This is a genomic window from Paraburkholderia sp. BGA-UO-ETr-F12 (assembly GCF_059567945.1).
On the sequence record NZ_JCAQOZ010000066.1, the window covers coordinates 342,955 to 573,640 of the forward strand.

Annotated in this window: 200 protein-coding genes, 4 pseudogenes and 1 riboswitch (2 of these 205 running past the window's edge); of the genes and pseudogenes, 78 read left to right on the top strand and 126 right to left on the bottom strand. The window is 63.2% G+C overall.

Annotated elements, in window-relative coordinates; genetic code table 11:
- On the top strand, positions 1-321 hold the 3' portion of the coding sequence (locus tag AC57B6_RS35135) for a DUF2471 domain-containing protein (protein WP_144194141.1). It extends 84 nt beyond the left edge of the window; the window shows 321 of its 405 coding nt (coding positions 85-405); its start codon lies beyond the left edge, outside the window; it ends in the stop codon at positions 319-321.
- A 46-nt stretch (positions 322-367) separates the two neighbouring features.
- Here the strand turns inward: AC57B6_RS35135 and AC57B6_RS35140 are convergent, their stop codons facing one another.
- Positions 368-1,429 (bottom strand): NAD(P)H-dependent flavin oxidoreductase, encoded by a 1,062-nt coding sequence (locus AC57B6_RS35140; RefSeq protein ID WP_496423051.1) that lies wholly within the window; start codon positions 1,427-1,429, stop codon positions 368-370.
- Between the two features lie 94 nt (positions 1,430-1,523).
- Between AC57B6_RS35140 and AC57B6_RS35145 the strand changes: the two genes are divergently transcribed.
- From AC57B6_RS35145 to AC57B6_RS35155, 3 genes and pseudogenes are all read left to right on the top strand, one after another.
- Positions 1,524-2,393 (top strand): LysR substrate-binding domain-containing protein, encoded by an 870-nt coding sequence (locus tag AC57B6_RS35145; protein ID WP_496423052.1) that lies wholly within the window; start codon positions 1,524-1,526, stop codon positions 2,391-2,393.
- Between the two features lie 181 nt (positions 2,394-2,574).
- A complete protein-coding gene (locus AC57B6_RS35150) occupies positions 2,575-4,167 on the top strand; it encodes an FAD-dependent oxidoreductase (protein WP_496423053.1) in 1,593 nt (530 codons plus the stop codon).
- Positions 4,168-4,293: pseudogene (locus AC57B6_RS35155) on the top strand (divalent metal cation transporter); the annotation flags it as partial. It abuts the gene before it with no gap.
- Positions 4,294-4,429: 136 nt separating this feature from the next.
- Here the strand turns inward: AC57B6_RS35155 and AC57B6_RS35160 are convergent.
- Positions 4,430-4,609, bottom strand: coding sequence for a DUF2934 domain-containing protein (locus AC57B6_RS35160; RefSeq protein ID WP_235429646.1), 180 nt, complete (start codon positions 4,607-4,609; stop codon positions 4,430-4,432).
- 255 nt (positions 4,610-4,864) lie between these two features.
- Between AC57B6_RS35160 and AC57B6_RS35165 the strand changes: the two genes are divergently transcribed.
- Positions 4,865-5,383 (top strand): hypothetical protein, encoded by a 519-nt coding sequence (locus AC57B6_RS35165; RefSeq protein ID WP_178369893.1) that lies wholly within the window; start codon positions 4,865-4,867, stop codon positions 5,381-5,383.
- Positions 5,384-5,404: 21 nt separating this feature from the next.
- On the opposite strand, the gene AC57B6_RS35170 is transcribed toward AC57B6_RS35165, so the two are convergent.
- The 8 genes from AC57B6_RS35170 to ehuA all read right to left on the bottom strand — a co-directional run bounded on the left by AC57B6_RS35170 (position 5,405) and on the right by ehuA (position 13,341).
- Positions 5,405-5,650 carry a DUF6723 family protein gene (locus AC57B6_RS35170; protein ID WP_046569698.1) on the bottom strand — a complete coding sequence of 82 codons (246 nt, stop codon included), beginning with the start codon at positions 5,648-5,650 and terminating at the stop codon, positions 5,405-5,407.
- Between the two features lie 25 nt (positions 5,651-5,675).
- Positions 5,676-7,781 carry a catalase HPII gene (katE, locus tag AC57B6_RS35175; RefSeq protein WP_496423054.1) on the bottom strand — a complete coding sequence of 702 codons (2,106 nt, stop codon included), beginning with the start codon at positions 7,779-7,781 and terminating at the stop codon, positions 5,676-5,678.
- Between the two features lie 164 nt (positions 7,782-7,945).
- On the bottom strand, positions 7,946-9,304 hold the full coding sequence (locus tag AC57B6_RS35180) for an MFS transporter (protein ID WP_028198059.1): 1,359 nt from the start codon (positions 9,302-9,304) through the stop codon (positions 7,946-7,948).
- A 136-nt stretch (positions 9,305-9,440) separates the two neighbouring features.
- Positions 9,441-10,214, bottom strand: coding sequence for an ectoine utilization protein EutA (eutA, locus tag AC57B6_RS35185; RefSeq protein WP_046569702.1), 774 nt, complete (start codon positions 10,212-10,214; stop codon positions 9,441-9,443).
- 3 nt (positions 10,215-10,217) lie between these two features.
- Positions 10,218-10,877 carry an ectoine/hydroxyectoine ABC transporter permease subunit EhuD gene (gene ehuD, locus AC57B6_RS35190; protein WP_028198057.1) on the bottom strand — a complete coding sequence of 220 codons (660 nt, stop codon included), beginning with the start codon at positions 10,875-10,877 and terminating at the stop codon, positions 10,218-10,220.
- 4 nt (positions 10,878-10,881) lie between these two features.
- Positions 10,882-11,541, bottom strand: a complete 660-nt coding sequence (gene ehuC / locus AC57B6_RS35195; RefSeq protein ID WP_028198056.1) for an ectoine/hydroxyectoine ABC transporter permease subunit EhuC — start codon at positions 11,539-11,541, stop codon at positions 10,882-10,884.
- Positions 11,542-11,614: 73 nt separating this feature from the next.
- A complete protein-coding gene (gene ehuB / locus AC57B6_RS35200) occupies positions 11,615-12,457 on the bottom strand; it encodes an ectoine/hydroxyectoine ABC transporter substrate-binding protein EhuB (protein ID WP_144194135.1) in 843 nt (280 codons plus the stop codon).
- 59 nt (positions 12,458-12,516) lie between these two features.
- Entirely contained in the window at positions 12,517-13,341 is an 825-nt protein-coding gene (gene ehuA / locus AC57B6_RS35205) for an ectoine/hydroxyectoine ABC transporter ATP-binding protein EhuA (RefSeq protein WP_046570494.1), read from the bottom strand.
- 483 nt (positions 13,342-13,824) lie between these two features.
- Here ehuA and doeA point away from each other — a divergent pair, with 483 nt between their 5' ends.
- Together doeA and AC57B6_RS35215 are read left to right on the top strand one after the other, a co-directional pair.
- A complete protein-coding gene (doeA, locus tag AC57B6_RS35210; RefSeq protein WP_046569708.1) occupies positions 13,825-15,045 on the top strand; it encodes an ectoine hydrolase DoeA in 1,221 nt (406 codons plus the stop codon).
- A 66-nt stretch (positions 15,046-15,111) separates the two neighbouring features.
- Complete coding sequence (locus tag AC57B6_RS35215; RefSeq protein ID WP_431135941.1) at positions 15,112-16,200, top strand: alcohol dehydrogenase family protein; 1,089 nt, start codon at positions 15,112-15,114, stop codon at positions 16,198-16,200.
- A 185-nt stretch (positions 16,201-16,385) separates the two neighbouring features.
- Here the strand turns inward: AC57B6_RS35215 and AC57B6_RS35220 are convergent, their stop codons facing one another.
- The 8 genes from AC57B6_RS35220 to AC57B6_RS35255 form a co-directional block, all read right to left on the bottom strand.
- Positions 16,386-17,783, bottom strand: a complete 1,398-nt coding sequence (locus AC57B6_RS35220) for an aspartate aminotransferase family protein (RefSeq protein ID WP_028198051.1) — start codon at positions 17,781-17,783, stop codon at positions 16,386-16,388.
- 50 nt (positions 17,784-17,833) lie between these two features.
- Positions 17,834-19,354 carry an NAD-dependent succinate-semialdehyde dehydrogenase gene (locus AC57B6_RS35225; protein WP_028198050.1) on the bottom strand — a complete coding sequence of 507 codons (1,521 nt, stop codon included), beginning with the start codon at positions 19,352-19,354 and terminating at the stop codon, positions 17,834-17,836.
- Positions 19,355-19,497: 143 nt separating this feature from the next.
- The gene (locus AC57B6_RS35230; protein WP_028198049.1) at positions 19,498-19,989 is read right to left on the bottom strand and encodes an Lrp/AsnC family transcriptional regulator; all 492 of its coding nucleotides are present in this window, start codon (positions 19,987-19,989) and stop codon (positions 19,498-19,500) included.
- Positions 19,990-19,996: 7 nt separating this feature from the next.
- Entirely contained in the window at positions 19,997-21,034 is a 1,038-nt protein-coding gene (gene doeB / locus AC57B6_RS35235; RefSeq protein WP_028198048.1) for a N(2)-acetyl-L-2,4-diaminobutanoate deacetylase DoeB, read from the bottom strand.
- A gap of 36 nt (positions 21,035-21,070) precedes the next feature.
- Positions 21,071-22,072: a cyclodeaminase gene (locus AC57B6_RS35240; protein ID WP_028198047.1), complete on the bottom strand. Its 1,002-nt coding sequence runs from the start codon at positions 22,070-22,072 to the stop codon at positions 21,071-21,073.
- Entirely contained in the window at positions 22,069-23,088 is a 1,020-nt protein-coding gene (gene eutB / locus AC57B6_RS35245; protein ID WP_496423055.1) for a hydroxyectoine utilization dehydratase EutB, read from the bottom strand. The genes AC57B6_RS35240 and eutB overlap by 4 nt, the downstream gene beginning before the upstream one ends.
- A 176-nt stretch (positions 23,089-23,264) precedes the next feature.
- The gene (gene ehuR, locus AC57B6_RS35250) at positions 23,265-24,662 is read right to left on the bottom strand and encodes a MocR-like ectoine utilization transcription factor EhuR (protein ID WP_028198045.1); all 1,398 of its coding nucleotides are present in this window, start codon (positions 24,660-24,662) and stop codon (positions 23,265-23,267) included.
- A gap of 229 nt (positions 24,663-24,891) precedes the next feature.
- Complete coding sequence (locus tag AC57B6_RS35255; protein WP_028198044.1) at positions 24,892-25,344, bottom strand: PA2169 family four-helix-bundle protein; 453 nt, start codon at positions 25,342-25,344, stop codon at positions 24,892-24,894.
- A gap of 277 nt (positions 25,345-25,621) precedes the next feature.
- Between AC57B6_RS35255 and AC57B6_RS35260 the strand changes: the two genes are divergently transcribed.
- Positions 25,622-26,704, top strand: a complete 1,083-nt coding sequence (locus AC57B6_RS35260) for a DNA topoisomerase IB (RefSeq protein WP_496423056.1) — start codon at positions 25,622-25,624, stop codon at positions 26,702-26,704.
- A 146-nt stretch (positions 26,705-26,850) separates the two neighbouring features.
- Complete coding sequence (locus AC57B6_RS35265; RefSeq protein WP_028198043.1) at positions 26,851-27,093, top strand: hypothetical protein; 243 nt, start codon at positions 26,851-26,853, stop codon at positions 27,091-27,093.
- A 51-nt stretch (positions 27,094-27,144) separates the two neighbouring features.
- Here AC57B6_RS35265 and AC57B6_RS35270 read toward each other — a convergent pair whose 3' ends face one another.
- The 10 genes from AC57B6_RS35270 to AC57B6_RS35315 form a co-directional block, all read right to left on the bottom strand.
- Entirely contained in the window at positions 27,145-27,825 is a 681-nt protein-coding gene (locus tag AC57B6_RS35270; protein ID WP_496423152.1) for a hypothetical protein, read from the bottom strand.
- Positions 27,825-29,231, bottom strand: a complete 1,407-nt coding sequence (locus AC57B6_RS35275) for a selenium-binding protein SBP56-related protein (protein WP_281664418.1) — start codon at positions 29,229-29,231, stop codon at positions 27,825-27,827. The genes AC57B6_RS35270 and AC57B6_RS35275 overlap by 1 nt, the downstream gene beginning before the upstream one ends.
- Positions 29,232-29,364: 133 nt before the next feature.
- Positions 29,365-30,243, bottom strand: a complete 879-nt coding sequence (locus AC57B6_RS35280) for an ABC transporter permease (RefSeq protein ID WP_030102739.1) — start codon at positions 30,241-30,243, stop codon at positions 29,365-29,367.
- The gene (locus AC57B6_RS35285; protein WP_496423057.1) at positions 30,240-31,073 is read right to left on the bottom strand and encodes an ABC transporter ATP-binding protein; all 834 of its coding nucleotides are present in this window, start codon (positions 31,071-31,073) and stop codon (positions 30,240-30,242) included. Before AC57B6_RS35285 ends, AC57B6_RS35280 begins: the two co-directional genes overlap by 4 nt.
- 70 nt (positions 31,074-31,143) lie before the next feature.
- Positions 31,144-32,196 (bottom strand): ABC transporter substrate-binding protein, encoded by a 1,053-nt coding sequence (locus AC57B6_RS35290; protein WP_474633501.1) that lies wholly within the window; start codon positions 32,194-32,196, stop codon positions 31,144-31,146.
- Between the two features lie 47 nt (positions 32,197-32,243).
- Positions 32,244-33,152 carry a TauD/TfdA dioxygenase family protein gene (locus AC57B6_RS35295; RefSeq protein WP_178369898.1) on the bottom strand — a complete coding sequence of 303 codons (909 nt, stop codon included), beginning with the start codon at positions 33,150-33,152 and terminating at the stop codon, positions 32,244-32,246.
- A gap of 295 nt (positions 33,153-33,447) precedes the next feature.
- The gene (locus AC57B6_RS35300; RefSeq protein WP_028198036.1) at positions 33,448-33,768 is read right to left on the bottom strand and encodes a 4Fe-4S binding protein; all 321 of its coding nucleotides are present in this window, start codon (positions 33,766-33,768) and stop codon (positions 33,448-33,450) included.
- Positions 33,765-35,414 (bottom strand): FAD-binding protein, encoded by a 1,650-nt coding sequence (locus tag AC57B6_RS35305; RefSeq protein ID WP_496423058.1) that lies wholly within the window; start codon positions 35,412-35,414, stop codon positions 33,765-33,767. Before AC57B6_RS35305 ends, AC57B6_RS35300 begins: the two co-directional genes overlap by 4 nt.
- Before the next feature lie 114 nt (positions 35,415-35,528).
- A complete protein-coding gene (locus AC57B6_RS35310; protein WP_496423059.1) occupies positions 35,529-36,548 on the bottom strand; it encodes an aliphatic sulfonate ABC transporter substrate-binding protein in 1,020 nt (339 codons plus the stop codon).
- 261 nt (positions 36,549-36,809) lie between these two features.
- Positions 36,810-37,022, bottom strand: a complete 213-nt coding sequence (locus AC57B6_RS35315; RefSeq protein ID WP_028198035.1) for a hypothetical protein — start codon at positions 37,020-37,022, stop codon at positions 36,810-36,812.
- Between the two features lie 129 nt (positions 37,023-37,151).
- Between AC57B6_RS35315 and AC57B6_RS35320 the strand changes: the two genes are divergently transcribed.
- Positions 37,152-37,523, top strand: a complete 372-nt coding sequence (locus tag AC57B6_RS35320; RefSeq protein WP_046569721.1) for a cupin domain-containing protein — start codon at positions 37,152-37,154, stop codon at positions 37,521-37,523.
- Positions 37,524-37,544: 21 nt separating this feature from the next.
- Here AC57B6_RS35320 and AC57B6_RS35325 read toward each other — a convergent pair whose 3' ends face one another.
- Positions 37,545-38,882, bottom strand: coding sequence for a chloride channel protein (locus tag AC57B6_RS35325; protein ID WP_496423060.1), 1,338 nt, complete (start codon positions 38,880-38,882; stop codon positions 37,545-37,547).
- 215 nt (positions 38,883-39,097) lie between these two features.
- Positions 39,098-39,472 carry an MAPEG family protein gene (locus AC57B6_RS35330; RefSeq protein WP_028198032.1) on the bottom strand — a complete coding sequence of 125 codons (375 nt, stop codon included), beginning with the start codon at positions 39,470-39,472 and terminating at the stop codon, positions 39,098-39,100.
- A 405-nt stretch (positions 39,473-39,877) separates the two neighbouring features.
- Here AC57B6_RS35330 and AC57B6_RS35335 point away from each other — a divergent pair, with 405 nt between their 5' ends.
- The 8 genes from AC57B6_RS35335 (at position 39,878) to AC57B6_RS35370 (ending at position 52,082) form a co-directional block, all read left to right on the top strand.
- Positions 39,878-41,098, top strand: a complete 1,221-nt coding sequence (locus AC57B6_RS35335; protein WP_030102731.1) for an MFS transporter — start codon at positions 39,878-39,880, stop codon at positions 41,096-41,098.
- A gap of 386 nt (positions 41,099-41,484) precedes the next feature.
- The gene (locus AC57B6_RS35340) at positions 41,485-42,378 is read left to right on the top strand and encodes a TetR/AcrR family transcriptional regulator (RefSeq protein WP_028198030.1); all 894 of its coding nucleotides are present in this window, start codon (positions 41,485-41,487) and stop codon (positions 42,376-42,378) included.
- A gap of 282 nt (positions 42,379-42,660) precedes the next feature.
- The gene (locus tag AC57B6_RS35345) at positions 42,661-45,159 is read left to right on the top strand and encodes an acyl-CoA dehydrogenase (protein WP_496423061.1); all 2,499 of its coding nucleotides are present in this window, start codon (positions 42,661-42,663) and stop codon (positions 45,157-45,159) included.
- 124 nt (positions 45,160-45,283) lie between these two features.
- A complete protein-coding gene (locus tag AC57B6_RS35350) occupies positions 45,284-46,714 on the top strand; it encodes a 3-oxoacyl-ACP reductase (protein WP_028198028.1) in 1,431 nt (476 codons plus the stop codon).
- A gap of 2 nt (positions 46,715-46,716) precedes the next feature.
- A complete protein-coding gene (locus tag AC57B6_RS35355) occupies positions 46,717-47,637 on the top strand; it encodes a MaoC/PaaZ C-terminal domain-containing protein (protein ID WP_496423062.1) in 921 nt (306 codons plus the stop codon).
- A 110-nt stretch (positions 47,638-47,747) separates the two neighbouring features.
- Positions 47,748-49,049, top strand: a complete 1,302-nt coding sequence (locus tag AC57B6_RS35360; RefSeq protein ID WP_046569738.1) for an acetyl-CoA C-acetyltransferase — start codon at positions 47,748-47,750, stop codon at positions 49,047-49,049.
- A 145-nt stretch (positions 49,050-49,194) separates the two neighbouring features.
- The gene (locus AC57B6_RS35365) at positions 49,195-51,012 is read left to right on the top strand and encodes an AMP-binding protein (protein WP_144194128.1); all 1,818 of its coding nucleotides are present in this window, start codon (positions 49,195-49,197) and stop codon (positions 51,010-51,012) included.
- A gap of 209 nt (positions 51,013-51,221) precedes the next feature.
- Positions 51,222-52,082 (top strand): DUF1571 domain-containing protein, encoded by an 861-nt coding sequence (locus tag AC57B6_RS35370; RefSeq protein ID WP_496423153.1) that lies wholly within the window; start codon positions 51,222-51,224, stop codon positions 52,080-52,082.
- Here the strand turns inward: AC57B6_RS35370 and AC57B6_RS35375 are convergent.
- From AC57B6_RS35375 to AC57B6_RS35400, 6 genes are all read right to left on the bottom strand, one after another.
- Positions 52,079-52,495, bottom strand: a complete 417-nt coding sequence (locus tag AC57B6_RS35375; protein ID WP_496423063.1) for a hypothetical protein — start codon at positions 52,493-52,495, stop codon at positions 52,079-52,081. The genes AC57B6_RS35370 and AC57B6_RS35375 overlap by 4 nt on opposite strands.
- A gap of 4 nt (positions 52,496-52,499) precedes the next feature.
- The gene (locus tag AC57B6_RS35380; protein WP_496423064.1) at positions 52,500-54,077 is read right to left on the bottom strand and encodes an FAD-binding oxidoreductase; all 1,578 of its coding nucleotides are present in this window, start codon (positions 54,075-54,077) and stop codon (positions 52,500-52,502) included.
- A 69-nt stretch (positions 54,078-54,146) separates the two neighbouring features.
- Positions 54,147-54,641: a hypothetical protein gene (locus AC57B6_RS35385; RefSeq protein WP_496423065.1), complete on the bottom strand. Its 495-nt coding sequence runs from the start codon at positions 54,639-54,641 to the stop codon at positions 54,147-54,149.
- A 269-nt stretch (positions 54,642-54,910) separates the two neighbouring features.
- On the bottom strand, positions 54,911-55,777 hold the full coding sequence (locus AC57B6_RS35390; RefSeq protein ID WP_046569747.1) for an anti-sigma factor family protein: 867 nt from the start codon (positions 55,775-55,777) through the stop codon (positions 54,911-54,913).
- On the bottom strand, positions 55,777-56,319 hold the full coding sequence (locus AC57B6_RS35395; RefSeq protein ID WP_028198018.1) for a sigma-70 family RNA polymerase sigma factor: 543 nt from the start codon (positions 56,317-56,319) through the stop codon (positions 55,777-55,779). The genes AC57B6_RS35390 and AC57B6_RS35395 overlap by 1 nt, the downstream gene beginning before the upstream one ends.
- 15 nt (positions 56,320-56,334) lie before the next feature.
- Positions 56,335-56,481: a hypothetical protein gene (locus AC57B6_RS35400; RefSeq protein WP_167440699.1), complete on the bottom strand. Its 147-nt coding sequence runs from the start codon at positions 56,479-56,481 to the stop codon at positions 56,335-56,337.
- A 428-nt stretch (positions 56,482-56,909) separates the two neighbouring features.
- On the opposite strand from AC57B6_RS35400, the gene hfq reads away from it, so the two are divergent.
- On the top strand, positions 56,910-57,404 hold the full coding sequence (hfq, locus tag AC57B6_RS35405) for an RNA chaperone Hfq (RefSeq protein WP_028198017.1): 495 nt from the start codon (positions 56,910-56,912) through the stop codon (positions 57,402-57,404).
- Positions 57,405-57,425: 21 nt separating this feature from the next.
- On the opposite strand, the gene AC57B6_RS35410 is transcribed toward hfq, so the two are convergent.
- Entirely contained in the window at positions 57,426-57,653 is a 228-nt protein-coding gene (locus AC57B6_RS35410; RefSeq protein ID WP_028198016.1) for a hypothetical protein, read from the bottom strand.
- A gap of 338 nt (positions 57,654-57,991) precedes the next feature.
- Between AC57B6_RS35410 and AC57B6_RS35415 the strand changes: the two genes are divergently transcribed.
- Entirely contained in the window at positions 57,992-58,183 is a 192-nt protein-coding gene (locus AC57B6_RS35415) for a hypothetical protein (RefSeq protein WP_028198015.1), read from the top strand.
- Between the two features lie 594 nt (positions 58,184-58,777).
- Here the strand turns inward: AC57B6_RS35415 and AC57B6_RS35420 are convergent.
- From AC57B6_RS35420 to AC57B6_RS35485, 14 genes are all read right to left on the bottom strand, one after another.
- Positions 58,778-59,494, bottom strand: coding sequence for a DUF2968 domain-containing protein (locus tag AC57B6_RS35420; protein WP_496423066.1), 717 nt, complete (start codon positions 59,492-59,494; stop codon positions 58,778-58,780).
- 47 nt (positions 59,495-59,541) lie between these two features.
- Positions 59,542-60,933: a sigma 54-interacting transcriptional regulator gene (locus tag AC57B6_RS35425; protein WP_028199708.1), complete on the bottom strand. Its 1,392-nt coding sequence runs from the start codon at positions 60,931-60,933 to the stop codon at positions 59,542-59,544.
- 15 nt (positions 60,934-60,948) lie between these two features.
- A complete protein-coding gene (locus AC57B6_RS35430) occupies positions 60,949-62,763 on the bottom strand; it encodes a TadG family pilus assembly protein (RefSeq protein WP_042276753.1) in 1,815 nt (604 codons plus the stop codon).
- A 1-nt stretch (position 62,764) separates the two neighbouring features.
- Positions 62,765-63,148 (bottom strand): DUF3613 domain-containing protein, encoded by a 384-nt coding sequence (locus AC57B6_RS35435; RefSeq protein WP_144195182.1) that lies wholly within the window; start codon positions 63,146-63,148, stop codon positions 62,765-62,767.
- A 48-nt stretch (positions 63,149-63,196) separates the two neighbouring features.
- The gene (locus AC57B6_RS35440) at positions 63,197-64,084 is read right to left on the bottom strand and encodes a tetratricopeptide repeat protein (RefSeq protein WP_046569756.1); all 888 of its coding nucleotides are present in this window, start codon (positions 64,082-64,084) and stop codon (positions 63,197-63,199) included.
- A gap of 10 nt (positions 64,085-64,094) precedes the next feature.
- The gene (locus tag AC57B6_RS35445; protein ID WP_496423154.1) at positions 64,095-65,108 is read right to left on the bottom strand and encodes a type II secretion system F family protein; all 1,014 of its coding nucleotides are present in this window, start codon (positions 65,106-65,108) and stop codon (positions 64,095-64,097) included.
- Positions 65,109-65,110: 2 nt separating this feature from the next.
- Positions 65,111-66,130: a type II secretion system F family protein gene (locus AC57B6_RS35450; RefSeq protein WP_496423067.1), complete on the bottom strand. Its 1,020-nt coding sequence runs from the start codon at positions 66,128-66,130 to the stop codon at positions 65,111-65,113.
- A complete protein-coding gene (locus AC57B6_RS35455; RefSeq protein ID WP_028199713.1) occupies positions 66,123-67,526 on the bottom strand; it encodes a TadA family conjugal transfer-associated ATPase in 1,404 nt (467 codons plus the stop codon). Before AC57B6_RS35455 ends, AC57B6_RS35450 begins: the two co-directional genes overlap by 8 nt.
- 3 nt (positions 67,527-67,529) lie before the next feature.
- Positions 67,530-68,771 (bottom strand): fimbrial protein, encoded by a 1,242-nt coding sequence (locus tag AC57B6_RS35460; RefSeq protein WP_028199714.1) that lies wholly within the window; start codon positions 68,769-68,771, stop codon positions 67,530-67,532.
- 132 nt (positions 68,772-68,903) lie between these two features.
- A complete protein-coding gene (locus AC57B6_RS35465; protein ID WP_042276802.1) occupies positions 68,904-70,190 on the bottom strand; it encodes a type II and III secretion system protein family protein in 1,287 nt (428 codons plus the stop codon).
- A gap of 158 nt (positions 70,191-70,348) precedes the next feature.
- Positions 70,349-71,293 carry a Flp pilus assembly protein CpaB gene (cpaB, locus tag AC57B6_RS35470; RefSeq protein WP_028199716.1) on the bottom strand — a complete coding sequence of 315 codons (945 nt, stop codon included), beginning with the start codon at positions 71,291-71,293 and terminating at the stop codon, positions 70,349-70,351.
- Positions 71,294-71,384: 91 nt separating this feature from the next.
- Positions 71,385-71,882, bottom strand: coding sequence for a TadE/TadG family type IV pilus assembly protein (locus AC57B6_RS35475; RefSeq protein WP_311732981.1), 498 nt, complete (start codon positions 71,880-71,882; stop codon positions 71,385-71,387).
- The gene (locus AC57B6_RS35480; protein ID WP_046569759.1) at positions 71,879-72,379 is read right to left on the bottom strand and encodes an A24 family peptidase; all 501 of its coding nucleotides are present in this window, start codon (positions 72,377-72,379) and stop codon (positions 71,879-71,881) included. Before AC57B6_RS35480 ends, AC57B6_RS35475 begins: the two co-directional genes overlap by 4 nt.
- Positions 72,380-72,519: 140 nt before the next feature.
- Positions 72,520-72,699: a Flp family type IVb pilin gene (locus AC57B6_RS35485; RefSeq protein WP_046569763.1), complete on the bottom strand. Its 180-nt coding sequence runs from the start codon at positions 72,697-72,699 to the stop codon at positions 72,520-72,522.
- 658 nt (positions 72,700-73,357) lie between these two features.
- Between AC57B6_RS35485 and AC57B6_RS35490 the strand changes: the two genes are divergently transcribed.
- From AC57B6_RS35490 to AC57B6_RS35505, 4 genes are all read left to right on the top strand, one after another.
- A complete protein-coding gene (locus AC57B6_RS35490; RefSeq protein WP_496423068.1) occupies positions 73,358-74,920 on the top strand; it encodes a collagen-like triple helix repeat-containing protein in 1,563 nt (520 codons plus the stop codon).
- Positions 74,921-75,104: 184 nt separating this feature from the next.
- A complete protein-coding gene (locus AC57B6_RS35495; protein ID WP_496423069.1) occupies positions 75,105-76,556 on the top strand; it encodes a collagen-like triple helix repeat-containing protein in 1,452 nt (483 codons plus the stop codon).
- A gap of 247 nt (positions 76,557-76,803) precedes the next feature.
- Positions 76,804-78,513, top strand: a complete 1,710-nt coding sequence (locus AC57B6_RS35500) for a ShlB/FhaC/HecB family hemolysin secretion/activation protein (RefSeq protein ID WP_028199722.1) — start codon at positions 76,804-76,806, stop codon at positions 78,511-78,513.
- Positions 78,514-78,787: 274 nt separating this feature from the next.
- On the top strand, positions 78,788-79,270 hold the full coding sequence (locus tag AC57B6_RS35505) for a DUF2147 domain-containing protein (RefSeq protein WP_028199723.1): 483 nt from the start codon (positions 78,788-78,790) through the stop codon (positions 79,268-79,270).
- A gap of 163 nt (positions 79,271-79,433) precedes the next feature.
- On the opposite strand, the gene AC57B6_RS35510 is transcribed toward AC57B6_RS35505, so the two are convergent.
- The 6 genes from AC57B6_RS35510 to typA form a co-directional block, all read right to left on the bottom strand.
- Positions 79,434-79,883 carry a transposase gene (locus AC57B6_RS35510; protein WP_028199724.1) on the bottom strand — a complete coding sequence of 150 codons (450 nt, stop codon included), beginning with the start codon at positions 79,881-79,883 and terminating at the stop codon, positions 79,434-79,436.
- A gap of 162 nt (positions 79,884-80,045) precedes the next feature.
- Positions 80,046-81,143 carry a cell division protein ZapE gene (gene zapE, locus AC57B6_RS35515; protein WP_028199725.1) on the bottom strand — a complete coding sequence of 366 codons (1,098 nt, stop codon included), beginning with the start codon at positions 81,141-81,143 and terminating at the stop codon, positions 80,046-80,048.
- A 90-nt stretch (positions 81,144-81,233) separates the two neighbouring features.
- Positions 81,234-82,664, bottom strand: coding sequence for a dihydrolipoyl dehydrogenase (gene lpdA, locus AC57B6_RS35520; protein WP_030102705.1), 1,431 nt, complete (start codon positions 82,662-82,664; stop codon positions 81,234-81,236).
- Positions 82,665-82,814: 150 nt separating this feature from the next.
- Positions 82,815-84,095 (bottom strand): 2-oxoglutarate dehydrogenase complex dihydrolipoyllysine-residue succinyltransferase, encoded by a 1,281-nt coding sequence (gene odhB, locus AC57B6_RS35525; protein ID WP_030102704.1) that lies wholly within the window; start codon positions 84,093-84,095, stop codon positions 82,815-82,817.
- A gap of 151 nt (positions 84,096-84,246) precedes the next feature.
- Positions 84,247-87,108, bottom strand: a complete 2,862-nt coding sequence (locus AC57B6_RS35530) for a 2-oxoglutarate dehydrogenase E1 component (RefSeq protein WP_028199728.1) — start codon at positions 87,106-87,108, stop codon at positions 84,247-84,249.
- 406 nt (positions 87,109-87,514) lie between these two features.
- The gene (typA, locus tag AC57B6_RS35535; protein WP_028199729.1) at positions 87,515-89,341 is read right to left on the bottom strand and encodes a translational GTPase TypA; all 1,827 of its coding nucleotides are present in this window, start codon (positions 89,339-89,341) and stop codon (positions 87,515-87,517) included.
- Positions 89,342-89,657: 316 nt separating this feature from the next.
- Here typA and AC57B6_RS35540 point away from each other — a divergent pair, with 316 nt between their 5' ends.
- The 4 genes from AC57B6_RS35540 (at position 89,658) to AC57B6_RS35555 (ending at position 94,693) form a co-directional block, all read left to right on the top strand.
- The gene (locus AC57B6_RS35540; protein ID WP_028199730.1) at positions 89,658-90,176 is read left to right on the top strand and encodes a MarR family winged helix-turn-helix transcriptional regulator; all 519 of its coding nucleotides are present in this window, start codon (positions 89,658-89,660) and stop codon (positions 90,174-90,176) included.
- A 49-nt stretch (positions 90,177-90,225) separates the two neighbouring features.
- The gene (locus tag AC57B6_RS35545; RefSeq protein WP_496423070.1) at positions 90,226-91,749 is read left to right on the top strand and encodes an efflux transporter outer membrane subunit; all 1,524 of its coding nucleotides are present in this window, start codon (positions 90,226-90,228) and stop codon (positions 91,747-91,749) included.
- A 76-nt stretch (positions 91,750-91,825) separates the two neighbouring features.
- On the top strand, positions 91,826-93,100 hold the full coding sequence (locus AC57B6_RS35550; protein ID WP_082094252.1) for an EmrA/EmrK family multidrug efflux transporter periplasmic adaptor subunit: 1,275 nt from the start codon (positions 91,826-91,828) through the stop codon (positions 93,098-93,100).
- A gap of 30 nt (positions 93,101-93,130) precedes the next feature.
- Complete coding sequence (locus tag AC57B6_RS35555) at positions 93,131-94,693, top strand: DHA2 family efflux MFS transporter permease subunit (RefSeq protein WP_028199733.1); 1,563 nt, start codon at positions 93,131-93,133, stop codon at positions 94,691-94,693.
- A gap of 131 nt (positions 94,694-94,824) precedes the next feature.
- Here AC57B6_RS35555 and truB read toward each other — a convergent pair whose 3' ends face one another.
- The 5 genes from truB to rimP form a co-directional block, all read right to left on the bottom strand.
- Positions 94,825-95,760, bottom strand: coding sequence for a tRNA pseudouridine(55) synthase TruB (gene truB, locus AC57B6_RS35560; RefSeq protein ID WP_178368644.1), 936 nt, complete (start codon positions 95,758-95,760; stop codon positions 94,825-94,827).
- Between the two features lie 86 nt (positions 95,761-95,846).
- Complete coding sequence (gene rbfA, locus AC57B6_RS35565; protein WP_028199735.1) at positions 95,847-96,212, bottom strand: 30S ribosome-binding factor RbfA; 366 nt, start codon at positions 96,210-96,212, stop codon at positions 95,847-95,849.
- A 217-nt stretch (positions 96,213-96,429) separates the two neighbouring features.
- The gene (gene infB, locus AC57B6_RS35570; protein WP_496423071.1) at positions 96,430-99,408 is read right to left on the bottom strand and encodes a translation initiation factor IF-2; all 2,979 of its coding nucleotides are present in this window, start codon (positions 99,406-99,408) and stop codon (positions 96,430-96,432) included.
- 93 nt (positions 99,409-99,501) lie between these two features.
- On the bottom strand, positions 99,502-100,977 hold the full coding sequence (nusA, locus tag AC57B6_RS35575) for a transcription termination factor NusA (protein ID WP_028199737.1): 1,476 nt from the start codon (positions 100,975-100,977) through the stop codon (positions 99,502-99,504).
- Entirely contained in the window at positions 100,974-101,432 is a 459-nt protein-coding gene (gene rimP, locus AC57B6_RS35580; protein ID WP_028199738.1) for a ribosome maturation factor RimP, read from the bottom strand. The genes nusA and rimP overlap by 4 nt, the downstream gene beginning before the upstream one ends.
- 185 nt (positions 101,433-101,617) lie before the next feature.
- On the opposite strand from rimP, the gene AC57B6_RS35585 reads away from it, so the two are divergent.
- Positions 101,618-101,911 carry a hypothetical protein gene (locus AC57B6_RS35585; RefSeq protein WP_278499608.1) on the top strand — a complete coding sequence of 98 codons (294 nt, stop codon included), beginning with the start codon at positions 101,618-101,620 and terminating at the stop codon, positions 101,909-101,911.
- A gap of 51 nt (positions 101,912-101,962) precedes the next feature.
- Here the strand turns inward: AC57B6_RS35585 and rluB are convergent, their stop codons facing one another.
- From rluB to AC57B6_RS35605, 4 genes are all read right to left on the bottom strand, one after another.
- A complete protein-coding gene (gene rluB, locus AC57B6_RS35590; RefSeq protein WP_178368646.1) occupies positions 101,963-103,837 on the bottom strand; it encodes a 23S rRNA pseudouridine(2605) synthase RluB in 1,875 nt (624 codons plus the stop codon).
- 64 nt (positions 103,838-103,901) lie between these two features.
- Complete coding sequence (gene scpB, locus AC57B6_RS35595; RefSeq protein ID WP_496423072.1) at positions 103,902-105,041, bottom strand: SMC-Scp complex subunit ScpB; 1,140 nt, start codon at positions 105,039-105,041, stop codon at positions 103,902-103,904.
- Between the two features lie 407 nt (positions 105,042-105,448).
- The gene (locus AC57B6_RS35600; RefSeq protein WP_496423073.1) at positions 105,449-106,696 is read right to left on the bottom strand and encodes a pyridoxal phosphate-dependent aminotransferase; all 1,248 of its coding nucleotides are present in this window, start codon (positions 106,694-106,696) and stop codon (positions 105,449-105,451) included.
- Between the two features lie 154 nt (positions 106,697-106,850).
- On the bottom strand, positions 106,851-107,753 hold the full coding sequence (locus AC57B6_RS35605; protein WP_028199743.1) for a LysR family transcriptional regulator: 903 nt from the start codon (positions 107,751-107,753) through the stop codon (positions 106,851-106,853).
- A gap of 408 nt (positions 107,754-108,161) precedes the next feature.
- Between AC57B6_RS35605 and AC57B6_RS35610 the strand changes: the two are divergent.
- Positions 108,162-108,557, top strand: a pseudogene (locus tag AC57B6_RS35610) (transposase); the annotation flags it as partial.
- Between the two features lie 336 nt (positions 108,558-108,893).
- Positions 108,894-109,151 (top strand): hypothetical protein, encoded by a 258-nt coding sequence (locus AC57B6_RS35615; RefSeq protein WP_046565670.1) that lies wholly within the window; start codon positions 108,894-108,896, stop codon positions 109,149-109,151.
- Between the two features lie 367 nt (positions 109,152-109,518).
- Here the strand turns inward: AC57B6_RS35615 and AC57B6_RS35620 are convergent, their stop codons facing one another.
- Positions 109,519-109,842: a hypothetical protein gene (locus AC57B6_RS35620; protein WP_030102694.1), complete on the bottom strand. Its 324-nt coding sequence runs from the start codon at positions 109,840-109,842 to the stop codon at positions 109,519-109,521.
- Positions 109,843-110,099: 257 nt separating this feature from the next.
- Between AC57B6_RS35620 and AC57B6_RS35625 the strand changes: the two genes are divergently transcribed.
- From AC57B6_RS35625 to AC57B6_RS35635, 3 genes are all read left to right on the top strand, one after another.
- Entirely contained in the window at positions 110,100-110,819 is a 720-nt protein-coding gene (locus AC57B6_RS35625) for a YdcF family protein (protein ID WP_030102693.1), read from the top strand.
- A 243-nt stretch (positions 110,820-111,062) separates the two neighbouring features.
- Positions 111,063-111,308 carry a hypothetical protein gene (locus tag AC57B6_RS35630; RefSeq protein ID WP_028199747.1) on the top strand — a complete coding sequence of 82 codons (246 nt, stop codon included), beginning with the start codon at positions 111,063-111,065 and terminating at the stop codon, positions 111,306-111,308.
- 198 nt (positions 111,309-111,506) lie between these two features.
- Complete coding sequence (locus AC57B6_RS35635) at positions 111,507-111,764, top strand: hypothetical protein (protein ID WP_007182306.1); 258 nt, start codon at positions 111,507-111,509, stop codon at positions 111,762-111,764.
- Between the two features lie 95 nt (positions 111,765-111,859).
- Here AC57B6_RS35635 and AC57B6_RS35640 read toward each other — a convergent pair whose 3' ends face one another.
- The gene (locus AC57B6_RS35640) at positions 111,860-112,150 is read right to left on the bottom strand and encodes a putative quinol monooxygenase (protein ID WP_028199748.1); all 291 of its coding nucleotides are present in this window, start codon (positions 112,148-112,150) and stop codon (positions 111,860-111,862) included.
- Between the two features lie 561 nt (positions 112,151-112,711).
- On the opposite strand from AC57B6_RS35640, the gene AC57B6_RS35645 reads away from it, so the two are divergent.
- A complete protein-coding gene (locus AC57B6_RS35645; protein ID WP_028199749.1) occupies positions 112,712-114,007 on the top strand; it encodes an EAL domain-containing protein in 1,296 nt (431 codons plus the stop codon).
- Between the two features lie 74 nt (positions 114,008-114,081).
- On the opposite strand, the gene arfB is transcribed toward AC57B6_RS35645, so the two are convergent.
- Positions 114,082-114,486 carry an alternative ribosome rescue aminoacyl-tRNA hydrolase ArfB gene (gene arfB, locus AC57B6_RS35650; RefSeq protein ID WP_028199750.1) on the bottom strand — a complete coding sequence of 135 codons (405 nt, stop codon included), beginning with the start codon at positions 114,484-114,486 and terminating at the stop codon, positions 114,082-114,084.
- 152 nt (positions 114,487-114,638) lie between these two features.
- Between arfB and AC57B6_RS35655 the strand changes: the two genes are divergently transcribed.
- The gene (locus AC57B6_RS35655) at positions 114,639-115,280 is read left to right on the top strand and encodes a VC0807 family protein (protein ID WP_496423074.1); all 642 of its coding nucleotides are present in this window, start codon (positions 114,639-114,641) and stop codon (positions 115,278-115,280) included.
- A gap of 24 nt (positions 115,281-115,304) precedes the next feature.
- Here AC57B6_RS35655 and AC57B6_RS35660 read toward each other — a convergent pair whose 3' ends face one another.
- From AC57B6_RS35660 to recC, 3 genes are read right to left on the bottom strand one after another with little or no spacing between them, the layout of a single operon-like run.
- Positions 115,305-117,602 (bottom strand): AAA family ATPase, encoded by a 2,298-nt coding sequence (locus tag AC57B6_RS35660; protein ID WP_496423075.1) that lies wholly within the window; start codon positions 117,600-117,602, stop codon positions 115,305-115,307.
- Positions 117,599-121,294: an exodeoxyribonuclease V subunit beta gene (gene recB, locus AC57B6_RS35665; RefSeq protein WP_496423076.1), complete on the bottom strand. Its 3,696-nt coding sequence runs from the start codon at positions 121,292-121,294 to the stop codon at positions 117,599-117,601. Before recB ends, AC57B6_RS35660 begins: the two co-directional genes overlap by 4 nt.
- Positions 121,291-124,668 (bottom strand): exodeoxyribonuclease V subunit gamma, encoded by a 3,378-nt coding sequence (recC, locus tag AC57B6_RS35670; protein WP_030102689.1) that lies wholly within the window; start codon positions 124,666-124,668, stop codon positions 121,291-121,293. The genes recB and recC overlap by 4 nt, the downstream gene beginning before the upstream one ends.
- 224 nt (positions 124,669-124,892) lie before the next feature.
- Between recC and AC57B6_RS35675 the strand changes: the two genes are divergently transcribed.
- Entirely contained in the window at positions 124,893-127,454 is a 2,562-nt protein-coding gene (locus tag AC57B6_RS35675; protein ID WP_496423077.1) for an FUSC family protein, read from the top strand.
- Positions 127,455-127,616: 162 nt separating this feature from the next.
- Here the strand turns inward: AC57B6_RS35675 and AC57B6_RS35680 are convergent, their stop codons facing one another.
- Together AC57B6_RS35680 and AC57B6_RS35685 are read right to left on the bottom strand one after the other, a co-directional pair.
- Positions 127,617-127,835: a hypothetical protein gene (locus AC57B6_RS35680; protein WP_496423078.1), complete on the bottom strand. Its 219-nt coding sequence runs from the start codon at positions 127,833-127,835 to the stop codon at positions 127,617-127,619.
- A gap of 86 nt (positions 127,836-127,921) precedes the next feature.
- Positions 127,922-128,404, bottom strand: coding sequence for an Lrp/AsnC family transcriptional regulator (locus tag AC57B6_RS35685; RefSeq protein WP_028199757.1), 483 nt, complete (start codon positions 128,402-128,404; stop codon positions 127,922-127,924).
- Positions 128,405-128,617: 213 nt separating this feature from the next.
- On the opposite strand from AC57B6_RS35685, the gene AC57B6_RS35690 reads away from it, so the two are divergent.
- On the top strand, positions 128,618-129,187 hold the full coding sequence (locus tag AC57B6_RS35690; RefSeq protein WP_252889297.1) for a cysteine dioxygenase family protein: 570 nt from the start codon (positions 128,618-128,620) through the stop codon (positions 129,185-129,187).
- Positions 129,188-129,205: 18 nt separating this feature from the next.
- Here AC57B6_RS35690 and AC57B6_RS35695 read toward each other — a convergent pair whose 3' ends face one another.
- From AC57B6_RS35695 to AC57B6_RS35710, 4 genes are all read right to left on the bottom strand, one after another.
- Positions 129,206-131,812, bottom strand: coding sequence for a mechanosensitive ion channel family protein (locus tag AC57B6_RS35695; RefSeq protein WP_496423079.1), 2,607 nt, complete (start codon positions 131,810-131,812; stop codon positions 129,206-129,208).
- Positions 131,813-132,012: 200 nt separating this feature from the next.
- Entirely contained in the window at positions 132,013-132,660 is a 648-nt protein-coding gene (locus AC57B6_RS35700) for an NAD(P)-dependent oxidoreductase (protein ID WP_106353912.1), read from the bottom strand.
- Between the two features lie 144 nt (positions 132,661-132,804).
- A complete protein-coding gene (locus AC57B6_RS35705) occupies positions 132,805-133,260 on the bottom strand; it encodes an Rrf2 family transcriptional regulator (protein ID WP_028199761.1) in 456 nt (151 codons plus the stop codon).
- An 87-nt stretch (positions 133,261-133,347) separates the two neighbouring features.
- The gene (locus tag AC57B6_RS35710) at positions 133,348-133,824 is read right to left on the bottom strand and encodes a BCAL1086 family glycoprotein (RefSeq protein ID WP_028199762.1); all 477 of its coding nucleotides are present in this window, start codon (positions 133,822-133,824) and stop codon (positions 133,348-133,350) included.
- A gap of 182 nt (positions 133,825-134,006) precedes the next feature.
- Between AC57B6_RS35710 and AC57B6_RS35715 the strand changes: the two genes are divergently transcribed.
- Both AC57B6_RS35715 and AC57B6_RS35720 read left to right on the top strand, forming a co-directional pair.
- Positions 134,007-134,588 carry a DJ-1/PfpI family protein gene (locus tag AC57B6_RS35715; protein ID WP_046565687.1) on the top strand — a complete coding sequence of 194 codons (582 nt, stop codon included), beginning with the start codon at positions 134,007-134,009 and terminating at the stop codon, positions 134,586-134,588.
- A gap of 311 nt (positions 134,589-134,899) precedes the next feature.
- A complete protein-coding gene (locus tag AC57B6_RS35720) occupies positions 134,900-135,226 on the top strand; it encodes a hypothetical protein (RefSeq protein ID WP_028199764.1) in 327 nt (108 codons plus the stop codon).
- Here AC57B6_RS35720 and AC57B6_RS35725 read toward each other — a convergent pair.
- On the bottom strand, positions 135,213-136,973 hold the full coding sequence (locus AC57B6_RS35725) for a sensor histidine kinase (protein WP_496423080.1): 1,761 nt from the start codon (positions 136,971-136,973) through the stop codon (positions 135,213-135,215). The genes AC57B6_RS35720 and AC57B6_RS35725 overlap by 14 nt on opposite strands.
- Positions 136,974-137,380: 407 nt before the next feature.
- Here AC57B6_RS35725 and AC57B6_RS35730 point away from each other — a divergent pair, with 407 nt between their 5' ends.
- Complete coding sequence (locus AC57B6_RS35730) at positions 137,381-138,583, top strand: ammonium transporter (protein ID WP_496423081.1); 1,203 nt, start codon at positions 137,381-137,383, stop codon at positions 138,581-138,583.
- A 110-nt stretch (positions 138,584-138,693) separates the two neighbouring features.
- A riboswitch (Fluoride riboswitch) is annotated at positions 138,694-138,756 on the top strand.
- Positions 138,757-138,836: 80 nt separating this feature from the next.
- Positions 138,837-139,217: a fluoride efflux transporter CrcB gene (gene crcB / locus AC57B6_RS35735; RefSeq protein ID WP_046565693.1), complete on the top strand. Its 381-nt coding sequence runs from the start codon at positions 138,837-138,839 to the stop codon at positions 139,215-139,217.
- Between the two features lie 210 nt (positions 139,218-139,427).
- Here crcB and AC57B6_RS35740 read toward each other — a convergent pair whose 3' ends face one another.
- Positions 139,428-139,847, bottom strand: coding sequence for a DUF1801 domain-containing protein (locus tag AC57B6_RS35740; protein ID WP_491562999.1), 420 nt, complete (start codon positions 139,845-139,847; stop codon positions 139,428-139,430).
- 182 nt (positions 139,848-140,029) lie between these two features.
- Between AC57B6_RS35740 and AC57B6_RS35745 the strand changes: the two genes are divergently transcribed.
- The gene (locus AC57B6_RS35745; RefSeq protein ID WP_496423082.1) at positions 140,030-141,178 is read left to right on the top strand and encodes an acyltransferase family protein; all 1,149 of its coding nucleotides are present in this window, start codon (positions 140,030-140,032) and stop codon (positions 141,176-141,178) included.
- 37 nt (positions 141,179-141,215) lie between these two features.
- Here AC57B6_RS35745 and AC57B6_RS35750 read toward each other — a convergent pair whose 3' ends face one another.
- The 6 genes from AC57B6_RS35750 to AC57B6_RS35775 form a co-directional block, all read right to left on the bottom strand.
- Positions 141,216-141,767: a c-type cytochrome gene (locus AC57B6_RS35750; protein WP_496423155.1), complete on the bottom strand. Its 552-nt coding sequence runs from the start codon at positions 141,765-141,767 to the stop codon at positions 141,216-141,218.
- A gap of 31 nt (positions 141,768-141,798) precedes the next feature.
- A complete protein-coding gene (gene soxC / locus AC57B6_RS35755) occupies positions 141,799-143,064 on the bottom strand; it encodes a sulfite dehydrogenase (RefSeq protein ID WP_496423083.1) in 1,266 nt (421 codons plus the stop codon).
- A gap of 116 nt (positions 143,065-143,180) precedes the next feature.
- The gene (locus AC57B6_RS35760) at positions 143,181-144,221 is read right to left on the bottom strand and encodes an ABC transporter substrate-binding protein (protein ID WP_106353925.1); all 1,041 of its coding nucleotides are present in this window, start codon (positions 144,219-144,221) and stop codon (positions 143,181-143,183) included.
- A 44-nt stretch (positions 144,222-144,265) separates the two neighbouring features.
- The gene (locus AC57B6_RS35765) at positions 144,266-145,096 is read right to left on the bottom strand and encodes an ABC transporter ATP-binding protein (protein WP_144193565.1); all 831 of its coding nucleotides are present in this window, start codon (positions 145,094-145,096) and stop codon (positions 144,266-144,268) included.
- Positions 145,090-146,148 carry an ABC transporter permease gene (locus tag AC57B6_RS35770; RefSeq protein WP_496423084.1) on the bottom strand — a complete coding sequence of 353 codons (1,059 nt, stop codon included), beginning with the start codon at positions 146,146-146,148 and terminating at the stop codon, positions 145,090-145,092. The genes AC57B6_RS35765 and AC57B6_RS35770 overlap by 7 nt, the downstream gene beginning before the upstream one ends.
- Positions 146,149-146,234: 86 nt before the next feature.
- Entirely contained in the window at positions 146,235-147,683 is a 1,449-nt protein-coding gene (locus AC57B6_RS35775) for a SidA/IucD/PvdA family monooxygenase (protein ID WP_496423085.1), read from the bottom strand.
- 310 nt (positions 147,684-147,993) lie between these two features.
- On the opposite strand from AC57B6_RS35775, the gene AC57B6_RS35780 reads away from it, so the two are divergent.
- From AC57B6_RS35780 to dapA, 5 genes are all read left to right on the top strand, one after another.
- Positions 147,994-149,421, top strand: coding sequence for an FAD-binding oxidoreductase (locus AC57B6_RS35780; RefSeq protein WP_496423086.1), 1,428 nt, complete (start codon positions 147,994-147,996; stop codon positions 149,419-149,421).
- A gap of 98 nt (positions 149,422-149,519) precedes the next feature.
- The gene (locus tag AC57B6_RS35785; protein WP_051743536.1) at positions 149,520-150,617 is read left to right on the top strand and encodes an ABC transporter substrate-binding protein; all 1,098 of its coding nucleotides are present in this window, start codon (positions 149,520-149,522) and stop codon (positions 150,615-150,617) included.
- A gap of 43 nt (positions 150,618-150,660) precedes the next feature.
- The gene (locus AC57B6_RS35790; RefSeq protein ID WP_444515535.1) at positions 150,661-151,758 is read left to right on the top strand and encodes an ABC transporter ATP-binding protein; all 1,098 of its coding nucleotides are present in this window, start codon (positions 150,661-150,663) and stop codon (positions 151,756-151,758) included.
- Positions 151,759-151,905: 147 nt separating this feature from the next.
- On the top strand, positions 151,906-153,597 hold the full coding sequence (locus tag AC57B6_RS35795) for an ABC transporter permease subunit (RefSeq protein WP_244207554.1): 1,692 nt from the start codon (positions 151,906-151,908) through the stop codon (positions 153,595-153,597).
- A gap of 25 nt (positions 153,598-153,622) precedes the next feature.
- On the top strand, positions 153,623-154,528 hold the full coding sequence (gene dapA / locus AC57B6_RS35800) for a 4-hydroxy-tetrahydrodipicolinate synthase (RefSeq protein WP_496423087.1): 906 nt from the start codon (positions 153,623-153,625) through the stop codon (positions 154,526-154,528).
- A 48-nt stretch (positions 154,529-154,576) separates the two neighbouring features.
- Here the strand turns inward: dapA and AC57B6_RS35805 are convergent, their stop codons facing one another.
- Entirely contained in the window at positions 154,577-155,410 is an 834-nt protein-coding gene (locus tag AC57B6_RS35805; RefSeq protein ID WP_028199781.1) for an IclR family transcriptional regulator, read from the bottom strand.
- A 119-nt stretch (positions 155,411-155,529) separates the two neighbouring features.
- Between AC57B6_RS35805 and AC57B6_RS35810 the strand changes: the two genes are divergently transcribed.
- From AC57B6_RS35810 to AC57B6_RS35870, 13 genes are all read left to right on the top strand, one after another.
- Complete coding sequence (locus tag AC57B6_RS35810; protein WP_496423088.1) at positions 155,530-156,669, top strand: alpha-hydroxy acid oxidase; 1,140 nt, start codon at positions 155,530-155,532, stop codon at positions 156,667-156,669.
- Between the two features lie 262 nt (positions 156,670-156,931).
- Positions 156,932-157,999 (top strand): ABC transporter substrate-binding protein, encoded by a 1,068-nt coding sequence (locus AC57B6_RS35815; protein WP_216751065.1) that lies wholly within the window; start codon positions 156,932-156,934, stop codon positions 157,997-157,999.
- Positions 158,000-158,016: 17 nt separating this feature from the next.
- Positions 158,017-158,871 carry an ABC transporter permease gene (locus tag AC57B6_RS35820; RefSeq protein ID WP_496423089.1) on the top strand — a complete coding sequence of 285 codons (855 nt, stop codon included), beginning with the start codon at positions 158,017-158,019 and terminating at the stop codon, positions 158,869-158,871.
- A 42-nt stretch (positions 158,872-158,913) separates the two neighbouring features.
- Positions 158,914-159,795 (top strand): ABC transporter permease, encoded by an 882-nt coding sequence (locus AC57B6_RS35825; RefSeq protein WP_496423090.1) that lies wholly within the window; start codon positions 158,914-158,916, stop codon positions 159,793-159,795.
- Between the two features lie 111 nt (positions 159,796-159,906).
- Positions 159,907-160,773 (top strand): ABC transporter ATP-binding protein, encoded by an 867-nt coding sequence (locus tag AC57B6_RS35830; RefSeq protein WP_144193570.1) that lies wholly within the window; start codon positions 159,907-159,909, stop codon positions 160,771-160,773.
- A 46-nt stretch (positions 160,774-160,819) separates the two neighbouring features.
- Positions 160,820-162,211 (top strand): LLM class flavin-dependent oxidoreductase, encoded by a 1,392-nt coding sequence (locus tag AC57B6_RS35835; protein ID WP_252889005.1) that lies wholly within the window; start codon positions 160,820-160,822, stop codon positions 162,209-162,211.
- Positions 162,208-163,155 carry a TauD/TfdA dioxygenase family protein gene (locus AC57B6_RS35840; RefSeq protein ID WP_178368671.1) on the top strand — a complete coding sequence of 316 codons (948 nt, stop codon included), beginning with the start codon at positions 162,208-162,210 and terminating at the stop codon, positions 163,153-163,155. Before AC57B6_RS35835 ends, AC57B6_RS35840 begins: the two co-directional genes overlap by 4 nt.
- A gap of 59 nt (positions 163,156-163,214) precedes the next feature.
- Positions 163,215-164,456: an SfnB family sulfur acquisition oxidoreductase gene (locus tag AC57B6_RS35845; protein ID WP_496423091.1), complete on the top strand. Its 1,242-nt coding sequence runs from the start codon at positions 163,215-163,217 to the stop codon at positions 164,454-164,456.
- Positions 164,457-164,769: 313 nt separating this feature from the next.
- Positions 164,770-165,984, top strand: coding sequence for an LLM class flavin-dependent oxidoreductase (locus tag AC57B6_RS35850; RefSeq protein WP_198793624.1), 1,215 nt, complete (start codon positions 164,770-164,772; stop codon positions 165,982-165,984).
- 27 nt (positions 165,985-166,011) lie between these two features.
- Positions 166,012-167,070 (top strand): ABC transporter substrate-binding protein, encoded by a 1,059-nt coding sequence (locus AC57B6_RS35855; RefSeq protein WP_496423092.1) that lies wholly within the window; start codon positions 166,012-166,014, stop codon positions 167,068-167,070.
- Positions 167,071-167,126: 56 nt separating this feature from the next.
- Positions 167,127-168,755 (top strand): ABC transporter substrate-binding protein, encoded by a 1,629-nt coding sequence (locus tag AC57B6_RS35860; protein ID WP_183797912.1) that lies wholly within the window; start codon positions 167,127-167,129, stop codon positions 168,753-168,755.
- Positions 168,756-168,793: 38 nt separating this feature from the next.
- A complete protein-coding gene (locus AC57B6_RS35865) occupies positions 168,794-169,843 on the top strand; it encodes an aldo/keto reductase (RefSeq protein WP_491563006.1) in 1,050 nt (349 codons plus the stop codon).
- 95 nt (positions 169,844-169,938) lie between these two features.
- A complete protein-coding gene (locus tag AC57B6_RS35870) occupies positions 169,939-170,793 on the top strand; it encodes a MetQ/NlpA family ABC transporter substrate-binding protein (RefSeq protein WP_183798058.1) in 855 nt (284 codons plus the stop codon).
- 98 nt (positions 170,794-170,891) lie between these two features.
- On the opposite strand, the gene AC57B6_RS35875 is transcribed toward AC57B6_RS35870, so the two are convergent.
- From AC57B6_RS35875 to AC57B6_RS35895, 5 genes are all read right to left on the bottom strand, one after another.
- The gene (locus AC57B6_RS35875) at positions 170,892-172,607 is read right to left on the bottom strand and encodes an ABC transporter ATP-binding protein (protein WP_496423093.1); all 1,716 of its coding nucleotides are present in this window, start codon (positions 172,605-172,607) and stop codon (positions 170,892-170,894) included.
- Between the two features lie 65 nt (positions 172,608-172,672).
- Positions 172,673-173,644, bottom strand: a complete 972-nt coding sequence (locus AC57B6_RS35880) for an ABC transporter permease (RefSeq protein ID WP_496423094.1) — start codon at positions 173,642-173,644, stop codon at positions 172,673-172,675.
- A gap of 45 nt (positions 173,645-173,689) precedes the next feature.
- Positions 173,690-174,670, bottom strand: coding sequence for an ABC transporter permease (locus AC57B6_RS35885; RefSeq protein ID WP_030102655.1), 981 nt, complete (start codon positions 174,668-174,670; stop codon positions 173,690-173,692).
- Positions 174,671-174,683: 13 nt separating this feature from the next.
- A complete protein-coding gene (locus tag AC57B6_RS35890; RefSeq protein ID WP_496423095.1) occupies positions 174,684-176,288 on the bottom strand; it encodes an ABC transporter substrate-binding protein in 1,605 nt (534 codons plus the stop codon).
- Positions 176,289-176,484: 196 nt separating this feature from the next.
- Positions 176,485-178,119 carry an ABC transporter substrate-binding protein gene (locus AC57B6_RS35895; RefSeq protein WP_496423096.1) on the bottom strand — a complete coding sequence of 545 codons (1,635 nt, stop codon included), beginning with the start codon at positions 178,117-178,119 and terminating at the stop codon, positions 176,485-176,487.
- Positions 178,120-178,432: 313 nt separating this feature from the next.
- Between AC57B6_RS35895 and AC57B6_RS35900 the strand changes: the two genes are divergently transcribed.
- Positions 178,433-179,662, top strand: coding sequence for a porin (locus tag AC57B6_RS35900; RefSeq protein WP_028199799.1), 1,230 nt, complete (start codon positions 178,433-178,435; stop codon positions 179,660-179,662).
- Between the two features lie 99 nt (positions 179,663-179,761).
- Here AC57B6_RS35900 and AC57B6_RS35905 read toward each other — a convergent pair whose 3' ends face one another.
- Complete coding sequence (locus tag AC57B6_RS35905; RefSeq protein WP_474631862.1) at positions 179,762-180,106, bottom strand: DUF3088 domain-containing protein; 345 nt, start codon at positions 180,104-180,106, stop codon at positions 179,762-179,764.
- Positions 180,107-180,160: 54 nt separating this feature from the next.
- A complete protein-coding gene (locus AC57B6_RS35910) occupies positions 180,161-181,378 on the bottom strand; it encodes an acyl-CoA dehydrogenase family protein (RefSeq protein WP_496423097.1) in 1,218 nt (405 codons plus the stop codon).
- 291 nt (positions 181,379-181,669) lie between these two features.
- On the opposite strand from AC57B6_RS35910, the gene AC57B6_RS35915 reads away from it, so the two are divergent.
- Positions 181,670-181,960: a co-chaperone GroES gene (locus AC57B6_RS35915; protein WP_028199802.1), complete on the top strand. Its 291-nt coding sequence runs from the start codon at positions 181,670-181,672 to the stop codon at positions 181,958-181,960.
- An 18-nt stretch (positions 181,961-181,978) separates the two neighbouring features.
- Positions 181,979-183,619 (top strand): chaperonin GroEL, encoded by a 1,641-nt coding sequence (groL, locus tag AC57B6_RS35920; RefSeq protein WP_046565759.1) that lies wholly within the window; start codon positions 181,979-181,981, stop codon positions 183,617-183,619.
- 135 nt (positions 183,620-183,754) lie between these two features.
- Here groL and AC57B6_RS35925 read toward each other — a convergent pair whose 3' ends face one another.
- From AC57B6_RS35925 to AC57B6_RS35935, 3 genes are all read right to left on the bottom strand, one after another.
- Positions 183,755-184,594, bottom strand: a complete 840-nt coding sequence (locus tag AC57B6_RS35925; RefSeq protein ID WP_496423098.1) for a CmcJ/NvfI family oxidoreductase — start codon at positions 184,592-184,594, stop codon at positions 183,755-183,757.
- A 15-nt stretch (positions 184,595-184,609) separates the two neighbouring features.
- Positions 184,610-185,365 carry an SDR family NAD(P)-dependent oxidoreductase gene (locus AC57B6_RS35930; RefSeq protein ID WP_496423099.1) on the bottom strand — a complete coding sequence of 252 codons (756 nt, stop codon included), beginning with the start codon at positions 185,363-185,365 and terminating at the stop codon, positions 184,610-184,612.
- Positions 185,366-185,482: 117 nt separating this feature from the next.
- Positions 185,483-186,847: an LLM class flavin-dependent oxidoreductase gene (locus AC57B6_RS35935; RefSeq protein ID WP_496423100.1), complete on the bottom strand. Its 1,365-nt coding sequence runs from the start codon at positions 186,845-186,847 to the stop codon at positions 185,483-185,485.
- Between the two features lie 368 nt (positions 186,848-187,215).
- On the opposite strand from AC57B6_RS35935, the gene AC57B6_RS35940 reads away from it, so the two are divergent.
- Positions 187,216-188,571, top strand: coding sequence for an LLM class flavin-dependent oxidoreductase (locus tag AC57B6_RS35940; protein ID WP_496423101.1), 1,356 nt, complete (start codon positions 187,216-187,218; stop codon positions 188,569-188,571).
- Between the two features lie 39 nt (positions 188,572-188,610).
- Here AC57B6_RS35940 and AC57B6_RS35945 read toward each other — a convergent pair whose 3' ends face one another.
- Entirely contained in the window at positions 188,611-191,088 is a 2,478-nt protein-coding gene (locus tag AC57B6_RS35945) for a hypothetical protein (protein ID WP_496423102.1), read from the bottom strand.
- Positions 191,089-191,130: 42 nt separating this feature from the next.
- Positions 191,131-192,675 (bottom strand): SLC13 family permease, encoded by a 1,545-nt coding sequence (locus AC57B6_RS35950; protein ID WP_496423103.1) that lies wholly within the window; start codon positions 192,673-192,675, stop codon positions 191,131-191,133.
- Positions 192,676-192,865: 190 nt separating this feature from the next.
- On the opposite strand from AC57B6_RS35950, the gene AC57B6_RS35955 reads away from it, so the two are divergent.
- Positions 192,866-193,624, top strand: a complete 759-nt coding sequence (locus tag AC57B6_RS35955; protein WP_046565766.1) for a GntR family transcriptional regulator — start codon at positions 192,866-192,868, stop codon at positions 193,622-193,624.
- A 45-nt stretch (positions 193,625-193,669) separates the two neighbouring features.
- Here the strand turns inward: AC57B6_RS35955 and AC57B6_RS35960 are convergent, their stop codons facing one another.
- A complete protein-coding gene (locus AC57B6_RS35960) occupies positions 193,670-194,992 on the bottom strand; it encodes an LLM class flavin-dependent oxidoreductase (RefSeq protein WP_028200647.1) in 1,323 nt (440 codons plus the stop codon).
- Positions 194,993-195,242: 250 nt separating this feature from the next.
- Here AC57B6_RS35960 and AC57B6_RS35965 point away from each other — a divergent pair, with 250 nt between their 5' ends.
- The 8 genes from AC57B6_RS35965 (at position 195,243) to AC57B6_RS36000 (ending at position 202,521) form a co-directional block, all read left to right on the top strand.
- Positions 195,243-196,022, top strand: coding sequence for a GntR family transcriptional regulator (locus tag AC57B6_RS35965; protein WP_106353968.1), 780 nt, complete (start codon positions 195,243-195,245; stop codon positions 196,020-196,022).
- Between the two features lie 8 nt (positions 196,023-196,030).
- The gene (locus AC57B6_RS35970; RefSeq protein ID WP_496423156.1) at positions 196,031-197,764 is read left to right on the top strand and encodes a fumarate reductase/succinate dehydrogenase flavoprotein subunit; all 1,734 of its coding nucleotides are present in this window, start codon (positions 196,031-196,033) and stop codon (positions 197,762-197,764) included.
- Positions 197,765-197,773: 9 nt separating this feature from the next.
- Positions 197,774-198,019: a 4Fe-4S dicluster domain-containing protein gene (locus tag AC57B6_RS35975; RefSeq protein ID WP_030102639.1), complete on the top strand. Its 246-nt coding sequence runs from the start codon at positions 197,774-197,776 to the stop codon at positions 198,017-198,019.
- 52 nt (positions 198,020-198,071) lie between these two features.
- Positions 198,072-199,502, top strand: a complete 1,431-nt coding sequence (locus AC57B6_RS35980; protein ID WP_178368688.1) for an ABC transporter substrate-binding protein — start codon at positions 198,072-198,074, stop codon at positions 199,500-199,502.
- A 41-nt stretch (positions 199,503-199,543) separates the two neighbouring features.
- Positions 199,544-200,398 carry an ABC transporter permease gene (locus tag AC57B6_RS35985; protein ID WP_496423104.1) on the top strand — a complete coding sequence of 285 codons (855 nt, stop codon included), beginning with the start codon at positions 199,544-199,546 and terminating at the stop codon, positions 200,396-200,398.
- Positions 200,395-201,183: an ABC transporter ATP-binding protein gene (locus AC57B6_RS35990; RefSeq protein ID WP_030102636.1), complete on the top strand. Its 789-nt coding sequence runs from the start codon at positions 200,395-200,397 to the stop codon at positions 201,181-201,183. Before AC57B6_RS35985 ends, AC57B6_RS35990 begins: the two co-directional genes overlap by 4 nt.
- Positions 201,184-201,247: 64 nt before the next feature.
- Positions 201,248-202,246 (top strand): HEAT repeat domain-containing protein, encoded by a 999-nt coding sequence (locus AC57B6_RS35995; protein ID WP_496423105.1) that lies wholly within the window; start codon positions 201,248-201,250, stop codon positions 202,244-202,246.
- Entirely contained in the window at positions 202,243-202,521 is a 279-nt protein-coding gene (locus AC57B6_RS36000; protein WP_030102634.1) for a DUF971 domain-containing protein, read from the top strand. The genes AC57B6_RS35995 and AC57B6_RS36000 overlap by 4 nt, the downstream gene beginning before the upstream one ends.
- A gap of 97 nt (positions 202,522-202,618) precedes the next feature.
- Here the strand turns inward: AC57B6_RS36000 and AC57B6_RS36005 are convergent, their stop codons facing one another.
- The 13 genes and pseudogenes from AC57B6_RS36005 to AC57B6_RS36065 all read right to left on the bottom strand — a co-directional run bounded on the left by AC57B6_RS36005 (position 202,619) and on the right by AC57B6_RS36065 (position 216,395).
- On the bottom strand, positions 202,619-204,691 hold the full coding sequence (locus AC57B6_RS36005; protein ID WP_496423106.1) for a family 2A encapsulin nanocompartment cargo protein cysteine desulfurase: 2,073 nt from the start codon (positions 204,689-204,691) through the stop codon (positions 202,619-202,621).
- Positions 204,666-205,598 carry a family 2A encapsulin nanocompartment shell protein gene (locus AC57B6_RS36010; RefSeq protein WP_025495879.1) on the bottom strand — a complete coding sequence of 311 codons (933 nt, stop codon included), beginning with the start codon at positions 205,596-205,598 and terminating at the stop codon, positions 204,666-204,668. Before AC57B6_RS36010 ends, AC57B6_RS36005 begins: the two co-directional genes overlap by 26 nt.
- A gap of 108 nt (positions 205,599-205,706) precedes the next feature.
- Positions 205,707-205,983 (bottom strand): annotated as a pseudogene (locus AC57B6_RS36015) (helix-turn-helix domain-containing protein).
- Positions 205,980-206,999, bottom strand: a complete 1,020-nt coding sequence (epsC, locus tag AC57B6_RS36020; RefSeq protein ID WP_025495881.1) for a serine O-acetyltransferase EpsC — start codon at positions 206,997-206,999, stop codon at positions 205,980-205,982. Before epsC ends, AC57B6_RS36015 begins: the two are co-directional and overlap by 4 nt.
- A gap of 42 nt (positions 207,000-207,041) precedes the next feature.
- Positions 207,042-207,509 carry a rhodanese-like domain-containing protein gene (locus tag AC57B6_RS36025; RefSeq protein ID WP_025495882.1) on the bottom strand — a complete coding sequence of 156 codons (468 nt, stop codon included), beginning with the start codon at positions 207,507-207,509 and terminating at the stop codon, positions 207,042-207,044.
- A gap of 215 nt (positions 207,510-207,724) precedes the next feature.
- Entirely contained in the window at positions 207,725-207,973 is a 249-nt protein-coding gene (locus tag AC57B6_RS36030; RefSeq protein WP_144193586.1) for a hypothetical protein, read from the bottom strand.
- A gap of 113 nt (positions 207,974-208,086) precedes the next feature.
- On the bottom strand, positions 208,087-209,679 hold the full coding sequence (locus AC57B6_RS36035) for a carboxylesterase/lipase family protein (protein ID WP_496423107.1): 1,593 nt from the start codon (positions 209,677-209,679) through the stop codon (positions 208,087-208,089).
- A 128-nt stretch (positions 209,680-209,807) separates the two neighbouring features.
- Positions 209,808-210,917: a porin gene (locus AC57B6_RS36040; protein WP_106353990.1), complete on the bottom strand. Its 1,110-nt coding sequence runs from the start codon at positions 210,915-210,917 to the stop codon at positions 209,808-209,810.
- Positions 210,918-211,051: 134 nt separating this feature from the next.
- Entirely contained in the window at positions 211,052-212,158 is a 1,107-nt protein-coding gene (locus tag AC57B6_RS36045; RefSeq protein WP_496423108.1) for a hypothetical protein, read from the bottom strand.
- Positions 212,145-213,464 (bottom strand): MFS transporter, encoded by a 1,320-nt coding sequence (locus AC57B6_RS36050; RefSeq protein WP_496423109.1) that lies wholly within the window; start codon positions 213,462-213,464, stop codon positions 212,145-212,147. The genes AC57B6_RS36045 and AC57B6_RS36050 overlap by 14 nt, the downstream gene beginning before the upstream one ends.
- 83 nt (positions 213,465-213,547) lie before the next feature.
- Positions 213,548-214,699: a DUF5624 domain-containing protein gene (locus tag AC57B6_RS36055; RefSeq protein ID WP_496423110.1), complete on the bottom strand. Its 1,152-nt coding sequence runs from the start codon at positions 214,697-214,699 to the stop codon at positions 213,548-213,550.
- An 18-nt stretch (positions 214,700-214,717) separates the two neighbouring features.
- Positions 214,718-215,596 carry an amidohydrolase family protein gene (locus AC57B6_RS36060; RefSeq protein WP_496423111.1) on the bottom strand — a complete coding sequence of 293 codons (879 nt, stop codon included), beginning with the start codon at positions 215,594-215,596 and terminating at the stop codon, positions 214,718-214,720.
- Positions 215,597-215,618: 22 nt separating this feature from the next.
- Entirely contained in the window at positions 215,619-216,395 is a 777-nt protein-coding gene (locus tag AC57B6_RS36065) for an HpcH/HpaI aldolase family protein (protein WP_025495890.1), read from the bottom strand.
- Between the two features lie 97 nt (positions 216,396-216,492).
- Between AC57B6_RS36065 and AC57B6_RS36070 the strand changes: the two genes are divergently transcribed.
- The 3 genes and pseudogenes from AC57B6_RS36070 to fusA all read left to right on the top strand — a co-directional run bounded on the left by AC57B6_RS36070 (position 216,493) and on the right by fusA (position 219,758).
- Entirely contained in the window at positions 216,493-217,434 is a 942-nt protein-coding gene (locus AC57B6_RS36070) for a LysR family transcriptional regulator (RefSeq protein WP_025495891.1), read from the top strand.
- A pseudogene (locus AC57B6_RS36075) lies at positions 217,413-217,620 on the top strand (isochorismatase family protein); the annotation flags it as partial. The gene AC57B6_RS36070 and the pseudogene AC57B6_RS36075, both read left to right, overlap by 22 nt.
- An 86-nt stretch (positions 217,621-217,706) precedes the next feature.
- Positions 217,707-219,758 (top strand): elongation factor G, encoded by a 2,052-nt coding sequence (gene fusA, locus AC57B6_RS36080; protein WP_496423112.1) that lies wholly within the window; start codon positions 217,707-217,709, stop codon positions 219,756-219,758.
- 24 nt (positions 219,759-219,782) lie between these two features.
- On the opposite strand, the gene trpS is transcribed toward fusA, so the two are convergent.
- The 4 genes from trpS to AC57B6_RS36100 all read right to left on the bottom strand — a co-directional run bounded on the left by trpS (position 219,783) and on the right by AC57B6_RS36100 (position 222,283).
- Positions 219,783-220,799, bottom strand: a complete 1,017-nt coding sequence (gene trpS / locus AC57B6_RS36085; protein ID WP_496423113.1) for a tryptophan--tRNA ligase — start codon at positions 220,797-220,799, stop codon at positions 219,783-219,785.
- Positions 220,800-221,062: 263 nt separating this feature from the next.
- Entirely contained in the window at positions 221,063-221,434 is a 372-nt protein-coding gene (locus AC57B6_RS36090; RefSeq protein WP_496423114.1) for a lysozyme inhibitor LprI family protein, read from the bottom strand.
- 96 nt (positions 221,435-221,530) lie between these two features.
- On the bottom strand, positions 221,531-221,869 hold the full coding sequence (locus tag AC57B6_RS36095) for a hypothetical protein (RefSeq protein WP_025495895.1): 339 nt from the start codon (positions 221,867-221,869) through the stop codon (positions 221,531-221,533).
- 141 nt (positions 221,870-222,010) lie between these two features.
- Complete coding sequence (locus AC57B6_RS36100) at positions 222,011-222,283, bottom strand: hypothetical protein (protein ID WP_030102617.1); 273 nt, start codon at positions 222,281-222,283, stop codon at positions 222,011-222,013.
- Positions 222,284-222,437: 154 nt separating this feature from the next.
- On the opposite strand from AC57B6_RS36100, the gene AC57B6_RS36105 reads away from it, so the two are divergent.
- Positions 222,438-222,827, top strand: a complete 390-nt coding sequence (locus AC57B6_RS36105) for a response regulator (RefSeq protein WP_496423115.1) — start codon at positions 222,438-222,440, stop codon at positions 222,825-222,827.
- A 136-nt stretch (positions 222,828-222,963) separates the two neighbouring features.
- Here the strand turns inward: AC57B6_RS36105 and AC57B6_RS36110 are convergent, their stop codons facing one another.
- The 9 genes from AC57B6_RS36110 to AC57B6_RS36150 form a co-directional block, all read right to left on the bottom strand.
- Positions 222,964-223,305 carry a Rieske (2Fe-2S) protein gene (locus tag AC57B6_RS36110; RefSeq protein ID WP_496423116.1) on the bottom strand — a complete coding sequence of 114 codons (342 nt, stop codon included), beginning with the start codon at positions 223,303-223,305 and terminating at the stop codon, positions 222,964-222,966.
- 3 nt (positions 223,306-223,308) lie between these two features.
- Complete coding sequence (locus tag AC57B6_RS36115; RefSeq protein ID WP_025495899.1) at positions 223,309-223,620, bottom strand: YciI family protein; 312 nt, start codon at positions 223,618-223,620, stop codon at positions 223,309-223,311.
- A gap of 5 nt (positions 223,621-223,625) precedes the next feature.
- Complete coding sequence (locus tag AC57B6_RS36120) at positions 223,626-224,498, bottom strand: intradiol ring-cleavage dioxygenase (RefSeq protein WP_496423157.1); 873 nt, start codon at positions 224,496-224,498, stop codon at positions 223,626-223,628.
- Positions 224,499-224,558: 60 nt separating this feature from the next.
- Positions 224,559-225,626 (bottom strand): maleylacetate reductase, encoded by a 1,068-nt coding sequence (locus tag AC57B6_RS36125; RefSeq protein WP_496423117.1) that lies wholly within the window; start codon positions 225,624-225,626, stop codon positions 224,559-224,561.
- Positions 225,627-225,633: 7 nt separating this feature from the next.
- On the bottom strand, positions 225,634-227,100 hold the full coding sequence (locus AC57B6_RS36130) for an aldehyde dehydrogenase family protein (RefSeq protein WP_496423118.1): 1,467 nt from the start codon (positions 227,098-227,100) through the stop codon (positions 225,634-225,636).
- 32 nt (positions 227,101-227,132) lie between these two features.
- Positions 227,133-228,152 carry a hydroxyquinol 1,2-dioxygenase gene (locus AC57B6_RS36135; protein WP_496423119.1) on the bottom strand — a complete coding sequence of 340 codons (1,020 nt, stop codon included), beginning with the start codon at positions 228,150-228,152 and terminating at the stop codon, positions 227,133-227,135.
- Between the two features lie 34 nt (positions 228,153-228,186).
- On the bottom strand, positions 228,187-228,681 hold the full coding sequence (locus AC57B6_RS36140; RefSeq protein WP_046565812.1) for a cupin domain-containing protein: 495 nt from the start codon (positions 228,679-228,681) through the stop codon (positions 228,187-228,189).
- Positions 228,682-228,805: 124 nt separating this feature from the next.
- The gene (locus tag AC57B6_RS36145; RefSeq protein ID WP_030102610.1) at positions 228,806-229,735 is read right to left on the bottom strand and encodes a LysR family transcriptional regulator; all 930 of its coding nucleotides are present in this window, start codon (positions 229,733-229,735) and stop codon (positions 228,806-228,808) included.
- A gap of 126 nt (positions 229,736-229,861) precedes the next feature.
- On the bottom strand, positions 229,862-230,686 hold the 3' portion of the coding sequence (locus AC57B6_RS36150) for an MFS transporter (protein WP_030102609.1). Its footprint extends 417 nt past the window's final position; 825 of the gene's 1,242 nt are visible here — the last part of the coding sequence; its start codon lies beyond the right edge, outside the window — the gene reads right to left on this strand; its stop codon occupies positions 229,862-229,864.

The following is a 230,686-nucleotide window of genomic DNA, read 5'->3' on the forward strand; positions in this document are numbered from 1 at the left end:
GATCTCCAGCAAATCATTGCCACGGTCGCGGGTCGTCACCTCGACAATGGCCGTCGCCGTTACTCAAGCAGCGCGCAATTGCCGACGTGGCGGACACTGCTGACAATCGACGAACAGGTCTTCGAGAATCGGGGGTTCCTGGCAAGGCACAACGAGGCGGTGCGCTCAACGTTTGTCCGGTTTTGCGACAGTCGTTTGTCCGGGATGGATCTCGACGAACCCATCGACTGGCGACGTGACGACGACGACTTGCCAGTCGTGTACCTGCTTGCGCGCGCACTGGTACAGGCCAACGCTACCGATGTGGCCACTCAGGACTAGTGCGCCGATATCAGCCGTTGGTCGTTAACGCCTCACCGCATCGCCATCAGCCTTGCAATTCCTGAACGAGCGTCTGAACCAGTTGCGCGGCAGTCAGCTCGCGCGCCAGCGGCGCGCCCTGCCCCGCCCACTGCGCCGCGAACTCATGGTTGCCCAGTTTCGCTGCAGCCGCGTTCAATTGCTTGGCAGCGTCGTAGGCGACCGGGTACGCGGCGGGCACAGGCCTGCCCAACGATTCACCGAACGCGATGAGGCGATTGACCATGCCGCGTGCGGGCCGGCCGGACAGCACGCTCGTCAACCGGGTGGCCGCCGCCCGCTCGCTCCTGAGATTGGCACGGTAGCTGGCATTGGCGGCCGATTCGGGACACAGAATGAAAGCGGTGCCGAGTTGCGCGGCAGCCGCGCCGAGGTCCAGCGCCGCCCTGATTCCCTGACCGTCCATGATGCCGCCCGCGGCAATCACCGGCAGCTTCGTTCGCTGCACCAGCAAGCGGACCAGCACGGCGGTGCTTAGCTGTTCGTCGACGGCGTCCGGGTCGAACATGCCGCGGTGGCCGCCGGCCTCGATCCCTTGCGCCACGATCGCATCGACGCCAGCCTGCTCGCCAAGTTCTGCTTCACGGAGGTTGGTGGCGCTGGCCAACGTGGTGATGCCCGCGTCGCGCAACGCCTTGATGCGATCCACGGACGGCAAACCAAAGTGGAAGCTGACAACCGATGGACGCTGCTCGATCAGCAGATCGAACACCGCATCGTCATGCAGAAAGGTCGTGTAGATCTCATTGAGCGCGGCCGGAGGCTCAATCCCCGCCTCCGCGAACAGCGGCGCCAGGTAGCGCAACCATGCTGCTTCACGCGCCGCATCGCGCTCTGCGGGCGCATGGCAAAACACATTCACATTGAACGGCTCACGCGTCAGGCTGCGCGTTTCCTCGATCATTTTGCGCGCCTGATCAGCCGTGCTCGCACCGATTCCAAGGGACCCCAGTCCACCCGCATTGGAAACCGCGGCCGCCAGTTGCGGCGTGGAGACGCCCGCCATCGGCGCCTGAATGATGGGGAACGCAACGCCAAGTCGTGCAATGAAAGGGTTTAGCGAGTTCATGGCGACTCCTGTTCTGGAACGGGTTGAACGGTGGCGACGACAAATTCTCTAATTGAGAATAAAATCATTCTATCATTTCATTTTAGAGATAAACATGGATCTGGAGTCGCTCAATATCTTCTGCATCGTGGCAGCGGAACTGAGCATCACACGCGCGGCAGGCCGCCTTGGCCGGGTGCAGTCCAATGTGACCACGCGGATTCAGCAACTGGAAGCGGACGTCGGCGTGGAGCTTTTTGTGCGCAGCGGTAAGCGGCTCAGCCTGTCGACGGCCGGCGAGCGCTTTCTCGACTATGCAAGGCGTTTGCTGGCGTTGGAAGAGGAGGCGCGCAATGTCGTCACGGGCGGTCTCGATGGCGGCGTCCTGCGCATGGGCTGTATGGAAAGTACGGCCGCCAGCCGTCTGCCCGCCGTGCTCGCTGCGTACCATGCCCGCTACCCGGCCACACGGCTTGAAGTGAGTACGGGCCCGTCCCGCCAGCTACTGGAACAGGTCCGCACCGGGAGGCTGGACTGTGCATTCCTGGCCTTGCCGCCCGCAGCGGGCGATGACGCCTCACTGGCGGATATGGGTCTGGTCGCCGAAAAAGCGTGGCTTGAAGAACTGCTGTTGCTGGCCCCCACCAGTGAGGCGTCCGCTGACACCCCTCGGGCAATCCGAACGCGGTCGCTGGCTGCGTTCGCGCAGGGTTGCTCGTACCGCGCCATCGCGGAACAGTTGCTCGGCATTCCTGATTCACCTGGCTGGCAAGTCCAGGAAATGGGCTCCTACCACGCCATGATCGCGTGCGTTGCCGCCGGCGCCTGCGTCACGGTGCTGCCGAAAAGCGTCCTTGAGCTAGCCAAGGTTCCAGCCGGTCTGAAGACGCTGCCTGCCGGGCAGGTCGATACCTGTCTGCTGTGGCGTTCGGGCTATAACGTTCCAGCCTTCCAGAATCTGCAGAATCAAATGAAGAGCGTTTGAACGATGAACACCACAGTGCGCGCCGCCTGTGCCTCTGGTCTATGGCCGGCACGGCGTTTTGCCGGCCATTTAGTCCTGCTGGATGCAAGGCGGATGATTGTGGCGATCCGCGGCGGGAACATCGATTGCTGAACGCCAGTGTGCGGTGGCTCGCAGGCCGCGCATTGACGAGGATCCCATCATGCCAACCCCGCTAAAACGAGTCGCCCGCCTGTCGCAATTGCATGCCGACCGCGCGCAACGGCTGGAACTGGACGGCGAGTCCATTCTGCTGGTGCGCGACGGAGATACCGTGCATGCCTACGGCGCGAACTGCCCGCATGCTGGCGGTCCGCTCGAACAGGGCGCGCTCTGCGAGGGCCGTATTGTTTGTCCGTGGCATAAAGGCAGCTTCGATGTCGCCACCGGCAAAGTGCTCGAACCACCGGCGTTGATGGCGCTGGACCGCTATCCGGTGGCGCTCGATGGAGACGATGTGCTGGTTTCGCCCGACAAACTGCCGGGTGCAGCCACGACCGCGGCCGTTGACTCATCCGCGTCGACTGCGCCCAACGGTTCGACTGCATCGGCTCAAGCCGCAGGCAACGCGCCGGCGTTCGTCATCATCGGCGCGGGCGCCGCGGCCGCGGCCGCCTGCGCGACATTGCGCGAGTGCAGCTTTGCCGGGCACATCACGATGATTGGTCGAGAGGCGCACGCTCCCTATGACCGCACATCGTTGAGCAAATTCGTACCGTCAGGAGAAATGGCCTGCACCGACGTGCCCTCGCTGCTTCCCCCCGATTGGTTCGAGCACGAACGCATCGAGCGGCTTCAAGCCGAGATAGTCGGCCTCGACGTGCCGAAGCGACGTATTCGCCTCGCCGATGGCCGGGAGCTAGCTTACGACACCGCGCTGTTAGCGTCGGGCAGCGTGCCGACAGTTGCACCACTGCCCGGCCGCGAGCTGCGCGGCGTACAGGTATTGCGTACGCTCGACGACGCGCTCGCGCTGGTCGAGGCGGTGAGCGATGCCACCCAGGTCGTCATTGTCGGTAGCAGTTTTATCGGCTTGGAAACGGCCTCCGCGCTACGTCAACGCGGTACACCGGTGAGCGTCGTGTCGCCGGACGCGGTGCCCTTCAAGCGCCAGTTCGGCGAGCGGGTCGGCGCGATGTTCCAGCGGCTTCATGAAGACCACGGTGTGGTCTTCCACCTGAAGCAACAGGTATCGGCATTCGAAGGCGATGAAACGGTGCGCGAAGTCGTCCTCGAGAACGGCACACGCATCGCTGCGGACGCCGTGCTGATCGGCACCGGCGTGTCGCCCGCCACGGGCTTTATTGAAGGACTGCCGTTAGGCAAGGATGGCGGCGTGATTGTCAATGCCGGCATGCAGGCCGCGCCTGGCCTCTATGCGGCGGGCGACGTCGCCGTGTTTCCGCTGCACGAAAATCAGGAGCCGTTGCGCATCGAGCATTGGCGCGTCGCGCAGCAGCATGCCCGGATTGCAGCGCAAAACATGTGCGGCGCGCGTAACCGCTATACCGGCGCGCCGTATTTCTGGACCTATCACTACGGCAAGAACTTCGAGTATCTCGGTCACGCGACACAATGGGATGAACTGGTCGTCGACGGCGAACTCGACGAGCAGGACTTCATGGCGCTGTACGTACTGGACGGCATCGTCGCCGCAGTGCTCGCGTGCGGGCGTGAAGCGGCGACGGCGCGCTTGATCGGGAAAATGCACGTGGGGCTATCGGTCGCCCAGGTGCGGGAGTTAGCACGCGATTAACCCGGCATCGGCACCGGCGCGACCGACGACGACCCGAGCGGCTTCGCTAGCTGTTCGCAGGCAGGTGCAGCGTTCGGCTACGATATTCTGCGGACGGTCCTGCTGACCTATCCGCTAATGGTCGCAAGCGTGATGGGTGAATTCACGAACGGCGGCACGCCGCGGATTGTTGGCTGGCTGGCGGCGCTCGTGATGGCCGCCGCCGCGATCGCCATGTTCGCGTTCGGAGTATGAGCGGCCAGCGCGGGCTTGCCGCCGCCCCTCACAGCGTGCCGGGCGGCTCCGTGGGCACGCCCGACGCGTCTGCCTGAGCGTCTTCATCTTCGATCTCGGCGCGTGCCTGTTCCCAGTACTCCTCAGGTGTGCCCCTGGGTTCGGTCGCCTTCTCCCACAGATGGTAGGCCCGGGTCCTGATGCGTTCTTCCACCGACATGGTTTCCATGCTCATGCTCCTTGTGAGACCAGCAAAAAAGAGCCCGCTCCGGGCTCGCGGAATTTGCCGTTTGCAACGGATTGCACGCCGGCATCCCTGGAGCACAGCAAGCGCTGTTCCTCACCGATGGGCACTGCAGAGACCGGTAGCGATACGCGAAAGACTGACTACAATAGTTGAGTGCGAGCGACAATGAGCAAGCGCTCCGTTCAAGCCTGGCGTGTCAGTAGCGTGACGTTTCAATTCCTTCATTGGAGGCATGCCATGAGCTGCCTGAGCGAAAGAATTGCCGGCGCAATCATCTTCTTGCTGAGCGGGTATGCGTTCGCGGGCGACCTTGCGATCGATTCGCCCGAAGAGATGACCGTGGCGAGCATCGCGCCAATGCCCGTAAGAACCCTTCCCCCCATTCCGGAACCGCAACGCTACGCCTTTGAATATCAGCCGGACCAAGGCCATCCCTTTTACGCACCGGTCGAGAATTTCTATAGCACGCCGATAACTCACGACGTCCGCTTTGGCAGCGCAACGCCCGCACCAATGCCTCGGCCGGCGTCGCCACAGGCGCCGTCCCAGGCGTCGAATTATCTCTCTCTGGGCCCGTCGACGGCGCCGCAACTCTCCCTCGCCGATGTACAGAACACGACCCTGACGCTCGGTGCGCAACCGCAGCGAAGGCTGTCGTTGACGGTCAACGACTGGGCCTTCTCTGCAACAGCGCGTGTCGCGGTTCTTCACTCGCACAGCACGGGCGCGACGCTTTCCGTGCGACACGGGTTTTAAACCGGCGTTTGCGCAGTCTCGCTAAGTCTCGGGCGAAGCCCGGTCTGTCGCGATGATCTGGCGGCCGTACTCCACGGCCGCCTCGCGTGCCTGCGCCGGCGTCGCGTAAGGTCCGATCTGCGGCGCGCCTTCGAACGGGAACAGGATCTTCCGGTCGGACTTTCTGATCACCTTCAGGCCGCCCACGTACCGCCCGTCGCTCGTGCCGTGGTAGGTCGCGAAGATCTCGAAGTCGCCGTCGGACACATCCGCCTTATGCCGCACCATTGCAAATTCCTTAACTATCCTTACGTTATGCCGGTACCGTTTGCGCCAGCGCCGCGCGCGACCACACTCGGTGCTGCTCCGCCGCCGCAACGAATGCCTTGAGCACCTCGGCGCTCTGGCTGTCATCGCCGGTTTCCACGCCATCGGCATGATCCGGCAGTTGAGCCGCCGCCAGCACGTCGCGCCCCGCCCCGAGCGCCGCAATCGCTTTCAGATGCTTGAACGCCTCCAGCACGAAATGCCGCGCGTCGCCGGATTGCGCCAGTGTTTTCGCACCAGCCTCGCCGCCGCAGACGATCACCGCGTCGAACATGATCGACGGCATTCCGGCAATCGTTGCGTCCGGCTGCAAACCGTCGATCGCAGCCAGGCTCGGCGCGATCAGCAACGGCGTCGCGCCCTCGCCGCGCAGCGCCTGCTGAAGCTTCCTGATCGACGCGCCGTCGGCACCGGGTGCGGCCAGCAGCGCGATCTTGCGAGTCTTGATGCCCGGCTTGCCGCGATTGAGGAGGCTCAGCGCCGGCGAAGTTTGCGGGTCCGACACGGGCGGCGCCTTACCCTTTTTCGGCGCTGGCAAACCCAAGCCTTCCGCGACCTTCGCGGCGAGCCCCGCGTCGAAGTTGGCAAGAATCTCGTTCACCACGCGCTCGCGAATCTCCGGCTTCGTCACCTTGCCGAGTTCGAACTGATACGCAGCGCTGATGTGCTCCTGCTCGACCTCGGACATGCTCCGGTAGAACAGCGCGGCTTGCGAGAAGTGATCGGCAAAAGACTCGCTGCGCACGCGGATCTTCACGCCGTCGACACGCTCCTGATAGCTCTCGAAGCCGCCATCGGACGGCGCCGGATCAGTCTCCTTCGGCCAGCCGCCGCTCACCGAGTTCGGCTCATACGATGCCTGTCCGACATTGATCGTCTGGCGATGCATCGCGTCGCGCTGATTGTTATGAAACGGGCACACCGGCCGGTTGATCGGAATTTCGTGGAAGTTCGGGCCGCCGAGCCGGCTGATCTGCGTGTCCGTGTACGAAAAGAGCCGGCCTTGCAGCAACGGATCGTTGCTGAAGTCGATACCCGGCACGATATGGCCGGGGTGAAACGCGACCTGTTCGGTTTCGGCGAAGAAATTATCCGGATTACGGTTGAGCGTCATCTTGCCGATGATTTTTACCGGGACGCGCTCTTCCGGTATCAACTTGGTCGGATCGAGCAGATCGAAACCGAAGCTGTGTTCATCCTCTTCCTCGACGATCTGCACGCCGAGTTCGTATTCAGGGAAATCGCCTCGCTCGATTGCTTCCCACAGATCGCGCCGATGGAAGTCGGGGTCCTTGCCGGCGAGCTTCTGCGCTTCGTCCCACAACAGCGAATAGGAGCCCAGCACGGGGCGCCAGTGAAACTTGACGAAGCGCGCCTTGCCTTGCGCATTCACGAAGCGGAAAGTGTGAACGCCAAAGCCCTCCATGGTGCGCAAGCTGCGTGGAATCGCGCGATCCGACATGGTCCACAGCACCATGTGCGCGGATTCCGGCACCAGTGACACGAAATCCCAGAACGTATCGTGCGCGGAAGCGCCGGTCGGCATCTCGTTGGGCGCTTCCGGTTTGACAGCGTGTACGAAATCCGGAAACTTGATCGCGTCCTGAATAAAGAACACCGGCATGTTGTTGCCGACCAGATCGTAATTACCCTCCTGCGTGTAAAACTTCACCGCGAAACCGCGCACGTCGCGCACGGTATCCGCCGAGCCACGCGGCCCCTGTACGGTGGAAAAGCGCACGTAGACCGGGGTCTGCTCGGCCGGGTTCTGCAGGAATGCGGCTTTCGTGTATTCGGTCATCGGCTCGTACACCTGGAACACGCCATGCGCGGCGGAGCCGCGAGCGTGCACGATGCGCTCGGGAATACGCTCGTGATCGAAATGCGTGATCTTTTCACGCATGATGAAGTCTTCGAGCAGAGACGGACCGCGCGGACCGGCGCGCAAGGTGTTCTGGTTGTCGGCGATCTTCACGCCCTGATTGGTGCGCAGCGCCGCGCCGTCGGGACGGACGCGGAACGGTTCGAGATCTTGCGATTTGCGGTCGTCAGCCGGGGTTGCGGGCTGACGGGTGCCGGTTTTACCTGCCATGGAAACACTCCTTGCGTTAGCAGTTAGCAGCGCCAGGCGATGATTCGCTCCGGCTCGAACGCAGGGTCAGCAAGCGTTGTTCCCGATGAAAGCTGCGCGGCTCCGTTTCCGGCCATGCGTCTGGCGGACCCGCTGGTCCGCCAGGCCGGATTACATCGTTGCCGCTACGACGACACGCGGGCGCCCTGCTTCGTGCCGGGAATCTCCCGGCCGCGCAGCGAACAGCCGGTTGTCTCCGTCACGAAGATCAGGGCGAGTGCGCCAATCGCACACGCGGCCATCATGTAGTACGCCGGCACCAGCGCGTTGCCCGTGCGCGCGACGAGCCATTCGTTCACCATCGGCGCGGTGCCACCGAAGATCGAAGTCGAGATGTTGTAGGCAATCGCCATCCCCGCGTAGCGCACCTGGGTGGGAAACATCGCCGGAAACATGGCCGAGATGCTCGCCAGTTGCGGAACGTATAAGAGACCCAACACGCAGAAACCCGCCAGCGCCCCAGCGAGACCATGGGTCATCAGGAGAAACATTGGAATGGCCGCTACAAAGAGTCCAATCAGAGAGAACCACCAGACGTTCTTGCGGCCGACTCGATCCGAGAACGTGCCGGCAAACGGCAGAAAGACCATCATCGCCAACATGCCAAGGAGCGGCACGAGCAAGGACATGTTATCGCTCATGCCCAGTTGCTTGTGCATGAAGGTCGGCATATAAGCCAGCAGCACATAATTGACGACGTTCAAGGCCACCACCAGCCCGCCCAGCAATAGCAGCGGTTTCCAGTATCCGCTCAGCAGAGCCTTCAGCGGCACACGGGCATGCTGTTCCTTGTGGATCGATTGCTCCAGCTCGAGGAACACAGGCGTGTCCTCCAGCCGGGAACGCAGATAGAAGCCGATCATCCCGAGCGGCGCCGCAATCAGGAACGGCAGGCGCCATCCCCACGCATGCATCGTTGCGTTGCCCAGCACGACCGAGCAACCCAGCATCAGGAAAGCGCCAAGCGAGAAACCGGCAAGCGTGGCGAACTCGAGGAAACTACCGCAAAAGCCACGCCTCTTGTCGGGTGCATACTCGGCCATGAAGGTCGCCGCGCCGCCATACTCCCCACCGGTCGAAAAACCCTGGATCATCCGCAAGACGATCAGAATCGCCGGCGCCCACCAGCCAATCTGCGCGTAAGACGGCACCAGCCCTACCAGCAGCGTCGCCACCGACATCAGGATGATCGTCAGCGCCAGCACATGCTTGCGGCCCAGTCGATCGCCGAGCGGGCCCCAGAACAATCCGCCAAGCGGACGAACCAGAAAAGAAATGGCGAAGGTGGCGAGTGCGAACAGCGTGGCCTGCGCCGTGCTGCCTGGGAACAGCGCGGCCGATATGTAGGTCAGGCCGTACGCATAAATCCCGTAATCGAACCACTCGGTAGCATTGCCCAGCGCCGATGCGGCAATCGCGCGCCGTAACAGGCCTGACGAACCGTGCTGCAGCGCGTCGCCATCCCATGGATGTACGTAACTCATTGTCTTCCTCCTGAATCCCAATCGATTGGCGCGCACCGAGGCACCGCCTTGAAACCACAATACCTGCCGGCCATGGATGCAGCGATGTCCTAGGACGATGATTCCGCTGGGGTTTTCCCGGCCCGGCGGGTTCGACTCAAAGTACGGGCAGCGGCAGCGTCATCAAACGCCCCCTCGCCGGTCTGGCTTCGCTATCGCCGCACAAACGCAGACACATCCAGGCCGTTGCCAGATTGCTGCTCACCACCGCCTTGCCGATCGCCGCCTCGATGCGCGCGATCACAGCCGCCGCGCGCACCGCCGTGCAGGAAATGAAAAGCGCATCGGACTCCGATGACATCGCGACCGAGGCCAGCGCTACGATGTCGTCGTGGGAAATTCGCGCCATCTCACGATCGTCGGTCAGACCAATGCAAGTGAAGCGGTCGATAGCGAATCCCTGCGCGCCAAAGTACTCGGCCATCGGCCGGCTGGTTTCGACGGTATAAGGCGTCAGCACGCTGATGCGGCGCGCGCCCAGTGCTTTTAACGCAATGACTGCGGCAGCCGTCGGCGTGACGACCCGTGCTTCAGGCTTCGCTGCATGAATTGCCTGTTCGATCTCCGGGTCCCCGATCACCACGGACGCCGACGTGCACGAATACATCACCACGTCGAGCGTTTCGTCAGGCAGGATCAGTGCGGCACACGCGGTAAGCGAAGGCTGCATCGCGCGCAGATTGGCCGGCGTCACCGGATTCGCGTACGGCACGCGATTCACATACACGCCAATGCGCGGATTCGCGACGAGCGTCGCGAAGTCCGGCTCGGTTGTGTGATCGGTCGCGAGGATCACGAGGCCGATGCGTTTGTCGAAAGCGCGCTCGTCCAGAGGCGGCACTTCGTTCAGCGGATGGATAGCGGCCGGCATCGGCTAGTGCCCAGGAGCGGGAAAGCGTTTTTCGAGCAATCTCACGCCGATCACCGCGACAAGACTGATGCACAGGAACAGCACACCGACCAGCGTCATTGGCTCGAGGTACCGGTAATCCGTGTTCGCCACGATCTTCGCCTCGTTCATCAATTCGAGCACGGTGATCGCGGATAGCAAAGGGGTTTCCTTGAACATCGAGATCAGATAGTTCGCGAGCGCGGGCAGCATCGGCGGAACCGCCTCGGGCAGGATAATGTGCTGCCACATCTGCGACGGACTCAGGTTGCACGCCTTGGCGGCCTCCCATTGTCCGCGCGGCACGTTTTCGATGCCGCTCCGATAGACTTCAGCCGTATACGTCGCGTAATGCACACCGAGTGCCAGCACACCGGCCGCAAGCGCCGGCATACGGATACCCACGTCGGGCAGCACGTAGAACACAAAATACAGTTGCACCAGCAGCGGTGTGCCGCGAATGAAGCTTGCCACCGCCGTGGTGGTACGCGCCACCATGCGGTTCGGCGAGAGGCGCAGGATCGCGAACACCATGCCGATCACGGCCGCCACCACCGCGCCGAGCAACGTGGCGAGCACGGTGATCTTCAACCCCTGTAGCAGGATCGGCAGAATCTCACGGGCGAAACTCCAGTCCCATTCCATACGCTTATCTCCTCATCCCGTCGAGACCAAAGCTCATCCGGCGTTCGAGCCGGCGCATGCCGAACGTGATCACGCAAGCCATTGCGAAGTACAGCGCGAGAATCGTCGCGAACGGTATCAGGGTATTGCCGGTTTGCGAACGTACGACCTGAGCCTGGAAAGTCATGTCGCCGAGCGAGATCAGCGAAACGACCGCCGTGCCCTTGAGCAACTCGATCGCGTTGTTAGCGAAAGTCGGCAGCATCAGCGGCAGCGCTTGCGGCAGGATCACGTAACGCATGCGCTGATACGTGGACAGATTCAATGCAATGCATGCACTCCTCTGCTCGTGGCCAATTGCGAGAATCGCGCCCCGCACCACTTCAGCACCGTAGGCGCCTACGTTCAAGCCCAGTGCGAGTACGCCGGCCTGTAGCGGCGTGAGCGTGAGTCCGGCCATCGGCAATACGAAATACGCCCAGAAGAGTTGCACGAATACCGACGTACCGCGAAAGAACTCGATATACGAGGTCGCGATTGCTCGCACCGCGAACCACCGCGACAAACGCCCGAGTCCGGCGGCGAATGCCATGACGAGCGCCAGTACGGTGCCCATCACGGTAAGCTCGACCGTCGCCTGCGCGCCCTTCAGAATCAGCAGCAGATAACCGGACCAGTCGCTCATAAACACACCTCGTCGACAATGGAGTGGGCGTTTTACGCGCTACCGGACCGCGCGCAGCGCCGCCACGGAAAGTTCACTGTGTTGCCGCGCACAGTTTTTCGCGGCTCGTCGACATGGCCGCCTTGGCGGAGAACCCGTACGGCTCGACGATCTTCGCGAACTCGCCGGACTCCTTCATCTTCTTCAGTTCGACGTCGAAAGCATCGCGCAGCGCGGTGTCCTGCTTGCGAAACGCCACACCATCGCATTGCACGGGTGTGCCTTGCACCGGCGCGATCGATTCGAGATTGCTGTCTTTCGCTTTCGAAAGCAGATCGCTGATCGACAGGAGCGGCAGCGCGAACGCGTCGATACGGCCATCCTGCAGCATCTTCAGGCCGCTCTGGCCGTCCGGCACGATGATGACGCGCTCGCCCGGAATCTGCGCAGCGGTCGCCAGTTTCTGCTCGGTCGTGCCACCCTCGACACCGATCACCGCCTTAGGATCCTTGGCGATTTCCTCGTAGGTCTTGATGTTTTTGGTGTTGCCCTTCCTGATCGCAAACGCCTCGACCGCGCACAACACCGGTTGCGAATAGGCGACCGCGCCGCAGCGCTGCGGCGTCATGAAAAGACCCGCTGCGATGGCATCATGCCGTCCCACTGCAAGGCCAGGAATCATCGCGCCATATTCGGAGATCGACGCGACGATGTCGTTGACACCCAGCTTCCTGAAAACCGCACGCGCCACATCGGGGGCGGCACCCGTCACCTTGCCGTCGGCGCCGACCGCGGTAAACGGCGGCTCGTTGGCGATCGCGATGCGTGCGAACCCCTGCTCCCTGAGTTGCGCGAGTTTGTCCTGTGCCGCGACTGCGAGGCAGCTCAAGGCTAGCAGCGACAACGTCCCCGTGACCAGAATCCCCTTCAGTTTCATGATTGTTGGCTCCTAAAGCCTGGTGGCGTGCAACGTTAAAGGCGTGTTGCCTGAATAGATCAGATCCGGTGACCGGCGGCGATGATCTTGCGGAGGAACGCCTGTGTGCGCTCGTGCTCCGGATGGCTGAAAATATCCGCCGGCTTGCCTTCTTCCACGATCCTCCCGCGGTCGAAAAACAGCACACGGTCCGCAAAATCGTGAGCGAAACCCATCTCATGGGTGACCAGCAGCATCGTCATATCGGTTTCCCTGGCGAGCCGCTGCATCACGTTCAGCACCTCTTCCACAAGCTCGGGGTCGAGCGCCGACGTCACTTCGTCGAACAACATGATCCTCGGCGCAAGGGCCAGCGCCCGCGCGATCGCCACGCGTTGCTTCTGGCCGCCGGACAGTTGCGCCGGACGACTCTTTGCCTTGTCGGCCATCCCAACCATGTCGAGTAGTTCGAGTGCCCGCTTCTGCGCCGATTCGCGGCTCTCCCCTTTGGTCAGGATCGGCGCGAGCGTGACGTTGTCCAGCACGCTCTTGTGCGGAAACAGATTGAAGTGCTGAAAAACCATGCCGATCTTTTCACGCATCTTCTGCAGATGCCGCTCGTTCGCCGGCACCATCTGGTCGCCGCGCGGCATATGAAACAACTGTTCGCCATCCACTTCGATGTGGCCGCCGTCGATGGATTCGAGCGTCATCAGAATGCGCAGGATGGTGGTCTTGCCGGAACCCGACGGGCCAATCAGCGCGAGCTTCTCGCCCGGCATCACATCGAGCGACAGTTCGTCGAGCACGGTCAGCGCGCCGTAGCGCTTAGTGATGCGATCGATGCTGATCATCGGTCTCGTCGTCCGCGCCTCGCGGCTTGCCACTGCGGCGTCAGCAGGCATCGCCGGGAAATCCGACGGAAGGGTCGCCGGGGCGACGCGTGAGGCGCTCAGCATGTCGGTGACTCGTGCGGTGTTCATATCGATTCGGTTCCCGTTCGTCATACCTGCCCTGATTGGATGGGGTGCGGCGGCGGTGCTGGAAGAACAACGATGCAAACCAGCATACAAAGCCATATTCGGGAACCGATTGCTCTAGAACAATTCTTTTTCCGGCGGGAACCGGCCGCAGGCCGGCGCCGGAAGGCCGCCCCAGGAACGCTGGTGCGCGAGTCAGGGACAACACCTACACGCGCGGCGCGACGCGGCACACCTGACGACGCCGGCGGATTTCGTGTTCGGCGCAGCGCCACGATGAGATTGAACTAGCACATTAAAAGCCGTTTCCTGCCGCATTAGACTGCGGCCAGAAACGCCTGTAGATGCCTCATGACGTGTGCGAGGCATTACGTTCCTCAACGACGTCATGCTCAAAGAGAGGGGAAGATGTCAGAAACAACGCAGCAGGAATCGCGCACCAGGGCGCCCGTTGTGCACCTGCCTTTCGAACGCGCGGAATATGCCACCCGTATCGGCAAAGCACGTAAAGCGATGCAGGCCGCGGGGATCGAACTGCTGATCGTGTCCGATCCGACCAACATGGCGTGGCTTACCGGTTACGACGGCTGGTCCTTCTATGTCCATCAATGCGTGCTGCTGGCGCTGGATGGCGAACCGGTCTGGTTTGGCCGCGGCCAGGACGCCAATGGCGCGAGGCGCACCGTGTTCATGCAGCATGATCAGATCGTCGGTTATCCGGACCATTACGTGCAATCGACTGAGCGGCATCCGATGGATTACCTCGCCCGCGAAGTGATCGAGGCGCGCGGCTGGGGCGCCCTGAAGATCGGCGTGGAAATGGATAACTATTATTTCAGCGCAGCGGCCTATCGTTCGCTGGTCGCTCATTTGCCCAACGCGAGATGGCAGGATGCGACCGGGCTGGTGAACTGGCAGCGCGCGGTGAAATCGCCGCGCGAGATCGAATACATGCGCGTGGCGGCACGCATCGTCGAAAAGATGCATGCGCATATCGTCGAACGGATCGAGCCTGGCATGCGCAAGAACGACCTGGTCGCTGAAATCTACTCGGCAGGCATTACCGGCATCGACGGCTACGGTGGCGACTATCCGGCCATCGTACCGTTACTGCCGACCGGTGCCGATGCCGCTGCTCCGCACCTGACCTGGGACGACACGCCCTTCGCGAGAGATGCCGGCACGTTCTTCGAAATCGCCGGCTGCTTCAGGCGCTATCACTGCCCGCAATCGCGCACCGTGTACCTGGGCACACCGCCCAGGCATTTCATCGAAGGCGAGCGCGCGGTGGTGGAAGGCATTGAAGCCGGCCTCGCGGCCGCCAAACCCGGCAATACCTGCGAAGATATCGCCGCTGCGTTCTTCGCGGTGCTGCACAAGTACGGAATCGAGAAGAACAGCCGCTGCGGCTACCCGATCGGTGCCAGCTATCCGCCGGACTGGGGCGAACGCACGATGAGCCTGCGCCCGGGGGACCAGACGGTCCTCCAGCCCGGCATGACGTTTCACTTCATGCCGGGCCTGTGGCTCGACGACTGGGGACTCGAAATCACCGAAAGCATCCTGATTACCGATTCCGGCGTGGAGACGTTCTGCAATACACCCCGCAAGCTGTTCGTCAAACCGTGAACCCGTCACCCCTGTGCCGCCGCGACCGCGGCGCGTGCGGGGACATCGCAGAGGGGAAACATGCATATGAAGACCATGAAGGCCGTCGTGCTGACCGCTCACGGCGGCCTCGACAAACTCGTCTATCGCGACGACGTGGCGATTCCTGTTTGCAAAGCGGGCGAGGTATTGCTTGAAGTCGCGGCTTGCGGACTGAACAATACCGACGTGTGGGTGCGCGAGGGCGCGTACGGTACGGACGACGATCCACACGCTGTCTCCACCTGGCGGCGCGGCCGCTCGACGCTGTCGTTCCCGCGAATTCAGGGCGCGGATATCGTAGGGCGCGTGGTCGACGTGGGCCGTGGCGTGAGCGATGCACGTATCGGCGAACGCGTAATCGTGGATGCGTCGATCTATAACCGCGCCGACGACAGCCTGGCCGATATCGACTACATCGGCCACGGCCGCGACGGCGGTTACGCCGAGTACACGGCGGTGCCGGCGGCGAACGCACATCGCGTCGATTCCGCCTACTCCGATGCCGAACTCGCGACCTTCTGGTGCGCCTATCACACCGGCGAGCAGATGCTCGAGCGCGCTGCGGTGAAAAGCGGCGAAACGGTGCTCATCACGGGCGCCTCCGGTGGCGTCGGTTCGGGAATCATTCAGCTATGCCGCGCACGCGGAGCGATTCCCTATGCGGTAGTCGGCAAGGGCAAGGAAGATGCGGTGCTCGCACTCGGCGCTGAAGGCGCGATGCTTCGCGACAGCGAGGATTTCGCCGCGGATGTGGAACGGATGACCGGCGGCCGGCCGATCGATGTGGTGGCCGACCTGGTCGGCGGCGCACTGTTCGGCAAGCTCCTGAACGTGCTACGCCCGGAAGGCCGTTACACGACGGCCGGCGCCATTGCCGGACCGGTAGTCCAGCTTGACTTGCGTACGATGTATTTGAAGCAGCTACAGCTGAATGGGTCTTCGCAGGGTACGCGAGCCGCATTCAGGCGCGTGCTCGACTATATCCAGTCCGGCACGATCAGGCCGATTCTGGCCGCCACCTATCCTTTGTCGAAGTTTCATGAAGCGCAAACGCAATTCATGGCCAAGCGGTTCGTGGGCAATATCGTCGTGATTCCGGACCGGCATTACGGGGAACCCGCGCAGCCGGCTTGAATAGTCGGATTGAATGACGGACCGGTCGCGGACGCGCAACGGGCAAGCACCAGCCAGGCAGCGGGGCCAGAGAACGATCGCTGGCCCCGCTGTTTTCTATCCCTGGCCGGATCATTGCATCGAATGGAACGCCGGCCGCGCTGCCACCCAACCCGCAGCGGCACACGAACCGGCGCAGCGCTTCACTACGCGGACGTGGCCGGAGCCAGGACCTGGGATGCGACTTCATCCACCGCCGCGCGCGCCAGCTTCACGATCTCGTCGACGTCGCTGCGCGTGGTGATCAACGGCGGCGCGAAGCCAAGAATGTCGCCGTGCGGCATGGCGCGCGCGATCAAGCCGCGCTGCAACGCCGCAGCGGAGACTCGCGGGCCGACCTTCAGCGCGGCATCGAAAGGCTGGCGGCCATCCTTGTCGGCCATGAATTCGAGCGCGGCCAGCATGCCCGCGCCACGCACCTCGCCGACCAGCGGATGAGCATCGAACGCCGCGTGCAGTTGTTCGAGCAGATACGCACCGGTTTGCGCCGCGTTCTGCGTGAGGTCCTCGCGCTCGAGAATATCGAGGTTCGCGAGCGCGGCTGCCGCACAGATCGGGTGACCGGAATAGGTCCAGCCATGCCCCATCGCACCGAATTCCTGGGAAGCCTTATCGATCACATTCCATACGCCTTCACTGACGATCACGCCCGATAGCGGTGCGTACGCGCTGGTCAAACCCTTCGCCACGGTGATCAGATCGGGCGTGATGCCGTAGTGCTGTGCGCCCATCTTCGAGCCGAGCCGGCCGAAACCGCACACCACCTCGTCGCAGATCAGCAGGATGTCGTGCTTCTTCAGCACTTGCTGGATCGCGGGCCAGTAACCCGTCGGCGGCGGCAGGATACCGCCGGTGCCCATCACCGGTTCGGCGATGAACGCAGCGATCGTATCCGCGCCTTCCTGCGCAATGAGGTGCTCCAGCTCTTCCACACAGTACGCGACAAATTGCGTCTCGTTCATGCCGGCCGGAGCGTGCCGGTACCAGTGCGGACACACCGTATGCTTGACGCGCTCGATCGGCAAATCGAAACTCTGATGGAAGCTGGGCAAACCGGTCAGGCTGCCGGTGACAATGCCTGAACCGTGATACCCGCGCTGGCGCGAGATGATCTTCTTCCTGTTCGGGCGACCCTTCACGTTGTTGTAATACCAGACGAGCTTGACCTGCGTTTCGTTTGCGTCCGAACCAGACATGCCGTAGTACACCTTCTTCATGCCCGGCGGCGCCCAGTCGATAATGCGCGACGACAGTTCGATGATCGTATCCGTCGAATGGCCGACATACGTGTGGTAATAGGCGAGTTTTTTGGCCTGTTCGTAGATCGCTTCGGCAACCTCGGTGCGGCCATAGCCGATGTTCACGCAATACAGGCCCGCGAAAGCGTCGATAAACGACTTGCCCTGATGGTCTTCGATGCGGATGCCTTTGGCGCCCGTCACGATACGGCCGGGCAGCGCCCCGCTCGCGTGGTCGTGAGCGTGCGTCGACGGATGCATGAAGTGCGCGCGGTCGGCGTCGAAAAGCTGATCGAGTTGGGTCATGGGAAGCTCCTTCGTGTGATCGATGAATGCGATGAATGGATTGGGCCGGTTCAGGCCGCTGAGGCGGCCGTTGCAGCAACAATGTGACGGCCAGGAAGGCTCCCGGTTACCGGCAGGCCGAGTTGACCGAGGCAGAAATAACGTGTTTCGACAAACGGCTCAAAACCTTCGGCACCGCCTTCGCGGCCGAGCCCGGATGATTTGATGCCGCCGAATGGAATCGGCGCACCCGTGAATTTCGCGCCATTCACGGACACCATGGCAAAGTCGAGACGGCGGATCAGTTGAAACACCGTGTTGAGGTCTGTTGCGCAGACATAAGCGGCGAGGCCGTATTCGGTGTCGTTCGCGCGCTCGATGGCTTCCTCGAGCGAGTCGAACGGCGCGACTGCGGAGATCGGTGCGAAGTTCTCTTCGTCGTAGATGCGCATGCCGGGTGTGGCGTCCGCGACCACGGTCGGCTCAAAGAACCAGCCGCCGCGTTCGTGGGCCGCGCCACCGGCGGTAATGCGCGCGCCCTTCTCCTTCGCGTCGGCAACGCGCTGCACCGTGGTGTCGAATGCAGCCTGATGCATCAACGGGCCGACATCCACGTCCGCCTCGAATGCGGCGCCAACTTTCAGCGCTTTCACAGCCTCGCTGTATTGCGCGACGAACGCCTCATACAGCGGCCGGGCAACCAGGATGCGATTAGCCGCGCAGCAATCCTGACCCGACGTCTGAAACTTCGCCGCGACCGCCACGCGCACAGCCTGCTCAAGCTCGGCATCTGCGGTCACGATGAAGGGTGCATTGCCGCCGAGTTCCAATGCCGTCTTCCTGATGCCGCTCTGCGCCACGGCCTGCATGACCAGCGTACCGACACGCGTCGAACCGGTGAAGCTCACCGAACGCACGCGGTTATCGCGCACCAGCGTTTCCATCGCCATCTGCGGTTCGCCGAGCACAACATTGAATACGCCCGCGGGAAAACCCGCTTCTTCCGCAAGTTGCGCGAGCGCAAGTGCGGAGAACGGAGTTTCATGCGCGGGCTTCACGACGACCGTGCAACCCGCGGCAAGCGCGGCGGCTGCCTTGCGCGTAATCATCGCGCAGGGAAAATTCCAAGGCGTGATCAGGGCAGCCACCCCAACCGGTTCGATCACCGTACCCAGGTGCGCGCCGTCAATATGCGTGGGGATCGTGCGGCCGTTCAGGCGCCGTGCTTCGTGTGCAAACCATTCGACAAAACTCGCGCCATAAGCGATTTCGCCACGGGCTTCCGCGAGCGGCTTGCCCTGTTCGAGCGACAGAATCGCCGCGAGGTCATGCTGATGGCGCAGAATCAACTCGTGCCAGCGCAACAGCAACGCCGAGCGTTTGGCAACCGGCAGCCAGCGCCATGTCAGGAAGGCACGCTGCGCCGCATCGACTGCTTCCGTGATCTGCGCGGCGTCGAGCATCGGTACGTGGCCAAGCACCCGCTGGTCCGCTGGGTTCTGCACGGCGACGCTCGCGGCGCTCGCGCTGTGCACCCAGCGTCCATCGACGTAGCACAGCGATTTGAATAAGACCGGATGACCCAGCAACATGACGACCTCCTGTGTGCGATGTATGTCTGTCACTGTACGTCCGGCAGCGCTGTGGTTTTTTTGGTTATGGCGCCGCAAAGCTGGTGTTTTTTCTGGAGTTCGCCGCGCGGCGTGGCATTTTTCTGGCGGGATCGCGATACGCTTCAACCGCCGTCATCGATCATATGTTCCGCCCAGTCCGGCAGATCTTCCGCGTGGTTCTTCACCACCTTCGTGACGATGTAGGTAAAGTACTTTTCGATACCCAGTTCGTCAGTCAGCAGCGAATCGATAAAGCGCTGATAGTGGTCGATATCGCGCGACATGACGTGCATCACGTAGTCGACGCCGCCGCCCGTTGCATGGCATTGCACGACTTCCGGTGCGGTCGCGATGCGTTCTTCGAAGCGCCGCATATCGTGCGCCGTATGGCGCGCCAGAGTGACCTCGACCACCACCCGGCTGCCCTTGAAGGCGCGCGCCCAGTCGATATCGGCGCGATAACCGCGAATCACACCGTCCTCTTCCAGGCGCTTGACGCGCTCCCACGCCGGCGAGATCGACAGATTGATCTGCTCGGCGAGACGCGACTTGGTGATGCGGCCATCGCACACGAGAATGCGCAAAATTGCCAGATCGTAGCGGTCGAGTTTCATCGCGCGCTCAGACTGTCACCGGTATGCCGCGCTCGACGACGTCGGCCACCACCGCCACGGTGTCGCCGATCCGCACGAGGCCCGGAAAATGCCGGGCCGCAAGCAGGCCGCCGCGGCGTGCGAGATACTCGACGGGTGCGACGCCGGTACGCGACGCGTCGTATACCCGGGCGATCACTTCGCCGCATGCAACCGTCTCGCCAAGGTTCTTGCAGAACTCCAGCAAACCGTCGTGTTCGCTCGTCGTGAAGCAGGTGCCGTCTGGCATGTCCAGCAGCGTCGTGGTGCGTGGGGCGGCGCGCTCGGCCTCACGCCTGGCTTCGTCCGGCCGCAGGAGGCCGGCCTGTTGCAGAAAACCGCGCACGCCGCGCTCCGCCACCGCCACGCTTTGCACGGTGGCCGTGCCGCCGCCGCCGAGTTCCGTCGACACAAACACCTTGCCTGCTTCTTCGACGGCTGTGTCGTACAGGCCGACACTATCGAGTTCGAGCATCCGCATCGAATACGGTGCGCCGAACGCGCGCATCGCCGCGTCGCACCTCGCTTGCTGATCGGCATCCGGCAGCAGGTGAATCGCGGCGAACGGCACGAAGTCGAGGGTACGGCCGCCGGCGTGAAGATCGAGTACGTAATCGGCGAGCGGCAGCAGATAGCGCTGAAAATAGTCGGCGATCTTCTCGGTAACCGTGCCGTCCGGCTTGCCGGGGAAACTGCGGTTCAGATTGCCACGGTCGATCGGCGACGTGCGCGTACCGGCACGGAATGCGGGTAAATTCATGAACGGCACGATAATCACGCGCCCTTTTACGTCTGCGGCCTTCAGGGCCGTAGCCAGCTTCGATAATGCGATCGGCCCCTCGTATTCGTCGCCGTGATTGCCGCCGGTGAGGAGCGCCGTCGGCCCCGCGCCGTTGCGGATCACGGTGACCGGAATCATCTCCGCGCCCCATGCGGATGTATCGTGCGAATGAGGTAGCCGCAGAAAGCCGTGTTGTTCGCCGTCGGCATTGAAATCGACCGTCGGCTGAATAGGTGATGCCCGCATATGCCTGACTCCCGTAGTCCTTTCCATAGTCCATTCTCAGTCCCGCACGTCGTTGCGGAAAAGCGTTCCCGCGCCCGCTGCGTGCGCCCGCTTCAACGCAAGCGCCGCGATCGCCGTGTCCTGCGCGCCGGTGCCGGTCAGGTCGCAAATGGTCACTTCAGTTTCGCTGACGCGGCCCACGGTCTGCTCGGCTATCACCTGGCCCAGCTCCGCGATCGCGGCGCCGCCGTGCATCAAGCCGGCATTCAGCGCGTGGTGCAGTTCCCCCAGCACACGCGTTTGCTGCGCGCGATCGCACACATAACGCGCCGCAGCCAGCGCGGCCGGCGCGATTTCATTCTTGTGCTCAGCGTCCGAGCCCATCGCCGTGATGTGCAGGCCCGCATGCAAGTCCGCGACTTCGATCAACGGTGTGCGGCTTGGCGTCGTGGTGATCGCGACGTCCGCTTCGGCGAGCGCCGCGTGGACATCACGCGCGACATCGCATTGCACGCCCAGCGAGGCGCTCATCTCCGTTGCGAACTGCTGCGCCTTGTCCGGATCACGCGCCCATACGCGCACATGTTCCACACGGCGCACCAGCATCAACGCTCGCAACTGCAAACGCGCCTGCTCGCCCGCGCCCAGCACCGCCACTCGCGGCGTGCGCGGCCTGGCCAGCCAGCGCGCCGCTACAGCCCCGGCGGCAGCCGTGCGCACCGCCGTCAGATAACCGTTGTCGAGCAGCACCGCTTCAGTCAAACCCGTCTTCGCCGACAACACCAGCATCAGCCCATTCAGACTCGGTAACCCGAGCAACGGATTGTTGAAAAAACCGGGACTTACCTTGATCGCGAAGCTCTCGAAACAGGGCAGATACGCCGTCTTGACGTCGACTTCGCCGTTGTGCGCATGCAGGTCCAGCCGCAGGACGGGTGGCATCGCGACGGCCTCGGTGGCGAGCGAGAGAAAAGCGGCTTCCACCTGGTCGATCGCGGCAAGGTCGAGCGGCACGAGTTCGCGAAGCTCGGCTTCGCCAAGAAGTGTGATCGAGGTCATAGGATGCCGTGGGGGTCGGGTTGCGTCGAAGCGGAATCGACGATGCGGCGATGCTGATCCATATCGATGTTGGCGCCCGTTACGACGAGCACGAGCGGTCCGCGTTTGAGACGCCCGGCGGCCAATACGCCGTCGAGCAATGCGGCAATCCCCACCGCCGCCGCGCCTTCTATCACGAGCCGTTCATGCCGGTAGGCGTGCACGATGCCGCGAGCAATCGATGCCTCGTCGAGCAGCACGGTCTCGTCGATCAGATCGCGCGTGAGCGCATACGTATAGCGGTTTTCGAGCCCGATGCCGCCGCCGAGCGAATCGGCGAGCGTTTCGACTTCTTCCACCAGCACCGGGTGGCCGGCGGCAAGACTCGCATGCATCGCGGCACCACGCGACATCGTCACGCCGCTCAGACCGATCGCGCGATTTGCGCTTCGGGCGGCGAACGCCACGCCCGCAAACAGGCCGCCACCGGATAGGGGCACGACGATGTTCGCCACGTCCGGCAACGCCTCGACGATTTCAAGTCCGATCGTTGCCTGCCCGGCAATCACGTGCGGATCGTCGAACGGCGGCACATAGGCAAAGTCTTCTTCGCGTACCAGTCGCAACGCTTCATGTTCGGCCTCGTCCTGGCTTTTACCGACGATCCGCGCTTTGCCGCCGAGTGCGCGCACGGCCTGGACTTTATTGGCCGGCCCCAGCGCCGACATGCAGACCGTCGCCGCGATACCCAGCGCGCGAGCCGCATGCGCGAGCGCGCGGCCATGATTGCCGGTCGAAGCGGTCACGACTTTCCGGCAACCCTGTTCGGCGAGGCGCGCCAGTGCATTGGTCGCGCCGCGCAGCTTGAAGCTGCCGGTCGGCTGCACGGTTTCGAGTTTGAGAAATACCGGCGTGCCCGCCCTCGCCGACAAGCTCGGCGATTCGACGAGCGGCGTGCAACAGACACGTCCCTGGATCCGGCGACGCGCGCGGTAGACATCGGCCAACGACAGATCGTCTGGCGACAGAACGGACATGAACCAGGCCCTACGAAAGGGTTCAATTCCAATGCCGCCGCGCCTGCGTTGTCACGCTGAGTGTGGCCGCATCGCTTTTCAATGCAGCCCAGTCTAATGTTCTAAAAACCGATTTCTATTGTCCTAGTTCATTTCATGCGCGGCTTTCGAAGCCGGCAGAAGCCCAGCCGGAGACTTCACGTGAAGTCGTGCACCTGCGGGTACTGCTCGAATACATCGCGAATGGTTTCCAGCGCGCTCTTATAAGTCTCTTCACCCACTTCAGCGCCCACACACACGCGCACTGCATTCGGTTTGTCCGCGTCGCGCACCATGAATGGATCGGGCGAAGTCACGGCGATATTGCGGTTGCGCAGTTCTCTCACCACGCGATCCGTTCGCCAATGGTCGGGCACGCGCAACCACGCGGACAGCGCCTGCGGATGGGCGCCGAGTACGTAGCTGCCCAGTGTTTGCCGCAACTGTGCCTGACGCCGCCCCAGACATTCGCGCTGTATTTCCACGAGCCGTTCGGCTGTCCCGTCGACGATCCAGCGGGTGGCCACCTCGGCCATCGGCGGGTTCGCCATCCAGCTGCTCACGCGCAGCACGCTTTCAGCGCGTAGTGCGAGTCGCCGCGGCGTGGCGAGATAGCCGATTCGCAAACCGGCCATTACCGACTTCGTCATACTCGTGCAGTAGAAAGACAGATCGGGAATCAGACTCGAAATCGGCGTGCCGGCCTTGGCGGGCAAGGGACCGTAGACATCGTCCTCGATCACGTAAACGCCATAGCGCTCGGCGATTTTTGCAATCGCGCGGCGCCGTGAGTCAGGCATCAGCGCGACCGTGGGGTTGTTCAAAGTAGGCGTGCAGACCAGCGCCGTGATGCGCTCGCTATCGCACATCTCCTCGAAGTGCTCGGGGTGAATTCCGTACTCGTCGATTTCGAGGCCCTTCAGCGTAAAGCCAAGTACATTGGCCGAGCCGATCACGCCATGATCCGTGATGCTTTCGCACAGCACCGTATCGCCCGGTCCGACCAGCGAAGCCAGAGCGAGAAAAATGCCGTGCGCGGCACCGTTCGTGACCAGTAACGTATCCGCCGAAGCCGGCATGCCCAGCGACGCCAGCCACGCAATCCCGGCTTGCCGATGAGGCTCGAAACCCGCAATCGGCCGGAATGCGCGAATCCATGGCTGATCGTCGAGCGTCGAGAGCGTCGCACATACCTTGCGCCACATGGCGTCGTGCTCCGCCGTATGAAGGATGCGTGCAATCGAAAAGTCGACCACCGAGCGTTCGGCTGTATCGAGCATATAGCGCGACATGGTTTCGGTAACGCGCGCCGCTACGAAACTGCCACGCCCGACCTCACAGCGGATCAACCCCTGCCGCTCCAGTTCCTTATAGGCATTGGTAACCGTCTGCACGCTGATCGCCAGCCCGGCGGCGACATCGCGCTGCGGCGGCAGGCGTGCGCCAGCCGGCAGCGCCGCGTTTTCGATGTCACCCGCGATCGCCTTGACCAGCCGTTTATATTTCGACTCGACGCCGTGCACCGCGCGCACGGCTTCCCGCCACTGCTCGATCACCGCTGCCTCCGTTTTTGCCGGGTCCCTTACTGGTACGCGTATTTCTCCGCGTATTTGTTCGCGCATTACTCCGTATGGCCCCTATATTGAGGCCAAATACGGCACAGACATTATTGTCCTAGTACAGTGACGAACAAAAATAAGGCTTTATATCCGGCATTCGGCAAGCGGTGCAGCACATCTCAACCCTTACGGCGGGGTATCGCATCCGATAACCCCGCCCCGCCGATTAAGGCTTGGCCGCAGCGTACTGATCACGCAGATCGCGCACGCGGTCATGGTTTTGCAGCACGCCCTGATACTGGCGCTCGACGATTGCGCGCACGTCCGCCGGCAATTCCTTCTCGAGCGCATCGTGATAGCGCTTCTTCGCCACGTCCTCGCCCTTTTCGCATTCGGCAAGAATGTCGTAATCGCTGCGATTCGCCACCGCGGATTTCACGTCGACCCAGCCGCGATGCAAAGCGCCGCTCACACTGCCATGCGTTTCAGGTTTGCCGCCCATGGCTTGAACAGCGTCCTGCAGTTCACGCGCGCCGCGCGCGCAGTCCGCGGCACGCGACTGGAACAAGGTTTTCAGTTGCGCGTCATGCGCATCCTCGGCGGCCTTGAGAAAGCCTTTCTCGCCGTCCTTCGACGTTTCGACCAGATCGTTCAGCACGGAAATAACGTTCGAAGCCATTCAAATACCTCCAGAGGTGTTGTCTATCAGAAAATCCGCCGCCGCAGTTTTTCCATGCAGCAGCAGAACTCCTAAGGCCCTTCGCACGCGGCGTGCCTGGCATCCACCGCGTCGCATACGGGACCGTCCGGGCGCGCTCCGACAGTCAGGCATCGGCTTTGCTCATAACGGGAACGCCCGCGCATTGCGCGCCACGCATCTGAAACTTTTACCCACAACGATGCCTGCCACTGCCCATTCGACTCCGCGCCGCGCTGACAACCATGTTGCAAAGCTCATGCGGCAACCCGCTGCCGTCGTGATCGCGCCGGGGCTTCGGCACACGGACGACACCCAGCCCGGTTACACCCGCAAGCGGAAAACCAAAGCGGGAAAGGACGGCTTCGCCTACTTCGACATGGCAGGCAAACGCATCGTCGACGCCGACGAAATTGCCCGTATCAATGCGCTCGCGATACCACCCGCCTATGAAGAAGTGTGGATTTGCGCGGACGCTCGCGGTCATCTGCAGGCGACCGGTCGCGACGCGCGCGGCCGCAAGCAGTACCGCTATCACCCGCTCTGGCGCGAAACACGCGACGCCGACAAATACGAGCGCATGGCCGCGTTCGGCCGCGCGTTGCCGAAGATCCGCGCGCGCGTCGCACGCGATCTGAAATTGCCGGGGATGCCGTGCGACAAGGTCATTGCCGCGATCGTGCAGTTGCTCGACACGACGCTCATCCGCGTCGGCAGTGTCGAATACGCGCGCAATAACCAGTCGTACGGTTTGACGACGCTGCGCAAAAAGCACGTGAAGATCGAAGCGGGTCAATTGCGCCTGAAATTCCGTGGCAAGAGCGGGATCGAGCACGATGTCGCGGTGGACCATCCGCGCGTCAAGCGCATCTTGCGGCGCTGCGCGGAACTGCCGGGCCACGACCTGTTCCAGTATCTCGACGAAAACGGCGAGCGCCGCACCATCGGTTCGTCCGACATCAACGATTACCTGCGCCGCGCGAGCAACGCGGATTTCACGGCGAAGGACTACCGGACCTGGGCAGGCAGCGTCCATGCATTAGCCGCGCTACGGCGGCTGATGTGCGGCAGCGCGGCGCAAACCCGCCGGCATATCGTGGCGACAGTCAAGGAGGTGGCGACGCTATTGCGCAATACGCCAGCGGTATGCCGGCGGTGCTACATCCACCCTGTCGTAATCAGCGCGTTCGAAGCGGACGAACTGCAGGACTTGCTGCCCTGCCGGACACGCCGCGGTCTGAAAGTAGATGAAACGGCATTCGCCGCGCTGCTGGCGCGGGCGGCGAGGCGGGCCGCGAAGCTCACGCGTCAGGCGGGGCGAAAACCCAGGCAAAGCTCGTAGGGCTTATGAACCCGCACAGCATGAATCTGCGCTCGCGCGTCGTGCGCCAAATGCACCACGGGGATATGGATAGTCGAGAATCTTGGTTCTGCCGCCGCGCAGAAAGGGCGACACTGAGCGCGTCCTCTCCGGCGTGGTCTACTGAGATGAGCAAAACCCAGTGGGATTATTCGCAGCACACCGCTGCAACGGCCTCGCACGAGGTCTCGCAGCCGAAGCCTGAACGCTCGCGTCCATCGCATGGCCGGGTTGTCGCCGTTTTGCTGATCGCCGCGCTATGCGCGTGTTTCGAGCGCGAAATCTCCGGCCCGACAGAGGGTGGCATCCTGCCCGTCGTAGCGAAATACTGGCAAGCGGCCAAAGCCTTGACACCTGCGCCAACACGTTAGCGCGACTTCCTCGCCGGAAGAATTATCTGGCGACGTGCAATTCCGCCGCCATCACCCGTCGCCGGTTGGAACAGCGGTGTTGAGCGCCAACGAGAGCGCGCCCACCAGAATCAGGCTCACCGCCCAGACTGCGTCCAGATTGAACCAGCTCCGCGACAAGAACTTCAGTCCAAGATAGCGATAGACCAGCCACGCAAGGAGGCCGCCGACCGCGAGCATCGCCGCAGCATGAACGCCGGAGACGAGCAACGCCACGCCCAGATTGGCGTCGATCAGGGCCCGCGCGGCCTGGTGCCCTCGATCCGTACCGTACGAGCGGCACAGGCCGAGATAGACCGGCACCAGCATCAGTCCCGCGCCGTGCGCGATGGCCACGGCGAAGGACCAGAGCGCGAGCCGCGACGGCGGAATCCGCGCCAGCACTCGCGGATGGCGTCGCCAGATCAGAAGCATCGCGCCAAAGGCAATCACCAGCACGCTCGCGCCAATCTGGATCTCGCGCTGCCAGGCGAGCAGCATCGCCAGCATGGCGAACGGCGCCATCACCACGAACATCGCCAATACATGCCCTGCCGCGAGATACAGGAGTGCGGAGAACAGCGCCCGCGCGCGCCGCTCCATCAACCCGCTGGAAACGGCCAGCGGCCAGCCCATTGCCGGGTTCAGCCCATGATAGAGACCGCTCGCCGCGACCGCCAGCCAAAGGCCGGTTTGCGGCCAGCCGCTGCTAATCAAGTCCCCACCGACGGGTAGCAGAACGAATCGGTCGAGCAGTCGCCGCCTTCCAGCCGGATCTGGTGAGCCCGGTAACCGTCGGGAAAGGCTACCCAGTAGTCCTCGGCCAAGGTCAGGCCGCCACCCGGTTCAGTCCGGGCCATGACCTGGGCCGCGGGTACACCGTCCGGATAGAACTGGTTGTCCCACGTCGAGTAGAGCGAGTTGGTCCAGTAGACACGCTTGCCGTCGCGGCTGATCTCGACCATCTGCGGACCGCCGGCAAAGGTTTGACCGTTCGGGTGCGGCGTACGCCGTACGATCCCGCCGATATGGACCGATCCCGTGAGTTTCGGTTTGCGGGGTTCCGTCACGTCGTACTGACGCAACTCGCCCGTTCCCCAGCACGCGACGTACAGGAATTTGTCGTCGATGGACAGATCGATGTCGGTGACGAGCGGCGGCACCGCGCCGAATCCCTGCAGCAAGGGCGGCAGCAATTCCGCGTCGGCAGACTCGGGCGGAATAGTCGCGGTCTTCTCGATATGGAACTTGCCGTCCTCGCGCCACCAGGTCCAGATCGATCCTTCAAGGTTCGTCGTATCGACTACCACGCCGATGAAACCGTACTCCCGGCTCGGATCGTGCGCGGGCCGCACCTCGAGCGCCATCTGATGGTTGGCGCCGAGATCGATCGTTTGCACGTTGCGCCTTGCCCGCAGATCCCAGAAGTGGATCTGGTGCCCGTACTTGTTCGAGAGAAGATCTTCGGGGACGATGCCGTTCTCGAATTGCGGGGGCAAAGCCCACTCGCTCGACACCATGTAGTCGCGCGGCAGGTTCCACCAGAAATCGTAGTGTTTCTCCTGCGGCCCACGGTCAATCTCCCAGCGGCCGAGAACCTCGAACGTTTCGCAGTCCATGATGAAGATGCCCGGCGGCCCGTCAGTGCCGTCTTTCCCGCCGCCACCGAGCGTACTGACGTAGATGCCTTCAGGTCCGCAATGAACCGTATGAGGACGCGAATAACCTGTCTTGCGGAAAATTTCCTCGGGCTCGATGATCTTGTGGATGCGCGCCTGGGTCGGATGAGGCTTGGTGTCGACGATATAGATACGCGAGGAGCGCATGCCCGGAATGATCAGATAGCGCCGTTCGAGAAAGGCGTGGCCGGTCAGCGGCGACAGCGACGATGAGCAGGCATTCCAGCCGAAGTGGTGAAACTCGTCCCCCTTGTTCGGCACCGGCACCGTGTGAACCACCTGACTATAGGTCGGCGATCCGGGCTTCACATCGATGACGGCGAGCGCGTCGGGCTGTGAAAAATCTGGGCTGAGCAGCAACGTGTAGGCGAAGTCTTCCGCTGGCGCATCCATCGCGAGCTTCGGCGATGCATGGAACGTAGGATCCGGGCGCATTCCCATAACAGCGTCTCCTTGTCTATCTGATTCCGGGCCGGCCACGGCGAGCGCAACCGGTTGTTTCGCCAACTTCAGCGCACCGCGTATTTCGTCATACATAAGCGCATTGCTAAACGCTCATTGTCGCGCCGGACCGTTAATGCTGCACGCCCCAGCGCCGAACCGTTACGCGCTCCAGCGTATCGAACACCAGATGCTCGATCAGCAAACCGATCACGATCACCGCCGCCAACCCGGCGAAAACGCGATCCGTGTACAGCTCGTTGCGATTCTGAAAGATATACCAGCCCAGCCCACCGCTGCCGGAACTCGCACCGAATACGAGTTCGGCGGCGATCAGCGTGCGCCACGCAAAGGCCCAGCCGACCCGCAGGCCGGCCAGAATCGCGGGCAACGCCGCCGGCACCAGAATCAGCAGCACGTGGCGCATGCCCGTGAGGCCGTAGTTGCGCCCCGTCATGCGCAGCGTCGCCGGCACCGATTGAAATCCGGAGTACGTGTTCAAGGCGAGCGGCCACAGCACCGAATGGACCAGCACGAACAACAGGCTGCCGGTACCGAGACCGAACCAGAGCAGCGCGAGCGGCAGGAGCGCGATGGAAGGCAACGGGTTGAACATCGCCGTCAGCATCGACAGAACATCACGGCCCAGACGCGTCGACACGGCGAGCGACGTCAACGCGAAGGCGAGCAATGCGCCGAGCAGATAGCCGCGCAGCAGCACGGACATCGACACCGCCGTTTTCTGCAGCAGTTCGCCGGACCACACACCCTGTACGAACGCAGTGAACGTCGCGCCGAAAGTCGGTAGAAGCAGATCGTTGTCGATGGCGCGCGCGGCGATTTCCCATATGACGATCAGGACCAGCGCAATCAGCGTCTTACGCAACCAGCCTTGCTCGAAGATGCGCTTGCCCAACGGCAGCGGCGCTTCGAGGGCGAGTTCGCCGAGCGGCTCGAGCGGGCGCTCGTACTCCTCGCGAACCGGCGGCAACAGCGTAGCGGGAGAACTCATTGCACGGCCTCCGTCTCTTCGAACAGCAGATGATGAATACGCGCGACGCTGCGCTGAAAATCGCTGCGCCCGAAACTGTCCTGCGAATACTGATGGCTGTTGAGTTCCGCGCGCACACGGCCGGGATGCGGCGACAGCAACAGAATGCGATTGCCGACCACCAGCGCCTCTTCAATCGAATGCGTGACAAACAGCAGTGTGAAGTTCACTTCTTCCCATAGGCGCAGCAGTTCCTCCTGCATCTTGCGGCGCGTAAGCGCGTCGAGCGCGGCGAAAGGCTCGTCCATCAGCAGCACGCGCGGCTGCATGGCCAGCGCGCGGGCAATCGCGACACGCTGCTTCATGCCGCCCGACAAGGTGTGCGGATAGGCTTTCGCAAATGACGTAAGTCCGACCTTCTCCAGATAATGCAGCGCACGCTCATTGGCTTCCGCGCGCGACAGCTTTCTCGCGACACGCAGCGGAAACGCGACGTTCTGCAGAACCGTCTTCCACGGCGGCAACTGGTCGAATTCCTGGAATACGACGATACGATCGGCGCCGGGACCTCGCACGGTCTCGCCGTCGAGCGCGATGCTGCCGGAGGTCGGTTGAATGAAGCCGGCAACCGCTTTGAGCAAAGTCGACTTGCCGCAACCCGACGGTCCCAGCAGCACGAAGCGATCGCCGCCGTAGACATCGAAACTCACGTTATGGGTCGCGCGAACGATCCGGTCGCGCGTGCGGTATTCAAGGTTGACGTTCTCGACCGCAAGCAGCCTTTCGCTGGTCGCCGGTGCGGCCTGGGCAACGGCGTCGTTCGGAAACAGCAAAGTAGGATTGGCCACCATCAGATCACTCCCTGCAGGTCAGCCACAAGGGCCGATGAAGCGCCGGCAAAGCTCGCGAAGAACATCATGCTCAACTGCCCGCCGCGGTTGCCGGGTCGTCGAAGAAATAATCCTTCCATGACCTGGGCTCGTTCCTGATGGCGCCAACGCGATACATGAACTGTGCAAGTCCGAAAGTATTCTGCGGCGCGACCTTGAATTGCACCTGCGGGTCCTTGATCACCTTCAGCAGCAGATCGCGGTCGATCTTCGACTGGTTCGTGCGGATGTAGATATCGGCGGCGGCGTCGGGATTGGCCGAGATAAAGCGTGCGGCATCCGCCAGCGCATCGACGAATGCGCGGTAGGTCTTCGGATTGTTGTCGCGGAATTTCTCTGTCGCGTACAGGACGGTCGCCGAGCTCGGTCCGCCCAGTACATCGTAAGAATTCAGCACGATGTGTGCCTTCGGATTGCCGGCGAGCTCCTGCTCCTGAAACGGCGGATTGCCGAAGTGCCCGGTAATTTCCGTGCCGCCCGCGATGATCGCCGCTGCTGCGTCGGGATGCGGCAGCGCCTGCGTGAATTTGTCGAGGCGGTTGTAATCCTTGTCGCCCCAGCGCTTCGCCGCCGCGTACTGCAGTACGCGCGATTGCACCGACACATTGACAGCCGGCACCGCAATGCGGTCTTTCTCGGTGAAGTCGGCAATCGTCCTGACATTCGGATTGTTGCTGACGAGGTAATACGGCAGATTGCCCAGCGAAGCCACGCCCTTCACGTTCTGCTTGCCGTGCGTGCGGTCCCAGATCGTCAGCAAGGGGCCGACACCCGCGCCGGCGACATCCACCGCGCCGGAGAGCAATGCATCGTTGACGGCGGCGCCGCCCGAGAGTTTCACCCAGTCGACCTTGATATCGAGTCCCTGCTTGCGCCCTTCTTTCTCGACGAACTGCTGGTCGCGCGCGACGTTCAGCAGCAGATAGACGACGCCGAACTGTTCGGCAATGCGAATCTGGCCTTCGGCATGCGCGGGCATGGCCGCGCCGAGGCTGGCCACGCCCATCGATACGCTCAGTAAAGCTGTGGTCAAACGACGGGACAGAGACGGCCTCAGAGAGGTCGGGCGAAACCTGGCAAGCATGGGAACTCCGTTCAGCATGTGTGGGGTCAGGGCGGGCGGCGTTGCCGTCAGAACGGCACGTCGCCTTCGATCGTTGTGCGATACAGCTTGCGGCGCAGATGATCCGGCGTGCCCGCTGCCAGATGCATCAATGAGCGGTTGTCCCAGAACACCATGTCGTGTTCGGCCCACTGATGCCGGTACAGATGCTCGGGCCGCACGCTATGCGCAAAAATTTCTTCGAGCAGTGACTTGCTCTCGTCTTCCGGCAAGCCGATCACACGGGTCGTGAAATGCTCACTGACGAAGAGCGCGCGCCGTCCGGTCTCAGGATGAGTGCGCACGATCGGCTGCACTACCGGCTTCACCTGGGCAATCTGCTGCGCCGACAGATTCGGCCGCCACGGGCTGCGCTTCTGCAATTCCGCGTATTTCGCGAGATACGTATGCTCCGCTGAACGCCCTTGCACCGCGCTGCGCAAATGCTCCGGCAACGTGTCCCATGCGAGGTGCATGTTGGCGAACAGCGTGTCGCCGCCTTCCGAGGGCAACTCCTGCGCGTGCAGCATCGAACCGAGGCTCGGCTTCTCCTTGTACGACAGATCGGAATGCCAGTAATGACCGGCGTCGCCGAGACCGATCGGCTGGCCGTTCTCGACGATGTTCGAGACGATCAGCACCTCCGGGTGGCCCGGCAACTGGAATTGATGCAGCACGTGAATCTGCAACGGACCGAAGCGGCGGCTGAAGGCAATCTGCTGCTCCGGCGTAATGCGCTGATCGCGAAACACCAGCACGTGGTGGTCCAGATGGGCACGGTGGATGCGGGCGAAATCGTCCTGAGCCAGCGGTTTGCTGAGATCGAGACCGAGAACTTCCGCGCCGACGGGGCCGTCGAAAGCGCGAATTTCGATTCGCCGGGCTTGATTGGCAGAACCAGCGGCGCTGGCGGCGGGGGATGCAAAGGCAGTCGTCACGGGAAACTCTTCGTCGAATCTGTTCGGAGGACGCCGGCGAAGGCGAAGTCAAACAAATTTACCGGCACACACGCACGGCGACAACGAAGCAAATCCGATACGGTTATCTGCTGGAGTGATAAACCCGATGTTTTAACGCGCCGCGGGCCGCGCAGGCGCTTTTGCGCATTCAGTTGCGCATTCAGTTGCGCATTCAGTTGCGCAATGCCGGAAGCGTTGCCGGCGCGCGAAGTTCAGAGTCAGCGCAATGCGCTCGCCACTATCGCATCGCAGGGGCGTCTCGCTCTTTAATTCCTCAATGCGTTCGCGTCAACAATTCGTAGCTCGCATCCTGGCTCGCAGTCGACTGCCGCTCGCGGCCCCAGCCGACTGCGCGCCGGTAATTGCCGAGCAGCGGGCCGTCGTCGAAGCCGCCAGGTGGCGCCGGCGCCACCTGGGGCGCGACGAATAACGCGTCTTCGGGACAGTACAGCTCGCACATGAAGCAGGTCTGGCAGTCCCCCTGCCGGGCAATGCGCGGCGGACTCCCCGGCACGATGTCGAACACATTGGTGGGGCATGCCCTCACGCAGATGTTGCATCCCGTGCAGCGCGCAGCGTCGACGATCTCGATCATGCCGTCACTCCTTCGGTGCGGACCGTGGCTGGAGACAAGGCCAGCCTGTCGATCCAGACTTCATCCAGACCGCCGCTCAACAGACGATGCCTCTGCGCCGGATCGAGCGCGGCGTGCTCGTGCCGCCGATGCATCCCGCGTGTTTCGGTTCGTTGCTGCGCGCTGCGATACATCCAGCGCGAAGTGGCGAGCATGGCCGCAGCCTCACGCGCGCGCACGGCAGCCAACGCACTTCGCGCCGGCGCCGCACCGCGCACGCGATGCCACAGCGCGTCGAGCCGCGCGAGCGAGTCGTCGAGCAAGTCGGCCTGGCGGGTCCAGTTGCGCTGCGTGGGAAATACCTCCTGCTGCACGCTGCGAATCACCGCGTCGCTGTCATAAGGCGCCGAGCCGCCGGTGTCGCGCAGGCCAGCGCCACCGGCCCGCAACAGCCGGCCCCGCAGGCCCGCGCGCCCGCGTGAACGGGCATAGCCGGCAGCGCCCGCACCGGCCCAGAAACCGGATGACATCGCCCACGCCGCGTTATGACTGCCACCGCCGGTGAAGCCGCCGCAGATCAGCTCGCGAGTGGCCGCATCGCCGGCCGCATACAAACCTTCGACCGACGTCGCGCAAGTCTGATCCACCAGATGCAGGCCGCCCGTTCCCCGCACGGTTCCTTCGAGGCGCAACGTCACCGGGAAATGCTGCTTGAACGGGTCGATCCCGAGCCGATCGAACGGCAGGAAGAAATTCGGCTGTGCAGTACGCATCCACGCCTGAATCTGTTCGTCGGCGCGATCGAGGCAGGCCAGCACGGGCTGGCTCTGCAGCGTGCGGGCAATCACGCCGCGACCATGCGCAGACCCGGCCCCCGGGATCGCCGACCCGTCCTGGTAGTAGAACGTAGCCCACTTGTAGAACAACGATTTCGTCACCGATGAAAACGCCGGCCCAAGTCCATAAGCATTCGAAAACTCCATGCCCGACAGGGCCGCGCCCACCTCGGCGGCCATCAACTGGCCGTCGCCGGTGAGCACGTTGCAGCCGAGCGCGTTGCTGAGAAACGCACATCCGCCCGTTGCGATGACCACCGCGCCCGCGCGCACGACCCACGTCTCGTCCGCCTGACGGTCTACGCCGGCCGCTCCCGCGACCGCGCCCTGCTCGTCGACGAGCAGTTCGAGCGCGGGGCTGTGATCGAGGATGCGCACCTTCGCTTCCTTGACGCGTTTGCGCATCAGCCGCATGTACTCGGGGCCTTGCAACGAGGTGCGCCGCTGCTCGCCGCTTTCATCGACCGGAAACGGGTAGCCCCACTCGGCCAGTTGCTGCGCATTGGTCCACGTCTGCTCGAGCACGCGATCCATCCACGCCGGTTCGGCAAGCTCGCCGCCCAACGTGAAACGACTCGCTTTTGCACGATCCCGTGCGTCCTCGTCAGGCGGCACATACCAGAGCGCCGTGCCAGCCGGCGCGGTCGCGCCGGAGGTGCCGCAAAAGCCTTTATCGGCCAATACCACGCGCGCGCCGTTGGCGGCCGCGCTGATCCCAGCCCACGCGCCAGCCGGGCCGCCGCCGATCACGAGTACGTCCGCTTCGTACTGGACTGCGCCGTCCGCCGCCGTCACCGGTGGCCGCTGATTTTTTCCCGCGTTGTCCGTCATGACAGATTTCCCCTAAGGTAATGAGCCGATTGCTTAACGACGTTAGCGACGTTAGCGACATAGACAGGCTTTGGCCTGGCGAACCGGCACGGCGCTAGCGCCTGTGCGCCAGCACTAGCCACCGGAGGCGGTGGTTGAAGTGGCCGCCGTTTCGGCGCGCTTCGTGCTGAAGTTCCAGTGCTGCGCCGCAGCCGTATCCACCGGCGCCGGCAGAAGCCCCGCTCGATAGAAGGTGTCGGCGATCTTTTGCTGCTCACCGAAATTCTGCGTATCCACCGCGCGGACCGCATAGCTGCGGCGTGCGTTGGCACGCTCGATCGTCGCCGCGTCCAGGCCCCAGATCGGCGCAAGCAGCTTCGCCGCGTCGTCCGGATGAGCGCGAACCCAAATGCCCGCCGACTTCAACTGCGCGAACACGGTGTTGATCACATCGGGATGGGCCGCGGCAAAACTGCTGGACGCGAGGTAGTACCGCTGATAGGAGGCAAGACCTTCGCCGCTGGCAAGGACACGCACGTCCGGCGCTTTGTCGACCGACGCGACATACGGGTCCCAGGTAACCCACACGTCCACGCTGCCGCGCTCGAAGGCGGCGCGTCCGTCGGCGGGCGTCAGATAGCTGATGCGCACGTCAGCAGGAGCGAGGCCGGCTTTGGCGAGCGCGGCGAGCAGCAGATAGTGGCTGCCGGCCGCCTTGGTCACGGCGATGCGCTGGCCCTTCAGGTCGGCAAGCGTATGCAGCGGCCCATCGCGCTTCACGATAATGGCCTGGGCGCCCGGCGAAGGCGCTTCCTGCGCGATATACACAAAACGCGCGTGAGCGGCCTGAGCGAAAACCGGGACCGTGTCGGCGACATCGGCGCTCAGGTCGACCGCGTCCGCATTGAGTGCTTCGGTCAGCGGCAAGCCGCTGGCAAACTCGTTCCAGCTAATGCTCACACCCAAGGGCGCGAGCGCCTGCTCGAGCGAACCACGCGCTTTCAGAATGGTGATGAGCGTTGAAGACTTCTGATAGCCGATCCGCAGTTTCAGCGGCGCCGGCGAGTTGGCCGAGGTCTGTGCGTGAGCGGCACTCATGACGAGCAGCGAAGTCAGCGCCGCGCGAGCGAGCCAACGAAAGATAGAAGAGGTCACGGCGCGAAGTTCCGGTCCGGTCAGGACGATAAAACTGCGATCGTAGCAACGCTGGATCGTGCGGATAAGCGAGCGTTTCAACTATGCTTAGCAGCCGGGCGCATAACGGCAAAAAGCGGCCGGCGCCGGGCATGCGTCGAGTGGTTCGGCGAACAATGCTCTACGAAGTAGCGCTCGAAGCCGCGACGCTGCGCGAACACTTGGGGCTTGACTATCCGGTCAACCAGTTCGCACGGAGGGCGTGAGTCTTTGAGGCGGTGTTCAGTGACCTGAGCCGCCCGTGTTCGAGTAGGTGTCCCCCACCATCAGATGCACGATCTCGTCGCCGCTGGTCCCGGCTACGAGCCGTTCGCCCGCGACCTCACCGCGTCGCAGTACGACGATGCGATCGGCAATCGCAAAGATGTCGTGAAGATTGTGCGAGATCAGAATCACGGACACGCCCTGCGCTTTCAGTGCGGCGATCAACTCCATCACCTTGCGTTGAAGTGATGGCGTCTGGCAGTTGGCCAGTATACTGGCGAGCTTCGGTCGCGAGCCTGGTGTTTTCCTGCATCGTTTCAGCATATAACTGTGCATATACGAGCGCAGAGGCAGGACGACATGACTGATGATCCATCGGCGGGACCACAATTTCGCTGGAGCGATTCGAACGACGTTCCGTGGATACCGTCACGGTTCGCGCAGGGCGTCGAAGTGAAAAACCTCGGCAAAGCAGACGGCCGCGCAATGCAGCTAGTGAGGTTCTCACCCGGTGCGGCGTTTCCCGACCACCTCCACACCGGACCTGAGTTCATCTACGTGCTGGAGGGCGAAGTGACCTGGAACGGCCGGCTGCTGACGCACGGATGTGCGGGCGTGGCGGAAGCGGGAACCCTCGAGCGCGGCTTCCGCAGCATCACCGGATGCCTGTTCCTGCTCATGTACGACCTCGGCCAGCTTTTCGATTCGGTGGCTTCGAGACCAGATCAATAACACTCATGCGCCCCGGACAATCTAGCGGGCCTTGCCCGCCCCCGCCCCACCCCAATTGAAACCCGAACCAAACTGCAGCGCAGGCGCCCACTTCACGCACGCCTGAAAACTCAACGCGGCGCCGCCGACGGCAAACAGAACCGGAATCAGAAAGTCGTGGCCCACGCGGGTAAATTCGAACATGAGAACCACGGCAGTTATCGGCATCTGCATCGATGCGGCCAGGAATGCCGTTGCGCCGACAACGGCAAAGGCGCCCAAAGAAGCCCCCGGCCAGAACAGACTCCAGGCGCCGCCAAGCACGATCGCCAGCAACGCGCCATTCGCAAGTCCCGGCGTCAGCAGACCGCCCTCTGCCCCCGCGCGCAAACTGCTCACGGTAATCACCACTTTCAGTACCAGCAGCATGGCTGCGAGTGCGATCGTCAGGTTGCCGTCGAACGCCAGTCCCGCAGGACCTTTGCCATTGCCGAGCAACTGCGGAAAGTGCATCGCCAGCACGCCGATGATCGCGAAGTTCAATAGCGACAACACCGGCAAACGCCAATCCTTCGGCGCCTGGGCACGCGCGCGCTTCGTCACTTCCGCGAACCCCCACGCCGCGACGCCGAAAATCGGCCCGCACACCACCGACCAGACCACCAGCGCCGTACTCACCGTCAACGACGGCACCAGATACTGATGCTCGTTGCCCAGACCGAATTGCGCGACCAGCGCCGCCACTGCGGAGGTCACCACGGCAGGTACCAGGGCCTTCCAGCCGAAGGTGCCCAACAGAACCTCGAGCACAAATACCGCGCCGCCGAGCGGCACGTTATAGACGGCGGCCAGACCCGCGCCGGCGCCGCATGCGACCATGATCCGGCTCTGCTCGACTGATAAGCCCGCGCGGTGCGACAGCCACCCGGCCAGCACCGAACCGATCTCGCGCGGCGCAACTTCGCGCCCGAGCGGCGAGCCGAGCGCCACGGTCACGATCTGCAGCAACGCGTGCACGAGCGTGCTCAGCATCGGCATACGCGGGTCGTCGGACTTGACGGCCTGGCGAATGCTCACGAGCGGCCGCCCGAAGCGATACAACGCCCACCAGCCAAGCCCCGCCACCAGTCCGCAAAGCGTCAGGACCAGCAGACGGCGTTCAGGCTCAGCGGCGATGACACCTTGCAGGAAACTCTCACCGCTGATCAGTTGCGTCACGCTGTAGCCGTAGGCCAGGTGCTGAATGCCGTGCAGCAGCAACGCGAGCAGCATGCCGCCGAGGCCCGCGCCAATGCCGGTCAGCAAGGTGACCACGGCCATTGCCGCAAGGGGATTGCGGGTACGCCGCCTCGGCGCCGAAACGAGTGATTTGACTGACATGGTGCGTCGAGGGGAGCGGAATTAATGGGATAGCGGTCATCCTATTCCGCGCCGCAACATGAGTCCAATTGATTTTTCTGCTCGACTGATGCGGTTAACGCATATATTGCGCACGCCGTCCGCCTCACCGGAAACGTCAATGCCGAAGCCCATCCGGATCGCGAAAGCCGACGGGCATGCTTATCCGCCGGCACCGCCTCACGCTTTGTCCTGCCTTAACTCACGGATACGAAAAACATCGACACCACACACGCGACACCGACGAACCACACCAGCGAGCGTAACGACGCCAGATTCGCCACGTACAGGACGCCGTGCAGCACGCGCACGATGACAAAAGTAATCGCCAGCCAGTTGACCCATGGGTTGGCCCCGCCTGCCTGCCCAGCGGCGACGATCGCCGCGGTGAACATCGCCAGCGCCTCCCACGCGTTCTGATGCGCGGCGTAAGCCCGTGCGCGCCAGCCTTCGAGGCCCGCGAGATAAGTGCGCGGCGCAAGGTTGTCGTAACGCCTGCTGAGCTTCGCGAGCATGATCCAAGGGAACGGCAGCACCACCACGATGAGCAGGCATAGATGCGGAATTGTCATTCTTCGGTCTCCCTGTATGCGCGGCGTGAATGCCGCGAGCCGCTGTTATACCCGCCGGCATCCGCCCGAGCCAACCTGAATCCCGCGAGGGCCGCCTCTACCGCACGCGCAACCCGCAAGCCGGATTGCGCAAACCACCGCTCGCTTGCGCCAGATGAACATTACAAATTACAAACGGAATATCAAACACAATTAATACAATAATTACGTTTGCCAGACATTTTGCATGCATCGGGATTCACCCCGAAATTCGCTCCAGGGATTAATACGGATAAAGGCGGGTTCAATCATGCAAGCGTTTAACGCTCGGCGTACACTCGCTCGAAGCCCACAGCACAGGGCACACGGGGCTGCAGAGCCGCCCGTCGTCAAACACGGGTTATTAGAGACTCAGGAGAACAATCAATGAGCTGGACACGGGAACAGAGAAACGTAACGATCGCCGCCTATCTGGGCTGGACCCTGGATGCATTCGATTTCTTTCTAATGGTGTTCGTATTGAAAGATATCGCGGCGGAGTTCAATACGAAAATCCCCACAGTTGCCTTCGGCATTATGCTGACCCTGATCATGCGCCCCGTCGGCGCGTTGATTTTCGGCTGGCTTGCCGACAAATACGGCCGTCGTCCCACGCTGATGGTCAACATCGCGTGCTTCTCGCTGCTGGAACTGCTGTCCGGCTTTTCGCCCAACCTGACCACCCTGCTCGTGCTGCGCGCCCTGTTCGGCATCGCGATGGGCGGCGAATGGGGTGTGGGCGGCGCGCTGACGATGGAAACCGTGCCGCCGAAATCGCGCGGCATTGTTTCGGGCCTCCTGCAAGCCGGCTATCCGAGCGGCTACCTGCTCGCTTCGGTCGTGTTCGGCCTCTTTTACCAATACATTGGCTGGCGCGGCATGTTCTTCGTCGGCGTGCTGCCGGCATTGCTCGTGCTGTACGTGCGGGCGCACGTGCCGGAGTCGCCGGCCTTCAAAACGCTCGAGAAGAAAACCCGTCTGGGTCTCGTCGCCACGCTGAAGCAGAACGTCGGCTTGTCGCTCTATGCGATCGTGCTGATGACCGCGTTCAACTTCTTCTCGCACGGTTCACAGGATCTGTACCCGACCTTCCTGCGCGTACAGCACGGGTTCGACGCGCATACCGTGTCGCTGATCGCAATCACGCTGAACATCGGCGCGATTTGCGGCGGCCTGTTCTTCGGCTGGTTCTCGGAGAAGATCGGCCGCAAGCGCGCGATCTTCATCGCTGCGCTGATCGCGTTGCCGGTCTTGCCGCTGTGGGCATTCTCGTCCACGCCTATCCTGCTCGCCATCGGCGCCTTCCTGATGCAGATCTCCGTGCAAGGCGCATGGGGTGTGATTCCGGTACACCTGAACGAAATCTCGCCCGACGAAATTCGCGCGACGTTCCCCGGCCTCGTGTACCAGCTCGGCAACCTGATCGCGTCGGTCAACGGTCCGCTGCAGGCGAGCGCCGCCGAAGCGCATGGCAACAACTACGCGCTGATCATGGCCGTCGTGATCGGCATCGTGGCAGTGGTGATTGCGGCGCTGATTCCGTTCAGCCGCGAGCGCCGCGGCATCGACATGACGCAGTCCGCGAAGCAGGTCGCGGCACAGCTTTAAGCGTTCGAACTAAACAGCTATTTCGCCGGCGCGTTATCAGGCACAATAGCTGCGAAGGCGGGCTCGAACCGCCATAAGCAGGTAAGCACATAAGCACCGCCAACGAGCGGCGCAGGCAATACAAGACGCAAGGCCAACACAGGTAGCAAGCAATACGAGGCCGTTCCGATTTCGATCGGAACGGCCTTTTTTATTTCCGCGCGGTTTGACGTGCCCGCGTGCACTGGAAAGGCGGACCTTCGTCAGGTCTTCTAGAGGAGTTAGTCCACATCGAGTCCTTGATCGCAGTCCCCATCCTTCTTTATCCTGAAAAAAAACGGCTGTTTCAAATAGTCATTTGAATCGCTTGTTTGCGGGCCGGATGCCCGACAACTGGGAGACGCAAAATGGCAGTTCGCACAACAGGCCGGCATGCCGGCGACACGAAGTCCCGCATCCTCGACGCCGCCGAAACACTCTTCATCGAATGCGGCTATGAGGCCATGTCCCTGCGGCAGATTACTTCGCGTGCCGAAGTGAATCTCGCGGCGGTCAACTATCACTTCGGCAGCAAAGAATCGCTGATTCACTCGATGCTGTCGCGCCGGCTCGACCGGCTCAACCAGGAGCGGCTCAAGCTGCTCGACCGCTTCGACGAAATGCTTGGCGCGCGCCTGACCTGCGAGCACGTGCTCGGCGCGATGTTCATTCCGGCGTTGCGCCTGTCGCGCGATCCGCGCGTCGGCGGCAAGGCTTTTCTGCGCTTGCTGGGGCGCGCTTATACCGATCCGTCAGCGTTCATTCGGGACTTTCTGAATGCGCATTACGAGTCGGTGGCGGTGCGTTTTTTCGACGCCTTCCAGCGTGCGCTGCCGCATCTGCCGCGCGAGGAGCTTGGCTGGCGTCTGCACTTCGCGATCGGCGCGCTGTCCGGCGTGCTGGCCGGCACCGATACCGACAGCCTGATTTCCGAGTTCTCGCAAGGCAAGTCGATGAACGATCTGCAACTGATCGCGCGTCTGGCTTCGCTGATGGTGGCCGCGCTGAAAGCACCGCTGCCTGACGGCTCGCAACTGGCCACGTTTGCCGCCGTACTCGGCGATGCCACCGAAAGCGCTGCCGAAGCCCAGGCAGAAGGCGCGAATCCTGCTGCCGGGGTAGCGGGTGCGCAGCCGGCGTCAGGCGGATCGAGTGAGTCTGGCGGATTCGATACGTCGTCGCCAGCGGTCTCGGACGGTGAACGCCGCGGTGGCGACGTTGAGGCGAGTTCGTTTCAGCCCGCGTTGCACGGCACGGCCTGACTGGAATCGATGCTGATGCGGGCGGCGCCGTAACGGGCCGTCCGCGTGCAAAAACATGAATGAATATCGTCTATCCGAGCAGCACGTCTAAGTCCCGCACCTAAACAACGTCACGCTGTCGAATTGAAAACACGACACGAAAAACGCGCCAGGGGCGCCATGCAAAAGCGCCCCGGGCACGCGACATAGCAGCACCACCGCCAGTTGGAAGATCAATAGAACGCGAGCCGTCCGCGACCCGTGGATGCGTTCGCACGCACCATCGAAACAGGAGGAAACGTCATGCCGTGGTTCATCCTAGTGCTCGTCATTGCCGCTCTCGCGCTCGTCCACGTTCAGGCGCGCGCCTCATGGTGGCTTGCCTTCATGATCGTCTGGGTGGCGGCCGCGCATGTCAGCGGAGCGGCGGGGCCGGTGGCGACGACGGTGCTCGCGATCGTGTTCGTGCTCCCCGCGCTCGTCCTCACGCTCACACCGCTGCGCCGTACGTGGCTCACGAAACCCGTGCTCGACATCTTCCGCAAGATCCTGCCTGAGATGTCGCCGACCGAGCGCGACGCCATCGAAGCCGGCACCGTCTGGTGGGACGCGCAGCTGTTCTCCGGACGCCCGCACTGGGACACCTTGCTCGGCTACGGCCCGGCCACGCTCACCGCCGAGGAACAGGCGTTTCTCGACGTCGAATGCGAGCGCCTGTGCGATCTGGCGAACGACTGGGAAACCACCATGGTGTGGCAGGACCTCTCGCCGCAAACCTGGCAATACATCAAGGAACGTGGCTTTCTCGGCATGATCATTCCGAAGCAGTACGGCGGCAAACAGTTCTCCGCTTACGCGCATTCGCAGGTCATCATGAAGCTCTCCACGCGCTGCTCGGCGGCCGCCGTTTCGGTGATGGTGCCGAACTCGCTCGGCCCGGCCGAACTGCTGATGCACTACGGCACCGAAGAGCAGAAGAACCACTATCTGCCGCGCCTCGCGCGTGGCGAGGATATCCCCTGCTTCGCGTTGACGAGCCCTTACGCGGGCTCGGATGCCGCCGCGATTCCCGACGTCGGCATTGTCTGCAAGGGGACTTTTGAAGGTCGCGAAACGCTGGGTTTTCGCGTCACATGGGACAAGCGCTACATCACGCTCGGACCGATCGCGACCGTGCTCGGCCTCGCGTTCCGCGCGCTCGATCCCGATCACCTGCTCGGCTCGAATGACGAACCCGGCATCACCTGCGCGCTGATTCCGACCGATCATCCGGGCGTCAACATCGGCCGCCGTCACTGGCCGCTGAACGCGGTGTTCCAGAACGGCCCGAACTCCGGCAAAGACGTCTTCATTCCGCTCGACTGGGTCATCGGCGGACGCGCGCAGGTCGGTAACGGCTGGCGCATGCTGATGGAATGTCTCGCGGCGGGCCGCGCGATTTCGCTGCCGTCGTCGAATGTGGGGATGGCGAAGATCGCCGTGCGCGGCACCGGCGCCTATGCCGCGATTCGCCGCCAGTTCCGTACCGCTGTCGGCAAATTCGAGGGCGTGCAGGAAGCACTCGGCCGCATGGGCGGCAACCTCTACGTGATGGACGCCGCGCGCCGCCTGTCCGCGCAGGCGGTGGACCTCGGCGAAAAACCCTCGGTGATTTCGGCGATCGCCAAGTATCACATCACTGAACGCGCCCGCATGGTCATCAACGACGGTATGGACGTCGCCGCCGGCAAGGGCATCTGCATGGGTCCGTCGAACTTTCTTGCGCGCGCCTATCAGCAGGTGCCGATTGCGATCACCGTCGAAGGCGCGAACATTCTCACGCGTTGCCTGATCATCTTCGGCCAGGGGGCGATTCGCTGTCATCCGTATGTGCTGAAGGAAATGGCAGCCACGCGCGAACCCGATCGCGCCAAGGCGCTGCGCGATTTCGATGCGGCCTTCTTCGGCCACATCAGCTTCACGCTCTCGAACGTGGTGCGCAGTTTCGTGTACGGCATCACGGGCGGTGCATTCATCGTCAAGCCGCGCACGGCGTACGCACCGCTGCTGCCGTACTACCGCGCGGCGACCCGCATCTCCACCGCGTTCGCCTTGCTCGCCGACGTCTCCATGTTCGTGCTCGGCGGCGACCTGAAACGGCGCGAACGCATTTCCGGGCGTCTGGGCGACGTGCTCTCGCAGCTCTACCTGATCTCCGCGACGCTCAAGCGTTTCGAAGACGAAGGCCGTCAGGAGGAGGATCTGCCGCTGGTGCGCTGGGGCGTCGAAGACTCGCTGTACAAGGCTCAACACGCGCTCGACGGCGTGCTCGCCAACTACCCGAATCGCGTCGCCGCGGCTCTGGTGCGCGCGCTGGCATTCCCGTTCGGCCTGCCGCATCGCGAGCCGTCCGACCGCCTCGGCACCGAGATCGCGGAGCTGATGCAAACGCCGGGCGCGGCACGCAACCGCCTCGTGTCCGACTCGTACGTCCCGCATCCGGATGTCGATGCGCTGGGCTACGGCGAGCTCGTATTCGAGCTGAACCCACGCTTCACGGAGATCGACCAGAAACTGCGTGAAGCGGTCAAGCAAGGTCTGCTTGAACCGATGCCGCAAAGCCTGCCGCAACTGGCCGCGTGGACCGACGCTGCCTTGCACAAAGGCCTGATCGACGCCGACGAGCGCCGCGTGCTGGAAGACTATGCGAAGTATGGCGCGCAAGTCGTGCAGGTCGACGACTTCCCGCCGGACTTCGACATGCTCGCCAACTTGCAGAAGCGCAAGGACGCGCTCGAAAAAGCGCTGGAACTCGCGGCCTGAGTGCCTTAAAAAAACATCCGGGCCGGGCATACGCAGATGCCCCAAACTGGGTGCACACTGACACACGTCCGGGGTCTCCCCGGAGCGATCTCCTTCGGGCGTGGCCAGCGGAGCAACGAACAACATGAACGACTCTTATCTGAACTTCGTCAATTCGCCCTTCGGCGCGCGCCTCGCGCGCTCGCTGGGCTTACCGAAGCCTGAGGTCCTGCGCCGCTATCGGGCGGACCGGCCTGAGTTCGACGGCCTGATCGCGATCGGCGCGGGCCGCGAACCGCATCTGCTCGACGCGCTCGCGAATCTCGTGGCGAGCGTCGGCATGACCAGCGTCGCGCATGAAAGCGCGGGGCTGTGGGTGCCGCTCGCGAATCGCCATGGTCTGATGACGGGCCGTTTCGAGGCAGCGGAGCCCGGTTCGCAGGGCAAGCTCGCCGCGCTGCTGTTCGATGCGAGCGGCATCGAAGACAGCAGCCAGCTCGAACCGCTGCATGGTTTCTTCCACGATACGCTGCGCTCACTTGGCAAGTGCGGCCGCATTGTCGTGCTGGGCCGGCCGCCGGAAGCCTGCGCGAACCCGCGCCAATGGACCGCACAACGCGCGCTTGAGGGTCTCGTGCGTTCGCTCGGCAAGGAAGCGCGGCGCGGCATTACCGCGAATCTCGTCTATGTGGAAAAAGGCGCCGAGCACGCTATCGAAGCGACGTTGCGATTCTTTCTGTCGCCACGTTCCGCGTATGTGTCGGGCCAGGTGGTGCGGATCGGCGTGCCGGCCAGCACAGGAGCTGGGGCCGGGACCGCGGCCTTGCCGCCGTTCGACTGGAAACAACCGCTCGCGGGCCGGCGCGCCGTGGTCACCGGCGCCGCGCGCGGCATCGGCGCGTCGATTGCGGGCGTGCTCGCCGAGCAAGGCGCGCACGTGATCGGCATCGACATCCCTTCGGCACGCGAGGCGCTCGATTCGACCATGCGCCAGTTGAACGGCACCGCCCTCGCCTTCGACATCGCCGCGCCCGAAGCGCCCCAGCAGATCGCCGCGGCGCTCGACGAGCAAGGCGTGGATATCGTCGTGCATAACGCCGGTATCACCAAGGACAAAACCATCGCGAAGATGACCGACGCCGCGTGGCAAAGCGTAATTGACATCAACCTGTCCGCGCAGGAACGGATCGACGACGCCCTGCTCGCGGCCGGTATCCTGCGCGACGGCGGCCGTATCATCGGCGTATCGTCGATCAGCGGTATTGCCGGCAACCTTGGCCAGACCAATTACGCCACCTCCAAAGCCGGTGTGATCGGGCGGGTGCACAGCATGGCGCCGCATCTGCGCGCGCGCGGCATCACGATCAACGCGGTTGCGCCCGGCTTTATCGAAACGCAGATGACCGCGAAGATTCCGCTGACCATCCGCGAAGCCGGCCGCCGGATGAATTCGATGAGCCAGGGCGGCCAGCCGGTGGACGTGGCGCAGACCATCGCGTGGCTCGCGCATCCGGGATCGGCGGGCGTGAGCGGCCAGATCGTGCGCGTGTGCGGACAAAGCCTGATTGGAGCATGAGCATGGGTGAGCCGGGTGATCCGTTCCGGAGCGCTCACGCAGCGAGCGCGGGCCGTCCGAAGACCGTCGTCGTCGAACCTTTGCCCACGCCGGCGAAGCTGTATGGGCGCGCGTTGTCGGGCATCGTCAAACGCGGGCGCGAAGCGCACTTGCCGGCGTTGCGCCTCGTGCGCCCCGCCGTGCCCCTGGACCCGGGGTCGATCTGGCGTTATTCGCAGGTCTGCGGCTTCATCCCCGAGCACGGCGTGCCGCTCACGTATCCGCATCTGCTGGCTTTCCCGCTGCATCTGCTGATGCTGACGGATCCGGCGTTTCCGTGGCCGGCGCTCGGCCTCGTGCATCTGGCGAACCACGTGCGGCTACGCCGGCCGCTCACTTACAAGGATATGTTGCGCATCGAGGTGGAATTCGGCGCGCTGCTGAGCCACGACAAGGGTCAGGCATTCGTGCTGCATACGCGGATGTACCGCCGCGGCGAAGCGGTATGGGACGGCGACAGTGTGTATCTGAAGCGCGGCGTGCCCGCGAGCGGCAACCGGCTCGATCCGCTGCAACTCGGTCCCGATGCGCTGGAACGCATCTCACGCTGGCAATTGCCGCCGCAGTTGGGGCGCGACTATGCGCGTGTGTCTGGCGACTACAACCCGATTCACCTGAGCGCGCTATCCGCGAAGGTATTCGGCTTTCCGCGCGCCATCGCGCACGGCATGTGGACGCTGGCGCGCGCCGCCGCCGCGCTGCAACCGCCAAAGCCGCTCGCCGAAGCCACGCTCGCCGCCGAATTCAAAGTACCGATGCTGCTGCCCGGCGAAGCGACGCTGTGGAGCGCATCGCCTTCGCTGATCGAGCGCGACATCGAGGTACGCGACATTGCCGGGGAAAAACCGCATTTGCGCGGCCGCATGCAATGGAAGCTGTTATGACACGCCAACCTGGCCGGACCGTACCGGCGCGTCACCTCGCTCGCACCGGCCGCGCCATTCGCACTATCCGCACTAACCGATAACCAGCAACGACCCAAAGGAGCCGAGCAATGTCCAACCCGCAGCCCGCCGTGCGCCGCGTCGCAATCGTCGGCGGCAACCGGATTCCGTTTGCCCGCTCGAACACCGCTTACGCGACCGCGTCGAATCAGGACATGCTGACCTTCACGCTGCAAGGCCTGATCGACCGCTATAACCTGCACGGCGAACGCCTGGGCGAAGTCGCAGCGGGCGCCGTCATCAAGCACTCGCGCGACTTCAATCTGACGCGCGAAGCGGTGCTGTCCACCACGCTCGCGAAGGAAACGCCGGCCTATGACGTGCAGCAGGCCTGCGGCACCGGCCTGGAAGCGGCCATTCTGGTGGCCAACAAAATCGCCCTCGGACAGATCGAAGCGGGGATCGCGGGCGGTGTCGACACGACCTCCGATGCGCCGATCGGCGTCAACGAACGCATGCGCAAGATCCTGCTCGAGGCGAATCGCGGCAAGAGCACCGGCCAACGCGTCGGCGCGCTGGCCAAGCTGCGGCCGGGCATGTTTTTCAAGCCGCTGTTGCCTCGTAACGGCGAGCCTCGCACCGGGCTTTCGATGGGCGAGCATTGCGAGCTGATGGCCAAGCGCTGGAACATTTCGCGCGAAGCGCAGGATGTGCTCGCTTACGACAGCCACCGCAAGCTCAGCGAGGCGTATGCGCGCGGCTTCCTCAACGATCTGATGACGCCCTACCGTGGTCTGGCGCGTGACAACAATCTGCGCTCCGATCTGACGCTCGAAAAACTCGCCGGTCTGAAACCGGTATTCGATCGCGACGCCGGCACGCTGACGGCCGGCAATTCCACGCCGCTCACCGACGGCGCGTCCGCCGTGCTGCTGGCAAGCGAAGAATGGGCGGCCAGACATGGACTGCCGGTGCTCGCGTATCTGAGCTGGTCCGAAACCGCCGCCGTCGACTTTTTCGACAAGAAAGAAGGCCTGCTGATGGCGCCCGCCTATGCGGTGCCGCGCATGCTGGCGCGCGCCGGGCTCACCTTGCAGGACTTCGACTTGTATGAAATTCACGAAGCCTTCGCGGCGCAGGTGTTGTGCACGCTCACAGCGTGGCAGGATGACGAATATTGCCGAACGCAACTCGGCTTGCCGGGGCCACTTGGCGCGATCGATCGGGCAAAATTGAACGTGAACGGCAGCTCGCTCGCCACCGGCCATCCATTTGCGGCGACGGGCGGCCGCATCGTCGCAGGACTCGCGAAAATGCTGGCGCAACTCGACAAGCCGGCCGGCACCGCACGCGGACTGATCTCGATCTGCGCCGCGGGCGGCCAGGGCGTGGTGGCCATTCTGGAACGCTAAACGTCGCGCTTCAGTGATTGTCCTGTGTCGAAGCTCGCTGCAATGAGCGCGTTGCTTACTGCTTTGATAGCTGCTTTGATTACTGCATGACTGGCTGTAAAGCCAGCGCACAAACAGATGAAGCCCCGGCTTCAGGAGACGACCGATGACCCAGCCCACGCAAACCCAGTTCTCGTCCGCCACGGTATCCGCAGCGCCCGCGAATGCGGCAGACCAGGCGCCCAGTCAGACACTCGGGCAGCCGGCAAATCATGCGCCCAACACCGACGGCATCTGGTACGAGTCGTATCCGGCCGACGTGCCTCATGAAATCGACGTCAACCAGTACGAATCCGTCGTGCAATTCTTCGACGAATGCATTGCGCAGTTCCGCGAGCGCGTCGCGTACGTGAGCGTCGGCGCGAACATGACCTATGGCGAACTCGGCCGCAAGGCGGCGGCGTTCGCCGCGTATCTGCAAAGCATCGGCGTGAAAGCCGGCGAGCGCGTCGCGATCATGCTGCCGAACACGTTTCAGTATCCGGTGTCGCTGTTCGGCGTGCTGAAGGCCGGCGGCGTGGTCGTCAACGTCAATCCGCTCTATACGGTTCGCGAGCTTGCGCATCAGTTGAAGGACAGCGGCGCGCAAACCATCATCGTGTTCGAGAACTTCGCGAAGACCGTTGAAGATGCGTTGCCCGGCACCAAGGTCCAGAACGTGATCGTGACGGGTCTGGGCGACCTGCTCGCCGACGGTCTGAATCTGAAGGGACGTCTGCTCAATTTCATGCTGCGCCACGTCAAGAAGATGGTGCCGCCGTACAACCTGCCGCAAGCGGTGCCGCTGCTCGACGCGCTTTCGATCGGTTACACGCGGCCGCTGACACCCGTGCGTCCCACTCACAACGACATCGCCTTCCTGCAATACACCGGCGGCACCACTGGCGTGGCCAAAGGTGCGATGCTGACGCACAAGAACATCATCGCCAACCTGTTGCAGGCAAAAGCGTGGTCCGAAGGCCAGTTGAGCGGCGAGATCGAAACGGTGCTCACACCGCTGCCGCTCTATCACATCTATTCGCTGACAGTGAACGCGTTGATCTTCATGGGACTCGGCGGGCGCAATATTCTGATCGCCAATCCGCGCGACATGAAGCGCGTGATGATGATCATCCGTCACGAGAAATTCACCGGCATGACGGCCGTCAACACGCTCTACAACGCGTTCCTCGATAACGAGGAGTTCTGCAAACGGGATTTCTCGAACCTGAAGCTCGCGATGGCCGGCGGCATGGCCACGCAGAAGTCGGTCGCCGATCGATTCAAGGCGGTCACCGGCAAGCCGATCATCGAAGGCTACGGGCTGACCGAGTGTTCGCCGATCGTCTCGATGAATCCCGTGGATCTCACCAATTTGCGCGACTTCGAAGGCTCGATCGGTCTGCCCGCGCCGTCCACCCAGGTGCGCTTCAGGAAAGACGACGGCACGTGGGCCAACATCGGCGAAGCGGGTGAATTGTGCGTGAAGGGGCCACAGGTCATGAAAGGCTACTGGAATCGCCCGGAAGAAACCGCCAAGGTGATCGACGACGACGGCTGGCTCGCCACCGGCGACATCGGTGTGATGGATTCGCGCGGCTTCATCCGTTTGATCGACAGGAAGAAAGACATGATCCTGGTGTCGGGCTTCAACGTCTATCCGAACGAAGTCGAAGACGTGATCGCGGCCCTTCCGGACGTGCGCGAAGTCGCCGCAATCGGCGTGCCCGATGAAGCGCAAGGCGAACGGGTGAAGGTGTTTATCGTCAAGCGCAATCCGGCGCTGACCGCGGAACAGGTGATCGCTCACTGCCGCAAGAATCTCACGGGGTACAAGGTGCCGAAGCTCGTCGAGTTTCGCGACGAGCTGCCGCAAACCAATGTCGGCAAGATTCTGCGCCGTGCACTGCGCGACGAGGAACTCGCGAAGCAAAAACCTGCCTGACAGGCTGGGCGTGCACTATCACGCCGGCCATCCTTTCGGAGAGATTCATGAAGCACAGCACGTCCCCAGACTTGAACCGATCGTCGGTCTTCATGCATCTCGCTCGTTTTTCGGCGGCGGCCATCACCCTGGCGGCGTCGCTGACCGCTTCATTACGCACGCTTTCATCTCGTGGACTGCTGATCGGAGCGCTGGCGGCCAGCGCCGCCATGCTCGCGCCGCCGGCGTTCGCGCAGAACGACGACACCCCGCCCGCGCTCGATACCGCCAGCGCCGTGAAGGCGCCCACCACACCGTCCTCGCAAGTCGGCAAGCTTACGCTCGATCAACAGGTCAAGTGGCTGCGCGCCGCGCAACAAAGCGGCGCCATGGAGAAGCTCGACGACGCGCAACTGATCGCCCTGTTCCAGTCGCTCGATCCGCTTGCGCTGCCGCGTTACATCAAGGAAGGGCCGAACGGTTACCCGTCTTACGAGTTCGTCATGTCGCGCTCGGAACGCATTCACGGCCAATGGCCCGACAAGCCCGATCATATGCTGGTCCGCTTAGCTCACGATCCGCTGCGAATCTACGCGAAGTGGCTGCCCGACGGCGCGCACGCCGGCCAGGAAATCATCTACGACGAATCCAAACGCACCGACGAAATGTACGGTCATCTCGGCGGCATCATGAATGTGATGCCGCTATGGACCTCAGTGACCGGCGCCCTCGCCCGTGCGCAGTCGAACCACCAGGTGCGCGATCTCGGCACCGAGTACATTGCCAACCAGTACCTTGCCGAAGGCAAGAAATATATCGAGGCCGGCTTGCCGCGCTCGACCCAGGTGGAAGTGAAAACGATCGATGGCGTGCGCGTGGTTGCCTTCACCTTCGAAACGCCGACCGGTCAGCCGCAGTTCTATGCGAAGAAAGAAACACTCGGGCTCGATCTGCGGCATCCGTATTTCCGTACCGTCGAGTCCTATGACAACGACGGCAAGATCTTCGAGAAGATCGTCTTCGAAAGCATCACGCCTAAAACCTTCGACGACTCGACCTTCGATCCGAACAACAAGGCCTATAAGTTCTAGCGGATAAAGCGCGGCGTCAGCACGAAAGTGACATGCCCAACCTGCGCAATGGGCGCCACCCGCTGCTCGCCGCCGGGCACGACCATCTGGCCTACGCGGGTGGCAAGCTGCTTGAGCACGAAGTAATCGGACGCGCGCGTGAAACCGATCAACGACGCGGGCGACTGCGCTGACGTTTGCCTGAGACGTGGCGCCAGCGTGGTGTACCAGAGCATGCCGATATCGTCGCCCGTTTCGAAGACAGGCAGCTTCATCTGCGCGACGTAGTCGGCGAATGCGGGGCCGCCCGCAAGGGTGGAATCGATCACCGCAAGCGTATCGCGGCGAGCGGCTGCCTGCGCGAGCCACGGCCACGCGCCGCCTGCCGCGCTCGAAAGCCATGCGCCGGTCATCATGAAAGCGCGTCGGTCCATGATCTTAGGTGTAGCCTCGCCGGTCGCGCCACGCCGCCGGCCAGATGCCCTGCTTGCCCGGCGCGAGAATACCGTTCGGGTCGAGTGCGTCCTTGATCGCTTCCGAGAGCCGCAGCAACGCGCCGTCGTTGAAACTGTACTGCGCCGCGGCGAAATCCATATACGCGAGATGCGCGCGATATTCGCCGTAGCCCGCGGCGCGCGCATCGCTCATCAGCGAACGCAGTAATGCACCGGCCTGCTCGACCTGGTTCGCGTCGTCGCGGTCGAAAATCGCTGCAAAAATGTGATGCAGATGACGCATGCCCGCCGTAAAGCCGCCGTAGTAATCGAAGCCGTATTCCGCCGCGCGGGTCTTGACCATCGTGTACTGGCGCAGCGCGTCGCGTCCGCTCGCCGGACACAGCGGTGCGAAATCCACGTGGGCGCCCGCGCCGCCGCGCCAGTCGAGCATGCGAAACGCGCTCATCGCGGGGATGCCGGCCATATTGCGGTCGCCGCCGGCCGTGGGTTGCGCATCTCCCGCATAGCGAGCGGCCGAGAGTTTGGCCTGTGGCACGTGAGCGAATGCACGCTGCACGATCGCATAATGCGCATCGATCAGTTCAGGCGTGCCGTATAGCGCGAAATGCAGATTCCAGCGGCCCACGTTCAGCTTGTCGAGCATCGCCGCCACCGCGCTCTCGGGCATCGCACCCTTGCCCTCATACCACTGCCGACGCGACGACAATCCGGCGGCCCGGCGCAACCCGCCTTCGATCACGGCGTGATTGCGGATCGTTTCATCGAGCCGCAATGGCCGCAGAATATCGACGATCGTTTCGAGATCCGCTTCGTGTCGAAACTGGAATTCGCCGAGCAGATACGCGGGCGGCGCCGGCATCAGCCAGACACCGAGCTTGGTGACGATGCCGTAGTTCGACTGCATGAACATCGCGTCGAACGAAGGTCCATAGCCCGGTTGATACAGTTGCCACGCGGTGCCGATTTCGATGCCACCCATGCCGGTGCGCAGCACGTCGCCGTTCGCGAGCACCACTTCCATGCCGCATTGCGCCGCCGCATGATCGCCGTACGCGGTATAGCCGAAGCCGCGCTCGAGCGTATTGCCGACTACGCTGCCCCAACCCGCCGCGGGCGGATCGACCCACAGCCTGTAGCCATGTTCGCGCAAATGCGCGTACAGATCGAAGTAGCTGACACCCGGTTCGACCAGCGCGTAGGCAAGCGTCTCGTTCACTTCGATGATGCGATTCATGCGCTGCAAATCGAGCACGACCGAACCCGCCAGTCGCGGCGCGGCGCCACCGTACGCGAAGTTGCGTCCGGTCGAGACCGTCCATAACGGAATGCGAAATTGATTGGCAATCCGCAACACTGCACGAATTTCGTCGACGGATGCGGGCAGCAGCGCGGCGGACGCCGAGAACGCTTCGCGCTCGCCGGGTGCGAACGGATCGAGATACGCGGCGAGCCCGGGGGCCGAGGTGATCACCTGCGGTTCACCGAGAATCGCGCGCCAGCCCGCGAGCGCGCGATCGAACCCGGCGGCGGAAACCTTCGGCGGCAGGCTGCGCGTCAAGATGTCTCCCTCGCGGCCAGGCGCGCGGGCGCAGGCACAGGCACAGGCGTAGACACAGACGCCGGCAAGCTAGCGGTGCATCCCGCCGTGGCCAGCGCCGCCGTGTGACATGCCGCTCCATATGTGCGTCGACGCGCCACCATGCCAGGTGCCGCCATGTACGCCCATTCCGTACGATCCGTGGCCATAACGCACATGATCCATGTGATGAAAATGATGAAAGCGGTCGACGAAAACGACCGACACGCCAGCAGAGAACACCACCGGCGGCCCCCAGTACCATGGATCGTAGTAATACACCGGAGCCGGGCCGAAGGCCAGCGCGCCGGCGTCGTCTTCGACGATCTGCCAGCTGCCGTCCGGCTGCAGGCACGCCCGCCCGCCGACCTGCTGGATGACACCGTCGATCTCCGTCTGACCCACGACGAAGCGGCACGTCGACGCCTCGCTCAACGGCGCATTCGCGTCTGTTTGCGCCGCGACCGGCGTCGCACAAACAGCGCACAGGCACAGACACGCTACGCCGGAACACAGCCCGATGCCGGATTGATGAAAAGCACGCATGATTTCACTGCCTCGACGCGCCGGCGTTGCGACTCGCAAAAAGCGAGTCGGCACCGTAAAGACCCCGTCGGTTCGCCTCGCACGACGCCGTGCCGTCGCAGCGCATACGCAAGTGCCGGGCAACAGGGTCCTGCAGCGAGTAAACGAAGCGCCGCGCGGCACTATTCCTGCAGCGTGGGCGGGTGCCACACGTTTCTGTTACGACGTGTTGCACGCGATATCTCATGGCCGAGGTGGGCCTGGCGCCGGCGCCTGCCGTGCTTGCGGCGCTACTGCCAGGTTTCCGGTTTGCCGCCAAGCGCGCTGCACACTTCGATCGCGATCGAGCGCAGCTTGTCCTCCGCAATCGGTCCGGACAACGCATAACCCATACGGTCGCTGACCCAGTAGAAGGTCCGGCGGTTGCCGTCGCGGAACAGGCGGAAGGCGGTTTCGTCGCGAGAAATACCCGTGATGTACAGCGTGAGGCGCTCGCCGCTGCGATTTTCGTACATGAACTGCGCGGCCGGTCCCGCTTCGCCGGGCAACAACCGCCCCCCCACCAGCGAATAACCGTACTCCTGCAACGACGGCACCGACAGCGGCCGGTTCAGGCGCTTGGACAGCCAGCTGATCAGATGCTCTTCCTCGTTCGCGGCGACTTCAACAGGGTGACGCTTCTCGGGCGTGTACACGGCATAGGCGATGTCGGCGCGCTCGGCGAAGCTCGGCGGCTGGCCGCCCAGACCGTTCCACGCGCCGCCCGTCAGACGCGGCGCAAGCGGCCCGAGCGCGAGCGCCAGACCCGCGCCGGCCGCGAGCCAGCAAGCGGCGAGGCCAGCGCGCTGCCACCATGGCGTCGGCCGCCGCACCACGATGAAGGCCGGCTCACCGGCGTCGCTCTGCTCGGCCCCGCCAGCGCTTGCACCGTGCTCATCGAGCTCGGGCTCACGGTTGCGCGTCGATGCCCCGCACAGCGCCTGCAGCGCCGCTTTCTGCGCGCGCCACGCGGCCACCCGCGCGGCGGCCTGAGGTTGCCGGGCCAGTTGCGCCTCGATCGCGGCGCGCTCGGCAGGCGGCAACTCGCCGTCGACAAACGCCGACAGCATTCGCAGATCGGGCCCCTCGGGCAAGCCGGAATCGTGGTCGTTATTCATCACGGATTTCTCACTACTTTCAGCGGCGGGACTTTACGCGCCAATCCAACGGCGTCCCCTTCGAGCGGCCCATCCGTCATCAGAACGCGCATATGTTCCCGCGCGCGCGACAACCGCGACATCACCGTGCCGATCGGAACGCCGAGCGCCTTCGACGCTTCCTGATATGACAGTTCCTCCACGCAAACCAGCAGCAGCACTTCGCGTTGTTCGACCGGCAGGCAATACAGCGCACGCTGAAGATCGCGCAAGACCAGGCCATCGACCTCGCCATGCGGTGCTTCGAGAGTGCGCCATGGCGCGCTTTCGTCGTCGACGGCAATCTCGCGGCGGCCGCGCAACTGATCGATGTAAAGATGCCGCAGGATGGTCAGCAGCCACGCCCGCAAATTGCTGTTCGGACGGAACGCCGCCCAGCGTGCGAGTGCGCGCTCCGCCGTATCCTGCACGAGGTCGTCGGCCCACGCGCGGTCGCCCGTCAGCGCGCGCGCATAGCGGCGCAACTGCGGGAGCCACGAAATCACTTCGGCTTCGAAATTCACCCGGCGCGGCAACGCTCAGTAGCCGCCGCTGCTGCCCGAGCTCCCACTGCTGCCCGAAGCGCTGTTGTCGGTCGCGGCGGAGGTGCAGGCGCTGGTGGCAAGCGAGCCGAGCGCGAGCGCCAGCAGCACGAAAGCAGCGGAGAAAATCCGGGATAATTTCATGGTGAGTCTCCTGATGAACCCCCGGCCGGTGCCTGCAAGCCGGGAATCCGACCGGCTGCGTGCGATATGCAGCGCCGCCATGCCTGGATTAACGCGAGCGGACGGTGATTTATTCCACATACGGCGACATCGGGCACTTTCTTTTTCGGCCAAGCGCATCGGGCGCGCCGAGCGCGGGTCCGACCGCGCGCGGCCCGACCAACCGTGGCACAACCGAACGTGGCCCGACCAGCCGTGGCCCGACCGAACGTGGCGGAAGAAAGCGCTATTCGTCCGCAGATTCGTAACTCAACGTTACAGTCAATAGTTATCAGATGCTTATGTGCGCGCAAGCCGTTATAGTGGACGGAGTTCGGCCCCCGACGCGTTCCGCCCCCACACAGGGTAGAATCGCGGCGAACAACCGTTTTACCTAACCTGAATTGTCCATGGCTTCCGCAGAATCGCATCCGCAAAACGATTTCATGAACGCTGCGCGCAAAGAACGAAAGCGCGTCGAGATTTACCTTGTCAACGGCATTCGCCTGACGGGGTGCATCGAGTCGTTCGATCAGTATCTGGTGATGCTGCGCACGCCTGTCGGCCTGCAAGGCATCTACAAGCGCGCGATCTCGACGATCCAGCTCGACACCGGCACCCGTCCGGCACCGCGAGCCGGGCGGCCTTCGCACGGTGAGCACACCACGCGCGGCCCGCACGGCTCACGTGAACCGCGTGACCATCGTGAGCCACGCGAACCGCGTGAGCCGCGCGAGTCGTACGGCGCGCCGGCCTCGGATCGCCCCGCGCCCGATCGTAGCAGCAGCACGTCCGACGGCCCGGTGGTGGTAACACGCCGCCGGCGCCTGTTCGGCACGGGCGGCGGCGACAATGGCAACCATGGCGGCGGCAATCATGGTGGCAACGGCGGCGGCAACGAATAAATCGCCGCCGCAGCGGCCTGGCTACTCCGACGGATAGCCGAGCCGCTGCAAAATCTTCTCCAGCCGCATTACCTGCAAGTCCGTCAGCTCAAATCCGCCTTTGACCGCCAGCACGCGGCGCCGCCAGTACCCGGCGTCCAGCATGTGCAGTGCCGGTTGCCGTGTCGCCCAATCCAGGTGTTCCAGTTCGGCTTCCACCACGTGTGACGCGTTGAAGCGCTGCGCGCGCGGAGCGTTTTTTCGGTCCATTTCGTTCGCTGCCTTGGTGTTCGCTGCTTCTGTTTGCTCCCCTCCCGAGCTGGATGCTGCCCTGTTGCCCGTGCACGGTATGCCGTGCGGTCTGCCCGCCGGTGTGGCCGGCGGATGCTTTTTGTTGTCAGGCGACACTCGGAAAACGACTTGATGCGGGATGGTTTTAACTTTTGTTTTTTTCTGTTGTTCTGTTGTCTGGTTTCTTCGGGTTCTGGATTTGAAGGAACTGGCTGCTGGAGAGTGGTCTGGTCGTTCGGCTGATGCTCGGCTGATGCTCGCGTGGGCTCGCTTTGCGCTATGCTGAACTGTTGGCTTTTCTTCTAACGGAGCACGTTATGACCAAGCAGAAGCAACAGGCATCTCATCCCAAAGAAACTGCCCAGCCCGCCGAGTCCCTCGAAGAGCGGCTCGATGAAGCGCTCGAGGAAAGCTTTCCTGCGAGTGATCCGATCGCCGTTGATGTGGGTGACGCAAAGCGTTCGGCAGGGGACAAGGAATCCTCCTCCGGAGGGAAGAAGCGGCATTAGCCGTGTGGCTTCGCGCGGGCGCTGTTTTTGGTTGGTTTTTTGTTGGTTCTTTGCGCCCGTCGAGGGTTGTTGGCCTTTCCTTGTTGCGCTAGTGGTCTATTAGTGTTGCCCCTGTGCGGGGCGGCACCTACTTTTCTTTGCCTGCCGCAAAGAAAAGTAGGCAAAAGAAAGCGGCTTTACACCGCCAGCTCATAAGCGGGTCCCCCGCGCAGCCACGGTAGTGGTGCATCTGGAATCCGTGCACTCGCACACTCCCCGCTAGTGACAACGCACTCATCAGCTCCCACTCCGCACTGCGTGCGTCGCGGATGGGTATGCCTGGGAAACCACGGGTATGTGATCGTCTGGTGGCAATTGCGGAGATCAGGTGGGTATGTTGATGGTCGCCTGGCGCCAAAGTGCTGCGGAAATGGGGATTGCGGCCCGGCCGCTGAGGGGCTTCGGAAACGCCGTTTGGGCCGGTGGATAGGTGGCCGCGTTGTCAGACGGCTTGCACGGCGTGTACGCCCCGTGCGTCCTGCACATCCAATGAGTCGGGCGGCGCTTTCGCGCCGCCCTCCCATTTTCTGTCTCCCCGTCTCCCGGCTGGCGCGCTTAGTGCGTCGGCAAGCCGGATTCCAGTTGACGCTGCAGTTCGCGAACCTGGCGTTGCGCGGCGCGCAGCTGGTCCTGCGCAGCAGCCTTCTGCTGAGCCAGCGCGGTTGCTTCGGCGCGGGTCTGCGATTGCTGATTCGTCACAATGGTCTGCTGCTGACGTGCGACGTCAAGGTCAGCCTGCAAACGGTTTGCACGGTCCTGCGACAAGGCGATCATGCGCTCCGTGAACGCCTTCTGCGCCTCCAGTTGCGTGCGGCGAATCTCGACATCGGACAGTTGCAGCGTCTGACGTACAAAATCCTTGTAAATCATGTCGGCACGCGCAGCGTCCTGCGTCTTGATGACGCGCCAGAAATTCTTCTGCTGGAACAACGCCACGTAGTACGTCATCTCCTTGCCGTAAAACAGCAAGCTCGCTCCGTAGCTGCCGTTGTACGTCGTGCGCAATTCGCTCAGATCCGAGCCGCGGATCATCTGCTGCAATTCCGCTACATTGCCCGCCGCAGATTGCCTCGCTTCGTCTGGCGTCAATGCGTTCGTCTGCGCCTGTCCAGCCGCTGTATTGGCCGGCAAAGCCGTCGTCGCGCCCGGCTGGGAAACGACGCCAGCGCTCCCCCCACTATCCGGCAAAGCCTGCGCATTCACGCCCTGCACGGCCCCCATCGCGATGTATGCGGCCAGGGCAATCTGCCGTAGTTTCGACTTTCGGTCCATGTAAATCCTGCTTGAACAGTTTTTGTTTTAGTACAACCGTCTCATTATTACTCACTTTCGCGGGTTTCGGGCTCTTCGTCAAAAATTTGGTACTTGCGCATCTTCTCCCACAAAACCTTGCGGCTAATACCCAGGTACAGCGCCGTATCCTGCCGGCGCCAACCGTTTGCATCCAGCGCGGCCAGCACGCGATTACGCTCGGCCATGTCCCATTTGCTGCGATCCACCAGCACCTCGGCGGCGCTCTCGGCCGGCACCGGCTGGCTGGTGCGCGCGAGCGCGAGCAGCCGTTGCAGGCGCGCCGCGTCCCACGCGCCGATCTGGCGCACCGTCACGCCGATCCGCTCGGCCAGGTTGCGCAGTTCGCGCACATTGCCGGGGAAATACGTGTCGGCCACCGCATCGGCGAGCCAGTATGGAAGGTCGGGAAGGCCGGCAAGCCGCTCGCTGCCGACCACCTGCGCGATGAACGCCTTGAAGATCGCAATCTTGTCGACCGCGCCCCGCTCTTCGAGCGACGGAATTTTCAACTCGATCACGGCCAGCCGGTAGTACAGATCGGCGCGGAAAGTGCCGTCCTTGACCAGTTGCGGCAGATGCTTGTTGGTCGCCGCGACCAGCCGGAAATCGAGCTTCACCGGCGTGGCCGAACCGATACGCGTGACCGCGCTGTCTTCGAGCACACGCAACAGCTTGACTTGCTGGTAGAGCGGCAAATCGCCGATTTCGTCGAGAAACAGCGTGCCGCCGTCGGCCTGTTCGAAGTAGCCCTTGTGCGCGACCACCGCGCCCGTGAACGAGCCTTTCGAGTGGCCGAAGAACAGCGATTCGAACAAACCGTCCGGAATCGCACCGCAGTTCACCGCGACGAACGGCCCCTGGCCGTAGCGGGTATGTTTTTCGTGCAGCAGCTGCGCAATGCGCTCCTTGCCGACGCCGGTTTCGCCGTGCACCAGCACGCTCGTGTCGCAATCGGCAAACGTGTCGACTTCGTGCAGCAGCGCCTGCATGCACTCGGAGTTGGCGATCATCGCGTCCGACTCGTGCGTCTTGGCACTGTGCGCGCGCAATTGCAGCACCAGCTTCATCACCATGCCGCGCAATTCGGCACAGGTGAAGTCGAGCGGCAGGATGTGCGAATAGTCGGACGGGTACGTGGCCGGATCGTGGTCGCGCGGCGCGGCGCCGACCCACACGACGGGAATGCCGTGCGCGGCTTGCCAGTCGCGCATGAGCAGCGCGCCGCTGTCGATCACCGAGACGCTGATGATCGCGAGCGACGGCCGCAAGGCAGTCCGTTCAGGCGAGATCGCGATATCGTCCGCGCGGATCACTTCGACATCGAAGCTCGCCATGCAGCGCGCGACCCGGTCGACGATGTCGGCCTTGCCCTCCCAGACGTAGATATCGAGTTCCTCGATTTTGGGGTTGGTTCTCATCTTGTCTTGGTTACGCTAGTTGACCAGTTGCGCGACGCCGCACGTCAGCGACATGTTGTGGACTGTGGCGGTGCCGACTTGTGCGCCCAACAACGCAAGCGTTGGGACGAGGATGTTGTCGAGGCTCGAAAGAATAGGGGTAAGCGCGGTCGCGAGGGCCGTCGCAAGACCGGAGACAATCGGTTGAAGCAATAGGGAGAGATCGATCGCTGCAACGCCGACCTGTAGTGCGCCGGGCTTTGCCAACGCCGTGAGTAGCTGGCCAGTGAAGGTTCCCAATCCAGTACCAAGCTGGTTCGAATTAACCGTCTGGGTAGAGTCAAAGCTTCCGGTAGAACCGTTAAACGGTGGCAAGGTCTGAGCACCGGGCCCGAATGTCAGTGGTCCAATACCGTTGAGAGCCACATTCGCTACCGTGATGTTGGCTCCTAGCACAACGGCATTTACCGATGCTACGTTAACGGTGCCTCCGCACGTTGAATTTGCACCAAGGCACACCGTTGCAACACTTGGTGTAACCCGGATCACCGCGTTGGTGGCGGCCTTCGTGCTTTCACAGTCCACCGAGACCAGATCGGCGACGCCTTTGCCGACTGTCGCCGACACTACGAGCGGCGTGTTCAGTGCGGCGACGGTAACGGACAGGCCCGGAACTCCAATGGACAATGTCGGGAATATCGCCGGTAGCAAGTTCACGCTCAAGTTGACTACCGCCGTGCGCGCCTCCGTGCGCCACGGTGCATTGGCGGCCGTCCCCACAGTGCCCCCCTCGCCTACCGCCAGCACCGGTGGGTTGATGACCTGCAAGGAAATCCCGGCCGCCCCGAGCAGCCCTGCCGTTACGTTGATCACAGGTGCCTTGCCGGTCATTGGGTCCGGACGCTGCGCGATCTGCGCGGCGACCATTACCGCATCGAATGCATTGATCGTGGCGGTCGTCGCGGCATTCGGATTGGCCAGCCCAAGCGCAAGCAAGCCAGGCGCCGAGGGGCCGTTATCCCCAACCGTGATGTTCTGACCACCAGGAACGGCAACGGCCAACGTCTGCAAAATCGCCGCGTTGACGGTGTCTCCGCCCGCCTGTAACGCGGTGACCATCGCGACCATCAGCTGCTGATAAGTCACCGTCGTAGCGAGCAAGCCTTGCATCGTCGACGCGCCTAGCGCCGCCATCAAATCGCCCAGCTTGATATGCGCGGTCGCCAGGCTCTGCGTGTCACCCACGCTGAGCGACACGCTCGTATTCAGCAACCCACCCAGAATCGCATTGAGCAGCGCCGATTGTTGCGTATTGATCGTCGCGATGCCGGTGCCGAGAGAGAACGCATCGATGTTGGATGCGAATGCGGTAGCGGTCGCCTGCACGGTGCGCGACGGCCCAAGGAAGAAATAAGGTACGACCTGAGTCGCCTGCACCTGCACCGCGTTGAGCGGGTTGCCCGTCGTGCCGAAGTAGCTACTGGTGGTCGTATCCCAGCGTCCGCAGGTCGTGCTGAGGGTGGCGCCGGTACCGTTGACGGCGAAACCGTTGGACGTGGCATTCTGCTGCGCGGCCGTGGTCGCCGTCGCGCAGCCGCCGGACGTGCTGATAACCTGGACCGCCGCCATCGCCGCCAGATCCGCGGTGCGCTGCAACTGCCTGCGCACGAAATACACATTGCCAATGTCGATCGCGCCGAGCGCCGCTATCGCGATGCTCAGCCAGATCACCGCCAGAACCGCGATCGCGCCATGCTGGCGGCGTGCGCCGGACAGCGGCGCGCCGCCGCGCCGCGCGCGAAGCAAGCGCGGATGGCGAGCGGCCACGGTAAAGGTCGAACAATTGCTCATGTCAGTTCGTACCGCCGCCAGGGCCGCTGCCACCGGTCGCACTCATCGCGCCACCGGCACCACCGCTACCACCGCTGCCGGAATTCAACGCGGAACCGTAAAGATCGGGAATCTTGCTCTTGAACGATTCCATGTAGCGGCGATAGGCAAGCCCGGCTTCGGCGCCCAGCATAGGGAGCGCCGGTGCAGCCGCCGTGTTGCTGCTTTGCAGGTCGAGCCACGCGCGGGTCGAGTGACCCACCTCGCTCACGCGGACCGGCGGTGCGGTCTCAACCGGCTGAGCGGCGTCGTTCGTCTGCGCAACCGCAGGAGCAATCATTCCCATTGCCATGCCGAAGCACAGCATCGCCGCTGCCCAGCTCCGCTTCGTTATTCCGCTATTCATCTCAACTCCCCTGATTACCTGATCGGTCACGCCACGCCCATCGCGCGCTCACTGCGCGAAACGCTGCAAGACGCGCGGCGCCGGCTCGATACCCTGTGCACTCGCGACCGTGCCGGTGCTGACGACTGATCCCGTCTGCCCGACCTGTTGTTGTGGTTGCGTCTGCGACCCGCGGGACAGCGCGCGCCCCGCCGCGGCCACTTTCGCCGCATCGTTGCGAATCGCCGCACGCACGTCAGGCGTGAACTTCTGCTGGTTCATCACCGCCAGCGCCTGCGCCTGGTCGCCATTGGCGAGCAGATAAAGCACCATGTTGCTGACGACCTTCGGATTGTTCTGATCGAGCTCGGCTGCCTTCATGAGCGGCACGCGCGCGCCATTCACGTCGCCGTTACGCAATCGCGCATAACCGAGATCCGACAGCGTGGCCGCATCGGTCGGCGCGAGCTGCACCGCCTGCTGCAGTTCCTGCGCCGCGTGCGCAAAGTCGCCGGCCGCGCCGGCGATCAGGCCGCGTCCGCGATAGCCGCGCGCGGCGAGCGGCGTCTTCAGCAGTTCACCGTAAGCAGTCGCGGCAGCCTCAGGCTGATCGGTCATGCGCAAAGCGTCCGCGCGCAGCAAAATCGTGTCGGGGCTGACGCCGTACTGCTTTTCGTACGCGTCGATATGCGCAAGCGAAGCGAAGTAAAGCCCCTGCGACTGCATCTGGTCGATCAGGCCAAGGTACATGCCGGGCGTGTCCGGCGCGGGATCCCGATTGGCCTGCTGGGCCATCGCCGCACGCTCGGCCTGCGCGCCAACGCCATAGCCCGTGACGTCTTTGGACGCGCACGCGCCAAGCAGGGACAACATGGCCAACGCCGCAGCGCAGCGCGCGGCGCGTCGCGCGGTCCGTGTGGAACACACCCGGAATTCGAACGGTAGACGGTGAGCCATTGCAAATTCCTTACCGTTGCATCGAGAGTAGTGAATGCTGAACAGCCAGCACGCCCGGGCCGGCTGTGACAATCATCAGCGCGGGTAGCAGCGTGACGATCATCACCCCGGTCATCTTCACGGCGAGGCGGCCAATGCGCTCGCGCAACATCGCCCGGCGTGTTTCGCGCAGACGGTCGCCGAACTGCTTGAGCGGTTCCTGCACGGCGCCACCGTGCCGATCGACCTGCACCAGCAGGCGCACGACGGCGCGCAAATCTTCATTGTCATAACTGGAAGCGAGCCGGTTCAGCGACTGCTCGCGAGTACGACCTGTCGCAAACTGACGCTGTGCGATTTCCAGCTCGCTCGACAGCACCGGCAGCATCGAGCGGAAATCGTTGACCATCACCTGCAGGCTCTGATCGAGCGACAAACCCACGCCCTGCAGCAGGCGCAACAAATCGACCAGCAACGGCAATTCGTCGACCACGCCGGCGCGGCGCTTGCCGGCGCGCCGCCTGAGTAGGATCTTCGGCAGCATGAAGCCCATGACGGCCGAGATGACCACAAGCACGACGAGGCGCGAGCCATCCAGATAATCGTGCGCCAGGGTGCCGGCCAGCGCAGGTAGCACCAGCGCGCCCACGAGCCGCGCCACCAGAAATAGGCCACGCGTGCGCGTATCGATGAAACCGCATTGCTCAAGCAGCCGACGGTCTTCTTCGGCAACGATCTGTCGGCCAAAAGGTGTGTCGAGCCAACGAACTCCGGTGTGCGCGAAGCGCTCGAGCAAGCCTTTGAAACCCTTTGGCTGCACGTTATGCCGGACAACTTTCGCGTCGCCCTGAACGCCCTCAGCGCCGCGTGCAGCCACCGAGACAGCCGCCGCTGCGGTCTGCAACGCGCGTTCGTCGAGCGCGTGCCTCAGCGTGCGTTCGCTGCGCCGCACGGCGGCAACGCGCGCCAGCACCAGCGCGGCAAGCAGTAGCAGCGCGAACGCGGCGAGCGCCAGCGCCAGAGCAACGAGTTGATGGGCTTGCATCGTCATGTCCTCAGCCTTGCGAGGCGATACAACATATAGGCGCCGACCACCTGCAAGCCGAACGCCAGATAGACCAGGAAGCGCCCGGTTGGGTCGAACCACATCGAGGCGAAATAACTCGGATTGGAAAGAATCAGAAAACCGCCAATGCCGATCGGCAGCATCGCCAGCACCCACGACGACAGCCGCGTTTCCGCCGACATCGCCACGAGTTCGCGCTCGGCCTGTTCGAGATCGCGCATGAACGAGGCCATGCGGTCGAGCATCACGTCGGCACGACCGCCGTATTTGACCGACAGCCGCAGCACCGCGCCAACCAGTTCGAGCTCACGCACGCCATAGATCACCGCAACCTGCGAAAGCGCACGATCGATCTCGACGCCGGTGCGCAGCATTCGCGACACGTAGTCCAGGCATTCGCGCAGCGGCGCTTCAGTGCTTTGCAACGCCGCCTGAAACGCGGCAGGTACGCTGTTGCCGAGCGTAATCAGACGCACGATGCCGTCGAGGAACAGCGGCAGTTGCCGCACGATCAGTTGACGGCGCTTGTTCGCGCGCACCGACAGCAGAAAATAAATGAACATCACGCACGCAATCAGCGTCGCGCCGACCGCCAGCAAACCACCCACCAACGCCGCCCAGGTACACAGCAACAACACGATCGTGCAGGTGATCGCGACCGGCCCCTTGGACTGGGCAACGCCCGCGCGAGCCATCGCGTGTTGCAACATGAAGCGAACCCGCGCCTGCAGGTAGCGCCATTGCGCGAGCCAGTCCGCGTCGGCCGGCAGAGCTTGAGGTGCGATCGCGACAGGCGCAGAGCCGGCGCGCGCAGCCGCAGCGCGCGGATTGCCCGCCGACCCGCTCGCGAAGCCACCCGGCATCGCCACCGCCATACGGCTATCGATATAGCGTTCAGTGCTCATCTGGTCTTTGCGTTGCGTGCCACGCTGCCACAACAGCAACGCGAGCGCCGCGCACAGCAGCGCAAGCGCCGCGAAGACCAGTACCGCGCTAGACATTGAAGCCTCCGCCGAAACCGCCACTACCGCCGCCGAAGCCACCACCGCCGAAACCGCCGCCACTGCTGCCAAAGCCCGCGTTGCCGAAGCCGTTCTGCGCTTCGCCGCCGCCCAACGCCTGACGGAAACGCGTCAGCTTCGGCGAGTGCGGATGGATGCCAAGCGAGACCCAGTTATCGAGTTCCTCGCCTTCGGCGGTCGCGATCGCCTCATACCGATATAGCTCCTGCGTCGCGATGATGTTGTCCGACAGACCGGTGACTTCGGTAATCGAAAGAATCCGCCGGCGCCCGTTGGAAAGCCGTCCGATCTGCACGATGAAGTCGATCGCGTTCGCGATCTGCCGGCGCAGGCTCGACTCCGTACCCTGGAAACCCGCGAAACCCGCCAGCATTTCGAGCCGGTACAGGCATTCGCGCGGCGAGCTGGCGTGCACGGTGCCCATCGAGCCGTCGTGGCCGGTGTTCATTGCCTGCAGCATTTCGAGCACCTCACCGCCGCGCACTTCGCCGACGATGATGCGGTCCGGCCGCATCCGCAGGGTATTGCGCAACAGGTCTCGAATGGTCACGACACCCGCGCCGTCGAAGCCGCCCGGACGGCTTTCGAGCCGCACCACGTGCGGGTGATTCAGCGACAGTTCGGCCGTGTCCTCAATCGTCACGACCCGCTCCGGCTCGGGAATGTGAAACGCCAGCGCATTGAGCAGCGAGGTCTTGCCCGAACTCGTGCCGCCGGACACCAGGATGTTGCAGCGCGCGGCGACCGCCGCATCGAGCAGCGCGCCGATTTCCGGGTTGTAGGTGCCGTTCGCGAGCAGATCCTCCGGACGCATCGGATCTTTGCGGAATTTACGGATCGAGACGATCGGCCCGTCGATCGACAGCGGTTCGATCACCACATTCACCCGCCCACCGTTCGGCAGGCGCGCGTCGACCATTGGGTTCGATTCGTCCAGACGCCGTCCGATCGGCGCGAGAATGCGCCGCACGATCCGCAACAAGTGCGCGTTGTCGGCAAAGCGCACCTGAATCCTGGTCAGGATGCCGTGCCGCGACACGTACACGTCGTTGTAGCCGTTGATCAGAATATCCTCGACCGCCGGATCGGCGAGCAGATCCTCGATCGGCCCGAAGCCCGCCAGTTCCTTGGTCAGCGCCTCGGCAATCAGCCTGACTTCGCTCTCGTTGATCGGTATCCGGCGCAGCCGCACGAAACTATCCATCTCCAGATCGACGAACTGGTTGATCGCATTGCGCGACCAGCGGCCGAATTCGGAACCGAGTTCCTCGATCCGCGTGAGCAGATGCTCGTGCGCCGCGTTCTTGATGTCCTGGAACTGCTGGCTATGCGCGAACGAGGGCGCGTCGTCGGCAAATTCGATTTCTTTTGCCATCGTCTATGACCGCTTGTAAGTGGTTGGAATGAAGCGCTTGAGCGCGCCCAGCGCGGATTTGCTGCCTGCTTGCGAGGTTGCGCGCGCCGCGCCGCCGAGTCGTTCGATCAAGGGTTCGAGCGCGCGCACGTAGGGGTCGCGCGCGGCGGCATCGGCCAGCAGATGTCCCTGATTGACCGCCTGCCCAAGCGTGATGCGCCGCTCCGGCAAACTGGCCAGCAACGGAATTTCCAGCCGCTGCGCAATCTGCGCGGCGGCGAGCCCGAGGTCGGCGTCGAACTTGTTGACGATCAGTTGCACATTCGCCGTGTCCACCCCTTCCTCGCGCAACGCGTCGAGCACGCCGACCGCCGATACGATCGAGGCCACACCCTGATCGCACACCAGCCAGGTTTCGTCGGCGGCCTGCACGACGTGAGCGATGAACTCGCTGTTGGTGAAACCGCCGAGATCGACGATCTGTTGATCGAAGAACGCGCGCAGCCGGTTCAGCAAGCCGATCGACGACGAATACGAGACCTCGCGCATATCGGCGAGATTGGGCGGCAACGTGGTGAGCGCGAGACCGCTCGAATGATGGGACAGCGCGGTGTGCACGAAAGTCTGGTCGAAGCGGCGCAGATTGCGCACGGCTTCGACGAAATTGAATTCGCTACGCGTGTTCAGAAGCAACGAGCCGTCACCAGCGGGCAGGCCGAGATCGAGCAAAGCGGCTTGCCGGCCTTGCGCGACGTCGCGCCGCTGCAACATCACGGCGAGGTTCGCGGCCAGCGTGCTGACCCCCATGCCGATGCGCGCGCCCAGTAGCGCGGTGACGTGTCCATGGCGGCTGACCGGTTCGACAAGGTTGTCCAATACCTGGCGTGTAATGCGCAACGCATCTTCGGCCGGAGCGGACACATCGATAAAATCGCGCACGCCGGCACGCAACGCGGCCAGCGCGCTTTCAGGCTCAGCGAGCGATCCGAGCGCGACGATCTGCATGCCGGGATAAGCTGCGCGCACCGCACTCGCCGCAGCGCTCGCCGCGGCGGCACGGCCACCGGAAAAATCGACGAACACCAGCGACGGGTTCAACGCCGCAATGCGCTGCATCAACATCGAGGGATCGAGTGTGGCCGCTTCGACCACGCCAGCTCCCACCAGCGTATCGGCGAGCCAATGCACGTGCGCGTCGGCTAGCGACGCGAACACGAAATAGTCGGTGACCGCCCTTTCAGTCAATGAATGCGTTCTCGCGTTCATGTTGAACATCCTTTTGCGGCATTGGCTGCCAAGCCGCCGCGTCGTACTGCCTGCCAGCCGGCCTACGCTGCTCGCGTGCCTGCTGGCTCACTGCTCCACCGATCCGGCGCGCCGTTCGGGCGCCCGCCGGCTTCACTTCGAAAATCCCGGCGCCGCATCATGCGTCGCCGCCACGCCACCGATCAGCGAGCGCCACACCGGGGCGTTACGCTGTTCGGACTGCTCGCCCGGCGTCGTCGGCAAGGCCGCGCCCTTCGCGAACGGCGACACCAGATGCGGCGTCACGATGATCACCAGCTCCTTCTCGTTCTGCTGGTAATTCAGTTGCTTGAAGAAGGTGCCGATCACCGGCAGGTCGCCGAGCAAAGGCACCTTCGCGACATTCGATGCGGTCTCGCGGTCGATCAGGCCGCCGATCACGAAACTCTCGCCGTCGCCGAGTTCGACCGTAGTGTCGGCACGGCGCGTGGTGAACGCGGGCACCGACACGCCGCTAATCGTCACGGCGTTGGAGAAGTCGAGTTGGCTCGCCTCCGGCGCTACCTTCAACGCAATGCGTTGCGGACTCAATACGGTCGGCGTCAGCGTGAGCCCGACCCCATAGGGCTTGAATTCGATCGAGGTCGAACCGAGTGCCTGCGGAACCGGAATCGGTATCTCGCCACCGGCAAGGAAACTCGCGCTCTGCCCGGATAAGGCCACGAGTGTCGGCTCGGCCAGCACGCGTGCAAGATTGTTGCTCTCCAGCAGGCTCAGGTTCGCGAACAGTCCATGCGTGGCTGAGTTGAAAACCAGGTTGAACGCGGACGAAATCGGCGTCGAACTTGTCATTTGGGGCGCCTGCCCCGCGGTTGCCGAAAGCGAGTTCAGTGCCGACGGTGCAAACGAGCCGAACGTAAAGCCGTTGTTCTGCTTGAAGAAGTTAAAACCCACTTCCTTGAGCACCGAGCGGCTGAACTCGACCACCCGCACATCGACCTGCACCACCGCGCGGCTCGCCACCGACGAGGTGTCGAACACCGCGCCGTCCTTGCCTAGCGAACCTTCCGCAGCGACCACGGCGCGCTGGTGCGCCTCCATCGTCGCGGCCGAGCCCGAGACCACCGCCGTGCTGCCCAGCACCTTGACGGCCGGCGTATCGGGCCCAAGCAGCGAGGCCGCGGCCGGCGTGATGACGTTGACCGTGTAGGTCAGCGGCGCTTCGCGATCACTGGTCCATAACATCAGGTTGGTCGTGCCCGCTGCTTTGCCAACCAGCAGCACGCCGCCACGCTTGTCACCCTTGATAATCAGCACGTCGGCCACCGCAGGGTCACCGATCGCGACACGCTTCAACGTGCGGCCGGGTGCGAGCGACTGCTGCGCGCCGACCTTCAGGTCGATGGTCTGCGAGTACGCAGCTTGCGCCGCGTCGGACATCTGTGAAGATTGCCCCCGCTGCACCACCGGACCCGCCGCATCAGTCGCAGCCGACAGGCCGAGCAAGGCCAACCCGAGCCACGCCGCTTTTCCGAAAACAAAATTCCGTTCTGTCATGTAGTTTTGGACGCGTCCGGCCGCCCGCTCCCTGAAACTGCTTACCAGGCGACCGTCTCGGCGCGCCCACCCCGTATCACTTCGATACCGCTCTTTGTACTATTGGTGTTACCCGCAACCCGCGTCGGCGGCAGCGGTATATGCGGCAGCGCCGGCCGTACACCCGCGCCTGCCGAATTGCCGCTTCCCGACAAGGCATCCAGCGACACGCCCGCCGCGGCGCGAGTCGAATCCTGCAGCGGCGCGCTTGCGCCGGCCACCGCTGCCGTTTTCAACACGGTGGGATAGGCCGGCAACGCATTCTGATCGACTACTTCGGCATCCTTGGGATTGCGCAACGCGAAGATCAAACGGCCAGCGCTTTCCGCGAGCGTCAGGCGGTCCACGTCGGCGACCGGCACGGCCAGCACCGCGGTGCGCACCATGCCGTTCGGGTCACCCGGGTTGTCACTGCTTGTGGTCGCATTGCCGAACGCGAGCACGCGCACTTTCGACATCAGCAAGCGCGCCTGAGTACGATCTATTTCACCGCCGTTGCCAATAGCGCCGTCGCGCTTGAGCGTGAAAAACACATCGACAAAATTACCGGGCCGCAATCGGTTGCCGACCGCATTGCCTTCGTCGACCCTCACCGCCAACGCCCGCTCGCCCGGCTCGACACGCTCCGCGAGCCCAGACGACAGTTGGGTTTCAAGCACCGGCGAGTCCGCACCGATTTCCGCGTTCGGCACGCGGCCGGCCAGTTGCGCCGGGTCGGTAAAGGCCCCGTTCGGATTGATCGGCAGCGACTGCACACGCAGTTCGTCGACGGTAATCGGCTTGCCTGCGGGCAGCGCGTGGGTCGCCACCACCACCGGGAAGCTCGCCTGCACTGCAGGAGTCACGGCAACGGGCGCCGGGCGGCGCGACAGCATCCACGCGAACAGCCCGAGCAGCAACGCGGCTGCGATCAGCACCCCTGCAAGAATTTTTGTCAGATTCGGCATGACGACTCACTGCTACGGTTAAACAATGCCGCGGCGGGCAAGCGTTCGCACCCGCATGGACGAACATAAAAGCTGGGAGCCGGCGCGTACGTCACTGAATGTTCTCCGGGTTGAGTTGTACCGTGGCGCTGCTCGACAGGGAGGTGGGTAACGTCACATTCATTAGTGGCAGGCTCGGCACAAGTGGACTGGACTGATAGTCGTAAGCCAGCACGACATTCACGCACTGCATGGTGTTATTGGGACCGCAGGGCGCCGACGAAGACGTGCAACGCGCGGACTGCACCAGTGATGCAATCACCAGCTTTGCCGCGGCACAAGCGGCGTTGCCGCGATTAACAAGCGCGGTTTGCATCGACGTATTAGCCTGCCAGTTCAGCGCCGCGCGCGCGCCTTCTTCCGCTGCAAGCGTCAGGTTCTGCTGCGCGACGAAGATCAGACTGAAGGTAACAATCGCGTACAGAATGATGAAGAACAGCGGGAACAGCATCGCGAATTCGATTGCGGTGGCGCCCCGTTGTGCGCGCAGGCGGCACACCTGGGTGCGCGTGAGGGGCACGCTCGCCGACTGGGTAGCTGGCGATTTCACCGAAGCCCCCCGGCCAACCCTTGCAGCACAAGCCATACACTGGCGGCTGCCGTGAGACATGCGGCATACGGCGTCGAAGGCTTCCCGGCCAACTCGAAAGTTACGCCGTGAGACCGGAGCAGACCGGCGAGTCGCGTGCGGGTCGTGATCAATAACCAGAGCGCATGCACGGCCGCCGCGAAACTGGCCGCCATCCATAAACCGAGCAATGCATGCATGCCGCACCACGCACCGAGAACGGCGAACACCTTGACGTCGGCCGCGCCCATGACACCGAACGCGAAAAACGGCAACAACGCGGCCAAACCGACCACCACTCCAATACCTGCCTGAGTGAGCGAAACGCCAAATGGCCCGCATTGAAGAAACGCGCAGCCGAATGCCGCCACCAAACCGGCGACGACAACTGAATTGGAAATACGCCGACTGCGGCAGTCACTTACAGCGACTACCGCAGCCCAGGCAATAAATAACAAAATACCGACAGAGACATTCATTTGACACTCGACAGGCGAAGCAACGCCATGCGAATTGCAATGCAATTCGCATAAGCCAATTGGCGATGCATGAAGAAACGCCTGCGAAGCGAACGAACAAAAACCGCCGACTACCCCGCGGGACGTTTACAGAATGCCTTTTACGCTGCTGGAGCGGTCGCGATCTTGGTCGCGACGTTAGTCAGCACGGTCGAAAGATTCGTGCCGATGTTTGTTACCGCCGTGACAATGACGAGTACAACCAACCCCGCGATAAGCCCATACTCGATGGCCGTTACGCCCTTGTTATCTCTCAGGAAGCGTTGTGTGAACTTTTTCATTTTTACCCTCGGACTTTCATTTATTTCGTTTGTTTACGTGCTGCTTCGGATGACGGAGTCTTGCGCGCTACGGACCATTGGTCTCTCATTCCTGGCCCTGCTTGTTGCGCCGCAGAAGCACCGCCTTGCAGCCGGCTTCAATAAAACAGATGTCTGGTAGCTGTCTGTTCGATTACGCACCTCCCTCGTCAATCCTTGATGCTTTCGGGTTTTATAGCCGAACAATCATATTTAAGCAATTGTCCGCTGCCCTTAGCCCCACACCATATGCGTTTTGGTGTCGTACTCAGGTTAACGGCAGTTCGTGCGTTGCAGCACATAGGAATAACCATGAGTTAGATTCGCTGCACTAATTATTTGTTTGAACAGAACGTTTCAAGCGCAAGAAACCCTCGCGCTGCGCTTGCGTTACGCCGTGTTTCGTAACGGCGCGCGCGGCTCGTTACGTTACGCAGCCCCCGCAAACGTTTAGCGGATTGATATTCGCACGCTATATCCGAGTTAGCGGGCACTCCATCAATTCCTCGCAAAGCCATATCAGATATGGCTTCACGCCCTTCAGTAAAAAAATATCCTGCATTACTCAGTCGAAATGGCACGGCTCATGCAGAGATAGGCACGCAGCAACACCCAATAACACATGCGATGCGAGGGCGACATGAACATTCAAACGGCCAACACTACAGTACGAACAACCCTGATTGCGGCCAGCGTGGCTGCGATGCTTTCTCTTGGCGCTTGCGGGGGCTCCGGAACCCTTAGTTCCGGTACCGGCAGCAACAGCACCGGCAGCGGTTCCGCCGGCGGCACCCTGTCCACCACCAGCGGCACCGGGGGCACCAGCGGCAGCGGCTCGATGGGCTCGGGCGGTTCCGGCTCCACCTCCGGCAGCGCCAATTCGGGAAGCAGCTCGGGTACGGACAGCGGAACGGGAACAGGCACAACCCCGGTCGCGAATGCGCTCGGCACAGTCATCGGCAATTCCAGCGGCGTGGTCAGCGATGTCGGCGCGACGGTCTCGAGCATCGGCACCGTGATCGGCTCGCAAAACCTGCCCGGCGTCAGCTCGCAAACCACCCAGGCCGCCGGCGGCATCGTGCAGCAAGTCGGTTCGGCAGTATCGACGCTCGGCAACGGCGTATCCCAAGGACTCGGCCAACTCGGCAGCGGCGGTAACGCGGTCGGCACAACGGTCTCGAGCCTCGGTGGTGTGGTCGGTCATGTCGGCGGCGCCGTGACGGACGCGGGCAACCTCGTGACGAGTCTCGGCAGCGGCCCGCTCGCGCCGTTGGCAGCGGTCACCACCCCGCTCGGCGGTGTCGTCGATACGCTCGGCGGTGCCGTGACCAACGCAGGCAGCACGCTCACCACCGCACTCTCGACAGGTCCGGTTCAGCAGATCACGCAAACGCTCAGCACCGCGATCACCCCGATTACCTCGATGGTCGCAGCGACCACGCAGACTGTCGGCAACACGACGGGCCTCGGCGCACCGCTGAACGGCCTGCTCTCGACACTCGGCGGTGGCCTCGGCAAGGCCGGCACGCTGATCGGCACAACCGGCGGCAATCCGATCACAGCCGCTCTTGGCCATACGGTCACCGATACGGGCACCACGGTCGCATCGTTGGGCGGTCTGCTCACCGGCGGCACCAGCGGCAATCCGCTCGCTCCGCTCACCAGCGTGCTCGGCGGCTTGACCGGCGGCTCCAGCAGCGGCCCGCTCGCTCCGCTCACCAGCGTACTCGGCGGCTTGACCGGCGGCTCCGGCTCCAGCAGCAGCCCACTCGCTCCGCTCACCAGCGTACTCGGCGGCTTGACCGGCGGCTCCGGCTCCAGCAGCAGCCCGCTCGCTCCGGTTACCGGCTTGCTCGGCAGCGTGACGGGCAGCCTTGGCGGCGCCTCGAGCGGCAGCAGCCCGCTGGCACCTGTTACCGGTCTGCTCTCGAGCGTGACCAACGGCCTGAGCAGCGCGACCGGTGGCAGCAGCAGCCCGCTTGCCCCGGTTACCGGCCTGCTCTCGAGCGTGACCGGTGCGCTCGGCGGCGTCACCACCGCAGCCGCCACGCCGGCCGCGACGACCAGCACCACCTCGACCGCCTCGAGCCCCGGTCTCTCGCTGTCGAGCACCAGCGGCAAGGGGTCGTCGGCCAGCAACCCGCTCGCCCCGGTGACGTCGCTCCTCGGCGGCCTGCTCGGCGGTCTGGGTGGGAAGAAGTAAGCCATGCGGTCGCAGCCGTCGAAAGAAGCGCGGTCACCAGTACCCGGAGTGCGGCCCGCCCGCTGTACTCCGGCTCTGCCGGAACCTGGCTGAATTGAGCCGCGCCGCTCAAACACCCGTTACACCGGCGCACGGAAACAACGCACACGACATCCAGAAGACACTGAGACACTGAGGAGCACACATGTCCACCCAACGTTTTTTTTCTCTCCATGCGGCAGGCGCGACCGTGTCGTCGTTGCGCGCACCGTTGATCGTCGTAGCGGTCACAGGCTTGCTCGCCGCATGTGGCGGCAATGGCGTCACTGTGCCATCGAGCGCGTCCGGCAGCGGTAGTGCCGGCGGCGGCGGTACGACCAGCGGCGGCCCGCCCACCACCTCGACGTCGAGCACCAACGGCGTTGCCACCGCCGCGGCAAAGACCACCAGCGACCTCGGCAACACGATCGCCTCGCAGACCATTCCGGGCCTCAGCCCGCAAGTCACGCAAGGTCTCGGCAACGCAGTCTCGAGTACCAGCACCACGCTGAATTCGCTCGCCAATGCGGTGAGCGACGGCGTCGGGCAAATCGGCGTGACCTCCAATCCGGTCGGCACCACGGTCGCCGGACTCGGCTCGGTGGTCAGCTCGACGAGCGGTGTCGTGCAGGGTCTGAGCACGACGGTCGGTGGCCTCGGCACCGGCAATCTCGCGCCGCTGTCGCCGCTCACGACGCCGTTGGCAGGCGTGCTTTCCACCACCGCCGGCGCGCTGAACGCGGGTGGCGCGACGCTCGGCAATACGCTGGCCTCGGTGCCGGTGCAACAGATCACCCAGCCGCTTAGCACCGCCATCACGCCGATCGTGCAGACCGCCGGGCTCGTGACGCAGGCGGTCGGCACGCAGACCGGCCTCGGCGCGCCGGTCGGTGGCCTGCTTGCGCAAATCGGCGGCGCGGTGAGTTCGGCCGGCACGCAAGTCGGCGCGACGACGAAGAATCCGCTCGGCGCCGATGTCGGCAATCTGGTCAGCTCGCTCGGCAACACGGTGACGAACGCCGGCGGCCTCGTCAATCCGAACGGCCCGAATGGCGCGAATCCGATTCCCGGCTTGATTACGAGCCTCGTTGGCAGCACCAACGTCGCCGTCGTCAATGGGCCGCCCGCCAACGGCAGCCCGTTCGGCCCGCTGCAAAACACGCTCGCGAGTCTCGGGCTCGGCAACAACCCGCTCGGCTCGGTCTCGACCCTGCTCGGCGGCACACCGCTGGCAGGCCTGAGCTCGGCACTGGGCGGCACGCCCCTGAGCGCGCTGACCTCGGGAACGGGCGGCTCGCCGCTCGGTTCGCTGACCTCTCTACTGGGCGGCACGCCTTTGAGTTCGCTGACTTCGACGTTGGGCGGATTGGGTGGGTTGGGCGGCACGGGTAGCGCATCGAATCCGCTGTCGTCGCTGACCGGCGCGCTCTCCGGCGTGACCAGCAGCACCTCGGGCAGCAGCGGCGGCCCGCTCGCCCCCGTAACCGCCCTCGTCGGCCAGTTGACCGGCGCGCTCAGTTCGGCGGCAGGCTCGACGAGCAGTTCGGGCAACTCGAGCAGCGCAACAGGCGGCTTGACGACCCTGCTCGGCGGCCTGGTGCCGGTGAGCCATAAGTAGTCCGCATAAGTTGCCGATCGATGCCGCGTGCATAGGACGTCGTTTCTGACGCCCCGTTACACAGTGCGCATGGCAACTCGCCTTATCACGTGCTCCGCGCTTGCGCAGATGATGCTCAAGCCCAACGGAGCACGTGACGTAATACATGCAAGCATGGCAGTATGCGTCGAGCCACACATAAGCGATCGCGACCAGCCCGGCCAGGCGGCGCGTCCGCAAGACAAGAACGGCATACGAGGAAAATCCGATGAAACTCGGGTACGGTAGTAAATGGACCCTTCTGCTCGCCGCGCTTGCGGCAAGCGCGATGCAGGTAGACGCACAAGCGCAGTCACGCCCGGCTGGCCCGACAGTCGGCGGCAACCCACTCGATTCGCTGCCGCAGATCAAGGCACCCGACAAGGGCCCGAACGTGACCATGCAGGTTGCACCGCAAGCCCCGCAACTTCAGGAACTGCTGGCCCGCCATCTGACGCCCTCCAAAATTCAGGTCGAGGGCGTGAAATCCATTCCGTTCGATGAAGTCGCGCAACGCTTCACGCCGCTCGTCGGCAAGGACACCACGATTGGCGATCTGATTCAGGTCGCCAATGGCGTCACCAAGCTGTATCAGGATCGCGGCTACGCGCTCTCGTTCGCGTTCATTCCCGCGCAGACCTTCGAGGGCGGCGTGGTACGCGTGACGGTGGTGGAAGGCTATGTCTCCACGGTCAAGGTGACAGGCAAGGCGGGGGCGGTGGAAGACAAGATCCGTGCGATCGCGGATCACATCGTCGCCGACCGGCCGCTCAGGCGCGCCACCTTCGAGCGTTACGTCAATGTGCTGGGCCTGCTGCCCGGCGTGAAGGTCGCGGCCAACGTGCCGCCGCCGCAAAATACCGACGGCGCCACGACGCTCGAACTGAATGTCGATCGCAAACCGTTCGACGTCAGCACCGGCATCGACTTCAACCACCCCGGCGTGCAAGGCTTGCTGACCGCCACCGAGAATGGCCTCACCGCGCTTGGCGAACAACTGAGCGTGTCGGCCTTGCTGCCGAAGGGCCGTGACAACGTCACCTATCTCGCCGCCCACGCCACGGTGCCGATCGGCAGCAACGGCTTGATCGGAAAGATCGACGCAACGCACTATCGCGGCAATCCGGTGGACAACCCGGGCCTGCCCTCCTATATCCAGCGCACGGTCATCAACGACAAGATCGGCGGCTCGCTGGCCTACCCGATCCTGCTGAACAACAAGCAAAGCGTGATCGGCACGGCCTCCGTCTACGCGTCGCACGACGAGGACAGGTACAACAACCAGCAGACCGGCGCGCAGATCGGCTTTCGCTCGCAGGTGCGGGTGTTGCAACTGCAGGCCGATTACGTGAACGTGGAAACCGGCCAGGTACGGCGCGCGAGCGTCACGGTGGCAAAGGCGTTCGACATTCTCGGGGCATCGAAATCCGGCGACACGAACGTGCCCGGCACTACCGTCACGAATCCGGCGTCGATTAACTTCGTGCGGACCGGCGCAAGCTTTTCGCAAACCAACGAGTGGCCTTTGAAGATCGGCACCGCGGTTTCGTTGACCGGCCAATACAGCGCCGTCTCGCTGCCGACGTCGGAACAGATCTCGTTCGGCGCGCAACGCTTCGCGCAGGGTTATCAACCGGGTGAAGCATCGGGCGATTCGGGCTGGGGCGCGATGTTCGAAGTCAACCGGGGGTTTACACCGGGCTTCACCTATCTGCGCACCTTCACGCCCTACGTGTCGTTCGACATGGCTCGCGTCTACCTGCACGCGGGAACGCCGTCGCCGTCGAGGCTGTCGTCGATTGCATTCGGATTCCGGATCTCGGACGCGAAGTATTACAGCCTGGACCTGTCGGTAGCCAAGGCAATCGGCGACGCGCCGGTGGAGAGCACGTCACGCAGCCCACGCATCAACGCGACGTTCTCGTATCAGTTGAACTGAGGCCCGACAGTGCCGCGTCCTGATTAGAGGTTCCACTATCAAAAGGCGCGCGCACTTTCACGCGCACTTCACGTATTCTGCGCTGGTGATATGCAGCCTGCGGCATTCGAGCCGCGAGCCGCAGAACGATGTAGCCGAAGCTGAACCTGAGGGCCATGCCGGATACACCAGGCATCACGGCGACTGGAAGTTGAAAACCGCCCGAGATGTCCGAGATGTTAATAACGCCGCGCGACCATGATCGCGCCGTCTTTAATCAAGGAGGAAGACAACCATGCAATTCACTCAACACGCGCGCACGATCGCGCTTCGCACAGCCAAACATGCCGCCCTCGCCGGCGTGCTTCTCGTCAGCGCCATCACGGCGATGGCACAAACCGATTCGCCGGTCGGCACATGGCAGACCATCGACGATCACACCGGCCAACCGAAAGCACTCGTGCAGATTACGCAGGACAGCAACGGCTCGCTGAACGGCAAGGTGATCAAGGGACTCAATGCGAACGATCAACCGGATCGCCGCTGCACCGAATGCACGGATGCACGCAAGGACCAGTTGATTCTCGGCATGACGATCATCAACGATATGAAAAAGGACGGCGACGGTTGGGATAACGGGCAGATTCTCGACCCGGAAAACGGCAAGGTCTACAAGTGCAAGATGCACCTGGAAGATGGTGGGAACAAGCTGGTGGTGCGTGGCTACATTGGCGTTTCGCTGCTGGGCCGCTCGCAAACCTGGATTCGTCAGCAATAGTGAGCGAGTGGTTCAGGCGACGGCGCCTGCGACGGGATTGAAATACGGCGCGAAGTTAATGCGCTATCAGGGCGACTACCGCAGTCCTGATAGCGCCACAAGAAACGGCCAGCGATTGCGATCGTCTGGCCGTTTCTTGTTTGAGCCTGGCTGACTGGCGTCGTCATGCAGCATGCTTGAAGGGAGACGCATACGCGAACGGTGAAGACGGCAACGGTTTGACCGCAACCGAGCCGTACGCCGAAGGTGCTGCGGCCGCGACCTTCTCCGCGTCGACGCTCTTCTGTTCCGCGCTCACATGCTTGCGCATGCGCGCTTCCATCAGGTTGCAGAGCTCTTCGCTTCCGGCGCCAAACAACTGATCCATCACGCGCTTGAGCACGCCGGATTCGTACCACGCCTTGAAGCGGCGATGACAGGTCTGATACGACGGATATTTGCGCGGCATGGCGGACCAGGTCGCGCCGCTGTACATCACCCACAATACGCCGTTGAGCACCGAGCGGGTGTTGGCAAGCGGCCGGCCACGCAGTTCGGAGCGCGGACGCAATTCAGGGAGCAACGGTGCAACGCGTTGCCATTCTTCGTCATTGATATCGCGGTACGGATTCATGGTTACTCCTTTGTCAAAACCATGACAAAGAAGATATCCAGTCGTCCGCAGGCGGAATATAAGACCAATCCGAATCTTGAAAATACGCCTTCTTACATCGCCTGTTCGGCGAGCGGATCGTGATCTATCGCAAAAGCATTTGCGCCCGCGTCATGCGACGGCTCAGGTCAGCGACGTATCGACGATCCGGCGCGGGGCGTCGAGATACTCTTTCGATTGCATTTCAATAATGCGCGACACCGTCCGCGTGAATTCGTTAGCCATCGGACCGTCGACGTACAACTGCTCGGGCGGCACCGCGGCCGACATCAGCAGCTTGACCTTGTGGTCGTAGAACACGTCGATCAGCCAGGTGAAGCGGCGCGCCTCCGAGGCCATGCGCACCGACATCTGCGGCACGCCGGACAGGATCACCGCGTGAAACCGGCTCGCCAGTTCCAGGTAATCGTTCTGCGAACGCGGACCGCCGCACAATGTCGCGAAATCGAACCACACGACGCCGTCGGCGCGGCGCAGCGCCTTCAGCTCGCGCTTTTCGATGCGCAGGATAGGGCTCTCGTCCGGAACCGCTGCAAGGCGCGAAAACGCGTCGCGCAACGCTTTGTCGGACGCCGCACCAAGCGGCGTGTGATACACCTCGACCTGAGCCAGCGTGCGCTTGCGGTAGTCGATGCCCGCGTCGACATTGATCACGTCGAGCTTCGACTTGATCAGCTCGATGGCCGGCAGCATGCGGTCGCGATGCAGTCCGTCCGGATACAACGTGTCCGGATCGTAATTGGACGTCATCACGAACTGCACCCCGTTCTCGAATAGCTTGTCGAGCAGACGGTAGAGAATCATCGCGTCGGCAATATCCGAGACGTGGAACTCGTCGAAACAGATCAGCCGGTAACGCTTGGCGATACGACGCGCGAGTTCGTCGAGCGGATCGGCCGTGCCTTTCAGTTCTTCCAGTTCGCGATGGACCTCGCGCATGAACTCGTGGAAATGCAGGCGCGTTTTGCGCTGTACCGGCACGACCATGTAGAAGCTGTCCATCAGGAAGCTTTTGCCCCGCCCTACGCCGCCCCACATGTACACGCCACGCGGCAGATCCGGGTGGATGATCAGCTTCTTGAACGCGTTCGAGCGGCGCGACTTGTATTCGACCCACTCTTCATAGCACCGCTGCAGACGGTCGACCGCCGCACGTTGCGCCGGGTCCGATTGATAACCCCGCGTCTGCAGTTCTTTCTCGTAGTATTCGGTGACGTTCATTGTGTTGCTGCAAAAAGAAAGGCGGGAGGGAGTGAACCCGCCCGCCTTCGTGGTGATACCAGAGTTGCGTTCAGTCAGGCGTGCGCGTGATTACATGTTCAGCGCGCGCTTGTCCACGGCGAGTGCCGCTTCGCGCATGACTTCCGACAGCGACGGGTGCGGATGGCAAATACGGCCGATGTCTTCCGAGGCCGCCTTGAATTCCATCGCCACCACGGCTTCCGCGATCAGGTCCGATGCGTTCGCCGAGATGATATGCACGCCGAGCAGTTCGTCGGTCTTCGCGTCTGCGATCATCTTGACGAAACCATCCGCCTTGTTGATGCCCAGCGCGCGGCCGTTCGCCATGAACGGGAACTGGCCCGTCTTGATCTCGCGGCCTTCGGCCTTCAGTTGCTGCTCCGTCTTGCCGACCCACGCGATTTCCGGTTCGGTGTAGATCACCCATGGAATGCAGTTGTAGTCGATATGCGGCTTCTGACCGTCGATGATTTCAGCGACCAGCACGCCTTCATCTTCAGCCTTGTGCGCGAGCATCGGGCCACGCACCACGTCGCCGATTGCGTACACGTTCGGCACAGCCGTCGCGCAGTGGTCGTCGACGTCGATGAAGCCGCGCTCGTTTGCCTTCAGGCCGATCGCTTCGAGACCGAGGTTGTCGGTGTTCGGCACGCGGCCGATCGACACGATCAGGCGGTCGGCTTCGAGCGTTTGCGCGTTGCCGTCCTTGTCCGTGTAATTGATCGTGACGCTCTTGTCGGTGGTCTTGATTTCGCCGACCTTCACGCCGACGTGAATATCCAGACCTTGCTTCTTGAACTGCTTGGCGGCTTCCTTGGCGAGCGCCTGGTCGGCCGCACCGAGGAATTCCGGCAGCGCTTCGAGCACGGTCACATCCGCGCCGAGACGGCGCCACACCGAACCGAGCTCCAGACCGATCACGCCCGCGCCGATCACGGCGAGCTTCTTCGGCACGGAGTCGAACGTCAGTGCGCCTTCGTTGTCGGCGACGATCTTGTTGTCGACCGGAACGTTCGGCAGATGGCGCGCCTTCGAGCCCGTTGCGATGATGACGTTCTTCGCCGTCACGACTTCGGTCTCGCCTTCGCCGCTGACTTCGATCTGCACGCCGGCGTCCGTCTTGCCGGTGAACTTGCCATGGCCCTTGAGCCACGTGATCTTGTTCTTGCGGAACAGGAATTCGATACCCTTGGTCATCTTCTCGACGATGCCTTCCTTGCGGGCCAGCATCTTCGCGATATCGACCTGCACGTTTTCCACGCTGATACCGTGGTCGGCGAGGTGATGCGATGCATTTTCAAATTCTTCCGACGACGCGAGCAGCGCCTTCGACGGAATGCAACCCACGTTCAGGCACGTGCCGCCGAGCTTCAGCGCGCCGGCCGGGTTCTTCCATTTTTCGATACATGCAACCGTCTTACCGAGTTGTGCGGCGCGGATTGCAGCGATGTAGCCGCCGGGGCCGGCGCCGATCACGACGACGTCAAATTCTTTGGACATGACAATCCTTTGGATGGCGGAACGGCGCGCGGCCACGCTTCGTAGCGCGCGTCGTTCCTGTACTGCGGAATGCGAAAGACGTGGTGCTTGCCTGGTTCTTATATGGAGCCGGCTTGCGCGATGACAAGCCGGCTCCGGAGAAGCCAGTATTTACAGGTCGAGCAGCAGGCGCGCCGGGTCTTCCAGCGCATCCTTCATGGCGACCAGCGACAGCACCGCTTCGCGACCGTCGATGATCCGGTGGTCGTACGACAGCGCCAGATAGTTCATCGGACGGATCACGATCTGGCCGTTTTCGACCACAGCGCGTTCCTTGGTGGCGTGCACGCCCAGGATAGCGGATTGCGGCGGGTTGATAATCGGGGTCGACAGCATCGAGCCGAACACACCGCCGTTCGAGATCGAGAACGTACCGCCCGTCATTTCTTCGATCGACAGCTTGCCGTCCTTGGCCTTCTGGCCGAACTCGGCAATCTTCTTCTCGATTTCAGCGAGGCTCAGCTGATCTGCGTTGCGCAGGATCGGCACCACCAGGCCACGCGGCGAACCGACCGCGATACCGATGTCGAAGTAGCCGTGATAGACGATGTCGTTACCGTCGATCGACGCGTTCACGAGCGGGAATTTCTTCAGCGCGTGAACAGCCGCCTTCACGAAGAACGACATGAAGCCCAGCTTCACGCCATGTTCCTTTTCGAACTTGTCTTTGTACTTGTTGCGCAGATCCATCACCGGCGCCATGTTCACTTCGTTGAACGTGGTCAGGATGGCGTTGGTTTGCTGCGACTCGAGCAGACGCTCGGCGATACGCGCGCGCAGACGCGACATCGGCACGCGTTGTTCCGGGCGGTCCTTCAGCCATTGGTCGGCCGAAGCGGGTGCCTTGACGTCCGGCAGCGACGGCTTTGCAGCCTTCGGTGCGGCGGCCGGTGCCGGTGCGGCCTTCGCCGCCGGTGCAGCTTGACCCGCGGTCAGCACATCACCCTTGGTGATGCGGCCGTCGCGCCCCGTGCCGGCGACGTCGCCAGCGCCCAGACCCTTCTCGGCCATCAGCTTGCCGGCGGCCGGCGAAGCAGCGGTGTTCGCACCCGTTGCGGATGCGGCCTGAGCAGCCGGAGCCGCGGCGGGAGCCGGTGCGGCTTCCGGCGCCGGCTTCACTTCGGCTTCGACAGCAGCAGCGCCTGCCTTGCCTTCGGTGTCGATCTTCGCGATCACCTGATCCGCCACGACGATGTCGCCGTCGTTCGAGATCACTTGCGCGAGCACGCCGGCCGCGGGTGCCGGCACTTCGAGCACGACCTTGTCGGTCTCGATTTCGATGAGAATTTCGTCTTGTGCAACAGCCTCGCCGGGCTTCTTCTTCCACTGCAGCATGGTGGCTTCCGAAACCGACTCGGAGAGCTGGGGAACCTTGACTTCAACAATAGCCATTATGAATATCCTGAATACGTATCGGGTGACGGCGCGATCTATGTACTCGACGACCGCCTGCGAACCTCGAATGCCGCGTGTGAACCATCAAGTCGGTCACTAAGCGCGGCACGGGAAAGCGCGCGGCGCTTTCCCGGTTCGGCTCGTGTGCTTATTTAGCGATCGACGCGCTCTTGAGGCGGCCGAAAGCGCCTTCGACCAGCGCCTTCTGCTGCTCGTAGTGCTTCGCGTAGTAGCCGACTGCCGGCGAGGCCGAAGCCGGACGGCCGCTGTATGCCAGCTTCTGCCCGTCCTTCATGCCTTCCTTCAGATGGTGCTCGATGTAGAACCACGGGCCTTGATTCTGCGGCTCGTCCTGCACCCACACCACTTCGGTCGCGTTGTCGTACTTCTTCATTTCCGCTTCGAACTGCTTATGCGCGAACGGATAGAGCTGTTCGATACGGATGATCGCGACGTCGTTCGACTTCGATTCGCGACGATGCGCCAGCAGGTCGTAGTACACGCGGCCCGAGCACACCACGACGCGCTTGACCTTCTTCGCGTCGATAGCTTCGTCGATTTCGCCGAGCACCGGCTGGAACGAGCCCTTCGCCAGTTCCGACAGATCCGACACGGCTTCCTTGTGGCGCAGCAGCGACTTCGGCGTAGCGACGATCAGCGGCTTCCTGAACAGGCGGATCATCTGACGGCGCAACAGGTGGAAAATCTGCGCCGGCGTGGTCGGCTGAACTACTTGCATGTTGTGGTCCGCGCACAGTTGCAGGAAACGTTCGATACGTGCCGACGAGTGCTCCGGACCCTGGCCTTCGTAGCCGTGCGGCAGCAGCATCGTGAGACCCGACACGCGGCCCCACTTCACTTCGCCCGACGAGATGAACTGGTCGATCACGACTTGCGCGCCGTTCACGAAGTCGCCGAACTGCGCTTCCCACGCGACGAACGTATTCGGTTCAGCGGTCGAGTAGCCGTATTCGAAGCCCAGCACCGCCTCTTCCGACAGCACCGAGTCGATCACCGTGAACTTCGCCTGACCTTCGGCGATGTTCTGCAGCGGCACATACGTGCCGTCGTTCCAGCGCTCGCGGTTCTGATCGTGCAGCACCGCGTGACGGTGCGTGAACGTACCGCGGCCCGAGTCCTGACCGGTCAGGCGCACTGCATAGCCCGATGCGACCAGCGACGCGAATGCCAGGTGTTCGCCCATGCCCCAGTCGAGCTTCGCTTCACCACGACCCATCGCGCGACGGTCGTTGATGACGCGCTCGACCAGCGGGTGCACCTTGAAGTTTTCCGGGATCGTGGTGATGCGTTCGGCGAGGCGCTTCAACTCAGCCAGCGGCACGGCCGTGTCGGCTGCATCGGTCCACTTGCGGTTCAGGAACGGAACCCAATCCACCGCGTACTTGCTCTTGTAATTCGACAGAACCGGATCGACCGTGTGGTGGCCTTCATCCATCGCCTTGCGGTAGGCCTTGACGAATTCGTCGGCTTCTTCCGCGGTGATCACGCCTTGCTGTACGAGCTTTTCAGCGTACAGTGCGCGCGTGCCCGGGTGCTTGGCGATGGTCTTGTACATCAGCGGCTGCGTGACAGCCGGCGTGTCCTGCTCGTTGTGACCCAGCTTGCGGAAGCAGACGATGTCGACCACAACGTCTTTGTGGAACTGCATCCGGAAGTCGATAGCCAGCTGCGTAGCCAGCACGACCGCTTCCGGATCGTCACCGTTCACGTGCAGCACCGGCGCCTCGATCATCTTGACGACGTCCGAGCAGTACAACGTGGAGCGCGAGTCGCGCGGGTCCGACGTCGTGAAACCGATCTGGTTGTTGATGACGATGTGCAGCGTGCCGTGCGTGCCGTAACCGCGCGTTTGCGCGAGGTTCAGCGTTTCCATCACGACGCCCTGCCCCGCGAAGGCCGCGTCGCCGTGGATCTGCACCGGCAGCACTTGCAGGCCGCTGTCGTCGCCGCGGCGATCCATACGCGCCTTGGCCGAACCTTCGACCACCGGGTTGACGATTTCGAGGTGCGACGGGTTGAACGCGAGCGACAGGTGAACCGGGCCGCCTTCGGTCGAGACGTCCGACGAGAAACCCTTGTGGTACTTCACGTCGCCGGCCGGCAGGTCGTCGACGTGCTTGCCTTCGAATTCGGCGAACAGGTCGGCGGGCATCTTGCCGAGCGTATTGACCAGCACGTTCAGACGGCCGCGGTGGGCCATGCCGATGACGATTTCCTGCACGCCGTTGGCGCCGCCGTGACGCACGACTTCGTCCATCGAGGCGATGAAGCTTTCGCCGCCTTCGAGCGAGAAGCGTTTCTGGCCGACGTACTTGGTGTGCAGGAAGCGCTCGAGGCCTTCAGCGGCCGTCAGGCGATTCAGAATGTGCTTTTTCTTTTCATTGGAGAAATTCGGCGTCGAACGGATCGACTCGAGCTTCTCTTTCCACCAGCGCTTCTGTTCCGGATCGCTGATGTACATGTACTCGGCGCCGATCGTGCCGCAATACGTGTCACGCAGAGCCTTGACGATCTCGCGCAGCGAAGCACGCTCGAATCCGAAATAGAGATTCGTGGCGCTGAACTCCTGGTCCATGTCGGCTTCGGTGAAGTCGTAGAACGCAGGTTCAAGTTCGGGGATAGCGGGACGTTCGCGGCGCTTCAGGGGATCGAGATTGGCCCATTGCGAGCCGAGGAAGCGATATGCGCCGATGAGGGACTGCACATAGACTTGCTTGCGGGAGGTAGCGAGGTCTTCGCCGCCAGTTGCCGTGCGCGGGATAAAGGCATTCGCCTTGGCCCGTTGTGCAAACGATTCGACGATCGGGCCATGGGCCACGTCGTTGGCATTGCTGCCATCCGATGCAGGAACGTTCTGCAACGCATCGAAATAGCTGCGCCAGTTCTCGGGCACTGACGCCGGATTATCGAGATACGCTTCGTACATTTCTTCTACGTACGGAGCATTGCCGCCGAACAGGTAAGAGTTCGACTGGAATTGCTTCATCATTTTTACGCTCACCTTTCTTCGAGTTTCTCGAGAAATAGCGGGTTACAGAACCTTCCGCGACACGGCCTGACCGTTTAGCGGATTGCGCGAATCAAGTCTTGCTTGGAAGGACCTAAAACTTTGCACCCGGGGAGCATATCACAGAACGGATAGTGCAGATAGCAGACGGATTGCCGCTCAAGCCCGTGGCGACGGGCTTTCGGCGGCATTATCAGCGCCCGCAATAGTCTTCTGCAGGAAACGGGGACAAACGCCGCAAACAGGCATTCAATGGCGAGCAACTGCGCCTAACGCCGGATGAGCGCCAAAAGGGGACCAAAAGGAGTGCCAGAAACGGCAAAAGCCACCCGGAGGTGGCTTTTGCCTGACAGCGAGGCGCTTACCCGAGGGCAACGCCGGTGCTGATTTAGTCCACTGCGCCCTTACGGCTGGCGCTGCGGCGCTCGTGCTCCTTCAGGTAACGCTTGCGCAGACGGATGGATTGCGGCGTGACTTCGACGAGTTCGTCGTCGTCGATGAATTCGACCGCGTATTCCAGCGACATCTGGATCGGCGGCACGAGGCGCACCGCTTCGTCCGTACCCGACGAACGCACGTTGGTCAGTTGCTTACCCTTGATCGGGTTCACGACCAGATCGTTGTCGCGGCTGTGAATGCCGATGATCATGCCCTCGTACAGCGGCTCGCCCGGCGACACGAACATGCGGCCGCGATCCTGCAGCTTCCACAGTGCGTACGCAACTGCGGCGCCGTCGTCCTGCGAAATCAGCACGCCGTTGCGACGCTCGCCCACCGCGCCTTCCTTGACCGGCTGATACGAATCGAACGTGTGGCTCATCAGGCCCGTGCCGCGCGTGAGCGTGAGGAATTCCGACTGGAAGCCGATCAGGCCACGCGCCGAAATACGGTACTCGAGACGCGTACGGCCACGGCCGTCCGACGCCATGTCGAGCATTTCGCCCTTGCGGCGGCCCAGCTCTTCCATCACGCCGCCCTGGTGGGCGTCTTCCATGTCGACCGTCAGGTTTTCGTACGGCTCGTGCTTCACGCCGTCGATTTCCTGCATCACCACGCGCGGACGCGACACGGCCAGCTCGTAGCCTTCGCGACGCATGTTTTCCACCAGAATCGTCAGGTGCAGTTCGCCGCGGCCCGCCACTTCGAACGTCGTTTCGTCGCCGGTTTCTTTCACGCGCAGCGCGACGTTGTGGTTCAACTCCTTCATCAGGCGGTCGCGAATCTGACGGCTCGTGACGAACTTGCCTTCGCGGCCGGCCAGCGGCGACGAATTGACGAGGAAGTTCATGGTCAGCGTCGGTTCGTCGACGGTGATCATCGGCAGCGCTTCAGGTTGCTCCGGCGCGCAGATGGTCACGCCGATACCGATTTCTTCGATACCGTTGATCAGCACGATGTCGCCAGCCTCAGCCGACTCGACCTGCACGCGCTCAAGCCCCTTGAACGACAGGACCTGATTGATCTTGCGGTTCAGGATCGCGCCATCGGGACCCGAACGCACGGCCACCGCCATGCCAGGCTTGATGCGGCCGCGCGTGATACGGCCCACGCCGATACGGCCGACGTACGACGAATAGTCAAGCGAGGTGATTTGCAACTGCAGCGGCGCTTCCGGATCGGCATCGCGCACCGGCACGTGCTTCAGCACGGCTTCGAACAGCGGGCGCATGTCGCCTTCGCGCACATCGGGCGTGAGGCCGGCGTAACCGTTCAGGCCCGATGCGTAGACGATCGGGAAATCGAGTTGTTCGTCGGTTGCGCCCAGCTTGTCGAACAGGTCGAACGTCTGGTTGATCACCCAGTCGATACGCGCGCCCGGACGGTCCACCTTGTTGATCACGACGATCGGCTTGAGGCCGAGCGCCAGCGCCTTCTTGGTCACGAAGCGCGTTTGCGGCATCGGGCCTTCGACTGCGTCGACCAGCAACAGCACCGAGTCGACCATCGACAGCACGCGCTCCACTTCACCGCCGAAGTCGGCGTGGCCCGGGGTGTCGACGATGTTGATGTGGGTGCCTTCGTACTCGACCGCGCAGTTCTTCGAAAGGATCGTGATGCCACGCTCCTTTTCGATGTCGTTCGAGTCCATCACGCGCTCAGCGATCTGCTGGTTGTCACGGAACGTGGCGGTCTGGCGGAGGAGCTGGTCGACGAGCGTGGTCTTGCCGTGGTCGACGTGGGCAATGATGGCGATGTTGCGTAGGGCGCGAGTCATAGGAACCTGGAGACAGTTGAGTGCGCCAGCAGCAGCATTGTGTACGAAGCCAACAAAGCCCAAAGCGCACTTTTGGGAACCCAACATTATAGCACGGGCAAATGAAGCTATCTCGTTTTCCCTGATTGCCGGCGCGCCTCCCCGCATCCGCATGCGAGAAACAACCTCATCGCCCGTTCGCTATCCCTACGCAAAACCGCGAGGATTATCCCTTGAGCAGGGAAAGTTCCTTGCCTAAGCTGCAATAACACTTGCCGCGTCAATCAACCGCCCCCTATAATCCTGCCTAGTCAACCATTGCATTCGCACGAGAATCATGCCGGATCCGTCCCTAACGCCTGACCCGATTGTCAGCGAATACCAGCTGGGCGAAAGCGTCGGCTATCTGCTCTCGCGGGTGAAATCGACCATGTCGAACCTGGTCACCCAGCGCAGCATGACGGAGCTGGGCATTACCAGTCAGCAAGGCAGCATCCTGTTCATGGTGGCGAGCGGCAAGTGTCTGCTGGCCGCCGAATTGGCACGGGAATACGGCATAGATGCCAGCGCTGTCACGCGTCTGGTGGATCGTCTGGAGAAGCGCGGGCTGCTCACGCGCGTGCGCAGCAACGAAGACCGGCGGGTTGTCCGGCTCGCGTTGACACCGGAAGGCCACGCCATCGCCGCGAAAATGCCGGCCATTTTCAACGGCGTGCTGGACAGCCTGCTAAACGGCTTTACCGCCGAAGAAGTGGGCTTTCTGAAGAGCATGCTGCGCCGCGTGCTCATCAACTCCGGCGAACAACCACCGGGACTAACCCGTGATGCAGCAAGCAATTTTGACAGCAAATCGTAATAAATTGCTTGCAGTGTCCATCATTACATTCCACTCAATGAGTCGAGCGATGAAATCCCTTTCCCTGTCCGCGCCCGCGCTTTCGAGCCGGGCCGCTGTCGCCGCCGCGGTGACAGCGCTCGCCCTCACGGGGTGCGCGAACTACTTCGGCGTGAAGAGCGACAAGCAGATCTCGTCGCCGGCTCAGTACGAGTCCGCCCAGAGTCTGCCCGGCCAGGGCGGCCAGTGGCCGTCGCTCGACTGGGCCAACCAGTTCGGCGACCCGCAGTTGCCCAAACTGATCGCGGAGGCGCTGGAAGGCAGCCCTTCGATCGCGCAGGCGCAGGCTCGCCTCGCCAAGGCTTCGTCGTACATTGAAAGCTCGCGCTCGGCGCTGTACCCGAAGGTCAACGGCAGCTATTCGTGGACTCGCGAACTGTTCTCGGGCAACGCGCTCTACCCGCCTCCGTACGGCGGCACCTGGTATAGCGAGAACAACGTGCTGGCGAGCGCGTCATGGGATCTGGACCTGTGGGGCAAGAACCGCCAGCGTCTGGGTCAGGCCGTGTCGCAGGAAAAGGCCGCGCAAGCCGATATGCAGCAGGCGCGCGTAACGCTTGCCGCCTCCGTGGCGAGCACCTACAACCAGCTTGCCCAGTTGTACGCATTCCGCGACATCGCCGCGCGCGAAATCGCCAACCGGCAGGATATCGGCCGCATCACCAACGGCCGCGTCAGCGCCGGCCTCGACACCAACGTCGAACGGCAAACCGCGAACGGCAACATCGCGACCAGTCAGGCGAATTTGACCGACCTCGACGGTCAGATCACCGTGGTGCGCTATCAGTTGGGCGCGCTGCTCGGCAAGGGTCCGGATCGTGGCCTGCAGATCGCCAAGCCGGTGCTGACCGCCGGCGACACGGTCGCATTGCCGAACAACCTGCCGGCCGACCTCGTGGCGCGCCGCGCGGACATCGTCGCCGCGCGCTGGCAGGTGGAAGCCGCGATGCACGACGTGAAGGAAGCAAAAGCCGAATTCTTCCCGGACATCAACCTCGCCGCCGGCGTGGGTTTCGACGCGTTCGGCTGGGGTCGCTTCCTTAAGTCGGGCAGCCGCCAGATGCAATTAGGCCCGGCGATTCACCTGCCGATCTTCGACGCCGGCGCGCTGCGTTCGCAGTTGAAGGGCCGCTACGCCGACTTCGACCTGGACGTGGCGAACTACAACCAGACGCTGATCAGTGCCCTATCGGATGTCGCGACGCAAGTGTCGTCGATCCGTTCGATCGACCAGCAATCGGGCGATGCCCAGCGCGCGCTCGACGCGTCGACCAAGGCCTATCAGTTGGCAGTGATCCGCTACAAGGCAGGTTTGTCGCCGCAGTTGCAGGTGCTGACCGCCGACCAGAACCGTTTGAGCGCCGAACAGACAGTGACGGGCCTGAAGATGCGCCGCCGCGATATGCAGATCAGCCTCATCAAGGCGCTCGGCGGCGGGTTCGACGCAACGCAGACCGGCCTCGTGGTGCCGACCGATGCTCCGGCATCGGCCGCCGCGGCATCATCCGCCGCCACGACCGCAGCTGCAAACTGAAGCCGCACCGCCGCAGACCACACCCGCACGAACATCCGAATAAACGACGACGCTTGAGAGAACCCGGAGCACATCAATGAGCACCACCCAACAGCCCGCGGCTACTACCCAGCCGGCTCAATCGGCCCCGCAGCCGACACAGCAACCGGCCCAACCGCCGGCGAACAACGGCAAGCGCAAGCGCATGATGACGCTGCTCGTCATCGTGATCCTGATCGCCGCAGTCGCCTACGGCCTTTACTACTTCCTCGACGCACGCTTCCATGAAGACACCGACGACGCGTACGTGAACGGCAACGTCGTGCAGATCACGCCGCAAGTCACCGGCACGGTGATCGCGGTGAACGCGGACGACACGCAAACCGTGAAGGCCGGCGACCCGCTCGTCGTGCTCGATCCGGCCGACGCGCGCGTCGCGCTCGAACAGGCCGAAGCGAATCTCGCGCAGACAGTGCGCCAGGTGCGCGGCCTGTTCGCCGACGACAATCAGTACCAGGCGCAGGTTGCTCAACGCCAGGCCGATCTGTCGCGCGCCCAGGACGACCTGAAGCGCCGCCTGACGGTGGCGCAAACCGGCGCTGTGTCGGCGGAAGAAATCTCGCACGCCCGCGACGCCGTGAAGAGCGCGCAAGCCGCCGTCGATGCCGCCGAGCAGCAACTGGCATCGAACCGCGCGCTGACCGCCAATACCACGATCGCGAATCACCCGAACGTGCAGGCCGCCGCCGCGAAGGTCCGCGACGCGTACCTGAACAATGCGCGTAACAACCTGCCGGCGCCGGTCACCGGCTACGTCGCGAAGCGCTCGGTGCAGGTCGGCCAGCGCGTTTCGCCGGGCACCCCGCTGATGGCCATCGTGCCGCTGGGCGGCGTATGGGTCGATGCGAACTTCAAGGAAGTGCAACTGAAGCACATGCGCATCGGTCAGCCGGTCGAGTTGACGGCCGACGTGTACGGTTCGTCCGTGGTGTACCACGGCAAGGTGGTCGGCTTCTCGGCGGGTACCGGTTCGGCGTTCTCGCTGCTGCCCGCGCAGAACGCAACCGGCAACTGGATCAAGGTGGTGCAGCGTCTGCCGGTGCGGATCGCGCTCGATCCGCAGGAACTTGAAAAGCATCCGCTGCGTATCGGCCTGTCGATGCAAGCCGACGTGAGCATCAAGGACGATCAGGGTGGCCAGCTCGGCCAGGCGCCGAACACGGTCTATCAGACCAATGTGTTCGACAAGTACGGCGACCAGGCTGACGCTGAAATCGCCCGCATCATTGCGGAAAACGCAGGTCCGAACGGCGGCTCGCAAAAATCGCTTCAAAGCAGCGGAGCCACCCGGCCCGCTGCGAAGATGATGTAAGCGGCGCGACGATTCCTAGAAGGCTTTTTAATGGCTCAGGCTCAGGCGCAAGTCCCTCATCCGCCGCTCGAGGGCGCGCAACTGGTGATCGGCACCATCGCGGTGTCGCTCGCCGTGTTCATGAACGTGCTCGACACGTCGATTGCGAACGTGTCGATCCCCTCCATTTCGGGCGACCTCGGTGTGTCGTCCGACCAGGGGACGTGGGTGATCACGTCGTTCGCGGTGGCGAACGCGATCTCCGTGCCGCTGACCGGCTGGCTCACCGACCGTATCGGCCAGGTGCGCCTGTTCATGGCGTCGATCATTCTGTTCGTGATCTCGTCATGGATGTGCGGCCTCGCGCCCACCCTGCCGTTCCTGCTGGCCTCGCGCGTGCTGCAAGGCGCCGTGGCCGGCCCGATGATTCCGCTGTCGCAAACGCTGCTGCTCGCCAGCTATCCACGCGCCAAGGCGCCGATGGCGCTGTCGATGTGGGCCATGACCACGCTGATCGCGCCGGTGGCCGGGCCGATTCTCGGCGGCTGGATCTCGGACAATATCTCGTGGCCGTGGATTTTTTACGTCAATATTCCTGTCGGCGCGATTGCCGCCGTCGCGACGTGGACGATCTTCCGCAACCGCGATTCAGTCGTCAAAAAGGCGCCGATCGACGGCGTCGGTCTCGGCCTGCTGATCCTCTGGGTCGGCTCGTTGCAGATCATGCTCGACAAGGGCAAGGACCTCGACTGGTTCTCGTCGACCACGATCGTCGTGCTGGCGCTGGTTGCGGTGATCGCTCTCGCCTTCTTCATTGTGTGGGAATTGACGGCCGAGCATCCGGTGGTCGATCTGTCGCTCTTCAGCCGGCGCAATTTCACGAGTGGCACGGTTGCGTTGTCGATTGGCTACGGGCTCTACTTCGGCAACCTCGTGTTGCTGCCATTGTGGCTGCAAACCAATATCGGCTACACCGCCACCGAAGCGGGCCTCGTGATGGCGCCGGTCGGCCTGTTCGCCGTGCTGCTGTCGCCGATCACCGGCAAGGTGTTGCCGCGTACCGATCCGCGCTATATCGCGACCTTGTCGTTCCTGGTGTTTGCGCTGTGCTTCTGGATGCGCTCACGTTATACGACCGGCGTCGATACCTATTCGCTTCTGTTGCCGACTCTGATTCAGGGGATCGGCATGGCCGGGTTCTTCATCCCGCTCGTGTCTATCACGTTGTCGGGCTTGCCGGGCAACCGGATTCCGGCGGCCTCGGGCTTGTCGAATTTTGTGCGGATCATGTGCGGCGGTATCGGCACGTCGATTTTCCAGACCGCGTGGGATCACCGCACCATCATGCATCACGCGCAACTGGCCGAGCAGGCCAGCGTGTACAACCCGGTGTTCGATCAGTCGATCCGGCAGATGGGCGCGGCGGGCTTCAGTCAGCCGCAGGCGTATGGTCTGTTCAATACGATGGCCACGCAGCAGGCCGCACAGTTGGGCGTGAATGATCTGTTCTTCGTGTCGGCGGGGATTTTCGTCGCGCTGATCGCGCTGATCTGGATGGCCAGGCCGGAACGCGCCGGCGGCGATGCGGGTGCTGCGGCAGCGGCGGCGCATTGAGGGTTTAGCGTCTTTCGTCTGTAGCAACCGATGATGTGAAAAAAGGCGGGACCGCTTAATAGCGGTCCCGCCTTTTTATTTGCCAGGTTCGTCTCTTCGCAGGCCAATTGGCGAGCTAACGGGCTAGCGGGCTAGCTCTCCGTGGTGACGACGAGCCGCTCGGGCGCCAATACGCCCTCGCCTTGCTTCGCGACGCCTAGCAGGCGGCCTTCTTCTGCATAGACGCGTACACGTGGCGCGTTCACAGCCTCGCCGGTAATGGTCAACTCGGAGAGCTTCAGACGCTGACCGTGCAGGAAACGGCGGGTTGCGTCCTCGTTCAGGGTGACGGGCGGGAACGTGGACAACAATGCATCGACGGGCTGCAGCCACGCATCACGCTCGCTCTCCGTCGCGTCGGACAATGCGTCGAGCGTCACCGAATTCTGCAGCGTCAGTGCGCCGACGCCGGTACGCCGCAGTGCGACCAGATGCGCACCACAACCGAGCGCCTCACCGATATCCTCGGCAAGCGTGCGAACATACGTGCCCTTACTGCACGTCACGCGAAACGTCACGTCGGGCAAAGTACACGCCAGCATGTCGAGCGCGTGAATCGTCACCTGACGCCCTTCCCGCTCGACCGTCTGACCGGCGCGCGCGTATTCGTACAGCGGCTTGCCATCGCGCTTGAGCGCCGAATACATCGGCGGGACCTGAACGATGTCGCCGAGAAATTTTTGCATCGCCACCTGGACCGTCGCCTGATCGCAGGTCACGTCGCGCGTGTCGATCGGCTCGCCTTCGGCGTCGCCCGTGGTCGTGCGGATACCGAGGCGCATGGTCGCCTCATAAGTCTTGTCGGCTTCGAGCAGATCTTGCGAAAACTTGGTGGCTTCGCCGAAGCACAGCGGCAAAAGACCCGTGGCAAGTGGATCAAGCGTGCCAGTGTGGCCCGCCTTTTTGGCCAGATAAAGACGCTTCGCGCGAATCAGCGCGTCGTTGCTCGACAGGCCGAGCGGCTTGTCGAGCAGCAGCACGCCGTCGAGCGCGCGACGCGGCACGCGGGGGCGTTGAGGTGCGGTCATGTCAGAAAGACAGGGTCTTCGAAGTGTACGGAAACAGCGCTAAACAAGCAGCGGCTGAGGTATTGCAATTGAAGCACTGCAACGGCTCAGTCTTCTTTCGCGCGATTGGCGTTTGCCTCGTCGATCAGACGGGACATTTCAACGGCCCGTTCGATCGTCTGATCGTAATGGAAATGCAGCGTCGGCACGGTATGGATGTGCAGGCGCTTGAACAGCTGATTGTGCAGATGGCCGGCCGCGTGCTGGAGCGCTTCGAGCGTTTGTTGCGGGTCGCCGGTCAGCGTCGTGAAGTAGACCTTCGCGTGCGCGTAGTCGGGCGTCAGCTCAACGCTTTGAATCGTGACGAGGCCGATGCGCGGATCCTTGACCTCGCGCAGCAACTCGGACAGGTCGCGCTGGATCTGATCGGCGATCTGCACGTTGCGATTGGGAGAAGAACGTTTTTTAGGCATGGTGTTTGTGATCCGTTCAGACGGATGCAAAAAAGTTGTTCGTGCGCGCCGTGGCGATTGTTGCCAGGCTTGTTACCCGGCGACGGCGATGAAGCGGCGCGATAGTGGCGGCAAACCACTCTCGTAGCACGTTACGCGACAAAATGCGCGGGCCCAAAAACAACGGGCGGAGCGGGCGCTTAAGCCCGCTCCGCCCGTTGAGCCAATGCCGCGTGAATTACAGCGTACGCGCGACTTCGGTAACCTCGAAGACTTCGAACTGATCGCCTTCGACGATATCGTTGAAGTTCTTGATCGACATACCGCACTCGAAGCCCTGACGGACTTCCTTGACGTCGTCCTTGAAGCGCTTGAGCGAATCGAGCTCGCCCGTGAAGATGACGACGTTGTTGCGCAGCACGCGCACCGACGAGGAGCGCTTGACGAAACCGTCCGTGACCATACAGCCGGCCACCGCGCCGATCTTCGGTACCTTGAAGACTTGGCGCACTTCGACCGTACCCGTCACGATTTCGCGCTTCTCAGGTGCCAGCATGCCCGACATCGCGGCCTTCACTTCATCTACTGCGTCATAGATGATGTTGTAGTAGCGAATATCGACGCCGTTGGCTTCCGCCAGCTTGCGCGCCTGTGCGTCCGCACGGGTGTTGAAGCCGATGATGACCGCCTTCGAAGCCGTAGCCAGGTTGACGTCCGACTCGCTGATGCCACCCACGGCACCGTGCACGATCTGCACGCGGACTTCGTCGGTCGACAGCTTGAGCAGCGACTGCACCAGCGCTTCCTGCGAACCTTGCACGTCGGCCTTGACGATGAGCGGCATGTACGCCACTTCGCCTTCGCCCATCTGTTCCAGCATGTTCTCGAGCTTCGCGGCCTGTTGCTTGGCCAGCTTGACGTCGCGGAACTTGCCTTGACGGAACAACGCGACTTCACGCGCCTTGCGGTCGTCCGGCATGACGATCATTTCTTCGCCAGCTTGCGGGACTTCCGACAGACCCTGAATCTCAACCGGGATCGACGGGCCTGCCGACTTGGTCGGCTTGCCGGTTTCGTCGAGCATGGCTCGCACGCGCCCGTAAGCGCTACCTGCCAGCACCACGTCACCACGGTTCAGCGTACCCGACTGGACCAGGATCGTTGCGACCGGCCCCTTACCCTTATCGAGCTTCGCTTCAATGACGAGACCCTTGGCCGGCGCTTCGACCGGTGCCTTCAGTTCCAGCACTTCGGCTTGCAGCAACACGTTTTCCAGCAGTTCGTCGATACCCGTACCGGTTTTCGCCGACACCGACACGAACGGCGAATCGCCACCGTATTCTTCCGGCACGACGCCTTCGGCGACGAGTTCCTGCTTGACGCGCTCAGGATTCGCATCCGGCTTGTCGATCTTGTTGATCGCGACGACGAGCGGCACGCCGCCAGCCTTCGCGTGGGCGATCGCTTCCTTCGTTTGCGGCATCACGCCGTCGTCGGCTGCGACCACCAGAATCACGATGTCGGTTGCCTTCGCACCGCGAGCACGCATGGCCGTAAATGCCTCGTGGCCCGGCGTATCGAGGAACGTGATAACGCCGCGCGGCGTTTCAACGTGATAGGCGCCGATGTGCTGCGTAATCCCGCCCGCTTCACCCGCGGCCACCTTGGCGCGGCGGACGTAGTCGAGCAGCGAGGTCTTGCCGTGGTCGACGTGACCCATGACCGTGACGACCGGCGGACGCGGCAGTGCTTCCGCATCCGTGATTTCGCCTTCGACCAGCATGGCTTCCGGATCGTCCAGTTTGGCCGCAACCGCGTGGTGGCCCAGTTCCTCGACGATGATCATCGCCGTTTCCTGGTCCAGCATCTGGTTGATCGTGACCATCTGGCCAAGCTTCATCATCGACTTGATGACTTCCGATGCCTTCACCGCCATCTTGTGCGCCAGATCGGCGACCGTGATGGTTTCCGGCACGTGCACTTCGCGCACGATCGGTTCGGTCGGCGCCTGGAATGTGGTGTTCTGATCCTGATGCTTGCCGCGACCCTTCGGGCCACCGCGCCAGCCACGATCGACACCGCCGCTCGTATCGCCACGCGTCTTGATACCGCGGCGCTTTGCTGCGTCGTCCTGCCAGCCGCCCTTGCCACCGCCCGGCTTCTTCTTGTCGCCAGCCGACGGCGTGGTCGTTGCAGCCGGAGCCGCTGCAGTAGCCGGCTTCCTGGCTGCCGGACGCGCCGGTGCTTCACCCGCCGGACGTGCCGGCTTGTGCAGCGTGCCCTTGGCTTCCGCGGCCTTGGCCGGCTCGGCGGGCTTCGGTGCCGGTTCCGGCGCCTTGACCTGCGCCTTGCGCGGCGTGTTCATCATTTCGCGAATGGCTCGCGCTTCGGCTTCCGCCGCTGCCCGGCGCTTGCTGACTTCTTCCTGCTCGGCGCGCGTTTTCTCGGCGGCCTGACGCGCTGCGTCTTCCGCTTTCTTCGCCGCTTCGCGTTGCGCCGCGCGTTCTGCCGCAGCGCGCTCGTCGTCCTGCTCGCTTTCCTTGGCAACCGCCGGTTCCGCAGCCTTGGCCGCGACCGGTTCAGCCTTCGCGGCAGCTGCCGGCTGGGCAACCTGCGCCGACTTCGCCGTCTGAGCCTGCTCGCGAGCCGCAGCTTCGGCCGCAGCCGCAGCTGCAGCGCGCTTCTTCGCCGCTTCTTCTTCCGCACGACGGCGCTCGGCTTCAGCAGCCTGCTCGCGCGCCTGACGTTCAGCTTCTTCGCGCTCGAGTTGTTCCTGACGCGCCTTCAACTCCTGAGCCTGCTTTTCGAGCAGCTCGGCTTCGTGACGAGCTTCCTCTTCACGGCGCTGGAGTTCGAGATCGTCGACGTCGGCCTCGGCCACATGATTCGATGCATCGCCGCCTTCAGCGGCGGATTCGTCCCTGCGGACGAAAGTGCGCTTCTTACGCACCTCGACCTGAATGGTGCGAGCTTTGCCCGTCGCGTCGGATTGCTTGATCTCCGACGTATGCCGCTTCGTCAGCGTGATCTTGCGCTTGTCTGCATCAGTCGAGCCGTGAGACTTGCGCAAGTGGTCGAGCAGACGCGCCTTGTCCGTTTCGGACAAGCTGTCGTCTTCGCTCGCTTTGGTGACGCCTGCTGCCTGCAGCTGCTCAAGGAGCACGCCTGCTGGCATTTTCAGTTCCGCGGCAAATTGGGCTACGTTGTTACTCGCCATTCATTCCTCTTAATGCAAGGACCGATTCCTTGCGGTTAGCATCTTGTCATGCGGCCTGACGGCCGCTTCAATTTAGTGCGCCATGGTCATTTCTCACTGGAACCAATGTTCACGTGCTTTCATGATCAACGCCTTAGCGGCATCCTCTTCCATTCCGGTCATCTCGACCAGTTCATCCACAGCCAGCTCGGCGAGTTCGTCGCGCGTCTGGATCTGATGTTCGGCAAGCTTGGCGAGCAGGTCGGCGTCCATGCCGTCCAGGCTCTTCAGGTCGAGTGCAACATTTTCGACCTTTTCTTCATTCGCGATGGCCTGCGTCAGCAAAGCGTCGCGCGAGCGATTACGCAGTTCGTGAACGGTGTCTTCGTCGAATGCTTCGATTTCGAGCATCTCGTTGAGCGGCACATAAGCGATCTCTTCGAGGCTCGTAAAGCCTTCGTCGATCAGGATGTCGGCGACTTCTTCGTCGACATCGAGACGCGCCATGAACAGGTCACGCAGTACACCGCGCTCCTGATTCTGCTTCTGCGCAGATTCGTCCGGCGTCATGATGTTGATCTGCCAGCCGGTGAGTTCGCTGGCAAGACGCACGTTCTGGCCGCTGCGGCCGATCGCGACCGCCAGTTCGTTTTCGTCGACGACGACGTCCATCGAATGCTTCTCTTCATCGACGACGATCGACTGGACGGCTGCCGGCGCGAGCGCGCCGATCACGAACTGAGCGGGATCTTCCGACCATAGCACGATGTCGACGTTTTCGCCACCGAGCTCGTTACGCACGGCCTGCACCCGCGAACCGCGGATACCGACACAGGTGCCGATCGGATCGATGCGCTTGTCGTAAGCGACCACGCCGATCTTGGCGCGCACGCCCGGATCGCGGGCCGCCGCCTTGATTTCCAGCAGGCCTTGTTCGATTTCCGGCACTTCCATCTCGAACAGCTTCATCAGGAATTCGGGCGCCGTACGCGACAGCTCGATCTGCGGACCGCGAGCGGTGCGATCGACCTTGGCGATGTAGGCGCGCACGCGGTCGCCCACGCGCAGATTTTCCTTCGGAATCAGCTGATCGCGGCGCAGCAGCGCTTCGACACGGCCGGTTTCGACGATGAAGTTGCCCTTATCCAGGCGCTTCACCGAGCCGGTCATGATGTGCTCGCCGCGCTCGAGGAAATCGTTCAGGATCTGCTCGCGTTCAGCGTCGCGCACCTTCTGCAGGATCACCTGCTTGGCAGCCTGCGCGCCGATACGGCCGAATTCGATCGACGGCACCGGCTCTTCGATGTATTCGTCGAGCTGGATTTCCGGCTTCTGTTCACGCGCTTCGAACAGCAGGATTTCCTGATCCGGCTCTTGCAGACCGGCTTCGTCCGGGACGACTTTCCAGCGGCGAAACGTTTCGTGCTCGCCGCTTTCACGGTCGATCTGGACGCGGATGTCCGCATCCTCTTCGAAGAGTTTCTTGGAGGCCGAAGCGAGGGCCGCCTCGAGCGCGGCAAATACCACGTCTTTGTCGACGTTCTTCTCGCGTGCCAGCGCATCCACCAGCATCAACACTTCGCGACTCATTGTTTGCGGCTCCTAAAGTCAACTTTCGGAACGAGGCGTGCCTTATCGATATCCGCGACGGTGAAATCAAGCATCGCGGCGCCTTCCTTCCCTTCAAATTCCAGACCGATCGTCTCGCCTTGCGGAGCATGCAGAATGCCCCGGTACGATTTCCGTCCGTCCAATGGCTTTTTCAATGTGATTACCACTTCGCTGCCTGCGAAGCGTTCGAAATCCGCCAGTTTTTTCAGCGGGCGGTCGAGACCCGGCGACGACACTTCAAGCCGCTCGTAATCGATATTTTCGACCGTCAGAACGTGCTGGAGCTGACGCGTAACTTTCTCGCAGTCTTCGATCGCGATGCCGGCCGGCTGGTCGATATAGATACACAACATGCCGCGCCCGGTGCGCTCGAGATCGACGAGCTCGTAGCCGAGTCCCACGACCGTGGTTTCAATCAGTTCCGTCAGTTGCACAGTGCCCTCTTAGATGTTCGCGCAGCGAGCCTGCCGCTTGTTTTGCAAACAACCAATGCGGGCCGCGCGCCTAGCTGGCGCACGTTCGTGCTACCCGAGATGCCAAACCACTTAGAACTGAGCGGCAAAAAAAAATGGGCTAAACGCCCATCATCTTATTACCGGTGGTCGCACCTGAGCCGCACATGAAAAGCCGCACGCCCAGCGACTTTGTGATTGTAGCCATTTTTCGGGACAAACGCAAACCGCAGAACGCCGTGCGAAGCGCATTTCCGCTTGATTTCATGGCAATCTTTCCACGATATGGCGGCGCTTCGGGCCTTTTGCAAGACGGGCTGCGCGGCCTCGGGCCCACGCCGGACAAGCGGGGCCGGGAAACTCTGCCCCTACTTATGCGCACGCCGCGGTTTCATGCAATGCATGAAACCTGCGGAAGCCCGCGGCACTCGTCGATCGACTCCGACAGTGGCGAAGCGTAAATCGTTGAGGAACGATCAACGGCCAACCGTCGTATTTACGTCATTGACGGATCAACGGCCACGCGAGCGGCCGCGCGGCGCGCCGCCACCACGATTGGCGCCGCCCGGGTTGGCGTTACCGCCACCGGCGCGGTTGGCATTGCCGCCACGATTGCCGCCCGGCCCACGGCTACCGCCGCCCGGATTGCCACCGGGGCCGCCGGGACGCTTACCGCCTGCCGCGCGGTTGCCATTGCCCGACGGCGCGCGATTGCCGTCGACGTCACGCCCGCCACGTGGGCCAGACGCAGCACCGCCGCCACCCATCGGCCCGCTGAAGCCACCGGCGCCGCGGCCAGCGCCGCGATTGCCATAGCCGCCAGCACCGCCGCCAAAACCACCGCCCGCGCCGCCGCCGAAGCCGCCCGCCGCACCGCGACGGCCTTGACCGCGCGGCTGCTGTTGATCGAAACGGCCGTGGGACATCAGTACCGGTTCGCGGCTGATAAAGCCCATCGACGTCTGCATCGGATCCGGCTGCCTGCGTTCCGGCGCCTCTCTGCGGCCGCCCTTTTCTTCCGACGGCGCCTTCAGGCCGACCGACGCCATCAGCGCGCGCACCTGATTGTCTTCGAGTTCTTCCCAGCGGCCGCGCTTCAACCCCTTCGGCAGCGAGATCGGGCCATGGCGCGTGCGGATCAGGCGGCTGACCATCAGGCCGGCTGCCTCGAACATGCGGCGCACTTCGCGATTACGCCCTTCGGCGAGCGCGACGTGGTACCAATGATTGGTGCCTTCGCCGCCGCCGTCGCGGATGCGCAGGAAATTCGCCGGGCCGTCTTCCAGCTCGACGCCATGCAGCAGCTTCTGACGCATGCCTTCGGCCAGCTCGCCGACCACGCGCACCGCATATTCACGCTCGACGCTATAACGCGGATGCATGAAACGGTTGGCCAGATCGCCCGAGGTGGTCAGCATCAGCAGACCTTCGGTATTGAAGTCGAGGCGGCCGACCGCAAGCCACTTGGCGGTCTTCATGGGCGGCAGCTTGTCGAACACTGACGGGCGGCCTTCCGGATCGGCATGGCTGACGATTTCGCCAGTCGGTTTGTGATACAGCAGCACGCGCGGCGGCTTGTTGGCCAGCTTGCGCTTGACCGGCTTGCCGTTGATGCGGACCTGATCGGTCGGCATGATGCGCTGGCCGATGTGAGCCGGCTCGCCGTTCACCGACACGCGGCCGGCGACGATCAGTTCTTCCATGTCGCGGCGCGAGCCCATGCCGGCTTCGGCCAGCACCTTGTGCAGCTTCGGCGCGTCGTCGTCCGCGGCGAGGACCCGTTTGGGTGCAGCCGGTTTGCCCCGGCGCAGCATCGGGGCACGCACGCCGCCGGTCGCGCTGTTGTCCGCGTCGAATGCCGGCGATGTGACGTACGAGAACAGGTCGTCCGGACTTGCTTCGGCTGCCACAGCTGCCGGTGCTTCACCGCCGCGGCGATTCTGACGCTGGCCGCCTTCGCGCGGCTGGCGCTCACGCTGCCCTTCACGCGGTCCGCCCTCGCGAGGCGCGCCGTCACGTTGAGCGCCCTCGCGCTTCGCGCCGCCCGCATTGCGGCGCGGTCCCTGGCCCTTGGCGCCTTCCTTGCGCGGCGTGCGCACTTGCGCCACCACCTCGCCGTCCGGCGGCGTTTCGGTGACGACCGGCGCGCCTTGCGCAGGTGCACCTTCGGCGCCCTTCGTCTTCGCTCCGGCGCGGCGTCGTGCGATCAGGCTGCGCGGCCCGCGACGCAGGCCGCGGCGCGGACGGTCTTCGCCGTCTGCTTCCGTGGTCTGCGCCGGGCGCTCGCCCTCGCCTGCCGACGCTTGCGTGGTACGCGCTTCGTCGGCGCGTGCCGACGGCACGGCGCGCTCGGATTCGGACGAATCGGTGTCGTGGGTATGTGTCAAAACAACCTCAAAATGTCAGGTCGCGCACACCCGTTGCGGGCGTGGCAAAAAAAGTTCGGTTACGTCAGGCGCTGCGCGACTCGGGTTCGTCGTCGGTCAGAATGCCTGCGTCCTGTGCGGCATCGCGACGATCTTCTGGATCGCCGTGCGCCGCTGTGGTCGGGTTCGGCCCGGCGGCGTGCTCCGTATCGCGGAGTACGCCCGAGTCGTGCGCGGGTACTGCCGGATCGGCCTGGGAGACCGGATCGTGATTCAGTGCGGACTCGGCAGCGCCGGCCTGCGGTTCAACGTTTGCCACTTCGGCGTGCTCTTGCCCAGCCGGGCCTGCGGCGGCATCCCGATGCAACTCGGGCGCCGGTGCGGCATCCGCCGCGCCATGCGTCGATTCGGCAAGTTCAGCCGGCTCGTTTGTCTCAGTTGACTCCGCATACTCAGCCTGAGCGACTGGCGCTTGATGCCCTACGGCGTGTTCGCCAGCGATTTCCGTTCCTGCTGCCTCGCCAGTTTCTTCGCCGCAATCGCGATCGGCAGTTTCGCCAAGGGCTTCACCCTCGGCAGCGGCTGCTTCGCCGGCAGCAGATTCCGCCGGTTCTTCCAGCGCGCGCTCCTCACCCGAAACCAGGGCTTGCGCAGCCTCGGCCTCGGAAAATTCGATCGCATGCTGACCGAGCAGATCCGCGTTCAACTGCGCCGACGGATCGGCCAGCGGCGGCAATTCGTCGAGCGCCTTCAAACCGAGGTCGTCGAGAAATTGCCGCGTGGTCGCGTACAACGCCGGACGGCCTGGCACGTCACGATGGCCGATCACTTCAATCCAGCCGCGATCCTCAAGCTGTTTGACGACCTGCGTATTCACCGTGACGCCGCGAATCTCTTCGATGTCGCCACGCGTGACCGGTTGCCTGTACGCAATGATCGCGAGCGTCTCGAGGACCGCGCGCGAGTATTTCGGCGGTTTCTCGGGATGCAGACGATCCAGATACGAACGCATCGCGGGCTTACTTTGAAATCGCCAGCCCGACGCCAGCCCGACCAGCTCCACACCGCGCCCAGACCAATCCTGCTTGAGGTCTTCGAGCAAATTCCGAACAGTGTCTGCCGACACGCCGTCGGCAAAGAGCTTGCGCAAATCGACGAGCTTTAACGGCTCCTGCGCGCAGATCAAGGCAGTCTCGAGGACGATCTTCGCCTCTTGGGTATTCATGCAGCTAGGTCAGACCCTGTGGTCAAAGAACCGGATCAAACAGACGATGTGGAACTGAAGACGCGCTCGCCCGATTCTGATCGGTCATATTGATGGGAGCACGCACCGGGGGGAGGCGAAACAGGCAATCGAGCCAAACCCAGCCGGACGGAGCAGCGATATTCCTGAAAGGAATCGCGTGACTGAGCGCCATATTACGCAAAAACAACCGGTGCGTAAAGACGAAATCCCCGGCGCATTTTTTAGCGATGCCTCAAGTCGTCCGCTTAAAAGGAAAAGCTGGCCGAATCGGACAGCAATCGGAGCGCGGCAGGCCCGGAATCGGGCCGCGATCGATCCTTTAGCCCTTTAGCCCTTTAGCCCTTTAGCCCTTAAGCTGGACCGCCTGCCCGTGCCGCCACCACACTTCAATGCATGCCGTGCTGCGCCAGGAATCGCCTCAAACGCTCGACGCCCAAATCCAGCCGGGCGGGATCGCAGGCATAGCACCAGCGTACGAAGCCCTCGCCTTCCCGGCCGAATGCGCTGCCGGGCGCCACGCCCAGGCCTACTTCCCGCACCATGGCCTTGCACAGCTCGAGGCTGCGCACCGCCCCCGGCATCGAGAAAAACAGATACATCGCTCCGGGCGGCGCCTTTACGTCGACGCCCGGCACGGTGGCCAGCGCGCGCACCAGATGATCACGCGATGCCTTCAGGTCGCGCACCAGGTCCTGCGTGAAACGCTCACCCTGCTGGACCGCCGCGATGCCCGCCTGCTGAACGAAATCCGGCGCACATGACGTGTTGTACTCGACCAGCTTGCCCAGATCGTCCATTAGCGAAACCGGCGCGACCAGCCAGCCGAGCCGCCAGCCGGTCATCAGCCACGCCTTGGAAAACGAGTTCACGCAGATCACGCGCTCGTCGCGCCCTGCCAGATCGAGAAACGACGGCGCCGTGCGCGAATCACCGCCGGGCGAGCCGACGCCGGCATCCGCATCCGCATCCGCGGGCGCGTCCGGATAATAAAGACGCTCGTAGACTTCGTCGGCGACGATCCAGATACCGTGACGACGGCAATGCGCCAGCACGGCGCGCTGCTCGTCGCGGTTCATCACCCAGCCGGTCGGATTGTTCGGCGAATTGATCAGGAGCATTTTCGTGTCGGGCGTCAACGCCGCCAGCAGTTGCTCGAGGTCGAGTTGCCAGCCGCGCTCACCGTAGCCCAGCGCAACGGTTTCCACCCGCGCGCCGAGAATCTTGGGAATCTCGACCAGATTGGGCCACAGCGGCGTTACCGCCACGACGCGGTCGCCCGCCCCCACTACCAGCTGCGCGGCCAGCATCAACGCGTTGACACCGGCGCTCGTCACCGCGATATGGTCGGGCGAGGTCGTTCCGTGCAGCTCGCTGACGTAGCCCGCGAGCGCCGCGCGCAGCGGCGCGATGCCCAGGTTATGCGTATAGAACGTGGCGCCGGCGGCCAATGCGGCGCTGGCGGCGTCGCGGATAAAGGCCGGAGTCACCCGGTCGGACTCGCCGAACCAGAACGGCAGCACGTCGGCGACGCCGAAACCGGCATTCGCGACTTCACGGATCTGCGAGGGACGCAGTGCGCGCACCGCATCGCGCGCGTTGGGGACGGAGGGCACAGGCAGATCCGATTCGCTCATCGAGGCTTCCAGACAGTGATGGACAGGCAATAAGTAATGGGGCAACGCATGGGGCAAGGCTTGAAGCCCGGGGAGGCGACAGTTTAGCGCGGCGCCTGGTTTTGGGACGGCGAAGTCAGCGGGTGGCGAAACGCGCCCGCGTCGTCAGTCCCTGTCAGTTCAAATCCTCCGCTCGCGCCGGCAATTGACGAATCAGACTCCACACCGCCTCCGCCGCCGGCGACAACGAGCGGTCGCGCCGCCGCACCAGTTCGACCGTGCGCTCGGCGCGCGGCACGAGCGGTCGCGCCACCAGCGCGGCGCCCGCCGGCAAAGGCAGCGCGAGCCACGGCAGCACGCTTACGCCCACGCCCGCCTCGACCAGCCCAAAAACGGTCGCGGAATGCCCCAGTTCCTGCACCACGGTGGCGCTCACGCCGTATTCCTGCATGACGGCGTCGATGATCGGCCGGCTGCCTGACGCGTAGTCGAGCATGACGAGCTGTTGGCCGTCCAGGTCGGTCCATGCCACCCGCTCCCGCGCCGCCAGGGGGTGATCCTCGCGTGCAACGACACAAAACGAATCCGTCATCAGGGATTCGCTGAGCAGGTCGTCGGCGGAAAACGGGCCGATAATCACGCCGAAATCGACTTCGCCCGACTTTACCTTGCGCACCACGTCGCTTTGCACGTCGTCACGCAGACCCAATGTGATGTAAGGAAACTGACGTCCGCACGCCGCCACCACGCGCGGCATCAAGCGGCAGGCGACCGTCGGGCTCGCGGCCACCACCACACGCCCGCGACGCTGTTCGCCGATTTCGCGGATCTCGCGCAAGGCGTCGTCCAAATCCGTCAGCAGGCGTGACACGCTCGATACCAGGTTGCCGCCGACATCCGTTAGCTGCACCTCGCGGGTGGTGCGGTCGATCAGCTTCAGGCCGATTTCGCCTTCCAGCTCACGTACACAGCGGCTGACCGCCGATTGCGTCAGGCCGATTTCATCGCCGGCCCGGCTGAAGCTCTGCAAACGGGCGACCTCAATGAAAACCCTTAGCTGACGCAGCGTCACATTCATTTACCAACCTCATCAATAACCCTATTTAATGCGCATTGTATGGTGAAATGCCGCACCACAGTCGGGTTCAGTGACATCGCTGCAATGCAGCAATAAGGCGCAAACGCACGCTGGCCGGGCCTGATTGCACAAGATTGGTGATTGTCCCGATTTGCGAGATGGGTTTTTTGGATTCTTATACGCCCCTAGCTAGCGCCCGCGCTGGCCCGCTGCCACAGGGCTTTCTGGCAGTTGGACTCGTCTTGGCACACTTCCTGCATTTACATGCACACAGGGTCGGCGCCATGACTTCTGACTGACATGAAACCGTGGCAAGCCCGACCCCCCTTGGCACTCGCCTATCGAGTGCATGGAGAGTGCGCGGCGCGGGGCAGCGCACCGGAGTTAGCTTCGCTGAGGTGAAACATGATGCTGTTCGACGATTTGAGAGACAACGAGTGGGCGCTGGTCGAGGCGTTGTTCTGTGCGGAGCCAGCACGGAGCGAACGGCGCGGTCGGCCACGCGTGGAAGCACGCGCGGTTGTCAACGCCGTGCTTTGGGTGCTATCGACGGGCGAAGGCTGGTCCAAGCTGCCGGGCCGCTATCCGTCGCCGCCGACTTGCCGCCGCCGCTTCGACGAGTGGCAAGCCGATGGTACGCTCGCCGAAATAGTTAAGCGACTCGGCACCAGCGGCCGTGAAATTTCGCTGCGCGGCCGTATTGGCGCGACCGCCGCGAAACCTCCGGCACCGCCGAGCCGCGACCGCCTGCGCGGCGCGTTCTGGACCAATCCGGAATCGTGGCGCGCGCCGGTCAAGATGGCCTGACGCGAATTGTTTTGCCTCCGGGCGCCTGCGGGCGCCCGGCGTGTATCTGGGCCGCCGTGCGTTCGCCGTACGCCGTCTGTCGACGTCCGTCGACACGACCCCGGTCTGCAAGTGGGCACCGCTTCCCGGCGCGCCCAACATAGTCGTCGCTTCCCGCTCCGACTTCACGGCCTTCATCGAGTTCATCGCCTGGCCGTTTCAGACACCTGACACGGCTCACCGGTTGCGGATGAAACATCCATTTACCATTACTTACAGCGTGCTTTCGCCACTCGGCATACCGTATGAGTATGCAAACAGGCCTTGAGTCGATGGGCTTGACGGGAGCTCAGCATGAAACCAATGTCACTGCTTCTGTGCGGCATTGTTGTTTCATCAATGGCCGCACCGGCGCTCGCACAGCAGCGCCCACAAGGCTGGAACTGGCGGCCGGACCGCACAGCCACAGTTCAGGCCTGGCAGCAAGGCGATGCACGCGGCCGCGACTTCACGCCGCCTGCGCCGCGCGGAGATTTGCGCGGCGACATCGCGAGCAATGCGCGCATGCGGCCGGAGTCGCCGCCGCGCGAAGACGCCGTGCGTCGCCGCTAGCGGAATCACGCAATGCAGCGCACTGCATGGGCACGGCGAATTGAACGATTGGGGGAACCACCCGGCGTCGCGCCAGTCTGATTTAACGCCATTAGCACAGCGTGGCAGTAGTAATTCCGGTACGCCCGTATCCTTGCGATACGGGCTTTTTTTTGCTTTTTTGCCTTAGCGAACGATCGGTGCGCGAACGGCGGACGCGCAATGCGCGCTGCCGCTCGAGGCTACCAGCGGGACCAGCAAACGGGAGCATGAGCGATCACAGGCACGGTCATAAGCAGGACCATAAGCCGGCCACGACCCGCGGCGACAAAATCACCGCCAGCCGCGCAAAGCGGCCGGGGAAACAGCGCCCGTTTGCCGCGCCGGCCTAAGGCCGGGCTTCGAGAGCGGCTGCGGGCCGCGCTTCGGCTGCGGCGACGACGTAATCGTTCATGCGCTGCGCGCTCCAGCTCAACAGGCGCTCGTCGTGCTCGAGTCTCGCGAACTCGGCCCGGCCCCGTTCGGTGAGCACGGCGATGTCGACCGGCGCATGAAAACCTGGGGCCGGAGCGACCGTGCGCTGCCGAACAGTGTCCATCAGGCCTAACGCGCGAAGATATTGGAAGACGCCCGGCCGTCTGGCCCATGGAACCTGGCGATATTGCGCCCGCCGCAGCGCTTCAAGTACCGCTTCGTTGGAATACGTGGTCATCTCACTTCTTTCTTAAAGTGCAGCTATGACACATCTATGCCAACACGTCACCGCGCCACCAGTGACGCGCATAGCACCCGCCCTTGGCTGGAAGCCGGCCGCTTGCCTTGCTCCGCCAGGTGCTGCCTGGTCTGGTTTTCGGAACCCCCGTCTGAACGACATGTTAGCGTTCTATCTGCGGACCGACGATGCAACCGCTGCGGCGCGATAGCAAGCCCGAAGATTTGTCCCGAAAGACATACGTTACCCCATTTAAATTGATTCTATTCACTTTATTAGCGCTTTTTTTTGCAGCAATCGTGCTATGGAAACGCGGCCGAGCGCCTCTCATCATTGTCACGATCGCTCTATTCTGGCTGCTTGCCACCGGCTGGCTCACCGCGCCATTGCTCGAATTGGCGCAGCCGCACCGGCAAACCGACACGCCCGCCAGCTTCGCGCCGCGCACCGCGATCATCATGCTCGGCGGAGGCACTGCCTACGACGAAAACGACGTCCTCGTGCCACCGCCGGATGTGGTCGCGCGCATCGCGGTGAGCGCCAAAAGCTATGCGGCTTGCAAGCGTACGGCAGCCACATGTCAGGTGATCGTGAGCGGCGGCAATCCGCAGCGGCGCGCCGCCAGCGAAGCGGACACCTACCTGCCGTATCTGCTGCGCAAACAGGTGCCGCGTGCGGACATCGTGCTGGAAAACCGCAGCCGCACTACTTACGAGAATGCGCGCAACGTCTCGGCTATTCTCGAACGCTCACGCTACGATTCCCTGATACTCGTCACCTCCGCGTATCAGATGCCACGCGCATTACTCGACTTCCATCGGTTCGGCATCGCGCCGCAACCGTTGATCTCGAGCGCGAGACATGCACGTCTCGGTGTACTGCCGCACTATGACAACCTGGTGAATGCCGAGATCGCACTGCACGAACTGGTTGGAATCGCGCAATTTCACGTCTATCGTGCAATCGGATGGTTCTGAATCTGACGTTGCAGAATGACAATTTATTTAGAGATGCGAATATTCCTTTTGTCGACAAGGCATTATCAAATTGGATGCGCCATCGTCATCGATAATGACTGTGGAACGAACGTAACAAGATGTAACTAATTGTCATTACCGTTACAAAACGTCCGCTGGAGCGGATTTTGCTGGCTAGAATGCATTGTCTTTCCGATTGGACAGGCAAATACTCGGGTCCATAACCACTCTGCGGAGGTAACAATGAAGAAAGTGTCCCTGGCGATCCTGATTTCCCTCGGTGCCGTAACGGGTGCAGCCTATGCGCAGGACAACGGCGTCATGATGAGCACCGATCCGGCCAAGGCCGCCGACGTCGAGCAACGCGCGCAAGAGTTGCAAAACCGCCAGCAAGCAATGGAAAGCGCACCGGCCATGCCGGCAAAACATCACAAGATGGCTCCCCATCATCATAAGAAGGCCGCCAAGGCCGACGCCGCCAGTTCGTAAGCGTAGTTCGCTCATCATCCGCAGCCCTGCCGCGGAGATGAAAAAGCCGAAGCCGGCGCCGCCGGTTTCGGCTTTTTTATTGTCTAATGAACTTGCTGCGGGCCCGCTGCGCCCGGCTGACGTTATGCTAAAGTCGCGCACCGACCGGCGCCCGCCGGAATCCCCCTAACCTGTGCGCACCTTGGTGCGGAGGACAGCATGAGCAACATTCAGCTAGATATCGAATGGACTGAAGCGGCATCCCGCAAAATCGAAAAACTGATGCCGCGCGGCGGTCAGGAAGCGTTCCTCGCGCTGCCGCCCGTCGAATGCCTGCCGATGGAAGGCGACGTGCTGTTTCTTGGCCCGGACGGCAAGCAGCAACCGTTTATCGTCGCAGAGCGCCAGTATCACCACGACGGCGATGCGGACTGGACCATCATCCTGATCCTCGACGTCCCGCAAGCCACGCACTAAAGATAAACGGCGAGCGCCGCACAGGCCGGATCCGGCCTCGCAGTTCGCTCGCCGTCGTCCGGCTTTTCCTACCTTGTGGTTCACTTCATAGGCGTTCAGGCGATCTTCGACACGACCCGAATTTCCGCGTGTTCGACCCAATCCGCCACGGCTTTCTTGTAAGCCGCAATGTGTGCGGACGCGGCATGCGCCGCCAACGCTTCCTTGCTGGCCCAACGCTCGACAAACACGAACCGGCGCGGCTCCTGCACGTCACGATGCAAATCGTATTGAAGCGCGCCCGGCTCCTCGCGCGTTGGCCCGACGATGCCTTCCAGCGCCTGGCGCAGTTGCTCTTCATAGCCCGGCTTTGCCACCGAGATTGCGACCACCGCGATTTCAGCCATGCTTGCCCTCCGTTGTTTCAGGAAAAGCAGCAGCATACCCGCCCCCCGTCAAACCTGCAGGCGGCCACGCGCTGCCTGCAAGTACGCGCGGCGGCGGCTGGATTACCCGGATGCAAGGCAAACCGCGCGCGAAACGTCTGAGCACCGTCCTTGCCTGGAGTTTGGCGGGCGGCCACTTACCGCCCTGCTACCCTCGGCTTCATACGCGTGATTGATTCCATTTGAAAGGATGGGTCCTGCGCAAGGCGAACGCGCGCGAAGCTCACGCGCAACGACCACGACGCCGGAGCCGAAGCCGCGTGACCGCCCGCCTGCCAGGCACCCGGCCAGATCCTGCGTCTGTGATTACCCGCACATTCATGCGAAGTGCGAACTGATAGACTGGTTTTGACAAATCCCGCCGGAGCCCCGCATGGCTGGCATTGCACTCCGCGTTCCCGGGCCGTACCCACCTTGCCCTACCGACGCCTGGGCTGTGCCTTCGTTGCGCGCCGAATCTGTTTGCGCGCCCCGTCACCTGCTTGCCGCGATGCCGCCATGCCCGCCCTTATGCCCGCTCTCATGCCAACCGTCAGCGAATTGACCCTGCGCGGTCTGCTCCCGCATCTGGTCCGGGACGAGTCCGGCTGGACCGCGACATGGCGCGCGCTGACCCTGCATAGCGTGTTCCAGCCGGTACTGTCCGTCACGCATCAGTGCGTGGTCGGCTACGAGGGGCTGTTGCGCGCGTTCGATCCGGTCGGCCTGCCGGTATCGCCGGAGGTGCTGTTCTCCGGCACACGTTCGGCCGCCGACGCACGCGAACTCGACCGCATCGCGCGTTGCCTGCATGTGGCGAATTTCATGGAACAAGGCATCAGCACCGGATGGCTGTTTCTGAACACGCGTCCCCAGGTGTTCGAAACCGGCTGGCCGCAGCGGACCTTCATCGACGAACTGTCGGCGCACTTCGGCTTGCCGCAGGAGCGCATCGTGATCGAAGTGCTCGAACAACCCGCCGACGACGAATCCGCCGTCGCCAGCATGCTTGCCGCGTCTCAGCCACGCGACTTCCTGATTGCGATCGACGACTTCGGCACCGGTTTTTCGAACTTTGACCGTGTGTGGCGTTTTCGGCCCGACATCGTCAAGCTCGACCGTTCGCTGGTTGCGCGAGCGGGCAAGCGTGAAGGCGACGATTCGATGATCGGCCATCTGATCGCGATGCTCCATCAGTCCGGCACGCTGGTGCTCGCCGAAGGCGTCGAAACTGACGAGGAGTTGATGATTCTGATGCAGGCCGACGTCGATTTCGTGCAGGGTTTCTGGCTCGGCCAGCCGCAGAGTTCAGTGCAGGCGGCATGTGCAGGGGTGCCGGCGCAGATCGAGTCGATGTGGGCCAAATTCGCCGCTTATGAACACGCCCACGCCGGCCACCAGCGGCTCGGTTTCGAAGGGTTCGCCGAAGCCGTACTCGCCGCCGCCGACACGTTCAAAGCCACCGGCGATCTGCAGCAGGCGGCGCAAAAGATCTGGCATCTGCGCGAGGCCCGCCGGGTGTTCATCACCAACGGCCAGGGCGAACAGACTCAAGCGTCGATCTCAGCCGCCTCGGTGCCACCGCCCCCGTCGCGGCTCGCACCGCTCTACACCGACACGCGCAGCAACTGGTCGCGGCGATCCTATTTCAAGCACGCGCTCGCCGCGCCGGGGCGCGTCGCGATGATGGGGCCGCACTATTCGCTCGCGGACGGCCAGGACTGCTATACGGCGGCAATCGCGTTCGAGCGTGACGGCACGCATGTGCTCTGTGTCGATTTTGTGCCGGCGACGGCGGCAGCCGAGACGCGTTCTGGCGGACGCACAGCCAAACGCTGAGTCCGCCCCGGCTGCGCCGTCAGGCCTCGCCAGCCGCAGCCCCTTATCCTCTTCTGTCCTTCTTCAGTCCTTCTTCATTCCTCTACGCGCCCGCGGCCGGATTTGATCTCGCTGCGCTTCGCCTTGCTGTCGAGGCGACGCCGATTCGAGGCGCGCGTGGGCCGGGTCGCGACACGCGGCTTGCGTGTCACGCTGACGCTTTCGATCAGTTCATCGAGCCGCGCCAACGCGGCTGCGCGGTTCATCTCCTGAGTGCGATGCTCCTGCGCCTTGATGATCACCACCCCGTCGCGCGTGAGCCGGTGATCGGACAGCGCGAGCAGGCGCATCTTCAGCACCTCGGGCAACGACGAGGCCTGCACGTCGAAGCGCAGATGGATGGCACTCGAAACCTTGTTGACGTTCTGGCCGCCCGCTCCTTGCGCGCGCACTGCGGTCAATTCGATTTCGTTCGGCGGAATGGGATAGCGGGATGTCATGACAGGATTGAGCTGGGAGATGCAAGTGTACACAGTGCGCAGCCGATTCCGGGCCAGGCGCTATCGGGCGGCGGCCGCCGATGCGAAAAACCATTTGCATCGGCACAGCCAGTTCGTTGATACTGCGGTTTTCGCTTACAGCGTAAATTTATATGAAACTCCGTCCGGGTTTTGTTCTGGAACTGGCCATCAACTTTCTGTTGCCGTGGCTTGCTTACCGCTTTGCGTTACCGCACCTGGGCGAGACCGGCGCCCTGATTGCCTCCGCGGTGCCGCCGATGGTCTGGAGCGTGATCGAACTGGTGCGCTTCCGGCGCGTCGACGCGCTCAGCGCGATGGTCGTGGCAGGCATCGTGCTGTCGATCGTGGCCATGGCGCTGGGCGGCAGTCCTCGCATGCTGTTGCTGCGAGAGTCGCTGGTGTCCGGCGCGATAGGCGTGGTGTTTCTGCTGTCGTTGCCACTGCGCCGCCCGCTGATCTTCTATCTTGCACGCGCCACCGTCGCGCGCGAGACGGAAGGCGGCGCCGAGCGCTTCGAAACGTTGTGGCGCGAGCGGCCGGGCTTCGTCAGCGCAATGCGGCTCATGACGCTGGTATGGGGCGTCGGCCTGACCGGCGAAACAGCGCTGCGCGCATGGATGGCGCTCACCTGGCCGATCGAGCGCTTCCTGGTGGTCTCGCCGTTCATCGGCTATGGCATATACGGCGGCCTGGCGCTTTGGACCATGTGGTACCGCAAGGCCATGCGCAACCGCGTCGAGGCGCGCACGCAGCCGGACGGAATCGCTGGCTGAACACGGCGGCCCGCCCGCGCCACGCTACCGGGCCGCGCGCCACGCCTCCGCAATTCGCGCGGCCAGACCGGAGTCGCGCTGCGTCGGCGTCGCGATCGCCTGCAACAGCACGGCGCGCGCGCCGATCACCTCCACCCGTTCACGCGCGCGCGTAATCGCCGTGTACACGAGTTCGCGCGACAACACGCGGCTGAACGTCGACGGCAGCATCAGCACCGCATGCTGGAACTCCGAGCCTTGCGACTTATGAACCGTAAGCGCGAATGCCGTATCGTGCGGCGGCAGCGCCGCCGGCGACACGGCTCGCAAACCGCCGTCACCCGTGCGGAAATACACGCGCAACGCGCCGCCCGCGCCCGGCAGCGCAATCCCAATGTCGCCGTTGAACAGACCCAGCGCATAGTCGTTGCGCGTGACCATAACGGGCCGTCCGGCGAACCATTGAGCGCCCACCGCCAGCGTCACACCCGCCGAGCGCCGCACCTGCGCGGCCATCGCGGCATTCACCTGATCGACGCCGCGCGGTCCCGAACGCGTCGCGCACAGAATTCGAAAGCGGTTCAGTGCATCGAAGAGCGGCGACGGGTCTGGCGTATCGGTGGCTAACGCTTCAGCAAGCGCCTGCGCATACGCCGCGAAACCCGCGGCAAGCCGTGTGACCGTGCGCTCGGCGAGGCTCACATGGGTGTCTTCGTACAGCGCCGCTGCACAGGGTTCGGCAGGGTCGATGCGCAGAGCGTCGAGCGCGGCGCCCGCCGCACCGTTGCGAATCGCAAGCGACAAACGGCCGATCGGCGATTCGAGGCCAAATCGATAGTTGCGCTCGAGCCAGACGACGCAGTCGGCGAGCGGGTTTTGTGCAAGCGCGGCCGATGTTGAGGCAGAGCCTGATGCTGATGCCGCTGCTGATTTTGCAGACGACGGTGCTCCAGTATCCGGCTCGGCGGTATTCGCAAAGAGATCGCCGCTGGGTGGTTGATCGAAGGCACCTTGCGCTTCGGCATCGGCATCGGCAAACAGATCGCCGGGCGGCGCATCGAAAATGTCCGGCTCACCCGCGTGCGCGAAAAACCCGTCATGCCCTTCGGCAAGTCCGCTCGATGGACCCGGCAGCGCCTGCGACAACCGCGCCGCGTCAATACCGAGCGCCCCGGCGATCCGCTGCAGTCCGTTTTGCGTAAAAGCGGGACGCGCGCTAAGTTCGGCAAATACCGCACCGGCCTCGACGGCGGCGAGCTGGTCCTTGTCGCCCAGCATCACGAGACGCGTCTGCGGCGCAATCGCGTCGAGCAGATGTGCCGCCATCGCGACGTCGATCATCGACGCCTCGTCGATCACGACGACGTCATAAGGCAGCGGATTATCGCGATGATGCCGGAAGCGCCCGCCCGGTCCGGACCCGAGCAAGCGATGCAAGGTGTACGACGTCTGCGGCAAGCGCGCCGCGAGTTCCGGCGGCAAATCGCCGGCACGGGCCAGCAAGGCTTCCTGCATCCGCTGGGCGGCCTTGCCGGTGGGCGCCGCCAAGGCAATCCGCAGATCGGCCCGCGCGTCCAGCAGGCACGCAAGCACACCAACTACGGTAGTCGTCTTGCCGGTGCCCGGGCCGCCGCTAACGATGGTCAAGCGCCCGGACAGCGCCATGACTGCCGCGACACGTTGCCAGTCGACCTCGTCGTCCCGCGGTGCGCCGAAGTAGCGCAACAGACGTTCGTGTAATGCCTGGGCCGTCGTGTTCGTGTTCGCGGTTGTGGCGGCGCTCGGGGTCGTGTCCGCTCCTGCGCCGGAGCGCGCGTTCGCTGGCGCATTGGAATCGGCACCGGCATAGGCCTCGGCGCCAGCTCCTCCCGCAGCGCCCGCAGCTTCGCGGACCCTCACCTGCTCCGCCTGACCACCGCCCGCATGCCCAACCAGCGAGCGAGCGAGGCGCCGCTCGTAGTCGTAATAGCGTGCCAGATACAGCCGCCCTTGCCCGTCGATCACCAGCGGCCGCAACGCCGCCGCGCTCTGCGTGCCGTCGCTGACCATGCCGCTTGCGAACAGCGCCGCGCGCACCTCGGCGCTCGACCCATCGAAACGCCGCGCCAGCACGCCAAGCGGCAGACACACGTGCCCTTCGGCAGTCGCGCGGCTCGCAGCGAAGGCGGCCCGCGCCGCCCACTTCACCGACTCGCCCGACGCACCGCCGCGGCGCGCCAGCGTGCCGATGCGGCGCGCGAACCCTTCGGCAAGCGCGGTGCTGAAATCGGCCGGCGCGGGTAGATTCACGCCGATGTCATCGAGTGCCGGCGGTGCGAAAGCGTCCCGCTCGAACGTGCTCATGCGACACCTCCGATCATCGCCGCGTCGAGCAGCGCCACCAGTTCGAACGCGGGGCGCCGCATATGCACGCCCGCTGCCGCCCCGTCGCCGTCGCGCCACTGCGGACGAACGCCGCGCACGAACAGATACAGATAGCCGCCGATATGCGTGTCGTAGGCGTAATCGCGCACCCGCGTTTTCAGATAGCGATGCAGCGCCACCGTGTAGAGCAGCGCCTGCAGGTGATACGCGTGGCTCGCCATGGCCGCTTCAAGCGGCGCCGCGGCGTAGTCGGCGGCCGTGTCGCCCAGATGGTTCGATTTCCAATCGACGATCCAGAAACGTCCGTCGTACTCGACGATCATGTCGATAAATCCTTTGACGAAACCGCGCAACACGCCGGGTTCCAGCGCCACATCGGGATAGCCGTATTCGACCAGCAGTTCGCGCAACGCCGGAAAATCGAGCGAAGGCCCGGCAAACAGAAATTCAAGTTCGTTCAGACGCCGCTGCGGATTCAAGTTGGCAAGCGCCATACCGGGCACGAGCTCGGTGCTCACGACGTCCGCGATCAGCTTGTGCATCATGGCAGGCAAACGTACCGCAAGTTCGGGCACAGCCGGCGCCGGGCGCTCGCGCAATGCGCCCCGGATGGCCTCCGGCCACGTCTGCGGATCGGTGAAATCCGCGAGTTCGAACATGCGGTGCAGACAGTCGCCCGCCGCCGCGCCGCGCGGAAAGGCGAGAATGTCGTCTTCCGCATAGGACGGCGCTTGCGGCACCAGCAACGGCAGAGGTGCGAGCACATCGGCGATCTCGTCGTGATCGGGCCGCACTTCTTCCACCCGCGTAGGCGCCTCCTCGGCTTTGCTGCCGGCGGCGATCAGGCCGCTGAAGCTCGCCATGCGCCACTGATCGCGCAACGGCCGCCGGTTGGCACGCGCCTGCATTCGCGCGCCGCTATCCTGGAGGCTTTCCAACGGCACCCGGCGCCCCACCTCCGGCAACGGCTGCAGCGTGATCGGGCCGCCCGCAAGCGAGCGCCATCGTTCGGCCACGGCGACTTCGTCAGGCGGATCGGTGAGCCAATCGTCAAAGCTGTAGCCGCTGCCGCACACCAGCCAGTTCAGTACGCTGCGGCGAGACTCCCTGGTGGAGCGCGACGAAAGATAAGTCCCGGCAACCAGATAGCAGCGATACACCGCGCGTGTCAGCGCCACATACACGAGCCGCGCCCGTTCTGCCGCCTGCTCGCGCACCGCATCACGTGACGCGCGTTCGGCCTCTTCGTCGTCGCAACCGTAGTGCAGCACGGCACCGCCCGTTTCGTCGTGATATTCGCGCGCATCGGGCAAGCCCGAGGATGGCGGCTCGCGCAGCGCGCCGTCGTTCAGAAACGGGCAGAACACAACCGCGTACTCCAGTCCTTTCGATTTGTGGACGGTGACAATCTGCACGAGGTTGCGATCCGACTCGAGCCGTAACTGCGCGTCTTCGCCGCCACCTTGCGTGCGTTGCGCGGCGAGCCAGCGCAAAGTCGGTGCGATACCGGGTTGCGTGGCAGCACGTGCCTGCACGAGTTCGGCCAGATGATTCACGTTGGTCAGACGGCGCTCGCCGTCCGGTCCGGCCACCAGCCGTTGCGCGACTCGCAACTCGCGCATCAGCGTGCGCCACATCAACGCGAAGCCGCGCTCGTGCCATAGCGTGCGATAGCGTGAGAAACGTTCGACCCAGCCCATCGCGTCCGCGGCATGCGCGGGATCGTCGGCGGGCGCCGGCGCGTCGGCGACCTGCTCGAGACGCCACAGCGCGGCGGCGTCGAGACCCAGCCAATCGGTGGCAAGCGCGGCGCGCAAACGTCGCAGATCGCCCGGCGTATCGACCGCGGCCAGCACGCGCTCGATCTGCTCGGCGTCGAGCGTCGCGAACACCGAGGCCTGCGCCAGTTCCACGCTGCCGACACCCCACGACGCCAGCACACGCTTGATCAGACTGCCCTGTTTATGCGTTTGCACCAGCACCGCGATATTGCCCGGCGCGAGCGGCACGTCGCCGATCGTTACCGACCCTTCGCGCGCACCGCGCAGGAGCCGCACGATCTCGGCGGCACACGCTTCACTCGCCGCGCGTTGCGCATCGCGTTTGGTCAGCGCCGCGTCGCCCTGCGGCAAGGTCCAGATGCGGAAGTCGCCCGCGCCTGCATCCGGTTCGGAGAAAGGCGGACGACGCCGCTCGCCGGCCCGCACCGGTTGATAGTCGAGACCGTCGAGCACGAAAGCCTGGGGATTCGCTTCGAATAGCCGGTTGCAGGCCTCGACGATCGGCGCGGTCGAACGCTGATTGACCGCCAGCGTGTAGCACGCCGAAGCCGCCTCGCGCGCCGCCAGATAGGTATGCAAATCCGCCGCGCGAAAACTGTAGATCGCCTGTTTCGGATCGCCGACCAGAAACAGCGGCCCAGCCGGCGCGAAGATGCGGCTGAAAATCGCGAACTGCAACGGATCGGTATCCTGAAACTCGTCGATCAGCGCAGCCGGATAACGCGTGCGCAAAGCATCGGCAAGCCAGGGATTGGCCGCGAGCGCCCGATACAGGTTGGACAGCAGATCGTCGAACGACACTACCCTGCGCGTGCGCTTGCGCGCCACCAGTTCGGCGGGCGCGTAATCGAGCCAGGTTTCGATAAGCGCAAGCCAGCGCGCGCGTTGCGTGGCTTCGGCCGCGACCACGGCCGCAGCCAGTGCCTCGGCCTGCTCGAAGAACGGATGCCCGGGCGGTTCGAACTTGACCTTGGTGGCCTTTTTCAACGCCGACGCGGTCAGCTTCAAGGCCGCTTTCGGCGGCGGCGCATGGCAATCGCCCTGCGCGAAGTATTCGGTCCACGCCGCGATCGCGGCACTCACGAGATCGGGCTTATGCGAGGTCTTGCTCAGACGGTCCTGCGCTTGTCCAAGCAGGCTCACGATCGTGTCGCGCTCCGCCTGCCAGATTGCGCAAGCTGTATCAAAACGCGCCTGCGGATCGGCGTCGTTGCCGCCGGCATCGACCTTGCCCCAGCGCAGTTGCGCCAACGGCTTCTTCAAGCGCCGTGCGAGTTGCTCGTCGAGCGACGCGGGGCCGGCGCGTTTGGCCACGAGCCATGCCGCGAACGCGGGATGCGCATAGGCCACCGGTTCCACCTGCTCGCGCCAGAAATCGGCTGCCATTTCGAAACGCAACGCGGCGTCGTCGGCTTCCATTTCGAACGCGAACGGCATGGCCGCGGCGAACGGCGCTTCCTGCAAGGCCCGTTGACAGAAGGCGTGAATGGTGTGAATCGCGGCCTGGTCGAACGTGCGCAGCGCGCGCCGCACGACTTTCAACGCGCCCTCTCGATCAATGCCTCGCTCCGGCGCAAGCGTGGTTTCGAAGAGACGCTGGATAAACGGATCGCCGCCGTCGTCGTCCGCATCGATAGCCCGGTCCAGTTCCGCGAGCCGCCCGCGAATCCGCTCGTGCAATTCTGCGGTCGCCGCCTTCGTAAAGGTTACGACCAGAATCTGGTCGGCGTTCAGATTCTTTTCAAGCAGCAGCCGCACGTACAACGCGCAGATGTTCCAGGTCTTGCCGGTTCCCGCCGACGCCTCGATCTGGTTGACGCCCTCGAGCGAACAGGCGAAGACATCGAGCTCCTGCGCAACCAGCGCGTGATGATGAACGGCGCCGCTCATGACGCGCTCCGCAGATGCTGCAGCAGCGGTTTGAAGACGATCGAGGCAAGACTGCCGAACGGTTCGTCGAGCGTCAATGGCGTGCCGCGCAGCGCGATGCGCAAAGCAGGGTCGTCGGATTCGCCGCGCACACGATCGTTGATCCACACGCCCTGTGCCGCGGAATCGCTCTCGCTGATTTTCACCCATGCGCTCTTCGGGAAAAAGCGCAGCGGCAGCCTGCGCCCGGCCCTGAACAGCGCGGCAAGCGGCGCCAGTTCGTCGAGCGGCGCGGCAACCGGCGTGAGTTCGAAGCTCTCGCCGCTGCCATGCCAGACCGTGCGGCGTGGGCCGTTCGGCTGCGCCGCGCAATAGACCAGATGCGCGAGCCACGCCGACAGATAGTCGCGCGCAGTCGCTTTGGCGTATCGGAAAATCACTTGTCCTGTTTCGGTCAGCAAATTCAAGGTGCCGTGCAGTTGCAGCGGTGTTTCGGCTGCTTTGCGGAGCGCCGCGTCGTGCGGGCCGAAAAGCGTATCGGCGATGTCAGCGCCAGCGGGCCAGCGCGGCTTGATATCGAGCACGAATGGCAACCGCTCGACACCCGATGCGACTTCGCGGCGCACGCTGTCGGCGAGTTGGCGTAGCGCGCCGAGTTCGCGCGAGCGCCATACCGCGCCGGTCGCGCCGCCCGGCAATTCCGGACTGGCCGCGGCGACGCGGCGTACCCGCTCAAACATACCGTCCTGGTCTTCAGCGCCGCTGTCCAGCAGCACCGGCAGGAGCCGCTCCGCCAACGCGTCACGGCCGGCCCAATCGAGTTCGAACGGCTCCGTATCGAGCAACTCGCCCTGCGCGTCCGACAACACAATACCGAGGCGGTCGCGTAACAATGCACGCGCCGGATGACGCCAGAAACGCACGAATTCGTCGAAGGCAACAGAGGCCGTGTCTTCAGCGGGCAACGGTTGATCGAAAAACGGCGCAGCGGCCGGATGCTGCGGCGCGGCCAACAAAGTGGCCAGTTCCGCGCGATCCGTGTCGTAAGTGAAAAGGCCGCGCTGCGACGAGAAGTAGTCCGACGCGAACGCCTGCAGCGGGTGATCGATGATGAACGCATGCCGCGCGGTTTCGATTTCCGCGGGACTCGCCCCTTCCCCCGCCGACACCTGGGCCAGGTGGTCGAGTAATTCGTCGACCAGCGCGGCCGGCGGCAACGGTGCATTGTCGCGAATGCTGCGACCGGTATAGGCGATGAAGAGCCGGTCCCGCGCGGCCAGCAGCAAGTCGAGGAACAGATTGCGTTCGTCGTCGCGACGCTGCCGGTCACCGGCTTTCCCGAAGGCAGCCATCAGGTCGAATTCGTCCGCGCGGGCGAGACTCGGCAACACGCCGTCATCCATGCCGAGCAGACAGACAATGCGATAGGGCAAACCGCGCAAGCTGGTCAGCGACGAAAACGTCACGCTCCCCCACGGCACGCCGCCGCGCGCGGGGTCGTCGAGCGCCTCGGTGAGTGCGCCGCGCACCACGGTGGCAGGCAACCCGACGTCTTGCGCGCCCGCCTGCATCGCGTCGCCCATCTTGTCGATCGCGTCGCGCACCGCCGCCAGCGAATCGGCAAACTCCACGCCGCCGTCGAAACACTGCGCGAGCGTTTCGAGCAGCAATTGCGCCCATTCGGCAGGGGTTTGCTCGACCGCGCAGCGCTGCGCGAAGCTTTCGATATCGTCGACGAAACTTGACAGGCGGCCGAGCAATTCGGCATCCGACCCGTCCGCGCCTTCAACGGGCAACCAGGCATCGACCGGCTCGCCACCATCCGGCATCGCATAACCGAGGTATAGCCGGGTCAGCGCATCGGCGAATGTATGGCGCGCGACCGGCACGTGCTCGCCGGTCGGCTCGCCGGGCGCCAGCCCGCGCCGTGCACCGGCTGCCGCGAGCCACTCCTGTGCGGCTTCCAGCGCGCTGGCATCGATCCCGTAACGCGCGGCGATCGCATCGACCCGCAGCCATTCGATCAGATCCGGTGCGCCCACGCTACGCTCGGGCAAGGCCAGCCAGTCAATCAGTAAACGCGCAACCGGATTGGCCTGCGAAGGTGGCAAGCCGGTAATCCGGTAGGGAATCCGGCGCGTGTCGCCAGGCGGCGCGGTGCCGAATACCGCATCGATCAATGGCCCGGCGGCCGCGAGATCGGACACTGCAACCAGCACATCGGAGGGCTGCAGATCGTCGAACTCGTCGAACCATCCGAGCAGCCGATCATGCAGCACTTCAAGCTGGCGCGACAGGCTGTGGCATACGTGGACTTCGATGCCATTCTCAATCGGCAATTCGTCGGTGTCCGTTTCCTCGCGCAACTCGAGGATGCCGTTCTGCACGGCGGCGAGCCAGCTCGGTTCTGGATTCTCGCTGAACTCGCCCGTCTCGCCGGATGCGGCGCTCTCGGTCAGCTCATGCAGCATGTGCAGTTGCGCCTGAGTCTGACGGCCCCATTCGGCCAGTAACGGATGACCCACCTGCTGATAATCGAGTTGGCCTGCGGCGTCGAGCGCTTCGACGCGGCCCGCGCTGACCACGTCGAACCAGAACTCGCGGCACGGGTTCAACACATACAGCCGCACGTCGACCCAGCGCGAAAGCGCTCGCAATAGCGCGACGTGCAACGGCGGCATGGTGGGCAGCGCGAACACGCTGACCGCTTCCGGCCACTGCGCGTTCGAGATGGCTTCCAGATCGAGCGTGCCGATTTCCTCGAGAAAGCGATAAGCCGGCGGCAGAGCGGCCGCGGGCGTTTGCGCGTCGCCTGCCACTTCGGCGAGCACGGCGCGCCACAGTGCAGCTTGCCAACGCTCGTCTTCGCGCGCCGACTCGCTTGCGCCGACGAGACGCGGGCCGGTGTCTCCCGCGGCGCCGCTCGCGAAGATCGAACCGCCCTTCTGCCATTGCAGCAGCCATTCCGGGCGATAGGTCAGATAGTGGTCGAGCACGGTGGCCACACGACGCGCCAGCTCGTAGCGCATCGACGCATCCGCCGCATCGAGATACGTACGCAGACGCGGCGAGGCATTCCACGGCAAAGCTTCGTCCGCTTCGCCCAGCAGCCGGTAGCAGCGCCAGACGAGCCGGTCCGGCGCGAACGGCGAATGCCTGGGCACCTCGATCACGCCGCCGATTTGCGCCCACAGCCATTGCGCGAGGTAACCAAAATTGACATTCGCGCAGATACCCTGGCGCGCCGCGATGTCGAGCTCGAGCCGGCGGCGCACGGCCGCGCTCGGGACGATCACGGGCTGCGCGCGCCAAGGGTCGGACGGCGCTTGTGCCAGGTCGTCGAGCAGCGCGCCGACAAGGGTTTCGTAGCGGTTCGAGTAGAAGAGCTGGAGCATGGATCCTGGGGAAGCAGGCGGCGCGAGCGGAACACCCCGGCCGCGACAGATACTGAAGCGACAGCATAACAAACGCGCCACCAGGGCAGAACCTGGCCGAACGGACGAGGTCAGATCAGGCACAAAATCAGTTAGACTCGTCGGCAAGTTTGGGTCTGCACCAGGTCCACCCCGGGTCGGCCTTTTCAACCGCGTTTTCTCAGTGAATGGAATTCAGGCAGTCGATGCGCTATTCGGTTGAAATAAAAAAATTCCTTTACAGCCAGTACTTTTATGGCGGCCTGCGCATCGCAGTCGGCGTGTCGTTACCGGCCGTCCTGTGTCTGATCGTATTTCACGATCGCGACCTCGGCTTCACGATTGCGACCGGCGCGCTCGGCGCATGTGTGGTCGACATGCCGGGCCCGCTCAAGTACAAGCACAACGAGATGCTGGCGTGCACGGTGATCGGCTTCCTGTCCGCGCTCGCCACCGGCCTCGCCACGGTCAACTCGGTGGCGTTGTGGTGCACGGTCGTGCCGCTCACGTTCGTGCTCTCGTTGATCGTCGTGTATGGCAACCGCTGGCCGCAAATCAGCTTTGCCACGCTGTTCATGATGGTCATGACGCTGGAAGAGCATTTCACGCCGATGCAGGCGCTCGTCAACGCGTCGTGGATTCTGGTGGGCGGTCTCTGGTACACGTACTGGTCGACTTTCGTCAGCCGCTGGATGATGCATCGCATCGAACAGCAGGCGCTCGCCGAAAGTGTGTTCGCGTGCGCGGACTATCTGCTCGCGCGCGCCGCCTTCTACGATCTCGATAACGATCTCGACGAGTGCTATCGCAACCTGGTCGACAAACAGATTTCCGCGGTCGATCGTCAGGATGCTGCGCGCGACATCGTGCTGCGCAATCTGCCGAAGCTGAAAACCGGCCGGCTTGAGCCGCGCCGGGCCATGCTGTTCAATCTGTTCATCAATACCGTCGATCTGCACGAGCTGTTTGTCGGCACGCATGTCGATTATTCGCTGGTGCGCAACACGTTTGGCGGCTCCGATCTGCTGGTGTTCTACCGCGATCTGATTCGCAAATCCGCGGCCGATCTCGAAGAAATTGGACTCGCGGTGCTGCAAAACCAGCCGCCGCGTATTCGCGTGAATGTCAAAGCCGAGTTGCGCGCCATCGAGTTCGAGATCGACCTGATGCGCAAGCAGGACCTGCCGAGCAAAAATCCCGAGGCGTATTCGGCGATATCGTCCACCTTCCGGCGTATCTGGAGCGCCACGCGCCTGATCGACAAGATGCGTAAAAGCCTGTCGAGCGATCCGGGCGCAAGCGGAACTGAAACCGAATTGCGCCTCGACCAGGCGCTTTCCCGCTTCGTATCGAGCCGCCGTGTGCCGTTCGGGCAGATCTTCTCGAATCTGACCATGGCCTCGCCGAGCTTCCGCCATGCGCTGCGCGTGACGATTGCGGTCGCGATAGGTTTCTGGCTCGGCCGCCTGCTGCCGCTCACGAATGCCTACTGGATCGTGATGACCACGGTCATCATTCTGAAACCGGGCTATTCGCTGACCAAACAGCGCAACGGGCAGCGGATCGTCGGCACGCTGATCGGCTGTGCGGCGAGCATCGCGTTGATGATCTTCGTCAAGGAGCCGCACATCCTGCTGGTGGTGATGTTCGCGTCGATGGTGATGAGCTACAGCCTGCTGCTGTTCAATTACACGGCGAGCGTGGTGTTCACCTCCTCGTACGTGCTGCTCATGTTCCATCTGCTCGCGCCGGGCAGTATGCGCATCATCGGCGAACGCGCGATCGACACGGTGGTGGGTTGCGCGATCGCGATTGCGGCAAGCCACTTGTTCCCCTACTGGGAATACCGGCTGATGGGCAAGCTGGTCAACAACATGATCAATGCCACGCGGCAGTATCTGGAAGCGAGCTGGTGGTGGAGCGGCAAGCCGGCGGCCGCGGTGGTGGCCACAGTAACGGAAGCCGGTGCATTTGCGCCCGCGGCGGCCATGGCGGATCCGGCGATCGATTTCGGCAAGCCGGTGCGCGCGATGGCAAATGCTGGATCAAGCGTTGGAACAAGCGTTGGAACAAGCGCTGGAGCAACTACGAGCGGCAACGCGGTACTTCAAACCGGCTCCGGCGCCGCTGCAAACATGGGTGCAACCGCCGCTGCCAATCCGAATACTAATGCGGGTGCCAAGCCGAGTTCAGGCGACGCCGCCGCCGTCAGCAACGCGAGCACCAAGCCGGCAGGCGGGGCATCCGCTGCCGCGGTGGCCGCTGCAACCGCGCTTGATCGCGATTATCGCTACCGGCTCGCGCGCAAGAACGTCCACGTAGCGTTTGCCAATCTGGGCCAGGCGTTCCAGCGCATGATGCTCGAGCCGAAGTCCGCGCAGAAGTTCGTGCCGGAACTGAACGACCTGCTGATACGCAGCCACGTGCTCGCCTCGCAGATCACAGCGGCCGCGCCGTTGCTGCGCACCTCCGCGCAGCAGGGCGACGCTGTCTCGCTACAGCCATTGCAGCGCGCGCTGAGCGTGGTCCGCGACAATTTGACCGAGGCCGAAGCGGGTAGCGCATCGCCCGCCGACCAGGGCGAACAGATCAAACAATTGATGCGTGAGCTGGATGTGATGGTGGTCGAGACGGAGAAATCGCCAGACTATTCGGCGGACGCCGTGCACGACATGAAGTTGCTCGCCCATCAGTGCAAGCAGATGCTGACGGCGTCAGCGCAGATTCGCAAGGATGCGAGCGTGATCCGGCTGCCGGCAGAAGCGTGATACGAAACGGGCCGTTATAGCGGCCCGGGCTCGTCGTGCGCCATACGTTCAAAGCAGGCTTTCAGCACGTGCCGGCAACCAGCACCGCACGAGGCGCAAGCTCCGCCGAACCGACCGCGGCGGCGGATCGTCGATCGATCGCGTCGTGTGTCTTCGTGTGCCTTATTGCGCAGCGCCGCTCGCGGGTTTCGCCGCCGTAGCCGCCGCCGTAGCCGCCGCCGCGTCCGAAGAAACCGTCGGCTCCGGTGCGTTCTGACGGTCGAACTCACGCTTTTCCGTGATGGCGTTATAGAAGAGCGTGGCGATCACCAGCAGTACCGCGACCACGATGAAAATAGCAATGCCAAAAGTCGGGTTCTTCTTGCGCGGCGGTTTGTTCATGAGGCGGGCTCGGTTCGCGAAGCAGTCGCGGATAGTATCGGGAAAGGCGGCATTCTACGCCCACTGAGCTTGCGCGTGGCTTGCAGTCAACGGCCCTCCACCACCGCCGAGGGCCGCACCGGCAGCGCCGTCGAGTACTTGATCTGTTCCATCGCAAAACTGGAACTCACGTCATACAGCGGCACGGCGCCGATCAACAGCTTATAGACCCGATCGTAGTCGTCGATATCGGACACCACCACGCGCAACAGGTAGTCGGTTTCGCCGCTCATCCGGTAGACCTCCACCACCTCCGGAATGTCCTGCACCGCACGCGTAAAGGCCTGCGCCCAGGCCTCCGTGTGCTGGTTCGTTCGCACCGCCACGAACACGGTCGTGCCCACGCCGAGTTTGCGCGCGTCGCACAGCGCCACCTGGGCGCGAATCACGCCGGTCTCTTTCAGACGTTGCAGCCGCTTCCAACATGGCGTTTGCGACAGATTCACGCGCTGCGCCAGTTCGGCGATCGGCATCGTTGCGTCTTCCTGCAACAGTTCGAGCAGCTTCCGATCGATGATATCCATTCCCATCATCACGCCCCTATAGGAAATTATTCTACTTTTAAGACTGTGGGTGGAATTATATGGAAACTCTTTCTCCAGGCAAACGGGTATAAATATCTCTGTCAAAAAATAGCCGATAAGCAGCCATCCAGCTGCACAGCGATCATGAGCCAAGACCCCCGTTCAACCCGCGTCGCCCATTCCTCCGCCCACGCCACGCAGTTTGCCGCCGCGCGCGAAATGCCCTCGTGTGCGCCTCGCACCGCGCCGCTCGCACACCTGTGCGACGCGCTCGATGCAATGTTCGAAGCCTGCGTGAATTTCCCCGAACCCTCGAATTCGACCTTCTTCGCGCGCAGCATGCGCATCGCGCTTGCCGAAGCCGCCGCGAACCCCGCCTTGCTCACCCCGGCGCAACGCGAAGGCTCCGCCGAAAACTATCGCCGCCATCTGCTGGCCGCCGACCCTCACGGCCGCTATGCGATCGCCGCGCTGGTGTGGCTGCCGCACCAGGCAAGCCCGGTGCACGCACACCACACCTGGTGCGGCTACGCGGTGCTGGAGGGCACGCTGAGCGAAACGGTCTTCGAATGGAACGGCGCACAGCATTGCGCAAGCGCCACCCGAACGCAAGCCCGTAATACCGGCGCCGTGTCGTTTGTGCGTGGCGGCAGGAGCGGCATTCACCGGCTCGGCAATTGCAGCGACGCGCCCGCCGTCTCGCTGCATATCTACGGCGTCGCGGGCGCGCAGATCGCCACGCACGTCAACGACATCGTGCACACCGTTCAGGCACCGGCGCTCGCCTGAAACCGGCATCGGGCTTACTCAGCTTTTACCGCCCGCGTCACCAGCGGTCGGAATCTGCGGCGGGATCGGCGCGGTCTGCCCGGTCGGCGGCGGCGCCGGACGCGGTTCGTGCGACACATCGCGCGCCGCCGCCACGGCAACGTGCGCGGCACGCATCGAAGCGCCTGTCGCGGCATGCACGTGTTCAGGTCCATGCCCATGCGCAAGCTCATCGTCCGGCAAAGGCTGCCCTTCACTATCTTTCGATGACGTGTACACCCGCATTTGCGGCACGGGGATCTCGATGCCGGCCTCGTCCATCTTGCGCTTGAGCCTCAGATTGAAGGCCCGCGCCACGCTCCATTGCTGCAACGGCCGCGTCTTGATCTGCCCTTTCACGACCATCCAGTTCGGATCGAAACGGTCGAGCCCCCACACCTCGATCGGTCCGAGCATTTCGCGCCGGTAACGAAAGTCGGCCATCAGATCGGCGCCGACTTCGCGAATCAGTTGCGTGATCTGATCGACATCGGTCGAGAACGACATCCGCACTTCGAACACCGCGTAGGCGAAATCGCGCGACAGGTTCTTGACGATCTTGATCTGTGAAAACGGAATCGCGTGAATCGCGCCTTGCCCGTCGCGCAAACGGACCGTACGGATCGACAGATGCTCGACCGTGCCCGCATGGCCACCGTCTACGTCGATCCAGTCGCCGACCGAAATCGTATCTTCGATGATGATGAAAAGGCCCGTGATCAGGTCGGTCACGAGCGACTGCGCGCCGAAACCGATCGCGAGACCAATCACGCCGGCACCGGCCAGCAGCGGCGTCACGTTGATGCCCAGATTCGCCGCGGTGACGATGCCGGCAATCGTCATAATCGACACCAGCAGCACGTTGCGCAGCAACGGCAGCATCGTGCGCGCCCGCATGCTCGGATTGCGCGATTTGTTGCGCAGACTGCCTGGATTGAGGGTTTCGGTGATCGCGGTATCGACCAGAATCCACAGCAGCCATGAAATGAATACGGTTGCGACGATCGCGGTCACCGCATGCGCAATCCCGCGCGCGGCAACGTTTTCCTCCACGACTTCCGCGAGCGACACGCCCCACAACCGCGCCGCCAGTTCAAAGAACAGCAGCCAGATGAACAACGTGAGCAGCGTGCCGCAAAAGCGCAACAAGCGCGACAGATAAGGCGAGCGGCGCCGTGCGCGAGCGCTGCGCGGGCGCGTCATACGCAGCACGACGGCCGACAGGAAAAATGCCAGCACCAGCAGCAGTGCGGTCACCACCGAAATCTGCAGCACGTTTTCGCTGGAACCCGAGCCGCCGAGCGTGGCGACCACCGACGCGGTGGCCAGCACCAGCACCGGCACATGCCAGAGCGAGGCGAGCACGTCGAACGCGTCGGTCGCGGCCTGATGGTCGTTACGCTGGTCGTAGGCCCGGTTGCGGATCAGATGCGCGACGGGCCGGCGAAACGCCAGCGCGAAATAGCCGGTGAGCACGGCGGCAGTCATGTTGGCCGCCGTCGAAATCAGCGCGGCGAGATTTGATCCCAGTTGATGCTCGACGTCGTAGTTGACCGCCGCATCGCCGAGCGCGGCGCATATGCCCACGACAAACAGCACGCGCCGCGCGTGATCGAGCAGCAGACGCACGGCAACTCGCCGGTGCCCCGAGCCGAACAGCGAAAACATGATCAGACAGATCGCCGAAAACACCGCGCCCGCGACAATCGCATAGGCGACCACCATGCCGAGCGTGCGGCCAAGCTCATCGGGCATGGCACGCACGAACAGCAAGGCAGCGAGAAAGGCAACGATCCACGGCCCGACGCGGCGTAGTGCAAAGATCAGCAATTCGCGCGTGGTGGGATTCGGGTTGAGCCCCAGAACGATGCCGAAGCGCCGGTACAGCCGGTGTTGCACGTAGATCAGCGCGCCGGCGCACGCCCCCCAGCCGGCCAGCATGGCGATCATCGAGAAGACGATGCGCCCGAAGCTTTCCTGCCCTTGACCCGAAATGATCGTATAGAGCTCGTTGCCGGCCGCGTTGAAGCGGCCGCCCCAATAGCGCACCGGCGTGCGGCCCTGATGCACATCGGATTCGAACGACGCGATGCCCGACGCGATGGCGCCGAGCAAGCCCGGGCTCGGTTGCGCGGGCGCCGGTTGCGCGACGTTTTGCGAGACATCGCGCAGCTTCTTGAGCTGGGCGACGAGCGCGCTGCGCTGCCGATCGTTGTCGAGTGTCGAGATCACGCTGTCGAGCGAGCGCGCCAGTTCCGCCTGGCTCGCAGGCGACGGCGCGGAGGCCGCGTCCGCGGCGGAGGCGCCCGAGGCGGCGGACGCAGGGGTCGCTGTCGCGCTATTGATCAGGCTCTGTAAAGCCGGAATAACAGGCGTGCCAGCGCCGGCAGCCTGGGCCGCGGCGGGCATCCATCCAATGCTGAGGATCAGCGCGACGCACACCGTGAGCGCCCACGCGCCGAACCACGCCGCGACGCGAGTACGAACACCGCGTCCACCGCTGCATCCGATCTGATTGAAATTAAACTGAAAGGCGGCGCGAGTCGCCGGTTGTTCGCCGTTAGACGGCGCGGCCCCGGACTCACGCCGCAATTGGCATGACTGCATGGCGATCCGTAAGAAAACGGGAGACGCCAGTGTAGCCGCAGTTTCACAGCAGGCAACCGAACATGCGTAACCGATTGTTAGGACGCTTGCGCAAACCCGGCGATTGGCGGCCCACCCGGTCCGCCGGGCGGCCGCTACGACGCATGCCACGGACTACGCGCGACACGAGCCGCGTGCGGGCCCATACGGCACGTTAAGGCTCAGTAAGCCACCGTCGCGATCTGACGGATAAAACGGCCCTGCTCCAGTTCATCGACGAAGGCGATCGCATAGTCTTCCGCGGAAATACGGCTATTACCCTCGGCGTCGGCGATAAGCGTGTTCGCACCCGTGCGGAACTTCCCGGTGCGCTCGCCCGGGGCGATCAGCGCGGCCGGCGCGAAGAAAGTCCAGTCGAGATCGGTGATGCCGCGGTAGTAATCGAATGCATCGCGATGCGCCAGCGCGACCGCTTTGTAGGCATCCGGGAAGCCGTCCGTGTCGACCAGTTGCTTGCCCGGTGCGACTTCGAGCGAGCCCGCGCCGCCCACCACCACCAGGCGCTTCAGCCCCGCTGCGCGCACGCCGTCGACCAGCGCATGGGAGGCCCGACTCACCACTGCCGGGTCGTCTTTCGGCGGCGCGTATGCGCTGGCGACCACGTCGTGACCGCGCACTGCGGCACTGACGCTCGCGGCGTCGAGCACGTCGGCCTGCGCAGCCGTCACATTCGCCAGATCCGCCGGCACGCGTGCCGGATTGCGCGCCAGCGCCGTCACCTGATGCCCACGACGAGCCGCTTCCGCGGCGATCCGCGAACCAATCATGCCGGTGGCGCCGAACAACGCGATCTTCAACTGTTTGCTCATTTCGATACTCCTGGTATGTAAGCCAATATGTAACCACATTGATTACATATATTCCGGAAAAAAGAGGGGCATCAGCCCCTTCCATTCTCAGGCGCGCGTCGCGACTACTTCGCGCGCGCCCTTCTGTACCGCTTCTTTGCTACGTTATCCGTGCGAACGCCGCTTACGCTCACGCGCCCGTTCGGCGCGCACTACGTCGGCAGTGGCGTCCGCAAGTGTGCGCGCGCCGAGCGACGCTTCCATAGCCTGCTGCGCTTCGTCGATGATACCGCGCAGCACGACCTGAATATTACGCCCCACCATGCATGCCGGATTCGGCTCCTCGCGATGCATGGCGAACAATTGCGCGTCGTCCACCGCACGGTACACCTCGAGCAGGGTAATGCTTTCGGGCGCCCGGGCGAGCAGCGCACCGCCGCCCGCGCCAAGTTGCGAGGTCGTGAGACCGGCGTCGGCCAACATGGTCAGCAGACGCCGGATCAGCGCAGGATTCGTATTCACGCTGCCCGCGATCATCTCCGACGAAAGCGGCACGCCCTCCTGCAACGACAGCAGCGCGAGCACGTGCACAGCAAACGCAAACCGGCTACTCGTATTCACAGCAAACCTGCCCGGCAACGACAATGTGTAACCATAGTAATTACATTTAATCCGGCTGTCAAACGGACGGCTGCATAGACCGTCCTCTCACTTGTCCATCTGCTTTTGCGCATCGCTGGAATCGCCCGATGCCGACGAGGAAGCGGAGGCCGCCGCCGACGCCGAACTTTGCGCCGACCATTCCTGCAGCTTGCGCCCGGCGTTCTCGAGGCCCTGGCCGGTCAGCGCCGCCGCCTTGCCGAGCTGCGCGTTCGTGGCGCTCGCCGCGTTTTGCAGGTTGGCCTGCGCGCTCGATGCCAGCGCGGCGGGATCGATTTTGATCGACGGCGCGGAAGCTGCGGAGTCCAGATTCTGCTGCGCCGTTGCCTTGGTCGCATCGACCTGCTGGCCCACGTAGCTGGCTGCCTGATCGAGCTTCTGACCGGCGGCTTGGGCCGCCTCATTGAGCTTGCCGGCGACCTGATCCGCCGACGCATCATTCTTTTGACAAGCCGTGAGGCCGCCGAACACGAGGGCAACAACGGCGGCACGGCGCAACAACGGTGAACGAATGGATAAAGTCATATTTGTATGTGCTGTATATGAGCCGCATCGAACGGCTTTCGCATGCGAAAACGCGCCCATGATACGCCGTTGCGCGGCGAACCCGTTCATCGCGCCGCATGTTGCGTCGCGGTTCTGTCAAACGTGTTGGAGTAGACTGACTGCCCGCTCGATGTATTCCGTTGATCAACTGGAGGCATGCGATGGCAGCAAAGAAGATTCTGTTCCTGACCGGCGACTTCGCCGAGGATTACGAAACGATGGTGCCGTTTCAGGCACTGCAGGCCGTCGGCCACGTCGTCGACGCGGTCTGTCCGAACAAGAAAGCCGGCGAGAAGATCAAGACCGCCATCCATGATTTCGAAGGCGACCAGACCTACACCGAAAAGCCCGGCCATCAATTCACCCTCAATGCGACATTCGACGACGCCGATTCCCGTCAGTACGACGCACTGGCCATCGCGGGCGGCCGCGCGCCCGAGTATCTGCGTCTGAATCACAAGGTCATCGAGCTGGTACGGCAGTTCGCCGAAGCGGGCAAGCCGATCGCGGCGATCTGCCACGCGGCGCAATTGCTGGCCGCCGCCGACGTGATCCGCGGCAAGCGCATTTCCGCCTACCCGGCCTGCGCGCCCGAAGTGAAGTTGGCCGGCGGCGAGTACGCCGACATTCCGGTCGATGCGGCAATCACCGACGGCAATTTCGTCACCGCCCCCGCGTGGCCCGCTCATCCTGAGTGGCTGCGTCAATTCCTCGTGCTGCTCGGCACCCGGATCGAACTCTGATCCCGACGGCGCGCGCCGGCTCTTTGCGGCCACGCGCGCTCGCCTTCGCAATACTTGCGCGGCAACGCGGCTTACATTGGCCGCACGTCGATTCTGAACCCCACCTCGGGGCGTTTTATCGCCGCTGTGGCTTCCGCTCGACGACAGCAGGACTGATAAAGCTTCAGTAGAACCACGAAGCGGATTCGCAGAAACCTCTCAATGCGATTGCCCCGGAATGTGCCCTCGTCGCACCCGACTTTGAGACTCGTCCGATAGTTCGCAGCAAAAGGCTTTCCTATAGTCGCGGGTTGACCTGGGAGCCTTTTTTGATGGAACTGACTGATTGGATCGTCATTCTCGCCGTCACGCTGATGGCGATTGCTTTTTTTTGCGCACGTACACCGGCCAACTGGTCGCGGGAAAACCGCGCACGGCGTCTGGCGGGTACGCGCATGCTGGTGCAGGCAGCGTGCTCGCTATGGGCGGCGCTGTTGATCGCCGCACGCGGCCTGTTCGCGCTCGACGGCCTGCCCGGCTTGCACCCGGCGCCGCTCGAAGCGCTGACCGGCATCGCGGTCCTGATCTGCTGCGGCTGTTACTGGTCGATCCGCGGTAGCAAACTGCTCAAACCACGCCGGCTCTTTACCGCGTACTGATGCCAGGCGCGGCATGGGCGGTATTCGCGGCGTGTACCGCACCGCCGCCGGGACCCGCGCCCCCTGAATCACCGGCTGCCGCACGCGCTTCCCGTCCACCCTGCACCGCGTGAGCACCGTCCGCCAGCGTGGCATGTGTTTCGACAGACCGCTGCGCGCCCCGCGTCCCGGCTTCGGGCAGCGACAGATAAAACGTCGTGCCCACCCCCTCTTTCGACTCCGCCCATACGCGCCCGCCGTGGCGCTCCACCACCCGCCGCACGAGCGCAAGACCGATGCCCTCGCCTGCCGCCACATTGCCGTGCAGCCGCTGAAACGCGTTGAAAAGCCGCGGCAACGCGATCGCCGGAATACCCAGGCCATTGTCCCGCACGTAAAAAATCCGTAGCGAATGCACGCCCGGCGGGGCCGGCGTCGTACCGATCTCGATCAGACCTTCGCGCGACGGGTCCAGATAATTGACCGCGTTGCCGATCAGGTTCGCGAACACCTGTTCAAGCGCGGTCGGGTCGCCCCATACCGGCGGCAGTTCGTCGACGATCACATGCGCCCGCCGTGCCCGGATCGATCCCTGCATGGCATCGATCACGCGCGGCACGATATCGCGCACTTCGACCTTTTGCTGCCGGTACTCGACCCGGCCGACGCGCGACAGCCGCAACAGCGCGTCGATAATATGAGAGGCACGCAACACGGCGGTTTGCAGGAAGTGCAAGGCCTCGCCGATATCCTCGTCCACCACCCGTTCGATGCGCTGCCGCGGCTCGGCCGCGAGCGACGACTGCCGCAGCACCGCGCGCAGGTCGTCGCAGGCGCGCGTCAGTTCTTTCGAGAAGCCTTGCAGATTCACCAGCGGCGCACGCAGGTCGTGCGACACGCTGTAGATGAACATTTCGTTCTCCTGGGTCTGTTGCCGCAAGGTCTCGTTGATGCGCGCCAGTTCGCCGGCGCGGCGCGCGAGATCGGACTGAAAGCGCGCCTGGATGCGCTCGGCTTCGAGCAGGCGCCGGCTGGTTTCATGCAAGGTCAGATCGAGCCGGGCAATTTCGTCGCGGCCCGGACCGATCGGCGCTAGCGGCTCGTTGCCCGCAAGGCGCCCGGCATTGTCGGAGAGCAGCGCGAGCCGGCCGCGCACGCCACGCGTGAACAACCAGATGGCCACCGCGACGAACAGCAAGGAGCCGAGCACGGCCGCGACGACCAGCATCTGCTGCCGTTCACGCGCGGCGCCGGCGGCGCTTGAACGCAACGTGTCGAGGCGCCGCTCTTCACTCTGGAAGGCCGCCACTTGCTGGCGGAAGCGATCGAGCACGTCGGCGCCGCCCAGATCTCGAAAGCGATCGAGCAGATCGCGCCGCCGCCCCGAATGCAGCATGTCCTGAACGCGGTCCGACCATTGGCGATAGCCCTGCACCGCCTGGCGCACCTGCACCACCCGTTCGACTTGCGCCGGGTTATCGGCCACCAGCTCGGCCAGTTGATCGATGCGACGGTCGACGTCCATCCACACCGTGACCGGCGTGGTAAAGCGGGTATCGTTGGCAAGCACCGCGCCGCGCAGCGCCACCGACTCACCCAGCACCGGATCGAGAATCGCGGTGGTCTGGCGCAGCACGTCTTCGCTATGGATAGCCCACCGCTCGGCTTGTGCCGCGTCAGACTGCGCCTTGACCAGGCCGGACAGCAGCGCCAATTCGAAGAAAGCCGGAATCGCGATCAGCAACAGGCCTTTAGTGGTCAGTCTCATGCGTGCGCATTGGAGGTCGATGGCCGGCAGATCATGCACGGGGACGGCACATTATGTGGGCGTTTGCGCAGGAAGACAAAGACGGCACGTCAGGAATCATGCTTGTTCCGCCAGATATCGTTCCGTACGCAGCGATTGCGCATAGAACGTCAGGCTTTTGAATTAAACGTAAATCAAATCGAATAATTTGCCCACATTTGGATCATGAGAGCGGGAGCGAAACCATCATGCACTTAAATTGTGCTTTCGTTGCCATTCGAGGTGCAAGGAAGAACTGACGCTGAATTGCCAGCACGTCAGAACAATCCCATTCCGGTGCGGATCTGCACCTGATCGACGCTTTCGGCACAAATTTGGCCCGGTTCTTGCATTCAATGCCCGCTTTTTTGGCATAAGCGGGACACTCGATGGAAAGTCTTAAAACCGGCACCGATACCCTCTTCCTTTTGCTAGGTGCCGCAATGGTGCTGGCCATGCATGCGGGATTCGCGTTTCTCGAACTCGGCACGGTCCGCAAAAAGAATCAGGTCAATGCGCTGGTGAAGATTCTGGTGGACTTCTCGGTCTCGACGATCGCGTATTTCTTCATCGGCTACACGATCGCCTATGGCGTGCAGTTCTTCGGCAGCGCCGAATCGCTGGCCGCGCACAACGGCTATGCGCTGGTGCGCTTCTTCTTCCTCCTGACCTTCGCGGCGGCAATTCCGGCGATCGTGTCGGGCGGCATCGCCGAGCGCTCGAAGTTCAATCCGCAACTGTTCGCCACCTTCGTACTGGTTGGCTTCATCTATCCGTTCTTCGAAGGAATCGCGTGGAACGGCCGCTTCGGCATTCAGAACTGGCTGACCCAGGTCTTCGGGGTGCCGTTTCACGACTTCGCCGGCTCGGTGGTGGTGCACGCGTTCGGCGGCTGGGTCGCGTTGCCGGCTGTGCTGCTGCTCGGTGCACGCCACGGCCGTTATCAGCGGGACGGCCGCATCGCCGCGCATCCGCCGTCGAATATCCCGTTCCTCGCGCTGGGCGCATGGGTGCTGGCGGTCGGCTGGTTCGGCTTTAACGTGATGAGCGCGCAGACCATCGACAAGATCAGCGGCCTCGTGGCGGTCAATTCGCTGATGGCGATGGTCGGCGGCACGCTGAGCGCATGGCTCGCGGGCCGCAACGACCCCGGCTTCACGTACAACGGCCCGCTTGCCGGACTGGTGGCGGTATGCGCCGGCTCCGACCTGATGCATCCGCTCGGCGCGCTGGTGACGGGCGGCATTGCGGGCCTGCTGTTCGTCTATATGTTCACCTGCGTGCAAAACCGCTGGCGTATCGACGACGTACTCGGCGTGTGGCCGCTGCACGGTCTGTGCGGCGCGTGGGGCGGCCTCGCAGGCGGCATCTTCGGCTTGCGTGCGCTCGGCGGCCTTGGCGGCGTGTCGTTCGGCGCGCAACTGGTCGGCACGCTGGGCGGCATTGTGGTGGCCTTGCTCGGCGGCACGCTCGTGTACGGCGCCATTCGCCTGACGGTAGGGTTGCGGCTCGACCAGGAAGACGAATACAACGGCGCGGATCTGTCGATCCACAAAATTTCGGCCACGCCGGAGCACGAAAGCGTCGGCTGAGGGGCTGCTAGCACGCTACCCGCGGTTGGCCGCAAATCGTGCGCGGCGCGCCGGATGCTGCGCGCCGCGCACAATGCTCGTCTGTCCCCAATGCCAGGCGGATGCTAGACTTGCGCGCTGGAGATGGCATTCTCCATTAACCGCCCTTGATGGCTGATGATGCCTGCTTCGCCCGGACGACTGCGGACGCGGCATCACGCCTACCCCGCGAGCCCGGTTTGTCGATCTTTCGGCTTCGCCAGAGTACTTTTCCATGTATTTGTCCATTCTCGCGGTCGGCATTGGCGGCGCGCTCGGCTCGCTATTCCGCTGGTTTCTCGGCATCCGTCTGAACGGCCTGTTCACCGGTTTGCCGCTTGGCACCTTCGCCGCTAACGTGATCGCCGGCTACGTCATCGGCGTCGCGGTCGCGGGGTTCGCGCGGGCGCCGCAGATCGCCCCCGAATGGCGGCTCTTCGTCATCACGGGTTTGATGGGTGGCCTGTCGACGTTCTCGACATTCTCGGCGGAAGTCGTGCAGCGCCTGCAAGACGGCCGGCTCGGCTGGGCAGCAGGCGAGATCGTCATTCACGTCGGAGCCTCGCTCGTAATGACGATCCTCGGCATCGCAACCGTTTCCTTGCTGGCGCGCTGAACGGCGTGATCGCTTCGCTGATCCGCGAGACGTGCGGCATCTCGCGTTCAATCACGATCTGACTGGCGCGAAACCGGTATGACGCACGGTTCATGCGTGCCGTCGATGGCGGGTCCTGCTGAACCTTCCACACTGGCAACCGGCGCGTCGGTACTCGATGTCGCGCACGAATACGGCTACGATTCGGCGCCCTGGACTCTCCCCCCGAACTCACGTCTCTTTGCTTTTACGTGCTTTCGCCCGGTTACTCGCCGGCGCATTCTTCTTCAATTTGGTCTGGTTGTGTTCAATCGCGGCACGGACCAGATTCTTTAGCGCGCGTTCATTGATCCTGTCGCCCTCGAAGAAGTCGATCGCCCGTCTTGCGTTGCCCTCAAGACTCGCGTTGAAGAGCTTGTCGGGATCCGGAAGGCTAGCCCCGTGGGCAAAGGTCAACTTCACCTTGCCTTTGTGCGCATTGGCGACCGCGATCATTCCGTCGCGAGACCACACGGGGCTGCCCATCCACTTCCATTCCTCGACGATCTGCGAGTCGGCCGCGAGGATGGCCTTACGCATCGCGGCGAAGGTTTCACCACGCCAATCCGTGATTCCCGCGATCATCTGGTCAATGGTTTCTGACGGAGTCATAAGGTCGTTACGCCTCGAATTCTGGTCCGGTCTCGGCAGAGACTGCCTTTGAATTGTGCCTGCATCAATCCGCCGGCGCGAATGAGGCATTAATTTCGCCATTTTTTTCGATTTTTATCGTTATTTTTGTTGTTCCCCACGGCGGTAAGATCGCCGCAGCCTGAATAGTAGAAGGGGCAAAAATGGCGATCACCTTGAATCTCTCAGCGTCCACCAATCTGAACAAGTCGTTGAAGATCGACGCCATTCGATTCCTCGCGGCTGTCTGGGTTCTGATGTACCACTTCAAGCCGCCCGCGTTCAAAGAACTGCTGCCCCACCCACTCGCCTTCCTCGGCGGCGCGCTGTGGTCAGGCTCGACCGCGCTGTTCGCGGGGCCCGCCGCCGTCATCGTATTCTTCGTCATTTCCGGCTATTGCATCCACAACGCATATCAAAAGGATGTGACGCTCAAGCCGATCAACTATTACGCGTCCCGATTCATCCGCATCGGCTTGCCGCTGGTCATTCTGCTGTGCCTCGTTCAACCTTTGCCGGCGGGCCAGAACTATCTGGAATCCGTACTGTGGTCGCTCTACTGCGAGATGGTGTATTACGCCGCTTATCCGTTGCTGCGCCCTCGCTTTCGCTACCTCGGTGAAATGATCGTTGGATGCGCGCTTGCGGCGGGCGTGATGGTGGCCGTGGTTCGGCTGATCGGGCACCCGGTTTGCCACGGCTGCGTCATCGAAACGTATGGGGTTCCCGGCACGGCGCTGCTGTATGCGGCCGGATGGATTTTCGGCTGTCTGATCGCGGAGATCCAGCGCAACACGGAGCAGTTCCATGTTCGCGGTGCGTATTCGCCGCTCACGCTGATGATCAAGGGCGGCCTTGACCGGAGCACGCGCTACCTCGCAAATCACCTGGTTGCGTTGAGAGTGGCGGTGGTCGCGGCCGGTGCGGTCATTATGATTCTGTTGTCCGAATCGAATCTCAAGCCGGCCATCGTGCCCTTGATCACGCCCGATATCACGCTGCCGCTATTTCAGTTCCTCGCGGCGGTCTGGATCGCGGCGGAAACCGCCACGCCGTCCAGAAGCGGCGTGTGGGCCAGACTGGCCACCTTCGGCGCGTGGTCCTACAGCCTCTATCTGTGCCACAAGATGGCGCTTGCCCTGCTGGAAATGAGCGGATTCGACGCTACATCCCGATTCGCGTGGTTCGTGCAGGTGGCGCTGGCGTTCGCTATCAGCTACGCGTTCTACCGGATGATCGAAAAACCTTCGCATCTGCTTTCGCAGCGGCTGCGCAAATACACGCCGAATGCGCCGGCTGCCCCGGCAGCATGAAGCGCCCGGCACGAGCCATCAGATCGGCACCCGCAACTCATAGCCGTCCCGGCCGCGGATCGGCCACGAAACCGCCGCGATTGGGCATCACCACACGCGGCAGCGACGCCGCATCGAGTCGCGTATCCGCCGGCACGATGCCGTTGCGGTTGAGCAGGAATGCGCTTAACGCGTACACCTCATCGGCGGAAAGCGATTCGGGCGCGTTGTACGGCATCGCACGGCGAATGTAGTCAAACAGGGTCGTCGCATAGGGCCAGTAACTGCCGACGGTGCGCTTCGGCTTCGCGCCCGTCAGCGTGCCCTGTCCGCCCACCAGTTGATCGCCGAGACCGCCCTCGCCCTGCGCGCCGTGACACGCCGCGCATTTGGCGGCAAACACGTGCGCGCCGGTGGCGACGTCGCCGCTGCCCGCGGGTAAGCCGCGGCCGTCCGGCGCAACGTCGATGTTCCAGGCGGCGAGGTCCTGTTCGGTGAGCGGCGTGCCGATCTCGTAACGCGCGCCAGCGCTCCGGTCACCCGGCGCGACTGTTGAACACGATGCCAATGCCGAGAGCGACAGCAGCACGGCCAGCGCGGTTCGTGCCATGCGCGCGGGCGTGCGGATCGAACTGCGGCAGTTACGCATTGCGCACCTCGCCGCTTGCCTCGACTCGCCATTGCTGGATCGCGTTGTAGTGGTACTGCGAATTCAGCCCACGTGCGGCAACGAGTTCAGCACGCGTGGGCTGCACGTAACCGGTCGAGTCGGTGGCACGCGAAAGAATCGCGGTCGCGCCGCCATCCCAGTGCCAGTCCGCCTGAAAGCGCGTCAGCGCGCGATCGTGAACGGCGCCGTCCAGACGCGCGAGACGCCAGCTCGCGCCGCCATCGGTCGACACTTCCACCTTGCGGATCGTCCCGCGTCCGGACCACGCGAGACCGGTGATCGGGTAATAGCCCTGGGTGGTGAGGCGATGTCCCGGCGAAGGCCGCGTGATCACCGACTTCGCATCCATCTCGAACGCAAACTGACGCGCGGTGCCGTTCGCGAGCAGGCTGGTGTACTTCGAGGTTTCTTCACGCGTTTGCAAAGGCGCATCGACCACTTTCAGCCGGCGCAGCCATTTGACGTTCGTATTGCCCTCGAAGCCAGGCACGATCAGACGCAACGGATAGCCGTTCTCGGGACGCAAGCGCTCGCCGTTCTGCGCGTAGACCACCAGCGCGCGATCGAGTATGCGCTCGAGCGGCAGGCTGCGCGTCATCGCGGCGGCGTCCGCGCCTTCTGCCAACAACCAGCCGCCCGCCGGATTGGCCGGGTTCGACAAGCCGCCCACCTCTTCCAGCAAGGTCGACAAGCGCACGCCGGTCCATTCGCAGCACGACAGCAAACCATGCGTGAGTTGCACCGGCATGCCGCTCGGACCATTCCATTCGTTGCCGGTATTACCGGAACATTCGAGAAAATGAATCCGCGATTCGGACGGCAGGCGCAGCAGGTCGTCCATCGTGAACAGCTTGGGCGTGCGCACCAGCCCGTGAATAGCCAGCCGATGCTGATCGGGATCGATGTCCGGCACGCCGCCGTGATGACGCTCGTAGACCAGACCGTTGGGGGTGAGCGTGCCGTGCAGATCGGCGAGCGGCGTCATTGACGAAGCCGCGCCGGGCAGCGGCCACGCGCGTGCGCTGCGCCGTACGACATTCGCCTCATAGGGCGAAGGCACGCCGTAGGGATGCTCGAGAATGGGCGCGCCGGGCACGCGGCTCGATTGCGCGACTGTGAGCGGCTTGAGCAATTCACTGGCGGCAGCGGTGTGAGAAACCACCAGACCGCCGGCCGCCAGCCGACCGAGCAGTCGACGGCGGCCGCGCGACGGCGGAGAGTTGTGCGGGTTCATCATGGCGTCGGCACATCATAGGCAAGCCGATTAGCGTAACGATGCCTGCTGTCACGGCCAAACGATAAATTCGACTATCGTTCGACACAAACCGCATATCGGACGGATACGGTGCGCCGTCAAGCCAGCACGTTCGAGAACACCCTGTCCGCGAGACGATTGGAATCGGTGCCGCTGTTGAGAACGCCCACCGCCTTCAGATCGTCGGCGTAGAGCGATATCTCTTTCCTGAACGCGTCGCCGACCGGATGATGGCGATCGGTATGGCTCTTGAGCATCGCCGTCAATTGGCTCACTTCGGCAGAGGGCGTATAGGCCGAGAAAATCGCCGCCGCGTCGGCCGGATGATTGGCGGTCCACTCGGTTGCTTCGAGCAGCGCCTGGGTCAACGCCTGCGCGGTGGCGCGATCCTTTCGCACCAGCGACCCGCGCACGCCCAGCACGCAGCACGAACGGTTCTGATACTCGCCGCACAGATTGTTCGATACCTCGACCAGGTGATCGGATTCGCGAATCGTCCAGATGGTCGGGTCACCGTCCGCAATCGCCTGCACTTCGCCCTTTTTCAGCGCCTCGCCCAACAGGTTCGCCGGATACTGGCGCCAGTTCACATCGCGCTCCGGGTCCACACCGATTTTCTTCAGCACGATGGCAAAGAAATTCTTCGTAGGACTTGCCATATCGCTCACGCCGATCGTGCGGCCCTTCAGTCCCGCCACGTCGACGATGCCCGACGCGCGCGTGGCCAGCAAACGCATGCAGCCGCCGTGAATCCCGGCCGTCAGTTTCACATCGAAGCCCTGCTCCAGCGGTTTGATCCAGCGCAGCGCCATGCCGACACCCGCATCGGATTTGCCCGTCGCGATCGCCTCGAGCAACTGGTCCGTCGAACCGGAAAAGTTCACCAGTTCCACCTGCAAGCCGTGCCGCTCGAAAAAACCCTGCTTCACCGCCACGGCCACCGGCGCGGTACAGATCGCGCCGGCATTCCACGAAAGCTTGAGCGGCTTGAGCCCGGCCTGCGGCGTCTGGGCGACCGCCGGCGAGCCCGGCATACCCAGCCACGCGCCGCCGAGCGCCGCGGCGCCCGCAGTCCAGGCCGTCTTGCGTAACCACGCGCGGCGGCTTTCGCTGAGCGGCGCTTCATCGTAGGGATTCATGGTTGACTCTTCCTCAGATCGTTATCAATTGTTCTATGGGTTGTTCAGGTGTCGAGTCCGAGTTGAGCGAGCACCTCGCGGCGCAGCGCCACGAGCTTCGGATCGTCGCGATGGCGGGGATACGGTGCGTCGTTATGCACTTGCGCAACCACGCGTGCGGGCCGTTCGCTGAAAACGATCACGCGCCCGGCAAGCAGCAGCGCTTCTTCGACGTCGTGCGTCACCAGCAGCACGGAAAAGCGTGCGTCCTGCCACAGCCGCGCCAGTTCGCCCTGCATGCGGATGCGCGTCAGAGAGTCGAGCTTGCCGAACGGCTCGTCCAGCACCAGCAGCGCAGGATCGTTGACGAGCGCGCGCGCCAGCGCCACCCGCTGCGCCATGCCGCCCGACAATTGATGCGGAAACGCTTCGGCAAATTCAGTCAGGCCGACCAGTTCCAGCGCGGCATCGATTCGTTGCCGCGCCTGATCTTCCTGTGGACCACGCCGCCGGGCGAAGCCTCTGCGCTGCGCCTGCGGACCGATCCCGACGTTGCCGCGCACCGTGCGCCACGGGTACAAGGTTGGGTCCTGGAACACCACCACGCGCGACGGATCGGGGCCCGCGATCGTGGCGCCGTCGGCCTGCACGCTGCCTTGCGTCGGCGTATCGAGTCCCGCCACGAGACGCAGCAAGGTGGACTTTCCACAACCGCTCGGGCCCAGCAGCGCGACGAACTCGCCCGGCTCGACCGTGAAGCTGACATCCTGCAACACGGGCAACGCGGCGCCGCGCAATGCGAACTGATGACTGACATGGCGCACGTCGATGCGCGCGCCGTCGCGCAGAGGCGCTGCGGCGGCGTTCTGATTCAGCACTTCGGGCACGGCTACCATTTGAGCAATCCTTTTTGCCAAGCCAGCAAACGGTCACGCAGGCGGAACAGCAACGTGATCAGACCGGAGCACATGAGCGCCATGACCAGCAGCGCGGCATACATATTCGAATAGGCCGCCCAACCCTGGGCCCATTGCAGGTACCAGCCGAGTCCCGCTTTCACACCCATCATTTCCGCGACGATCAGCACCGAGAACGATGCGCCCAGCCCCATGAACAGGCCGACGAATACCGACGGCAACGCCGCCGGAATCGCGACACGCAGGATCAGAAAAGCCGGTCGCGCGCCGAGCGTGCGGGCGATGTCGTAATAAGCCGGGTTGACGCCGGCCACACCGGACCAGGTCAGAACGGCCACCGGAAAGGCGGTCGCCAGCGCGATCAGGAACACGCTGGCGCTAAAGCTCGACGGAAAGAAGAAGAACGCCAGCGGCAACCACGCGGTAGCCGGCAGCGGTCCAATCAGGCGCAGCACCGGATGGACCCAGTAGCTGACCGCTTGCGACCAGCCGATGCTCACCCCCGTCACGAAGCCTGCCGCCGCGCCCAGCACGTAGCCATAAGCCAGTAGTCCAAACGAATGCACGACACTCGAACCCAGCCGCGGATAGTCTTCGGCATAGACGCCGATTAGCGCTTGCGGCGGCGCGAAAAAAGGCCGCGGCAGCCATTCGAGTTGCGCCGTGACCACCTCCCATACGCTCACGCCGAGCGCCAGGGCGAGCAACCACGGCATGGCCGCGAGCCACGCATGGGTGCGCGTGGGCGTCCTCGCCTGAAGGGACGGATTACGCCACCCGGCGATAGCTGTCGCGGCCGCGAATACGGCGAGCACCAGCTTGAGCGCGAGGTATTCTTTCGTGTACGGCCAGTCGTCCGCGCTCGGCCACCATTTGGTCAGCGCGGCGCTGCCGAGCCATGCCAGCGCCGCGAGACCGGCGATCCAGACGCTGCGTGAGAGTCCACGCCTTGCTATGGGGCGCGCGGCACCGTGAGGCTCCGCGCCGCTAGCCGGAGCGCGCGTCGCGATCGATTCGAACTGAGTGGACATAAAGGTTCCAGCCTCCTGCGTTGTTGAGCTCGCGTGAGTTCGTGCCCGCTTCCGGGTCCGCTTTGGAGCCCGCTTCTGGACGAACTTCAGGCGACGTCGGCCCGGTCGTGCTGCCAGACGCTCTGTGCGTAGACCGATTCGTCGAAATCCGCGGCGATGTCGCCATGAATACGTGCTGCGTGCGCGTCCAGATCGGCGAGAAACAGATCGCGGCTGATGCGCTGGACCACGGCGGGAATGTCGCGCTTCAGGCTCGGCACGTCGCCGACCGGCAAGCCGAAACTGACAAAGGCCGCCGGGTTGTAGACGTGAATGTTCTTCAGATAAGGCGCTTCACCCTCGACCTTCTCGAGGTATTCGAGCGCGGCGCCGAGATACGGATGCGCGCCAAGCGCGTCGTCGTTATCGCCGGCGGCGGGCACGTATTGATCGCGCCACAGGCGGACATGTCCGGCGATCTGCGCCAGTTCCGGCCGCAGCGCGAGATCGATGGCGTAACCCGTGCCGGCAATCACGAAATCGAATGTCAGCGACTCCCCCGCCACCTCGGTTTCGACGCGCCCGTTCCTGACGTCGACGTGCGACCACTGCGTGCCGGGATGCAGATGAAAGTTCGCAAACCGCGTGACGCGCTCCACCGCGTCGAGCGGCGGCGTCGAACCGGCGCGGCGAAAGCGCCGTGCCTGTGACCAGCGAATCGCGTCAGGCAGATGGAAATAGTTGTCGTACGCACCGGGATAGGCGCGAGCGCGAGTCACCGGCACCGAAGCAATCCGCTCACGCCGCGCGAACAGATGGACCTGCCCTGCGCCGGCTTCGAGCGCCGTTGCTGCCGCATCGAACGCGGAGGCCGCGCCGCCGATCACCGCGACGGATTTACCGCGCAAGGCGGAAAAATCGATTGCCTCGGAGGTGTGGGCAAGCAAGGTGGACGGCAGCGTTTTCAGCACAGCGGGAATGCTAGGTCCGCCATTGCCCGCGACGCCGTTGCCAAGCACGATCTTGCGCGCCGTCTCCACGACGCTCCGAACCGTGCCGCCGTCACGCACGTCCAGATGCAAACGGAAATGCTCACCCGCCGGTTCGATTCGCGTGAGGCGGGTGCCGTAGCGAATCGGAATCTCGAGGAAATGCCGGTACCACGCGAGATATTCCGCCCAGCGCGTACGTGGAATCCGATCGATTTCGCCATACGACTCGGCACCGAAGCGCGCTTCATACCATGCCTGAAAGCTCAACCCCGGCAGCCCTCCTTCGGGACCCACCAACGATTTCGGGGTGCGCAGCTTGTTCATGCGGGCGCGATTCAGCCACACGCCCGATTGGTCTTCATCGGCGGCGGCATCGATCACGCTGACCTGACCGATGCCGGCGCGTTTCAACGCAAAGGCGAATGCCGTGCCGGTTTGGCCGCCGCCGACAATCAAGACGTTATGGTCAATGCCCTCGCGTGGCGGAACCCAGTTGTCGGGTGCCGGACCAATCAGCCGAAGTGTGTCGAGCGCATGCTGATCGGAGTGAGTGATTTGCGTCATGGAGTCGGGTTCGGCCAGAGAGTTGAACTGCGCACGGATACGTCGAAACCGGATGGCACGGCCATCGGACGATCAAGTATCGCGGCGCTGCGGGCTTACCCAAACCAACAAATTTCGCTTTGCTTATTTGTTTCGGAGCGCTCGGCGTCCATTCGACCCCTGCCAGGAAAAACGAGCACTTTAATCGCATTGCGATTAATTGCATTTCAATGCGATTTTTTTACTTCTATGCTTTTTCTCAGGCAGCGCTGGTTTCGTCCCATTCGGGTCGCAGCCGAGTCGAAGCCGCCGCCCGATCAAGGAACCGGAAATGAACCCAGTCGCGCCCTTGTTAGCCAGCTTGCAAAACGAACTCGGAGCGGACGCGATCCTCAGCGCCGAAGCCGACCTCGACGGCTTCATCGAGGATTGGCGCGGCCGCTACAAGGCGCCGGCGCTCTGCGTTGCGCTGCCCTCGACGACGGCGCAGGTGTCCGCGGTGGTCCGCCTGTGCGCGGCGCACGGCGTGCCGGTCCTGCCGCAAGGCGGCAACACCAGCCTGTGCGGCGGCGCCGTGCCCGCGAGCGAAGGCGCCCGGCCGGTCATCGTCAACCTGTCGCGGATGCGCCGGATTCGCTCGATCGACACGGCCAACGGCTCAATGGAAGTCGAAGCCGGCTGCGTGCTGAAGACCGTGCAGGATGCCGCCGCGGCCGAACAGCGGCTCTATCCGGTAAGCCTCGGCGCCGAAGGCTCATGCCAGATCGGCGGCAATCTGTCGACGAATGCGGGCGGCACCGGCGTTCTGCGCTACGGCAATACGCGCGACAACGTGCTCGGTCTCGAAGTGGTACTCGCCGACGGCACGATCTGGAACGGCCTGCGGGCGCTGCGCAAAGACAACACCGGCCTCGATCTGAAGCATCTGTTCATCGGCACCGAAGGCACACTCGGCATCATCACGGCGGCCACGCTGAAGCTGCATCCGCTGCCGACGCATCACGCGCTCGCATGGTTCGCGCCCGTCGATCCGGCGGCCGCGCTCCGTATTCTCAGCCTGTTTCAGGCCGCCTGCGGCGCGCGCCTGAATGCGTTCGAGATGATCAACCGCCGCCAGCTCGAACTCGTGATCGAACACGTGCCCGAGCGCCGCAATCCGCTTGGCGAACTGCACGACTGGCACGTGCTGGTCGAACTCGCGGACACCCGCGGCGGCGAGGAAATGGCAGAACTGCTGCAACACACGCTCGAACAGGCCGCCGCTGACGGCCTCATTGCCGACGCCGTGCTCGCCAGCAACGACACCCAGCGCGCCGCGCTTTGGGAAATTCGCCACAGCGTGTCCGAGGCGAACAAGAAAGGCGGCGTGGGCTTGACGACCGATTGCGCGGTGCCGGTGTCCGCGGTCCCCGCTTTCATCGAGCAGGCCACGCGCGCGGTCCATGCGCTCGTCCCCGGTCTCGAGATTCTGGTGGTGGCCCATCTCGGCGACGGCAACGCGCACTTCATTCCGTTCTTCAGCTTCGACGCATGGCGTGAATTAGCGGACCCCGCTGCGATGGCTACCGCTATGCGCCGCTGCGTGAACGACGTCGCGCACGAATTGCACGGCACGTTCAGCGCCGAACACGGTGTCGGCCAGACCGGACTCAGCGAAATGGCTCACTACAAATCCGCCGCCGAACTGACTTTGATGCGCGCGGTAAAACAGGCACTCGATCCGCAGCAGCTGTTCAACCCCGGCCGGTTGCTGCCGTGACGCCCTGCCCGGTGAACCGCCGCGCGATTTGAATTTTCGCCTTTCCGGTCTTCCGCTTATCCACGCTTCCCACGCTTGCCACTTTCCCTGGAGTCGTCATGAAAAAGCAGCCCACACGCGATCAGATTCAGCAACCCGGCCGCCGCACGGCCATCAAGGCGGCGCTGGCAGGCACGGCGGCGGTCGCCTTTCCGTTCGTCTGGACACCGTCGCGCGCGGCCAGCAAACGGATCGTGATTCGTGACGACGGCGGTATCTACACGAAGGCCTACGGCGCGGTGTTCTACCGGCCGTTCACCGAGAAGACCGGCATCGAAGTGGTCGGCGTGCAGGCCAACGCCGAACCGACCGCGCTGATCAAGAGCATGGTCGACACCGGCAGCTACACCTGGGACATGGCGAAGATCAGCCAGCCGGCGATTCTTCTGCTGACCGGCGGCGGCAAGGACTACCTCGAAAAACACGGGCTGGAATCCGATCCGGTGATCGCCAAGATTCCTAAGCAATATATGTCGCCGTACGGCGTGGGCACCAATATCTACACCACCGTGCTCGCTTACCGCACCGACGCGTTCAAGGGCCGCAAGGCGCCGGCCTCATGGGCCGATATGTGGAACGTGAAGGATTTCCCGGGCCGCCGCGGCCTGCGCAAGTATCCGTTCGACACGATGGAACAGGCCTTGATGGCCGATGGCGTAGCGACCGGCCAGGTCTATCCCTGCAACCTGGACCGCGGCTTCGCGAGCCTCACGAAGATCGCGAAACACGTCGACGTGTGGTGGACCACCGGCGCACAGGTCGAACAGATGCTGGGTTCAGGCGAAGTGGACATGATCAGCACGTGGGTGTCACGGGCGCAGTCGGCGATCGCGAACGGAGCGCCAGTCGGCATCGTCTGGAACCAGAATATCTGGGGCGTCGACAACTGGTCGATCCTGAAGGGCTCGCCGAACGCCGATGCATGCCGCGAGTTCATCAAGTTCGCCGCCGATCCGAAGCGCCAGGCCGCGCTGGTCGACTATTTCCCGGCGGGCGTTACGCAACCCGAAGCCTTCAATTTCATCAAGCCGGAGATCGCGAAAAACTGCCCGACTTATCCGCAGAATATGACCAACGGCCTGCATATCGATGCGAAGTACTGGCAGGAAAACCAGAGCGTCGCGCTCGAGCGGTTCAATCGCTGGATCTTGACGTAAGCGCGCCGCCGCTCCCTGTCACCTTTTCATGGAGGCCGATTTCATGTCCGCTTCGAATCTTCAGATCACGGGACTCAGCAAACGTTACGGCGATTTCGTCGCGCTCGCGCCGACCAGTCTCGACGTCGCCGAGGGCGAATTCCTGACCTTGCTCGGGCCGAGCGGCTCAGGCAAGACCACCCTGCTCAGCCTGATTGCCGGCCTCGCACTGCCGGATGAAGGCCAGATTCGCATCAATGGGGTGGACGTGACGTACGGCGCGCCGTATGAACGCGACATCGGCATGGTGTTTCAGAACTACGCGCTGTTTCCGCACATGACGGTCGCGCAGAACATTGCGTTCCCGCTGCAGATGCGCAAGACCGACGCCAAGGCCACTCAGGACAAGGTGATGCAGGCGCTGGAAATGGTGCATCTGCCGCATGTGGCGCAACGCTATCCAAGAGAGCTGTCCGGCGGCCAGCAGCAACGGATCGCGCTCGCGCGCTGCATGGTCTACCGGCCGTCGATCATTTTGATGGACGAACCGCTCGGCGCGCTCGACAAGAAACTGCGCGATCACATGCAGCTCGAAATCAAACGCATCCATCGCGAACTCGGTACCACGATCGTCTACGTAACGCACGATCAGGAAGAGGCCATGACCATGTCGGACCGCATCTGCCTGATGAACGCGGGTTCGATCGCCCAACTCGGCACGCCGGCCGATCTGTATTTCCGGCCCAACAGCGTGTTTGTCGCGGACTTTCTCGGCGAGTCGAATCTGCTCGACGCGGTGGTTACGAGCCGGGCGGGCGATCAGGTGCAGATCAGCGTGCAAGGCGTCGCAAAAGGCGAGGCGATGGCCTACGACCCGGTGATCGGCAACGGCAAGACCGTCAAGCTGATGCTGCGTCCGCAGAATCTGCGCGTGCATGACGGGGCGAACACCGACCCAGGCAACGGCGGCAGCCTGTCGGCGAAACTCACCGACATCATGGTGACCGGCAGTATGACGAAGCTCTATCTCGAGCCGCATACCGCCAATGCCGCGCCGCTCGTCGCCGCCTTCCCGACCAACCGTTTCGGCAGCCAGTACGAAGTCGGGCAAACGCTCGGCCTGTCGTGGCTCGCCGCCGACGCCGTCGCGATCGCGGGGTAGGCGATGAATCATTCCGCTCTGAGCGCGCGCCCTTCTCAACCGGCGGGGCCGGCGCAGCCCATCCAGCCCGCGCCGCGCCGGGCCGCCTGGCGCGCGTGGCTGAAGCCCGGCGCGAAAGGCGCGCCGCTCGTCGTATTGCTGCTTGTGATGCTGGTCTATCCGGTCGGCCAGCTCCTGCTGCTCAGCATTCACAACGACGCCGGCTTCACGCTGATCGAATACAAGCGGCTCTTCGCGTCGTCCGTGTATGTGGACGTACTGCTGATCACGCTGAAAGTGTCGCTATGGACCACGTTCTTCTCGGTGCTGACCGGTTATCCGATCGCGTATCTGATTTCGTCCGCGAGCCGGGCACGCAAGAACCGCCTGCTGTTCTGGGTCCTGCTGTCGTTCTGGACCAGCTTTCTCGTGCGCACCTTTGCATGGGTCGTGCTGCTCGGGCGCAACGGCGTCATCAATCAACTGCTGCTCAAACTCGGCATCATCGACGCACCGCTGAGCCTGCTCTATCACTTTTCCAGCGTGATCGTCGGCATGGTGCATGCGCTGATGCCGCTCGCGGTGCTGACCATGCTGTCGGTCATGGAGAACATCGACCGGCGCCTGCCGAGCGCCGCGGCCACGCTGGGCGCGCGTCCCGGCACCGTGTTCTGGAAGGTGTATTTCCCGCTGTCGCTGCCAGGCGTCGCGGCCGGCGCGCTGATGGTGTTCGTCACTGCGATCGGCTTCTTCATCACGCCGACGCTGCTGGGCGGCCGCCATCAAACGATGATCACCCAACTGATCATCGATCAGGTCATGCAGGCGCTGAACTGGGGATTTGCCGGCGCGATTTCGGTGCTGCTGCTCGCGGTCGTGCTGGTCGTCTTCCTGGTGTACGACCGCATGGTGGGCCTCTCGACCATGGCGGGCGAAAGCGCGGGCGCGAAAGGCTCACGCGCGGGCGGCTGGAGCCGCAAGCTCGGCGAGCTGATCCTAAGCGCGCTCGGCAATGCAACGGACGCCTTGCTCGCCATCCTGCCCCGCTCGCGCGCAGGCCGCAAACGCAATGCGCCGGGCAGCGGCGAAAGCCTGACGCTGCGCGTGATCGTGTTTCTGCTGCTGGTGTTTCTCAGCGCACCGGCCTTCCTGATGATCCCACTGTCGTTCGATTCGGCTTCCGGGCTGGCATGGCCGCCGCATGGATTCTCGCTGCAATGGTATCGGCAGATCGTCGATTCGCCGCTGTGGATGCAGGCGATCACACGCTCGATGCTGGTGGGGCTCGGCACCGGTTTGCTGTCGATGCTGATCGGTACGCCCGCCGCATTCCTGCTGGTGCGCGGCGGCATGCGCGGCAAGGCGGCCATGCTGGCGTTCGTGCTCTCGCCGATCGTCGTGCCGCGCATGATCATCGCGGTCGGCATCTTCTATTTCTTCGCGAAGATCGGCCTCGTCGGCTCGTCGCTCGGCCTGGTACTGGCTCACACGACGGTCGCCGTACCCTACGTCGTGATCACGATGATGGCCGTGCTGCGCAATTACGACACCCGTCTCGATCTCGCCGCGCAGAGCATGGGCGCGCGTCCGTGGGCCACCCTGCGCCGCGTCACCTTTCCGATTCTGGGCGCGGGTTTGATGTCCTCGTTCCTGTTCGCGTTCGCGACCTCGTTCGATGAACTGACCATCGCGCTCTTCACCTCGGGCGGTCTCAGTACGACCTTGCCCAAGCAGTTCTGGGACGAAATCACGATGCAGATCTCGCCGGTCATCGCTGCCGTATCGACCTGCCTCTTCATCTTTATCGCGGCGCTCATCTGGGTCGCGGACCGTTTGCGCCGGCGCAGCCTCGCCGCCTGAACCCATTCATTCACCGAGACTCTTCATGCTTTCAGCACAACAATTACGCGGCGTTCTGCCGGCCATTCCGACACCGGTCAACGCCGACGACACGATCGACAGCGGCGCGGCCCGCACCCTGATCCGCTATCTGCTCAAGCAGGGCGTGGACGGCCTCGTGCCGCTCGGCGGCACCGGCGAATACGGCGCGCTGGCGCGTGCCGAACGCATCCGCATGGCCGGCGTCGCCGCCGAGGAAGTGGCGAGCAGCATCCCGGTAATCGCCGGCGTGCTCGACCCGGGATATCACGATGCCATGCAGGCCGGCAAGGAATTCGCCGCGGCGGGTGCGGACGGCTTGCTGGTGCTGACGCCCTATTACACGAATCCGACCCAGGGCGGCATTCGCGACTACTTCCTGCGTTACGCCGACGAATCGCCGCTGCCGATCCTGATCTATGAGATTCCGTATCGCACGCGCATTTCGATCGCGCCTGAAGTGCTGCACGAACTCTCGAAGCATGAGCGGATCATCGGCATGAAGGCGTGCAATACCGACATGTGGCACTTCCTGCGCACCGTGGCCGGCGTCGACGAATCGTTCTCGGTCTTGAGCGGCGAGGACACGCTGTTTCCGCTGCATGTCGCGGCGGGCGCGCGCGGCGGTATCGTGGTGACGGCCAGCCTGTTGCCGAGCGCGTGGCAAACGATCTATCGGCTCGCCGCCGAGGGCAGGACACAGGAATCGCTGGCCTTGCACCGCAAGCTGATTCCGTTGATGAACCTGGCGTTTGCCGAAACCAATCCGGGGCCGATGAAATCGGTGATGGATCTGATCGGCGTGCATGCGCCGACGATGCTCGCGCCACTCGTGCAGGCCGCACCGGAGTTGTCGGCGAACCTGCGGGTCGAACTGGAAAAGCAGCTCGACGCGTTCGAACGCCGTGCGTGAAAGCTCAACGAGCACTGAGTAAGCGGTAAATAAGCAGTAAATAAGCGCTCAGCGCTGATAACCCGTGAGCCGCGACTTCGAGATCGACGTCGCGGCCACCTGCACGTGCTGCGCGAGTTCGGCTTCCACTTTCTCACGCGACCAGCGCGAGGTCGGCACCGAGATATTGATTGCGGCGACGCCCATGCCGCCGTGATCCGTCACCGGCGCGGCAACGGAAATATCGCCGAGCACGGTTTCGTTCTCGACTACCGCGTAGCCGCGCCGGGCGACTTTGCGCACGCGTTCGAGCAGTTTGTCGGGATCGGTTTCGGTGTAGTGCGTAAGCGGTTCGAGGCGCGTTTGGGCGAGGATCTCGCGCACGCGGTCGTCGGACAGACGCGAGAGGATGGCGATGCCGGCAGCGGTGAACATGGCCGGCAAACGCGCGCCGACCACGATGTCGATATTCACCAGATGCTGGCCGGGAAATCGCGCGACGAACACGATCTCATGCCCGTCGAGTTCCAGCAGATTGGTGGTCTCGCCAAGCCGCCGGCTGATGTCGAGCAGATACGGTGAAGCCTTGTCGATGAGCTCGTTGGCACGCACGTAGTTGTAGGAGAACTGCAGCACTTTCGTCGTGAGGCCGTAGTTGCGAGTGTCGGGCACGCGGTACAGATAACCGAGCGCTTCCAGCGTATGCACGAGACGCTGCGTAGCGCTGCGATCGAGGCCGGAGGCTCGCGCGATATCGACGAGGGTCATGTGGCGGTTCGGCCCGTCGAACGCGTGCAATACCTGAAACGCCTTCGCGGTCGAGCCGACGAATAGCGACGAGCGCGGTGTCTCCGGTTCAGCCGCCCTGGTCTTGCGGACTGTGCCTCTGGCGTGTTCTGACATGGTGGTAGCGCGGCCCTTAAGGCGAATCGAACAGATCGAGAAGATCGAATAGCAGTTATCTCGATTGTAATGCGATTGAATCGGACAACAGCAGCATATTTGAAGTCTGTGGAGCATTCATGCTTTCATGCGTAGCCGATTATCGGATCGCCGCCCGGAAACGTCTGCCGCGCCTTGCCTTCGACTATCTCGACGGCGGCGCCGAGGACGGCGACGCGTTGCGCCGCAATGCCGAGGCTTACCGTCAGTGGCTCTTCAAACCGCGTGTGCTGACCGACGTGTCGTGCTGCTCCAGCGCCACGCAGTTTTTTGGACGCGAGGCGGCCGCCCCGTTGATCGTCGGGCCGACCGGCCTGAACGGCCTGTTCTGGCCGCGTGCCGACGAACTGCTCGCCCACGCCGCGAGCGAGGCAGGGTTGCCCTTCGTTCTGTCGACCGCCTCCACCTCCCTGCTCGAAGACGTGCGCGCCGCCGCGCCGCGCGGCGACCTGTGGATGCAGCTCTACGTGCAGCAGGATCGCGGTATTGCAGAAGACCTGATGCGGCGCGCGAGCGCGGCAGGCTTTTCCACACTGGTCCTGACGGTGGATGTGCCGGTGCACGGCAAACGCGATCACGACACCCGCAACGGCTTCGCGCTGCCTTTACGGCTATCGCCGCGGCTCATCGCCGATTGCATGCGCCATCCGCACTGGTGCTGGCAGATGGCGCGCCATGGTTCGCCGCAGTTGAAAAACATCGCGCGCAGCGTCGGCGAGCGGGCCGATCTGTCACGTCACGCCGCCATGCTCAGCCGGCAGATGGACTTGACGCTCGGCTGGACGGATCTCGAATGGGTCCGGCGGCACTGGAGCGGCAAGCTGATCGTGAAAGGCATCCAGGGGCGCGACGACGCATTGCTGGCGCTCGCCCATGGAACGGATGGGATCGTGCTGTCGAATCACGGCGGACGGCAATTGGGCAGCACGTTCGCGCCGCTCGAACTGTTGCCGGACGTCGCCGAAGCCGTGGGGAACCGTCTCGATGTTTTCGTCGACGGCGGCGTGCGGCGCGGCAGCGATGCATTGAAAGCCGTTTCTCTGGGCGCCCGTGGTGTCCTGCTTGGACGCGCGCCGCTTTACGGTCTGGCTTCGCGCGGCGGCGCCGGCGTCAAGGAGGTGCTGGCCCTGATGCTGCAGGAGATGCATATCGCCATGCGCCTGCTGGGATGTAGCGCACTCGCTCAACTGCAACCGGGGCTGGTCGAGCGCGCCGCATGAGTGTCCCATGAGCGTCGCATGGTAGCCATGCAATTCGTCACGGCCAAACGACGAATTCAACTATGCAAATCGGGAAAACGCGCACTTGCACACCACAAGTGCCGCGCGGCGCCATTCACGCGGTGTGGTTCGAACTACCGCAGATTTTCTTATCAGCAATGATTGGTTGGATTCAGACGCCCGCGAATCTAACTTGTAGTGCCGGCTGTTTGCCCACCTGAGCATTTTCAGCCCACTCCCCTCATTCGACTGGTATTGCCGCATGCGCTATTTCCGTCTGCTGAAATCTTTCTTCGCCGTGGCGGCCCTGTCGCTCGCCGCGGTTCACGCCTATGCCGACAAGCCGGCGGTGATCCGCATCGGCGTCGCGCAACAAGGCAACGGCGATCCGCCAACCTTTGGCGGATCGCCTGCCGCGACGGTGCAGTTGCAGCAGTCGCTAGAGAAAGAATTCGCCGCTGACGGCATCAAGGTCGAGTGGCTGTTCTTCAAAGGCGCCGGCCCCGCCGTCAACGAAGCGATCGCCAACAATTCACTCGACTTCGCCTACCAGGGCGATCTGCCCGCGGTGCTCGGCCGCGCCAACGGCTTGAAGACGCGCCTGCTGCTCGCCTCGGGCGTACGCTCCGGCGTCAAGATCGCCGTGCCTCCGGATTCGGACATTCGCTCGATCAAAGACCTGAAAGGCCGGCGCGTATCGATCTTTCGCGGCACCAATCTGCAGCTCGTCGCGGACAATGCGCTCGCAGCCAATCAACTCGACGAGCGGGATCTGCGCGTGATCAATCTCGACTCCGCGAGTTCGCTCGCCGCGCTGGCGTCCAAAGGAATCGACGCGTCGGTCAACGATTACCACCTGTACAAGTTGCGCGACCAGGGCCTCGCGAAGATCGTCTACGAATCGCAGAACGACGGGCCGCAATTCACCCGTCAGGCGCATCTGCTGGTGCTCGACGACTTCGACCGCGCGCATCCGGATATCGTGCAACGCGTCGTCAACGTAGTCGTCAAAGGCGCGCAATGGTCGTCCGACGAAGCGAACCGCGACGCCCTCTTCAAGCTGTGGGCCAGAAGCGGCGTGTCCTATTCCTCGTGGCAGGCCGAATTCGCGAATCAAAGCCTGAAGGACCGCAACTCGCCGTTGATCGACCCGTTCATCGTCGCGCGCTATAAGGCGGTCGCCGCGGATGCACTGAAACTCAAACTGATCCGTCAGCCGGTCCAGGTCGACAACTGGTTCGAGACGAAATATCTCGACAACGCGCTACGCACGCAACAACTCGACCACTACTGGACGCGCTACGACGCCGCCGGCAAGCCGCTAAGCTAAAAACGGAAGCGATCACGATGAGCGAAACCGCCCTCCATGTCGAGCGCGACCGGCTCGGCCACGCTGCCGCGGCGCCGCGCGCGCCACTCTATCGCAATGCACGCTTGCGCGCCCTCGCCTGGCGGCTCGCGCCGTGGGTATTGCCGGCGGTCCTGTTCGCCTTGTGGAGCATCGGTTGCGAGCGCGGCTGGATCGCGCCGCAGATCCTGCCTCCGCCCGAGCGCGTGTTCGACACGTTCGTCGAGCTTGCGAAGAGTGGCGACCTGGTCAGCAACACGCTGATCAGTCTGCAACGCGTGCTGTTCGGTTTCGCCGCGGGCACCCTGCTCGGTTTTGCGCTTGGCGCGGCGCTCGGCCTGTCTCGCACCTTCGAAGCGTACGTGTTGCCGAGCTTCAATGCGCTCGTGCAGATTCCGGTGCTCGGCTGGCTGCCGTTTCTGCTGCTGCTCGTCGGTGTAGGCGAGCCGCTCAAATACATTCTGATCGCGCATGCCGCGCTGGTGCCCGTGACGTTGAGCACGCTGCAAGGATTCCGCCAGCCCCCCGCGTCGCTCGATGAAGTCGCACGCGTATTCGAATACAGCGGCTGGCAACGAATCGTTTATCTCGTGCTGCCCGCGGCCGTGCCGACGCTTGCCACCGGCGTACGGCTTGCGTTCACCAAAGCCTGGCTCGCGCTGGTAGTGGTCGAACTGGTGGCCTCGTCCGAAGGGCTTGGCTATCTGATCGTCTACGGCCGGCAGTTGTTTCAGCTCGATCTGGTGATGGCGTCGGTGGTGGTGGTCGGCGCAATTGGTTACGCGATGAATCGTTTGCTCGACGCACTCGAAGCGCGTTTGCGGCGCGGTCAACCGTCGGCGTTTCGCGAGTAATGGCGCCAAACGCTGCCATGCATCGCTTGTGAGGTATCTACGATGAGTCTTGCTCTTTTCAAGCGCAGCTCGGGCGTGAAGCAGGCAACACCTGCGTCCTGCGACTGCGCTAACGTGCCCGCCTCCTTCCAGCGCGCCGCGCGGCCACGCCGGCCGCTGCTCACACGCGTCGACTGGCGCGGCGCCGTCTTGCCGGTCGTCGCCATTGCAATCTGGTGGGCTGTCACGCAAGCGCACCTGAGCAAAAGCGGTCTGCTGGTCAGCCCCGCGCAGGTGCTGGCCACCGCCTGGCAGCAGATTGTCAGCGGCGCGCTGTTCAGGGCCCTCTCCGCGTCGCTCGCGCGCGAAGCCAGCGGCTTCGTGATCGGCACGCTGGGCGGCCTGCTGCTTGGCAGCGCGCTCGGTTTCTCGCGTCTCGCCACGCGCATGATCGGCCCGAGTTTCGACACGTTCAAACAGATCTCGCTGTTCGCATGGATTCCGCTCATTTCCGTGTGGTTCGGCCTTGGCGACGCGGCCAAAGTCGTGTTCCTCTCGCTCGCGGCCTTGCTGCCGGTCGCCGCGCACACCTGCGACGGCATTCACGCAGTACCGCGCGCCTATATCGAAGTCGCGCGCGCATTCCGCTATTCGCGCTGGCAATTGATCCGCGCGGTCATTCTGCCGGCCGCGCTGCCGTCGATTTTCACCGGCATCTATCTCGCGCTGATCTATTCGTGGCTTGCCACGCTCGGCGCGGAATATCTGCTGGTGGCGGGCAGCGGAATCGGCAATACGCTGATCGACGGCAGCGAACAGTTCCGCATGGATCTGGTGCTGTTCGGCGTGATCGTGGTCGGGGTGACCGGCTGGGCGCTGAACGCCCTGGCGCGCGCGGCGGAACGAGCGATCTTTGCGCGCCGCTCACAGGTGCCGGCACGATAGACACGCCGTATTCGCGATTCACCGAGGGCGCGCCGCGGATACACCGAACCCACACCGAAAACGTACCAAACGCGCACCGTATTTGCCCCGAACACAGATCAAGGTCCACCCATGACTTCTTCCACGCTTGCCGAAAGCATCGACATTCTCCACGTCAGCAAACGCTATGCGCAGCAGGACGGCACCCCGCTCGCGGTACTCGACGATATCAGCCTGCGGGTGCGTCCCGGCGAATTCGTCAGCGTGGTCGGGTCCAGCGGTTGCGGCAAGTCGACCTTGCTACGTCTGATCGCGGGACTGGATAGCGATTACATCGGCGATATCGTCGTTGCCGGCGAAAAGGTCCGCGATACGTCGCTCGAACGCGGCATCGTGTTTCAGGATCATCGACTGTTTCCGTGGCTCACGGCGTCGCAAAACATTCTCGCCGCGTTGCGCAATGCGCCGCTGTCAGTGCGCGAAAAACGCGATGCGGTCGCGCAGCACATCGAACTCGTCGGCCTGAAAGGCTTCGAAAATGCGTATCCGCATCAGTTGTCGGGCGGCATGGCGCAACGCGTGGCGATCGCCCGCGGTCTCGTGAACCGTCCGCGCGTCCTGCTGCTCGACGAACCGTTCGGCGCGCTCGACGCGCTCACGCGCGGCCGCTTGCAGAACGAACTGCAACGCATCTGGGAACACGAGCGCATCACGATGATTCTCGTCACGCACGACGTCGACGAGGCGCTCTATCTCGGCGACCGCGTCGTCACGATGGCGCCGCGTCCCGGTCGCATCAAACGGATTGTCGACGTGGCCTTGCCGCGTCCACGCGAGCGTAACGATCCCCGCTTCATTCGTTTGCGCGACGAGGTACTGGCCGATTTCGCCGAACACGACGGCGCGCGCCGCGACCCTCATGAAGACGAACCGCCGCACGGCGGCACGCGCATTCCGGTCGCGAGTCCGTCGATCACCGAATGGCGGCTCGCGTGGTGAGGTGCACCGCATTTCCCATACCTATAAACCCTTCACGGAGCAAATGATGAGCGGTGAAAATCAGCAGAAGCGGCAGATCAAACTGGGCGCTTTCCTGATGGAGACAGGCCACCATATCGCCGCATGGCGACATCCGGATGCGCACGCGAGTGGCGGACTCGACTTCGCACACTATGCGGAACTTGCGCAGATCGCGGAGCGCGCCAAATTCGATGCGGTATTTTTCGCCGACAGCGTGAGCGTGCGGGACACGAATCTGCCCGCACTATCGCGCACGGCGCGCGCCGATCATTTTGAACCGTTGACGCTGCTGTCCGCGCTTTCGGTCGTGACTAAACACGTCGGGCTGATCGCAACCGTCTCCACGACATTCAACGAACCGTATAACCTCGCTCGCAAATTCGCGTCGCTCGATCATCTGAGCGGCGGACGCTCGGGCTGGAATCTCGTCACGTCGAGCACCGAATCCGAGGCGCTCAATTTCAGTTTCGAACGCCATCCGGAGCACGCGATCCGCTATGAACGCGCGCGCGAGTTCTACGACGTGGTCGCCGGCCTGTGGGATAGCTGGGAAGACGATGCATTTATCCGCGACAAGGAAAGCGGCATCTATTTCGACCCGGACAAGCTGCATGTGCTCAATCACGCCGGCAAGCACTTCAAGGTGCGCGGTCCGCTGAACGTCGCGCGTTCGCCGCAGGGGTGGCCGGTTGTGGTGCAGGCCGGCGCATCGGAGGCGGGACGCGAACTCGCGGCGCAAACCGCGGAGGTGATCTTCGTCGCGCATCAGACGCTCGATGAAGCGCAGTCGTTCTATCGCGACGTCAAAGGCCGTCTCGCGAAATATGGCCGTGCGCCGGATCATCTGAAGATCATGCCGGGCATTTTCCCGATCATCGGCCGCACCCAGGAGGAAGCCGACGCGAAATTCGCCGCGCTGCAGGACCTGATCCATCCGACTGTGGGCCTGTCGCTGCTGTCGAATATGTCGGGCGGCGTGGACCTGTCTCAGTACCCCGTCGACGGCCCGTTGCCCGAACTGCCGGAAACCAACGGCGGCAAGAGCCGCCAACGGCTGTTGTTCGATCTCGCGCGGCGCGAAAACCTGACCATTCGCGATCTGTACCTGCGTATTGCCGGCGCGCGCGGTCATCAGCAGGTAGTCGGCACGCCGCAAAGCATCGCGGACCAGTTGCAGCAATGGTTCGAAGAAGAAGGCGCCGATGGCTTCAACATCATGTCGCCGTGGCTGCCGGGCGGCCTGACCGAGTTCGCCGAACTGGTAGTGCCGGAACTGCAACGGCGTGGACTTTTCCGCACCGAATACGAGGGACGCACGCTGCGCGAGAATCTCGGACTGCCGCGACCTGCCAACCGTTATACCGACGTGGCAAAACAGCCGCCCGCCACGTTCTCTTTCGCCAGGAGCATCGCATGAGCGCAGCCGCATTGCAGGAAACACAATCGATTCAGGTTCACCCGCTTTCCGCGCATATCGGCGCCGAGATTCACGGTGTCGATCTCACGCGGAAACTGGACGCGCGGCAGGTCGCGGAGATTCGCGCGGCGCTGCTCAAATGGCGCGTCGTGTTCTTTCGCGAGCAATTCCTGACGCACGAACAACACGTCGCGTTCTCGGCGCAGTTCGGCGAGCTGACCGTGGGGCATCCGGTGTTCGGCCATGTCGAGGGCCACCCGGAGATCTATTCGATCTCCAAGTATCGCAAGGCCACGCGTTTCGAGGGGCAAACGCTGCAACGCCCCTGGACCGGCTGGCATACGGACGTAACCGCCGCGGTCAATCCGCCCTGGGCCTCGATCCTGCGCGGCGTGACGATTCCGCCTTACGGCGGCGACACGCAGTGGACCAGCCTCGTGGCCGCGTATCAGAAGCTCTCCGCACCGTTGCGCGCGTTCGTCGACGGTTTGCGCGGGCTGCATCGTTTCACGCCGCCTGCCGGTGCGAGCGGTACGGAGGCGTTTGTGAAAGCCGTCGAGCAACGCATTCTCGTCACCGAACATCCGCTCGTCAGAGTGCATCCGGAGACCGGCGAGCGGGCACTGTATGTGAGCCCGAGCTTCCTGAAGTCGATCGTCGGCGTGACGCCGCGCGAGAGCCAGGTGCTGCTCGAACTGCTCTGGGAACATGTAACACGGCCGGAATTCACGGTGCGTTTCAGATGGGAGGCCGGCAGCGTCGCCTTCTGGGACAACCGCGCGACGGCTCACCTCGCCCCGACCGATATTTTCGATCTCGACTTCGACCGGCAGTTGTATCGCACCACGCTGGTCGGCGACGTGCCGGTGGGGCCGGACGGCACGCCCTCGGTGGCGGTCGAAGGCTCGCCGGTAAGCGCCGCTGCCGCAGTCGCGTTGAACTGAGTACCGCGCCCTCGACCTCTATCTCTACCTCTTCCCTACCGGGTCCCCCGGAGCTACTGATGACTCTGCAGGCTTCACCCGTTGCGGCCGCCGAACACCCGGCGGCCGCAACTCGCTCCTATCCACCCGCCCACATCATCACCTCCGACGCCGAGGCGATCGGCATCGCGCAGAATCTCGCCAGCCGCTTCGCCGTGGATGCCGCGCGCCGCGACCGGGAGCGCAGGTTGCCGCTCGACGAACTGAACGCCTGTTCGCAAGCGGGACTTTGGGCAATGACCGTGCCCAAGGCCTACGGCGGCGCCCAGGTCTCCTATGTCACGGTCGGGCGCGCGTTCGCGATTCTTGCCGCGGCCGATCCGTCGATCGCGCAAATCCAGCAGAACCATAACAGCGCCGTGTTCTGGCTCTGGAAAACCGGCAGCGAACAACAACGTGCCCATTTTCTCGGTGCGATCCTGCGCGGTGCGCGCTTCGGCAACGCCAACGTCGATGCGGGCCCACCGCCGGTTCCCGGCCCCCGGATGAGCATTACACCGGACGAAGCCGGTTATCGCCTGTCCGGCCGCAAGCTCTATGCAACCGGCGCCCTGTTTGCCGACTATGTCTCGACGATCGGTCAGGATGAACAGGGCCGCCGGATCGTGGCGATCGTGCCTGCAGGACATCCGGGGATGAACATCGTCGACGATTGGGAGAGTTTCGGTCAGAAGACCACCGCGAGCGGAACGGTCATCTTCGACAACGTATGGGTACCCGCGCTCAACGTCCTGCCGATCTACCGAAGCTACGAAGAATGGCCGCAAAACGCCATCACGCAGATCAGTCACGCCGGAATCGATGCGGGTATCGCACGCGCCGCCCTCGACGCGACGATCGCCTTCATCCGGCAACGTGCGTCCAATCCGTCCACGCCGCCGACAGGGCCGATCCATTCCGATCCGTATGTCATCTTCCAGCTCGGCGAACTGAAGACCCGGTTGCACGCGGCCGAGGCCATGCTCGACCGCGCCGGACACGAGATCGACCTATGCCTCGACGACCCGCAACCCGACTCGCTTGCCAAGGCGTCGATCGCCGTGGCCGAAGCCAAGGCGTTGACAACGGAAATCGCGATCCAGGCCAGCAACCGGTTGTTCGATCTGGCGGGCACCCGCTCGACGCATCCGTCATTCAATCTCGACCGGCATTGGCGCGACGCACAGGTTCATACCCTGCACGACCCGGTGCGCTGGAAATACGCCGCCGTCGGCAACTTTTATCTCAACGGCGTCAGACCACCCAGTAGTGGACAGACCTGAACGTACCACAGCCGGAAGCATGCAGACCTGGTTGGGCAACATCGCCGTCAACAGTGAGACGAAACCGGCGTTTTCACATACAGCAAACACGCTGTGGCATGCCTATCGCCGCATCGTTCCGCATCTCGAATGAATAGCAGAATTCGTTGTTTTGCATTGCCAACTCTCGCGTGATTTACTGCAGACACTTAAGTCCTCGCACCGTGTGCGCCAGCGGTTGACTGAGCCGCGCACAGCGATTTCCCAGGCCGCTTCATCGAACACACGCCCCGTCATACGGTCGGCACGGATATTCCCTGTGACTCAATCAACTCTGACCGCGCCCTCGTCCGCATCGCCCGCCGCGCCGGCTTCCACCGACGCGACGCGCGACGCGTCCCCTTTCGTTCCGGTCCGCTCGCCTGCCACATTCGCGGATAGCCCCGTCTCGCGCGCACTGGAGGAGCCCCTGCTGCTCGGACTGTTCCTGCCGATTCAGGCGGGCGGCTGGAGCGCTTCGACACTTGCACGCACCACCGACTGGTCATTCGATTACAACCTGGCACTTGTGCAGAAGGCCGAGGCGTTAGGCTTCGATCTCGTCTTCGCTTTGTCGCAATGGCTGCCGAAGGGTGGCTATGGCGGCGTATTCAACGGCGAGGCGCTGGACTCCTTCATGTCGCTCGCCGCGATGACCGCGCGTACCGAGCGAATCATCCTGGTCGCCACCAGCCATGTGCTTTATGGTCCCTGGCATCCGCTGCATTTCGCGAAGTTCACCGCGACGCTCGATCACATTTCGAAAGGCCGCTGGGGCATCAACGTCGTCACCGGTCATCGCGCCATCGAGCACGAAATGTTCGGCTGGCAGCGTATCGAACATGACCGGCGCTATGAACTTGCCGCCGAGTTTCTCGACGCCGTTCAGCAACTGTGGGCGCAAACGGAGAACTTCAGCTTCGCGCCCGAGCTTTCCTCGTGGAAGCTGGACAAGGCCTTCGTCACGCCAAAGCCGCGTTATGGGCGTCCGCTGCTCGTCAATGCGACCGGCTCGGATGCCGGCATCGATTTCGCTGCGCGGTACTCGGACATCGTGTTCATCACGAGCCCCGCCGGCTCCGAGATCGAGGGCGCGCTGGCCGCGTTGCCGGCTCACACGGCGCGTGTGAAAGCCGCAGCGGCGCAACACGGCCGCAAGATTCGCACGTTGATCAATCCGATGGTGATCTGCCGCGAGACAGAGGCCGAGGCGCTTGCCTATCGCGACGCGATCGTCGCACACGGCGACGAGGGCAGTTTCCACCGCTTCGAAAGCGATGCCCATGCGTGGCGCGGCAACGCGGAACAGCGTAATCAGGCGGCTTCGCGCGCGGTGGGCGGCAACATCTCGATCGTCGGCTCGCCGCAGCAGATCGCCGACTACATCGTGCGCTTGCATCAGGCCGGCGTCGACGGCGTGCAATTGAGCTTCTTCGATTTTCAGCCGGACCTCGATTTCTTCGGCGAGCGCGTGCTGCCGCTGTTGCGCGAAGCCGGCTTGCGGTACTGATGACAAACAAAACACAGAGGTGATCGGATGAGCCGACTTTGGTATACGCGCTGCCCCGCCCCCACGCCGTTCGGCATTGCCGCGCAAAAAGGCTGGCTGGAAGAGGAATTCGCTGCCGACGGCATCGACGTCAAGGCGTTGCAGGATGCCGACGACGTGCAGATCCGCCGCTCGCATTTCACGCACACGCAACCCTGGTCGTTCCGCCAGGGCGGCAATATTCCCGCGCTTTGGGCACGTGCCCAGGGCAGCGACACACGGTTGATCGCCTTGAGCTGGGTGGATGAATTCCAGGCGCTGATCACGCTGGACCGGCACCTCGACACGAGCCCCGAATCTCTTGCCGGACGCCGCTTTGGCTTCCCGCTCAACACTCGCGCGAGCGTGGTCGATTTTCATCGCGCGACCGCCTTGCGCGGTTTTTCTTCGCTGCTCGGCGTGCTGGGTGTGCAACTCGAAGACATCGATCTGGTCGATCTGCCGCACACTCCACGCAGCCTTGAAGACGCGAAACCCGCCACCGATGCCCCGCTCGCCGACTGGCTCGATGCGCAACGCTCGCACGAATTCGCGCGTGAAGCCGCGGCGCTGCTGCGCGGTGAAGCCGACGTCGTGTTCGTCAAAGGCGCGACGGGACTCGATATTACCAACCTGCTCAACGCCAGGATTCTGGTCGACATCAGCGCCCAGCCCAACCGGGCATTGCACGCGAATAACGGCACGCCACGCCCGCTGACCGTGGATGCGCAACTGCTGCGCGAGCGCCCCGACCTAGTCGAACGCGTACTGGCGCGCACGCTGGACACCGGCGCATGGGCCGCCGATCACGCCGGCGACGTGGCGCGGTACGTTGCGCGCGAAACGCGCAGCGCCGAGCATTGGGTCGAGCGTGCGTACCCGGGCGGTCTGCACCGGCAACTGACGATCGGACTCGATCCCCAGGCGCTGGCCGCGCTCGCCGACTTCAAACGCTTTCTGTTCACATGGGGCTTCATTCCCTCGGACTTTGATTTCGACGCCTGGGTAGACCCCACGCCCCTTCGCGCAGCGCTCGCACGACGGCAGGCGCTGACCGCTTCGGTTTGAGTCCGCTTCGGTTTGCGCTCGTTTCGCACCACTCTCTTTTTTCACCCAATCCAACGATGGCACATGTCACCTCGCAGGCGGCGCCATGCCGCCGCGGCCAGCTGTTCAAGCTCGCATCCGGATGGGCGCTCACGCTCGTCGTCGCGCTATCGAGCGCGCTATCGAGCCCGTTTGCGCACGCACAAACTCGCGGCGGCACGCTCAACTTCATCGTCACGCCGGAGCCGACTGCCCTCGTCGATCTGGCTACCACCGCGACCAATGTGCTGAAGGTCAGTCCGAAGGTCGTCGAAGGACTGCTCGAATACGACTTCAAGTTCCAACCCAGGCCGTCGCTCGCCACCTCGTGGGAAGTCAGCGACGACAGTCGTAAATACGTTTTCCATCTGCGCCACGGCGTGAAATGGCAGGACGGCAAGCCCTTTACTTCCGCGGACGTCGCGTACTCGATCCAGACGCTGAGGCAAGTCCACCCGCGTGCGAAGACCACTTTCGCCAATGTCACCGACGTCGCAACGCCGGACCCCTACACCGTTGTCATTACGCTGTCGAAGCCGGCGCCCTATCTGATCAAGGCGTTTTCGTCGTCGGAAACGCCGATCGTGCCGAAGCATATCTACGACGGCACCGACGTACTGACCAATCCCGCCAATAACGCGCCGATCGGCACCGGGCCATTTCGCTTCGTCAAATGGGTACGCGGCAGCTATATCGAGTACGTGCGCAACGACGACTACTGGGACAAGGGCAAGCCCTGGCTCGATCGCATTGTCGTCAAGGTGATCAACGACCCCGCCGCCCGCACCGTCGCATTCGAAGACGGCTCAGCGGATCTGAGCGGCGATTCGCCCGTGCCGCTGTCCGATCTCGAACGCCTGAAAAGCAACCCGAAGCTGGGGCTCGAGACACGCGGTTACGAGTTTCAGGCGGGGGTATCGCGTATCGAGTTCAATCTCGACAACCCGGTGCTGAAGAATCCGAAGGTGCGCCAGGCGATCGCCTCGGCGCTGGATCGCGAAGTGATCCGCAAGGTGATCTACTACGGCTACGCGACGCCGCTCGCGAGTCCGATCATTCCGTCGAATCCCTACTACGACCCCACGCCTACGCCCTATCCGTTCAATGTGGAGCGCGCCAACGCGTTGCTCGACGAAGCGGGCTATCCACGCAAGGCCGACGGCACACGTTTCGCGCTGACGGTCGACCCATTGCCGATCGGCGATCTGCCCACCCGCACCGCCGCTTACGTCAAATCGGCATTGGCTCGCATCGGCATTGCCATCACCGTGCGCAGTCAGGATCTGCCCGCCTACCTGAAGCGAATCTACACCGACCGCGATTTCGATTTAAGCATCAACGGGATGAGCAATCTGTTCGACCCCGTGGTCGGCGTGGCCCGTCTCTACACGACCAATAATTTCCGGCGTGGCGTGCCCTTTACCAACGGCTCCCATTACAGCAATCCGGAAATCGATCAGCTGTTCGCCCAGGTCGCCGAAGAAACCGATGAAGCGAAGCGCAAGGCGTTGTTCGCGCAGATTCAACGGATTCTCGAACGCGATCTGCCGGACATCAATCTCGTGGCGCCGCAGTACCTGACCGTCTATTCGCGCGCGGTGCACAACCATACGACCTCGCCCGACGGCGTCTCGGCCAGTTTCGCCGACGTCTGGCTGCAACGCTAAACCTTTTTCGACTTACATTCTCACGGAGTCCGACTCACATGGAATACAGACAACTCGGCCGCAGCGGTATCAAGGTCTCGACACTCACGCTCGGCACGATGATGTTCGGCGGCCCGACCGACGAAGCGACCTCCGCGCGCATCATCGATCAGGCCCACGAGCAGGGCGTCAACTCGATCGATACCGCGGACGTCTACGGCAAGGGCGAATCCGAACGCGTGGTCGGCCGCAGCATCGCCGCGCAGCGCGAGCGCTGGGTGCTCGCCACCAAGTTCGCCAATCCGCTGGACAGCAGCGACGTCAACGCGCGCGGCGCGTCACGCAAACATATCGTGCGGGCCGTCGAGGCAAGCCTCAGGCGCCTGAATACCGATTACATCGATCTGCTCTACATTCATCGCGAAGATCACGAGACGCCGGTCGAAGAAACCGTGCGTGCGCTCAACGATCTGATCCAGGCAGGCAAGCTGCGTTACTACGGTTTGTCGAACCATCGCGCGTGGAGGATTGCCGAATTCAGTCATACCGCACAGGTGCTCGGACTCGATGCGCCCGTAGCGAGCCAGCCGCTCTACAACATCGCCAATCGCCAGGCCGAAGCCGAGCAATTGACGGCCGCGCACCGCTATGGGCTCGGTGTGATTTCGTATAGCCCGTTGGCGCGCGGTGTGCTGACCGGCAAGTACGAGCCGGGTGCGACGCCCGCGTCCGACACCCGCGCGGGCCGCAGCGACCGGCGCCTGCAACAGACCGAGTGGCGCCCCGAATCGCTCGAACTCGCGCGCCGCGTACGCGAGCATGCCGAAGCGCGCAGGCTTTCCGCAGGGCAATTCGCGCTCGCCTGGGTGCTCAATAGCCGCTACATCAGTTCGACCATCGCCGGCCCACGTACTGAAGCGCAATGGCAGGACTATCTGCCGGCACTGCGTTATCAATTGACCACAGAAGACGAAGCATTCGTCGACTCGCTCGTCACGAGCGGCCATCCTTCCACGCCGGGCTTCAACGATCCGGGTCACCCGTTCTTCGGCCGGCTCCCGCGGCATGGGGCAGCGCAGGACGCGCTAGCCGCCGTTCAGCAGGGATAGCCATGAGCTTCGAGCGTCGTCAGTTCCTGCAAACCTCGCTGGCCTTTCTTTCCGCCGGCACCACGGCGGCCTGGGCCGCCCAAAGCGAAATCATCATGTCCCGAACCATCGCAGCACGTTCGTCGCTCAGGCGACGCCTAGCCGGCGCTTTCCTGCTGGCCGCCACGCTCACTACGCTCACCGCCTACGGCGCGGATACCGGCGGTACTGCGCAGGAGTTGCGGGTCGGTTTCGTGCCCGGCCCGTACGCGGACGAATTCAAAGCGGGCGTCGAACCGCAATTGCGCAAGAAAGGCTACGCGATCAAATACGTCGAGTTCAGTACCGGGCTCGAAGCGAATCAGGCGGTGTATCGCGGCGAGATCATCGCCGACGTGATGCAGCACGAGGTCTATCTGAAGTCGTATAACGATCGCAACGGTACCGATCTGGTGGGCGTAGTGCAGGTGCCTACGCCGCCGATGGGACTCTACTCGAACAAACATCGCTCACTGGCGGAGGTGAAACCCGGCGCGCGTGTCGCGGTACCGAACGACCCGGTCAATCTGGAGCGCGCGCTGAAAATTCTCCAGCGCATCGGCTGGATCAGGATCAAGCCGAACCCGAATCCTGTCGACGTAACCGAGCGCGACGTGATCGCCAACCCGGCCGGTATCAAGATCGTTCCGCTTGAATCGGCACAGGCGCCGCGCGCACTCGACGATGTCGATTACGCCGCGATTCAGGGCAATTTCGCGATTTTCAGCGGCCACAAACTGACCGATGCGTTGGCGCTTGAAGAGATGACGCCGCCGTATATCAATCAGGTCGTCGTCAAGGCAAGCAACCGCAATACGCGTGCGACGCAGGACATCGTGCAGGCGTATCAATCGGCGGATTTCCAGCGTGCGATTCGCGGCAATCGCTTCTATGACGGCTTTCGCTTGCCGGCGTACTTCGGCAACGAGTGAGACCGCTTGAGGGATAGCGAGGGCGGCATCGGCCAGCCGCCCTGCTTGAGGCCGCCTGGAGCGGCCTTATGCAGCTGGCTTCGTACGAACTGTGCAGGCTACGCCGCCTGCGCGTCGAAGGTCTTGCCGGGAATCGCGTCGAGCAACGTGCGCGTGTACGGATGCTGCGGCGCACGCCAGATGTCCCGGTGATGCCCGCTTTCCACAATCCGTCCCGCCTGCATCACATGCACGCGATCCGCGATATATCGCACCACCGAGAGATCGTGCGAGATGAACAGGTACGCAAGCCCCAGGTCGCGCTTCAGGTCGACCAGCAGATTGAGGATCTGCGCCTGAATCGATACGTCGAGTGCGGACACCGGTTCATCGCAGATCAGCAGATCGGGTTCCAGCACCAATGCCCGCGCGATGCCAATGCGTTGCCGCTGGCCGCCTGAGAACTCGTGCGGAAAACGCCCGAGCGCCGAGTTCGGCAGACCCACACGATCGAGCATGGTGGCGATCCGTGTACGGCGCTGCTGCGCGTTACCAATTCCGTTCACCACCAGCACCGTATCGAGAATTTCCGCCACCGTGCGGCGCGGATTGAGCGACGCATAGGGGTCCTGGAACACCATCTGCACATGACGCCGCAACGGCCGCAGCTCGCGCTCGCCCAGCGGCACGAGATCGGTCCCGCGCAAACGGATTTCCCCGCCCGCTGTCGGCACCAGCCGCAGGATCGCCTTGGAGAGCGTCGATCTCCCGCAACCGGATTCGCCGACCAGACCAACCGTTTCGCCTCGCGCGATCTGCAACGAAACGCCGTCGACCGCGCGCAGTGTGGTTTTGCCGTGACGTTGCGGATAATCGATCCGCACGTCCTGTAGCGCGAGTAACGGTGCTTCGCTCACCGCGGTCAGACGTTGTGCGGGATCGGCATCCGCAACAAAGTGGCCGGTGCGTACCGAACGCGCCACCACGGCGAAGCTCGGTTTGCCGTCGTCATCAATACCGTGACGAATTTCGGGTAGTTTCCAGCCGCGATAATGCAGATCGTCGGCAAGATTCAGCGACGCGCCAAGCAGACCGCGCGTGTAGGCATGCTGCGCTTGCGTAAAGAGCCGCGCGACCGGCGCTTCCTCCACCTTCTCGCCCGCGAGCATCACGGCGACACGATCCGCATGGCTCGCGACAATGCCGAGGTCGTGCGTAATCAGCAGCAAGGACATCGACAACTCGCGACGCAAACCGTCGAGCAGGTCGAGAATGCGCGCCTGAATCGTGACGTCGAGCGCCGTGGTCGGCTCATCGGCAATCAGCAGACGCGGCCGGCAGGCCACCGCCATCGCGATCATTACGCGTTGCCGCTGGCCGCCAGACAACTCGTGCGGAAAGTCGAACACCCGCCGCTGCGGCTCCGGAATCCGCACCAGTTCGAGCAGCTCGACGGCACGCTTCCATGCCGCGGCTTTGGACAGGCGCTCATGCTCGCGCAAGGTCTCGACGATCTGCGCGCCGATCGACAGCACGGGATTGAGCGACGTCATCGGCTCCTGGAAGATCATCGAAATCTGTTGCCCGCGAATCTCCCGAATCTCGCGCGCCGGCAGATCGAGCAACTCACGACCGTCGAAGCGCAGGCTCCCCGTCACACGCCCCGGCGTAGGCACAAGACGCATCAACGAAAGCGCCGTCGCCGATTTGCCGCAACCCGATTCGCCGACCAGTGCCAGCGTCTCGCCGTGCGCGATGTCGAAACTCAGGCCGCGCACCGCTTCATGCGCGCCGAAACTGACGCGTAAGTCGCGTACTTCAAGCAGGTTTGCCACGGTGCATCCTTTGTACGTTGCCGGCTACTTTTGAGCTGCTTTTGAGCCGATTTTTGAGCCACTCGTCAAACGCGTTCGCGCAAGCGCGGGTTGAGCGCATCGTTCAGACCGTCGCCAAGCAGGTTCAGCGCAAGCACCGCGAGAACGATCGCCGCGCCGGGAATCGCGGTCAGATACCATGCGGTGCGCAACGAATCGCGACCGGCGCCGATCATGCCGCCCCAACTCACCACGTTCGGGTCGCCCATGCCGAGAAACGACAGCGACGACTCGATCAGGATCGCGCTCGCCACCATTACCGATGCGGTGACGATCACCGGCGGCAAAGCGTTCGGCAAAATCTCGCCGAAGATGATGCGCGCGTTGCCGAATCCCTGGCTGCGTGCGGCGAGCACGAAATCCGCCTGACGCAGCGTACGGAATTCAGCACGCACGATCCGCGCGACGGTAGGCCACGAGGCGATGCCGATTGCCAGCGCGATGATCGTCACGCTCGGCCGGCCGATCGCCACAATCACGATCACCAGCAAAAACGACGGCACCGTTTGAAAGAGTTCGGTCACGCGTACCAGCAGATCGTCGATCACCCCGCCGAAGAAGCCCCCGGTCGCCCCGACCAGCGTGCCGATCACCAGACCGATACCCGCCGACGCCGCGCCGATCAGCAGCGACACGCGTGTACCGTGCGCGATGCCCGCCGCCACATCGCGGCCCAGCGAATCCGTGCCGAGCCAGTATTGCGGATCGGCACCCGGCCATTCGAAGGGCGCCGCCACCATATCGAGCGGATCGCCCGGGAACAGATGTCCCGCGCTGAGTGCGAGTGCGATGAAGGCTGCCAGTAACAGCAAGCCGGCAAACGCGGACGGGTTGCGCAGCAGCGCCCGTCCTACGCCTCGCCCCGGCGCGCGCGATCCGGATGCAGCCGCGGCGCCGGCACGCCGCTGACCGAACAGCGTGCCGGCCAGTTGACGCCGCCACGGCGAGGTTGTGGGCTCAGGCGGGGTGGCAATCAGGTTGGAAGAGTCGGAAGCCATTTCATTCCTCTGAGATTAAACAGGTCGGCGTGCGCGTGAAAGCCGTCACGCCACGCGCGGATCGAGCCACGCCTGCAACAGATCGACCAGCACATTGGCGACGATCACGAGCAGCGACGACAGCAGCAACACGCCGAGCAGCACGCTGAAATCGCGCGCCATCACGGCGTCGAGCGCGAGACGCCCAAGCCCTGGCCAACTGAACACCGTCTCGGTCACAGCCGCACCACCCAGCAGCGTGCCGAAATGAATCCCGATGATCGTCGTGAGCGGCATCAGCGCGTTCCGCAAGACATGCCGCACCGTCACGCGCCATGGATGCAAACCTTTGGCCTGCGCGGTTCGCACGAAGTCCTGGCGCTGCACCTCCAGCATCGCGGCCCGGGTGAGCCGTGCGTAGATCGCGACAAAGAAGGTCGCCAGCGTCGCGGCAGGCAGCAGCACATGTCTGGCTGCGTCGGCAAACCAGGCGAATCCGTGTAACTGCACACCGAGCGTGATGTTGCCCCCGCTCGGCAGCCAGCCCAGATGCACCGAGAACAGCACGATCGCCAGCAGGCCGATCCAGAAACCCGGTGTCGAATAGAACAGCAAGGCCAGCACGGACAGCACCCGGTCGGGCCATTTACCGGCCCAATGCGCCATCACCGCGCCGAGCACCACGCCAGCCACGATCGCGAACGATAAGGCCACGCCCATCAGCAGCAGCGTATTGGGCAGGCGCGACAGAATCAGTTGCATCACCGGCATGTCGTAGCGCGGTGAATAACCCAGACTGAAATGCGAGAGATGCGCGAGGTACGACCACAACTGATGCAGCACCGGCTGATCGAGCCCGAACTTCGCGCGCAGCACCTGCATCGTTTCCACCGTTGCCGAGCCGGACTCGCCGGCCAGCACGTCGGCGGCATCGCCCGGCATCAGCTTGAGCAGAAAGAAGTTCAGGATCACGATGCCGATCACCGTCGGCAGTGCCTGCCACGCGGTACGCCGGGCAATCGCAGCGAAACGCAAACGTCGACTCATCGTGTCTCTCCGGTCATGCGCTCAGATAGACGTCCGCGAGATTGCCTTCAAGGCCCTGCGCGGAAACCGTGTGGTTGTGAACGCGACGGTTCGCGAGCGTGACCATGCGCGGCGCGACCAGGTTGAGAATCGGCAGCTCGCGATACACGATCTGCTGGAACTGCTGGTACAGCGCGACGCGTTTGCTCTCATCGGTTTCGACCGACGCACTTTCCAGCAGCCGGTCGACTTCAGGATTGCTGTAATGCGGCGCGTTCGAAAACGGCACACCCGGACGGATATTCTTCGACCAGTAGAGGCGCTGAACCCCTACGCTCGGGTCGAACAGTGTGTTGACGCCGATACTGGTGAAATCGAACTGACGATCCGCATACACACGCTTCAGGAACGCCGGAAGATCCTGCGAGCGCACGGTAACGTCGATACCCACCCGCGCCAGCGCCGACTTCACGTAGTCCGCCTGGCGGCGGTACATGTCGCCATAGGGCAGAAAATCGTGCGTCAGACCGAAGCGCACGCCGCTGTCCTTGCGCGGATAACCCGCTGCATCGAGCAGTTTTTCGGCGTTGCCGATATCGAATGCATAGGGTGTGAGCCTCGCGTCGTGATACGGCGAGCCCGGCGTGATCGGCGTGGGCGACAGATCGGCGTAGCCATACGCCACCGTGCGCTGGACGATCTGCGGATTGACGGCGTGAGCGATCGCCTGGCGCACTCGAAGGTCCTTGAGAATCGGGTGGTCGAGATTGAAGTCGATTTCGGCGAGCGGCTCCAGAAAGCGATAGCCGCGTGTTTCGACGGCCAGTTGCGGCAATTGCGTGAGGCGCGGCAGATCGGTGAGCGGCACCGGATTTTCGCCGCCCAGATCGAGCGCGCCGGTTTCGAATGCGGCGGAACGTGCGGCGGCATCGGGAATCACCTTGAATACGAGGCCGTCGATATACGGTTTGCCCGCGTCCCAGTAGTCCGGATTACGTTCGTAGACGATATTGGCGCCGCGCGTCCACGATTTGAAGCGAAACGGCCCGGTGCCGATCGGCGCGTTGTTATGCGGATTGGACAGCGGATCGCCCGACGCATACAGGTGTTTAGGCACGATTGGCGATTCGCCCGCCGAGAGCGCCTTGAGCAGATACGGGGCCGGCTTCGACAACTCGATCACCGCCGTGCGGGCATCCGGCGTGGCCACGCGTGTTACGTTGGCGAATGTGCTGCGGCCGCGCGGATGCACCGCCTTGAGCAGGTCGATCGAGAACGCGACATCGGCTGAGGTGAACGGCTGCCCGTCGTGCCATTTGACGTTCTGCCGCAGTGTGAACGTGTACTTCAGCCCATCCGGACTGACGGTCCATGCGGTGGCGAGCTGTGGTCTCGGCCGCAAATCGAAGTCATAGGCGAGCAGGCCTTCGAGCACCTTGGAGCTCGCTACGAGCGCGGGACCGGTGGTCTGAAAGATCGACACGAGCACCGGCGGCTCCGGATTGATCAGCATGTTCAGCGTGCCGCCCCGCTTCGGCCCGGCGCTGTCGCCTTGTGCGAACGTCAGTGCGGGCATGCCGGCCGTCGCCAGCGCTGCGCCCGATGAAATCAGAAATTCGCGTCGATTCAGCCCTGCCATGTGATCCCTTTCCTTTTGCCGATGATTTCGATGATTCGGCCCGTGGTGGCCGAATGAATTGCCTTCGTGATTCTTTCGGCAATACTGCTGCCGCAGCGCTCACGATAAAGCCGCTGCGACAGCAAACGAACCAATCGTTATGCATATGCAAAGCACGATGTGAAGGAAAGGAGCCGCACCGCTATGGATCGCCAGCTCAGGCAAGAAACACATCGGCCAGATTGCCGCCCAGACCGTCGGCGGTCACCGTATGGTTATGCACACGCCGGTTGTAGAGGGTCACCTGCTTGAGCGTGACCAGATTGACGATCGGCAGGTCACGCGCTATCGCCCACTGGAACTTTTTAAAGTACTCGACGCGGGTGCGCGGATCGTTCTCCACCGCGGCCGCTTCGAGCAGATGGTCGACCTCGGGGCTGTCATAGTGCGACGCGTTGGAGAACGCCACCCCTTTCTTGAAGTTGCGCGACCAGTAAAGGCGCTGTACACCCACGGTCGGATCGAAGGTATTGCCAAGAAAGTTGGCGTCGAGAGCGAAATCGCGATCGGTATAGATCCGTCTCACGTAGGCGCCGAAATCCTGCGAACGCACGGTCGACTCGATTCCTATACGACGCAACGTCTGCCGTAAATATTCAGCAAGGCGGGCGAAGGTTGGGTCGTACGGGTTGAAATCGATCGTCAACGGAAAACGAAAACCGTTCGCCTGCCGCGGCAAACCGGCCTCGTCGAGTAATTGCCCGGCTTTGCCGGGATCGTATGGCAAACTCGGCACATCCGGATCATAGAACTGGGTCAAGAGCGGACTGATCGGTGACGGCGAAACGATCCCGTAGCCGTACCATACCGACTTCAGGATTGCCTGCCGGTCGATGCTGTGTGCAATTGCCTGACGGACCTTCTGCTTCGACAGATAGGGGTTGTCGAGATTGAACTGCAACTGGGTTTGCGCGGCATTGTAGCTATAGCCGCGTGTTTCCAGCGCCAGATGCGGCAGAGCCGCGAGGCGCTGGATGTCGGCGAGAGGCACCGGATTTTCACCCGCCAGATCCAGTTCGCCGGTTTCAAGTGCCACGGCCCGCGCCGCCGGATCGCCGATAAAGCGCACCACCAGTTCGTCGATATAAGGTTTTGGCGCGTCCCAGTAGTCAGGATTGCGCACGAACACAACATGACTGCCGCGCTCCCAACGCTTGAACCGATAAGGTCCCGTGCCGATCGGCTCGATGTTATGAGGATTCTCCAGCGGATTGCCGCTGCCGTAGATGTGCGCGGGCACGATTGGCGATTCCGATGCGGCAAGCGCATAGATCAGATACGGTGCCGGCTTCGATAACTTCAGCAACGCCGTGTGCGGGTCGGGCGTCTCTACTGCCAGCACGTTGGCGAAGGTCGAGCGGCCGCGCGAGTGATACTGCTTGAGCAGCCCGATCGACACCGCCACGTCTTTCGAGGTGAACGGCTGACCGTCGTGCCAACGCACCCCCTCTCTCAGCCGGAACGTGTACTGCAAACCGTCGGGGCTGATCGACCAGGTGGTGGCGAGTTGCGCGCGCGGCTGCACGTTGAAGTCATAGGCCAGCAGACCTTCGGTCACCTTGGGGCTGATTCTCTGTTCCGCGCCCGCCGTGGTTGCGAAGTTGACCAGTGCGTTCGGCTCCGGATTCACCAGTACCGTCAACCGGCCGCCGCGTCGCGGCGCCACGGTGCTGTCCTGAACCGCAGCCTGCGCCAACGGCGTGAATGGGCCGAGCGCGACACCCGCCGCGCTGCCCGCGAGCCCCAGCAATACGTGACGACGTCCGGAATGAAATCCTCTGCGCTGACTCATGCGACCTCCCCTCGGAGGCGAGCGCTGTGCCGACCGGCAACGCACCCGCAATGGCTATTGGATGCGCTGCAAGATATCAACCGCAATGTCGCGACAGAACGAATTAATTCAGGATTGCATATCTACTGTCGATAGTTGGCGTTATCGCTCGATGATCGCCGCTTGAGCGCACACCCCGGGGAAATCATCGATATCCATATCGAATTTGCTTGTTTGTTCAATAAATTCGTTTTGCTTATCGTTACTCGTCGCTTCAAAACGACCCTCGAACAATCACTTCTCCGACGCTTTTTCCACATCGATTCGAATAATCATGAAAAAACTGCTTTTTGCTTTTAGCGTTTCCTCATTAATGGCCGGCACGGCAAGTGCGCAAAGCAGCGTCACGCTGTATGGGATCGTCACCGGCAACGTCACGTATACGAACAACGCGCAAACCGCTGCAACGTCCGCGTCCGGCAAACCGAAGGGCGGCACCCAGGTGTCGCAGTTCGATAGCGGTTCATCGGGCCTGTCGTCGAGCCGCTGGGGCCTGAAAGGCGTGGAAGATCTGGGAGGCGGCCTGAAGGCCGTGTTCCAGCTGGAAAGCGGGCTCAGTGTGAATAGCGGTGCGCTTGGACAAGGCGGCACCGAGTTCGGCCGCCAGGCGTGGGTAGGTGTCACAGCCGGGCGCTACGGCACCTTCACGCTCGGACGCCAGGGCGACACCTCGGTGGAATTCGTGTCGCCGTTGATCCACGGCTGGTATTGGGGCAACCTCTCGATCCACCCCGCCGACTATGACAATCTGAACTTCACGCACCGCATCAACAATTCGATCAAGTACCTGTCGGATTCTTTCAACGGCTTCCGTTTCGGCGGACTGTACAGCGTGGGCGGCGTGGCTGGGAACGTGACGCAGAATCAGCTCTGGTCCGCAGGCGGCAGCTATACCGGTGGAGCGTTCGCGATCGCCGCGTCGATCGTCAATGCACGCAACCCGAATACGTCGCTCTACGGCACTAACGCCAATGCGAGCGCCACCGGCAATAACCTGGGTTCCGCCGGGTCGGCCACGGCGCCCGAATCCAATCCCGCGATTGCCGGTTTCGCATCGGCCCGCACACAGCAGACCATTTCGGTTGCAACGACCTATACGAGCGGCGGTGCGATCTTCGGCGCGGCGTACTCGAATACACAGTTTCGCGGGCTAGGCTCGAACGCGTCGCTCAATCCGCTCAACTACAGCGGCTCGACCACGCTCAGTACCGTTAGTGCGAGCCTGCGTTATCAGGCCACGCCGTTCCTGCGCTTCGGTACATCGTTCGACTATACGGAGGGAGGAAGCGTCGGTGGCAAGGGCAGCGCGAAGTACGAGCAGTTGAATCTCGGTACGGCGTACTCGCTATCGAAAGCCACCGATCTGTACCTGACCGGCGCCTACCAGCACGCCAGCGGCACCGACTCGCTGGGCCGGCCGGCGGTTGCTGCGATCGGGTATCTCACGCCGTCCGCAACCAGCAAACAGGTGGCGGTCTCGGCGGGCATCAAGCATCTGTTCTGAGGCCGGCGCACCTTGGAGGAATGAGTATCGGGTGTCCGTTGTTTCTGCCGCGCGCAACGAACCATGCGCGCGGGAACTGGCGGACACCCTCCACGCAGGTCAATGCACCTTGGGAAAACCGTGCCGCTGCGCGAGCAGGTCGAGGATCCGGCGCGTATCCGTCACGAAGCGCTTGTCGCCCAGCGTCTGCGCATCGGCGGGCGCCGGCTGTTCGTCGCCGAGTATCAATACCGGCAGACTTTGATGCTCGGCATCGAGCGCCTCCACAACCGCGGCGCGCGGACGCGGGAACGGCAAGCGGCGAATATCCAGCCGTGCGTTGAGCGCCAGGTCGCTGGCCAGCAAGCCTTCGATCGGTGCGCCATCCGGGCAGATAAAGCGCTCACCGGGATGTTTCGGATCGGTGAAGCCTGGTTCCAACAGTAAAAGCAGATCTCGGCTCATGGCATTCCGTGATGAGATGATGGATGAGTGAATGGCGGCGGTCTTTCCAGTGCCTCAGAAAACGCGGCCTTCGGTCAGGTGCGTGGTCACGCCGTTCAACTCATAATCGCCGACCACGCGCGCTTTATGCAGCAAAGGGTTATGGCTGAAGATGGTGCGCAGATTGCGCCAGTGACGGTCGAAATTGTGCGCGCGCCCCGTAGCCGAAGCCCCGCCGATTTCAAACAGACGCTCGCCCGCATGAAGCGCCAGTTTGCTGACCACCAGTTGCGTTTTGGCGGTCGCCAGCGCCCCTTCCAGCACGAGATCTTCCGCATTGGCCGCGCCGCTGCGAATGGCATTGGCCGAGCGGTCCAGGGTGCGGGCGTTTTGCGCCACCAGCGCGTCGATCGAGAGGCTGTGCGCCGCGAGATCGCCTACCACCTGCTGCACGAAACCGTCTTCGCGCGCCGAGGCTGCCGGGCTATGCAGTACTGGGCGCCCGTATTGCGTCACGTAGCGCCGCGCATCCGCGAGAATGTTGCGCACAATCCCTGCCGCGACCGTGACCAGATGCAACTGCCGCACCGCGCTGCCATGGCGGCCCGCGAGACTGGTATAGCCGCGCGTCGCGATTTCATGCGCAAAGACCTGCACATTGTCGAGCACCAGGCTGCCGCTCGCCGTCATGCGCTGCCCCATTCCGTCCCAGTCGTCGAGTACCTGCAAGCTTTCGCGAGCGACCGGAATCACGATCGACACCTTCTCGTCGTTCTCGTCCTGCACATTGATACGCGCATAGTCGGAGAACGCGGTGCCGGTCGAGTAGTACTTTTTCCCCGTCACGCGAAAGTGCTCACCGTCGCGCACCAGCCTGGTGACGATTTCGCCAGGCCTCGCGGTACCGAGTTCCGTCGACGCACCGCCGAAGATCGCCCCGTTCTGTACCCGTTCGATCTGCGTGTCGTTGAACGCGGAGCGCGGCGACAGCAGCAACTGCTCGGTCAGATCGAAATGAATCCGCAACGCATGCGCAACATTCGACTCATGCGCGGCCAGTGTGGCGATCACATGAAAGAGATCTTCCAGCGAACCACCGAGGCCACCCCACTCGGCCGGAAAACGGAGCACGCCTAGCCCCGATTCGCGAAACAACGCGAAGCGGTCGAACGGCAACTCGCGACGTACTTCGCGTTGCGCCGCATCTTCGCCGATTGCTTCGGCGAGCGCCGGCAACGCGGCGAGTGCCGCCTGAAGCCGCGTACGCGCCGCGCTTTCCTGAGAGACCTGCATGCCTTGATTCCTTGTAAAAGCGCACAGATCAGGCTTGATCCGGCGAGGTGTGCTGGGAGCATGAATATCGGCGTCCGCGTGGGACGTGCCGGTTCGACGGACCAGTATAGGGACGCGGCACGCGGCACTGAACAAGCAATTCAAGCTATGAATATGCGCGATTCTGAAATGCGATTCACCGATAAGGATCGATGAATCCGTTATTGGAGCGCCGCGCGGCATCTTTCTATACTCGATTCCGGTCAGCACTCACCACCGACGAGTGCCAAATCTCAATCGCGGAAGTCCAACATGAGCCTACGTCCCTTGCATGACCGCTTGATCGTCAAGCGTCTCGACCAGGAAACCAGAACTGCCTCAGGCATCGTCATTCCCGAAAGCGCCGCCGAAAAGCCGGACCAGGGTGAAGTGATCGCCATTGGACCGGGCAAGCGCGATAGCGACGGCAAGCGTATCGAGCCGGATCTGAAAGTCGGCGAACGTGTGCTGTTCGGCAAGTACGCCGGGCAGTCGGTCAAGGTCGACGGCAACGAACTGCTTGTGCTGCGCGAAGAAGATGTTGTGGCAGTGGTCACTCAATAACGAACGGAGCGTCAAACCATGGCAGCAAAAGAAATTATTTTTAGCGACGTCGCCCGCTCGAAACTGGTCGAAGGCGTCAACATCCTGGCCAACGCGGTCAAGGTCACGCTCGGCCCGAAAGGACGCAACGTTGTGCTGGAGCGCAGCTTCGGCTCACCGGTCGTGACCAAAGACGGCGTCTCGGTCGCCAAGGAAATCGAATTGCCGGACCGCGTGCAGAACATCGGCGCGCAACTCGTGAAAGAAGTCGCTTCGCGCACCAGCGACGCCGCCGGCGACGGCACCACCACCGCAACCGTGCTTGCACAGGCGATCGTGCGCGAAGGCCAGAAATACGTCGCGGCGGGCCTCAACCCGCTGGACCTGAAACGCGGCATCGACAAGGCCGTGGTCGCCGCGATCGAAGAACTCAGGAAGATCAGCAAACCGACTACCACCAGCAAGGAAATCGCCCAGGTCGCGACGATTTCGGCCAACGGTGAAGAATCGATCGGCCAGCGGATTGCCGAAGCGATCGACCGGGTCGGCAAGGAAGGCGTCATTACCGTTGAAGACGGCAAGTCGCTCGACGATGAACTCGATGTGGTGGAGGGCCTGCAGTTCGATCGCGGCTACCTGTCGCCCTATTTCATCAACGATCAGGACAAACAGGTTGCCGTGCTCGATAACCCGTTCGTGCTGCTGCACGACAAGAAGGTATCGAACATCCGTGATCTGCTGCCGATTCTGGAACAGGTCGCGAAAGCCGGCCGCCCGCTGCTGATCATCGCGGAAGACGTCGAAGGCGAAGCGCTCGCCACCCTGGTGGTGAACAACATTCGCGGCATTCTGAAAACGGTCGCGGTCAAGGCACCGGGCTTCGGCGACCGCCGCAAGGCACTGCTCGAAGATATCGCGATCCTGACCGGCGGCCAGGTGATCGCTGAGGAAACCGGCCTGTCGCTCGAAAAGGCGACGCTCGCGGAACTCGGTCAGGCCAAGCGCATCGAGGTGGGCAAGGAGAACACCACGGTCATCGACGGCGCGGGCGACAGCAAGAACATCGAAGCACGCGTGAAGCAGATTCGCACGCAGATCGAGGAAGCGAGCTCCGATTACGACCGCGAGAAACTGCAGGAACGTGTCGCGAAGCTGGCGGGCGGCGTTGCCGTCATCAAGGTGGGCGGTGCGACCGAGATCGAAGTCAAGGAAAAGAAAGACCGCGTCGACGATGCGCTGCACGCCACGCGCGCCGCGGTCGAAGAAGGCATTGTGCCGGGCGGCGGCGTCGCGCTGATTCGCGTGAAGCAGGCCATCAGCGGGCTCAAGGGCGTGAACGCCGATCAGGATGCGGGCATCAAGATCGTGCTGCGCGCGCTCGAGGAACCGCTGCGCCAGATCGTGACGAACGCCGGCGAAGAGGCCAGCGTGGTAGTTGCGAAAGTGGCCGAAGGCACGGGCAACTTCGGTTATAACGCGCAGACCGGCGAGTACGGCGACCTCGTGGAATCGGGCGTGCTCGATCCGACCAAGGTCACGCGTACGGCGCTGCAAAACGCGGCGTCGGTTGCGGGTCTGCTGTTGACCACCGACGCCACCGTGCATGAAGCGCCGAAGGATGCGCCGGCAGCGGGCCAGCCGGGCGGTCCGGGCGCAGGCGGACCGGGTCTCGACTTCTAGGCGTCAAGACGTTCTATCCGCATACACGCCGGCATGCTTTTCAACACGCATGCCGGCGTGGTTCAACATGAATTTGTAGGTCAGCCGAGCCAGGCGCCGCAACCTGCTACGCCAGCGCGGCATGCACAAACTCACTCAGAAAAACAGCAGCGTGCGCAGCTCAATGCTTCTGCGCGGCGGCGCATCGGCCGGCGATGTTGGATCGTCGAATGCCGTGTGGGCCGTCAGGCGCGCGATGCCGTCACCCGCCGAATCGTAGATCTTCAGCAACAGGTATTCATCCGGCGACATATGCGGGAAGTAGTACCAGCGGTGCCGCGGATTGAACACCAGCGCATACGTCTCGCCAACCTTGTCGGGATACACCAGGTCCGACGCCACCAGATCGTTGAGCGCAATACTGCGCGAATCGCATAGCGCGAGCGGCGACGCGTGCACCGTTTCTCCGATCGGGCGCCATAGATTGACGATCGCCACGCGCCCTTTCAGCAAACGTTCGGCTTCCGCTGCCGGCAAATGATCGCGCACCCGGCGCGGTCCCGACACAAACGTCTGGTCGTTATGGATGTACTTGACCGGCTCCCTTATGCCATTGCCGCGTTCAGGATTGCCGTCGCGCAACGTATGGTCGAACACGACTACACGCCGCGCACCGGTAGCCTGCTTCAGCAGGCGCTCCGCTTCCGGATAGCAGACAGACTCGATCTTTGCCGGATCGGAGAAGTCACTCAACGCGCTGGCATGCCGATGCAGTTCGAAGCCGTTACGATCGATCGACAACACGCCAGGCGGCGGTGCAACGCGCGCATTCGCAATGCTGACCCGGTGCGCCCGGTACACGCCGCTGCGCTTCGGAACACCCGGTGGCGGGTCGTACTGATACGACACCGGTTTCTCGCCGGTAAATTCGAGGTAGTTCAGTTCCGCCTCGATTGTCGTGGCCAACACCGGTGCATCGATAACGATATCGCTCATGTTCATGCCCTCACGTCAAAACGATTCGTTGAATGGCCGCAGATCGATTTCCTGCGACCATGCACTGCGCGCCTGCTGATGGAGATACCAGTAGGCGTCGGCGATATCGGCAGGATTCAGGAGGCCGTCCTCACCGCGCTCGGCCACCCTCTGCGGCGAGGACGTACGCAGGCGCTCGCCGTCGATGCCGCCGTCGACCACCACATGCGCAACATGGATATTGCGCGGCCCGAACTCGCGCGCGAGGCTTTGCGTCAGCGAGCGCAAACCGGCTTTGGCGGAAGCGAACGCGGCAAACGGCGGACGCCCGCGCAGCGATGCAGTCGCGCCGGTAAAGAGTAATGAACCTCGGCCGGCCGCCAGCAACGGTTGCAGCGCCGCCCGCGCGAACAGAAAGCCGCCCAGCGTCGTCACTCGCCATGCGGCCTCGAACTGCTCCGCGCTCAGTTCGAGCGTCGGCGCACGCGTCGCACCGGCGGCGTTGAAAATGGCCACTTCGAGCGTGCCTTGCGTCGTGATTTGCCCGGCAATTGCCGTCAGATCCGCTTCGCGCGTGACGTCGCCCGGCGCAGCCACCGCATGGCCGCCGGCACTGCGGATTTCGTCGACGATCGCTTTGAGCCGCTCACGCGAGCGCCCCGTCACGACCACGCTTAAGCCACCCTGAGCGAAGCGGCGCGCGAGCGCCGCACCCAATCCGGCGCTCGCGCCCACCCCGGCAATCCACGCGAAACGCGTCCTCTCCTGCCGCTCTTCGACAGTCCCGGTCATTGGAATCTCCATTGCAGGTAGCCGCGGCACGCAACGCGTGGCGGCAGCAGGCGCATGCGCCTATCGTTTCAGCGTAGGCGATGGCCGGGCAGGAAGGAAATAACGAATCGTGGAAAGTTATGCGTCGGATTCAAGACTGGCCACGGAAAAATAGCGGTTGCCGGGCCGCCGCAATCCGAGGTTCTCGCGCAACGTGCGGCCTTCGTAGTTCTCGCGGAACAAACCGCGCCGGCGCAACTCAGGCACCACCAGTTCGACGAAATCGGTCAAGCCATGCGGCAGCACCGGCGGCATCACGTTGAACCCGTCCGCGCCGTGATTCACAAAGCGCTCTTCGAGCTGATCGACAATCTGTGCCGGCGTGCCGACCAGTTGCCAGTGGCCCCGCGCACCCGCGACTCGCAAATAGAGCTCGCGGATCGTAAGGTTCTCGCGGCGCGCCAGTTCGAGCGTCAGCAACTGCCGGCTCTTGCTGGCATTCGTTTCAGGCAGTTCCGGGATCGGGCCATCGAGCGGATAAGCCGAGAGATCGAAGCCACCGGTCAGTCCGGATACCAGTGCGAGTCCGACCCGGGGATCAATGAGCGACTGCAATTGCTCGAACTTCTCTTTCGCCTCCGCTTCGGTGCGGCCGACAATCGGAAACACGCCCGGCATGATCTTCAGATCGTTGGGGTGACGACCGTAGGCCTCCATGCGCCCTTTCACGTCCGCGTAGAAATCCACCGCATCCTGCAGCGTTTGCTGCGCCGTAAAGATCACCTCGGCCGTTTTCGCTGCAAGGTCGCGGCCGGCTTCGGACGATCCCGCCTGCACGACAACCGGATGCCCCTGCGGGGAACGGGCCACGTTCAGCGGCCCCTTGACCTGGAAGAAGCGGCCCTTATGATCGAGCACGTGCCGCTTATCCGGGTCGAAGAAGCGCCCTTCGGCCTTGTTGCGAACGAACGCGTCGTCGTCCCAACTGTCCCATAAGCCCTCGGTCACCTCCGCGAATTCGGCAGCGCGCGCATAGCGCTCGGCGTGGTCGAAGTGCCTGTCACGATTGAAGTTCTTCGCTTCGTGCTCGCTCGACGAGGTAACCAGATTCCAGCCCGCGCGCCCGCCGCTGATGTGATCGAGCGACGCGAACTTGCGGGCAATGTGATACGGCTCGTTGAAGCTCGTCGATGCGGTGCCGACGAGGCCAATACGCTCGGTCACCGCCGCCAGCGCCGACAGCAGCGTGAGCGGTTCGAACTGCGCGACATAGCTGTGCGCCGTGCGGCTCAGAAAGTCGAGGTTGTCTCCGCGTGTCCCCACGCCGTCGGCGAGAAAGATCAGATCGAACTTCGCGGCCTCGGCCGTTTGCGCGAGCCGGACGTAGTGACGGAAGTTGACGCCGGCGTCCGCCTGAGCCTCGGGATGCCGCCACGCCGCAATGTGGTGCCCGGACGGATAAAGGAAAGCGCCGAGGCGCAGGTGCCCGCTACGTTTGCTCATGGATGTCCGGAAAAATGGGTGAGGGTCAGTCCGCCGCCGGGATCCAGGCCGCAGTGGCAGCGTTCGGACACCGCGCCGACCACCGCCGGATTGGTCGCCGCGGCTCGGGAATGATTGTCTGCCTGGGCGGGACGCGTGGAGAACCAATTTGTTCTGATATGCAAAGCGTCGGGCGCGACGAACCGTAGGCTTTTCGCAAGCAGTTGCCTTGAATTACGCGGCAACAGGGGTCCTTGCCGCGCGCTTAGTCTGCCCGGGCATATCGATGCCACAATTCCTTCGTGGTCGCGAACCATCCGCTCCTCGACAATGGACGGATCGCTCAGCGCGCTCGTTCGCTGCTGGCTGCTCCCGCATTCGACAAGACCATGAGAACCGACCCGCCCCGTCAGCTTCATCTGAACGTCAACATCCTCCACTCCGGCTTTGTCCCTTCCGCATGGCGTACACAGGAAGCCGATCCGCGCGCTTTTGTCGATATAGCTCACTACGTTCGCGTCGCGCAGATTGCCGAGGCCGCGAAATTCGATGCGGTGTTTCTCGCGGATAACGCGTCGATTGCCGATCAGATCGATTTCCGCCCGATCACGGCGCTTGAGCCGACCGTGCTGCTCGCCGGCATTGCCGCGGCCACGACGCATATCGGCGTCATCGGCACGGCATCGACGAGTTATAACGAGCCGTATAACATCGCGCGCCGCTTTGCCACGCTCGATCAGCTCAGTGCGGGCCGCGCAGGCTGGAACATCGTGACGACCGCCGATCTCGGTTCAGCCCGCAATTTTGGGCACGAGGCGGTGCCCGATCATGCGCAACGCTACGAGCGCGCAGCCGAGTTCACCGAGGTGGTGAAGGCGCTGTGGGATAGCTGGGAAGACGACGCCTTTATCGGCGACAAGACGAGCGGCCGTTTCATCGACGCCACGAAGGTGCATCGCATCGACCATCGCGGCAAATACTTCAGCGTCGATGGCCCGTTCAATCTGCCGCGTAGCGCCCAGGGGCACCCCGTGCTGATCCAGGCCGGCGGCTCGGCTGACGGACGCGAGCTCGCGGCGCGGCACGCGGAAGCGGTGTTCTCCGCGTCACAGTCGTTCGACGAAGCCGCTGCCTATGCGCGCGAACTGAAATCTCGCGCGGCAGCGTGGGGACGCGGCAGCGACGCGATTCGCGTGCTACCCGGTCTCACCACCATCATCGGCGCAACCGAAACCGAGGCTTTGCGCCGCCGCGATGAACTGGTCGATCTGATTCCATGGACCTACAGCCTCACCCGGCTGGCCGGCATACTGGGTATCAGCGTCGAGCGCCTGAAACTCGACGAGCGCCTGCCGGACGATCTCTCGTTGCCCGGCGGCGGCAACGGCAATCACACGTTCTTCCACGCTACGCTCGCGCAGGCGCGCACGCACGGCTACACCGCGCGCCAGTTGATCCGCGCGCTGGCGGGCGGCGGCGGACATCGTGTGGTTGTCGGTACGCCGGAACAGATTGCCGACGACATCGAGCACTGGTTCAAAGGCGGCGCCGCCGACGGTTTCAATCTGATGCCGGATGTGCTGCCGGGTGGCTTGCAGGACTTCGCTGATGGCGTGGTTCCGCTGCTGCAGCAGCGCGGCATTTTCCGCACTGACTATGAGGGACGTACGCTGCGCGAACACTTCAGGCTGCAACGCCCTTTCAGCCGCCACCTGCACCCGCGGGAAGCGGCCGAGACCGCGTAGTTCGAGACGGCCGCTTCGAGGCGGCCGCGTGGGCTTACTCTACCTGTCGAACGTGATGAACTGCGCCGAGGTCCACACCTTGCTGTCGTCACGCTGACGGCCGAACACGTACACCGGGCGAAAGCCAAAACCGGCGTTCTGCGGAGCAACCTCGAAGCTTCCTTGCAGATCTACCGGCAACGGCCGATCCGTCAAACGCTCGACCGCCAGAAACAGTTCGGTGCCGCCGAGTTCATGCCGCGCCGTGCCGCTTGCGAGCAACTCGGCCCCGCTGATTTCCCAGTGAAACGTCGGCGCGTGCGCGAACGGATTGCCCTGCAGCGGGTCGCCCACCTTAACGAAGCCGTCGATCGTGCCTTCGATCACAATGCGCGCCTGGGCCAGATTGCACACATCGATCTCGATGCTATCGGCGTCGCCATAGGTATCGCTGCGAAACTCGATGTCGGTTGCCCCCGTGCGCCACGCCGCCTCTTCCACATGCTCGAAGCCGCCGGCGCCGAAATTATTGATCGTGCCGTTGACGATGCGAATTCGCCCTTGCCAGGAGGCCCACCGATAGCGGTCGCGAATCCGCGCGCCGCCCCAGCGGACCCGAATCAGGCGTTCGGCGTAACCGAGTTCTTCGTGCAGATTGCGCTCGACCAGCAGACCGTTGTGATCGAACGCGGCCACATATTCCCAGCCGGCACGTCCCAGCAAACGATAGTCGAGGGTGGCGGGTCCGCGCTGGGTGAAGGCATCGCCTTGCCAGAACTCGCCGCAACGAACCAGCGCCGCGCTGTGTTCGCCAGTGGTCGCCCACGTGCGGCGAGCACGCAATGCCTCGCCGACCGAGCGCCGGTCGAGAGAATCGGACAGCACGCCGGTCAGGCCGCCATGCACGCCGAACACGCTCACGCCAGGCGCTCCGCCGCCCGGGCGGCCGCGGTGCTCGTCGCCGCTCGCCGCCACACCGAGTTGATAGCCACGTGCGATCACGTCGCGATAGAGCCAGTCGAAATGGCCCCACGTCGATGCAATTTCAACCAGCCGTTCGAGCTCCGGATGATGCCAGTCAGGGATATAGCGGCGGCCGCCCACGTGCGGCATCACCAGATGGTGGGCGGCATCGTCCACGTAGGCGTCCCATAGTTCATCCACCGGCCAGCGGCCCAGCTCGACCGCCGCGCCCTTCATGTCTTCGTTCCACACCAGCGTGCGGTTGTGTTCGCCACGCGCGTTGTACGGGAAACCAGGCCGCTCGTCGCCGAGAAAAACCACGTTGTGATCGCCGCCCGCCGTCGAACTCCCGCACCACTCCTGCACCGGGTAGACCACGAAGCGCCCCGGCTCGTTGAACTGCTCGACAGTCTCGACGCCCAGTTGCCAGTTCGCGTCGGTGATCTGGAAATCGTTAGCGGTGTAGCCGAGCACGTCGATGCCACCGATATCGCGTGCATAGGCCGCGTTGTAGGCAGGACTGTTCGTGCCCACCGTATCGTGCGCATGAACATGCAAGTCGGCGTACAACGACCGCGCAACCGGCAGCGCGGCATCGACCGTCAGAAAGGCCTCCGCCTCGCGCACATCGTGCAGCGACGGCACATCCGCCACGATGCGCAAAGTCCCGGATGACGCCGGCAGGCCGGTGACCGCGACACTCGCCCAGCCCTCGGCCGGCAGCGGCAACTCGCGCTCATAGACGAGGTGTTCGTGCTCGTCATAGGCACGCACGCGTACCGCGCCGCCGGCAGCGCGGCAAGCATTGCCCCAGCGGTCCTGCAACGAAAGCCGGAACGGCGCAGCCTGCGCCGGCTGCACGAAGCGCGGTCCGTTGAGCAGCACACGGGCAGGCGGGCCGGCATGAATATCGATCACCACGTCGCCCGGCACCGCGACAAAACGCGAGGTGCCGAGCGGGTCGACGTAAAAACGGAAACGGAACTGATCCTCGACGAAAGTCTGCACACGCGTACCCGGGCCGCGCCGGCGATCGCCGAGGCGAATCACGATGTGGTCGCCGGCATTCAGGTAGCCGTCAGCGACATCGACGATCACGGCCTTCTGAAACGGCCTTTCGTGCCCCTTCTGATCGAAGCGCACATTCAACGACTGGACGGTCGCCGGGCTTTGTCCCGCAACGAGCGGCGCCGCGTGATATTCCGCGCTGATGTAATTGGCCGCGCTGGGGTCGCTGGTCTGAAACAGCGCCCAATCGGAATAGAACTTGAAGGTCGCCTTCAGCCATGCGCCGTCGGCGATACCCGAAGCGCCCACTTCGTAGTCGAGAACGATCTCGCTCCAGCTACCTGCTTCGAGCTGCGTTACGTTGCTGCTCACGCGCCCGGCAAACGGCAACGCCTTATGACGCTCATATAAACCGGCGGGCGCGACATGCGGGCCGAGGCGCTTGCGCAGCGCGACGCCCTTTGCCCCGAGCGTCGCTTCAATGCTTTCGTTGCCGCTGCCGCTATCGTGATCGCCGTGGTTGCGGTGGTTGTGGTGATTGCGGTCGTGGCCGTGGTCCTGGCTCATGTCAGTGTCTCTCGATCAAAAGATGGGTGAAGCGCGGCGCGATCAATGCGCGAACGGCCAAGGCGCGGCAGGGTTCCAGATCGGAATGCCCTGATACGCGTACCACGGCGCCATCACGCAGATGCCGTAGGCGATCGCGATCAGCACCGAGACCACGCCGACCCTCGCGTAGTCCGAGGTCGTGAAGGCGCCGCTGCTATAGGCAATGACGCCCGCTGTGATCTGCGTGGGCAGCAGATAGGCGAAGCTGTCGGTATCGCTGATCAGCAGCGTGAAAGCCACCGGATGCAGACCGAGACGCGGCGCGAGAGCCAGCGCGATCGGCGCGATCATGGTCACGGCCGCGACATTGGAGAGCATGCCGATCCGGATCACGTGCGTGCCGATCATCACGATCGCCAGCATCAGCCACCAGACATAGCCGTGTGCGAGTGTGTAGATGTGATCGGCGGCCCACTGCGCGAGCCCCGAATCGCTGATCGCCGACGACAGCGAGAGCGCCCCGCCCAGCAGAAACAGCGTGCCCCAGATGGTGCGCTCCTGAATCTCCTTCCAGCTCGAGCGCAGCACGCCAGGCGCGAACATCAGCGCGAGTGCGACCAGCGCGACGATTTCCGATTGCAGGTGATGCAGCGATTCGGTGGCCCACATGACGGCGACGAAACCGAAGATCGCGAGCACCCGCCAATCCTGACGCGCCACCGGCGGCAAACTGCGGCGCGCGTCGACGATCGCTTGACGGCCGCCCGGCACCGGCACACCGCGCGATTTGAAGTAGTGCTGCACCCAGAACTGCGTCAGCACGAACATGCCGAGGTACGGCCATTGCAGCCGGAACCACGTGAAATACGAAATCCGTACGCCGAGCTGCTTCTCCAGCAGACCGGAGACCACCATATTCGGCAGATGCGCGGTAAGAATGCACATGCCGCTGATCATCGAGCCATAGACCAGCGTCTGGATCACGATGGCCTTTCTGGCGCTGCGCTCGCGCCCGCTCTCGCCAAACAGCCCGACGATGCCGTTGGTCACCGGCAGCAACGCAGCCGCACGGGCGTTAGCAGCCGGCACCACCAGCGACATCACGAAGTTGACCACGAACATCGCCCAGATCACGCCATTCGCCGAGCGCACCCGGAGCTTGTCGAGCAGCACCAGCGCAACGCGGCGGTCGAGCCCGGCCGCCTGCATGATCGCGGAAAACAGAAAAGCGGCCAGGCACAGGAACACGACCGGCGCGGCGAAACCGCTTGCGGCTTTGGGGAACGGCGTGACCGCGTGCGACAACACCAGCAGCATGGGCAGCAGAATGCCGCTGACGCCGACGGGTATCGCCTCGGTGATCCACACGACGGCCACCCACGCGACCACGGCCAGAGTCGCCTTGCCATGCGGCGTGAGACCTTGCGGCGCCGGCAATATCCAGGCGATAGCGATGAAACACAGCCACGCAAACAGAAATCCCGCGCGAGCCTTCAACAGACTCCCGCGTGCCGGTAAATGCGTTGCCACGGAATGATTCGCGTGCTGCGGCACGGTTGGATTTACACTTGCGACCGTCGCATAGCTCGATGTTTCGTTTGCCACTTCCCCGCTCCTGTGAGGCGGCCAGGATTCGCCCGCATGCGAACCTGACGCGCCGGAAAGTTGGCATAATACGTATTAATACAAGTTGTCGATCTAAGCACTTCTCATATCCTTATACGAAGAATTGGCTTAGGCTGCCGCATCGATCCATCGCGGTGCCGGTGGGCACTGCAAAAGGAAAAAAGAGTCCATGAGACTGGTCCGTGAGAACGTCACGTCGCTGTACGATCAGATTGCCGGCACGTTGCGCGGCGAGATAGAGAATGGCAGTTTCGAGCCTTCCGGCAAGCTGCCGTCGGAGGCCGAACTCAGCGAGCGCTTTGGCGTGAGCCGTGTGACCGTGCGGCTCGCCATCGGCAAGCTGGCGGACGAAAAGCTGGTGGAGCGCAAACAGGGCAAAGGCACCTTTGCCAGCGGCAAGCGCATGCAGCATCGCCTCGATGTATTGCGTGGCTTTTACGATTCGCTGGCGCGCCAGGGCGCCGAGCCGCAGATGCGGCTCCTGCGCATGCAGCCCGGCAAGAAACTGCCGGCCGACATGGCCGGCGTGTTCGCGAACGAGGTCAAGACCGCCGTCTATCTGGAACGCCTGCATTCCGTGGACGGCGTGAGCGTCGCGCTGGCGCAGACGTGGCTGCTGCCGGAAGCCGAAACGATCTCCGAACAGCTGGCGCAGACGCGGCCTTCCTACGAGATCATCGAATCGATGCCCGGATGGAAAATCGCCCGCGCGGACATGAGCATTACCGCCGTGGCGGCATCAGCGGCTATCGCGCGCAGCCTTCAGACAACGGAGCATGCGCCCCTGCTGGTGATGAAACGCAGCTCGCGCCTAACCGATGGGCGCGTGTGCGAGTCGACGCTATTTCATATCCGGCCGGAACGGTATGAGTTTGTCGTAAGCAGCGCGATGAATGGGGAACTGACGGCGCGCACGGGCGAGCGTTAGAACGTGGGGTGAAATACCTGGTTGACGGTTTTTTGCCCGCTCATCTCAGCGGGCAAAAAACCGGTTCTCAGGCCGTGGCAATCCGAGATTCTCGCGCAGCGTCGTGCCTTCGTATTCGCGCCGGAACAGGCCGCGCCGTTGCAACTCAGGAATGACTTTATCCACGAAGTCATCAAGGCCGCCCGGCAGATACGGGAACATCACGTTGAACCCGTCCGAGCCCTCCTCCACCAGCCATTGCTCCATCTGGTCGGCAATCGTTTTCGCCGTGCCGACCATCTCGAGCCCTGAGTATCCGCCGATACGCTGGGCGAGTTGACGAATCGTCAGCCCGTCGCGCTGCGCCCATTCCACTACCCGTTGCCGTGCAGTGCGGCTTGCATTGGTCTCCGGAATCTCGGGCAACGGGCCGTCCGGATCGAAACCGGACACGTCGTGCCCCAATGCGATCGACAGCGAAGCGATTCCGCTCTCGTAGTGAACGAAGGTATCGAGCCGCGCGCGGATTTCCTGAGCCTCCTCCAACGTATCGCCCACCACCACGAAAGCGGCAGGCAGGATTTTCATGTGATCGCGTGCCCGGCCAAGCTTTTCCATCCGGCCTTTCACATCGGCATAGAAGCGCTTGCCGTCGGCCAGCAGGCTTTGCGCGGTGAACACCACCTCGGCGGTCTCAGCCGCGATCTGGCGCCCTGCTTCCGATGAACCGGCCTGCACGATGACGGGCCACCCCTGAATCGGACGGGCAATATTCAACGGCCCGCGCACCGAGAAGTTCTCGCTCCTGTAGTTCAGCACATGGAGCTTTTGCGGATCGAAGAATATGCCGGTTTGCGTATCGCGAATAAAGGCGTCGTCGGCCCAACTGTCCCAGAGGCCCGTGACCACGTCGAAGAACTCGCGGGCACGCCGATAGCGTTCGTCGTGCTCGACATGCTCGTCGAGGCCGAAATTGAGCGCGGCATCGGGATTCGACGTCGTCACGAGATTCCATCCGGCACGGCCGCCGCTGATATGGTCGAGCGACGCGAAACGTCTGGCGACGTGATAAGGCGCGTCGAACGTGGTGGACGCGGTTGCAACGAGTCCCAACCGTTCCGTGACCGCGGCCAGCGCAGGCAGCAACGTCAGCGGTTCGAACGAGGTCACCGTGTGGCTATGCTTGAGCGCGTCGAGCGGCATGTTGAGCACCGCGAGGTGGTCGGCCATGAAGAACGCGTCGAAGCGGCCACGCTCGAGCGTCTGCGCGAAGCGCTTCAGATGCGTGAAGTTGAAGTTGGCATCGGGATAGGCGCCAGGATAGCGCCATGCGCCGGTATGAATGGTGGTCGGACGCATAAAAGCGCCGAGGCGAAGCTGACGTGACATGTAGCAAGCTCCATCGCAAACAGGTCGGGCCAGTTTAATCGGCCTTCACCAAGGCTGCTTGGCGCCGCCCACCGCTTTGCACCCACCCGTACCGGCCTGCTGAACCCGCCGCGCGGGGCGCCAGCGCGAACCGGCACGCCGAAAGCTGTCCCGCAGAAATACAAAGCACAAAATCTTCGTTCGCCCGCCGCGGCTCCATCACTAGACTGTGCTGCAACTTGTCATAACAAGTACGGATACCCCACAGATCATGCTGAAACCCGACCCGGCCAACGTGCTGCCGCTTTCCGCCGTCCCGCTCTACGAGCAGATCAAGACGGCGTTGCGCGCGCGCATTCTCGACGGCACCTATCCGGCCCATTCGCAGATGCCGTCCGAAAGCGACCTCTGCACGATGTTCAACGTCAGCCGCATCACCGTGCGGCAAGCGCTCGGCGATCTGCAAAAGGAAGGTCTCGTTTTCAAGCTTCACGGCAAGGGCACCTTCGTCGCCAAGCCGAAAGCGTTCCAGAACGTCAGTGCGTTGCAAGGCTTTGCCGAAGCGATGTCGTCGATGGGCTATGAAATCGTCAACCAGCTCAAACAGATCCGCTTCATCCCGGCCACCGCGCACATCGCGAGCCGCCTGCAACTGCCGGAAGGCACGAAGGTCGCCGAAATCCATCGGGTGCGGCTGCTCAATCGCGAACCGGTGTCGCTTGAAATCACGTGGGTGCCGGAAGCATTGGGCAAACGCCTCGCCGGCGCGGACCTCGTCACGCGCGACATCTTCCTGATTCTCGAGAACGACTGCGCCGTACCGCTCGGCCACGCCGACATCTCCATCGACGCGATTCTCGCCGACGATGAAATCGTCGAGGCCCTGAAGGTTGAAGAAGGCAGCCCCGTGCTGCGCATCGAACGTCTTACACATAGCGCGGACGGCACGCCAATCGATTACGAATACCTCTATTTCCGCGGCGACGCGTTCCAATACCGCTTTCGCATCGACCGTCAGAAAGAGAAGAAAAGCACAAGGAAGACGAAATGAACACGCAAATGAGTACGCACGTGCTCGAGTACGACCTGGTCGTCGTGGGCGGCGGCACGGCCGGCCCTATGGCTGCCGTCAAGGCAAAGGAACAGAATCCGAACCTGAAAGTGTTGCTGCTGGAGAAGGCCAACGTCAAACGCAGCGGCGCGATCTCGATGGGTATGGACGGTCTGAATAACGCCATCATCCCCGGCCATGCCACACCGGAGCAGTACACCCGGGAAATCACCATCGCCAACGACGGCATTGTCGATCAGGCCGCCGTCTACGCCTACGCCCGGCACAGTTTCAGGACCATCGAGGAACTCGACCGCTGGGGCGTGAAGTTCGAAAAAGACGGTACAGGCGACTACGCGGTCAAGAAAGTGCATCACATGGGCTCCTATGTTCTGCCGATGCCGGAGGGCCATGACATCAAGAAAGTGCTCTACCGGCAGCTCAAACGCGCGCGCATCCCGATCACCAATCGTATTGTCGTCACACGGGTTCTGACCGACGCGCAAGGCCGTGCTTGCGGCGTGCTGGGTTTCGATTGCCGCACGGCGGATTTTTATGTCGTGCGCGCCAAGGCCGTGATTCTCTGCTGCGGAGCGGCGGGCCGGCTAGGCTTGCCCTCTTCGGGATACCTGATGGGAACCTACGAGAATCCCACCAACGCCGGCGACGGCTACGCGATGGCATATCACGCGGGCGCCGCGCTGGCGAACCTCGAGTGCTTCCAGATCAACCCGCTGATCAAGGACTACAACGGCCCGGCCTGCGCTTATGTGACGGGCCCGCTCGGCGGCTTCACGGCGAATGGCAAGGGCGAGCGTTTTATCGAGTGCGATTACTGGAGCGGCCAGATGATGTGGGAGTTCTATCAGGAACTCCAAAGCGGCAATGGGCCGGTGTTTCTGAAGCTCGACCATCTCGCCGAAGAAACCATTCAGACCATCGAGCAGATTCTGCACACGAATGAACGCCCGAGCCGGGGACGGTTTCACGCAGGACGCGGCACCGATTACCGCCAGCAGATGATCGAAATGCACATCTCGGAGATCGGTTTCTGCAGCGGCCACAGTGCCTCCGGCGTCTATGTGAACGAGCGCGCGGAGACCACGGTCGCCGGTCTTTACGCTGCCGGGGACATGGCCGCCGTGCCGCACAACTACATGCTCGGCGCCTTCACGTACGGCTGGTTCGCCGGGCAGAACGCGGCGCAATACATCGACGGCCGCGAGCATGCGGCGCTCGATAGCGCGCAAGTGGAGGCGGAACGGACGCGAATCTATGCCCCGCTCGAACGGGACACCGGGCTCGCACCGGCGCAAGTCGAGTACAAGCTGCGCCGCATGGTGAACGACTATCTTCAGCCGCCGAAGGTCACGCGCAAGATGGAGATCGGCCTGCAACGTTTCGCTGAAATCGCGGCCGATATCGATCAGATCAAGGCCGACAATCCGCACGAACTGATGCGCGCCGCGGAGGTGCGGGCGATTCGCGATTGCGCCGAAATGGCGGCGCACGCTTCGCTGTATCGCACTGAAAGCCGCTGGGGGCTGTACCACCATCGCGTCGATTATCCGCAACGCAACGACGCGGAATGGTTTTGCCACACGCATCTGAAGAAAGACGCAACGGGCCGCATGGTCAGCGAGAAACGCGCCGTAGAACCTTATGTGGTGCCGCTCGGCGACCACGAAGCTCAGGCCTATCAGAACCTGCGAATCGGCGAGCCGGCGCTCGCCGACGCTTGAGGAGCCACCATGTCTACGACACCGCACAACATTTTCCAGCGCAGCGCCGCGCCGGTCACGATCGACGAAGACAAATGCATCGCGGACAAAGGCTGCACCGTCTGCGTGGATGTCTGCCCGCTCGACCTGCTCGCGATCGATCTGACCAAGGGCAAGGCCTATATGAAGTTCGACGAATGCTGGTACTGCATGCCGTGTGAAAAAGATTGCCCGACCGATGCGGTCAGGGTCGACATTCCGTATCTGCTGCGCTAGCAGCCGCTCACTCCGACCAAACGTTGTTTCCCTATCAACCGGGGCTTAACTCATGAAACGTCGTCAATGGCTTGCCACGGCTCTCCTCGCGAGCGGCCTGTTTTCACTCACAGCGGGCGCGGCGCGCGCCGAGACAATTCGCGTCGCGATCGGCACGCAGGACACGACGATCAATTGCGCGACCGGCGGCCTGTTGATCCGCGAACTGAATCTGCTCGACAAATATCTGCCGCACGACGGCAAGTACAAAGACGTCAAGTACGACGTGCAATGGAAAGACTTCACGTCCGGCGCGCCGATGACCAACGAAATGGTGGCGGGCAAACTCGACTTTGGATCGATGGCGGATTTCCCCGGTTCGTTGAACGGAGCAGCCTTCCAGAAGGCCGGCAGGAAAAGCATCTTCATCACGGTACTCTCAGGCAGTATCGACGGCAGCGGCAATGGCATCGTCGTGCCGGACGACTCGTCCATCCGTTCGATCGCCGACCTGAAAGGCAAGACGATCTCGGTGCCGTTCGCCTCGGCGGCGCACGGCATGTTGCTGCGGGCCATCAAGGCGCAAGGCTGGAATCCCGACACCGACGTCAACATCATCACGCAGTCGCCCGAAGTGGCCGGTAGTGCGTTGAAGGCGCATAAGATCGACGCACACGCCGACTTCGTGCCGTTCGCCGAACTGTTTCCGTTCCGCGGTTTCGCGCGCAAGATCTACGACGGTGCGCAGACCCACGCGCCGACCTTCCACGGCACGCTCGTCGACGCCGACTATGCGAAGCGCTATCCGGAAGTCGTGGTCGCGTATCTGCGCGCAGTGATCGAGGCGAATCAGCTGTTTGCGCAAGATCCCGAGAAATACAGCCAGTTGATCCAGAAGGTCACCGGCATCGACGCCGAGGTCAATTATCTGTTCCACGGGCCGCTCGGTCTGCAGACGCGCGATCTCACATGGAAGCCCGAATACCGGCAGGCAACTGTCACGGCGATCAGCACACTCAAGCTGCTGAAAAAGACCGACGTCGATCTGGATGTCAACACGTTCATCGACGACCGCTATCTGCGCGAAGCATTCAGACAATCGGGACTGAACTACGACGCGGCCCTCAGGAACTACGCGAAACAGCCACTCGTGGCCAATGACGTGCAAACCGGCAAACCCATCACCGATTTTCGCAGTGTGACGCAGGTCTGGCTCGATGGCGAAGGCAAGGTGCGCAACTATGCATCGGCGCAGGAGGCCTTCGCGGCGCTCAACACGCTGGAGCAAGGCGGCAAGAAAGCTCGTGTGGTGTACGTGCAGGATCGTTCGAGCGGCCTGAAGCTGTTCGCCAGTCAGGCGTGGTACGTGAAGGACGCCAAGGGCAATATCAACGCCTTCCTGCTGAAAGACAACGCCGATCGCTACGCGAAGCAGGTGAACGGCAACGTGGTGGATTTCGCCGCCGCGAAGACCGATGCGACGCAAGCGGTCGCGGCACGCTAACCGATCGTCCTGCGACGTTCATCCAACCACGGGAGTCCTCGATGTCAGCCATTCTCGACGCCACGGAGAATACCAGCGTTCGACACAGCGCCGCCGCCCGGCGGAACTGGAATCCGGCACGTCTCGCACGTGTGGCGGCCAGGTTCGTATCGGTTCTGGTATGTGTCGGCATCTGGCAAGTGCTGGCCGAACATCATGTCTCGTTCGGGCTTGTGACGTTCGCCAACGTGCCCGCGCCAAGTGACGTGGTGCCCGCGGCCTGGGCCCTGTTCCACTCGCCCAAATTGCCGATGCACCTGCTGTCCAGCGTGATGCGCGTGCTGGCGGGTTTTGTCGCGGCGAGCGCCGTGGGTATCGGGCTGGGACTTGCAATCGGGCGCTATCGGGCGTTCGAGGACGCGGTGCTGCCCCCGCTCGAGGTACTGCGGCCGATTCCCGCGGTGGCGTGGATCCCGCTTGCCATCCTGATGTTTCCTTCATCGGAGATGAGCATGATGTTCATCACCTTCATTGGCGCCCTGTTTCCGATCCTGTTGAATACGATCCATGGTGTGGAAGGCGTCGATCCACGGCTGGTGGCAACCGCCCGTTCGCTCGGCACGCGCGGCGCGGCGCTATTCAGTGAAGTGATCTTGCCGGGTGCGGCGCCCGCTATCGTCACGGGTCTGTCGATCGGCATGGGAACCGCGTGGTTCTGTCTCGTCACCGCCGAGATGATCGCCGGTCAGTACGGGATCGGCTATTTCACGTGGGAGTCGTACACGTTGCAGAACTATGCGGACATCGTCGTCGGCATGCTGCTGATCGGCGCGTTGGGTATGGGCAGCAGTGTGCTGGTGAAGCGCGTCGGGCTGGCGCTGATACCGTGGTACCGGATGGAGGCAGCGCAGCGATGAGCACCGAATTGCAAGCGAAACCGCCTGGCCGCATCGACGTACGCGCGTTGAGCGTCGACGTCGGCGTGCGCGAACAGCGGTTCACCGCGCTCGATCAACTGGATTTCAGCGTCGAACCGGGCGAACTCGTCTGCGTACTGGGCCCCTCGGGATGCGGAAAATCCACGCTGCTGGCGGCACTCGCCGGACACGTGGCAGCCAGTGCGGGCGAGATTGTCGTCGACGGCGAGCGGGTCGTGCGCCCGCATCCGGAACGCGGTCTCGTATTCCAGCAGCACACGCTCTTTCCGTGGAAGCGCGTAATCGACAACGTCGCATTCGGCCTGAAGATGAAAGGGCTCCCGGCCGATGAGCGCCACCGTCAAGCCGCCGAGCTGCTCGACCTGGTGGGTTTAAGCGGGTTCGGCACGCGCTATCCGGCGCAATTGTCGGGCGGCATGCAGCAGCGCGTGGAAATCGCCCGCGCGCTGATCAACCGGCCACGCGTGCTGCTGATGGACGAACCGTTCGGCGCGCTCGACGCGCAAACGCGCCGCATGATGCAAACACTGCTGCTCGACGTGTGGACACAGATCCGTACCACGGTGCTGTTCGTCACGCACGATATCGACGAAGCGCTGTTTCTCGCCGACCGCATCCTCGTGCTGTCGCAGCGCCCCGCGCGCATCGTCGCCGATTTGCGCGTCACGTTGAACCGCCCTCGCGACGACGAGACCACGACCGACGCGCAATTCATCGAGATCAAGCGCCATTGCCTCGCGCTGTTGCGCGAAGCAATGGCCTGACGTGTTTCGCGTGCCTGACCGGGTTACCGAAAGCTTCCGCTTCAATCCAGACATCACTCTACACATGACCGATATTTCGCTTCCGCTGACGTTCGACCCCGATTCCCTCGACCCGGAAGCCGCCGAACTTCTGCCGCGATTGGCATCCACGGATGCCGCGGTGCGCCGTATCGCGCTCCTCGCGCTCGCCGACCTTGAAGACGAAGCCCTGCTCGGACCGATTGTCGCCGCGTTGCTCACCGACCTGTCGCCGGACGTTCGCGCGCAGGCCGCCGAGGTGCTCGGTGCGTGGGAGCGCGCCGACGCGGTCAAAGCGCTATGCGAAGCATTGACGGATCGTACGGAAGCGGTGCGCGACGCAGCCGCGCTAAGTCTGTCCAATCTGAAAGATCCCGAATCGGGACCGCTGCTCGCGCCCTACACCACGCATCCCGATCCGTTCGTACGCCAGGCTGCATTGCGCGGTCTGCGCGAATTACGCTACGCGGGAGCGCTGGAACCCGCGCTGGCCGCGCTCAGCGCAAGCGAAGACCCGGTGCGGCTCGAAGCGGTGAGCGTGCTCGGCTGGTTGAAGAGCGAGCAGGCACTTGGCCCCCTCACCGCGGTCGCCGTGAATGATGCGAACGCTGCCGTACGCCGCGCGGCAATCGGAGCGTTGGGTATCGGGGCAGCGGCAACGGAAGAGACCATCGTCGCGTTGCTGGGCTCGCTGCGCGATGCGGCGTGGCAGGTCCGTGAGGAAGCAGCGGCCACCCTCGGCAAACTGCGCGTGTCGGACGCGCGCGATGCGCTGATCGCAGCGCTCGAAGACGACTACTGGCAAGTCCGTTTGCAGGCAGTTCGCGCGTTGGGCAAACTCCGCGACACAGCGGCGAGCACGGCGGTCGCCACACTCCTCACCCACGCGATCAGCAATCTGCGCAAGGAAGCTGCCTTGTCGCTAGGAGAACTGGGCGACGTAGCGTCATTGCCCGCCTTGCACGCCGCCTCGGCCGATGCCGATCCGGAAGTACGCAAGGCCGCCCGCATCGCCTTGACGCAAATCGGAAAGGCGCAACGATGAACGCCCCGGAACACGTCACGGTTCACGCGGCGAGTGGACGATTGTCCCTCACATGGCATGGCGGACACACGCAGTGGATCGACAACGCGACGCTGAGGGAGCGCTGCCCTTGCTCGACATGCCGCCGCCTCGCGCATGCGGGTCACGATGCGCGGGTCGAGCCGCATGTTGCGATCGTCGATATGCAGCCGATGGGATACGGCGTGCAGATCGGGTTCAGCGACGGACACGCGCAGGGTATCTATCCGTGGGAATATCTGGCGGCAATCACCTGAAATGCGGCCTGAAGTGCGGCCTGAAATACAGCCTGAAATACGGCCTGAATGATGGCGCGGTGAAAAAAGCGGCGGCCGTGGAAGGTCGCCGCTTGTCCTAGCGCCGCGAAGACAGCCGCCGCACCACCGACACCAGCGCATCGACTTCATCGCAGGTGTTGTAGAACGCGAGCGACGGCCTCACCGTAGCTTCGACGCCGAAGCGCCGCAAGATCGGCTGCGCGCAATGATGGCCCGAGCGCACCGCAATGCCCTCTTCGTTCAACGCCTGCCCGACTTCCTCGGTCTCGTACCCCTTCAACACGAAGGACAGCACACTGGCCTTGTCGCGCGCCGTGCCGATCAACCGAACCCCCGGCACCGGTTGCAGCACGCTCGTCGCATAAGCCAGCAGATCGTGTTCATAACGCGCGATATTCTCGATGCCCACGCGCTGAACGTAATCGATCGCCGCACCGAGACCGACTGCATCGGCGATATTGCCCGTGCCCGCTTCGAAGCGATTCGGTGGCGGCTGGAACACGGTGCGCTCGAAGGTGACGTCCGCGATCATGTTGCCGCCACCCTGCCACGGCGGCATATCTTCAAGAATCGCACGCTTGCCATACACCACGCCGATGCCGGTCGGACCGAATACCTTGTGACCTGAGAACACGAAGAAGTCCGCGTCGAGCGCCTGCACGTCCACCCGCATGTGCGACACCGACTGCGCGCCGTCGACCAGCGCCTTCGCCCCTGCCCGATGCGCGAGTTCGACGATCTCCTTGACCGGCACCACGGTGCCCAATGCGTTCGACACCTGCGTGACCGACACGATCTTCGTGCGGTCATTGAGCAGCCGCCGGTATTCATCGAGCAGAACCTGGCCACTGTCGTCCACTGGAATCACGCGCAGCTTCGCACCCGTTTGTGCGGCAAGCTGCTGCCACGGCACGATATTGGCGTGATGCTCCAGATGCGAGACGATGATCTCATCCCCCTCGCCCACATGCTTCACACCCCACGTCTTCGCGATCAGGTTGATCGCTTCGGTAGTGCCGCGCACGAAGATGATTTCTTCCGGCGACGCCGCGCCGATGAAACGCTGCACCTTGCTGCGTGCGGCTTCGTACGCATCCGTGGCGCGGCCGGCCAGCGCATGAGCCGCCCGATGGATGTTCGAGTTTTCATGCGCGTAGAAATATGCGAGCCGATCGATGACCGCCTGCGGTTTGTGCGTGGTCGCGGCATTGTCGAACCACACCAGCTGACGGCCGTTCACACGCTCCTGCAGAATCGGAAAATCCCGCCGAATCGCATTCACATCGAAGGGCGGATGGGCCGACGGCCCGGCATGCGGCACGCCATCTGCCGCGCGAGGCGTTTGCGCAGCAAAACGCGCCCCCTCATTCAGATCCAGAAAATAATGCGAACGACTGCCGTGCTCCGCCGGCGTCGTTCCCGGCGTAGCCGTCTGTGCGGCTGCCGGCCGGTCGTACGGGAAGCGCTGCTCCGCGAGCGGTTCGTCAACGCCTGGCAAACCGAACGATTGCGCGCTCACCTCATGCCAGCCCGGCACCACGATATCCGGCGACGTCGAACCCGAAGTCTGAGCTTGCGCGGCTTCGCCAAGGAAATAGAACGGCGATGCGGACCCCGCCGACACTGGCGACGCCAATGACGCGCCGCCCGCCGGCGGACGTTGCACACCGTGCCCCTCAGGCACGCCCAGCGCCGCGCCGCCAAAGCGCGGGTCGAGCGCCGGCGCAACGCTCACCGCGCTATCGGGTAAGCCGTTCTGCGCAAGTGCATGTGGCGCCAACGCGGGCGCGCGGTTACCCAGCGACAGGACATGGGTGGGCGCCGAGGGCAACAGGTTGCCACCCGGCACATGCCCTTGCGGCAACCCGGCACCTGGCACGCCGGTACCCGTGCCGCCCGGCCCAGCGAGCGGCGAACCGGCCGGTGCCGGATTGCTGATCTCGCTGGTGACAGGCGCCGTAAGCGGCAGCGTGGCGACCACGCCGGACGCGCCTCCTGGCTGTGGCGCATTGCCCGGCAGCGCCGAGAAAAACGCATTGGCGAGCGACGCCAATGTGGCAGGGTCAGGCAAACCCGCGGGCGGACCCGTCGGCACATCGTGCGGCAGGACGCTGTTCATGGGCTTACTTGTAGGTGTCTGGGTAGTCATGGTACTTGCCGATCTCCACGTCATCGAGAACCGCCAGCGCGTCCGGCGAATGCACCGCGAGCGAGCAATAGAGCGAGATCAGATACGAAGCGATCGCATGATTGTTGATGCCCATGAAGCGAACCGACAGACCCGGACCCTGTTCGCCGGCCACGCCCGGCTGGAACAGGCCGACCACGCCCTGGCGCTTGTCGCCCACGCGCAGCAGCAGGATTTTGGTCTTGCCGTCGGCAACCGGCACCTTGTCCGACGGAATCAGCGGAATGCCGCGCCACGTCAGGAACTGCGAGCCGAACAGGCTGACCGTCGGCGGCGGCACGCCGCGGCGCGTGCATTCACGGCCAAACGCGGCGATCGCGAGCGGATGAGTCAGAAAGAATGCCGGCTCCTTCCATACCCTGGTCAGCAATTCGTCGAGATCGTCCGGAGTCGGCGCGCCGGTCAGCGGAAACACGCGCTGCTCTTCGGCTACGTTCGCGAGCAGGCCGTAATCCGGGTTGTTGATCAACTGGCTTTCCTGCAACTCCTTGATCGTTTCGATCGTGAGGCGCAGTTGTTCCTTGATCTGATCGTGCGGACTGCTGTACAGATCCGAGATCCGCGTGTGGACGTCCAGCACGGTGCTGACCGCATTCAGGAAGTACTCGCGCGGCTGCTCTTCGTACGGCACGAAAGTGCGCGGCAGGATGCTTTCATCTTCGCGCGCGGTGCAGGCCGCCTTGACGGCTTCCGGATTCTTCACCTGATTCAGACGATAGATGCCCGCCTCGACCGGCAGCCATTGCAGCAGATGGGTGAGCCAGCGCGGCGTAATCGTGGCGAGTTGCGGAACGGTTTTGGTGGCATTGGCTAGTTGCCGTGCTGCGGTATCGCCGAGCGCCGTCAGGCCGCCCACTGTTGCTGTCATCTGAAGCTCCGGGGTTGATAGAAGAAAAACGGGAAAGCTTATGAACGAAAGTGATTATCGGAAGGCGCCCCCAGCCGTTCAACATGCTATAGACGGCAAAGAGGCGGTCTAAAGGGGCGACGCCGGATCGGCGAAAGCGGAATGCGGGCGCGTGGCCAGACTCAAACCGTCAGATGGATGGCTGAGCAGGCGCTCGATGGGCACGTTGAAAGCGCGGGCCAGCTTGTCGAGCGTGACAATCGACGCGATCGCAGAACCGCGCTCGGATCTCCCCGACATAAGACCGATTGAGTCCGGCGTGCTCGGCCAGCTGCTCCTGCGACCAGCCGGACGCCTCGCGAAGGCGTCGCACCGCCGCGCCGAAGTCCCTGACGAGCACGCTCATCGCGCCGCTCCGGCCGCTGCGGGTTCCGCATTCGCGCTTGCATACGAGTTTGCCCCCGCGTCCGCCTGCACATCTGGCTGACCGCGCGGCGCGCGCTCACGAACCGCCGCCGCGCCGGTGCCCTCGTTGCGCGACACGGCCTGCGTCACATGCGTACCCGGCGCGACGTCCTGCGTGAGCCACACGTTGCCGCCGATCACCGAACCCTGTCCGAGCGTGACGCGGCCAAGAATGGTGGCGCCCGCGTAAATCACGACGTCGTCTTCGACGATCGGATGACGTGCATGGCCCTTTTCCAGGTGCCCCTGCGCATCGCGCGGAAAGCGTTTCGCACCCAGCGTGACCGCCTGATAGACCCGCACGCGTTCGCCGATGATGGCCGTTTCGCCGATCACCACGCCCGTACCGTGATCGATGAAGAATCCCGCGCCGATCCGCGCGCCAGGATGAATGTCGATACCGGTTTGCGCATGCGCGAGTTCGGCGATGATGCGCGCCAGCAGCGGCAGCCCGAGCCCATAGAGCTCGTGCGCGAGCCGATGGTGGATCATCGCCAGCACGCCGGGATAGCACAGCAAGACTTCATCCACGCTGCCCGCCGCCGGGTCGCCGTGAAAGGCCGCCAGCACGTCGCTATCGAGCAGGCTGCGAATCGCCGGCAAACGCGCCGCAAACGCACGCACCGCGATGCCGGCCTGCGCCTCGATCGTGGCGGCGGGCGGCGGTTGATGACGGCTGCGGTAGTGCAACTCCAGCCGCGCCTGGCTCAGCAACGCATGCAGCGCGGCGTCGAGCGCGTGCCCGACGTAAAAGTTTTCACTTTCCTGACGCAGGTCGGCCGGGCCCAGCCGCATCGGAAAAAGCACGCCTTTCAGCGTATCGATGATCTCCGAGAGCGCTTCGCGCCCCGGCAATTCGCGCCCGCCCGGTTCGAGCGAGCGCTTCTGCACTTCGCGCCATTGCTGGCGGACCGTCTGAAGCGCGTGGACAATTTCATCGACATCAAACACAGCCACAGCGGTTACTCCCCGTAAAGTGCAGCGCGAACGATCAGGCCGTCAGTCCTGAATCCACGGCAACCCATGAAAGCGCCAACCATTGCTGGCGCCGCGCCGTTGCGCGCCGTCCAGTTCCCCTTCGAAACCTTCCAGAACGTTGAACACCTGTGTGAAGCCGGCTTTCGCCGCGGCCTCGGCAGCCAGCGCCGAGCGGTTGCCGCTGCGGCACAGCAGCAGCACGACGGCCTCCTTGCCGGTCTTCGCTTCGAGTTCACGCACGAAGCGCGGATTGCGCGTCAGGCTCGTGCCGGTCGCCCACGCGACATGCACGCTGTCCGGCACGAGTCCGACGAATTTGCGTTCTTCGGCGCTGCGCACGTCCACCAGCACGGCGTCGCCGGCCTGGACGAGCGCCCACGCATCCTGCGGCGACACGCCGCCGGCATAAGGCAAACCGGCCGCGGCGGCTTGCGAACGGGCGGCTTCCAGCAATGCATGAGTGGGTCGTTCTGCGATTTCAAGCGTCATGATGTCTCCTTCGATGTCGCGCGAATCGGTAGGCGCGGGTCTAAGCCATCTGCGAATGCAACCGCCTATAGCCATCAGAAGACACTATGAAAGAGAGTTAGCAGAAGCCGAACCAATTAATTGTGATTTCTAAAGAAGCATCGGTTCGGTCGCTCCTGCTTGGAGCCGCCCCGCCCGCTCGCTGCGGATGTGCCGCGCCCGTGCCGGCGCGCGGATCATTCCCTTGGGACCTCGAGCGGTACGACAAACATGCCGGCGGTGTATTCCATATGGAAATAGCCGCAGCGTGCGTAAGCCGCAATGCGTTCGAGCCGCTCGGGTGATGGGGGGGTGTAGGCCGCGGCAGCCGCCCTGTCTGAAGATTGCTCAGACAGGACGGACGCGCGTTTTGACCATTGCTTCTGCAGGCTTCGCACAGGATGCCGCAGTCCGCCCCAGATAAGCGTCGCTGAAAGTGTGGTCATGCGAGCTCCGTCGATTCATTGCGATATGAATGAATCTAGCGACCTGGATACGGAATCGCAAACAAGCTTTTGTGGATTGGTTTTCGAAGAAAGGCCCTATAGCTCAGCTCGATTTATAGACCGTGCGACGGCGCCTGACCGTACCAGTAGCTGCACTGATGCGCGGTGTACGCGTCGTAGGTGTTCGAGACCGGATAACCGAAGTCGAGCGTGCGCCGCGTCGCCGGGGTGTACAACGGCCAGCTCGCCACCGTGCTGCCCGAATTCGGATTACCGGTGTGCGCGAAACTGGCCAGCGCGGCCGTCATCGCTCCCGATAACGTCGCCTGGTTCGCCGTGGGACTCGGGATCAGTTGCCACCAGTAGTCGAGATCCGACGAGTGAAAGGCGCCGTAGTTCATCGCGGCGGGCGGCAGCACTGAAATCAGGCTGTGCACGCTATAGGGCGCGGGATCGGAAAAGCGATACATGTACACCGCCGGAGAATACTTCGCGAGGTTGTCGGCGTCCTGCATTTCGCCGCAGGTGAACAGGTAGTCGCCGGTTGCTTTGGCGAGCGCCTGACCCGGCGACGAAAACTGGCTTGCCGGATAGAGCGCTGCGGTCGCGGCGCCGGAAACGCCGAGGAAGCCCTGGATCGCCGCTTCGTAGCCCGAAGCAGTCACGGGCTTGCCTTGCGCATCGAATGCCGCGGCGACGAAATACGTCCCCTCGTCTTCCGTGAAACCCGACATGACCGGCACGCGGTTGTACTGGCCGCTGGCGAATGCCGCGCTTGTCGAACCCGGCAGCACCTTGCCGTCGATCGTTGCATACCAGGCGACAGGGTTGCCCTGCAACAGCGCGGATGCCGGCAGATTACGCAGGCAGGTCGCGCTGGACGGGTCGGTGCAGCCCCACGTTTTGGCGTAGCCGACGCCATCCGTCTCGGCCTGCTGCAAGCTCTCCTGCTGCCGGCTGAAACCGCCGCTCTGCGCGACAGCCTTCGCAAACAATCCGGCCGAACCCGGCGAAGCAAGTTGCACGTACACGGAATGGCCACCGGCCGAATCGCCGAAGATCGTCACGTTCGTAGGGTCGCCGCCGAACGCCGCAATATTCTTCTGCACCCAGGCGAGCGCGGCGGTCTGATCCATGATGCCGTAGTCGCCGGTCGCGCCATTGGGGTCTTCCGCCGCAAGCACCGGATGCGCGAGAAAACCAAACGCATTGAGGCGATAGTTGATGGTCACCACGATCGCATTCGCCTTCAAAGCAAGCGCGCTGCCATCGGTCGCCGCGCCGGAGCCGAGAATGAAACCGCCACCGTGAATCCAGAACAGCACGGGCAAGGCCGTTGTGCCTGCGGTCGTACCGGGTACATAGACGTTGACGAAGAGACAGTCCTCACTGCCGGTCGGGGCCGCCGCCGTCCCTTGCACACAGACTGAGCCGACGTGCGATGCGTCGTACGGACTGCTCGCATAGGCCGCGGCGGGCGCGGGCGGTTTCCAGCGCAACGCGCCGGTCGGCGGCGCCGCATAACGCAGGCCAAGGAACTCGCGCACACCGTTGGCGACGATGCCCTTGACCTGTCCCTGCTGGGTCGCGACGACGCTCGGGTCGGCGGGTGCCGGGCTGTGGACGCTGCCGCCGCACCCCAGCATGATGAGTGGAATCGTGACTGCGATGAGCCATTCCATGGCTCGCCGATGATAGGCGTTCATGCTTGTCTCCAGATGTCCGGGAAGGCGCAACCGCCTGACGCGTGCCCCGGACCGGATTCACTTGGCGGTTTGAGATGAATGGCGCTCAATCACCGTAGCGCCGCGCATTCAGTCCTGCCGCAGCAGGACTAGAACAGCGTGCGGATGCCCACGCGCACCGCAGTCGACGACTGCCCCGTGCCGACGTACATGCCATTGGCAAATACCGGCGCTGCCCCGCCGCCGAGGAAAACCGGCGCCGCGCCACCCGACGCGCGCAGATAGGTCGCGCTCGTATAGACATCGGTGCGCTTCGACAGCGCATAGTCGAGCAGCAGCGTGCCGTTCTGCCACTTCTGCGAACCGAGCTTGCTGTACCAGTAGCCGCCCATCAGCGTCGTGGCCGGGGTCAGCTGGAACACTTCGTTGATTTCGTAGGTTGGCATCGAACCGTTGTCGTGACCGATGCGGAAGTGCGTGTCGGTGAACAGCAGCCGCGTCAGGCTCCGGCCGAAGCGATAGCTGCCGCCCACCCCGAAGCTGCTAACGCTGCTCGCCAGTACTGGCGCGCCAGGCAGATCGGGAAAGAACGTGGTGCCGGCCTGGCTCGGCCCATTCAGGCCGAGATCGTGCGTGTCGGTGTACGCGGCGCCGAGATTCAGCGGGCCATTCGAATAGCGCAGCCCGAACGCAATCACACGCCCTGTTCCCGCCGATACGGATTGCGAAGGAAATGCATACAGCGCGCCTGCTTGCAATCCCAGATAGTTCGGCGACGTGTACTTGACTGCGTTGTTGATATGCAGCGTGCCCGCAAGGTGATCGAAGTCGCCTGGGTGCCACGAGTACTGCCCGGCAACCTGCCCCATCGCAAACTGCGTGAGGTTGTCCCAGAAGAAGTCGTACTGCTTGCCGAGCGTGAATCTGCCGTAGGTCTGATTCTCGACGCCCAACCACGCCTGACGGCTAAACAGCACGCCCGATTGCACCATCGTGCCCGAGTAGAGATTGAAGCCGTTCTCCAGATCGAACACGACTCGTGTGCCGCCGCCGATATCCTCCACCCCGCGCAGGCCCCAGCGATTCGACTGGATCGACCCGTCGTTGGCGACGAAATTCGAATGGCCGTTCACGTTGCTGAAGTAGGTAATGCCCGCATCGATAATCCCGTACAGCGTCACGCTGCTTTGCGCATGGGCCATCTGGCTGCTCAAGGCCAGTACTGCGGTTGCGCTTAAGCTCAAGGCAAACTTTTTCATTACTCGTCTCCAATGTTTTATTTTTAAAAGGCAAAGCGTCGCCCTCCCCCGCAAAAGGGAAATCGGTTCCTGTGTGGAACTGCCCGGCGGGCCGCCGGGCGCAACTGATAGCCGGGTTTGGCGGTTTCTAGCCGCTAACCGTTGAACCGGTATAAGGTCGAATCAATGCGAAAGCGGATCTCATCGCTCAGGCCGTTACTCACCACCAGATAGCGCTGACCGTCTTCGACGAAACTGGCGGCATCCGTCGCACCCGAGGTCGCGAAGTCGCCCACCAGTTCGAAACAGGCATCCCGCCATTGGAATATCTCCGACTGCTGCATGACCACCGGTGCTTTAGGCGTGCCCGTGATAAAGCACGCACGCACCAGATAACGTCCCTCTTTACCGTCGATCAAACACAGTTCGCGTCCGCCTGGGCCGCCCAGCATCTGCCGCTCGACAAACTGCGCGCCGTCGAATCGATAAAGCGTGGTGTGGTTGAGCAGGTTCGCGTGCACCATCCAGAGCGCACCGTCGGCTTCGAAAAAGCGGAATGCACGGCCGCCGTTCTCGCTGAAGGTTTGCAGCGGCACAAACTTCTCTCCGTTCCAACGATTCACCGACGATCCGCTGACGTGATCCGCATACGCGAGATAGTGCTCGCCGGCAAACGACACGAACGCGAAGTTGTAGCCCCACTGTCCGTTGAAGTTCTGAAACGGCACGAAGAGTTCGCCATTCCACTCGAACAGACACGATTCGCGTGGATGTTTCGGCTCGACCCCGTCGACCACCACGCCTTGCGACAGCCCGAGGAAATGACGCGAGTCGAACGAGAATGCCGTCCACTGTTTCGCCGCGAATGCCGGAAATCTTTGCAACGGCACCCATGCGCCGGCAACGCGTTCATACACCACCGCGTCGGTATCGAGATCGTACGGTCCGTTGCCGCTTCGAACGCCGGCCGCCGCGAGAAAGCGCCGGCCGTCGATCTCGAAGTACTCGAGGTCTTCGCCGCCAGGCAAGGCCAGCGCTTCATGCTCGACGAAACGGCCGTCCTGCCAGCGGTAGATGGGCGCTTCCATATCGCTGTCGCCACCGTTCATGTAGGGCGCTTCACCCGCCACATCGCGCGCGAGTTGCGGCACGCCGAGAAAGGTGCCTTCGTTCGTCGTAAAGACTTCGACCGCGCGCGCGCCGCTAGTCGGCAGTTGCTGAAGTGCTGTGAGCAAGCCCGCGCCCAACTCAGTTTTTGCCATGACTGGCTTCTCCCAACTCCGAACCCGTGACCGGGAACGGCGCAGTCGACATGATCTGTCCAGCTTCTTTCTCTCGCGGCCGCAGAACATTGGACAGACACAGACCCAACGCCGCGCCCACCGCGAGAATCGCCGCCAGTATGAAAAGTGTTTCGAACGACAGATGCTGCGACAGCAGCACGCCGCCGACCACCGGCCCGACGATCGAACCGATGCGTCCGATCGCGAGAGTCCAACCGACCCCGGCCGCCCGTACGTTGGCCGGAAACAGATAGCTGGCAATCGCCGGAAACGTCAATTGGCCGCCGACCAGAAAGGCGCCGACCGCAAACAGCATCGCCAGCGCGATATTCCCCGCACCGATGATCTGACCCAGCGCCACCGTCAACACCGCGCCGCCCAGAAAGGCAATCGCCACGGGCATAAACGGTCCACGTTTGCCGACCAGGGTCGAGATCACCAGCGCGCCGCCGATGGCTCCCAGATTGAGCAACACCGAACCGAGCGCGGCACGGCCCGGTTCTACGCCGTTCATGTTGAGAATGGTCGGCATGAAGCTAACCAGGAAACCCGACAGGATCATGCTCGACAGCACGCTGACCCACAGCGCCAACGTGGCCGGGAACCGGCCGTCGGCAAACATGCTGCCGACTACATTCAGACCGCTCGCCGCCGCATGCTGCCGTGCCGCCACTCGTTCAGCATGGCTGACGGTTTGCGCCGGAATCACGAGAAGCACCGGGATCAGCGCGAGCAAAGCGAACGTGCCGCCCATCACGAACACGAACGGCCAGCCAAAGCGCACCATCAACGCCGCGGTGATCGCACCGCCCACCACCGCGCCGAGCGGAAAACCGATAAACATCAGGATCACCAGCGAAGAACGGCGCTGCGGCGAACTGCTCTCGGCGGTGATCGCGGCCACGGGCGGAATGGCGCCGCCCATGCCGAGGCCGCCGATAAACCGCAGCGTGGCCAGCATCGTCGCCGACGTGGCGAACGCACAGCCGAGCGTGAAAATGCCGGTGACAGCAAGCGCAAGCAGCAGCATCGGCCGGCGCCCGAAACGATCCGCCAGCGGCCCGACGATCAGCGAGCCCAGCACCGTGCCGATAAAGCCTGCTCCAAACACGCGGCCGAGCGTTGCGTGATCGATCTGCAATGACTTCGCGAGCAACGGCGCGACGAACGACAGCATCAGCGTGTCGAAGCCGTCGATCATCGATACCGCGAAGCACACCAGCGTGATACGCAGCACGTTGCTGACCGGCGGACCCGCCGACGGCTCTAGTGCGAGTGGATTCATGAAGCCTGTCTCCTTCATCAAGGGCGTTTTGTTATGGCCCGCGCGGGCGCCCATGCGCGCGGGTGTCGGTGCGGCGTCCGTCGTTACGACTGCACGGCGCCCGGGAAAGTCACGTTCGTAAAGCCGGGGATCTCAACCTTTTGCGGTCGATTGCCGTTGCTGTACAACTGATCGACGATGTAATCCGCGACGCAGTTGGACAGCAGTTGAGTCGGGTCTTCCATGATGCGGCGCAGACGCGCCGTAGTCGCATCGCGGTCGCCGATCGAGGTGATGGGCGGCATGCCGCCGGGCGGTGCCGGATCGAAGTCATACGGCGTCTGCTCGGGAAACAACGCACGCGCGACCTCGATACTGGCACGCGTGTTGAGCCACAAATCCCGATACGTACGCTCCAGTTCGGCCATGCCCGCGGCATCCGGCAGTTCGGCGACCGAGAACGACGGTGCATGCGGTGCGATAAACACGCGCTCCGGCAACAGCACGCGATTCGACGCGCACCACACCAGATAGCACATGTTGTTGGAGCCCCACGTCACGCCGGCAGTCGGCCTGCCCGAGCGGCCGCTGACGAGCACCATCAGGCGGTTCCAGTCGAGCGCCTGGGCACGCAACCAGTTGCCGATGCGATAGACGATGTCGAGAAACGCGAGCCCGAAGGTGGCGAACATCACGTCGTTCATCGGCACCGGGAACGCGCTCGTGGACGGCGCGGCGAAGTACTCGTCGTTCAGACGGTCGAAGCTCAGCAGCGCGTGATCTTTCTCGATCCGCTCGAGCAGATCGATGGTGACGCCGCAGGTATAGTCGACGAGATCGGCGATCTTCTGTTCGTGGCCAGCGAAACTATCGACCGCGACGTGATCGCGCCACAACGCCAGTGAGTTCGCCGCGCGGGTTTGCTGCGCGTGAGTGCGCAGGTTCGACGCGTCGCGTTGCCAGGCGGTGTCGTGCGGCGCCAGTTCGCGCATCCGCGCAAGATAAGCCAGCGCCAGCGGCAGATGCGATACCGCCGTCAACTCGATGAAGCCGCGCGTCGATTTGCGAAAGCTCTCGATCGTCGGCGCACGCCCCGCGCCGGGAAACAGCACGATATCGCTGCCGGTCGACACCAGCAATGGATCGTCCGCCTGCTGCTGCGCCATCTGCTGCGTCAGGTGCGCGCCGATGCTCTGCGGGTCCGATGTGAACGCGCGAAACAGACCGGCAAACGCTGCGTTGGGTTGGTAGGGCATAGTTGGGTAAATACCGCCTCAGTAATCGAACAGTCGCGCGGGATTATCGGCCAGGATCATCTTGTGCACCGCCGGATCGCCGGTCCATGCGCCGAGCAGATTCAGCAATTCGCCGGTGTCGCGCGTCGAATCGGGAATATGCGGCCAGTCCGAACCCCAGATCACTTTTTGCGGCGCGGCCTTGATGATCGCTTCGGCCATCGGCGCCACGGCTTCGTAGCCGCGATGTTTGGCGATCCGGTACGGCGCGCTGAGTTTAAGCCAGCAGTTGCCGTCTTTCAGCAAGCTGAGCAGGCGGTCGAAATCCGCTTGCGTGAGGCCGTCTTCTTCGAGCATGTAACCCATGTGATCGATGACGAAATCGGTCTGTACGTCAGCGAGAAACGGGACCAGATTACGCACCACCCAGCCCGGCGCATAGAACTGCACGTGCCAGCCAAGGCTCGCGCACAGGCGGGCCATGCGGGTGATGTACTGCTGGATTTCAGCGGTCGGCAGCCCGGAACGCGCAAACAGGTCAAGCCGCACCGCGCGAACGCCGGCTTGGTGGAAACTGTCGAGCGTTGCCGCGTCCGTGCCCTCCTCGATCATCACGACGCCGCGCGCGATCGAACCAGCCACGTGCAGCGCGTCGATCAGACAACGATTGTCGGTGCCGTAGAAACTCGGCTGCACGATCACGAAGCGCTTCAGTTGCAGCACGCTCATCATCTGCAGATAGTGCGCAAGTTTGCCGTCCGGCAGCGTGTAGTGCGGATGCTCGACCTTTGGATATTTGTCTTCGGGACCGAACACGTGCATGTGTGCGTCGCACGCGAGCGCCGGCATGTTGAACGACGGCCGCGACAGCGTCTCGTAGTCGCGCATCGGCGTGGAAATCAGCGGGGTTTCTGCCATGATCTGAAAGTAAAGGTTCGAATTAAAGTTGACGTGCCTGTTCGACGCGCTCGCGCAGCGCCGCCAGATAAACATCGCTGTCGATGCCGGCAAAGACGAAGGGCGCGGCGCCTTCGCGGCGCAATTCATTGAGCGCCTCGCATTCCGGCATGCCGCCCACGATCACCACCTTGCCGTGCCGCTGCGCCGCGGCGATCACCTCGCGGCATGCCGCCACGACCTCGGGATGGGCCGATTCGCCGGTGTGGCCCAGATCGGCGGAGAGATCGTTGCAACCGAGCGCCAGTACGTCGACGCCTTCGACCGCCGCGATGGCATCGGCCGCTTCGACACCGGCACGGCTTTCGATCAGGACCTTAAGCACGGTCGCGTCGTTCAGGCGCCGGTTGAGTTCGCGAGCGGGAAGTTTTTCGAAATTGACGTACGGCAGCGTGGCCAGTTGCGAACGCTGGCCGAGCGGCGGAAACCGCGTGGCAATCACCGCGTCGCGCGCCTGCCCGGCGGTCTCGACACGCGGCACGATGATGCCGAGCGCGCCGCCATCCAGCACGCGGTTGATCGTGCCGTAGTCGCGTTCCGGTACCCGCACCCACGGCATCAGGCCGAGGTCGACCGCGCATGAGCACAGTTGCGACACGGTATCGACCGGCAGCGAGCTATGTTCCATGTCCACCCAGATCGTGTCGTAGCCGGCCGCTTTGGCCCAGCGGACCGCATCCGTTGTGCGCGAGGCGCGAATTCCCAGCGCAATGATCTTGTGTCGCGCGCGCAGGCGTTCGACCAGTTCCGCACCGTTCATGCTGTCTCCGTCGTTATGTAGGTGGAAGACAGTATCGCCCGGGAAACAGTTTTGATTTATTCTCCAAATCAAGGTTATTGATTTACAGAGCAAATCAATGAATATCCGTCATCTGGAGTTTTTCGTGGTGCTGGCGCAGGAGCTGCATTTCCGCCGCAGCGCCGAGCGGCTGGGCATTACGCAGGCGCCCTTGAGTCTCGCGATCCAGTCGCTGGAGACTGATCTGGGTGCGCGGCTCTTCCACCGCACGCGCCGCTCCGTCGCGCTGACCGAGGCGGGGTTGGCGTTGCTGGACGACGCACGGGCGATTCTCGCGCGCATCGAACACGCGAAGGAAAGCGTCTGGGAAACCGTGAGCGGCGACGTTGGGCGGCTGCGGGTCGGCTTTACCAACGCATCGACACTGTCGCCGTTTTTCCCCAAGCTGATTCACGCGTACCGGACGCAACGTCCGAAGGTCAACATCACGCTGCTGGAGTTGTCCTCGTCCCGGCAGATCGAGGCAGTCGAGCAGCGCGAAATCGATGTCGGCCTGTTGCGGATGCCCGAAAGCGTGCCCCCTGCCGATCTGGTGTTCACGCCGCTGATGGAAGAGCCGCTCGTGCTCGCCATGCATGCCCGTCATCGGCTCGCCAAGGCGTCATCGATCAAGCTTAAGGATCTGCGCGACGAACCGTTCATCGCCTATCCGCGGCAAGCTGGCGTCGCGGTCTATGAAAAGACGGTCGCGTTGTGCGCGAAGCGCGGGTTCGAACCTCAGGTGGTCCAGGAGGCGCAGCAGGCTTCCACGCTGATCGGGTTGACCGCGACCGGGCTCGGCATTGCACTCGTACCGTCTACGCTGCAGGCCATCGCGCTGCCGGGGGTGGTGTTCAGACAGCTGGACGAGACCGACACCACCACGACGTTGTACATTGTGCACCGCCGTGGCGACGCCAACGCGCGCGCGATGCAGTTTGTGGCGTTAGCGCAGGGGCTTCGGCAGGTTGCCACGAAAGCCGCCCGTAGCGCACACGGAGCATCCTCCGTGCCGGGCTGATGACCCATGCCTGTGTTGCCGGCGCGGCGCGCGATGCGGTACCTGCGGGGACTTGAAGTCGCGGTCGCTGCGAACGCATGCGCCGCCCGCGAGCATCACCGCGCCTTACGCCGCCACGCTGACACGCGCGGGCACCGCCACGTCCGCGCGGCACACCGTTCAGAGCGATCTGGCGCACGGCCATAACGGCAATGGGAACGATCGCCCCGTATGGCACACCGGTCGGTTTTCGCCAATAATGGCCCCACATCCACTACTGGACGAGGGCAGCCATGCGCTACAGCCCCGAGGCCATCCGCACCATCGCCCTGGTCGGGCATGCTGGATGCGGCAAGACATCCCTGATCGAAGCGCTGCTGCACCGCGGCGGCGCAATACACACGCCCGGCAGCGTGGAGCGCGGCACTACGGTGTGCGATTTCGACCCGCTCGAACGCAAATACCACCACTCGCTGAGTTCCGCCCTCGCCCACCTGCACTACCTGGATACCCGTATTTATCTGCTCGATACGCCGGGCTACGCGGATTTTTCCGGGCTGTCGATCAGTGCCCTGCCTGCCGTTGAGACGGCCGCCATTGTCATCAATGCCCAGACCGGCATCGAAATGACCACCCGCCGCATGATGGCGTGGGCGCAGGAACGCAAGCTGTGCAGAATGATCGTCGTGAATGGCATCGATGGCGAAAAGGTCGATCTCCCGGCGCTCCTGACGCAAATCCAGGAGGCCTTCGGCAAGGAATGTCTGCCCATCAATCTGCCCGCGCAGCGCGGCCACCAGGTGGTGGACTGTTTTTTCAACCCGGCCGGCGAAGCCGATTTCCTTTCCGTTGACGCTGCGCACACGGCGCTGGTCGATCAGGTGGTCGAGATCGACCCCGCCTTGATGGAGCTTTACCTGGAACAAGGCGAAGCCATCAGCCCCGAGCAGTTGCACGAACCCTTCGAACGGGCGCTGCGCGAAGGTCACCTGGTGCCGGTTTGTTTTACGTCGGCGGCTAACGGCGCGGGCATTGCGGAATTGCTCGACGTGTTCGTCCGGCTGCTGCCCAATCCGATGGAAGGCAACCCGCCGCTCTACTATCGCGATGCCGGCGGCCGCCAGCAAGTCGCACGTGCCGAACCGGCACCTGACAAGCATGTCCTCGCCCATGTCTTCAAGATCGTCGTCGACCCTTATATCGGCAAGATGGCCGTATTTCGCGTGCATCAGGGCACAATCAGGCGCGACAGCCAGCTTTATATCGGCGATGGGCGCCAGCCGTTCAGGGTCGCCCATCTCATGATGCTGCAGGGCAAGGAACACGTGGACGTCCCGCAGGCCGGTCCGGGCGATATCTGCGCCACTGCCAAGGTCGACGAAATCGGCTTCGATGCCGTGCTGCACGACGCCGCCGAAGACGGCAACATTCACCTGAGCCCGCTCGACTTTCCCACCCCTATCTACGGTCTGGCAATCGAACCGGCGCGCCGCGGCAACGAGCAGCGCCTCTGGGAAGTCCTGCAAAAGCTGAGCGCGGAAGACCCTTGCCTGATCATCGACCACCCGGACAGCACCAACGAAACCGTGGTGCGAGGGCTCGGCGAGTTGCACTTGCGCGTGATGCTGGAACGGCTAGCCGAGCAGTACAAGCTCGAGGTCGTGACGCGGCCGCCGAAGATCGCCTATCGGGAAACGATCGGCACCAAAGCCGAGGGACATTGCCGTCACAAGAAGCAAACCGGCGGCGCCGGGCAATTCGGCGAAGTGATGTTGCGCGTCGAGCCGCTGCCGCGCGGAGCGGGTTTCGAATTCGTCGACGCCGTCAAGGGCGGCGCGATTCCCGGCCAGTTCATGCCAGCCGTGGAGAAAGGCGTGCTGCAGGTCATCGACAGCGGCCCGCTGGCCGGCTTCCCGATGCAGGACGTGCGCGTCACCGTCTTTGACGGCAAGAGCCATCCGGTCGACTCGAAGGAAGTGGCCTTCGTTTCCGCCGGCCGCAAGGCCTTCATCGACGCGGTGCTGAAGGCACGGCCCGTGCTGCTCGAACCCATCGTGGACATCGAGGTGATGACACCGGAAACCGCGATGGGCGACATCATTGGCGACCTGTCCGCCAAGCGTGGGCAGGTGCATGGCACACGCACGGCCGCCGGCAATGCCGTGGTGGTTGCGGGCCAGGTGCCCTTGTCCGAACTCAACGACTATCAGTCGCGTCTGAATGCGATTGCCGGCGGCCACGGTCACTACACTATCCAGCTCAGCCATTACGATCCGGTGTCCCCCGCTCAACAGGAACGGATGGCGTCGCAGTATAAAAAACAGGGCGACGACGCGGCGCCATGAATGGTCACCGCAAACGCCTGCCGCTCAGTCCTGGAAGTAGTTCAGGCCGAGCGCGCTTTTCACCTCGGACACCGTCGCGCCTGCCACCTCTCGCGCACGCATCGTCCCGCGCCGCAAAACGTTCAGCACCTCCGCACGGTCGGTTGCGAACTCGCGGCGGCGCTCCCGGATCGGTGCGAGCATCGCTTGCAGGCGGTCGTTGAGCAGACGCTTGACCGCACTGTCGCCAAGACCGCCGCGGCGGTAGTGCGCTTTCAGTTCGTCGACCATCGGTACGTCCGGCTCGAACGCATCGAGGAACGCGAACACAACGTTGCCTTCAACCTGCCCCGGATCGCTGACGCGCAGATGGTTCGGGTCGGTGTACATGTCGTTCACGGCCCGGGTGATTTCATCCGGGCTCGCACCCAGCGCAATGGCGTTACCCAGTGACTTGCTCATCTTGGCTCTGCCGTCGATGCCGGGTAGCCGCGCCACCTGCGAGAGAACGGCTTCGCACTCCACCAGCACCTGCCAATCGACCGTGTTGTTGAAACGGCGCACCAGTTCATTGGTTTGTTCGATCATCGGCAACTGATCGTCGCCGACGGGCACGCGTGTCGCCTTGAATGCCGTGATGTCGGCGGCCTGGCTGACCGGATAGGTCAGAAAGCCCGCGGGAATATCCCGTTCGAAACCGCGAAGCACGATTTCCGCCTTGATGGTCGGGTTGCGTTCGAGGCGCGCGACTGTCACGAGATTGAGCAGGTACTGAGTCAGTTCCGCGAGCTCCGGCACCTGCGACTGGACGACGATGGTTGATTTGGCAGGGTCGATACCGACGGCGAGATAGTCGAGCGCCACCTCGATGACGTTTTCCGTGACCTTCTGGTGCCGGCCGACGTTGTCGGTCATGGCCTGCGCATCGGCTAGCAGGAGGAACTGCTGCGCTTCGTGCTGGAGCTGCACGCGCGAGCGCAGCGATCCAATGTAGTGGCCAAGGTGCAGCGGACCGGTTGTGCGGTCGCCAGTGAGGATAACCGACTGCTTTGCATGTGACATGGTGAGCTCAGTGTTTGAGGACACCGCCAGCCATGCGCGCGCGAAAACGAAAATGCCGCCAGGACTGGCGGCATCACGTTGTAGATATACGTACGGAAACGGGCCGCCTGGGTTAGGCGCGCCACCAGCAATACAGAGTCAGCGAGGTCGGGTTCGTTTCCATGAAAACAGTATAGCGCAGCAGCGTGACGGATCGTCAATAGCAGGCCCGCCGACGCGCTCATCATCTGCCGTGCCGTTGCACGCGCCCGCCGCGCCGGCTTTTAAAATGGCCCGCGGCTAGCCAGTTGGGCGTACTCGTTCTTTAGCGTCTGGATTCGTTGCCGGTACGCGGCAAGCAGGCAAGTCTGATTCGCCGCGCATTTCCTTCTCGCGCTCAACCAGGCCTGCTGCTCTTCCCCCATGTCCCCGCGCGCACCCATGGCGACGAGACCCATCATCATCTGGAAGCGCACGGACATTTCAACGTCCAGTTCGCTGAGTTGCCGGGATGCGCATATTGCTTTTTCGTCCGGCAAACGCGCGCGATTGCAGTCGAAGCTCGCCGCGTATCCAGATACTGAGCCGAGCGCAATCGCTGTTATCAAGGCAAGGCGCAGGCGACGGCCCATGCGGTGATTGCGCGGTTCATTCATCGTCGTTCATCAGCAGAGAGTTCCTGGAGAAGCGCCAAGGACGCATACGAGGGTTTCCAATGCAGCCAAAGGCGGCAGTTTGACGGTGCTGTTGCGCTAAGTCGAAGAAAATACGACTGCGGCAGCGCCTTCGATTTCCGCAAAGCTGCGGAAGAATCGGTAGATTTTGCCCTCGACTTCGATCAGGTTCGCACCCGCTTGCGTCATGTCGAGCATTTCGTTGGCAAGCGATGCGGCAACCGTGCCGCAGCGCTTCAGATCTTCTCGCGTGCCTGCTGCGTCACCCAGATACAGCGTGGCGGTTTCGCTCGTGTGGCGCATTACGACCAGGGCGGCGCCCGCGTCGAGCGACAACTCGAGATATGCGGCCAACGTCCGCAACGCCTCGGACAGGGGTGCCTGCTGGTTAGTATTCGCGCCCGATGCGTTCGTCATGTCTTTCTCCAACGCGTTGAACAACTGCTGATGTTATGCGCAGGCTCATTTGCCGGCTTGCCGCATAGGTCGGCGCACGGCGCGCAGGGCTGAATCCAAAGGTCCATTCGTCACTTGCCGGCCATGTCGAGCGGCATGCGGTCAGTCCCCAAACGGGTTACCGGTGTCTTTCACTTCGGTAGCAAGATTGTATTCCGCACGCATAGCCTTCAGCACACCCTCGATGTCGCGCTCGAAGCCGGCCGCGTTGCCGAAGTGGGTCATCGTCCAGTTGCAGCCCGTCTTGTCGGCCTCTTGCAACTGCGGCCGCGGCACACGAATCTTGACACCATCCTCGACGATTTCCTGCAGTCGGTGGATTCGCCGGTTGACCTCCTGCTGAAGCTGCGAGGCATTGAGCGTCTTGCGTATCATCCAGGTCTCCTTGCGGTTGCTCGGACAAGTCTAGCGCAAGTGAGGCGTTTCGCTGAACCGCCACGGTGTTGTCCCGCGCACGCTGCGTGGGTTGCGTGAAACTTTAGCCCGTATCGAGCTGCCAAAGAAGAACTGGTCACTCGGAAATCTGGGTATGGCAAGCGTGCTGCTGGTAGATGACGACATGGAAGCCCTTGCGGCATGGGAGGCGTGCTGCATCGCAGACGGATTCGAAGTCAGAAGCGCGAGCGACGGCCAATCGGCATTGGCAATGTTCATCGACTCCCCTGTCGATATCGTGGTTGCGGACTGGCGTATGCCGGTGATGTCGGGGAGCGAACTATGCCACCGGCTACGCACGCTCCCCGGCCTGGCCGATGTTGCTTTCATACTGATTTCCGGAGAACCCAGCCCGCCCGCCTTCGTTAGTTACGATGGGTTTCTTCGCAAGCCTGTAGACGGGGTAATCTTACTGGCCACCATGCGGCGGCTGCTGGCGGATAACGTCAAGCATCGGCAATCCCAGCGCGGCGGGGCCACGTAGCCGAGAGGTTGCGAAGGCCGCCGATATGCTCGCCTGCAAGAGCCGGAAGTCGCGGATATGCCGCGCCAGACAATGCCCGCGCGGTGCGCTGCCTGCGTACCCTCGCTGTAGTCGACGGTGATCGAGGTCGCGCTGCCTATCGCGGACATTGACCGAGCACGACCCATTCGTCCCCGTCGAGGTCGACCGGCACGGCCTCCAAGGCGGCACCTTCACAGGGTCCTTCAATGCATCGGCCATCGTCGAACCTGAAGAGCGCGCTATGGTGTGCACACATCAGCACCTGTGCCCTGTAACAGGACACGATGCCAGGCTCGAAATCGAGGGGAACCGAAAAGTGCGGACAACGATTCACGTAAGCCCACACCTGCTGCCCACGCCGTACGACCACCACGGAATGCGCTGCACGGTCGCCGTCGACGACGTGCGCGCCGCCATCGGGGACGTCGACGAACCGGCACAATCGACTCACACTCATTGCTTACACCCGCCGCTCGGGATTGCCGAGGCTCCAGTCCCAAGGGCGAACTTCCACCCGCGCGAATAGACCCTCCTTCATGTAGGGGTCGTTGCCGACAAACTTCATGACGGCATCGATATCGTCTGCCTCGATCACCAGCAACGTGCCGTTCATCGCATCGCAATGCGGCGCTAACGTGGGGCCGCCGAGACGCACAAACACGCCGTGCTGCGCCGCGCTTCGCAAATAGGTTCGATGGTTCGGGCGAACCCGTTCACGGACTTCTCGCATGTCCGGTTTGTCGGTTGCGAATACGGCGAAAAAACGGGCCATGTTGTTCAGCTCCGGTCGAGGACAAAGTCGTAGCACGCTTCGCGGTACGGGCCGGCCAGGTTGAACTGCCGCGCCAAATCATCGTTCGCGGGACGTTCCCAGTATGCGACCATTAGCGAAGGTTTGACACCGAAAACCGCGTCCGACTTCAAGAATGGGTCGGCCTCGTCAAACAGATGGGTAACGAGCTTGCGATGCCCCGGCGCGTCAATCATGAAATGCAGATGCGCGGGTCGCCATGGGTGTCTGCCGGTTGCGCCGAGCATTTTGCCAACCGGACCATCGGTCGGAATGGGATAGCTGACGGGCAGGATCGTAACAATTGCGTAGCGTCCTTCGGCGTCGGTTCGATAGCGTCCTCGAAGATTGCCGTGGGGCTGCGCGGTGTCCTGACCGGAATACATGCCGTTCTCCGCCGTCTGCCAGACGTCGAGAACCGCGTCCGCTACCGGCTCCCCGTCAGTATCCAGTACGCGCCCTCGCACGACGACCGGTGTGCCGGGCGTGAGTGCCATGTTCTCGCCATACGTGCGCTCAGGCATTCCCTTGATGTAGAACGGACCAAACACGGTCGTGTCTGTCGCCCCTGTCGCATAACGGTGATTGATGGCGTCGACGAGCATCGAAACGCCGAGCGTGTCCGACAGAAGGATAAACTCCTGGCGAACCAGGTCATCACACATCTTGCCGGTCTCGGTGAGAAAGCGAATCGCGCCCATCCACTCCGCTTCAGTCGGTTCCACCTCATGCACGAACGCATGAAGGTGCCGGACCAGACTCTGCATCAAGGTGCGCAAGCGTTCGTCCGGCGTGCCTTCAAAGCTGGCAACGACCTGTTCGGTCAATCCGCTGTCGCTCTGTTGAGATTCAGTTGTCATGTCTGTCTCCACCATGTCTCCCTCCATCATGTCTTCCTCCCTCTGCCCCGCTCTTTAGACTCAACGTGGCGACCGCCCTTCCCAGGCATCCTGCAACAGTTGACGAATTGCTTCGCGCTCAACAGGACGGGGATTGGCATAGGGGTTCTTGCACGCCAGCTCAGCAGCCTCGTCGAGACCGCTTGCCGGCAAGCCGAGATCTACCAGCGCCACCGCCATCCCCAGTTTCCGATTCAACTCGAATAGCAGCCGGCCCGCCTCGGCGGCTTCGGCGCCGCCAAGCGCTCTCGCTACTTTCCGCAAGGCCTCGGGCGCCGCACGGTGGTTGTAGTGCGCCGTGTGAGGAAGCATAGCCGCATGCGTTTGCGCGTGCGGCAAATTGAATGTGCCGCCCAACGTATGGCAAAGCTTGTGATGCAGTGCCATCCCGACGGCACCAAGACATGTCCCGGCAAGCCACGCCCCATACAATGCGCGGCTCCGCATCCCCGCGTCGCCCGGCGTACGCACGATTACCGGCAACGCCTCGCCGAGAGCGCGTATCGACTCTTCCGCCATCAGGCTGGTTATCGGATTCGCATCCTCTGCATACAGCGCCTCGACGGCGTGCGCCATCGCGTTGATTCCGGATGCCGCGGAAATCTCCGCCGGCAATGAAAGCGTCAAGTTCGCGTCGTACAACACGGTACGTGGCAACACGCGCGCATCGCGTCCGGTTCGCTTCAGGCGTCCCTCTGTCAGGCCAAAGATAGGCGTCATCTCCGAGCCCGCATAGGTTGTCGGCACGGCGATAATTGGCAGTGACGACTCAAGCGCTATCGCTTTCCCCAGCCCGATCGTGGAGCCTCCTCCGATCGCGACACAACAGTCCGCCTCGAGCGCCGTCGCCATCTCACACGCCGCTCGTGCTACCTCGACGGGCACATGCATGACCGCTTGAGCACACACGCCGGCGGCACGCTCCCCAAGGATGTCTTTCACCCGGTCAGCGAGGTTACGCTGTTCAGGTGTCGACAAGATCAGCGCGCGCCGCACGCCGAGCCTCGCCAGCTCTTCGGGTAGCTGCGCGAGCGCACCGCACTCGAAAACCACGCGAGAGGGCGTGCCCTGGTAGACAAAGCGTTCCATGCAAACCTCAGCGCCTGAAATGCGGCGGCACGTTGCCGTCGACGTTGACCCATACCGAGCGTGCCTCGGTGTAGTCGCGCATCGCCTCGAAACCCATTTCCCGACCGTATCCGGACTGCCCAACGCCACCGAACGGGCTGCCTGGATTGACCCGCTTGTAGCAGTTTATCCAGCACATGCCTGCCCGGATTTGCGAGGCAGTCTTGTGCGCACGCGACAGATCGCGAGTCCATAGCCCACTCCCGAGTCCATACTCGGTACCGTTCGCGATGGAGAGAGCCTCTTCGTCGCTACTGAATCGCAGTACGGTAACGAACGGACCGAATACCTCTTCCTGCGCGATGCGGTCGTTGGCCGTCTTCGCCTCGATGACCGTTGGCCGCACGTAGTAACCGTTCGCGAGCGCGGCGTCCTGCGGTGCGCTCGCACCCGTCAGTACGCGCCCGCCCTGCTCGCGTGCAATGTCAGCGAAGGCAAGCACGCGCTCGAGGTGTTGCAGCGAGGTGAGCGGCCCCATTTCCGTATCCGGGTCGAGCGGGTTGCCAATCCGGATGGATGCAGCCAGCGCGACGAAGCGTTCGAGAAACGCATCCGCAATGCGTTCGTGCAGAATCAGCCGCGAACCGGCAATGCAGGCTTGCCCCTGGTTATGAAAGATCGCCCACGCAGCGCCGTTGATTGCGGCATCCAGGTCGGCATCGTCGAAGACGATGTTGGCGCCCTTGCCGCCCAACTCCAGCTGAATACGTTTCAGGTTGCGCTGCGAGGCTTCGACAATGCGCCGCCCCGTCGCAGTGGAACCCGTGAAAGCAATCTTGCCAACGCCCGGGTGCTCCGCAAGCCGCTGACCGGCCGTATGGCCATACCCGGGAACGATGTTCACCACGCCCGCGGGAAACCCGACCTCCGCCATGAGCTCGACGATGCGCAAAGTCGAGAGCGGCGTGATTTCCGACGGCTTAAGCACCACGGTGTTCCCCGCTGCGAGGGCGGGCCCCATTTTCCAGCTCGTGAACATGAGCGGAAAATTCCACGGCACAATCTGTCCAACGACGCCGATCGGCGCGCGCTGCACATAGTTCAGAAAGCCGGTCTCGACAGGAATAACAGAACCTTGCAGCTTGTCGGCCATGCCGCCGAAATAGCGAAAGCAGGCCGCCGTGCGTGGCACGTCAAGCCCCCGCGAGTCGCGAATCGGATGACCTGTGTCCAGCGATTCCAGTTGCGCAAGCTCCTCCGCGTTCGACTCGATAGCATCGGCGAGGCGCAACAGCAAGCGTCCGCGTTCCGCTGCCGCCATGGCGGACCATTTCGGGAATGCACGGGTGGCGGCCTCGACGGCGAGGTCGACGTCTGCCGCGTTTGCCGCTGCAATCTTCGTGATGAGCGAGCCATCGTGAGGATTGAGTACGTCGATAGTGCCGCCGTCGACGGCATCGACAAAGCGGCCGTCGATGAAGAGTTGGGTTTGCATGAATCGTCCTCGGATTGTTGCCGGTTCTCTGCTCAAAATTCAATCGGGTACGGCGCGAACTCGCCGCTCTCGTATCGCTGCGGAAGATCCGGGGTCGCGTTCTCCCAGACCAGCAGCATCGAGCGTTTTGTCGAATACCCCTGATGGCGAATGTCGGCCGGCATCGCGCAGATGTCACCGGCACGCATCGTGATGCGTGCGCGCGGCGCGCCGGTATTCTTGTCGCCCACGTCCCAGACGATCTCGTCGGACAGTTGCAGGAACCATTCGACCCGGTCGTTCCCATGGAACACCGGCAGAATGAATTCCTCGGTCGTTGGACAGAACAGGCTGCGACCGCACACGGAGGTGACGGACGGATTCCAGGTCACGTCGGAGCGCGACAGATACTTGAAGAGATTGAACGCGTGCAGCTCGCCCTCGAAGCCCGGCTCGGCGTGAACTTCGGGCTCGTCCTGTACGACATCGAGGAAGGCCCGATTGACCGGCAAGTCATCGCGCAAAGGCGAATCGCCTGCAAGGCCCGGCATTCTGCGAGTGGCGATGCGAGTCCGTTCGATCGCCGCGCCGTTGTCGCCATGTTTGCGGCCGAACGCCGTTCCGGTTTCCTCGGGCGCCGCGAACGGGTCGAAACCCTCGTTGGTCCAGTCGTGCAGCATGGCTTTGAAAGTGGCCATGATGGTCGGCGTTTCGAAGGTCTCGGTGTAGTCGACCCCGGCGTCTTTCATGATCCCGTTGAACGTGCCGGCATAGACATCGACCTTGCCGTAGTGATTGCGCGTGCCGAACACGTGGTCGAAATTCACCCAGCCATAGAAAAATCCCCACGCGACATCACGCATCATCGCGCGCAGGAATGCATCGGCGGGAACGGCGTGCGTGCGCGTCTGGCCTTTCGCCGGCCAGTTGATTTTCACAAAATACTCATCGCGTTGAAATTCGAACGCGCCGAGCGTGAAGCGCCGGTAACCGGTGACCTTATCGGGCTCGGTCGAGCGCACCGTGTCCGCGGCAAAACCGAGGGCGTGGTCGTTGGTTTCGAGGGTGGCCATAGCGTGTCTCCTAAGAATGTTCGATGCGTGGATGTCAGTGCAGGCAGACGTCTGCCCACTTCTGCACTGATAGTTCGCCCAGCATGGTCTGCACGATCGCGACGCCAGCCTGGCGCGCGCTGAACCGATACGCGCAGCCGGCCGGCAACATGGCCTGATGTCCTTTACGCAGCACCACGTGTCCCATTGCACGGCCCGCGGGTGCCTCTCCGGCGTGAATCGTCCCTTGCCCCGCGGCAGGTGGCGTGTCGAGCTTGATGAAGTCGATTTGAACCTCACCATCCATCAGAATGGCGAACTCGTCGTGCGCACAGGCGAACCATGCGGAACGGCCCTCGGTCCGCAGCACTTCGATGACGTATTCAAGGTTTTTGCCGACCACGACCTTTTCGTACGGGGTCGACTGCGAAGCCACCTCGAAGATGTTCGAGAAGGCATAGTGGCGAGCGCTTCCGCTCGTGATTTCGATTTCGCCCTTGCGGTAGCTCTCGAGCGAGCCAAAGACGGTGTGGAACGCCGTATCGGTCATTGCTGTCTCCTGTTGTTGGAAGCTTGCGTTAGCTTCAACTTTAGGAGCCGGCGGCGACGGCAACAACCTGCTGGACGACGACTATGGCATTTGCGCTTCGCGAATAATCGGCTTCGTTCCTTCGTTAGCAGACCCAGCCGCGCTCAAGCAAAGGCAGGTCCCAGGCAGGTTCGGGGCCGAGATACTCCACGAGAAACTCCACTAGCGCCTTGACCTTTAGGGCCTGTCGCTGCGTGGCGGGATAGACCGCTGCGAAGCTCAGAGGCGACAGCTGGTACTCCGTCAGGATCGGCACCAGAGAGCCGTCGAGGAGCGAAGCGCTGGCGACCAGCGTCGGCAGGCACACGACCCCGCCGCCAGTCAGCGCGTAATCGCGAAGCAGATGAACCGAGTTTGAGCGGATCATGCCCGGCAGCTCCATCTCGACAACCTCTTCTCCGCGGGTTAGCGTCCAGCGGTTGCGTGAGGGGTATCCCGAGTAGAGCGCCGTTGTGTGCTGCAACAAGTCCCGTGGGTGCTGCGGCGCACCATGTTCGGCGATGTACGCCGGGGCGGCGCAGAACAGACGGCGCACGGTGAAAAGGCGCCGCTCGATGAGCGATTCCGAAATCGCGGGGAATATCTGGAATGCGATGTCAAACCCTTCTTCAATCGGGTCGACAACGCGGTCGTTGACTATCACGTCAAGCTGGATGCCGGGGTAACGCCGGTTGAACTCAGCCATCGGGATACCAAAATGACCCAGCGCGAATCCCGGCAGCATCTGGATGCGAAGGCGGCCGGTAGGCGTTGCACGAAGCTCGCGCATCTGGTCGGTTAGCTCATTGACCCGACCCACTACCTCGGCACACTCGCGATAGAAGGCCTCCCCCACCTCCGACAGACGCACGTGGCGCGTGCTTCGGTGAAAGAGAGGCGCATTGACGAATTTCTCCAGTTGCTGAATACGGTTCGTCACCACTGAACTGGTCACGCCAAGCTGCCTCGCCGCCTCAGCGAAGCTGCTCGCTTCCGCGACCCGCACGAACGCTTCGATGCTCAGAAACCGGTCCATACGCACCCTTCCATCGTCAGCAAATGCGTCAGTGTATATGGACGGAGGACCCGCTGTGCATCACGTGGAACGTTGTGGCTTCATCAATAATCCTACCTCTCGGGCACGCGTATCGAGACACCCCTCTCAGGTCCTTTCCAGCTCCGCACGCACGGGCTGACGGCGCTGCAGGACGGCGGGCGCGGTCTCCTTGAGCAGCACGCTGACCACGATGCCCAGCACTACGGCGCACATCGGCAACCAGAGAATGTTCTGAATCCCGAAGTGAGCTGCCACGTAGCCGCCCAGGGCGGGCGCGATGCCGCCGCCGAAAATTTCACCTACACCGACCACGACACCGATCGACGTCGACACGAGCCCCACCGGAGCGGCCTCAGTCGCGACCGGCCCGGAGAGTAACGACACCAGACCCAGCGTGAAGAAGGAAGCCGCGAACAGGACGGCAAACAGCGGCAGCGGTTGGGGACCGAGACCGCGGAAGATGTAGAGCATCGCGGCGGTCCCCGCAAAACCCGCGATGCTCGCGAGGCGGCGTCCAACAATGTCAGACAGGCCTGGCAAGCCAAACTGACCGAGAAACCCGCCGAAGCCAATGGCGGAGACGACGAGTCCCATCCGCTGCGTGTCGAGCAGAAGATATCCGGTGAGATACAAAGGCAGTAGCGCGCCAAGGACAAAGACGCCCGTCATCGCGCAGCAGAGTGCGCCCATCGCCACGAGAATGTTCCTGCTCTTCAGGACGTGACGGAGCGAAGCCGGAGTTTCCTCGGCGGCGACCTTCGGCGTTACCCTCGGTTCGCGAATCACATAGAACATGATCAGACCGAGTATCAGCCCCGGGATGGCCACGAGAGCGAACACCCACCGCCATGTGACGAAGCCCAGCAACTGCGTCGCGATGATGGGCGCAAGCGCCAATCCGAAAAGCGCGAACCCGCTTTGCTGGAGGCC

Bases quoted from the DNA above. Each gene is read 5' to 3' on its own strand.
- AC57B6_RS35545 (WP_496423070.1), top strand. From the start codon at position 90,226: ATGAAATCCCTTTCCCTGTCCGCGCCCGCGCTTTCGAGCCGGGCCGCT.
- AC57B6_RS35255 (WP_028198044.1), bottom strand. From the start codon at position 25,344: ATGGCTTCGAACGTTATTTCCGTGCTGAACGATCTGGTCGAAACGTCG.
- odhB (WP_030102704.1), bottom strand. From the start codon at position 84,095: ATGGCTATTGTTGAAGTCAAGGTTCCCCAGCTCTCCGAGTCGGTTTCG.
- AC57B6_RS35620 (WP_030102694.1), bottom strand. From the start codon at position 109,842: ATGACCACGTATTCCAACGAAGCGGTACTTGAAGCGCTGCGGCGGGCG.
- AC57B6_RS35910 (WP_496423097.1), bottom strand. From the start codon at position 181,378: ATGCAGGTCTCTCAGGAAAGCGCGGCGCGTACGCGGCTTCAGGCGGCA.
- AC57B6_RS35640 (WP_028199748.1), bottom strand. From the start codon at position 112,150: ATGGCTGAAATCGCGGTGGTCGCAATCTCGGTGGCAAAGCCGGGCTAT.
- AC57B6_RS35795 (WP_244207554.1), top strand. From the start codon at position 151,906: ATGCTGGTCTATCCGGTCGGCCAGCTCCTGCTGCTCAGCATTCACAAC.
- AC57B6_RS35300 (WP_028198036.1), bottom strand. From the start codon at position 33,768: ATGATCGAGATCGTCGACGCTGCGCGCTGCACGGGATGCAACATCTGC.
- AC57B6_RS35430 (WP_042276753.1), bottom strand. From the start codon at position 62,763: ATGAGCAATTGTTCGACCTTTACCGTGGCCGCTCGCCATCCGCGCTTG.
- AC57B6_RS35485 (WP_046569763.1), bottom strand. From the start codon at position 72,699: ATGAAAAAGTTCACACAACGCTTCCTGAGAGATAACAAGGGCGTAACG.
- AC57B6_RS35815 (WP_216751065.1), top strand. From the start codon at position 156,932: ATGCGCTATTTCCGTCTGCTGAAATCTTTCTTCGCCGTGGCGGCCCTG.
- AC57B6_RS36120 (WP_496423157.1), bottom strand. From the start codon at position 224,498: ATGACAACTGAATCTCAACAGAGCGACAGCGGATTGACCGAACAGGTC.
- typA (WP_028199729.1), bottom strand. From the start codon at position 89,341: ATGACTCGCGCCCTACGCAACATCGCCATCATTGCCCACGTCGACCAC.
- AC57B6_RS35635 (WP_007182306.1), top strand. From the start codon at position 111,507: ATGAGCAACATTCAGCTAGATATCGAATGGACTGAAGCGGCATCCCGC.
- AC57B6_RS35970 (WP_496423156.1), top strand. From the start codon at position 196,031: ATGAGTACGCACGTGCTCGAGTACGACCTGGTCGTCGTGGGCGGCGGC.
- AC57B6_RS35825 (WP_496423090.1), top strand. From the start codon at position 158,914: ATGAGTCTTGCTCTTTTCAAGCGCAGCTCGGGCGTGAAGCAGGCAACA.
- AC57B6_RS35340 (WP_028198030.1), top strand. From the start codon at position 41,485: ATGGCAGTTCGCACAACAGGCCGGCATGCCGGCGACACGAAGTCCCGC.
- AC57B6_RS35390 (WP_046569747.1), bottom strand. From the start codon at position 55,777: ATGAATAACGACCACGATTCCGGCTTGCCCGAGGGGCCCGATCTGCGA.
- AC57B6_RS35880 (WP_496423094.1), bottom strand. From the start codon at position 173,644: ATGGCTTCCGACTCTTCCAACCTGATTGCCACCCCGCCTGAGCCCACA.
- AC57B6_RS35220 (WP_028198051.1), bottom strand. From the start codon at position 17,783: ATGACCCAACTCGATCAGCTTTTCGACGCCGACCGCGCGCACTTCATG.
- AC57B6_RS36070 (WP_025495891.1), top strand. From the start codon at position 216,493: ATGAATATCCGTCATCTGGAGTTTTTCGTGGTGCTGGCGCAGGAGCTG.
- cpaB (WP_028199716.1), bottom strand. From the start codon at position 71,293: ATGCCGAATCTGACAAAAATTCTTGCAGGGGTGCTGATCGCAGCCGCG.
- AC57B6_RS35540 (WP_028199730.1), top strand. From the start codon at position 89,658: ATGCCGGATCCGTCCCTAACGCCTGACCCGATTGTCAGCGAATACCAG.
- doeA (WP_046569708.1), top strand. From the start codon at position 13,825: ATGTCAGAAACAACGCAGCAGGAATCGCGCACCAGGGCGCCCGTTGTG.
- AC57B6_RS36090 (WP_496423114.1), bottom strand. From the start codon at position 221,434: ATGAATGAACCGCGCAATCACCGCATGGGCCGTCGCCTGCGCCTTGCC.
- AC57B6_RS35995 (WP_496423105.1), top strand. From the start codon at position 201,248: ATGACCGATATTTCGCTTCCGCTGACGTTCGACCCCGATTCCCTCGAC.
- fusA (WP_496423112.1), top strand. From the start codon at position 217,707: ATGCGCTACAGCCCCGAGGCCATCCGCACCATCGCCCTGGTCGGGCAT.
- AC57B6_RS35830 (WP_144193570.1), top strand. From the start codon at position 159,907: ATGACTTCTTCCACGCTTGCCGAAAGCATCGACATTCTCCACGTCAGC.
- dapA (WP_496423087.1), top strand. From the start codon at position 153,623: ATGCTTTCAGCACAACAATTACGCGGCGTTCTGCCGGCCATTCCGACA.
- AC57B6_RS36045 (WP_496423108.1), bottom strand. From the start codon at position 212,158: ATGGCAAAAACTGAGTTGGGCGCGGGCTTGCTCACAGCACTTCAGCAA.
- AC57B6_RS35215 (WP_431135941.1), top strand. From the start codon at position 15,112: ATGAAGACCATGAAGGCCGTCGTGCTGACCGCTCACGGCGGCCTCGAC.
- AC57B6_RS35890 (WP_496423095.1), bottom strand. From the start codon at position 176,288: ATGGCAGGGCTGAATCGACGCGAATTTCTGATTTCATCGGGCGCAGCG.
- AC57B6_RS35990 (WP_030102636.1), top strand. From the start codon at position 200,395: ATGAGCACCGAATTGCAAGCGAAACCGCCTGGCCGCATCGACGTACGC.
- scpB (WP_496423072.1), bottom strand. From the start codon at position 105,041: ATGAATACCCAAGAGGCGAAGATCGTCCTCGAGACTGCCTTGATCTGC.
- AC57B6_RS35290 (WP_474633501.1), bottom strand. From the start codon at position 32,196: ATGCTTGCCAGGTTTCGCCCGACCTCTCTGAGGCCGTCTCTGTCCCGT.
- AC57B6_RS35510 (WP_028199724.1), bottom strand. From the start codon at position 79,883: ATGAATCCGTACCGCGATATCAATGACGAAGAATGGCAACGCGTTGCA.
- AC57B6_RS35855 (WP_496423092.1), top strand. From the start codon at position 166,012: ATGAGCCGACTTTGGTATACGCGCTGCCCCGCCCCCACGCCGTTCGGC.
- AC57B6_RS35840 (WP_178368671.1), top strand. From the start codon at position 162,208: ATGAGCGCAGCCGCATTGCAGGAAACACAATCGATTCAGGTTCACCCG.
- AC57B6_RS35865 (WP_491563006.1), top strand. From the start codon at position 168,794: ATGGAATACAGACAACTCGGCCGCAGCGGTATCAAGGTCTCGACACTC.
- AC57B6_RS35945 (WP_496423102.1), bottom strand. From the start codon at position 191,088: ATGAGCCAGGACCACGGCCACGACCGCAATCACCACAACCACCGCAAC.
- doeB (WP_028198048.1), bottom strand. From the start codon at position 21,034: ATGCGGGCATCACCTATTCAGCCGACGGTCGATTTCAATGCCGACGGC.
- AC57B6_RS35790 (WP_444515535.1), top strand. From the start codon at position 150,661: ATGTCCGCTTCGAATCTTCAGATCACGGGACTCAGCAAACGTTACGGC.
- AC57B6_RS36035 (WP_496423107.1), bottom strand. From the start codon at position 209,679: ATGAACGCCTATCATCGGCGAGCCATGGAATGGCTCATCGCAGTCACG.
- AC57B6_RS35785 (WP_051743536.1), top strand. From the start codon at position 149,520: ATGAAAAAGCAGCCCACACGCGATCAGATTCAGCAACCCGGCCGCCGC.
- ehuB (WP_144194135.1), bottom strand. From the start codon at position 12,457: ATGAAACTGAAGGGGATTCTGGTCACGGGGACGTTGTCGCTGCTAGCC.
- AC57B6_RS35550 (WP_082094252.1), top strand. From the start codon at position 91,826: ATGAGCACCACCCAACAGCCCGCGGCTACTACCCAGCCGGCTCAATCG.
- AC57B6_RS35240 (WP_028198047.1), bottom strand. From the start codon at position 22,072: ATGACCTCGATCACACTTCTTGGCGAAGCCGAGCTTCGCGAACTCGTG.
- AC57B6_RS36100 (WP_030102617.1), bottom strand. From the start codon at position 222,283: ATGATACGCAAGACGCTCAATGCCTCGCAGCTTCAGCAGGAGGTCAAC.
- AC57B6_RS35265 (WP_028198043.1), top strand. From the start codon at position 26,851: ATGAGCAAAACCCAGTGGGATTATTCGCAGCACACCGCTGCAACGGCC.
- ehuA (WP_046570494.1), bottom strand. From the start codon at position 13,341: ATGCCTGCTGACGCCGCAGTGGCAAGCCGCGAGGCGCGGACGACGAGA.
- AC57B6_RS35630 (WP_028199747.1), top strand. From the start codon at position 111,063: ATGAAGAAAGTGTCCCTGGCGATCCTGATTTCCCTCGGTGCCGTAACG.
- AC57B6_RS35975 (WP_030102639.1), top strand. From the start codon at position 197,774: ATGTCTACGACACCGCACAACATTTTCCAGCGCAGCGCCGCGCCGGTC.
- groL (WP_046565759.1), top strand. From the start codon at position 181,979: ATGGCAGCAAAAGAAATTATTTTTAGCGACGTCGCCCGCTCGAAACTG.
- AC57B6_RS35145 (WP_496423052.1), top strand. From the start codon at position 1,524: ATGGATCTGGAGTCGCTCAATATCTTCTGCATCGTGGCAGCGGAACTG.
- AC57B6_RS35935 (WP_496423100.1), bottom strand. From the start codon at position 186,847: ATGAGCAAACGTAGCGGGCACCTGCGCCTCGGCGCTTTCCTTTATCCG.
- AC57B6_RS35770 (WP_496423084.1), bottom strand. From the start codon at position 146,148: ATGTCCACTCAGTTCGAATCGATCGCGACGCGCGCTCCGGCTAGCGGC.
- AC57B6_RS35495 (WP_496423069.1), top strand. From the start codon at position 75,105: ATGTCCACCCAACGTTTTTTTTCTCTCCATGCGGCAGGCGCGACCGTG.
- AC57B6_RS35285 (WP_496423057.1), bottom strand. From the start codon at position 31,073: ATGGTGGCCAATCCTACTTTGCTGTTTCCGAACGACGCCGTTGCCCAG.
- AC57B6_RS35445 (WP_496423154.1), bottom strand. From the start codon at position 65,108: ATGCAAGCCCATCAACTCGTTGCTCTGGCGCTGGCGCTCGCCGCGTTC.
- AC57B6_RS35280 (WP_030102739.1), bottom strand. From the start codon at position 30,243: ATGAGTTCTCCCGCTACGCTGTTGCCGCCGGTTCGCGAGGAGTACGAG.
- AC57B6_RS35180 (WP_028198059.1), bottom strand. From the start codon at position 9,304: ATGAGTTACGTACATCCATGGGATGGCGACGCGCTGCAGCACGGTTCG.
- AC57B6_RS35425 (WP_028199708.1), bottom strand. From the start codon at position 60,933: ATGAGAACCAACCCCAAAATCGAGGAACTCGATATCTACGTCTGGGAG.
- katE (WP_496423054.1), bottom strand. From the start codon at position 7,781: ATGGCAGGTAAAACCGGCACCCGTCAGCCCGCAACCCCGGCTGACGAC.
- nusA (WP_028199737.1), bottom strand. From the start codon at position 100,977: ATGAGTCGCGAAGTGTTGATGCTGGTGGATGCGCTGGCACGCGAGAAG.
- AC57B6_RS35695 (WP_496423079.1), bottom strand. From the start codon at position 131,812: ATGCAGTCATGCCAATTGCGGCGTGAGTCCGGGGCCGCGCCGTCTAAC.
- AC57B6_RS35700 (WP_106353912.1), bottom strand. From the start codon at position 132,660: ATGAGCAAACAGTTGAAGATCGCGTTGTTCGGCGCCACCGGCATGATT.
- AC57B6_RS35230 (WP_028198049.1), bottom strand. From the start codon at position 19,989: ATGAAACTCGACCGCTACGATCTGGCAATTTTGCGCATTCTCGTGTGC.
- AC57B6_RS35165 (WP_178369893.1), top strand. From the start codon at position 4,865: ATGAGCTGCCTGAGCGAAAGAATTGCCGGCGCAATCATCTTCTTGCTG.
- AC57B6_RS36065 (WP_025495890.1), bottom strand. From the start codon at position 216,395: ATGAACGGTGCGGAACTGGTCGAACGCCTGCGCGCGCGACACAAGATC.
- AC57B6_RS35930 (WP_496423099.1), bottom strand. From the start codon at position 185,365: ATGACCGGGACTGTCGAAGAGCGGCAGGAGAGGACGCGTTTCGCGTGG.
- AC57B6_RS35955 (WP_046565766.1), top strand. From the start codon at position 192,866: ATGAGACTGGTCCGTGAGAACGTCACGTCGCTGTACGATCAGATTGCC.
- rbfA (WP_028199735.1), bottom strand. From the start codon at position 96,212: ATGCCTAAAAAACGTTCTTCTCCCAATCGCAACGTGCAGATCGCCGAT.
- AC57B6_RS36105 (WP_496423115.1), top strand. From the start codon at position 222,438: ATGGCAAGCGTGCTGCTGGTAGATGACGACATGGAAGCCCTTGCGGCA.
- AC57B6_RS35895 (WP_496423096.1), bottom strand. From the start codon at position 178,119: ATGAGTCAGCGCAGAGGATTTCATTCCGGACGTCGTCACGTATTGCTG.
- AC57B6_RS35400 (WP_167440699.1), bottom strand. From the start codon at position 56,481: ATGAAATTATCCCGGATTTTCTCCGCTGCTTTCGTGCTGCTGGCGCTC.
- AC57B6_RS35780 (WP_496423086.1), top strand. From the start codon at position 147,994: ATGAACCCAGTCGCGCCCTTGTTAGCCAGCTTGCAAAACGAACTCGGA.
- AC57B6_RS35740 (WP_491562999.1), bottom strand. From the start codon at position 139,847: ATGACTCCGTCAGAAACCATTGACCAGATGATCGCGGGAATCACGGAT.
- AC57B6_RS35690 (WP_252889297.1), top strand. From the start codon at position 128,618: ATGCCCTCGTGTGCGCCTCGCACCGCGCCGCTCGCACACCTGTGCGAC.
- AC57B6_RS35140 (WP_496423051.1), bottom strand. From the start codon at position 1,429: ATGAACTCGCTAAACCCTTTCATTGCACGACTTGGCGTTGCGTTCCCC.
- AC57B6_RS35605 (WP_028199743.1), bottom strand. From the start codon at position 107,753: ATGAATGTGACGCTGCGTCAGCTAAGGGTTTTCATTGAGGTCGCCCGT.
- AC57B6_RS35765 (WP_144193565.1), bottom strand. From the start codon at position 145,096: ATGGTAGCCGTGCCCGAAGTGCTGAATCAGAACGCCGCCGCAGCGCCT.
- AC57B6_RS35375 (WP_496423063.1), bottom strand. From the start codon at position 52,495: ATGGACCGACGCGCTTTCATGATGACCGGCGCATGGCTTTCGAGCGCG.
- AC57B6_RS35365 (WP_144194128.1), top strand. From the start codon at position 49,195: ATGACCCAGCCCACGCAAACCCAGTTCTCGTCCGCCACGGTATCCGCA.
- AC57B6_RS35370 (WP_496423153.1), top strand. From the start codon at position 51,222: ATGCTCGCGCCGCCGGCGTTCGCGCAGAACGACGACACCCCGCCCGCG.
- AC57B6_RS35410 (WP_028198016.1), bottom strand. From the start codon at position 57,653: ATGGACCGAAAAAACGCTCCGCGCGCGCAGCGCTTCAACGCGTCACAC.
- zapE (WP_028199725.1), bottom strand. From the start codon at position 81,143: ATGAACGTCACCGAATACTACGAGAAAGAACTGCAGACGCGGGGTTAT.
- hfq (WP_028198017.1), top strand. From the start codon at position 56,910: ATGGCTTCCGCAGAATCGCATCCGCAAAACGATTTCATGAACGCTGCG.
- AC57B6_RS36055 (WP_496423110.1), bottom strand. From the start codon at position 214,699: ATGCCCTACCAACCCAACGCAGCGTTTGCCGGTCTGTTTCGCGCGTTC.
- AC57B6_RS35645 (WP_028199749.1), top strand. From the start codon at position 112,712: ATGCCAACCGTCAGCGAATTGACCCTGCGCGGTCTGCTCCCGCATCTG.
- AC57B6_RS36110 (WP_496423116.1), bottom strand. From the start codon at position 223,305: ATGAGTGTGAGTCGATTGTGCCGGTTCGTCGACGTCCCCGATGGCGGC.
- AC57B6_RS35685 (WP_028199757.1), bottom strand. From the start codon at position 128,404: ATGGGAATGGATATCATCGATCGGAAGCTGCTCGAACTGTTGCAGGAA.
- AC57B6_RS35440 (WP_046569756.1), bottom strand. From the start codon at position 64,084: ATGGCTCACCGTCTACCGTTCGAATTCCGGGTGTGTTCCACACGGACC.
- AC57B6_RS36130 (WP_496423118.1), bottom strand. From the start codon at position 227,100: ATGCAAACCCAACTCTTCATCGACGGCCGCTTTGTCGATGCCGTCGAC.
- AC57B6_RS35750 (WP_496423155.1), bottom strand. From the start codon at position 141,767: ATGGCACGAACCGCGCTGGCCGTGCTGCTGTCGCTCTCGGCATTGGCA.
- AC57B6_RS35680 (WP_496423078.1), bottom strand. From the start codon at position 127,835: ATGAACAAACCGCCGCGCAAGAAGAACCCGACTTTTGGCATTGCTATT.
- AC57B6_RS35585 (WP_278499608.1), top strand. From the start codon at position 101,618: ATGAAAAGCCGCACGCCCAGCGACTTTGTGATTGTAGCCATTTTTCGG.
- AC57B6_RS35915 (WP_028199802.1), top strand. From the start codon at position 181,670: ATGAGCCTACGTCCCTTGCATGACCGCTTGATCGTCAAGCGTCTCGAC.
- AC57B6_RS35655 (WP_496423074.1), top strand. From the start codon at position 114,639: ATGAAACTCCGTCCGGGTTTTGTTCTGGAACTGGCCATCAACTTTCTG.
- AC57B6_RS35345 (WP_496423061.1), top strand. From the start codon at position 42,661: ATGCCGTGGTTCATCCTAGTGCTCGTCATTGCCGCTCTCGCGCTCGTC.
- AC57B6_RS35925 (WP_496423098.1), bottom strand. From the start codon at position 184,594: ATGAGCGATATCGTTATCGATGCACCGGTGTTGGCCACGACAATCGAG.
- AC57B6_RS35660 (WP_496423075.1), bottom strand. From the start codon at position 117,602: ATGAGCACGTTCGAGCGGGACGCTTTCGCACCGCCGGCACTCGATGAC.
- crcB (WP_046565693.1), top strand. From the start codon at position 138,837: ATGTATTTGTCCATTCTCGCGGTCGGCATTGGCGGCGCGCTCGGCTCG.
- truB (WP_178368644.1), bottom strand. From the start codon at position 95,760: ATGACCGCACCTCAACGCCCCCGCGTGCCGCGTCGCGCGCTCGACGGC.
- AC57B6_RS35505 (WP_028199723.1), top strand. From the start codon at position 78,788: ATGCAATTCACTCAACACGCGCGCACGATCGCGCTTCGCACAGCCAAA.
- AC57B6_RS35350 (WP_028198028.1), top strand. From the start codon at position 45,284: ATGAACGACTCTTATCTGAACTTCGTCAATTCGCCCTTCGGCGCGCGC.
- AC57B6_RS35315 (WP_028198035.1), bottom strand. From the start codon at position 37,022: ATGGAGTTGATCGCCGCACTGAAAGCGCAGGGCGTGTCCGTGATTCTG.
- eutB (WP_496423055.1), bottom strand. From the start codon at position 23,088: ATGTCCGTTCTGTCGCCAGACGATCTGTCGTTGGCCGATGTCTACCGC.
- AC57B6_RS36040 (WP_106353990.1), bottom strand. From the start codon at position 210,917: ATGAAAAAGTTTGCCTTGAGCTTAAGCGCAACCGCAGTACTGGCCTTG.
- AC57B6_RS35810 (WP_496423088.1), top strand. From the start codon at position 155,530: ATGCTTTCATGCGTAGCCGATTATCGGATCGCCGCCCGGAAACGTCTG.
- AC57B6_RS35960 (WP_028200647.1), bottom strand. From the start codon at position 194,992: ATGTCACGTCAGCTTCGCCTCGGCGCTTTTATGCGTCCGACCACCATT.
- arfB (WP_028199750.1), bottom strand. From the start codon at position 114,486: ATGACATCCCGCTATCCCATTCCGCCGAACGAAATCGAATTGACCGCA.
- AC57B6_RS35490 (WP_496423068.1), top strand. From the start codon at position 73,358: ATGAACATTCAAACGGCCAACACTACAGTACGAACAACCCTGATTGCG.
- AC57B6_RS35965 (WP_106353968.1), top strand. From the start codon at position 195,243: ATGCTGAAACCCGACCCGGCCAACGTGCTGCCGCTTTCCGCCGTCCCG.
- AC57B6_RS35720 (WP_028199764.1), top strand. From the start codon at position 134,900: ATGGAACTGACTGATTGGATCGTCATTCTCGCCGTCACGCTGATGGCG.
- AC57B6_RS35745 (WP_496423082.1), top strand. From the start codon at position 140,030: ATGGCGATCACCTTGAATCTCTCAGCGTCCACCAATCTGAACAAGTCG.
- AC57B6_RS35450 (WP_496423067.1), bottom strand. From the start codon at position 66,130: ATGTCTAGCGCGGTACTGGTCTTCGCGGCGCTTGCGCTGCTGTGCGCG.
- AC57B6_RS36125 (WP_496423117.1), bottom strand. From the start codon at position 225,626: ATGGAACGCTTTGTCTACCAGGGCACGCCCTCTCGCGTGGTTTTCGAG.
- AC57B6_RS35305 (WP_496423058.1), bottom strand. From the start codon at position 35,414: ATGACGGACAACGCGGGAAAAAATCAGCGGCCACCGGTGACGGCGGCG.
- AC57B6_RS36005 (WP_496423106.1), bottom strand. From the start codon at position 204,691: ATGACTACCCAGACACCTACAAGTAAGCCCATGAACAGCGTCCTGCCG.
- AC57B6_RS35480 (WP_046569759.1), bottom strand. From the start codon at position 72,379: ATGAATGTCTCTGTCGGTATTTTGTTATTTATTGCCTGGGCTGCGGTA.
- AC57B6_RS35415 (WP_028198015.1), top strand. From the start codon at position 57,992: ATGACCAAGCAGAAGCAACAGGCATCTCATCCCAAAGAAACTGCCCAG.
- AC57B6_RS35900 (WP_028199799.1), top strand. From the start codon at position 178,433: ATGAAAAAACTGCTTTTTGCTTTTAGCGTTTCCTCATTAATGGCCGGC.
- recC (WP_030102689.1), bottom strand. From the start codon at position 124,668: ATGCTCCAGCTCTTCTACTCGAACCGCTACGAAACCCTTGTCGGCGCG.
- AC57B6_RS35715 (WP_046565687.1), top strand. From the start codon at position 134,007: ATGGCAGCAAAGAAGATTCTGTTCCTGACCGGCGACTTCGCCGAGGAT.
- AC57B6_RS35320 (WP_046569721.1), top strand. From the start codon at position 37,152: ATGACTGATGATCCATCGGCGGGACCACAATTTCGCTGGAGCGATTCG.
- AC57B6_RS36050 (WP_496423109.1), bottom strand. From the start codon at position 213,464: ATGAATCCACTCGCACTAGAGCCGTCGGCGGGTCCGCCGGTCAGCAAC.
- AC57B6_RS35905 (WP_474631862.1), bottom strand. From the start codon at position 180,106: ATGAGCCGAGATCTGCTTTTACTGTTGGAACCAGGCTTCACCGATCCG.
- AC57B6_RS36145 (WP_030102610.1), bottom strand. From the start codon at position 229,735: ATGGACCGGTTTCTGAGCATCGAAGCGTTCGTGCGGGTCGCGGAAGCG.
- AC57B6_RS35455 (WP_028199713.1), bottom strand. From the start codon at position 67,526: ATGGCAAAAGAAATCGAATTTGCCGACGACGCGCCCTCGTTCGCGCAT.
- AC57B6_RS35760 (WP_106353925.1), bottom strand. From the start codon at position 144,221: ATGAATCCCTACGATGAAGCGCCGCTCAGCGAAAGCCGCCGCGCGTGG.
- AC57B6_RS35160 (WP_235429646.1), bottom strand. From the start codon at position 4,609: ATGGAAACCATGTCGGTGGAAGAACGCATCAGGACCCGGGCCTACCAT.
- ehuC (WP_028198056.1), bottom strand. From the start codon at position 11,541: ATGAGCGACTGGTCCGGTTATCTGCTGCTGATTCTGAAGGGCGCGCAG.
- AC57B6_RS35330 (WP_028198032.1), bottom strand. From the start codon at position 39,472: ATGACAATTCCGCATCTATGCCTGCTCATCGTGGTGGTGCTGCCGTTC.
- AC57B6_RS35460 (WP_028199714.1), bottom strand. From the start codon at position 68,771: ATGAACGCGAGAACGCATTCATTGACTGAAAGGGCGGTCACCGACTAT.
- AC57B6_RS35845 (WP_496423091.1), top strand. From the start codon at position 163,215: ATGACTCTGCAGGCTTCACCCGTTGCGGCCGCCGAACACCCGGCGGCC.
- AC57B6_RS35725 (WP_496423080.1), bottom strand. From the start codon at position 136,973: ATGAGACTGACCACTAAAGGCCTGTTGCTGATCGCGATTCCGGCTTTC.
- AC57B6_RS35260 (WP_496423056.1), top strand. From the start codon at position 25,622: ATGCGGCAACCCGCTGCCGTCGTGATCGCGCCGGGGCTTCGGCACACG.
- AC57B6_RS36140 (WP_046565812.1), bottom strand. From the start codon at position 228,681: ATGACCGATACGGCGTTCCACACCGTCTTTGGCTCGCTCGAGAGCTAC.
- AC57B6_RS35885 (WP_030102655.1), bottom strand. From the start codon at position 174,670: ATGAGTCGACGTTTGCGTTTCGCTGCGATTGCCCGGCGTACCGCGTGG.
- AC57B6_RS35730 (WP_496423081.1), top strand. From the start codon at position 137,381: ATGGAAAGTCTTAAAACCGGCACCGATACCCTCTTCCTTTTGCTAGGT.
- AC57B6_RS35870 (WP_183798058.1), top strand. From the start codon at position 169,939: ATGTCCCGAACCATCGCAGCACGTTCGTCGCTCAGGCGACGCCTAGCC.
- AC57B6_RS35355 (WP_496423062.1), top strand. From the start codon at position 46,717: ATGGGTGAGCCGGGTGATCCGTTCCGGAGCGCTCACGCAGCGAGCGCG.
- AC57B6_RS35835 (WP_252889005.1), top strand. From the start codon at position 160,820: ATGAGCGGTGAAAATCAGCAGAAGCGGCAGATCAAACTGGGCGCTTTC.
- AC57B6_RS35615 (WP_046565670.1), top strand. From the start codon at position 108,894: ATGAAACCAATGTCACTGCTTCTGTGCGGCATTGTTGTTTCATCAATG.
- lpdA (WP_030102705.1), bottom strand. From the start codon at position 82,664: ATGTCCAAAGAATTTGACGTCGTCGTGATCGGCGCCGGCCCCGGCGGC.
- AC57B6_RS35980 (WP_178368688.1), top strand. From the start codon at position 198,072: ATGAAACGTCGTCAATGGCTTGCCACGGCTCTCCTCGCGAGCGGCCTG.
- AC57B6_RS35465 (WP_042276802.1), bottom strand. From the start codon at position 70,190: ATGTCCGACGCGGCGCAAGCTGCGTACTCGCAGACCATCGACCTGAAG.
- AC57B6_RS35940 (WP_496423101.1), top strand. From the start codon at position 187,216: ATGAGAACCGACCCGCCCCGTCAGCTTCATCTGAACGTCAACATCCTC.
- AC57B6_RS35555 (WP_028199733.1), top strand. From the start codon at position 93,131: ATGGCTCAGGCTCAGGCGCAAGTCCCTCATCCGCCGCTCGAGGGCGCG.
- recB (WP_496423076.1), bottom strand. From the start codon at position 121,294: ATGAGCGGCGCCGTTCATCATCACGCGCTGGTTGCGCAGGAGCTCGAT.
- trpS (WP_496423113.1), bottom strand. From the start codon at position 220,799: ATGTCACATGCAAAGCAGTCGGTTATCCTCACTGGCGACCGCACAACC.
- AC57B6_RS35860 (WP_183797912.1), top strand. From the start codon at position 167,127: ATGGCACATGTCACCTCGCAGGCGGCGCCATGCCGCCGCGGCCAGCTG.
- ehuD (WP_028198057.1), bottom strand. From the start codon at position 10,877: ATGGAATGGGACTGGAGTTTCGCCCGTGAGATTCTGCCGATCCTGCTA.
- AC57B6_RS35600 (WP_496423073.1), bottom strand. From the start codon at position 106,696: ATGAGCGAATCGGATCTGCCTGTGCCCTCCGTCCCCAACGCGCGCGAT.
- AC57B6_RS35775 (WP_496423085.1), bottom strand. From the start codon at position 147,683: ATGACGCAAATCACTCACTCCGATCAGCATGCGCTCGACACACTTCGG.
- AC57B6_RS35820 (WP_496423089.1), top strand. From the start codon at position 158,017: ATGAGCGAAACCGCCCTCCATGTCGAGCGCGACCGGCTCGGCCACGCT.
- AC57B6_RS36010 (WP_025495879.1), bottom strand. From the start codon at position 205,598: ATGACAGCAACAGTGGGCGGCCTGACGGCGCTCGGCGATACCGCAGCA.
- AC57B6_RS35385 (WP_496423065.1), bottom strand. From the start codon at position 54,641: ATGCGTGCTTTTCATCAATCCGGCATCGGGCTGTGTTCCGGCGTAGCG.
- AC57B6_RS35985 (WP_496423104.1), top strand. From the start codon at position 199,544: ATGTCAGCCATTCTCGACGCCACGGAGAATACCAGCGTTCGACACAGC.
- AC57B6_RS36115 (WP_025495899.1), bottom strand. From the start codon at position 223,620: ATGGCCCGTTTTTTCGCCGTATTCGCAACCGACAAACCGGACATGCGA.
- AC57B6_RS35360 (WP_046569738.1), top strand. From the start codon at position 47,748: ATGTCCAACCCGCAGCCCGCCGTGCGCCGCGTCGCAATCGTCGGCGGC.
- AC57B6_RS35150 (WP_496423053.1), top strand. From the start codon at position 2,575: ATGCCAACCCCGCTAAAACGAGTCGCCCGCCTGTCGCAATTGCATGCC.
- infB (WP_496423071.1), bottom strand. From the start codon at position 99,408: ATGGCGAGTAACAACGTAGCCCAATTTGCCGCGGAACTGAAAATGCCA.
- AC57B6_RS35420 (WP_496423066.1), bottom strand. From the start codon at position 59,494: ATGGACCGAAAGTCGAAACTACGGCAGATTGCCCTGGCCGCATACATC.
- AC57B6_RS35225 (WP_028198050.1), bottom strand. From the start codon at position 19,354: ATGTTGCTGGGTCATCCGGTCTTATTCAAATCGCTGTGCTACGTCGAT.
- AC57B6_RS36135 (WP_496423119.1), bottom strand. From the start codon at position 228,152: ATGGCCACCCTCGAAACCAACGACCACGCCCTCGGTTTTGCCGCGGAC.
- AC57B6_RS35530 (WP_028199728.1), bottom strand. From the start codon at position 87,108: ATGATGAAGCAATTCCAGTCGAACTCTTACCTGTTCGGCGGCAATGCT.
- AC57B6_RS36000 (WP_030102634.1), top strand. From the start codon at position 202,243: ATGAACGCCCCGGAACACGTCACGGTTCACGCGGCGAGTGGACGATTG.
- AC57B6_RS35675 (WP_496423077.1), top strand. From the start codon at position 124,893: ATGCGCTATTCGGTTGAAATAAAAAAATTCCTTTACAGCCAGTACTTT.
- AC57B6_RS36095 (WP_025495895.1), bottom strand. From the start codon at position 221,869: ATGACGAACGCATCGGGCGCGAATACTAACCAGCAGGCACCCCTGTCC.
- soxC (WP_496423083.1), bottom strand. From the start codon at position 143,064: ATGATGAACCCGCACAACTCTCCGCCGTCGCGCGGCCGCCGTCGACTG.
- eutA (WP_046569702.1), bottom strand. From the start codon at position 10,214: ATGCCGGCCGCTATCCATCCGCTGAACGAAGTGCCGCCTCTGGACGAG.
- AC57B6_RS35335 (WP_030102731.1), top strand. From the start codon at position 39,878: ATGAGCTGGACACGGGAACAGAGAAACGTAACGATCGCCGCCTATCTG.
- AC57B6_RS35500 (WP_028199722.1), top strand. From the start codon at position 76,804: ATGAAACTCGGGTACGGTAGTAAATGGACCCTTCTGCTCGCCGCGCTT.
- AC57B6_RS36025 (WP_025495882.1), bottom strand. From the start codon at position 207,509: ATGACGCTTGAAATCGCAGAACGACCCACTCATGCATTGCTGGAAGCC.
- AC57B6_RS36030 (WP_144193586.1), bottom strand. From the start codon at position 207,973: ATGACCACACTTTCAGCGACGCTTATCTGGGGCGGACTGCGGCATCCT.
- AC57B6_RS35170 (WP_046569698.1), bottom strand. From the start codon at position 5,650: ATGGTGCGGCATAAGGCGGATGTGTCCGACGGCGACTTCGAGATCTTC.
- AC57B6_RS35710 (WP_028199762.1), bottom strand. From the start codon at position 133,824: ATGACTTTATCCATTCGTTCACCGTTGTTGCGCCGTGCCGCCGTTGTT.
- AC57B6_RS35805 (WP_028199781.1), bottom strand. From the start codon at position 155,410: ATGTCAGAACACGCCAGAGGCACAGTCCGCAAGACCAGGGCGGCTGAA.
- AC57B6_RS35325 (WP_496423060.1), bottom strand. From the start codon at position 38,882: ATGTCAGTCAAATCACTCGTTTCGGCGCCGAGGCGGCGTACCCGCAAT.
- AC57B6_RS35275 (WP_281664418.1), bottom strand. From the start codon at position 29,231: ATGGGAATGCGCCCGGATCCTACGTTCCATGCATCGCCGAAGCTCGCG.
- AC57B6_RS35435 (WP_144195182.1), bottom strand. From the start codon at position 63,148: ATGAATAGCGGAATAACGAAGCGGAGCTGGGCAGCGGCGATGCTGTGC.
- AC57B6_RS36060 (WP_496423111.1), bottom strand. From the start codon at position 215,596: ATGGCAGAAACCCCGCTGATTTCCACGCCGATGCGCGACTACGAGACG.